Source organism: Microbacterium sp. JZ31, assembly GCF_016805985.1.
GTDB lineage: Bacteria > Actinomycetota > Actinomycetes > Actinomycetales > Microbacteriaceae > Microbacterium.
In genome coordinates this window covers 2,768,668-2,997,244 of record NZ_CP017661.1, presented here as the reverse complement: position 1 = coordinate 2,997,244, position 228,577 = coordinate 2,768,668, and the positions used below count along the sequence as shown (strand labels likewise).

Genomic DNA, 228,577 nt, shown 5'->3' with positions numbered 1-228,577 from the left:
TTCGAACTGGCACACGACGTCGACCAGGTGCTCGAGCAGTCGGGGGCCGGCGATCTGCCCGTCCTTCGTGACGTGACCGACGAGGATGATCGGCAGCCCGCGGTCCTTCGCGACGCGGATTAGGGTGGACGCGACCTCGCGCACCTGCCCCGGCATGCCCGCCGCGCCCTCGGACAGCGACGAGGACACGGTCTGCACCGAGTCGACGATGACGAGCTGCGGTTCGACGGTGTCGATCTGCCCCAGCACGGTCGCGAGATCCGTCTCGCTCGCCAGGTACAGCTCGTCGTGCAGCGCGTTGGTGCGCTCGGCCCGCATCCGCACCTGCGCGGGCGACTCCTCGGCGCTGATGTAGAGCACGCGCCGGCCCTCGCGGGCGGAGCGCGCGGCGACCTCGAGCAGCAGGGTGGACTTGCCGACGCCGGGCTCTCCCGAGAGCAGGATCGCGGCGCCCGGCACGACGCCGCCGCCGAGAACGCGGTCGAACTCGCCGACGCCGCTCGGGCGACGCGGCGCCTCGGTCGTGTCGATCTGGGTGATCGGGCGCGCGGCCGCGGTCGGGATCATCGGGTCGAGCCGGCGCGTGATGCCCGTCTGTTCGGCGGCCTCGACGACCGTTCCCCACTGCTGGCACTCCGCGCAGCGACCGACCCACTTGGCGGCCGTCCATCCGCACTCGGTGCACTTGTACGCGGCGGGGGCGGAACGCTTGCTGGCCATGAGACCAGGGTAGGCGGGGCTTCGGACATCCGTTCGAAGCCCCGCCCGGTTGGAGGCAACGACCGGGTCAGCCGCTGCGCACCTGATCGGTGGTCGCCCTGATCGTCTCGGCCGAGGCGTGCAGCAGGCCGAGCTCCGACTCCGAGAACGGCGTCTCGTAGATCGGGAAGGCGCCGGTCGAGCCGACGACGGACGGGACCGAGAGCGCGACGCCCGAGAGGCCGTGGTAGTCGCTCAGCACCGTCGACACGGGCAGCACCGCGTGCTCGTCGCGCAGCACCGCCTCCGCGATCCGCGTCGCCGAGAGGCCGATGGCGTAGTTGGTGGCGCCTTTGCCGTCGATCACCTTGTACGCCGCATGAGCCACGTCGTAGGCGAGCCGGTCGAGCTCCTCGCGCGTGATCGGCTCGCCGCCCTCCGGCCGCCAGTCGGCGAGGGGAACGGGGCCGATCGAGGCCGTGGACCACAGCGGGAACTGCGTGTCGCCGTGCTCACCCACGATGTGGGCGTGCACCGAGCTCGCCGACACATCCATCCGCTCCGCCAGCTTCCAGCGCAGCCGGGAGGTGTCGAGCACCGTGCCGGAGGCGAAGATCCGCTCGGGCGGCAGTCCGGTCTGCTCCTGCGCGAGGATCGTCAGCACGTCGCACGGGTTCGACACGATCACGAACACGGCGTTGGGCGAGGCCTCGACGAGCTGCGGGATCATCGCGGAGAAGATCCGCGCGTTGGTGCCGACGAGTTCCAGCCGGGTCTGACCCGGCTGCTGGGCGGCACCCGCCGTCACGATCACGACGTGCGAGCCCTCGGTCACGGAGATGTCCGCGGAGCCCTGGATATCGCTCGCGCCGGTGAAGAGCGATCCATGGGCGAGGTCGAGTGCCTCGGCCTCGACCTTCGCCGCGTTGATGTCGTACAGGGCGACGTGGCGTGCCGCGCCGCGGATGAGCGAGGCGTACGCGGTCGCGGCCCCGACGGCGCCGGCTCCGACGACGGTGATCTTCGCGTTCTCGATGACGGCCATGGGGTCATCCTGACAGCGGATCTCCAGCGGCGTAAGGCCCCGCGGATTTGGCCGCCTCGTGAACCTCCCGTAAACTCGATCCCGGTGACGTGTCCGAGCGGCCGAAGGTGCAACTCTCGAAAAGTTGTGTAGGGTAACCCCCTACCGTGGGTTCAAATCCCACCGTCACCGCCATCCGAAACCCCCGCAGAATCCCTGGAAACACAGGGATCGCGGGGGTTTCGTCTTGTTCCGGACGGCCGGTTCGACAACGCCGTGGGCGCCTCCCGGGAAGGAGGAAGCGCCGGCCTCAGGCCGGCGGCGGCGTGTGGGAGGCGCCGAAACGATCGAGTAGCAGCGGAATCCCGGTCTGGCGCCACCATCCGGGCGAGACGCTTCCGGCGGACATGCCGTGGCCTGGATCGAACGCAGCGACGTAGATCGGCGCTTCCTCCGCCAGAGCGCCGCCCAGGATCTCTTCGGCGGCACTTCGAATCAGCGCCTCGAGCTCTTCCCGTGTGCCGGGGCGGGCGACGGTGGCGAGTCGGGTCAGAAGTGCGCGCCACAGGTGCGGGTCGCCGCGCAGTCCCCACTGGCTGGGCTCCGGATCGAACAGGCCTCCTGTCGAGCCCGATCCAGGGGTGACCGGGAACCGGCGAGTCACCTGTGCGGACAGCCGAGCGTGCGTGTCCGCGTCCAGTGCGACCAGGCGGACCTCCGAGACTCGGGTCGGTGTTGTCGCGATTGTCTCGACGGCCGCCGCAATCGCGTCGTCGAGTGGCCAGCCGTAGATGCCGGCACTGATGAGAGGGAATGCCACCGTGTGCGCGCCCAGCTCATCCGCGACTTCGAGAGCGCGGCGGTAGCAGGATTCGAGCCGCGTTCGGTCGGTGTCTCCGGCGTTGTGGTTCGGGCCGACAACGTGAATCACCCAGGATGCGTCGAGCTCGCCGGCGGTCGTCCACCCTGCCTCCCCCGTTCTGAGCCCGTTCGGGAAGCGGCTGATGCAGTCGTCGAGGATTGCGGGACCCCCTGCGCGGTGGATCGCACCGTCGACACCGCCACCGCCACCGCCACGCATGCGCGGGGAGGCGGCGTTGACGATGGCGTCTGCCTGCTGGCGCGTGATGTCGCCCTGGATCGCGATGACCTTGACCATGAGGTCAGTCTGGTGGAGTCCCGATCGCGCATTCACTCGTGAGGAGGGGTGGCGACGCCGGCGTGGCTCCTCCCGTCGGTCGGTCCCAGGTGTCCTCATCGCGATCGTGCTGCGCGTTGCCCGGACCGCCCTGCCTCGCGCTCCTCATTCCCAGGCGCGGACGCGGTGGAGGGTGGCCGTCTTGGGATATCCGCCGCGGCTCGCCCCGATCTCGAAGAGATCAATCATGAGGAACAGGGGGTAGGCGGGAGCCTGCGCGATGCGGCGGAGGACGCGGCCTTCGCAGCCGATCACGGTCTCGCCCTCGCCCCAGATCGCCGTCCAGGTGTGGGGCGAGGACGCGTCGAACGGGAGGGTGACCTCGCTCATGTCGGTGGTGAGTCCGGGGTCATGATGAGCCTTGATCCCGGCGCGGGCCGCCGTGGTCTTCCCGATGGCGTCGGCGTCGATCTCGAAGATGCAGATCTCACCGGATTCGGTGGGGGAGCGGTGCTCCGTTCCGACGAGCCATGCCGCGACCATGCAATCGGCGCCGAGGCTTGCGGAGACCGTGATGTCGACGCGCCCCCGCGACGGCGCGAAGAGGAATCGCTGCGGCGTCGCGGTGCGCACGGTGAGATCCGGACGGTGGCGATGCGTCCCGAGCGGGGAGCCCACCGCCCCCGAGTAGACGCCGGTCTGCAGGTTCGAGACGCGCAGAGGCGCATCTTCCGGACGCCAGTCCGGCTGGTCGGCATCGATCCGCAGCTCGATCCCGCCGTCGACGACGTCGTACCGCGCGCGTGCTCGTTCCGGGGTGGTCCAGTGCGGCAGATAGCTCGGGACCCACAGCTCCGGATCAAGTCCCCGACGGAAGTCGTCGTCGATGTCCGGCTCACGGCTCGGCGCGGCAGGGAGGCTCCCCGTGGAGGACGGCATGAGAGATGATCGCACGCGGTCGAGCTCGAACGTCCGCAACCAGGGGCGCCCCGGCACCTGGTGTCAGGTGCCCGCAGCCCGGGTGGACGGGCGCTCGCCGCTGAGGACGGCGACGCCGAGCATGACGACGAGCAGGACGCCGGTCAGCCAGGTCATGGCGGTGACGACGGGGACGTATCGGACCGCCAGTCCGATCCCGAGGGCCGGGAGACTGAGGCCCAGGTAAGAGATCAGAAAGAGCCCCGCGAGGGCCTCGCCCCGCCGATCCGGCGCCGCAAGGGCGGTGACGCTGCCGACCGCGGATTTGAACAGGACGCCGGCGCCGACCCCCGTGATCACGCCCGCTGCCAGGAAGCCCTGCACGCTGGCGGTGTGCATGGCGATGATCAGACCGACCATGCCCACGGCTTCCGCGATCAGCCCGAGCGCGAGTTTCGCCGTCGGACGCATGCGGCTGGTCAGGGACTGGCCGGCGGCCGCCGAGCCGAAGACCGCGAACACGGTGACGCCTGCGAGAACCATCGACCGCTGGTGCAGCGCCCCGCCCACGAAGCCGGGGGCGACGGAGGTGAAGACGCCGAACACCGCGAAGGATGCCACTCCGGCGGCCACGGCGGCGACGTAGTGCCGGCGCTCGCCGTGATCGGTGCTGAGCCGCTGCGGCCGGTACACCGGGTGCACCAGCTTCTCCTCGACGGTCTCCGGTGTGAGCATGACGAGGACGACACTGACGGTGAGGAGCACGATGAACACCACGTAGGGGGTGCGCAGCGGCGCGTCGACGTACTGGGCGAGGACGCCGGCGATCAGCGGCCCGAGCCCCAGGCCGCCGATGTTCGCCGCGGTGGAGACGACCTCGAACCGCTGCAGTGACGCCTCGGGGCGGGCGCGGCGGTGCAGGTCGTGAAGGTGCGCGGTGGCCGTCGCGGTCAGCATGCCGATGCCCAGGCCGCTCACGACCCGCGCCACGAGCAGCACCGGCAGGGCGGCCGAGGCTGCGAACAGGATCGCCGCGACGATCTCGAGTCCGAGTGCGGGAAGGATGATCTTCTTGCGGCCGATCCAGTCCGAGACATGGCCGGCGAGCACGAGACTGGTGACCACGCCGGCGGCATAGGCGGCGAAGACGACGGTGATCATGAACGTCGAGAAGCCGTCGCGCGCCTGATAGAGCGTGTAGAGGGGAGCCGGAACGGTCGAGAACGCCATGGCGATCAGGAAGGCGGAGGCGACGAACCAGAAGCCGGCATGGTGTCGCGCGCGGCTCGCGGGGCGACTCCTGTCGGCGGCCGGTCGATCGGCCGAGGCTCGGGATGACGGGGCGATGGACATGGGCTGCTCCTCGGGTCGCGTCGGGTTGTCTGATCAGCCTCCGCTCGCGCGCCCATCACGTCCAACGAACGATTCTGCATCCACCTATCGTCCAAATCGATAGATTGGCGACATGGAGCTTCGCCAGCTGGAGATCTTCGTCGCCGTTGCGGAGGAGCGGAGCTTCACGGCGGCGGCCGCGCGGCTTTTCGTCGTCCAGTCCGCGGTGTCGGCCGCGATCAAGTCGCTCGAACGAGAGCTCGGCGCCACCCTGCTGGAGCGCACCTCGCGACGCGTGGATCTCACCGACGCGGGGGCCGCCCTCCTGCCTCACGCGCGCACCACGCTCGACGCCGCGGACGGCGCGAGGGATGCCCTCGCCGAGGTGCGGGGCGGCCTCCGCGGCACCGTCAGGGTGGGCACCCTGACCTCCGTCGGAATCATCGACATCCCGAGGCTGCTCGGCGATTACCACCGTCAGCACCCTCTCGTCAGCCTCCAGCTCGTCGCGGCAACCTCCGGCTCCCGCGGGCTCATCCAGGCGGTGGCCGAACGCCGTCTCGACCTCGCCTTCGTCTCCGTCCCGGGTCCGGCGCCGGCCGACGTGACCCTGATCGATCTCGACCGCGTCCCCATGGACCTCGTGGTGCCTCGCGATCATCCCCTCGCGGTCGCCGGGTCGGTCGGCATCGGCGACATCGCCGGCTTCGACTTCATCGACTCCCCGACCGGCTACGGCAATCGAGCGGTGACCGACCGTGCCTTCGCCGCGGCCGGGGTGAGTCGGCGCGTCACCATCGAGGTCGCGGACATCGCGACCGCGCCGGACTACGTCCGCCACGGTCTGGGGATCGCCCTCCTGCCTCGCTTCGTTCTGGAGGGAGTACGGGATCTCGCGACGCGCGTCGTCTCGGACGCAGACCTCGCCTGGCCGCTGTCGCTCGCCAGCCCGCGGACGCGGCGCCTGAGCGCCGCTGCCGCCGCTCTGCGGGATCTGGTTGGATCGAGTGCCGATCGTTCGGGGCCGGGCGACTGAGCCGCAGGAGCTCGATCAGGATCCGCAGAGCATCTGTGTGAGGGAGCGGGCGCGACGCTGAGGGTGCACCCGTGCGCAGCTTCTGACCGCCGCCGGACACGCCGAGCCGGAACAACCGGCGCGACGGGCACGTTGGGCCAGGAAGTCGCGACGCCGCGGCCGCACTCATCGTCCTCACGAAGGAAGGCCCGTCATGAAGGCACTCATTCATCACGCATTCGGCGACCCGGCGGAGGTCCTCGCCGTCGAGGACGTCGCGACTCCGGAGCCGGGACCGGGGGAGGCCCGCGTGCGCCTCGTGCTCGCCGCGATCCACAACCACGACCTCTGGACGGTCCGCGGCACGTACGGGTTCAAGCCCGAGCTGCCCGCGCGCGCCGGCACGGAGGCCGTCGGCGTGATCGAGGCGCTCGGCGAGGGCGTGGATCACCTGCAGGTCGGCCAGCGCGTCGTCGCCGGCGGGACGTTCGGTGTCTGGGCCGAGCAGTTCGTCGCCAAGGCCGGCACGCTCATCCCCGTTCCCGAGGGGATGAGCGACGAGGTCGCGGCGCAGCTCGTGGCCATGCCCTTCTCGGCGATCAGCCTGCTCGACTCGCTGGACCTCGCGGAGGGCGACTGGCTGCTGCAGAACGCCGCCAACGGCGCCGTCGGGCGCCTCGTCGCGCAGCTCGCGGTGGGCCGCGGCGTCAACGTCGTCGGTCTCGTGCGACGCGTCGACGGCATCGCGGAGCTCGAGGCGCAGGGCATCGGCCGCATCGTCGCCACGGACTCCGAGGGATGGCAGCAGCGCGTCGCCGAGATCACCGGTGGGGCGCCGATCTCGGTGGGTGTCGACTCGGTCGGAGGGCGCGCCAGCGGCGACGTGCTGTCGCAGCTCGCCGAGAACGGCACGCTCGTGGCGTTCGGGGCGATGGCGTCGCCGACGATGGAGATCGACTCGGGCGACGTGATCTTCAAGCAGGCGACCGTGCGCGGATTCTGGGGCAGCAAGGTGAGCGCCGCGACGAGTGCGGAGGACCGCAACCGTCTTATGGGCGAGCTCTTCGCGCGCCTCGCCGACGGGACGATCACGCTTCCGGTGGAGGCCGTCTACCCGCTGGCGGAGATCGCCGGGGCCGCCCGCGCCAACTTCGCGCCGGGCCGCGTGGGCAAGATCCTCCTCCGTCCCTGACGCGTCGTGGCCGCCCCGAGGGGGCCGCTCCAAGGCCCTACATCAGAAGCCCCGCGATCCCGTGCAGACAGGGATCGCGGGGCTTCTGCCGAGTACGACTAGTGCGCGTCTTCGGTGGCCGGGGTGCGCCGCAGCGCGCGCGACACGAGGGTGACGACGCCGACGATCAGGAGGCCGAGTGCGAAGCCGGCGACCGCGGAAAGGGCGGTCTCGACGATCCACACGATGACCGGGCCCGCCGCTTCGATCGCGTGCGTGACCGCGTGCACGACGTCATGGGGAGCGTGCCAGAAGGTCGCGGCGAGGTTCTCGATGACGAGGTGGCCGCCGACCCAGAGCATCGCCACGGTTCCGATGACGCTGATCACCCGGAAGACGCCCGGCATCGCCGCAACGATTCGCACACCCGTGCGGCGCACCCTGCGCGAGGCGCTCTTCATGAGGCGAAGCCCGATGTCGTCGATCTTCACGAGAAGTGCCACGGCGCCGTACACCGCGACCGTCATGCCGAGTCCGATGACGAGCAGCGCGCCCAGCGTCATCCAGATGCCGAAGTCGGGATCGAGGCTGGCGAGCGAGATCAGCATGATCTCGGTGCTGAGGATGAGGTCGGTGCGGACGGCGCCGAGGACGAGCTTCTTCTCGTCGCGCGGACCGTCGTCCGCGTGGCCGTGGTGCAGCCCGAACCACTCGAGCACCTTCTCTGCACCCTCGAAGCAGAGGAAGCCGCCGCCGATGATGAGCAGGTAGGGCAGGATCCACGGCGCGACGGCGGTGAGCAGGAGCGCGATCGGGATGATGATGACGAACTTGTTCACCAGGCTTCCGAGCGCGATCCTCCAGACGACCGGCAGCTCCCGGGCGGGGGTGAGTCCGTGCACGTACTGCGGCGTCACGGCGGCGTCGTCGATGACGACTCCGGCGGTCTTCGCGCTGGCTTTCACCGCCGCGGCCAGGATGTCGTCGACGACGGCGAGAAGTCCGACGGACATGGGTGATTCTCCTCGAGTTCGGCTTCGGATCGCGCGCGGCGGCGGCTGACTCAACGGTAGTGCCCCGCGTCGCAGCGCTCGCGACACGGCACCCAGGCGCCTGTCAGAAAACTGTCGACGCGATCGTTTAGTCTCCCAAGTCCAAGGGGAGTACTCCGGCACGGTCGGCTCGTCAGTTCGGATGCACGAGCATCCCGGGCCACCGGTCCTCGGGCACGGGGATGGGGAAGACCTTGACGCCGTTCAGTTGCGCCAGGTCTGGAGTCCTCCTTGCACATCACCCCTCTCGTGTGGATCATCACGATCGCGGTCACGATCGCGTTCTTCGTCTACGAATTCTTCGCGCACGTCCGCAAGCCCCACGAGCCGACGATCGGCGAGTCGGCCCGCTGGTCCGCGTTCTACATCGGCCTCGCCCTGCTGTTCGGCGTCGGGATCGGGATGGTCTCGGGCTGGACGTACGGCGGCGAGTACTTCGCCGGCTATCTGACCGAGAAGGCGTTGTCGATCGACAACCTGTTCGTGTTCCTCCTCGTGATGACCGCCTTCGCGGTCCCGAAGATCTACCAGCAGAAGGTGCTGATGATCGGCATCGTGATCGCGCTGATCCTGCGTGGGATCTTCATCGCGGTGGGCGCGGCCCTCATCGAGAACTTCTCGTGGGTGTTCTACGCCTTCGGTGCGCTGCTGCTGCTCCTCGCGTACCGGCAGGCGTTCGGCAGCCACGACGAGAACCCCGCGAACGGACGCTTCATGCGCCTCGTGCGTCGCGTGCTGCCCGTCACCGACACCTACGACGAGGATCGCCTCACCACCCGGATGGGCGGTCGCCGGTTCGTCACCCCGATGCTGCTCACGATCATCGCGATTGGGTTCGTCGATCTCATCTTCGCGGTCGACTCGATCCCGGCAATCTACGGCCTCACGAACCAGGCGTACATCGTCTTCACCGCCAACGCCTTCGCGCTGATGGGCCTGCGGCAGCTGTACTTCCTCATCGGCGGCCTGCTCGAGCGCCTCGTCTACCTCGCCCAGGGGCTGGCGGTCATCCTCGCGTTCATCGGCGTCAAGCTCGTGCTGCACGCGATGCATGTCAACGAACTGCCCTTCATCAACGGCGGTGAGCCGATGCTGTGGGCTCCCGAGATCCCGATCTGGTTCTCGCTGCTGTTCATCGCCGCCACGATCGCGGTCGCGACGGTGGCGAGCCTGCTCAAGACGCGTCGGTCGCAGGCCGCGCCGTCGGCCCCTCCGGTGCGATCCGACGACCATGCCCCCCTCGAAGAAACCGCCCCTCACACGAAGGAACGCTCGTGACCTCTCTGCGCGGATCGGAATCCCACGCCGACCCTGACAGACCCGGTGCCCGGCTGACCCCGGGCACCCCCTCGGACGAGCGGGGAGGCGACGTCCGATGACCGACCTCCTGTGGAACATCGTGCTCGTCATCGTCTTCGTGCTCGTTGGCGGAGTGTTCGCCGCGACGGAGATGGCGCTGGTCACGCTCCGTGAGAGCCAGATCAACGCGATCGCGGCGCGCGGTCGCCGCGGAGCGAAGGTCGCGAGCCTCGCCCGCAACCCGAACACCTTCCTCTCGGCCGTGCAGATCGGCGTGACCGTGGCGGGCTTCGCGTCCGCGGCCTACGGCGCGACGTCCATCGCGCCGTCGGTCGCCCCGCTGTTCGTGTCGTGGGGCGTGCCGGACGCGGTGGCGATGACGCTCGCGACCGTGCTGCTGACGCTCGTCATCGCCTACCTCTCGCTGGTGCTGGGCGAGCTGGCGCCCAAGCGCCTCGCGATCCAGCGCAACGCGCAGTTCGCGTACGCCGTCGCACCGGTGCTCAACGGCTTCGCGAAGATCATGAGGCCCGTGATCTGGCTGCTGTCCGTCTCGACGAACGCGCTCGTGCGCGTGCTCGGCGGCGACCCGCACAAGACCGCGGACGAGCTCAGCGAGGAGGAGATCCGCGACATCGTCGCGACCCATCAGGGGCTGCCCGACGACCAGCGGCGGATCCTCGACGACGTGCTGTCGCTGCGCGGCCGCCAGGTGAGCGAGGTCATGCGGCCGCGCCCCGAGGTGGTCTCGATCGACGAGACGGCGACCGTCGCCGACGCGGTCGCGCTCGTGCGCGACCTGCCGTTCTCGCGCTACCCCGTCGTCGACAAGTCGATCGACGACATCACCGGGTTCTTCCACGTGCGCGACCTCTTCGAGGCCGCATCCGTCGATCCCGACCGCCCCGTCGAGCGTCTGAGCCGTCCCATCTCGTACCTCCCCTCGACGGCCGGCGTGCTGCCGGCGCTCACCGGCATGCGCGCGGATGGTCATCACATCGCGGTCGTCGTGGACGAGTACGGCGGAACCGACGGCATCGTGACGCTCGAGGACCTGGTGGAGGAAGTCGTCGGCGAGATCTTCGACGAGTACGACACGGCGGTCGATCCCGCCTCCGCGGGCGGGACGCTGGACGGCCGTCTCAACCTGCAGGACTTCGAGGAGCTGACCGGGCTGACGCTGCCGCGCGGCGCATCAGACACGATCGCGGGATTCGTCATCGAGCAGCTCGGCCGGCTGGCGCTGGTCGGGGACGTCGTCGAGGTCTCCGGAGCCACCATCCAGGTCGTCGAGCTCGACCGGCGCCGCGTGGCGGGCGTGCGCGTCTCGTACGTGCCGGTCGAGCAGCCCTCGGCGGGACAGTGACCGTCGTCGCGTGGCGGGCCCGACGTGCGTCTCCGGCGAGTGCTGATCAGGACGAGAATGGGACATATGATCCGGACCCGTTTGATGACCACCGCGGACTGGCCGATCGTCGAGCGGATCTACCGGGAGGGGATCGACACCGGCGAGGCGACGTTCGAGACGGAGCCGCCGTCGTGGAAGGCGTTCGACGCGGGGAGGCTACCCAAGCCGCGCCTGGTCGCCGTGGACGAGACGGATCGCATCCTGGGGTGGGCAGCCGCATCGCAGGTCTCGGTCCGCGCGGTCTACCGGGGCGTGATCGAGCACTCGATCTACATCGCCGCCGAGGCCCGCGGGCGAGGTGTCGGGCGCATCCTGCTCGAAGCGTTCGTCGAGGCGGCCGATGAGGCCGGGTTCTGGACGATCCAGTCGTCGATCTTCCCCGAGAACGTTGCGAGCCTGCGGCTGCACGAAGCGGCCGGCTTCCGGGAAGTGGGGCGCCGAGAGCGGATCGCGCAGGCGCAGCTCGGTCCGCGCGCGGGTGAGTGGCGTGACACCGTGCTGATCGAGCGGCGCCGCCGCGACTGAGGCGAACGCGGCGCCCACGTCGTCGCGTCCGCGTCGAGGGCCCTCGTTAGCCTGGGGGCATGCAGCAGGAACTCGTCGCCCGGGTGGTCCTCCTCGTGGCGATGTGGGGTTGCGGTGCCCTGATGCTGTGGATGGCACGCGCCGCCGCCGACGGCCGGCTGCAGCGCAATCACGTCGCGGGAATCCGCCTCCCCGTGACGATGTCGAGCGACGCGGCATGGCTCGCCGCGCACCGGGCTGCCAAGCGTCTGACGGAGATCGCCGGATGGTGCGCGATCGCCAGCGCCGTTCCCGCACTGCTTCCGGTGCCGCTTCCGGTGGTGATCATCTCGGTGCTCGTCGGTGCGATCGCGATGCTCGCGTTCGCGCTGCGGGGCGCGGCCGTCGGAGCCCGTGCCGCGAGGGCCAACGACGAGCGCTGACGGCGCAAGAGAGCCCCGCACGGCATGCGGGGCTCTCGGCGTCGGGCGTTCGGAGTGCGTCAGTCGTCGGTGTCGCGGGCGGTGATCGTGAAGTCCGCGCCGAGCTCCAGCTCGACCGTGGTGCCGTCGGTTGCGAGGACGGTGACGTCGTAGGGCGTCGAGCCGTCGCCGCTGTCGAGCTCGAGGATCGTGCCGGCCGTGTCGGCCAGTGCCGCATCCACGAGCGCGGCGATGGTGTCGGCGTCGAGGACGTTCTCGGGGCCGCGATCGTCGGATCCGGCGTTCTCGGTCTCGATGACGCGCGTGCTTCCGTCGGACGCGACGCGCACCTCGCTCTCGTCGCCGCCCGCGGTCTCGAGCTTGACCTCCCACGAGCCGTCGCGCTTGGCGTCGATGTCGACCACGTCGCCCTCCGCGGCCCCGGAGGCCGCGTCCGCGATCGCGGTGATCTCCTCGGCCGAGTCGCTGCCGCGCGCCGCGGCGGTGCCGGTTCCGGAGTCGTCGCTGCCGGAGTCGTTTGACGCGTCGTCGGTCGCGGAGTCGTCGGTTCCTGAGCCGTCCGAGCCGGAGTCGTCCGATGCGCCGTCCGATGCGTCGTCCGAGTCCGCGTCGTCGGAGCCCGCCGCCTGCTGCGAAGACGCTTCGGCGCGGTCGTCGTCATCCGCGTCCTCGAGTGCGGCGCCGGCCGCGACACCGCCTCCGACGAGCAGAGCGGCGGCCACCACGCCGCCCGCGATCAGGAGACCGCGCCGGCGGCGCGGCTTCGGCGCGCTCTCCTGCGCGGGCTCGGCGGCCGCGGGGTGCTGCGGTTCGGCGGCCGTGGGCTGCTGCGGCTCGGCGGGGATGGGCTGCGGGTTGTTCGTGTCGTTATCGCTCATGTGCCGATCGTGTCGCGCGGGTGCTGAAGCGGCCCTGAAGCGTGCTGAAGGCGTCTTCAGGATGCCGCGGGCAGCGTGATCGTGAAGCGCGCGCCGCCCCACCGCGACTCATCCACCGACACGGAGCCGCCGGCGGCGTCGGCGATGCCGCCGACGATCGCGAGGCCCAGTCCGCTGCCGCCGGCGTCCCGTGCGCGGGCTTCGTCGAGGCGGACGAAGCGCTCGAAGATGCGCTCGCGCTCGGCCGGCGGGACGCCCGTCCCGTCGTCCTCGACGCTCAGGATGACGCGACCGCCCTGCGCGCGGGTCGCGATCGCGACGCGGCCGCGCGCATGCCGGGCCGCGTTGTCGCAGAGGTTCCGCAGCAGCTGACCGAACAGCCGCGCGCTGCCCGCCGCCCGCGCCGCGCCGATGCCGGCGGCGTCGACCTGCAGGCCCTGCGCCCGCAGCCGCGCGACCTCGGCGAGGGCGAGATCGTCGAGGTCGACCGCCTCGGTCGCCTCGTGCGCGCCCTCCCCGAGCCGCGCCAGCAGCAGCAGCGCGTCGACGATGCCCTGCAGGCGCAGTCCCTCCTCGTGCACGACCTCGGCGAGCTCCTCCACCGAGGTGCTCTGCGGGTGTGCCAGGGCGATCTCGGCGTGCTGCCGCATCGTCGCGAGCGGGGAGCGCAGCTCGTGCGACGCGTCGGACACGAACGCCCGCTGCGCCCGCGCGGATCGGTCGAGCCGGTCGAGCATCCCGTTCATGGTCACCGCGAGCGCCGCGATCTCGTCGCCCGTACCCGGCACGGGCACGCGCCGATCCAGCCGCTCGGCCGTGATGTCATCGACCTCCCGGCGGATCCGGGTGACCGGCCACAGCGCTCGCCCGCTCACGACCCAGGTGGTCACCGCGACGAGGATCGCGACGAGCGGGACCGCGACGCCGAGCAGGACCGTGACCGTCGACAGCGTCTCCAGCTGGTCGTCGATCGCCACACCGACGACCACGCTGGGGTCGTCCCCTGCGTCCTCGGAGACCAGCAGGACCGGTTCCCCGTCCACGTCGGCGATCGTCGGCTCGCGGACGGGCGGCAGCCTCACCTCGGCCACCTCGTCGGCGGTCGCCAGGATCGTGCCGGCGTCGTCGACGACCTGCACGAGCTCGTCGTCCAGGGCCGCGATCACGCCGAGGCCGCCCTCGTTCACGGCGTCCGCGAGCTGCTGGGCGCGCGTCTGCGCGGTGCCCTCGACCGAGGACAGCACGCTGTCGCGCAGCACGAGGAAGAACGTCACGGCGCCCAGGATCAGAGCGACCGCGACCACGATCGTGGCGCCCAGCGTGGTCCGCGCGCGGACGGAGCGGAACGCGCGCCTAGCCGCCATCGGCAGCCAGACGGTAGCCCGCGCCGCGGATCGTCTCGATCGCGGTGCGCCCGAAGGGGCGGTCGAGCTTGCGGCGCAGGTGACCCACGTACACCTCGACGATGTTCGGGTCGCCCTCGAAGTCGTCGTTCCACACCCCGGCGATCAGGTCGCGCTTGGAGACCACGTCGCCGCGGTGCCGGATCAGGTGCTCGAGCACGGCGAACTCGCGCGCCGTGAGCGAGACCTCCGTGTCACCGCGCCACACGCGCCGCGATCCGGGATCCACGGTCAGGTCGCCCGCCCGGTGCGCGACGGGGCGCTCCACGGCCCCGCGCCGGATCAGGGCGCGCAGCCGCGCCACCAGCACCGCGAAGGAGAACGGCTTCGTGACATAGTCGTCCGCGCCGTTCTCGAACGCCTCGAGCTGATCCCACTCGCCGTCCTTGGCCGTCAGCATCAGCACGGGCGTCCAGTTGCCCTCCTCGCGCAGCGCCGCGCAGACCTTCCACCCGCTCATGCCGGGCATCATCAGATCGAGCGCGATCGCGTCGTACGCCGTCTCTCTCGCGCGCCACAGCCCGTCGACGCCGTTGTGTGCGACGTCGACCGCGAAGCCCTCGGCCTCCAGGCCCCGACGCAGGCCCTCGGCGAGGCGCACCTCGTCGTCGACAACCAGCACCCGCATGCGTCCAGTGTGGCGGAGCGGCGCTGAAGCGGCGCTGAAGCGGCGCGGGCGCGGGCCGGGCGGGCACCGTGCCCCCGGTCGGGGCGCCCGATCAGCCCGTCAGACCCGGCCCTTCAGGATGCCGTGCCAGTAGATGCGCGGCAGGACGTAGCGATCGAGCGCGTACCACCATGGCCGCGAGCGGATGTTGTCCAGGATGCCCGTGGTGCGGCGCACCTCGTGCGTGCGGCTGTCGTACTCGCCGAAGCTGAGCGAGCGGCGCGACGTCGTGATGGGCGCGACGGTGTACCCGTCGTAGGGTGCCAGCGGCCGTCCCATGCGGCGGTTCGCGATGTTCTCGACCAGGGTCTGCACCTGGTGGCGGAGCGCCCCGCCGGTGCGGGCGTCCCCGAGGTCCGCCGCGTCGCCGATGCACCACACGCGCGGATGCTTCGGGTGGCGGAGCGTCAGCGGATCGACCGCGGCGAACCCGCCGGTGCCGGGCTCGTCGAGACCGGACTCGCGGATGAGGTCGGGCGCCTTGTACGGCGGCAGCAGATGCAGCAGATCGGTCTGGACCTCCTCGCCTCGACCCTGCCGCTCCACCGTGACGGTGCGGCCCTCAACGCCCGTCACGCGCGCGCCGAGCGTGAGCTCGATGCCGTACGCGTCGAGGTGCCGGCGGATCTCCGCCTCGAGCGGCTCGACGGGGTGGAGGCGGTCGCCGTCGTGCAGCAGGCGCACCTCGATGTGCTTCAGAACGCCGCGCCGGCGCCAGTGGTCGCACGCCAGGAACAGCGGCTTGAGCGCGGTCTCGCGTCCGGATGCCGGCTGCTCGTGCAGCGTGAACACGGCCCGTCCCGAGGTCAGTGAGCGGATCCGATCCCACGTGTCCTCGAGGCGGTCGCGCTCGAACGTCGTGCACGCGTGGCCGCTGTCGAGCGCGGCGACGGCGCCGGGCAGCGCGTCCCAGTCGGTGAGCGCGCCGCAGGCGATCACGAGATCCGCCGCGCGCAGCTCGGTCCCGTCGGCGAGCTCGACCCGCCGTGCCGCGCCGTCGACGCGCGTCGCGGCCGACCGGTACCAGTGCACGCCGTCCGGGATGACGTCCGCCTGCGGCTTCGTGAGCGCCGACGGGGCCGCGAGCCCGGTGCCGACGTAGTTCTGCAGTGGCTTGTAGACGTGGTCCGCGGCGGGATCGACCAGCGCGACGTCCGAGGCTCCCCTTCGGAGCAGCTGCGCGGCGGCGGCGATCCCGCCGTTGCCGCCGCCGACGATCACGACATCATGCGCATGGGTGGCCATGTGCGCGACGATACGGATCTTCGCCCGCTCGCGGGATGGGGTTGCCAAGCGCCCGCTCACGCGTCAGGGCGGACACCGCGGGCCTCCCGTCACACACCCGGAGTCGTGGCCGGCTGCCGCGCGCCCCACGACGCGAGCAGCCGCAGGCGCTCGGCGGAGTCGGATCCCGGCTCGGGAGAGGATCGGGAGCAGACTGGATGTCGTCAGCACCAGCCTCGTCCGACAAGGAGATTCAGCATGCGCGGAGTCATCATGCACGCACCCGGCGACGTCCGGGTGGAGGATCGCGAGAACCCCGCGATCGTCGAGCCGACGGACGCGATCATCCGCCTCGCGGCATCCTGCATCTGCGGATCCGACCTCTGGTCCTATCGCGGTGTGGAGTCCATCGACAAGGCGCCGATGGGCCACGAGTACGTCGGCGTCGTGACCGAGATCGGCGCGGACGTGAAGACCCTCGAGGTCGGAGACTTCGTGGTCGGATCGTTCTTCGCCTCCGACAACACGTGCGAGATCTGCCAGGCCGGCTACCAGTCGCGCTGCATCCACGCCAAGCCCATGGGCGCGATCGGCACGCAGGCCGAGTACGCGCGCATCCCGCTCGCCGACGGCACGCTCGTCGCGACGCCCGACCAGCCCGACGCCGATCTCATCCCTTCGCTGCTCGCCGCGTCCGACGTGCTGGGCACCGGCTGGTTCGCCGCCGTGGCGGCCGAGGCGGGACCGGGCAAGACCGTGGCGGTCGTCGGCGACGGCGCGGTGGGCCTGCTCGGCATCCTCGCTGCGAAGCAGCTCGGCGCCGAGCGGATCATCGCGATGAGCCGGCACGCGGGCCGGCAGGCGCTCGCCCGCGAGTTCGGCGCGACCGACATCGTCGAGGAGCGCGGCGAGGAGGGCGTCGCCCGCATCAAGGAGCTCACGGGCGGCTACGGCGCGCACTCGGTGATCGAGGCCGTCGGCACGCAGGAGGCGATGATGCAGGCGATCAAGGCGACGCGTCCCGGCGGGCACGTCGGCTACGTCGGCGTCTCGCACGGCGTCACGCTCGACGGGCTCTCGCTGTTCTTCTCCGGCGTGCACCTGCACGGCGGCCCGGCGCCCGTGCGCCGGTTCCTGCCCGAGCTCATCCAGCTGATCTGGGACCGCCGGATCGACCCGGGCAAGGTCTTCGACCTGACGCTCCCGCTCGAGGACGCGGCGGAGGGCTATCGCGCGATGGACGAGCGCCGCGCCACCAAGGTGCTGCTCACGGTCTGAGCGAGGAGCGCGGGGCCCGCGTGCTGTCGTGGGCGGGGCCGCGTCAAGCCCGGCGCGGGTGTCGGCGCCGCGGGGCACAATGAACCCCATGCTGCTGAGCGAGCTCGTGACCGCGACCGAGGCCGTCGCCGCGACATCGTCCCGGCTGCAGAAGGTGGCGGCGCTCGCCGGCGTGCTGCGGGAGCTCGACGCGGAGGAGATCGCGCCCGCGATCGGCTTCCTGACGGCGAGTCCGCGACAGGGACGCCTCGGCGTCGGCTGGCGGGGCCTGTCGAACCTCGCGGTCGAGCACGCCGATGCCCCGACTCTGAGCGTGCTCGACGTCGACGCGGCGCTCGACCGGCTGGCCGCCACGGCGGGCGCCGGATCGACTGACGCGCGACGACGTGCGCTCGAGACGCTCGCGCGGCGTGCGACCGGGCCCGAGTGGGACTTCGTGGTGCGCGTGATCCTGGGCGAGCTGCGCACGGGCGCGCTCGAGGGGGTGCTGCTCGACGCGATCGCGAGGGCGGCCGAGCGCGACGGTGCGACCGTGCGGCGGGCGGCGATGCTCTCGGGCGACCTCGGGGAGACCGCGGGCATCGCGCTGACCGGCTCGGCCGACGATCTCGCCGACGTCGGCCTGCGTGTCGGCCGGCCCGTGCAGCCCATGCTCGCCTCGACCGCGTCGTCGGTGGCCGCCGCGATGACGGCGGTCGGCACCGACGTGTCGGTCGAGTACAAGCTCGACGGCGCCCGCATCCAGGTGCATCTGGACCGCACGCGGCCGGACGGCGAGGACGTGGGGGTCTACACGCGCAGCCTCGCGGACGTGACGCATCGCGTGCCGGAGCTCGTCGACGCCGTGCGGGCGCTGCCCGCCGAACGCCTGATCCTCGACGGCGAGACGCTCTCGCTCGACGACGACGGATCGCCGCGCCCGTTCCAGGACACGATGGCGCGCTTCGGGTCCGAGACCGCCGCCGCCATCGCGCTGCGTCCGTGGTTCTTCGACATCCTGCACGTCGACGGACGCGACCTGATCGACGAGCCGCTGCGCGCGCGGCTCGAGACGCTGGAGCGCGTGGTCGGCGACCTCCGTATGCCCGGCATCGTGACGGCGGATCCGGAAGCGGCCGAGGAGTTCGCCCGTGGCGCGCTCGCCGCGGGCCACGAGGGCGTGATGGTGAAGGCGATCGACTCGCCCTACACCGCCGGCCGTCGCGGCAAGGGGTGGCTCAAGGTGAAGCCCGTGCTCACATTCGACCTCGTCGTGCTCGCGGTCGAATGGGGATCGGGCCGGCGCAGCGGCATGCTGTCGAACCTGCACCTCGGTGCACGGGATCCGGATGGCGCCTTCGGAGAGCCCGGCGGCTTCGTGATGGTCGGGAAGACCTTCAAGGGGATGACCGACGCGACGCTGCGCTGGCAGACCGAGCACTTCCCGACGATCGAGACCCACCGCACCGCGTCCGCCGTGCATGTGCGCCCCGAGACCGTGGTGGAGATCGCGATCGACGGCGTCCAGCGCTCGTCGCGCTACCCCGGCGGCGTCGCGCTGCGCTTCGCGCGCGTCAAGTCGTACCGCTGTGACAAGCGCGCCGTCGAGGCCGACACGATCGACGCGCTGCGGGCGCTGCTGCGGGGCTGAGCCCTGCGGCGTCGGGCTACATCATCAGCGGGGGCGCCGCGATCACGACGAAGCAGACGCCGATCAGCACGATCGGCGCCGCGGCGACGCTGATCAGCAGCCCCGTGGCCAGCCCGCGCGTGCGAGGGAAGAAGATCAGGACGACGCCCGCCAGGCCCACCAGGATCCACGGCGCCCAGCTGAGCTGGCCGATGCCGAACGGGCCGCTCACCACGAAGATGCCCAGCAGGAACGAGCCGACCGACAGCACGACACCGCCGAGGACGCCGATGCCGACCCATGTGCCGAACTTCAGCCCGCCGAGCTGCCGCGGGGGCGCGGGCGGCGCACCGTAGGGTTGCGGCTGCGGTCCCGGCGTCGCCCCCGGAGGCGTCGTCCCGGGCGGAAGGTACGGCTGCTGCGGGTGCGGCGGCTGCTGCGGGTACGGCTGGGGCGGCTGCTGCGGGTGCGGCGGCTGCTCCGGGTACGGCTGCGGCGGCTGGGGCGGCTGCGGCGCCTGCGGCGCGGGACGCTCGGGCTGCGGCTCGGAGTGCTCCGGCTCCTGCCCAGGCTGCTCAGGCGTGCTGTTCATGTGCGGTCGTCCTCTCCGACGTGAGCGCGGGGGCGGGGGCGTGGAAGCGCCCGGTGCGGATCATCCAGGCGATCCGGGCGAACAGGAGGGGCATCGTCACCAGCAGGAACAGCTGCGGGCGCGTGAGTCCCAGCCAGGCGATCTCGTTGCCGCGCACGAACTCCACGAGGAAGCGGAAGGTGCCGTACGCGGCGATGTACAGCGTCAGCGTCTCGCCCGGCGCGATGTCGCGCCGCCGCAGCCAGAACCACAGCAGCGCGAACGCCGCGGCATGGAAGGCGATCTCGTAGACGAAGCTCGGATGCAGCGGCACGCCGGCCGGGCCGCCCGTGTACGCCGCGGCATCGGCGTCGAGGACGACGCCCCAGCCGGAGCCGGTCGGCGTGCCGGGCTTCTCGGTGAGCAGGCATCCGATCCGGCCGATCGCCATCGCGAGCGCGACCGCCGGGGCGAACAGGTCGCCGGTGCGATGCGGGTACCGCACGATGCGCTTCGCGACGTGCACGCCGAGCCACGCGCCGACCAGCGCCGACAGCATGGACGCGTTGCCGTACGACAGCTGCTCGACCAGGCTCAGGTTCTGCGTCGGATCGAGGTGCTGGGCCCAGGTCCCCAGGCGCGCCAGGAGGGCCGCGCCCGCCAGGGCGCCGAGCACGAGGTACCAGACGCGGTAGTCGGTCACGCCGCGGCGGCGCTTCTCGACGAGGAACACGACCCCCGCCGCGAGCAGGCCGAGGGCGACGAACGCCGAGTGCGTGTCGAACGGCGGCAGCCAGGCCGCGAGGTCCTGCAGTGTCGGGAACACGTCAGCCCGCCAGGATCCGGATCCAGAGCATCACCCAGAATGGGATCGCCGCGGTCGCGAGCAGCGCGATCACCGACAGGTACAGCAGCACCAGTCGCGTGTCGCCGAGCCGGCACTTCGACCGCAGCAGCCCCGCGCGCCGCGCCCGCACGTAGCCGGCGATCGCCACGCCGCTGAACGCCAGCAGCGCGACGGGGCCGAGCACGCACGTGATGAGCGCGACCGTCGTGAAGACGCACAGCTTGAGCGGATCGAACGCCGGGGTCGGGTCGCCGACCCGAGGGTCGTACCGGTTGAGCCCCTCGTGGGCCGATGTCATGCGATCACCGGCAGCGCCGTGCGACCGCCGGTCGCGCGGACGTCGCCGAGGCGTTCGGCGGGCTCTCGCGATCCGGTGGCGGTCGACAGCCGGGTCCGGCCCAGCGGCGCCCACGCCTGCACCGCGCAGAACGGTGCGCACTGGTGCGCGTCGGTGGTCTCGTTCACGGTCGCGACATGCACGCAGCACTGCGTCAGCCGCTCCTCGATCATCGTGTTGATGTCCATGAAGGGCTTGATCGTGATGCGCTTCACGCGCTCTCCCATCATCTTCCGCAGGCGCTGATGCTGGCCGGGCAGCTGCGAAGCGGCGAGCGTCGCGAGCGTGCCGATGCCGAGATCGCAGCTCGCGCAGATGTCCTTCCAGATGTCGACCATCGACGGGTGCGACAGCGATGACTGCTCGCTGAGCAGATCCAGCAGGGAGGTCTTCACGACCTCGCGGATCTTCCTGTTGACGCCGGAGTCGGCGATCCGGTTCGCGATGAGATCCGGCTCCAGCTCGAGGAACTCCTTGAGCCGGTCGTGGCCGATGAGCCCGACCAGGGACTTCCACTCACCCGCGTCGTCCTTGAGCAGGTAGCCGACCGAGCAGCAGTGCGGATGGCTGCAGGGCAGGGCGGTGAGGTCGCGCCACGTCACGGTGCCGCCGGTCTGCGGACCGAGGCGCGCCAGCACGCCCGTGTGCGTGAGCCGGTCATCCGGATCGATGCCGGCCGAGCGTCCGGATCCGAACACCGGCTGGATGGTCACGCCGCCCACGAACGGCGTGTCCATCGCCCGGCGGATCACCGCCCCGATCTCGTCGTCGTTCACCCCGAGCGCTGCCGTCATGGTGAGGGTCGTGAACACCCCGGCGGCCGAGAGGCGCTCGAGCGCGCGCTCCTTGAACCGCCGGATGTCGGCGCCGCGGTGATAGGCGGAGGCCTCCTTCGACTCCCCGTCGTACTGCAGGTAGATCTCGACGCGCTGCCGATGCTTCCTGAGCACCTCGACGAACGCGTCGTCCTGCGCGATCCGCAGTCCGTTCGAGTTGATCAGGATGCGCACCACCGCGCGCGCGACGAGGTGCTCGAGCAGCTGCTCCAGCCAGGGGTACAGCGTCGGCTCGCCGCCCGAGAGCATCAGCACGTCGATGCGCCCGTTCTCCCTCGCCAGGCGCGCGTCGACGGACGCGAGCACCTCGGCCAGCGGCGCGACCGCGCTCGCCGCCGGGCTCGACTCGGCGAAGCACGTGGGGCAGCGCAGGTTGCAGTGGTCGGTGATGTCCTCGAGCAGGATGCAGGTGTGCTGCGTCTGCATCTCCGGCAGGCCGTCCTCGTACGCGGACGGCACCGGCTTGAAGTTGCCCATCACGTCGGGCGTGTGCACCTTGGTCGGCGCGGTCCACTGCTCCAGGTAGGTCAGGATCTCCGCGGACTCGTCGTACAGCGTGCGGATCAGGCCGTGCTCGGGGCAGCCGCGCTCGAGCCAGATCGTGCCGTCGCGATCGGCGAGCCACCCCGACAGCCTGCGCACGTCCGCGAGGGGGCGATCCGGATCCTCCTCGTGGCATCGGGGGCAGAACGCATTGACGTAGCGATGGATGCGATGGTCGCGAAGCGGCATCCCGGAACGGGGCTGGCTCATGGCGATCACCCTATGGGCTGCCGGGGCCGCGCTCCGGTCGACCTGCGGCGGGTCATCCCGCGTACGGCACGACGAGAGACAGCAGCATCACCCACACGCACACCACGGCCAGCATGGCCAGGCTCCAGCCGATCACGGCGCGCAGGATCTCGCCCTCGCGACCGGTGAGGCCCACGGCTCCGGCCGCGATCGCGATGGACTGCGGCGAGACGAGCTTCGCCACGGCGCCGCCCGACGTGTTCGCCGCGACAAGCAGCGTCGGATCCACCCCGATCCCGTTCCCCGTCACGGACTGCAGGCCGGCGAACAGCGTGTTGTTGTTGACGACCGATCCGGTGATGAAGACGCCGAACCAGCCGATCACGGGCGCCAGCAGCGGGAAGATCGCGCCGAGCCCCGCGATCGCCGTGCCGATGCCCGTCGACCCGCCCGAGTAGTTCGCGACGTTGGCCAGGATCAGCACGAGCGTGATGAGCAGGATCGGCTGCCACAGCGACCGCAGCGTCTCGCGCAGCTCGTGCCACAGCGTGCTCGAGCGCAGCTGCGGCGTGGTGAGGAACGTGATGAGCACCGAGATCAGGATGGCCGTGCCCGTCGCGTTCACGGGCGTCCACTCCCACACCGTCGCCAGGGGGTCGTCGGCGCCGTACGGCACGATCACGCCCGTCACGCCCGGGATCGGCACGCGCGCGACGAGCCCCGACAGCGGCCCGTCGACCGCGAACAGCGACTTGAACCAGGGCAGGCTCCACACGAAGATCACGCCGGTCAGGATGTAGAACGGGCTCCACGCCACGACGACGTCGCCGAACGACTGCGAGGCGCTCGACGGCTCGGGTGCGCCGTGCTCGCGGTAGATCCGGCGTGGCCGCCAGCCCCTGCCCACCGCGAACACGACCGCCATCGTGAGCAGCCCGGGGACGATGTCCGCCAGGTCCGGACCGAGGAAGCACAGGATCGCGGCCTGACTCGCGCTGAACGCGACGCTGACCGCGGCGGTCATCGGCAGCGTCTCGCGCACGCCGCGCCACCCGTCGAGGATGATCACCAGCAGGAACGGCGTCGCCAGGGCCAGGATCTGCAGCACCACCACCATCTGCACCGACAGGCGGGCGAGGTCCACGCCGCCGACCTGGGCGCCGACGATGACAGGGATGCCGATCGCGCCGTACGCTCCCGCCGCGACGTTGGCCACGAGCGAGAGCATCGCGGCCTTGACGGGACCGAATCCGAGCTGCACGAGCAGGGCGGCGCAGATCGCGATCGGCACGCCGAACCCCGCGGCGCCCTCGAGGAACCCACCGAACGCGAAGCTGATCAGCAGCACCTGCACGCGCTGGTCGGGGGAGACGCCGGCGATGCTCGCGCGGATGACGTCGAAGCGCCCGCTCGCGACGGTGAGCCGGTACAGCCACACGGCCATCACGATGATGTACGCGATCGGCCACAGGGCGGTCAGAATGCCCGAGAGCGAGGCGCCCGCGATGGATCCGGCCGGCATCCCGAAGGGCCACGCCGCGATCGCGATCTGCAGCACGGTCGCGATCACTCCCGCCGTGACGCCCTTCAGCTTGAACACGACCAGGCACAGCAGGAAGACGAGGATCGGCACGGCCGCGACGAGTGCGGAAAGCGCGATCTGGCCGAGCGGGTCGATCTGCTGGTTCCACATGGCGGCCACGCTAGCGGCGCATCGAGGACGCCCGATAGCCCTCTTCGGCGGGACGCGGCGAGCCCCGCGGTGACGGGCGGACGCACTCGCGGATCGACGGGTGTCCGGACTCGCCGGAAGACCGATATCCCGATAGATGGGAGGGGCTTTGCCGGTCACTTAGGGCCCTCAATATTGTTCGAAGCGCTGCATCCGCGCGCGGATCACCCGAGATCCGCAACCACCCCCGACTGGTGCGCGTGCAGCGCCTACCCTCCCCACCCGTCCGCGGCTGCGCGGACGTCGAAGAAAGTACCCGTATGCGCACCACCCATCGCTTCGCGCTGTCCCTCGCCGGCGCCTCCCTGCTCGTTTTCGCCGCCGCCGGCTCTGCCGTCGCGGCCGAGGATGGAACCACCACGACCGTCACGGTGAACGCCGGAGCGCTGTCGGTCACCGTTCCCGGGCAGCTGTCGCTCAGCGCAGCCGCTCCCGGCGGATCCGCCTCGGGCACGCTCGCGCCGGTCACGGTGACCGACGCCACGTCCGACGCCATCGGCTGGACCGCGACCGTCAGCCTGAGCCGGTTCGCCGTCGTCGACGCGCAGGGCGCGCCGATCGCCGGCGGAGCCACCTTCGCCGCCGAGGGCTTCAGCTACAGCCCGACGGACATCCAGTCCGCGGACACCGAGGCGTACAGCGCCGTCACGCCGACCTTCTCCGGTACCTCGATGACGGTCACCGATCCGGCCGGCAACAACCAGGCCTCCTGGGGAGCCTCGGTCTCCCTCACCGTCCCGAAGACCGCCAAGGCGGGCACCTACCAGGCGACCCTGACGCACTCCGTCAGCTGATCGATCCACGCGGAGGGGCGAGGCGCGGGTGCCTCGCCCCTCCTTCGCACCTGGAGACCCTCATGCGCCTTCTTCTGGCGATCATCTTCTTCTGCATCCTCGTCATGGCGCCTGAGCTGGACGCCACCGCCCACGCCGCCGACGAGACCGGCAGCATCGGCATCCGCCTCGTCGACATCCCCGCGACAGCGCAGGATGACCCCCGGGCGCACACGTATGTCGTCGACCACCTCGTGCCCGGCGCGACGATCCAGCGCCGCATCGAGGTGTCCAACGACACCGACGCGGAGCAGGCCGTCCGGGTCTACGCCGGCGCGGCGGACATCCGCGAGGGCGCCTTCGTCGGACGGGACGGGGACGCCGCGAACGAGCTGACGGGCTGGACCTCCGTCGCGGACCCCGTGCTGCGACTCGCGCCCGGTGAGATCCGTCAGACGCTCGTGACCGTGGCGGTCCCCGACGGGGCATCCGCGGGCGAGCACTACGGCGTGGTCTGGGCCGAGGTGCGCAGCGCCCCGGATGCCGAGACCGCGGTGGTGACGGCCAGTCGCGTCGGCGTGCGGATGTACCTCTCCGTCGGGCAGGGCGGCGAGCCGGCCTCCGACTTCCGGATCGACACGATCGCGGCGCTGCGCGACGCGGATGGCGCTCCCGCCGTCATCGCCACGGTCACCAACAGCGGGCAGCGGGCTCTGGACCTCTCGGGCGTCCTCCGACTGGAGAACGGACCGAGCGGCCTCGCGGCGGGCCCCTTCGACGCGGAAGGAGTGACGACGCTGGCTCCCGGGACGTCCGGCGACCTCGTCGTGACGCTCGGCGACGAGCTTCCCGACGGCCCGTGGACCGCGGTGCTCGAGGCGCGCAGCGGCACGCTGTCCCGCGAGGCGCGCGCGACGCTGACCTTCCCCGACGAGGGCCGGACGGTCTCCGAGGTCGAGCACGCGTCGTCGCCGAACCTGCTGCTGCCGATGTCGGTCGGCGTCTTCCTCATCCTGCTGATCAGCGGGAGCGCCTGGGCGCTCCGCCGATGGCACGGCGGGCGCTGAGCGTCGTCCGTCCCGGCGGTCAGCGCTCGCGCACGCGCCGCTCGAGGTAGCGCATCGACTCGGCCGAGGACGACACGAGCGCGCGGAGGCTGCCGCCCGGCAGCGCGCGCGGATGCCCCGCGGGCAGGTAGGCGCGCAGCAGCGCCTCGGAGATCCGGTGAGCCGTCTCCTGCACCAGGGCGGCGGTGCGCAGCGGCGAGGAGGCGTCGTTCGGGATGACCGCGCCGAGCGCGCCCACGACGACGTCCTCCGACCCGCGGACGGGTGCGGCGAGGCCGCGCGAGGCCGGATGGATCCAGCCGTCCGCGCGGGCGTACCCGTGGCGCCGCGTGGCCTCGACCTCCGCGCGCAGCGCCTCGGCATCGCCGGGGCCCGCCGACGTGATCGGCGCCCACCCCTTCGCGACCACAGCGTCGAACAGCTCCGGCTCGCCGAACGCGAGGAACACGAGCCCGCTCGACGAATGGGGGATCGCGATCCGGCCGCCCACGATCGAGCCGTTGATCACGGCGTCCGCGGAGGAGATCCGCTCGATGATCAGCACGTCGGTGTCGATGCGCACGGCGAGCTGCACGTGCTGGCCCAGCACGTCGTGCAGGCGGCGCAGGTACGGCTCGGCGATCTCGCGCAGGCCGAGGGCGCCCGGCGTCTTGCTGCCGATCTCCCACAGGCGGTTGCCGAGCCGGTAGCGGCGGCCGGCGACCGGCTCGAGCAGGCCGTGTCCCACGAGGTCGGCGACGATGCGATGCACGGAGGACAGCGGGATGCCCGCCCGGCGATGGATCTGCGTGAGCGTGAGGAACGGATGATCCGCCGTGAACGCGTCGAGCACCGCCAGCACGCGGGCGAGGGCGGACGTGCCGTCGGATGAGCGCGCCATCTCGGTGTCGACTCCTCGTCTCGTTGTGGCTCGCCCCGCCGCGATGCGGGGCGCACTTCCCTTTGAACGGAAGATCAGGTTCCGCACAGCATGCCCGATTCCTACGCTGGCCGCACCCGTCCGATCGAAGGAGATCGTCAATGTCAGAGACCCTCGCTCAGGCCCTCGCCCGCGTCGGAGACCCGGTGCAGCTGCTGCGCGACGTGGACTATCCCGCGTTCACGTTCCCGGTGCATCCGGAGTTCTCGAACTGGCGCACCGAGTCGAGGTCGTGGAACGACTCGGTCGCGCTGATGGATCAGTCCCACCACATGACGCAGCTGTTCCTCGAGGGCGAGGACATCGTCGAGGTGCTGAGCGGGATCGCGGTGAACACGTTCTCGAACTTTCGCCCTGGCGTCGCGAAGCAGCTGATCTCGGTGGACCCGTCCGGTCATGTGATCGGCGACGGCATCCTGTTCCATCTGAACCACGCGACCGCGCAGGGTGAGAGAGTCGTGCTGATCGGCCACCACGTGCTGATCGACTGGGTGCGCTTCCATGCCGAGCGCAGCGGGAAGGACATCCGGTACCGCCTCGAGGGGAACTCGAACATGCGCGAGGGCGACCCGACGTTCTACCGCTACGAGCTGCAGGGCCCGCACGCGCACGCGGTGCTGGAGAAGCTGCTCGGCGGCCCGGTGCCCGAGGTGAGGTTCTTCCACATCGCCGACTTCTCGTTCGCCGGCACGACCGTGCAGGGCCTGCGTCACGGCATGGCCGGGCAGCCCGGTTTCGAGTTCTTCGGCCCGTACGCCGAGGGCGAGGGCGTGCGCGCCGCGCTGCTCGAGGCGGGCGCGGAGTTCGGGATCGAGCGGATCGGCTCCAAGGCGTACTCCGTCACGCCGCTCGAGTCGGGCTGGGTGCCGACGCCGTTCCCGGCGATCTTCGGCGACGATCCGCTGTTCGCCGAGTACCGCGAGTGGTTGCCGCTCGCGCGCGCCGGATCCATCGGCGGCTCGTTGAACGGCCCCGTGGAGGACTTCCTGCTGACGCCGTTCGACCTGGGCCTCGGGCGCTCGGTGAACTTCGACCACGAGTTCATCGGCAAGGAGGCCCTCCAGCGCATCGCCGGATCGCCCGCGCGGCGCAAGGCCACGCTGATCTGGGACGCCGACGATGTCGCGAAGATCACGCAGTCGCAGCTCGAGCCGGGCACGCCGGCGAAGTACCTCGAGTGGCCGAAGGCGCGCTACGGCTTCTACCAGTTCGACGACGTGCAGCAGGATGGCCGCCGCGTCGGCGTCTCGACCGACGCCGGCTACGTCGCGTACGACCAGCTCTACCTGTCGCTGGCCTCGATCGACGTGGTTGTGCCCGACGGCGCGCGCGTCGAGGTGCTGTGGGGCGAGGAGCCGAACTCGGGCAAGAGCAACGTCGAGCCGCATCGTCAGGTGCGCATCGCGGCCACCGTGGCCCCGCGCCGTACCACGACTACGCCCGCACGACCTACCGCGACCTCTAGCCCGGAGTCACGTCGGTCTCCTTGTTCGTCGAGCGACGAGCGCAGCGAGGAGTCGAAACGGGGGACGACTCGTTTCGCTCGCTCAACGAACAGGGCGTGGGCTCGCGCCTGTCCCTGTTCGTTGAGCGACGAGCGCAGCGAGGAGTCGAAACGGAGGGAACGGCTCCGCGGGCTGGGCCCCGTGGGTCGTCCGGGCCGTTTCGACTCGCTTCGCTCGCTCAACGAACAGGGCGTGGGCTCGCGCCTGTCCTTGTTCGTTGAGCGACGAGCGCAGCGAGGAGTCGAAACGGGGGGAACGGCTCCGCGGGCTGCGCCTCGTGGGTCGTCCGGGCCGTTTCGACTCGCTTCGCTCGCTCAACGAACAGGGCGTGGGCTCGCGCCTGTCCCTGTTCGTTGAGCGACGAGCGCAGCGAGGAGTCGAAACGGAAAAACGGCTCCGCGGGCTGCGCCCTCGTGGGTCGTCCGGGCCGTTTCGACTCGCTTCGCTCGCTCAACGAACAGGGCGTGGGCTCGCGCCTGTCCCTGTTCGTTGAGCGACGAGCGCAGCGAGGAGTCGAAACGGAGGGAACGGCTCCGCGGGCTGCGCCTCGTGGGTCGTCCGGGCCGTTTCGACTCGCTTCGCTCGCTCGACGAACAGGGCGTGGGCTCGCGCCTGTCCCTGTTCGTTGAGCGACGAGCGCAGCGAGGAGTCGAAACGGGGGACGGCTCCGCGGGCCGGGCCCCGTGGGTCGTCCGGGCCGTTCCGACTCGCTTCGCTCGCTCGACGAACAGGGCCGAGTGCTCGTCGCTAGGGTGGCCGCATGGATCCGATGATCGCGACGTTCGTGATCATGGCGCTCGCGCTGGTCGCGTTCGTGAGCAACCGGGTGCCCCTTGCGGTCGTGGCGTGCGGGGTGTCCCTGGCGCTGTTCCTCACCGGCGTGCTCGAGCTGCCCGAGGCGCTCGCCGGATTCTCCGATCCGACGCCCATCCTGATCGCCTCGCTGTTCATCGTGGGCGATGCGCTCGATGCGACGGGTGTCACGGCGTGGGCGGCGCGGCAGGTGACGCGGCTGTCGGGCACACGCCGCAGACGCATCACCGTCGTGGTCTCCCTCGTCGTCGCGGTGATCACGGCGTTCATCAGCATCAACGGCGCGGTCGCGGCGCTCGTGCCGCTGGTCGTCGTCGTCGCGGTCAGGGCCGGGATCGCTCCCTCGCGCCTGCTGATCCCGCTCGCGTTCGCCGCGCACGCCGGGTCGCTCCTGACGCTCACGGGCACGCCGGTCAACGTGATCGTGTCGGATGCGGCCGCCGCGGCGGGCGCGCACCCGTTCGGCTTCTTCGAGTTCGCGCTCGTGGGCGTGCCGCTGCTGGTCCTCACCGTGGCGACGACCGCGGCGTTCGGAGGACGGCTGCTGCCGGAGCGGCACGCGCAGGCGTTCGAGGGGTTCGTCGACCCGGGCGCGCAGAGCTCGCGGCTGCGGGAAAGCTACCGCCTGCACACGGAGCCCGTGCTCACCCCCGACGAGGGCGTGGTCGAGGTGATGCTGCCGCCGCGCTCGAAGTACATCGAGCGCCACGTGCAGCCGGGGATGACGATGTTCGGCGAGCAGCTCGTGATCGTCTCGGTGCGCTCCTCCGCCGGGCACGACGGATCCGGCTCCGCCGAGATCGCCGGCACGGACGCCCGCGTGCATCACGGCTGGGTGCTGCGCGCGGGTGACGCGCTGCTCGTGCAGGGGCCGTGGGAGGTGCTCGAGCGCTTCGCCGCGCAGGCGGATGTCGTGGCGGTGACCGCGCCGCAGTCGCTGCGCCGAGCGATCCCGCTCGGACGCGGCGCCCGGCGCGCGCTGGTGATCCTAGCCCTGATGGTCGCCCTGCTGGTGAGCGGCATCGTGCCGGCCGTGGTGGCGGGGATGCTCGCGGCGGGAGCGGTCGTGCTGGCGGGCGTGCTCCCCATGCGGGACGCGTTCCGCGCCGTGCACTGGTCGACCGTGGTGCTGATCGCCGGCATGATCCCGCTGTCGACCGCGTTCGTGCAGACGGGCGCCGCGCAGGTCGTCGCCGACGCGGTGCTCTCGGTCGTGGGCCCCGCGAGCCCGCACCTCGTGCTGCTGGCGCTGAGCGTGCTCACGATCGCGCTGGGTCAGGTGATCAGCAACGTCGCGACCGTGCTCGTGATGATGCCGATCTCGCTGTCCACGGCGGCCACGCTCGACGCGTCTCCGCTGCCGTTCCTGATGTCGCTCACGGTAGCGGGGGCCGCCGCGTTCTTCACGCCCATCGCGACCCCGGCCAACACCATGGTGCTCGAGCCCGGCGGCTACCGCTTCGGGGACTACTGGCGCCTTGGGCTCCCGCTCGCCGTCGTGTGGACCGCCGTGGCGGTGCTGTACGTCCCCTTGATCTGGCCGTTCTGACCCCGCGGGGACTTTCCGGGAAGATCCGCGGAAAAGATGGGTGACAACGGGAACGTCCCGCCCGTATGGTGAGGGCAAATGCGGCCGCGCCCGCGGCGGCTACCCGAGGGTCAGACCCTCCCGCTGAAGGACGTGCCATGACCAAATTCCGTTGGATCCGCATCTCGAGCGCGGCGCTGGCGACCGCGACCCTCCTCGTTGTGGGTGGTGGCGTCGCCGCCAACGCCGCCCCCAAGCCCGCCCCCGTCGACTGGGTCGCCCCCGTCGACTGGGCTCCCGTCGACTGGTCGTCGGGCGACCGCGCGTCCACCTTCCGCGCGCCCGTCGACTGGTGATCTGCGACTGCTGACCGCCAGGCGGACAGCGAGAAGGCGGGCCGGCTGATGCCGACCCGCCTTCTTCCGTCTCAGCCCTCGGCCTGCGAGGGGTGGCCGTCGGCGTCCTTCACGAAGCCGTCGGACGGCCGCTGCGGGTCCTCGCCCTCCGCCTGCGACGGGTGCTCCTCGTCGCTGCCCGGAGGGGCCGGCGCGTCCGCCATCGCGAGGCCGTCCTCGTCCGGGGCCGCCGCGGCCGGGCCCTCGTCCACCGTGGGGTCCTCACCCGTGCTCAGGTCCGGATCCTCGCTGACGAGGTCGTCCTCGGGGCCGCGCTCATCGCGCGTGGGGTCGACGTTGTCGTTCGGCGTGCTGTTCATGGATGCTCCTCCCGTGGGGTGCATCCAGCGTCGCGCGCTCTGTCGTCCTCCGCGAGGGGATTGACACGAACGCGCACCCGGATGCGTGATGCGCGCGCTAGAACGAGAGGTCTTCTCCCTCGGCCTGCGAGGGGTGCCTGTCGAACCAATAGGGACGTCCGTCGTGCAGCAGGGCGTCGGGGTCGGTCTCGTGTCGCATGATGTGCTCCTTCGGTCGTCGAAGCGATGGGGGTGACGGTCAGTACGCCTGCGCGCGCTGACCGACGATCAGGTGGATGAGTGCGAAGCGGCCCTCGCGCTGCGCGGCGAGCGCCGCCGTGACGGCGTCCGCCGCATCCGCGTCCCGCTCGACGCGGATGCCGAACCCGCCGAACGCGGTCGCCATGCCGGCGAAGTCCGGGTTCACCAGCTGCGTGCCCGAGATGCGGCCGGGGTGGTGGCGCTCCTGGTGCGTGCGGATGGTGCCGTACTCCTGGTTGTCCATCACGACGATCAGGGGAGCGGCGCCGTACTGGCGCGCGGTCGCGAGCTCCTGGCCGTTCATGAGGAACTCGCCGTCGCCCGCGATCGTGACGATCTGGCGATCCGGGAACCGCAGCGACGCCGCGACGGCGGAGGGGATCGAGTACCCCATCGAGCCGTTGCCGGCGCTGACCATGGCGGGGTACTGGCGCACGGGGAAGTAGCGATGCGCCCAGTTCGTGTGCTCGCCAGCCCCTAGCGTGACGAGCGCGTCGTCCTGCAACTGCGGCACGAGGTGCGCCATGAGCGTGTCCATGCGCGCGGGCGCGTCGGCGTCGGTGCCCGCGACGGGAAGCGCCGCGAACGCCTCCTGCTCGCCCCGCATCCGGGCGGTCCACGCGACCCATGCAGGGTCGGTCTCGACGTCGAGCTCGACGAGATCCCGCACGAAGGCGCACGGCTTCGCCATGATCTGGTGCGACACGGCCCCTGAGCGGCCGCGCAGCGACGGATCCATCGAGACCAGGAAGTTGCGCGCCTGCCAGCCCTGGCGCGCGGTGTAGCTGCTCGTGAGGACGTCGCCGGGGAGGGTGCCGACGAAGACCAGCAGATCGGTCTCCTCGAACAGGTCGTAGGTCGGCTTGGGGCGGCCGTACCCGATCGGGCCGACGTAGCTGGGGGAGTCGAAGCCGACGACGCCCTCGGTGCGCCACTCGGCCGCCGCGGCGATGCCGTGCTTCTCGAGCCACGCGGTCAGCTGCGCGGAGGCGTCCGGCGTCCAGTCGCTGCCGCCCGTGACGAACAGCGGCTTGCGGCTGCCGCGCAGCGCTTCGCGCAGCGCGCTCGCGTCGGATCCCGCGATGCCGCCCTCCGCGACGGGGATCGGCGGGTGCACCGTGACCGGCACCTGCTGACGGATGACGTCCTCGGGCAGGCCCACGACGACCGGTCCCGGGCGTCCGGACCGCGCCGCGAAGATCGCCTCGGCGACGGTCTCGGCAGCGCGCTCGGCGGAGTCGAGCACGAGCACGCGCTTGGCGCCCTTCTCGAACCAGCCGTGGATGTCGAACTCCTGGAACGCCTCGCGGCCGCGGTGATCCATGGGGATGAGGCCGACGAACAGCACGAGGGGGGTGGAGTCCTGCCACGCCGTGTGCAGGCCCACGAGCGCGTTCGCGGCGCCCGGGCCACGGGTCACCATGACGACGCCGGGCAGGTCGGACAGCTTGCCCTCCGCGTCCGCCATGTAGGCCGCACCGCCCTCCTGGCGGCACACGATGGTCTCGATCGCCGAGGTGTGCAGCCCGTCGAGCACCTCGAGGTAGCTCTCGCCCGGCACGACGTACGCACGCGGGACGCCGTGCTCCTCGAGCGTGCGAACGATCGCGTGTCCGGCGCTCTCGGTCGTGCGAACGGGATCGGCGACGGTCGACGGTGCGGCGGGCGCCTCGGCGGCGAGGTTGGTGGTCATCATCACTCCGGGCAGATCGGCGGGGTCATGACCAGGATCTGCTGATCGTGGCGGCGTTTACGGCAAGATCTGCTCGAAAGATCGGCACTTCTTTGCGGAATCTAGGGCGAATCGGCGGTTTTGCGATCGCTGCGGCGCAGATCGCCCATCGGGCACGCGGGGGGCGGATCAGGACAGTCGCGCGAGCGCCGCCGCCGCCAGTGCGGCGACGGCCGCGACGAGCGCCATCGCGGCGTAGCCGCCCGCGGCCGCCGCGGCGACGGGCCCGAGCGCGGGGCCCAGCGCGGAGATGATCGTGATGGGTGCGGCGAACACGCCGTTGATCGCGCCGTAGCTGCGCGTGCCCCAGCGCTCGGCGACGGAGGATCCCTGCACCAGGGTCTGCGCGCCCCGCACGGCGCCCGCCGCGATCGCGATCGCGATCAGCAGCCACGCGGGCCCTGGGGTCACCGCCAGCAGTGCGAGCATGACCGCCGCCAGGCCCGCGGTCGCCGCGAGCGGAACCCACGGGGCCGCGGCGTGCGGGATCGCGACGTAGATCAGGCGGCCGATCACCTGGCCCGCGCCCAGCAGGCCGAGCGCCCATGCCGACAGCGTGTAGTCGAGCCCCTTCTCCATGAACAGCGGGATCAGCGCGAGCGTCACCATGTACAGCGACGCGGCGAGCAGCATCGTCGCGAGCGTCAGGGCCCGGAAGCGACGCGTGCGCAGCACCCCCGCCACCGTCAGGTCGGGCTCGGTCGCGGTGGGCGGGGACAGCGGCTCCCACCGGGCCTCGAGCGTGAACCAGTGGAGCGGGATCGTCGTGATCGCGAGGGCGCCCGCCAAGACCAGGAAGGTCGTGCGCCAGTCGGTCACCGCGAGCAGCCCGGCGACGATGGGTGCGAACACGGTGGATGCGAGACCGCCGGCGAGGGTCAGCACCGTCATCGCGGCCCGGCGGCGCGTCCGGTACCGGCGGGCCAGCACCGTGAACGCGGCCTGGTACAGGACGGCGGCCTGTGCGGAGCCGGCGATGACCCAGCCGACGCCGAACCACACCGGATCCGGGGCCAGGGCCACGATCGCGAGTCCCGCCGACCCGGTCGCGCTGCCCAGCGTCATGATGCCGCGCGGGCCGTGCCGATCGAGCCGGCGGCCGACCGGCACGCCGACGAGGGCGGAGGCGATCAGGCCGACCGAGAACAGCGCGGTCACGACGGTCAGCGGCCACCCCGTGTCGCCGGCCACGGCCGGAGCGGCGACGATCATGGCGTAGAACAGGATGCCCCAGCTGATCACCTGGCCGACCGAGAGCGCGGAGAGACGCGCGGCCTGCCAGGGCTCGGGCGTCGTCATCATCGGGGTCCTTCGGCGGCTCGTCGGCCTCGCGATCGTAGCGGGAGGCGGTGAACGGCCACCCGCCCGGCAGTGAGCGGTCGCGCGGGCAGAGAGAGCCCCCGCGCGGCGGAGCCGGGATCCGCATCCGGGAGATGGGGGAAAGGATGCGGGCCGCTCGGAAACGGTTCGTCGCGCGGGGGCCGAGGGGGAGCGCCGGTCGGGTGCCGGCGCTCAGTCCAGCGGGTCAGGCGGGGATCTGTGCGGGGGCGATCTGGTCGATCAGGGTCTCGATGCGTGACCGGATGTCGTCGCGGATGACACGCACGGCGTCGATCCCCTGCCCTGCGGGATCGTCGAGCTGCCAGTCCTCGTACCGCTTCCCGGGGAAGATCGGGCACGCGTCGCCGCAGCCCATCGTGATCACCACATCCGATTCGCGCACCGCGTCGACCGTCAGGACCTTCGGCGCGCGGCCGGCGATGTCGATGCCCTCCTCGGCCATCGCCTCGACCGCGACCGGGTTGATCCGGTCCTTCGGCTGCGAGCCCGCCGACAGCACCTCGACGCGGTCGCCCGCGAGTGCCTCGAGGTAGCCGGCCGCCATCTGCGAGCGGCCGGCGTTGTGCACGCAGACGAACAGGACGGTGGGCTTGGTCACGCCATAAATCATAGATGGGCGTCTATGCAAGCCGCAAGGGTCGTGTCAGTGCCCGGCGCCGAGCCCGCCCGAGAGGCGTCCATGGAAGTCGGTCGCGGCATCGTTCATGCCGACGATCTCCACCTCCGCGCCGTGCCGCTCGTACTTCGTGGCGATGGCGTCGAGCGCGGCGACGGAGGACGCGTCCCAGACGTGCGACCGCGTCATGTCGATCACGACCCGCGCCGGGTCGGCCACGTAGTCGAACTGCGTCGTGAGGTCGTTCGACGACGCGAAGAACAGCTCGCCGTCGACCACGTACCGCACCTCCGACCCGTCGTCGGACAGGATGCGCTCGACCGTCGTGAAGTGCGCGACGCGGCGCGCGAACAGCACGGCCGCCACGACGGCACCTACCAGCACGCCGATCGCCAGGTTGTGCGTCGCGACGGTGAAAACGACGGTCGCGACCATGACCGCCGTCTCACTCTTCGGCATGCGCTTGAGGGTGGACGGCAGAATGCTGTGCCAGTCGAACGTCAGCACCGACACCATGATCATCACGGCCACGAGCGCCGCCATCGGGATGATCGCGACCACGTCGCCGAGCACGACGACGAGGATCAGCAGGAACACGCCGGCGAGGAACGTCGAGATGCGCGTGCGCGCACTCGATGCCTTCACGTTGATCATCGTCTGCCCGATCATGGCGCAGCCGCCCATGCCTCCGAACAGGCCCGACAGGACGTTGGCGACACCCTGGCCCCACGATTCGCGCGTCTTCGACGAGCGCGTGTCGGTGATGTCGTCGACCAGCTTCGCGGTCATGAGGGACTCGAGCAGGCCGACCGCCGCCATCGCGAGCGCGTAGGGCGCGATGACGCCGAGGGTCTCGAGCGTGGGCGGGACGTCGGGGAGGAACGGGATCGGCAGGCTGTCGGGAAGCGCGCCCTGGTCGCCCACGGTGGGCACGGCGATCCGAAACAGCACGACCACGAGCGTGAGCAGGACGATGGCCACGAGCGGCGCCGGCACGGCGCCGGTCAGCTTCGGGAACAGCCACAGGATCAGCAGTCCGGCCGCGACGAGCGGGTAGACGAGCCACGGCACATCCACGAGCTGCTCGATCTGCGACAGGAAGATCAGGATCGCCAGCGCGTTCACGAAGCCCACCATGACGCTGCGGGGGATGAAGCGCATGAGCTTCGCGACGCCGAGCAGCCCGAGCGCGACCTGGATCACGCCGCCGAGGATCACGGTCGCGAGCAGATAGTCCAGGCCGTGGTCGCGCATCACGGGTGCGATCACGAGCGCGACGGCACCGGTCGCGGCCGAGATCATCGCGGGGCGGCCGCCCAGGAAGGAGATCGCGACCGCCATCACGAACGACGAGAACAGCCCCACGCGGGGATCGACCCCGGCGATGATCGAGAACGCGATCGCCTCCGGGATGAGCGCGAGCGCGACGACGAGGCCGGCGAGCACCTCCCGCGTCAGCAGGCGGGGCGAGCGCAGCGCGTCGCGCACGGAGGACGCGAACCGGGTGCCGGTCTCGGCGATGGCGGGGGGCACGGGTCCTCCTGGGAACGCGGGCACGCGGTAGCGGCGTCGGATAATGGGATGCGCGTCCGCGAGAGCCGCGGACCGGAGCAACCCTACCGTAACGGGAGGGTTGGAGGACGTGAGCGACGCATGAGGGCCACCACGATGCACATCGGCGAACTCGCCGAACGTGCGGAACTGTCGCTGCGCTCGATCCGGCACTACGACGAGATCGGCCTGCTCAAACCGTCGGCGCGCACGGAGGGGGGATTCCGCCTCTACACGGAGGACGACCTCGACCGCCTGCTGCTGATCCGCCGCATGAAGCCGCTGGGCTACTCGCTGGAGCAGATGGCCGACCTCCTGCGCATCGCCGACGCGCTCGCCACGGACCCCGACGATGACGACATGCGTGCACGGCTGGCCGCGCTGATCGCGGATGCGGAGGAGCGTCGGGAGAGAGCGCGCGTCCACCTCGAGCGCGCGGACGAATTCATCCGGCTTCTCAAGCAGCGCTGAGCCGCGACGAGCTGCACCGCCCGGGGCCGCGCTCGCCGGAAGCCGGCGCGTGCGGTGTCAGAGCAGGTCGTCCAGCAGGGCGCGGACGCGGGCTTCGATGTCGTCGCGGATCGGGCGCACGCCCTCGAGCGGCAGTCCCGCGGGGTCGGAGAGCTCCCAGTCGAGGTAGCGGCGGCCGGGATAGACGGGGCATGCGTCGCCGCAACCCATGGTGATCACGTAGTCCGCGGCACGCACGGCCTCGTCGGTGAGGGGCTTGGGGAACTCGCCTCCCACCGACACCCCGATCTCGTCGAGCGCCGCGACGATCGTCGAGCGCATGTCGGGTGCGGGCAGCGATCCCGCCGTGCGCACGACGACGCGGTCGCCCGCGAGGTGACGCAGGATCGCGGCCGCCATCTGCGAGCGGCCGGCGTTCTGCACGCACACGAAGAGGACCTCCGGGCGATCCCTGCGCTCGCCGTGCGAGCGGGCGAGCGCCTCGAGCCTGGTGGCGGCGAACGAGGCCGTGCGCGAGGCGAGCTGCCGGGCGGGGCCGTCGCCGCGGGCGAGCAGGTCGCGGCTCTCGTGCACGTAGGCCTCGACGGTCTCGGGGCTGAACGTGCCGCGGAAGCGCAGAGCGAGGTCGGCGGCGATGCGATCCAGGTCGGGTTCGGTCGCGGGCTGGTCGGCGCCGACGAGCGTCGCGACCGAATCCGCGCGATCCGGCGCGACCGAGAACCAGGCCCGGCGCCCATCCGGCTCGCGCGTCACGATGCCCTCGGCGAGGAGCGTCTTCATGTGGTGGCTCACGGTGGGCTGACGCAGGCCCAATCGATCGGCGAGTTCGCCGACGCGGGCGCGACCGCCGGGGGCCTCCAGGAGCAGGCGCAGGATCCGGGCCCGCGTCGGGTCCGCGATCGTCGCGAGCGCCGACGCGGACGTATTCATGGATTCGAGTCTATTTCGCGCCCGCCGCGCGGGGCCCGGGCGGCGTCACCGGCCGTCACCGCGTGCCCTCCTGCAGAACCGAGGCCCGGGTTCGGGCGGACGTTCAGTCCTCGTCGTCGCCGAAGACCTCGCTCGGGGTGTCGGCGCCATCGGCCAGCGCGGCCGCGTTCACGTCGGCATCCGCGAGGGAGGCGTCGCCCGTTGGGGTGTCGGCGCCCATCGTGCCGTCGTTGCCGGTCGGCGCCGCGGCGCCGCCGAGCGTGTCGCCCGCGGAGTGCGGGCCGTCGGGCCCGTCGACGTCGGTCCGCACGTCGTCGTGGATCGTAAGGTCGTCGTCGAGGTCCTCTGCGCCGCGCATCTCCGTCGCCTCGAGGTCGGCGTCGGGAGCGTGGATCGGGCCCTGGTCGCTCGCCCCGGTCTCGGGTGCGGGGGTGCCGGCTGTGCTGTCGCTCATGCGTCCACTGTGCGGCCGACGGGTGCGCGATCCCAGGGGCTTGTCCCCGCGTGCTTCGGCGGCTAGGTCAGCGGGGCGGGGTCAGCAGCACCCGCCGGCCGACGTCGAGCACACCCCGGTCGCGGGGAGGACCAGCTCGACGCGGCCCGCCGACTCGGCGTCGCCTGCCAGCCAGGCGACGACCGAGCGCACCTGCTCGTAGCCCGTCTTCAGCAGGAACGTCGGCGCGCGACCGTAGCTCTTCATCCCCACGATGAAGAAGCCCGACTCCGGATGGGCGAGCTCGCGGTAGCCGTGGGGCGACACCGTGCCGCACGAGTGCATGTTGGGGTCGATCAGCGGCGCGAGCCGGCGCGGCGCCTCGACGATGTCATCGAGCTCGAGACGCAGCTCGCGCAGCATGTCCAGCTGCGGGCGGAAGCCGGTGGCCGCGACAACCAGGTCGGTGTCGTGGGCGGCGGCGTCGTCGCCGCGACGGCCGTGCAGGCGCACGCCGTCGCCGTGAGCCTCGACCCGCAGGATCTCGAAGCGGTCGACGACCTCGATCCGGCCGTCCGCGACGAGGCGCTCGACGCGGGATCCGAGCGCGCCGCGCCCCTCGAGCTCGTCGTCGCCGGACGACAGGCGCGCCGCCGAGGGGTTGCGGATCAGCCAGGTCACGCGCGTGCCGGGCTCGTCGTCCTGCAGCGCGGCGAGGTCGATCAACGTGTTCGCGGCCGAGTGACCCGCGCCGACGACCGTCACGTGCCTGCCCGCGAGACGCGCGCGATCGCGCTCGCGCACGTCCGGCAGCGCGCGCAGGACGCGGTCGGACACCTCGTCCCAGCCGAGCGGATCCAGGCCGCCGGAACCGAGCGGGTTCGCGTTCCCCCACGTGCCGGACGCGTCCACGACGGCGCGCGCCGTCTCGTCGACCACCGTGCCGTCGGACAGGCGCAGCCGCAGGGCGAACGGCGCCTGCGAGCGGCCCCGCGTGCGCGTGCGGTCCATCCCCTCACGCGTGACGGCGAGCACCTCGACGCCCCAGCGGACGGCCGGCGCGATCGCGTCGTGGGCCGCGAGCGGCTCGAGATACGCGGACACGATCTCGGCGCCCGCTGGCGCCCGGCCGGCGGGCGGCGCCTGCCAGCCCTTGTCCGCGAGGAGGCGTGCGGCGGCGTCGTCCACGAGGTGCTGCCATGGAGAGAACAGGCGCGTGTGGCCCCATTCGCGGATCGCGGCGCCGGGCACGTGGCCGCGCTCGTAGATCACGAACGGGATGTCGCGCTCGGCGAGGTGGGCGGCGGCGGCGAGACCGATGGGGCCCGCGCCGATGATCGCCACGGGCAGGGCGGTGAGCCGCGAGTCGGGCCGGGGCGCGGCGGCGACGGGCATGAGGTCGAGCAGAGCCATTGTTCTCTCCCGGTGTCGAAGGTCGGTGACGAGTCTGCACCCATCTATCGAAGATCGTCAATATCCATTATCTTCGATGTATGCCGACCGCGCTTCCCCTGATCCAGCCCGCCTTGTGCTGTGCGCCGCTCGTGCGCGAGCCGCTCACGGCGCGCGACGCCGACGATCTCGCGCGTCGTATGAAGGCGCTCGCCGATCCGGCCCGGCTGCGGCTGCTGTCGATCGTCGCGGCGTCCGAGGGGCACGAGGCCTGCGTGTGCGACCTGATCGAGCCGCTCGGGCTCGCGCAGCCGACCGTCTCGCACCACCTCAAGATCCTGGCCGAGGCGGGATTCCTGACGCGCAGCAAGCGCGGCACCTGGGCGTACTACGCGCTCGTGCCGGGCGCGCTCGAGCGCATCGCGGACGTGCTGCGCCCCTGATGTCAACCCGTTGAGCGGGACCGGTTCCGGCTCATAGCGTCGGGTCCATGAACGCTGGCCTTCCCGAGATCCACGAGTGGTACCCGCGCCTGTCGATCGGCGCCAAGCACGCGCTTCGCGACAGCGGAACGCTGACCGACGAGGTGCGCGACGAGATCGCCGAGATCACGGGCGCCGATGTCCCCGGTGACGCGTCGCTGAGCGACGACGATCGCGAATTCATCCGCACGCAGTCGGAACAGGTCGACTGACCTCTTGACGCGACACCGGCCGGGCTCGTCGAGCCCGGCCGGTGTCGCGCGTTCGTGCATCGCCGTGCGCGCCGGCGTTCAGCCCTTCACGCCGCCCGCGGCGACGCCCTCGATGATGTGCTTCTGCGCCACGAAGAACAGGATGATCATCGGGATCGTCGTGATGACGCTGGCCGTGATCAGGATCTCCCAGTGCCATTCGCCGCCGAAGCCGAAGTTGTCGACGAGGGCCTTGAGTCCGCGCGGGATCGTGAAGTTCGCCGAGTCGCGCAGGTAGATCAGCGCGCGCATCAGGTCGGTCCACACGGCCTGCACCTCGAACACCACGGTCACGGCGAGCGCCGGACGCGACAGCGGCAGCGCGATGCGCCAGAACACCTGCCACGGGTTGGCGCCGTCCACGCGCGCCGCGTCGAACAGATCCCGCGGCAGCGACAGCATGAACTGCCGCAGCAGGAAGATGTAGAACGCGCTGCCGAAGAGGTTGTGCGCCCACATCGGCGTCAGCGTGTTCACGGCGCCGAGCGAGTTCCAGATCAGGAACGTGGGGATCATCGTCACCGCGCCGGGCAGCATCATCGATCCCAGCACCAGCGCGAACAGCGGCCCGCGCCCGCGAAAGCGGTAGAACGCGAACGCCCACGCGACCATCGCGCTCGAGATCGTCACCGCGCCGGCGGCGAGAGCCGTCACGATGACCGTGTTGAGCAGCCACAGCCCGAGAGGGGCCTCCTGCCACACCTGCAGGTAGTTCTCGAGCGTGAACGTCTCGGGGATCAGCCGGTTGTCGAACACCTCGCCGCGCGGCTTGAACGATGCGCTCACGAGCCACACGAACGGGTAGACGAAGACGACCGCGATCAGGGTGAGCGCCGCGATCGTGACGATGCGCCCGACGCGCGTGCGCCGGCGCCGTGGCCGGGGCGCAGGCGCGCCCTGCTCGGCGACGGCGGGCGCCTCGGCGTCAGGGCGCGTGCCCGCGATCGGATCCTTGAGGGCGCTCATCGCGATCCCCCTTCGTAGTGCACGAGCCGGCGGGACACGATCGCCTGGATCGCCGTGACGATCATGATCACGACGAACAGCAGCCACGCCATCGCCGACGCATAGCCCATGTTGAGGAACTGGAAGGCCTGCTGGAACAGGTAGATGACGTAGAACAGCGCGGCGTCGTTGCCGTACGTGGTGTTGCCCGCGCCGAAGAACGCCGTGTACGCCTCGTCGAAGGTCTGCAGGCCGGCGATCGTGTTGACCACCACGATGAAGAACACGGCGGGGCTGATCATCGGCAGCGTCACGCTGAAGAACTGCCGCCACGCCCCGGCGCCGTCCAGCCGCGCCGACTCGTACAGCTCCTCCGGCACGCCGCGCAGCGCCGCGAGCAGGATCAGCACGGACGAGCCGACGGTCCACAGGCTCATGATCACGAGGCCCGGCTTCACCCACGCCGGATCCGTCGTCCAGGACGGCCCGTCGATCCCCACCCAGCCGAGGCTCGTGTTGATCAGGCCGCTCTGGCCGTTGAACAGCAGCAGGAAAAGGATGCCGACGGCGACCGGCGGTGTCATCTTCGGCAGGAAGAACACGGTGCGGAAGAAGCCGGATGCGCGCCCCGCGCGCGCGAGCAGCAGCGCGAGCGCGAGCGAGACCGCGACGTACAGCGGCACCTGCACGGCGGTGAAGAACAGGGTGTTCCCGAGCGCGGTCGACACCTTCGGGTCGGAGAACAGCTCGGCGTAGTTGTCGAAGCCCACGAACGACGGGTCGTTGATGACGTCGTAGTCGGTGAGCGACAGGTAGGCGCTGTAGATCAGCGGCCATGCCGTGAAGACCGCGAAGCCGATCAGCCACGGCGCGAGGAACAGCAGCGCGGCGCGGTTCTCGCGCGCCCCGCCACGCCGCCGGCGCGGCGCCCTGGTGGGCGCCGCGCCGGCTGAGGCGACTGTGGTCACTCTCCGTCTCCCGCGTTCTCGCTCATCTCGGCCCACGCGTCATCCAGGGCCTTCTGTGCGGTCTCCTGCGCCTGCGCGAGCGCGTCGGCCGGCTCGGCCTCGCCCGAGAGCACGGCGTTCACCGCGTCCTGCATGGCGGTCTCGAACTCCGCATCGGCGGGGCTCGCCGGCAGAGCGAACGTGTGCCCGTTCGCCTCGTACATGGCCGAGACCGCGGTGTCCCACGGCTCGCCGCCCGAGGTGACCATGCCCTCGATCAGGGCGTCGGCCTCCGCGTTGCCGGTCAGCAGGCCCGTGAACGGCTTGCCCTCCTCCTCGCGCAGGTCGAGTCGCGCCTGAGCGGCGGCCTCCCACGTGTCCACGGCGGTCATGACGCGGGCCCAACGGCAGGCGGCCTCCGGGTTCTCGGCGCCGGCGGGGATCGCCCACGCCGAGCCGGACGCGTACGCGATCGGCTCGCCCTGGCGATCCTTGACCGTGCCGAACTCGATCGGCGCATCCGGCGAGACGTCGTTGAGCACGTTGATGTACCACTGCTCCATCGGCATCGCACCGAGCACGCCCGTCGCGAACTGGTTGCCCTCGCCGAAGAAGTCCGCCGAGTCGCGGAACGCCTTCACGTCGCCGAAGCCGCCCTGCGCGTCGTAGATGCCGACGGCCCACTCGAGCGCCTCGATCGCCTTGGGGTCGTCGAGCTGGGCGGTCCTGCCGTCCTCGCTGACCAGGTCGACGCCATTGGCCTTGGCCCACAGCGGGAAGAACTCGGGCAGCTTGCTGTCGACGCCGATGACGCTGAGCTTGCCGCCGTCGGTCTTCATGAGCGCCTCGTTCGCGGCGCTCATCGCCTCCCAGTCGGAGCCGTCGACGTCGGAGAGCGAGAGCCCCGCCTCATCGAGCAGATCGGCGTTCGCCATGGTGACCTGCACCACGTTGAACTCGGGGATGCCGTACACCTGGCCATCGAGGGTGACCTGCGCCAGCGCCGACTCCACGAACATGCCGGTGTCGATGCCCTCGCCCTCGATGCAGTTCTCCAGGGGAAGGATCGCGCCGCGCGCAGCGAGGCTGCCGATCTGGTCGCGGTTGGCGTAGATGAGGTCCGGCGGATCGCCCGTCGCGGCCGCCGAGAGGAACTGCTGCAGGTCGAGCTCGCCCTCGGCCACCTGCACGTTCACGCCGTCGCCGAGCTCGGCTTCGGCAAGATCCATGCGGGTCGTGGCGACCTCGTCGACGCCGGCGAAGCCCATCACGCTGAGCTCGCCCTCGAGCTCGGCACCCGGGTCGTACTCCGCGCCGCCGTCGTCGGTGCCGCCCGTGCCGACCGCGCATCCTGCGAGGACGAGAGCCCCGCTCGCGAGTGCGGCCGCGGCCGCTGTCCGGAACCTTCTCATCACTTCACTCCTTGCTGTCATCCCTCGCCGGCATGTTTCCCCGCCGGCGATTCGTCCCCCGTCGGGACGTTAGGGGCGCCAGAAGCAGGTGGCTAGGCGCTTGACAGAACCGCTTCTCTGGAGAAGCGGTTCTCGCTGGGCGGGACTAGCGACCGCGGGCGCATGATGCAATCCCCTCCCGCTGAACGGGAGCGCGCTCGTAGCGTCGACAACGTCCGGCGGTTGGGCCGGAATCGACGCCACAAGGAGGACCGATGAGTCAGACCCATCTCGAGACGCCCGAAGACCTTGTGCGCTTCAAGCTGCGCACCGCGATGAGCATGGAGGAGGACTCGCTGGCATCGCTGCTCGAGCTGGCAGAGGCCGCCCAGACGGCGGACATCAAGAAGCTCTTCCGTCACCACGCCGACGAGACGCGCGAGCAGATCGAGAATCTGCGCAAGGTGTTCCAGCTTCTCGAGGTGCCGGAGTCGACCGCGCCGTCACCGAGCACCAAGGGCATCAACAAGCAGGCGAAGTCGCTCATCCAGCGCAGCGCGCCCGAGCTCCGCGACCAGGTGACGCTGGCTGCGGCCCTCGGCAACGAGCACTACGAGATGGCCGCGTACGAGGGGCTGATCCTCCCCGTCACCGCGCTCGGTGCGACCGACGCGCTGAAGCTGCTGCAGGACAACTGCGATCAGGAGATCCACACGAGCGAGGAGCTGTCCGATCGCCTGAAGGAGCTCGTCCTGGGCTGAGAGGGGACGACGAAGGGCCGGGTGCGCTGGAGCCCCGGCCCTTCGTAGCGCGTGCTACTCCGACTCGAGAGCCGACGTCCCGTTCGGCGTGCCGACCGGCTTGGACTCGGCGGAGCCGCGCTGGCGGAGATAGATCGAGAACGCGACCATGCATCCGACCGCGAGGAACTCCGACTGCCAGTTCTGCAGCGTCCGGTTCCAGAAATCGGGCCCGGTCACATACATCGCCCAGGTCATCGGCAGCTCGCCATGCTGTGCCGCCTCGTCGTTCGCCACGACGAGACCCGCGAGCGACTGCGCGAACCACGACAGGAGGAAGACGGTGCCCATCGCGAGCGACAGCGAGTTCGCGTAGAGCCAGAGACGGATGCCGCGGACGCGCGCCCACGCGGGGGAATCCCGGCGTGCGAACTCCCCAACGAGTTGCTCCTCGTCCGAGCCGCGGCCCTCGTCGCCGGGCTTCTTCGACTCAGGAGAGCCGCGCTGAATCAGCCAGACCGTCGCGAGGATGAAGAGGAGGAACTGGAGGAACTCCGACTGCCAGTTCTCTGCGACATCGACCAGGAACTGCGATGACGTCACGAACTCCCCGAGCGAGATCGGCGCGCGGTCGTGGCTGACGAGCAGGTCGTTGTTCTGGGCGTGTCCGACGAGCGCCTGGAAGGCCACCGTGACCAGGAACAGGCCGAGGAACAGGAGAGTCAGCGCGTTGTCCTTCAGAGTGGGCTTCATCTCACCGGCCCATCAGGGGAAGGGTGATCATCACGGCCACTCCGGCGACGACCAGCACGGCCCACGACCAGAAGGCCATGCGCATGCCGGCGGTCGCCTCGATGAGCTGATCGGGGTCGTCGGTGTTGTGCGTCTCTGCCATGAGCAGACGGTAGAACGAACCGCGCCGCAAGGCGAACCGGCCACCGCACATCCGGCACGAGTCGGTCGAACGCGCACGATCTAACGAGCGCCTCGCGAACAGTCAACCCCATTACCGGCCCCCCACGCCCGACCTAGCGTCGAGGACATAGCGGGACGAAGACAACACCAGATGGAGGAGTGACTTATGACCACCACCCTGACCGCCGAGATCGACGTCGACGCTCCGGTCGACACCGTCTATAACCAGTGGACGCAGTTCGAGTCGTTCCCCCAGTTCCTCGGCGCCGTGAAGTCCGTGCAGCAGATCGATGACGTGCGCACCCGCTGGAGCGTCAGCATCGGCGGCAAGGAGGAGGAGTTCTACGCGGACATCGTCGACCAGGTGCCCGACAGCCACGTCGCGTGGCAGAGCACGGACGGCGCGTTCCACGCCGGCCGCGTCGAGTTCGAGCCGCACGGCTCCGAGACGCGCGTGAAGCTGCGCATGGAGTGGGAGCCCGAGGGCCTCATCGAGAAGGTCGGCGCCGCACTGAACATCGACGAAGCGCAGGCCAAGATGGACCTCGAGCGCTTCAAGAAGTTCATCGAGGAGCGCGGCTCCGAGACGGGCAGCTGGCGCGGCGAGGTGCACGGCGCTCAGGAGACGTCGCCCGACCTGTGACCGGCGGCTCCGCAACGGAGAGCGTTCGAACTCCCTGAGAATCCACGGTGCCCCACGATGGCGCGACTCCGGTATCGTCGCCATCGTGGGGCGATTCATTTATGGCGCGGCGGCCGACTCCGTCGACATCGACGACAGGACGCTTGCGCACCTGCGCATCGTCGTGATGAACAAGCTCCGCCGCGGCGAGCCGTTCATGTACGACACCAAGCTGGGCGACGGCATCGGACGACGCAGCTTCTGGCTGCACCCGGCCGTTCCGCTGCAGTTCCACTTCTCGGGCGGACGTGCCCCGCGCATCAACCGGGCGTGGCTCGACGAGCTGATGAAGGCCGCGAGCGGCCCCAACGGGCTCACCGTGATGCCCGAGCCGGCGGACCCCACGCAGCAGCCCGCCGAGGACTGAGACTCCAACGCGAAATCCCCCTCACGGCTCGGCCGGAGGGGGATTTCGCTGTCAGGTCTGTGGGCTCAGGCCGCGGGAGCGGAGATCTCGGCTTCCTTCTCTTCCTTCTCGGTTTCGGCGCCGACGTGCTCCGCGACGAGGGTGATGCCGCCCAGCGCGTTCGCCGAGAGCGCCAGCTCCTCGACCCACTCCCGGTTCAGCTGAGGGGCGACGGCGTCGTCGAACTCGAAGCGCACCGGGATGGACGGGTGCATCCAGATCGTGCTGCGACCCGGGCCGTCCTCTTCGGGATGCTGCCACGACACGGTGAAGCTCTCCTGGCGGCGCAGCTTCGCCACGACCACCACCTTGAGGTGCGCGAGCGCGCGGTCGTCGATGTGGATCGGCTTGGAGTCGGTGCCGTAGTGAAGGATGCCCATGGGTCGGAGAATAGCCGCCGATCGTTGGTGCGCAAAATGACCGCGGATGCCGAAATGCTGGTGTCGCGTAAGAGGCGCTGGTGAGTGGGAGATGGCGTCCTGCAAAGCCGGATCGCTTGCGGCTCTCGCCGGATTCGCGCGGAGAGAGCGTCGCGCGACGGGCACAGCAGATCCGTAAGAGGCGCCCCTAGCCTGAGCCCATGACGTCTCAGCCGATCGACGGTGATTTCCTCGAGGACGTGCGCGATCTGCGCGATCGGCTGTCCCGCTTCCTCGCCGATTACCGCTTCGGCATGCGGGAGATCGAGACGAAGCTGTCGATCCTGCGGGACGACTTCGAGCACGCGCACGCGTACAACCCCGTCGAGCACATCTCCTGCCGGCTCAAGTCGCCCGACTCGATCGCCGAGAAGGTCGTGCGCAAGGGCATCGAGCCGGACCTGGCGACGATCCGGCGGGAGATCACGGACATCGCCGGCGTGCGCGTGACCTGCAGCTTCGTGCGGGACGTGTACCGGCTGTTCGACCTCCTCGTCGGGCAGGACGACATCACCCTGCGCGAGGTCAAGGACTACATCGCGACGCCCAAGGCCAACGGCTACAAGAGTCTCCATGCCATCGTCGAGGTTCCCGTGTTCCTCGCGCAAGGAATGGTCCGCGTGCCCGTCGAGGTGCAGCTGCGCACGATCGCGATGGACTTCTGGGCGAGCCTCGAGCACAAGATCTACTACAAGTACGACAAGCACGTGCCCGCGCGACTCACCGACACCCTCCGCGAGGCGGCACTCACCGCCGCGGAACTGGATGCGCGCATGGAGAGCCTGCACCGCGAGATCCACGGCGACCCCGTGCGTCCCGAGCCCGTTCCGCCGCTGTGGGCGCTGCCGCCCGGCGGCGGGCTCTCCCACGCCTGACCGGGGCTCCGAGTCGGCGTGTTTCCTCGCGGATCGCGCTCGGGCGCCCGCCGCGTAGGCTTTCGCGCGTGAGTGTGAACGCGCCGTACCGCGCCGACATCGTCGGCTCCTTCCTGCGTCCCGAGGCCCTCAAGGTCGCACGGGCCGCGTTCGCCGACGGCGACCTCGACGCCGCGGCACTGCGCGAGACCGAGGATCACCAGATCGCGGACCTCGTGCGCAAGCAGGCCGAGAACGGGCTGGCCCTGGCGACGGATGGCGAGTTCCGCCGATCCTGGTGGCACTTCGACTTCTTCGACGGGCTCGACGGCGTCTCGATCATCGACACGGACCACGGTCTGCCGTTCCAGGGCGTGCAGACGCGCCAGAAGGCCGTGCAGGTGAACGGTCGGATCGGCTTCGACGCCCACCCGCACGTGGAGCACGCCGCTTCGCTGCTGCCGCTGGCCGAAGCCGCGGGTGTGCAGGCGAAGGCGTCGATCCCCTCGCCGACCGTGCTCGACTTCCGCGTGGAGCCGCAGAACATCGTCGGCGGCTACGGCGGACGCGACGAGTACGTCGACGATCTCGTCGAGGCGTACCGCGCCGCCGTACGCGCGTACTACGACGCGGGCATCCGCTACCTGCAGTTCGACGACACCGCGTGGGCGTACCTGTGCAGCGACGTCGAGCTCGAGCGCGCGCGGACCGAGCGTGGCATCGACACCGACCGGCTGGGGGAGCGGTACGCGTCGATCCTCAACCGGGTGCTGGAGGGCAAGCCTGACGACCTCACGGTGACGACGCACATCTGCCGCGGCAACTTCCGCTCCACCTGGATCTCCTCGGGCGGCTACGAGCCGATCGCCGAGCAGCTGTTCGGCGTCGCCTACGACGGCTTCTTCCTCGAGTTCGACGACGAGCGCTCGGGGGCTTCGAGCCGCTGCGGTTCCTGCCGAAGGGTGACCAGACCGTCGTCCTCGGCCTCATCACGACCAAGCGCGGCGCGCTCGAGGACATCGGCGCGGTCACGCGCCGCATCGACGAGGCCGCGACGTTCGCGCCGCTCGAGCAGCTCGCCCTCAGCCCGCAGTGCGGCTTCGCCTCGACCGAGGAGGGCAACGTGCTCACCGAGGACGAGCAGTGGGCGAAGATCCGCGAGGTCGTGCAGATCGCCGACGAGGTCTGGAAGTAGAGCCGCCCGCCGCTCGTTGAGCGACGAGCGAAGCGAGGAGCCGAAAAGGTCCGGACGTCCCGCGGCATGTCGCCGCCTGGAGGTCCGGACCGTTTCGACTCGCTTCGCTCGCTCAACGAACAAGTCCGTCAGCGGATCTTCGTCTTGTAGATCGCGATCGCCCCGACGTAGGCGACGATCAGGATCCCGACCATCCAGGCGAGCGCGATCCAGATCTCGCCGCCGACGGGCTGCTGCGCGAACAGCGCGCGGATGGTGTCGACGATCGAGGTGACCGGCTGGTTCTCGGCGAACCACGCCACGGGCCCCGGCATCGAGCCGGTCGGCGCGAACGCCGAGCTGATGAACGGCAGGAAGATCAGCGGGTAGCTGAACGCGCTCGCGCCGTCGACCGTCTTGGCCGTCAGGCCGGCGACCACCGCGATCCACGTCAGCGCGAGCGTGAACAGGGCGAGCATGCCCAGCACGCCGAGCCACGCGAGCGGGCTCGCGCCCGTCCGGAATCCCATCAGCAGTGCGACGCCGATGACGAGGGCGACCGACACCAGGTTCGCCACGACCGAGGTGAGCACGTGTGCCCACAGCACGCTCGATCGCGCGATCGGCATCGACTGGAACCGCTCGAACAGCCCGCCCTGCATGTCGAGGAAGAGCCGGTACGCCGTGTAGGCGATGCCCGAGGCGACCGTGATCAGCAGGATGCCCGGGAGCATGTAGTCGATGTACGACTGGTCGGTGCCGATGTCGATCGCGCCGCCGAAGACCCAGACGAACAGCAGCATCAGGGCGATCGGCGTGACGGCGGTCGTGATGATCGTGTCGGGACTGCGCAGGATGTGTCGCAGGGAGCGTCCGGTCAGGACGCTCGTGTCCGCGAGGACGTGGGTGGTCATCGGTCTGCCTTTCCGGTGGTGGCTTCTTCTGGTTCGGGCTCGCCGACGACGGCCATGAAGACGTCCTCGAGCGACGGCTCCTTGGGCACGAGGACCGGCTCCCCGCCGGCCGGCAGCAGGCTCTTCAGCTCGGCGAGCGTGCCGTTCTGGATGATCGTTCCCCTGTGCAGGATGGCGATCCGGTCGGCGAGCTGCTCGGCCTCGTCGAGGTACTGCGTCGTGAGCAGCACGGTCGTGCCGCCCTGGGCGAGCTGCTTGACCGTGTCCCACACCTCGATGCGCGCCTGGGGGTCGAGCCCGGTCGTGGGCTCGTCCAGGAAGATGATCGACGGCTCGCCGATCAGGCTCATCGCGATATCGAGGCGGCGCCGCATGCCACCCGAGTAGGTTCCGGCCCTGCGCCCGCCCGCCTCGGTGAGCGAGAACCGCGCGAGCAGATCGTCGGCCACGGCGTCGGGGTCCTCGAGGTGGCGCAGCTGGGCGATCAGCACGAGGTTCTCGCGGCCGCTCAGCACCTCGTCGACCGCGGCGAACTGCCCGGTGAGGCTGATCGACTCCCGCACCCGCTGCGGCTGCGCGGCGACGTCGTGACCGTTGACCACGGCCGTGCCGGCGTCCGCGCCGAGCAGCGTCGACAGGATGCGCACGAGCGTGGTCTTGCCGGCGCCGTTGGAGCCGAGGAGGGCGAAGATGCTGCCGGGCTGCACGTCGAAGTCGACGCCCCGCAGCACCTGCAGGTCCTTGAAGGACTTCTGGATGCCGCGAACCCGGATCGCGGGTTCGCGCGTGGTGGTGGTCATCGCTCCTGCTCCTTCTCCGCGTCCTCGATCGCCTTCGCCAGGCGGGAACGCTCCTTGTCGATCCAGCGCTGCCCGCCGTAGGCGAGCGTGAAGGTCTCGGCGAAGTCGACGGGGTCGTCCCCGACGATGTCGCGCACCGGCGTGCCGTCGACGGCCGCGCGCTCCCACAGGTCGATGAGGTCTGCGAACATCTGCGTGAGGGTGTCGCCGTCCGTGACGCCGCCCTGGTACATGAAGTACCGGTGCATCGCCTTCGCCGCGGCCTTGTAGGGCTCCGGGAGGGCGTCCATGCGGGCGACGGTCTGCTTGTACTGCTTCTTCTGCTCGAGCGATCCGGTGAGGATCTCGTACCACTTGGCCATGATGTGTTCCTTCTCCTGGGTCAGTCGTTGCGGGTGGGGTGGGGGAGCTGGTCGATGCGCTGCGCGAGGGTGTTCCACGTGTCCCAGAACTCCGCGAGCTGGGCGCGGCCCTGGTCGTTGAGCGAGAACACCTTGCGGGGCGGGCCCTTCTCGGACGGCACCTTCTCGACGCCGACCAGGCCCCTCTGCTCGATGCGCACGAGGAGGGCGTAGATGGTGCCCTCCGCGATGTCGGCGAATCCGCGGTCGCGTAGCTCCGCCGTGATCTCGTAGCCGTAGGCCGATCGCTCGGCCAGAATCGCGAGGACGATGCCCTCGAGAGTGCCCTTGAGCATCTCGGTCATCTGATTTCCCATGGCGATCGCCTCCTCTCTACTCAGTGTTGATGACTACTGGTAGAAAGTAACACTGAGTACCACTACTTGGCAACACTGAGTACCGAGATTCTTCTCCCGCCGTGTTCGCCGACCTGCGCGGCGTAGCGTGGACCGTGTGAGCGACGACGTCGAGAGCCTGTTCGCGGGTGCGCGGGCGCGCCTGGCGGCGGCGCCGCGGGAGGCGCTGGGCGAGATCGCCGAGCCCGGCCGGATCCGCGCTCTCCTCGGAGCCGGCCCCCGGATCGTGCGCGTCGGGTCCGCATGGCGCGTCGGCGTCCTGCTCATCGACGATGCCGCCGTGTTCGAGGAGGGCGAGGTGCTGCGGGCGGCCGACCCCGGGCGCCGCGGCTATGCCGCCGAGTCGGCGCGCCGGCGGGCCGAGCTGCGCGCCATGGCGCTGCGCGGCGGCTTCGCGGAGGGCGAGACCGTCCACATCGGCTGGCGCCGGCTCGACCTCGATGCGCTCGCCGCGGGCGCATCCTCGGGGCCGCTCACCTGGGACGGCGACCGTCTCGCGATCCGGTGGACACCGGCCGGTGCGCTGATGCCGCTGTCGGCCTACCTCTCCGAGCGCATCTCCCTGCTGCTCGAGCCGCCCGCCGGGGCGTGAGGCGCGCCGCCGGGGGTGGCTCGGCAAGCGTGTGTCGCGCGAAAGGGTGTGGCCCGAGCGCCTTGTAGGCGTGCGCGCGGTGCACACGCCGCACTTTCGTGCGGTGCGTGATCGCGCGCTGAGGCAAAGGTGCGGCTTGAGCACCGTTCTCGGGATCGGATGGTGCGCTCGCCGCCCCTTTTCGTGGTCGCGGGGCTGTGGAGAGAGCGCACGCCGCATCGCCGGGATCGGACAGGGTGGCGGGGTGGAAAAGAGGGCGCTGCCGGACGAACTGGGCACGGAGTTCTCCGTCTCGCGCGCCCGAGAGAGCGGGGTGGGGCGGGGACGCCTGCGGTCGTCGGACCTCGAATCGTCCTTCCGAGGAGCTCGACGCAGGAAGGCGGCGGATCCGGTTCCGATCGACCGCGATGAACCGGAAGCCGCGGAAGAGCGGGAGCGGGTGCTCCGTCTCGCACGCGAATATGCGCAGGTGATGACGCCCCACGCGTTCTTCGCGGGGATCACGTCGGCCGTGATCCAGAGGATTCCGCTGCCCAGAGGGCAGCACTCCACGCCTGCGGCCGCCGACGCGCCGCTCACCGCGCCGCTCGAGCTGCGGCCGCTCGTGGTCGGGGTGCACAAGCCGCGGACACCGGTGCGGCGGCCGGGCATCCGCGGCGTGCGGATCGATCCGGTGCTCGCGCCGCTCGCGGTCTCCGACGGGTTGCGCGTGGTGAGCGGCCCGGCGACCTGGGCGTCGCTCGGCGCCGAGCTGACCGAACGCGACCTCGTCGTCGCGGCCGATCACCTGATCCGGATCCCGCGTCATCCGGGCGGGTTCAAGAAGGCGGAGCGCCGCGCATACGCGACGCGGGAGGAGCTGGCGGCGGCGATCGGCCAGCGGTGCGGGGCCGCTCGGCTGCGCGCCGCGCTCGCCCGCGCGCGAACCGGATCCTCGTCGCCGAGGGAGACGCTCCTGCGCCTGATCCTCGTCGACGGCGGTCTTCCCGAGCCGCTCCTCGACCACGACGTGCTCGACGCCGGCATGTGGATGGCGACGTTGGATCTCGCCTACCCCGAACGGAAGCTCGGGATCGAGTACGACGGATCGCAGCACCGCGCGCAGACTCAGTTCGAGAAGGACGTGCGCCGTCTCGAGCGCCTGGCCGATGCGGGCTGGACGATCCTGCGCTTCACGGCGCGCGACCTTCGCGGACCGGAGAGCGCCATCTTGCAGCGGGTTGCGCGGGCGCGAATGCGTCTGAGCGAATAGGTTGCGCGACGCGCAATGGTGCGGCGTCTGCACACTTCGGCCGCGTGTCAGGTGCGCTCGGCGCTCCATTGCGCGCCGGTGTGCGGCTCAGCTGCGCGAGGAGTTCGACGTGCGGCCGCGCACGATGCCGACGAACGCATCGACGTCGGACGTTGTGCGGTCGGCGTGCCACGCGAGCGCGACCGTGGAGGTCGGGGCGTCGCGCAGCGGGCGATGGGCGATGTCGCGGCGCTGGTGGACGCGCGCGAGCGACATCGGCACGATGACGACGCCCACGCCGGCGGCGACCGTCGCGATGGCGTCGGCCGTCGTCTCCGGCGGGTCGAAGCGCGGCGCCACGGTGTTCGGCACGGCGACCGGCCCGAGCACGTCGTCACGGGGGACGATCAGGACCTCGCCGGCAAGGTCGTCCGCTTCCAGCTCGTCGGCCGCGGTCAGCGCGGAGTCGATCGACGTGACGACCACCGCGGTCTCGTCGTAGAGGCGGATCACGTGCAGATCGTCTGTGTCGATGGGCAGCCGGATGAGCGCGGCGTCGACGTCGCCGGACAGGATGGCGTCCCGCTGCGTCGCGACCTCGAGCGGCACGAGCTCGAGCTCGACGTGCGGCAGACGCTCGCGCCAGCGGTCGATCCACTTGCCGGGCGTGGCGCCGGGGATCGCGCCGAGCCGGAAGGTGCGCGGCTCCTCCGGCGCGGGCGCCGCCTCGCGCGGCGCGCGATCGCGGCGCGCGGCTGCCGGACGTCCGCCGGTCTTAGCGCGCCCGCCCCGCGCGGGACCGCCGGGACGTCGTCCCCCGCCACGTCCGGACTGAGCCATGGCGCCAGACTATTACGCGCCCCTGTCGCCGCATCGTGAGCGGCGCCGTCTGGCGCCGTGCGTGCACGGGCCGCCTTCCCGCGCGGGATACGGTTGAAGTCGAGTTCCCCGGCGGATCACGGGCACCGGATGCCCCCGCCGACAGCGGCAAGGAGACAGTGTGAGCGACAGCCTCGAGCCTCAGGACCGACCGCGGATCTCCGCGGTCACGAACGAGGACGGCACGGGTCAGGTGACGGTGGACGGCACCGTCCACCCCGTCAAGGCCCGCGACGCGGCCGGAGCGCGCAAGGCGGTGCTGACGACCGTCGTGCTCGTCGCGCAGGAGTACGGCCGCCCCGTGAAGGTCGCCGCCAGCGGCAGCGACGGAGTGCGGCAGCTCGTGGTGTCGCCCGACGGCACCGTCGAAGAGGCGATCGAGCCGGTCGAGCAGCCCGAGGCCACGGCACCTGCGAGCCCGGCCGTGCCCGTGCCCGCGACGCCGGATGACGCGCCCGCGCCGGCGCCCGCGGCGCCTGCTCCCGCGGCCCCTGCGCCCGCGGCCGAGGCGCCTGCCGATCCGGCGCCCGTGCCCGAGATCGTGACGAGCGTCCCGAAGGCGGCGCCCGTGGCCGCAGCTCCCTCACCCGGTGAGCCGGACGCCGCGCCGGCAGCACCGGTGGCCGCCGCGGCTCCCGTCGCCGCCGCGCCGGTCACTGCCGCGCCCGTGACCCCCGCTGCCGCTCCCGCTGCGTCCCGCGCCTCGGCGGGCCCCTCTCCCGAGTCGGCGGATCAGGCGCTCACGCGCCGCGAGGCGCGCCTGCTCACGGCGCGCGACTTCGCCGAGTCGGCGAAGCCCGTCGGCCACGTCGCGGCGACGGAGGGCTTCCGCGGCGGCCTGAACAAGCTCGGCTTCCATCTCAAGCCCGGCAAGGCCGAGCAGGCCAAGCGCGACCGGCGCGAGACCGTGCAGCAGGCGTTCTCGGGCCGCAAGACCATCGCGGTGATCGGCGAGAAGGGCGGCGTCGGCAAGACCACCACGACGTACCTGCTCGGCGCGACGCTCGGCCGCGTGCGCGGCGGCAGCGTGCTCGCGTGGGACAACAACGAGTACAAGGGCACGCTCGGCATCCGCTCGCTGCCCTCGCCCGCGCACGACCACACCGCGATCGACCTGCTCGGTCACGTGCACGCGGTCGGCACGGGAGAGCTCAGCTCGGCCGACCTGATCGACTTCGTGCGCGCGCAGGGCGAGAACAAGTTCGACGTGCTCGCGTCGCAGAGCCTCGACGGCGACAGCGACGTGATCGACGCGGAGGCGTTCGAGCAGCTGCACGAGACGCTCAGCCGCTCGTACCGCGTGATCATCGTCGACACCGGCAACAACTCGAAGGCGGGAACGTGGCAGTCGGCCGTCGAGGCCGCCGACGTGCTGGTGCTCACGACGATCGTCAAGGAGGACAGCGCCCGCACGCTCGCCTCCATGGCCGACACGCTGGTCGCGCACGGTCACGAGGCGAAGCTGCGCAACGCGGTCACGGTCATGAGCCACCCGTCGCCGACGAGCTACCCGGATCTCGAGCGCCGCCTCACGAACCACATGGGTCAGCTCACGCGGCAGGTCGTGTCGGTCCCGTTCGACCCGGCCCTCGACCGGGGCGACGTCATCGACTACGACGCGCTGTCGGACGACTCGCGCGAGGCCTGGCTCGAGGTCACGGCCGCGGTCGCGGCCGGCTTGCGCTGATCCGCCCGCGTCCGCGTAGGTCCGGGTCACCGCGCCCGCCTGCGCGAAGCGCTACGCGGCGAGGTGCAGACCGCGCCCGTCCGTGACGACCGTACCGCCCTCCGGGATCGCCTCGTCGTCGCCGATCTTGGCGTTCTTGGCGACGCGTGCCCCGGCTCCTACGCGCGTGCGCACGCCGATGTGGGCGCGAGCCCCGACGGCGGCCTTCGGGCCGATGTGCGCGTTCGCGTCGATGTAGGCGCCCGGTCCGATCAGGGCTTCGGATTCGATCCAGGCTCCGGACGCCACCGTCGCCCCGGCCGCGACCTGCGCGCCCGGTTCGATGTATGCGCCCGCCTCCACGCGCGCGTCCGGGTGCACCTTCGCTCCATGCGCGACGAGGCCGCGCCCGTTCACGTGCTTGCGGTAGCGCAGCGTCTCACCGTGATCGTTCTCGATGTCGACGTAGTTCTTACCCACGATGCCTTTCCGCGGCCCCGGTTGAGGCCGGACATCAGAGACAACGACGGGCCCCGTCGTGCTATTCCCGTGGTAGGGCCATCACATTTCGCGCGTGTTTCGGATCCCGGTGAGCAGAGTGCTTCAGGATGGGCGCATCCGGTTCGCGTATCGTCGAGGGGTGACGAACGAGATCGATGCCCGCTCCCTTGTCTTCGACTGGGAGCAGACCCGCCACAGTGTGGCCGAGGACGTGCAGGGCATCGTGATCGGCACGGTCGTGGCCGCGCTCGGGCTGTACCTGCTCAAGTCCGCCGGTGCGGTCACGGGCGGCACGGCCGGCCTCGCGCTGCTGCTCGACCAGGCCACCGATCTGCCCTTCTGGCTGATCTTCGCCCTCGTGAACTTCCCGTTCGCGATCCTGGCGCTGTGGAAGAAGGGCGTGCGCTTCACGATCCTGACGTGCATCTGCATCGCCGCCGTCGCGGGACTGTCGGTCGCGTACGCGTACCTGATGCCCATGACCGGACTCGATCCGATCTTCGGCGTCTTCGCGGGGAACCTGCTCGCGGGCGTCGGCCTGCTGATCCTGTTCCGGCACGGGGCGAGCGTCGGCGGCGTGAACATCATCGCGCTCCTGCTGCAGGAGAAGACGGGCTTCCGCGCCGGGTGGACCCAGATGACGCTCGACGTGATCGTCGTGCTGTCGTCGCTGCTCGTGCTGCCGTGGCCGACCGTGGTCCTCAGCGCGCTCGGCGCCGTCGTGATGAGCGTCGTGCTCGCGATGAACCACCGCGAGGGCCGCTACATCGGTCGCTGAGCCGGATCAGTCGGCGGGCTGGCAGCGCGGGCACCAGTACACGACCCGCAGCTTCGTCGGATCGGCGCCGAGCTCGGAGCGCAGGATGAGCGCGCCGCAGCGCCGGCACGGGCGGCGCTCCCGGCCGTACACCCAGCGCTCCCGGCCGGGTCGGCTGTCCCCCGTGAAGACGCGGACCGGCAGCTCGACGTTGCGGCGGATCGTGCGGACCCCGAGATCGAGCAGCGCCGGCACGTCGACCTCCGTCGCGGGGCGCTCGGGATGGATGCCGCGCAGGAACAGCAGCTCGCTCGCGTAGACGTTGCCGAATCCGGCGACGTGACGCTGGTCCAGGATCGCGACGTGGATCGCACGCTGGTCGGCCGACAGGCGGCGCGCGGCCTCCTCGGCGTCCCAGTCGGGACCGAGCGGATCGGGGCCGAGGTGACCCACCACCCGCTCCTCCTCCCGCGTCGGCAGCACCTCGACCATCGCGAGCTCGAAGCCGACGGTCTCCCACTGCCGCGTGCCGACGATCGCGCGCGCCTTGTACGCGGGCTTGCGCCAGCGGATGGGCCTGCCGTCCGCCGCCGTGCGGTACGTGTGCCACTCGCCCTCCATCTTCAGGTGCGAGTGGAGCGTCAGCGAGTCGGGTGCGGATGCGGTCGCGCCGAGGGGTGCGAACCGGTGCAGCAGGTGCTTGCCGCGCGCCACGACCTCGCGCACCGCCTGACCGCGCACGTCGGCGTTCGCGCTGCCGGGCACGCGGATCTCGAACCGCGTGACCTCGTGGCCCGCGAGCGCGGCGTGCAGCCGCCGCGCCGCGCGGTGGACGGTGTCGCCCTCAGGCACGACGACCGCCGACCGCCGCGGTGGCCGCCGTGACCTTGCGCAGCGTCAGCCCCTTCGTCGACTCCACGAAGCCGGCCTCGCGCAACGCGCGGCCGACGGCCGTGCCGTACACGAACTCGCCGTTGACCTGTTCCACCGTCAGGGTCTCGAGGCGCCGGTCGCGGGCCGTGCGGGCGAGGTCGGCCGCCGCCGCGGCGAGCACCTGCTCGTCGTCCGTGAACGCGAGCGCCGTGCGGCCGCCTCGCTCGAGGTAGAGCACGAGCGCGCCGTCGACGAGCACGACGAGGCCGCCGGCCTTGCGTCCGGGGCGGTGCTTGACGGCGTCCAGCGCGGGCCACGGCAGCGCGGCGCCGTACGGGTTGGCCGGATCCGTCGCCGCCAGCGTCGCCGCGCGCAGGGGAGCGGGATCGGGCAGCCCGGAGAACTGCCGCAGCCGGTCGATCGTCGGCGACGTCGCGAACTGCGCGGCGCCGAGCTTCTCGATCAGGTAGCCGCGGCGGCAGTGTCCCGCCTGTTCGAGGCTCGCCAGCACCCGGTAGGCCTGCGCGAAGCCGCCGGGAACGCCCTCGTTCTGCACGGCGCCGCGCGTCACGACGCCGTAGCGATCGAGCAGCAGCGACGCGGTGGTGGCGTGGCGCACGGCCGCGTCGGGCTCCGGATCGGGCAGCAGCGACCAGCGCCCGCCCGATGCCTGCGGCCGCGAGGGCGGTGACGCGGTGCCGCCGAAGCTCGGGCGGGACAGGGCCGCGCCGCGGTAGAGCCGGGCGCGGGGCGTGCGCCGCGCGGCGCGATGCGCCTGCGATCCGGCCCCGAGCAGCGATCGGATCGGCGCGAACGTGTCGTTCGTGACGCGGCCGGCCCACACGAGGTTCCACAGCGCCTCGACCGTGCCGATCTCGGTTTCGCCCTGTGCCAGCTCCCTCAGCTGCGCGGCGAAGTAGGCGCCGCCTCCCGCGAGGGCGCGGATCAGCCGCGACTCGAGCGAGTCGGGCGCGATCTCGATGTCGGACGGCGGGATGGTGAGCGGCGCGGCGTCGGCGGGGTGGAGCGCAATCCAGCCGTCGCGGCCCGGAAGGGATCCGTGGCCCGACCAGACGACCTCGCCGGTGGCGGTGAGCTCGTCGAGCATGCCGGGCGTGTAGTCGCGCACACGGGAGGGCAGCACGAGCGACTCCCAGGCGCTCGCGGGGATTGGCACGCCGGCGAGCTGGTCGATCGCCGCCAGCACGCCGTCGATGCCCTCGAGCGGCCGGGTGACGTGCTGCCAGTCGGGCAGGAACCGCGCATAGGCGTCGGGTGAGACGGGCTCGACGCTGCCGCGCAGGGCAGCAAGCGAGCGCATCCGGATCCGCCGCAGGGCCTCGGCGTCGCACCATTCGGGCTCATCCGAGACGCCGGCGTCCGCGAGGAAGAAGCCGCTGACGAGGCGGCCCTGCCCCTCGAGACGCTGCAGCGCGTGCCGCGCCACGGCGGGACCGATGCCGAGGCGCTCCGCCACCGCCGCCGTGGTGAACGGCCCGTGCGTGCGCGCGTAGCGCGAGACGACGTCGCCCAGCGGATCGGGCAGCGGCTCCAGGAACGCGACCGGCACGCCCACGGGCAGCGCCACGCCCAGCGCGTCCCGCAGGCGCCCGGCGTCCTCGATCGCGGCGTACCGGTCGGATCCGGCGATCGAGACGCGGATCGCGCGGCGCGTCGTGACGAGGGCCTCGAGGTGCTCCGCGGCGTCCGCGAGCTCCCGGGGGCCGATCGCGCCGTCGGCTCGCTCGTCGTCCGGAGCGCCTTGACCGGTCGGCGCGTCCGCGGGCTCGAGCCGCGCGGCGACCTCGTCGACCGGGAGCGGGCCCAGCACGCGCAGCAGATCGGCGACGCCCTCGACGCCGCGCGCGCGGCGATCCGGCGCGAGGCGCTGCGCCTCGGCCTCGAACTGGGAGATGACGTCGGGATCGAGCAGCTCGCGCATCTCGACCTTGCCGAGCAACTCGGACAGCAGCGACGGATCCACCGACAGCGCGGCCGCTCGCCGCTCGGCGAGCGGCGAGTCGCCCTCGTACATGAAGGCGCCGACGTAGCCGAACAGCAGGTCGCGCGCGTAGGGCGACGGCTGGCCGGGCTCGGTCTCGACGAGCCGGATCCGCCGCTCGCCGATGCTCCGCACGACGCGCAGCAGCGCGGGGAGGTCGTAGACGTCCTGCAGCACTTCGCGCAGCGTCTCGAGGATGATCGGGAACGTCGGATGGCGGCGCGCGACCTCGAGCAGCTGGGCCGACCGCTGACGCTGCTGCCACAGCGGGCTGCGCTTGCCGGGGTTCTGCCGGGGCATCAGCAGGGCGCGGGCGGCGCATTCGCGGAACCGCGAGGCGAACAGCGCGGATCCGCCGACCTCATCCGTGACGATGCGCTCCAGCTCGTCGGGATCGAACACGAACAGCTCGGCGCCGGGAGGTTCGGACTCGGCGTCGGGGATGCGGGCGATGATGCCGTCGTCGCTCGCGACGGCCGACCCCTCGACGCCCAGGCGCTCGCGGATGCGCGCGTTCACCGCGAGTGCCCACGGCGCATGCACGTGCATGCCGTACGGGGAATGCAGGATGATCCGCCAGTCGCCGACCTCGTCCCGACCGCGCTCGACGGTCAGGGAGCGGTCGGTCGGCAGCGTGCCGGTCGCCTCCTTCTGCTCGGCGAGATAGCCGAGCAGGTTCTGCCGCGCGAACTCGTCGAGTCCGGCGTCGATCAGCCGCCGCTCCGCGTCGCCGGGCGCGACGGAGCTGAGCTCCCGCGCGAAGCGCCCGAGCGCCTCGCCCAACTCGGCCGGGCGGCCGAGCCCGTCGCCGTGCCAGAACGGCACCTTGCCCGGCTGCCCGAAGGCGGGCACGACGTTGACGCGATCGTGCGTGATCTCGACGATCTTCCAGCTCGTGGTGCCGAGCGTGAACACGTCGTTCACCCGCGACTCGTAGACCATCTCCTCGTCGAGCTCGCCCACGCGCGCGTTGCGGGTCTCGCCCGCGATGAAGACGCCGAACAGCCCGCGATCGGGGATCGTGCCGCCGCTCGTGACCGCCAGCCGCTGCGCGCCGGGGCGGCCCTCGATCGTTCCGGCGTCGCGGTCCCACACGAGGCGCGGCCGCAGCTCGGCGAACTCGTCGGACGGATAGCGTCCCGCGAGCAGGTCGAGCGTCGCCTCGAACGCGCTGCGCGGCAGCGACCGGAACGGCGCGCTGCGCCGCACGGTCTCGAACCACTGCTCGACCTCGATCGAGCCGAGCGCCGTGGCGGCGACCGTCTGCTGGGCGAGGATGTCGAGCGGGTTCTGCGGCACCGCGATCGCCTCGATCTGCCCCGCGAGCATGCGCTCGGTCACGATCGCGGTGTGCAGGACGTCGCTGCGGTGCTTGGGGAACAGCGCTGCGCGCGAGATCTCGCCGACCTGGTGGCCGGCGCGCCCGACGCGCTGCAGCCCGCTGGCCGCGCTGGGCGGCGCCTCGACCTGGATCACGAGGTCGACCGCGCCCATGTCGATGCCGAGCTCGAGGCTGCTCGTCGCGACCACGCAGCGCAGCTCGCCCGACTTCAGCTGCTCCTCGACGATCGCGCGCTGCTCCTTCGACACCGATCCGTGGTGCGCCTTCGCCAGCACCCTATCCGTCCCGTCCTTGGATGCCCGGTGGTTGAGCGACGGAGCGTCAGCGACGGAGCCGAAACCCGCCATCATCGCCGCCGGCACGGCGGGATCCGGCAGATCGAGTCCGAGCCGTTCGCTGTAGATCTCGTTCAGCCGCGCGGTCAGCCGCTCGGCGAGCCGGCGAGAGTTCGAGAACACGATCGTCGAGCGGGCCGACAGGATTCGATCGACGATCGCCTCCTCGACGTGCGGCCAGATCGATCCGGTCATCTCCGTCTGCTCGGGAAGGGCCCCCGACGCCGAGGCTCCGCGCGCCGCGGATGCGGCGTGTGGAGAAGCGTCCGGGGAGAACCACTCGCCGTCGTCGCCGCTCTCGGCCGCGGGGGCCGCTCCCGCCGCGGGCGGCGGGTTCTGCATATCGGCGATGGGCACCGTCACGTTCAGCTCGAACGTCTTCGAGGCGCGGGGCGCGACGATGTCGACGGGGGCGGTGCCGCCCAGGAACCGCGCCACCTCGTCGATCGGCCGCACGGTCGCCGACAGGCCGATGCGCTGCGCGGGCCGCTCGAGCAGGTCGTCGAGCCGCTCGAGGCTGACGGCGAGGTGCGCGCCGCGCTTGGTCGCGGCCACGGCGTGCACCTCGTCGACGATGACCGTGTGCACCTCGCGCAGGGTCTCGCGCGCCTGGCTCGTGAGCATCAGGTACAGCGACTCCGGCGTCGTGATCAGGATGTCCGGCGGCTGGCGCACGAGCCGCTGGCGGTCGCTCGAGGGGGTGTCGCCCGATCGCACGCCCACGCTCACGTCGGGTGCGGGCTCGCCGAGGCGGCGGGCGGCCTGCGAGATGCCGACGAGCGGCGAGCGCAGGTTGCGCTCGACGTCGACGCCGAGCGCCTTCAGCGGCGAGATGTACAGGATGCGCGTGCGCTGCGTCTTCGGATCGGTCTCGCGGATCTGCTTCTCGCGCAGCACGCGGTCGATCCCCCAGAGGAAGGCCGACAGCGTCTTGCCCGATCCGGTCGGCGCCACGACGAGCGCGTGGCGGCCCTGCGAGATCGCATCCCATGCGCCGGCCTGCGCATCGGTCGGCGCCTTGAAGGCGCCGCGGAACCACTCCCGCGTCGCGGGCGCGAACCGGTCGAGCACGTCCACTCGGTCCTCCTCACGCGGGTCCACCCCACCATCCTGCCTCGCGGCACCGACATCGGGCGGGGGCTGGACAGGGCGAACTCCGTCCCGCGGGGGAGGTGCCGCGCGGGCGAGGTGCGTACCGTCGGGCCCATGAGCGCTCAGAAGCCCTCGGAATGGAACTGGCCCCTCGGCATCGCCTTCGGGATCGTGTTCGGTCTGGCGCTGGGGAATCCTGCCTTCGGCTTGGCCTTCGCCATCATCTTCGCGATCGTGTTCGCCGAGAAGCCCAAGCCCGGGCCGACCTCCGACGACCGGGGAGTGACCGGCGAAGACGGATCCGGCGATCAGCCCCGCTGATCCACCTGCTTCTCGAGGAACACGCGCACGTCCGCGAGCTCCTGCTCGTGGACCGCGTGACGCAGATCCGGATAGATGCGGCCGACGAGGTCGCTGTGGCCGGGCAGCCAGTCGGTCGTGTGCAGCACGAGCTGGCCGGGGATGACGTCGTCCAGCACGCCGCGTCCCCAGAACACGGGCGGGCGTCGCTCGGCGAGCTCGGCGTCGCGTGGCAGCTCGCCCGGCGTCGCGTAGCCCGAGAGGTTGACGACGAAGGAGAAGCGCTCGGGATCCAGCCGCAGGGCCTGCAGCGCCACCGCGCCTCCCTGCGAGAAGCCGAGCAGCCCGATGCTCGTCGCCTCGGACGCGACGGCGTCGAGCCACGTCAGCAGCGAGGCGGCCGCGCGCGTGACGTGCGCCGCGTCGCGGCTTCCGAGGCCCTCGATCGGATACCAGGATCGACCGGGCGTCGGAAACGGCGGCTCGAGCGGCGCGCGCACGGCCGCGACCGCGAACTCGGCCGGCAGGTGCGGCGTCAGGGCGAACAGATCGCGCTCGTCGGCGCCGTAGCCGTGCAGCAGCACGAGCAGCGGACGGCCCGCCGGTTCTTGCGACCAGAGCACCGCGGCGTCGTCGAGGATCGGGGTCTCAGGCACCCGTCCATCCTGCCGCGGGGCGCCGACGTTCCTCCAGAGGGCAGAGGGATCCCATCCGCTGCGGGTATACAGGATGCATGGCCGTACGCACTCCCGACCCCGATCCCGACGACCAGCCCTCCGACGACGCGGACTTCTCCGCGGTCGGCGCGGCCGGCTTCGGCGGCGTGCCCGGCGGCGGCGCGAACCCCGCCTGGCTGACCGACATCGAGCTCGCGGAGATCCGCCGCCGCATGCCGATGCTGTACGTCGAGGCGGTGCCGGTGCGCACCGACGGCACGGGCGCCGTGACGCAGGTGGGCATCCTGCTGCGCGCGACGCCGATCGGCGAGATCACCCGCACGATCGTCTCGGGCCGGGTGCGCTACGGCGAGACCGTGCGCGACGCGCTGTTCCGGCACCTCGAGAACGACCTCGGCCCCATGGCCTTCCCGCTGCTGCCGCCGTCGCCCGTGCCGTTCACGGTCGCCGAGTACTTCCCCATCCCCGGCGTCAGCCCGTACCACGACGACCGCCAGCACGCCGTGTCGCTCGCCTTCGTCGTGCCGGTCACGGGAACGTGCGAGCCCCGGCAGGACGCCCTCGAGGTCACCTGGATGACGCCCGAGGAGGCGTCGTCCGAGACGCTCGCGTCCGAGATGGAGGGCGGGCGCTCCACCCTGGTCCGCACGGCTCTGGCGAGCGTCGGCGCCCTGCGCTGACGTCGCCGCGTGGCGGCGCCCTCGTCAGGACGGCTCAGCCGTGGGCGAGCAGTTCGAGTCCGATGACGGCGAGGCCCAGCCCGGCCTCCGCGCCCAGCACGAAGAGCTTCTGCCACCAGCTCGCGCGCGTGCGCCGCACGGCCAGCCAGCCGATCGCGACGAGGGCGACGATCAGCGCGGCCTTCGCCCCGCGCAGCGCGTGCGACAGGGTCCACACGTCGAAGACGGCGAGCGCGAGGAAGACGAACGGCAGCGCCACCGCGCCGATCGCGCCGAGCGACACCGCGGCGGCGCGGCGCAGTTCCGCGCGCGTGTGGATCTCGCCGTGCACGACCAGGTGCGACACGAGATCCGCCACGAACACGGCCAGCAGCGTCGCGGCGGACGTGACCGCGAGCGTGGCCATCGCCTCGCCGGGGGTGGGATGGCCGTGGCTGTCGAGCGTGATCACGACCGCGAGCGCCGTGAAGGTCAGGTAGATCCGCTCCTTCAGACGCTCGGCGCGCTCCTGCGGGGGCAGCTGGGCGCGCGTCGTCCGGTTGCGGGACATCTCAGTCGGCCCGGGTCTCCGCCGCGATCGCGGCCACGAACGCGTCCACGTCGGCCTCTGCGGTGTCCCAGCTGGTGAGCCAGCGCACCTCGCCCGTCGCCTCGTTCCAGTCGTAGAAGCGGAAGCGCTCGCGCAGCCGGTCGGCGACGCCGGGCGGCAGGATGGCGAAGATCCCGTTCGTCTGCGTCGGCTGCGTGAACGACACGCCCCGGATGGATGCGTCGGCGAGCCCCGACTCGATCCCCGACCGGAGCCGGGCGGCCATCGCGTTGGCGTGCGCGCCGCCGCGCAGCCACAGGTCGTCGGTCAGCAGCGCGACGAGCTGCGCCGACACGAACCGCATCTTCGAGGCCAGCTGCATGGCCGACTTCCGCAGGAAGTCGATCCCGTCCACGGCATCGGGATTCAGCACCACGATCGCCTCGGCGCCGATGGCCCCGTTCTTCGTGCCGCCGAAGCTCAGGACGTCCACGCCGACGTCGCGCGTGAACGCCGGCAGCGGCGCGCCGAGCGCGGCGGCCGCGTTGGCGATCCGGGCGCCGTCCATGTGCACCTTCAGGCCGAGCGCGTGCGCGGTGTCGGCGATCGCCGCGATCTCGGCGACCGTGTAGAGCGTGCCGAGCTCGGTCGACTGCGTGATCGACACGGCCTGCGGCACGGCCTGGTGCACGCCGCGCGAGCCCGCGAACGACCGGATCGCCTCGGGTGTCAGCTTCGCGTCCGGGGTGGCGACGGGGACGATCTTGAACCCGCCGACCTTCTCGGGAGCACCGCCCTCGTCCGTGTTGATGTGCGCCGCGGCGGGGGCGATCACGGCGCCCCAGCGCGTGAGCATCGACTGCAGCGCGACGACGTTGGCGCCCGTGCCGTTGAACACCGGGAACGCCTCGACGCCCTCGCCCAGCAGCTCGGCGAACTGCTCCTGCAGGCGGGCGGTGTAGGGATCCTCGCCGTACGACACGGCATGCCCGCCGTTCGCCGCCGCGATGGCCGCGATGACCTCGGGATGCGCGCCCGCGTAGTTGTCGGACGCGAAGTGACGGCGGCTCGGGTCGTGCAGAGGATCCACCGGATCAGCCTACGGCGGCGGGCCGGGGCCGTCGGCGGCACCGCGGGGCCGTCGGGCGCCCTCCGGTCGCCCGCCCTACGGGCCCGGCGTCCGCCGGCCGGCCGCCCGATCCGCACAACGCAGGACGGAATACCCGCCACGAGGATGATCCAGGCGGTGTCGCGGCGCGTCGCCCACCCGGCTCCTGCGTTGTGCGGGGGCGCGGGCGCCCGCCGGTCGCCCGCCCGACGGTCGGCCGCCCGATTCGCACAACGCAGGACGGAATGCCCGCCACGAGGATGATCCAGGCGGTGTCGCGGCGCGTCGCCCATCCGGCTCCTGCGTTGTGCGGGGGCGAGGGCGTCTGGGGGGCACAACGAAGGCACGACCATCGCCGCGAAGCCATCGGCGCCGCCTCGCGGCCGATTGTGCCTTCGCCGTGCATCGGCCGCGGAAGCGCCCCGGATACATCCCGCGGCGGATGTGCCCGACCCCGCGCAACCGTACGGTGAAGGGGATGGATCCGAGCCGCACCCCCGACACCGAAGCCCGCGCCGACGACGGGCGGCGACGCCTCTCGCGGCTGTTCCGCCCGGTCACGGCGACGCAGTGGGCGATCGACGTGACGGTCGCCGTGGTGTTCGCGGCCTTCGCGTATGTGACGATGGCCTCGCTCGGGACCGTGCCGCTGATCATGGCGGGGATCACCGTGACGCTGATGGTCGGCGCGCTGCTGCTCAGTCGCTGCTCGCCCCCGCTGGCGCTCGCCGTGGCGTGGATCGGCGCCCTCTGGCAGGTGGGCACCGTCCAGCCGCCCATGCCCGCGAACGTGGCGATCTTCGCCGTGCTGTTCGCGACGGCCGCCTACGGATCGCGCCTGGTGTTCTGGCTCGGGTTCGCGTCGGGCTTCGTCGGTGCGCTGATCATCGCGATCTACCTCACGATCGCGCCCGTGTGGGCCACCCAGGCGACGGAGTTCACCGCACAGACCGCCTTCGCCGTCGCAGCGGGGTTCAGCGCGGCCCTGTTCGCGCTGCTGCTGTCATGGACGCTCGGCGCGCTGTTCCGCGCCGTCTTCCGCGCGCGCGACGACCGCCGCGCCCAGCGCGAGGCCGAGGCGCGCGCGGCCGCCGAGGAGGAGCGGGGCCGCATCGCCCGCGACATGCACGACGTCGTGGCGCATTCGCTCGCCGTGGTGATCGCCCAGGCCGACGGCGCGCGCTACGCCGCCGCGGCGGATCCGGCGGCCGCGACCGAGGCGCTGACCACGATCAGCCAGACCGCCCGCGCCGCGCTCGCCGACGTGCGGCTGCTGCTGACGCAGCTGCGGCACCGGCAGGGTGAGGGTCCGCAGCCGACTCTCGCCGACCTCGAGCAGCTGTACGGCCAGGTGCGCGCCGCGGGCGTCGACCTGCGCGTGGACGTGGATCCTGCCCCTCCCGGCACGCCGCCCGCGGCCGTGCAGCTCGCGGTGTACCGGATCCTGCAGGAGGCGCTCACGAACGCGCTGCGGCACGGCGACGGCGGACCGGTCGAGGTCTCGCTCGCCTGGCTTCCGGATCGCGTCCGTCTCGGCGTGCGCAACGTCGTGCGCCCGGAGGGGCGCGCTCCAGAGCCGGGCGGTCACGGCGTGATCGGCATGCGCGAGCGCGCGCAGCTCACGGGCGGTCGCCTGGACGCCGGCCGCGACGGCGACGCGTGGGTCGTGCGCGGCGAGATCCCGATCGGCCCTGGCAGGATCGACGGATGATCCGCGTCGCTCTGGTGGACGACCAGGCCCTGTTCCGTGCGGGCATCCGCATGCTCGTCGCGTCGCAGCCCGACCTGGAAGTCGTGGGCGAGGCGGGCGACGGCCGTGAGGCGCTGGACGTGATCGCCGCGACCCGTCCCGACGTCGTGCTCATGGACATCCGCATGCCGGTGATGGACGGTCTCGCCGCGACCGCCGAGCTGCTGACGCGTCCGGATCCGCCGAAGGTCGTCATGCTGACGACGTTCGATCTCGACGAGGCGGCCGCGCGCGCGATCCGGCAGGGCGCGTCCGGCTTCCTGCTGAAGGACGCGGATCCCGAGTTCCTGCTCGCCGCGATCCGCACGGTGCACGCGGGCTCGTCGGTGATCGCGGCGGCCGCCACGCGCGACCTGTTCGCCCACTTCGCCGAGGCGCCGCGCCCCGTGCCGCCCGCGTACTCCGATCTGACCGAGCGCGAGCGGGAGATCTTCGCGCTCGCCGCGCGCGGGCTCAGCAACGCCGAGATCGCGGCGCGCGAGTTCCTCAGCGAGGCGACCGTGAAGACGCACATCAGCCGCATCCTGACGAAGCTCGCGCTGCGCGACCGCGTGCAGCTCGTCGTGTTCGCGTTCGAGCACGGCCTCGCCTGACCCGGCGCCGCCTGATCCGGCCCGCCGCCTGACCCGCCCGCCCGGCCTCGCCCCGCCGCCTCGAGGCGCGGTCTAACCCGCCCGCAACGCCTCCACCACCGCCGCGATCGCGGGGGACGGCGCCATCGAGCGCCGGTGGAGCGCGATGATCTCGCGCGTCGGCTCGGGGTCGCGCACCGCGACGGCCGTCAGGTCGTCGCCGAGCGCCGCGCGGCCGAGCCGGGGCACGAGCGCGATGCCGAGCCCCGCGCGGGCGAGGGCGAGGTGGCTGTCGAACTCCATCGCGACGTGCGCGATGCGCGGTCGCCGTCCCGTGCCGTCGTACATCCGCCCGAGCCACTGCCGGCAGATCGACCCCTCGGGCGTCGCGATCCAGCCCTCGTCGACGAGATCGTGCGGTGTCACGCTCGCGCGTCCGGCGAGCGAATGCCCCCGATGCAGGATGACGTCGGCGACATCGTGCGCGACGGACGTGGCGACGACGTGGTCGGGGATCTCGATCGGCACGTCGCCCCACGTGTGGACGATGCCGACATCGGCCTGGCCGGATGCGACGAGGTCGACCGCGTCCCACGGCTCGCGTTCCGTGAGCGCGAGCGTGAGCTCCGGATGCGCTTCGCGCAGACCACGAGCGCGCGGACCGACGAGTCCGCGCATGGCGGTGGAGAACGCGGCGATCCGCACGGTGCCGGCGACCGTGCCGGCCCGTCGGCGCAGAGCGGCCTGGACGTGCTCGATGTCGGCGAGCAGGCGCTCGCCCTCGTCCACGAGGTAGCGACCGTCGTGGGTCAGCATGACGCCGCGGCCCACGCGCTCCAGCAGCGGCACTCCCGTCTGCCGTTCGAGGCGCTTGATCTGCTGCGAGACCGCGCTCGGCGTGAAGCCCAGCGTGTCGGCCGCAGCACTCACGGTTCCTGCCGCGGCGACGGCGCGCAGTGCCGCCAGGGCGTCGAGATCGATCATGCACGAACGCTACCGAATCTCGTGCACGAACGTTCGCTGGTGCTGCACGGTTCGGGCGACCACGCTGGGAGCATGTCTCGCCGCGATGCCCTCCTCGCCGCCCTGGTCGCCGTGATCTGGGGCGTCAACTTCGTCGTGATCGATCTCGGCATGGGCGACGTCCCGCCGCTGCTGTTCGTCGCGGCGCGCTTCGCCGCCGTGGTGCTGATCGCGATCTGGTTCGTGCCGTGTCCCCGGGTGGGCTGGGTCAAGGTCGCGGGCGTGGGGGCCTTCATGGCGCTCGGGCAGTTCGGCCTGCTGTACGCGAGCATGGCCGCCGGGATGCCCGCGGGGCTCGCGTCGCTCGTGCTGCAGGCGCAGGTGGTGCTGACGATCCTGATAGCGGCGGGCGTGCTGCGTGAGCGACCGACGCCGGCGCAGCTCATCGGCGTCGTGCTCGGGTCCGGCGGGCTCGCGATCGTGGGCGCGGGCCGGGGCGGGCACGTGCCGCTCGCGGCTCTCGCGCTGTGCCTGGCGGCGGCGCTGTCGTGGGCCGTCGGCAACGTGATCGCGCGCGCGGCGAAGGCGCCGGGCGGGCTCGCCATGACGGTCTGGTCGGCGCTCGTGGTGCCGGTGCCGGCGTTCGCGCTGTCGCTGCTGATCGACGGACCGGACGCCGTCGCGCGCGGGATCGCGGCGTTCGGCTGGGAGGCTGCCCTCTCGACCGCCTACACCGTGCTGGCCGCGACGCTCGTCGGCTACGGCATCTACAACGGCCTGCTCGCGCGCAACCCGGCGTCGTCCGTCGCGCCGTGGATCCTGCTGGTTCCCGTGGTGGGGATGCTGTCCGCCTGGCTGGTGCTGGGGGAGACGCCGAACGCCGCCGAACTCGGCGGCGGCGCGCTGCTCGTGGCCGGCGTGGTCGTCGCGAGCGTCCGTGCGGGGCGGCGGGGGAGCGAGCGAGTGCAGGATCACCTGCCCGCGAACGCCGATGCCGCCCTCACCTCGCGGTGAGAGCGGCATCGGGCGCGGGGGTTACTTCTTGAGGTCGAAGCGGTCGTTCTCCATGACCTTGACCCACGCGGCGACGAAGTCCTTCACGAACTTCTCGTTGGCGTCGTCCGAGGCGTAGACCTCGGCCAGCGCGCGCAGCTCGCTGTTCGCGCCGAAGACCAGGTCGACGCGCGAGGCCTCCAGGCCCGTGTTCGACGTGAAGGTCTGGCGGTCCTCGGACGGCGTCCACTGAATGCCGAGCTCGAGAAGGTTCACGAAGTAGTCGTTCGTGAGCACGCCCGGCTTGTCGGTGAAGACGCCGAGGTTCGAGCCGTCCCAGTTGTTGCCGAGCACGCGCAGGCCGCCGACGAGCACGGTCGCCTGCGGCGCCGAGACGCCGAGGTGGTTCGCGCGGTCGAGGAACAGGTACTCGCTCGGCAGCTTCAGGTAGCCGCTGTCGTAGTTGCGGAAGCCGTCGGCGACCGGCTCGAGCCAGGCGAACTGCTCGACGTCGGTCTGCTCCTGCGTCGCGTCGACGCGGCCCGGCGTGAAGGGCACCTGGACCTCGACGCCCGCGGCCTTGGCGGCCTGCTCGATGCCCACGCCGCCGGCGAGCACCACGACGTCGGCGAAGGACAGGCCCGACTCGGCCGCGATCGTCTCGAGGTGGGCGATCACGGGTCGCAGCTGCTCGGGCTTGTTGACGCTCCAGCTGACCTGGGGCTCCAGGCGGATGCGGCCGCCGTTCGCCCCGCCGCGCTTGTCGGACGAGCGGAACGTCGCCGCCGCCTTCCACGCGGTCGACACGAGCTGCTGCACCGTCAGACCGGACTCGGCGATGAGCTGCTTCGCCTTGGCGATCGCGGCCTCGTCGGTCGCGGCGCTCGGCGCGGGCAGCGGGTCCTGCCAGAGGAGGTCCTCGGTCGGGACCTCGGGGCCGAGGTAGCGCGCCTTGGGACCCATGTCGCGGTGGGTGAGCTTGAACCACGCGCGGGCGAACGCGTCGGTGAACGCGGCCTGGTCGTCCTTGAAGCGGCGCGAGATCGCGTCGTACGACGGGTCGAAGCGCAGGGCGAGGTCGCTCGTGAGCATGCGCGGCTCGCGCTTGGCGTCGGAGTGCGACATCGGCACCATGTCGGCGCCCGCGCCGTCCTTCGGCCGCCACTGGTGCGCACCGGCGGGCGACTCCATGAGCTCCCACTCGTACGCGTACAGGATGTGGAAGAACTCGTTGTCCCAGCGGGTCGGGTGGTAGGTCCACGTGACCTCGAGGCCCGACGTGACGGTGTCCTCGCCGTTGCCCGTGCCGTAGCCGTTCTTCCAGCCGAAGCCCTGCTCCTCGAGCGGAGCGGCCTCGGGGTCGGGGCCGAGCAGGTCGTCCTTGTGCGCGCCGTGCGTCTTGCCGAACGTGTGGCCGCCGGCGATCAGGGCGACGGTCTCCTCGTCGTTCATGCCCATGCGGCGGAACGTCTCGCGGATGTCGCGCGCCGAGGCGAGCGGGTCGGGGTTGCCGTTCGGGCCCTCGGGGTTGACGTAGATCAGACCCATCTGCACTGCCGCGAGGGGCGCCTCGAGCTCGCGGTCACCCGTGTATCGCTCGTCGTCCAGCCAGACCTTCTCGGGGCCCCAGTACACGTCGTCGTCGGCCTCCCACACGTCGGGGCGGCCGCCGGCGAAGCCGAAGGTCGGGAAGCCCATGGTCTCGAGCGCGACGTTGCCGGCGAGGATCATGAGGTCGGCCCAGGAGATCTTCTGGCCGTACTTCTTCTTGACGGGCCACAGCAGGCGACGCGCCTTGTCGAGGTTGCCGTTGTCGGGCCACGAGTTCAGCGGGGCGAAGCGCTGCTGGCCGGCGCCGCCGCCGCCGCGACCGTCGTGCGAGCGGTACGTGCCCGCCGCGTGCCACGCCATGCGGATCATGAAAGGCCCGTAGTGACCGAAGTCCGCCGGCCACCAGTCCTTCGACTCGGTCATCACGGCCGCCAGGTCGGCCTTCACCGCGGCGAGGTCGAGGCTGTTGAACGCGGCGGTGTAGTCGAAGTCCTCACCCAGCGGGTTCGCGACCGCGGGGTTCTTCGCGAGGATCTTCAGGTTCAGCTTGTTCGGCCACCACTCGGTGTTCGCCGACCCCATCGTGGGGTGGACGCGCTTGCCGGGGACATCCTGGACGGACGGTCCGGTGCCGGGGAGGGCGGGTTCGCTGTCGACGGCCGCCGGCTGGGGGGAGCCGGCGGGGCTGTCGTACCCGAAGGGGCAGGAGCCGGTGGTGCTCTCGGTCATGTTCGCCTTTCGTGCGGGAAGGGGATCGGGAGGGTCAGGAGGCGGACGGCTGCGCGGCCGCCTGGCAGTCGGGGCACAGGCCCCAGAAGATGAGCTCGGCCTCGTCGATCGCGAAGCCGCGCGGATCGGCCGGCATCATGCAGGGCGCCGCGCCGTGCTGGCACGCGACGTCGACGATCAGGTCGCACGAGCGGCACACCAGGTGGTGGTGGTTGTCGCCCACGCGCGACTCGTAGCGCGCGACGAGCCCGTGCGGCTGGATGCGCCGGATGAGGCCCGCCTCGGTCAGGGCGTGCAGCGAGTCGTACACGGCCTGGTGCGAGACGGCCGGCAGCTGCTCGCGCACGGCCCGGATCACCGTGTCGGTGTCGGCGTGCGCGTGGCCGTGCACGGCCTCGAGCGTCGCGACGCGCGGGCCGGTCACGCGCAGCGCCGCAGCGCGCAGCGCCTGCTCGGCGTGCGACGCGCTCGCGTCATGCTGGTGGGTCACGGGAGATCCGATCGATTCAAAGATTTGAATGATTCAAACCTAGCCGCACCCCTCCGACATCGTCCAACCGATGCTCCTCTCGGCGCGTCGCGCGCGGATCCGGATCATCCTTCCGATGTACGCGGATGCGTCCCGGGGCCGATGAGGAGCACCCGCCCCGCTCCGTAGCGTCGGTGACATGGAGATCACGACCACCGACATGGGCCTCGCCGCCCGCGTCCAGAACCTCACCAAGACGAACGGCTCGGGCGACGGCGCCGTGCGCGCGCTCGACGACGTCACGGTCGGCATCCGCCGCGGACAGTTCACCGCGATCATGGGCCCCAGCGGCTCGGGCAAGTCGACCCTGATGCACATCATGGCCGGACTCGATGCGCCCACCGCGGGCCGCGCGTGGATCGGCGACACCGACATCACCGGCCTGCGGGACACCGAGCTGACGCTGCTGCGCCGCCGCCGCGTGGGCTTCGTCTTCCAGGCCTTCAACCTGGTGCCGACCCTCGACGTGCGCGGCAACATCCTGCTGCCCTTCGACCTCGACGGCCGCACGCCGGACGCGCACGAACGGGCGCGCATCGACGGCCTCGTCGACTCACTCGGCCTGGGCTCGCGGCTCGCGCACCGCCCGCACGAGCTCAGCGGCGGTCAGCAGCAGCGCGTCGCGATCGCCCGCGCGCTCGCGACGGCGCCCGACCTCGTGTTCGCCGACGAGCCCACCGGCAACCTCGACTCCCGCACGGGCCGCGAGGTGCTCGCTCTGCTGGCGGCCGCCAGCCGGGACCACGGCCAGTCGATCGCGATGGTCACGCACGACCCGATCGCGGCGAGCCACGCGGACCGCGTGCTCTTCCTCGCGGACGGGCGCATCGCCGCCGACAAGCCGCGTCAGACCGCCGAGCAGATCTCGGCCCACATGCTCGCGGCGGATGCGCCCGCGACCGCCGCGGTGGTGACGGCATGACGCGGCAGCTCGTCGACCAACGCGATCGCACGGAGGCCGCGACCACGCCGCGCTCGGCGCTCACCACCACCGTCCCGGACACCTCCGGCACCGCCCCCTGGAGCTCGCGGTTGGCGTTCCTGCGCGAGCGCGGCATGGGCGCGTCGATCCTCGTCGCCGCGCTCTCGAGCGCGTTCGGCGTGCTGCTGCTGAGCGCGACCGGGTTCATCGGCGCGCTGATCGCGGCCGACCCCTACCTGGGCGACTCGGCTCTCGCGCTCGCCGTCATCTCGATCCTCGGCGGCGTCCTGCTGCTGCTCGCGCTGTACGTCGCCGCGATCGTGACGGCCAACACGTTCTCGACCATCGTCGCCGGCCGCACGCGCCAGATCGCGCTGATGCGGCTGATCGGGGCGACCTCGCGCTCGCAGCGTTCCGAGGTCGCGACGCAGGGCCTCGTCGTGGGCGCGATCGGCGCCGCGATCGGCCTCGCCGTCGGCATCGGGATCGCGGCGGCGGGCATCGCGCTCGGCCGGCGCTTCGTGGGGGACGTGCCGTACGACGTCGCACAGGCGTCGCTGCTCATCCCGGCCGCGATCGTCGTGCTCACGACGTGGGCCGCGGCGTGGGCCGGCTCCCGGCGCGTGCTCACCGTCACGCCGCTGCAGGCGATCGGCCGGTCCGTCGAGCGTCAGCACGACGAGTTCGCACGCCCCGCGCGCAGCGTGACGTCGCTGATCCTGATCGGCCTGGGCGCCGCCCTGCTCGGCCTCGGCGTCATGATCGGCATGGCGAACCCGCTCGGCGTGCTGCCCGCGTTTCTGGGCGGCCTGCTTTCCTTCACGGGCCTCGTGATCGGATCCACCGCGATCATGCCGCCGCTGCTGCGGATCACCGGCCGGATCTTCGGCGGATCCGCCGTCGCGCGCCTCGCGTCGGAGAACGCGCTGCGCTACCCCGAGCGGTCGAGCCGCACGGGCATCGGCGTCGTGGTCGGTGTCACGCTCGTCACGATGTTCGCGGTGGCGGCCGAGACCGCGCAGCAGCTGATGATCACCAGCGCCCAGCAGTCGGGCTACCCGCAGGAGCGCATGGCCGTGCTCGACAACTTCGCGCTCGTGATGATGGTGCTCGTCGGGGTGTCCGCGGTGATCGCGGCGGTGGGCCTCGTCAACCTCCTCACGATCGGCGTCGTGCAGCGCCGCCGGGAGCTCGGCCTGCTGCGCGCGCTCGGCCTGTCGAACGCGCAGATCCGTCGGATGGTGCTGCTCGAGGCCACGCACATCACGCTCACGTCGGTGGTGTTCGGCCTGGTGCTCGGCATCGCGTACGGCTGGGCCGGGGCGCAGTCGGTGCTCGGTGCCGTCCCGCTGCAGATGGGCCTGTCGGCCTTCATCGTCACGCCGGCGATCCCGTGGCTGACGATCGGCGGCGTCGTCGCGGCGGCCGCGGTGCTCACGCTCGTCGCCGCCGTGACTCCCACGCGCCTGGCGACGCGCGTGGCACCGGTCGAGGCGCTCGCCGACTGAGCGCCCGTCCTGCGCGCCGAGCCTGTCGGGGGCTCGGCGCGCAGTGGTGTCTCGACGGCTCAGGCGCTGCCAGGGCTCGGCCGTGGGGCGTTCCTGTGTCCCCCTTGTTCGTTGAGCGACGAGCGCAGCGAGGAGTCGAAACGGCTCGGGCGCTGCCGGGGGTTGGACCGGCGGGTTGTTCGGGCCGTTTCGACTCGCTTCGCTCGCTCAACGAACAGGGTGCGTTGGGGCTGTATCCCCCTTGTTCGTTGAGCGACGAGCGCAGCGAGGAGTCGAAACGGCTCGGACGCTGCCGGGGGTTGGACCGGCGGGTTGTTCGGGCCGTTTCGACTCGCTTCGCTCGCTCAACGAACAGGGTGGGGCGGGGCTGTATCCCCTTGTTCGTTGAGCGACGAGCGCCGTTTCGACTCGCTTCGCTCGCTCAACGAACAGGGTGGGGCGGGGCTGTATCCCCGCTAGATGCCGCGCACCATGCGCAGCTCGTGCAGCATGACGCCGCCGTGGCGCTCGTCCTTCGTGGCGCCGTCGCGGCGGAAGCCGATCTTCTCGTAGAAGCGGATGGCGCGGTCGTTGCCGTCCAGCACCCACAGGAAGGCGGGCAGATCGCCGATCGCGGCGTCGGCGAGCAGCGCGCCGGCGCCCGATCCGTGCCGCCGCGGGTGCACGTACAGCGCCCACAGCTCGAGCGGCCAGGGCGGGTCGTCGCCGCGAGCCGGTCCCGACGAGCTGAAGCCGATCAGGTCGTCGCCCTCGAGCGCGACCCACGTCCGCCCGGTCGCCTTGGGGTTCTCGAGCGTCGTGCGCCACCGCGCGGCGCGCGCCATGATGTCGAGCGAGTCGAGCACGGCCTGCGGGATCAGCCCGGAGTAGGCCAGCTGCCACGTCCGCACGTGCACCTCGCTGAGCCGGTCGGCGTCGTCGGGCACCGCGCGGCGGATCGTGAGCGCGGCGGCGCTCGACGCGGGGGCCGCGGCCTCAGTCATCGGCGGGGACCGGGTCGGCGAGCGCCGGGTCGGCGGGGGCGGGGTCGAACGCCCACGACGGGGCGAGCGTGCGCAGCCGCGCGGAGCGCCACTGCCACAGGGCCCAGAGCGGCGCCCACAGGACGGGGGCCGAGAGCCCGCGGATCACCAGCCGCTCGCGCCACAGCGTGCGGCTCGGCTCTCCCGGCGCCGGCGACACGGCCATCTGGTGGTCCCACACGTCCAGGGTCGCGAGCGGTCCCGTGAGCGGGATGCCGCAGTCGCGCAGGATGCGCACGTCCCCGTGCGCATCGACGCGATACCGGTCGTGCACCGACATGAGGTGGGCGCCGAGCCCGAGGCCGAACGAGCTGTACCGCACCGGGGCGTCGGCGCCGTCCTCCCAGCGCACCGGCATCCCGCCGCTCGCCATCGAATCGACGTGCAGCAGCGGCCCGTACAGCTCCGACATCACGGCCGGCGAGTGCAGCGCGCGCCAGGCGGCGTCGGCGTCGACATCGAGCTCGAACTTCTGCAGGATCCGCATGCCGCCACTATTGCACCGGATGACGCCGCCCCGCGCGGGGTGCCTGCGGTGTCGAATTACGCTGAGCGGGTGAGCTCCGCCTTCGATCAGTCCACGTACCAGGTCCGTCTCGAGTGGGGCGTCGAGGGGCTGCGCCGCCTCGCGCCGGCCGACGTGTACGTCGTGGTCGACGTCATCCGGTTCTCGTCGAACGTCGCCGCGGCGGTCGCGGAGGGCAACACCGTCACCGTCGCGGATTCGCCCTGCCCGAACGGCGGCGGGATCTCGCGCGCGCTCGCCGAGGCTCCCGGCGAGCCGCTGATCCTGGCGGGCGCGCTGCGCAACGCATCGGCCGTCGCGCGCGCGATCAAGGCCGAGCAGGAGCGCCGGCAGCAGCGCACGAGCATCGCGATCATCGCAGGCGGCGAGCGCACGCCCGAGGGCGACATCCGCTTCGCCGTCGAGGACCACCTGGGCGCCGGCGCGATCATCGACGCGCTCACGCCGCTCGGCATCGACCACTCCTCACCCGAGGCGGTGGCCGCCGCCGAGTCGTTCAACGCGCTGCGCCGCGCGGTCAAGCACCTGCTCACGTCGAGCGGATCGGGTCGCGAGCTCGAGGGCGACGAGGATCGCCTCGCACAGGTGCACGCGGCGGCGAAGGTCGACGACCTCGACGTCGTGCCCGTGCTGCGCGGCGGCGCGTTCGTGCGGCTCTGAGCCTTTCTGCCGCAGACCGCGCATTGGTGCGGCGAAGGCACCAGTGACGCTGCCGCGAGGTGCGCACGCCGCACCTTCTTGCCTTGCCAGGCCGGTTCGCCCCGTACGCACAACACGAGGGGCCGACGCGCCGGGCAGCCCGGCGACGTCGACCCCTCGCGGTTCGGGTCGGCTCAGCGCCGCCCGGCGGTGGTCGGGATCGTCGCAGAGATCGGCGACGGGCCCTGGCCGTCCTCGGGGAGCTGCGGCAGCTCGGATCCGTGTCCGTCGCCCGTCATGGACCGCTCGTCGAACGGCAGGTCGCCGCGCAGCACGTCGAGCGCGCGATCGCGGTCGAACTCCTTGGTCCAGGCGCCGATCACCACGGCGGCGACCGCGTTGCCCGTGAAGTTCGTCAGGGCGCGGGCCTCGGACATGAAGCGGTCGATGCCGGTGATCATGCCGATGCCGTCGACGAGATCCGGACGGTAGGTCTGCAGACCGCCCGCGAGCGTGGCCAGCCCCGCGCCCGTGACGCCCGCGGCGCCCTTCGACGCGATGATCATGAACACCAGCAGGCCGATCTGCTCGGGGATCGTCAGCGGCGTGCCCATCACGGTCGCGATGAACAGCGACGCCATCGTGAGGTAGATCGCGGTGCCGTCGAGGTTGAACGAGTAGCCGGTCGGCACCGTGATGCCCGCGACGGGCTTCGAGACGCCGACGTGCTCCATCTTCGCGATCAGGCGCGGCAGCGCCGACTCGCTCGAGGACGTGCTGACGATCAGCAGGTACTCGCGGCCGAGGTACTTCATGAGCGAGAAGATGTTGATCCGCGCCGCGAACCACAGCACGGCCGCCAGCACGACGCCGATGAACAGGACGCACGTCACGTAGAAGCCGATCATCAGGGTCGCGAGCGAGACGACCGCGCCCCATCCGGTCTCGCCGACGACGCCCGCGATCGCGCCGAACGCGCCGATCGGCGCGACCCACAGCACCATCGTCAGCACACGGAACACGACGGTCTGGATGGCGCGCACGCCGTCCAGGATCGGCTCGCCGCGCGATCCGAGCTGCTGGATCGCGAAGCCCACGAGCAGGGCGACGAACAGCACCTGCAGGACCGAGTCGCCGACGAGCGGCGAGAACAGGGTGGTCGGGATGATGCCCAGGATGAAGTCGGTCGTGGTCTCGGCCTCGCCCTCGACCTCGTACCCCGAGTTCGGGATCCGCAGGCCCTCGCCCGGGTGCAGGATGTTGCCGACCACGAGGCCGATCACGAGCGCGAACGTCGACATCACGAGGAAGTAGCCGAGCGCGAGTCCGCCGACCTTGCCGACCGTCGCGGCCTTGGCGATGGATCCGATCCCGAGCACGATCGTGCAGAAGATCACGGGAGCGATCATCATCTTGATCAGCGCGACGAAGCCCTTGCCGATCCAGGCCAGCGAAGCGCCGAACTCGGGCGCCGCGAGCCCCACGATGATGCCGGCGATCACCGCGATGATGACCGCGATGTAGAGCCAGTGCTGCTTGTCCAGGCCGCGCGTGCGCGCGGGCTTTCCGGGTGCGTATGGCGTCGTCGCCATGGGGTTCTCCTCTGGCCGGGGCGCCCGCTCTCGCCTCGATGCAGGCGGAGCGCACAGCGCCGTCGATGTGCGTCACGATCCTGTCCGCGCCGCGGCACCGGCCGGGACTTGCGTGCATAGTGTTCTCGCCGCGGGGTGACCCGCGCGCGCCGCCGCCCGCGACAATGGAGGGCATGCGACGCGAGGAAGCGCCTCGGGCGGCCGATGCCCGGAAGGCGGGCGACGCGCGCCCCATCCGGGAGCGCCGGCGCAGCATCGCCCGGCGGTTCCTCATCGAGCTGGGGCTCGTGCTGTGCGCGGGCGTCGCGGTCGTGTTCGTGGGCCTGGCGTGGGACGCGCACACGTCCGCGCACGATCGCGCGGCCGAGATCAGCACGGATCTCGCCACGACGCTCGCGATCGATCCGTCGGTCGTGCAGGCGGTCGCGCGGGCGCACGAGGAGGCGGTGTCGGATCGCGAGGGTTCCGTCACGCGCGCATCCGCCCGCCTGCAGCCGTACGTCGAGGGCATCCTGCGGGCGACGGATGTCGACTACGTCACGATCATGGACACCGATCGCACCCGCTACACGCACGCCGATCCCGAGCGGATCGGCGGCGAGTTCCTCGGCACGATCGAGCCCGCGCTGGCGGGCGAGACGTTCACGGAGGTGTACGAGGGCACGCTCGGGCCGTCCGTGCGCGCGGTGACGCCCGTGAGCGTGAGCGGCGAGGTGGTCGGCCTGGTGTCGGCGGGCGTGACGCTGCAGAGCGTGACCGCCTCGATCATGACGCGGCTGCAGATCGTCGGCGCGTTCACGGTGGTCGTGCTGGGACTGGGCGCGCTCGCCGCGTTCGGGCTGTTTCGTCGGCTCGACCGCGTGACCGACGGACGCGACGCGGACGAGCTCGCGCGCCTGTTCGCGGCGCACGAGGCCGTGCTGCACTCGCTCGAGGAGGGTCTGCTGCTCCTCGAGCAGCGCCCGGACGGACCGCGCCGCGTCGTGCTCGCGAACGACCAGGCCGTGCGCATGCTCGGCATCGACCGTCCGGCGCCGTTCGCGGTGGACGAGCCGTGGCTGCCCGAGCAGGTGCGCGCGCTGCTCGCCGCCGACGACCTCGCGGGCGTGGAGCGGGTGAACGGCCGCGACCTGCTGCTCGCGCGCGAGGACACCGAGCTGACAGGGGGAGGGCTGAGCGGCCGGCGGGCGCTCATCCTGACCCTGCGCGATCACACCGAGCTGCGGCGGATCACGGGCGAGCTGTCGAGCGTGCACACGATCTCCGACGCCCTGCGGGCGCAGGCCCACGAGTTCGACAACCGGCTGCACACGATCGCGACGCTGATCGAACTGGGGCGGGCGGACGAGGCGCTGAAGTTCGCGGCGTCGGAGCGCGACCTCGGGCAGCGGCTGGCGGATCGCGTGCTGCACGCCGTGGACGAGCCCGTGATCGCCGCGCTCATGCTCGGCAAGGCCGCGCAGGCGCACGAGCGGGCGGTCGAGATGCACTTCGAGACGCATCTCGCGCCGGGCACGCAGGGCCTGCAGCCGGCCGACGTCGTGACGATCCTCGGCAACCTGATCGACAACGCCACCGACGCGGCCGCGGCCAGGGCGGCGCGCACGGGCGACACCGACGCGTGGGTGGAGGTGTACCTGGCGTCGACGGACGACGGATCCCTCGTGTTCCAGGTCACGGACAGCGGCGACGGGATCGCGCCGGAGGACCGCGAGCGGGTGTTCCGCCGCGGGTTCTCGACGAAGGACGCCGGATCGCCGGCGCACGGCTACGGGCTCACGCTCGTGCGGCAGGTGGTCGAGGGGCTGGGCGGCACGGTCGAGGTGTCGGAGGCGCCCGGCGGCGGCGCGGTCTTCACGGCGATCCTGCCGGCGCCGGTGGGGGTCGCCGGATGATCCGGGCGCTGGTGGTCGAGGACGACCCGCGCACGGCGGCGGCGCACGCCGAGTACCTGCGGCGCATCGACGGGTTCGAGGTGGCCGGGCTCGCGCACACCGCGAGCGCCGCACGTCGCGAGCTGCGCGACGCGGTCGCGCGCGGCGAGCGGATCCACCTGCTGCTGCTCGATCTGAACCTGCCCGACGGTCACGGCCTCGATCTGTGCCGCGAGCTGCGCGCGTCGGGTCTCGCCGTCGACGTCATTGCGGTCACGGCCGTGCGCGAGCTCGACGCCGTGCGCCGGGCGGTGGCGGTCGGCGTCGTGCAGTACCTGATCAAGCCGTTCGTGTTCGAGGTGTTCGCCGAGAAGCTCGCCGCGTACCGGGACTTCTTCGACAGGATGCGCGCCCCGGTCTCGACGCTGAGCCAGCGGGAGGTCGACACGGCCTTCGCGGCGCTGCGGACGTCGAACGCACCCGGCCTCCCCAAGGGCCTGTCGGAGGAGACGCTCGACGCGGTGTCGCAGCTGCTCGCGGAGGGCGCCGATGCGCGCTCGGCGTCGGAGGTCGCCGAGGCGCTCGGGCTGTCGCGCGTGACGGCCCGGCGCTACCTCGAGCACCTCGCCGATCGCGGCGTGGCCGTGCGGGCGGCCCGCCACGGCTCCCGCGGACGCCCCGAGCTGGAGTACTCCCGCCCACGAGCCGCGACGGAGTGACGCGGCGCGGCGGACAGCCGGCCCGCCGGTATCCGTACTGTCCCCGCAATGGTGCGGCGAATGCACGAGTCGGGCCGCGGTGCGGTGCTCAAGGCGCACCTTTCCGCGCGCCAGCCGACAGCGGCAGCCGCGCGCCGCGCGAGATCAGCGCGGCGTCGCCGCCGCCATCCGTGCCGCCGCCGTGATCTCCCGGTGCTGCCAGCGGAACTGGTGGCGCGCGTCGAACCGCGGCGCGCACTTCACGCACGACATCGGACGCGTGGGGCGGCGGTGCCGATACGCCTCGTGCCCGGCGGGGCAGACACCCACCCAGGGGGCGAGCTCGTTCGCGGTCTCGCCGCGGTGCGTGGTGCCGCCGACGTATCCCAACTCGGACGCGATGCGCTTCCACGCCGGTCCGTGCCCGGCGGCCGGCCCCGCGAGCGCGTGCGCGACCTCGTGCAGCAGGGTCTGGTGGTTCGTGTCGTCGTCGTACCGTGCCGTCAGGTAGCGCGACACCGAGATGCGCTTGCGGGAGTAGTCGCACAGCCCGGCCCGGCGCTTGGCGTTGTCGAAGCCGAACGTCCACGACGGATCCAGGTGGTGATCGATGAGGGCCTGGGCCCACACCCGCACGCGATTCAGATCCGACACAACCGAAACGCTATCCGCCGTCACGGACGTCCGGGCGCGACGACGCGGGTTCTCAGGGCAGCAGTCGCGCCACGAGCTGCTCGACGATGTCGTCGGTCGAGGTGCCGGGATCGATCGGCACGGTCAGGCGGTCGAGCATGAGTCCGTCGATCGCGTAGTGGAACAGCGCGATGTCGGCGCGCGAACCGGGCAGGCCCGCCTGCTCGTTGAACGCCACGTCGGCGTCGAAGCCGCGCCCGCGCCAGGCGCTCAGGGCCTCGGCCACCGCGGGGCGACGCGCGGCCTCGAGGCGCAGCTCGAACAAGGCCAACGCGACATCCGGATCGGCCGACAGCCGTGCGACGACATCCCGGATGTAGCGCGCGAACAGCGCCCGAGAGGGCTTCTCGGCCGCGCGCGCGGCGAGGACCTCGGGATCCGGTGCGAGCCGCTGCTCGATCCGGCTGACGAGCTCGGCGATCAGTGCGTCGCGCGTGGTGAAGTAGTTCGAGGCTGTGCCCCGCGGCGTGCCGGCCGCGGCGTCGACCGCGCGGTGCGTGAGTCCTCTCGCGCCGGACTCCGCCAGGACCCGGATGCCCGCATCCGCGAGCGCGGCTCGTCGATCGTCGTTCCTCGCCATGGATCAAGGGTAGCGCGAACCACGACATCTGTCGTACTCTGGTGCAAAACCACAACACTTGTCGTGATTGGAGCGCAGGATGCGCGAACTCGTCTACTACGTCGCCGTCTCCCTGGACGGGCACATCGCCGCCCCGACGGAGCGGCGGATGCGCTTCTCGTCGAGGGCGACCATGCCTCCGTGCTGTTCGGGGAGTTCGGCGACGCGATCCCGGCCCATGTGCTCGGCGCGCTCGGACTCGAGGCTCCGGGCACCAAGTTCGACACCGTGGTGATGGGCTGGAACACGCTGCTGCCCGGCCTGGAGGTGGGGATCGGCAGCCCGTACCCGCACCTGCGTCAGTACGTCGCGAGCCGCAGCGACAAGCAGGTCGCGCCGGATGTCACGCTCACGCACGATCCCGTCGCGACCGTGCGCGAGCTCAAGGAGGAGGACGGGCTCGACATCTGGCTGTGCGGCGGGGGCGAGCTCGCGGGCACGCTGATCGATGAGATCGACCGCCTGGTGCTCAAGCGGAACCCGTTCGCGTTCGGATCCGGCATCCCGCTGTTCGGCCACGCGCCGTACGAGCCGCGCCGGTTCGAGCTGGTGTCGGTGCGGGCGTTCGAGTCGGGCGTCGTGATCGAGGAGTACGCGCGGCACCGGGCGGGCTGAGGGCGCGCCGGCCGCGTCTCAGCTGGCGATCGACGTGCGCTGGCGGCGCCGGTCGGCCGCCTCGATGCACAGCATCGTCGGCTCGAGCTCTGCGTCGGTCGCGCCCGACTCCTGGCGCAGGAACAGCGACTGCTTGAAGTCGGCGCGCGCCCCGGTCATGTCGCCGGCGTCGTACCGGGTCTTGCCGCGGTGCTGCAGCGCGAACGCCGCGATCGAGTTCCAGCCCTGGCCCTCGGCCTCATCGGCGCACGTCGACAGCTCGTGCTCGGCCGCGCCGTACGCGCCGCGCCACTGCTGGACGGACGCGTGCAGGATGCGCGCACGCAGCAGGTCCTTGCGGGTGCCCGACATGCGCGCGAGGCGCACGGCCTGCTCCGACAGCGTGAGCGCGTCGTCGAGCTGACCCAGCACCTTGAGCAGCCACACGCGCTCGAGCAGGGCGGGCAGGCTGCGCTGCTGCCCGATCTCGGCCAGGCGCTCGCGGCACTCGGCCGGATCGACGATCTCACGCAGGGTGTCGGGGTCGTACCCGTGGATGTAGCTCACTTGCGCAACTCCCTTCCCGCGGCCGTGGCCCGTCCAGTGTCACCCGGACGTCGGCGATCGCGAGCAGGCCACGCCCACGTGCGCCGGATCGGGCTACCGGTCGAACAGCACCGCGCTGGGCTTCGGCGAGTCGGTGGCGTCGCCGTCCACCGCGGGGCGCGCGCCCTGGATGAACGCGTCGATCTCGGCGCCCTGCGCGACCTTGGCCGGATGCGGCCCCGCCGCCATCAGCCGCGGCAGCCAGTCCGTCGGCAGGGGAGCGGCCGAGGCCGCGATCACGAGGTTGCCGAACCGGCGGCCCTTCAGCACCTGCACCTCGGCCAGCACGACCACCTCGGGGAGCACCTCGCGGATCGTCGCCACCTGCCGCCGCGCAAACGCCAGCCCGGATCCGTCCGCGACGTTCACCAGCAGCACGCCGGCCGGTGCGAGCAGCGCCGCGGCCGCGCGGTAGAACTCGACGGTCGTGAGGTGCGCGGGCGTCTGGGCCCCCGAATAGACGTCCGAGACCAGCAGCTCGACCGATCCGGCCATCGCGGCGGGCAGGCGCGAGAGGCCCTCACGGGCGTCGCCGATCCGGATCCGGATGCTCGCGCCCCGCGGAAGCGGCAGGTTCTCGCGCACCAGGTCGACGAGCGCCTGCTCGAGCTCGATCACCTGCTGCCGCGATCCGGGCCGCGTGGCCTCGATGTACCGCGGGATCGTCAGCCCGCCGGCACCGAGATGCACGGCCGTGAGGGGGCCGTCGGGGAGCTGATCGATCACGGCGCCCATCCGCGCGACGTATTCGAAGTGCAGGTGCGTGGGATCCGACGGATCGACGTGCGACTGCGGCGTGCCGTCGACGTCGACCTCGTAGCCGTGCGCGTACTCGCTCGGCACGATCCGGGCGATCCGTCCGTCCGACAGCCGGGCGCTGGGCGTCTCCGCCTCTCCGCGCCGCTGCCGTCCCATGCGTCCAGGCTACGGCCGTGGCGGGACCCGCGACCGCCGCGAGACCTCAGCTCCGGCGCGAGACATCACCGTGCGGCGATGTCTCGTGGCGCGGATGAGGTCTCGCGGGTCAATACGCTGAACGGATGGATCGCGGACGTGTCGCGCTGGCAGGGGTCACCACCGCGCTGGTGGGCTTCGCGAGCTCGTCGGCCGTGGTGCTCGCGGGCCTGCAGGCCGCGGGGGCCACCACGGCGCAGGCCGCGTCCGGCCTCGTGGCACTGTGCCTGACGCAGGCGCTCGGCATGCTCTGGTTGGCCCAGCGCACGCGCCTGCCCGTGGTGCTCGCGTGGTCGACGCCGGGTGCGGCGCTGCTCGCGGCGGGCACCGTGCCGGAGGGCGGCTGGCCCGCCGCGGTCGGTGCGTTCGCGATCGCGGGTTCGCTGATCGTGCTCACCGGGCTGTGGCCGGCCCTGGCCCGTGCGGTCGCGGCGATCCCCGCGCCGATCGCGCAGGCCATGCTCGCGGGCGTCCTGGTCGGACTGTGCCTCGCGCCGGTGCGCGCGCTCATCGACCAGCCGTCGGACATCCTGCCGATCGTCCTCGTCTGGCTGATGCTGATCCGCTTCGCTCCGACCTGGGCGTCGCCGGCCGCGTTCGCGGTGGGACTCATCGTGCTCGGCGTGGAGGCGGCACTGCACGGCGGGCTGGACGGACCCGTCCTTCCCGTGCTCGAGCCGGTGCTGCCGGTGTTCACCTGGCAGGCCGCGGTGGGCATCGCGCTGCCGCTGTACGTCGTGACGATGGCGTCGCAGAACGTGCCTGGATCGGCGGTGCTCGCCTCGTACGGATACCGCGCTCCCTGGCGAGAGAGCATGGTCGTCACGGGTGTCGGGACCATGGCCGGCGCGCCGTTCGGCGGTCACGCGATCAACCTCGCGGCGATCACGGCTGCGCTCGCCGCCTCTCCGGACTCGCATCCGGATCCCGCCGAGCGCTGGCGCGCCGTGCGGGTGTCGGCGCTGCTCTACCTCGTGCTCGCCGCGCTCTCCACCGCGCTGACGACGCTCGTCGGCGTCGCGCCCGGGGTGCTCGCCGCCGTCGCCGGACTCGCCCTGCTGCCGACCCTCGGATCGTCCCTGCGCGCCGCGATGTCGGAGGACCACGGTCGCATCCCGGCGGTGCTCACCTTCGTGGTCGCCGCCAGCGGCGTCTCGATCCTCGCGATCGGCGCGGCGTTCTGGGCGCTGGTCGCCGGCCTCGTCGCGCACGCGCTGCTCCGCCGCCCCTGACGCGCGGGGCGCGGTGCCGCCCCGGGACGCCGCCCCGCGAGACCTCATCGTCGGCGCGAGTCATCGACGTGCGGTGATGTCTCGCCGCTCCGGTGAGGTCTCGCGGTGAAGCGTGCTGCGGCAGCCCCGGCAAGGCACGACACCCTCGGACGCCGCAAGGACTCCCCGGGCACCGCGGGGGTGAAAACCAGGGGTGAAGATCCCGGGATGCCGGGTGAACCTGGTATCAACAAGGAGGGGGAACGTCCGCCCGGCCTTCTGCAGGTCGGACACATGGACGCGCGCGATCGCGAGGGGGAGCCCGGGTCGATGCCCGAGTTCCCCCGCCATCGCAGGCGGTGGCGCGTTGATGGGGGAGGTAGTGCGCCGTGGGGCGACAGCTGTTGGGTGGCGCGGGGGCGTCCGACAACACCGTGGCGGAGCAAGCGATCGACGTTCTGCGGGATGCGCTCGATTCCGGTCGGGTCGATCTCGCCAACGCGCAGGTGATCAGCTCGTGGGCCGGTCTGCTCGACGCCCACGCGGCGGAAGTGCGGACTCTCCTCACCCCCGTTCCGAGCGATCACCTGGTGCGATATTCGCTGCTCGGGCTCCTGCTGGGATTCGCGAGCTTCATGGACCCCGCGACCCGGCCGCGTGCCTCGCGCTACTTCGAGATCGCCGTGCTCGCGACCCGGGCGCGTCATCCGCGGGCCGCCGTGCCGGAGCGGATCGCACTCCACTGCGCTGAGAGCGCGGCCCTGCGCCAGCTCGGTCAGATGAGGGGCGCGACGAGCGCCGCGCGGGCGGCCGTGCGCCTGCTCAACGTCGCCGCCGACGAGCACCTCGCGCAGATCGGCCAGCTCCCTCGGGTCTACGCAGACCTCGGATGGACGTTCTTCGAGTCCGGCCGGAGCGAAGAGGCGCTTGTGGCGTTCCTGCGCGGTCTGTCGGCGTCCAAGTCCCCTGCCGACAGCAGCGGCAATCGCGCGGCGATCTGCGCCATGCAGGCGCTCGAGGGAGACATCCTGTCCTCCCGGGAGAACATCGCGCGCGCCCGCGTCGAGGTGCGACGGGAGGACGGCGACATCGGCCCACGCGGTCGCGTGCACGTCGAGCTCGCCTCGGCGCTGCTTGAGCTGGAGGACTTCGAGACGGATGCGGCGGCGCGGCACCTCGCGGAGATCGGTCCCGTCAGTGCGGTCACGGAGGGGTGGATCGAGCGCGCGCGTCTGGAGGCCGCGATCGCCCTGGTGGCCGGGCGCCCGGGCGAGGGGCTCGCGGAGCTGGACCGGGTCCTGAGGATGCGTGCGGGAGACGGGCGCTCGCGGTACGCGCAGTGCCGGCTCGCCCCGGTCCGGGCCCTGCTGCAGCTCGCACTCGGCAATGTGGAGGCCGCGGGCGTCCTGCTGCGCGAGACCGGAGGGACGACGCCGCAGATCCGCGTCGGTCTGGCGCGCGTGGAGCTCGTGCGCGGTCGCCTTCACGCCGCGCTGAATGCCATCGCCGCCCTGCCGGTCGAAGGGCTCTCGCCCCGCACAGTGGCGGAGGCCACGGCCATCGAGGCCGCGGTGCTGCTGCGTCTGCCCAGCACGTTCCGCGCCCTTGGAGCGATCGATCGACTGGGAGCTCTGGCGCGCTCCACGGGTCTGCGGCTGCCGCTGGCGTTCCTGCCGCGCAGCGACTTCGAGCGGGTGCGCGACGCGCTGACCTTGCGCGGCTACGGCGATCTCTTCGTTCGGGTCCACGCGGTGCTTCCCGAGTCCTCCGTGCTCACCCTGACCACTCGCGAGGTGGCGCTGCTGCGCGCGCTCGCCGAGCCGGATGCCTCGCGCGCCGGCATCGCCGAGCAGCTGCACGTCTCCGTCAACACGGTCAAGACGCAGCTGCGGCTGCTGTACCGCAAGCTCGGCGTCTCGGATCGTCAGACCGCGCTCGCGGTCGCCTTCGAACGCCGCCTGCTGGACGAGAGCGACGAGGCGCCTCTCCGGTAGCGCAGGCCGGCGGAGCGAGGGTGATGCCGGGGTGATTTCGCTCCGCATTCCTTGGCTCTGCCGCTGCCGCTCCTCAAAGCTGAGTGTTGGGTGAGTGCTCCCTGAACGGGCGCTGTCACCGTCTTCGCCGGACCTGTCCCTTCCGGCGGCACCCAGCATTCCGCATTGGGGGAACTATGCGCAGCATTCCGACGGCCGTGAGCGCGCGGAGGCGCCGCTTCCGGGCGGGGCTCTCCGCCACGACGGCTTTTCTCGTCGCGGCGGCGACGGTGTTCGTCGCGGCACCGGCGGCCGCCGTGCCGACCGATCACGAGATCACCGCGCGCTGGGCCGGCGATCCGGCCCCGACCTCGGCGCCCTACGGGCAGCCGGTCACCGCCGAGTGGCGCATCAACACCAACGACGCGACCGAACCGTTCGCGAACGAGGACGTCGAGAACGTGCGCGCGACGCTGATCGCGGGCAACGGCGTCTTCACGAGCATCCCGGCCGTGTGCAAGACCACGGGAGTCGACCCGGTCTCGGTCATCTCGGATGACGGCGCCACGCTGCTGTGCAATGTCGGAACCGTGCGCGAGGGCACCTCGACGCTGATCCAGTCGCCCGTCCGCGCCTCGGGCACGAGCGGCGGCAACCTCACGCTGAGCGGCACCGCGACGTCCGACTCGGCAGTGGCCGAGGCCGGTCCCGCCGATCCCGGCCCGCTTCCCATCACGTACACGCGTGGCATGGACCTGTCTCTGGTCTCCGCTCCGGGACAGGGGTACCAGGGGGGCCTTCAGCCCAGCCGCTCCGGCGGCAGCCGCACCTTCGTGCAGATGAACTTCTCGCTGATCCTGGATGCGGGCAGCCGCCCTGGTCCGAGCTCATACTCCTTCCCCCTCACCGTCGGGTCGACCGTCGCAGGCGGGATGACGGGCTTCCAGTGGGAGGGCTGTGTGCCCGTCGGGGTGAATTCGGCGTCGACGGGACAGCCGTACTCCGACCCCGCCGTCGCAGACCGCACGAACTTCCCGGACTGCACGGTGAGCGGCTCGGGCGCGAACTACACGATCTCCCTGTCGAACCTCGACTACACGCTGGTCAACACCCCGAGGAACGACAGCCTCGGCCAGCCGCTGCCGGGCACGGGCAGCTACATCGCCTCGGGAACCGTGCAGTTCAGCATCCCCTCGCCGGTGACGCAGCTGACCCCTTACACATTCACGGCCGCCCCGGGCGCGTTCACGTTCACGGATGGCGTCACGGCGCCCGATACCAACTCCGGCAACAACACGACGAACACGACCCTCACTCCGCCCGGCGGGTTCAGCAACCACTGGGCCGGCAGCCCGGCTGCCTCTCGCTCCACGTGGGACGCCAACCTCTGGGTGAGCCCGGGCACCGGCGCCGGCCTCGAGCTGCCGCAGCCGGGCATCGAAGACATCGACGACTATCGTGCGGCGGTCGCGGACGGCACGATCCAGGACCTGCCTCTGTACATGCAGGCCAACAGCCGCATGTGGAACAGCTACCAGGGGGCCGGCGGCGCGCAGATGGCGGGCGTCTGCACCATGAATCAGAACCCGGCATTCGTGCCGACCTGGGTCGACGGCGGCGGCTGGGACCCGGGCGCCGGGTACCTCCAGTTCAGCACGGTGCGATTCTTCTACACGACTGCGGCGATCGACACGAAGACCGAGACCTGCAGCGATGCCGCGCCGAGCGCGAAGTGGGTCGAGGTGGTCCCGCCCGTCGGCCATGAGCTGACCGACCCGCGTATCGGCAGCGACATCCTCATGCAGCTCCCGGCGGGCGTCACGGCCGTCAAGATGACCTGGAACCCCGCGATCGACCGGCCCCGATTCGCTCAGGGTTACGCCTTCCTGCGTGTCCTCGGCCCCATCGACGAGGCCGCGCCGACGAGCGGCGAGGGGTGGACCGTCGGAGCTGTGAACGGGCCCACGAACCCCTGGCCCGGCTTCCCCACATCGAACGGCTGGGTCAATGCGTCCACCTCGTCGGGTGGCAGCGTCATCCCGGGCAGCACGTACGGTCCGAACACGAACGGCTTCCGCGACGCGTTCCGGCTTCAGGGCCCGCAGGGCGTCATCTCCAAGGAGGTCGGCACCACGACCGCCGAGCCGGGTGTGCCGGTGACGTACAGCCTGCGCGCCCAGGCGCAGAACGTGATCACGAGCCCGCCGCCGGTGTCGTTCGAGGTCGTCGACACGCTGCCGGACGGCATGGAGTACGTGCCCGGATCGGGCAGTCCCGCGCCCACCACCGTGAACGGCCGCACCCTCACGTGGCAGTTCACGAACGTGCAGGCCAACGTGGACCAGGACATCACCTACCGGGCGCAGATCCCCGCGGACGGCGCGGTCGTGCCGGGGACGAGGCTGACGAACACTGCGGTCATCAACGTGCCGGGCGACAACCGGCCTGCGACGACTCCGGGACGCACCGCGAACGCGACCGTGCTGGTGCCGAGCTCGTCGTCGACGAACCTCGCGAAGTCGAGCGAGGACAACCTGGTGTCGTTCTTCGGCGACAGCTCGGCGTGGGTGCTGACCGTGCGCTCCGAGGATCCCGATCCCAGCGCGTTCACCGACACGATCGACGTGCTTCCGCACGTGGGTGACGGCCGAGGCACGAACATCGACGGCACCTACACGGTGACGGGCGTGACGGCTCCCGCGGGCTCCACCGTGTACTACACGTCCGCCGCGCCGGAGGATGTGAGCGCCGATCCGCGAGATGACTCCAACGGCGACGAGCCGGGGTCGGTCGCGGGCAACACGGTCGGCTGGTCGGAGACGGCGATCCCGAACCCCACCGCCATCCGCATCATCGGACCGGCGCTGGATCCGGGTGCGACGCAGACGATTCGCATTGCGTTCGACACGCCCGCGGCCTCCAGCTGCGAGGACCCGGCAGACGGCGACAACAAGCCCGGTCAGATCCTGGTGAACTCGGCGACGTCGATCGCGGAGCACACCGAGCTGCCCATGGTGTCGTCCTCGACCACGACGATCGGCAGCTGCTACGCGGTCGATCTGAAGAAGTACGTGCAGGACCTCGACGGCGTCTGGCACGACGCCAATGAGCCCGGCGACTTCCCGGCCTTCCGGGTCGGCGACACGGTGCGCTACCGCATCGTGGTCGAGAACGTGGGCCAGGGCACCATCACGAACCTGCAGGTGACGGACGACCAGCAGCCCGAGCTGGGCTCCTTCCCCGTCGAGTCACTGGCTCGCGGCGAGTCGGAGACGCACGAGTACGAGGTGGTCCTCGAAGCCGGCGGTCCCGATCTGGTGGTCAACGAGGCCTGCGGTTCGGCCGACACCCCGGCCGACGGGGAAGCTCCGGTGATCCTGTGCGACCCCGCCGGGATCACCGTGGACGGCGACCCGACTCACGAGAAGTCGTTGATCTCCGCCACGCCGATCGGGAACGGGCAGTGGGAGCTGGTGTACGGCATCGACGTGACGAACACGTCGACGTCGGCCACGGTGTACACGCTCGACGACACCCTGCGCTTCGCGGACGACGCGACGATCGTGTCGGCGCAGGTCACGGAGTCGCCTGATGGCGTGGACCTCGCCGAACCCGCGTGGGACGGTGCGGACAGCACGCGGATCGCGACGAGCGTGCCGCTGCTCGGCACCGACGACACCGGCTACGCGGCGCACCACTACGAGGTGACGGTCGTGGCGGAGGTGCCGCTGTTCCTGCCGGGTGCAGGTACGGCCGATGACCCGACGCAGTGCGGCGCCGACGCGGACGACAGCAACCGCGCGTTCAGCAACACGTCGGCGCTGACCGACCGTGCCGGTGAGGTCGAGGAGGATCGCGCGTGTGCGCCGATCCCGTCGATCGACATCGCCAAGTCGGTCTCCGAGGGCCCGACGCCCAACGGCGACGGCACCTGGACGGTCGTGTACGACATCGTCGCCACGAACGCCGGTGACGCGGACGGCGTCTACGACGTGACGGACATGATGACCGCCGACGGTGACCTCGTGGTCGAGTCGGGCCGGGTGATCACCACGCCCGAGGGTGTGACGGCGTCGCCGGATTGGACGGGTCTCGGAGCGGGGCAGACCGATCCGGAGAACCTGATCGCGGCGGACGTGACCCTGCCCGCGGGTGGGACGCACACCTATCAGGTGGAGGTCGTGCTCTCGGTCGACGCGGCAGACGGTGCCCCGGTGGTGACGTCGTGCGACCAGGCCGGCGGCGGCAGCGGCGGCCTGTCGAACACGGCGCAGATCGAGCACAACGACCTGACCGATGACGCCCAGGCGTGCATCACGGTGGCGTTCATCACGGTCGACAAGACCGTCGCCTCCGGCCCGGTCCCGAACGGGGATGGCACATGGACGGTGGTGTACGAGATCGTGGCCGAGAACGTCGGCGCCGCTGCCGGTGACTACGACGTGTACGACCAGCTGCGTTTCGGTGAGGGCATCGAGATCGAGTCGACCGACATCACCGCTCCGGCGGGCGTGACCCTGGCGAGCGGCTGGACCGGCCTGGGGGACGCGGCCGACGCGGCGGAGAACCTGATCGCCTCGACGGTGACGCTCGACACGGGCGCCAGCCACACCTACCAGGTGGAGGTGGTGGTGTCGATGGATGAGGACACGATCGCTCCGTCAGCGCTGCAGTGCCCGCCGCCCGGTTCGGGTGCTTCGGGTGGTCTGGCCAACGGCACGCTGCTGGACCACAACGGCATCGAGGTGGTCGACGCCACCTGCCCGACGCTGCCGCTGATCGCGGTCGACAAGTCCATCTCGGACGGCCCGACGGGCAACGGGGATGGCACGTGGACGATCACGTACGACCTGACCGCGACGAACACGGGTGCGGCCGAGGGCGTGTATGACATCGCGGATGAGCTGCAGTTCGGTGAGGGCATCGCGGTGGAGTCGGCCGAGGTCATCACGACTCCGGAGGGCGTGACGGCTGAGGAGGCGTGGAACGGTCGGGGTGAGAACCTGATCGCCGCCGACGTCGCCCTCGAGGCCGATGGGACGCACACCTACCAGGTGCAGGTCGTGGTGTCACTGGATCTGGATGTGGTCACCCCGGCTTCGCTGGGCTGCCCGCCTGCGGGTTCGGGTGAGGCCGGTGGGCTGTCGAACACGGTGGAGCTGACGCACAACGGTGAGACGCGTTCGGATGAGGACTGCGCCCCGCTGCCGCTGATCGGGACGACCAAGTCCCTCTCGGGTGCGGTGGTGCCGGTCGAGGGCGAGGAGGGCGTGTACGACGCCACCTACGAGATCGCGGTGTCGAACGCCGGTCCCGCCGCGGGGGAGTACGACCTGGACGACCGCCTCGCGGTCGGTGAGGGCGTCACGGTTATCGGGGTGCGGGACGTCACCACGGACGCGCCGGACTCGGTGGGCCTGAACCCCGACTTCGGCACCGACGGTGACGCGCGCATCGTCACCGACCAGCCGATCGCGGCCGCGGACGGTGCTCCGGTGGTGCACACCTACACCGTGGTGATCCGTTACGCCGTCGACCTGAGCGTTGTGGACGGTGCGATCGCGGAGACCTGCACGGTCGACGGTGGTGCTGCGGCGGGCACGCTGCAGAACATCGCGGCGGTGTCGTGGAACGGCATCGACCGTGACGACGACGCGTGCCTCATCCCCGGCAAGCCCACCCTGGACAAGGAGCTGGTGTCGGCGGAGCCTGCCGGTGAGGGTCAGTGGACCGTGGTGTACGACCTGACGGTCGGCAACACCGGTCTGGAGGCCACCCGGTACGACCTGGATGACGAGTTCCTGTTCGCCCGCGAGGTGACGGTCGACACCGTCACGGTCGCAGGGCCGGAAGGTGTGGAGGTCGACGACGCGTTCGACGGTGCGGAGAACCAGCGCATCGCCACGGACGTGGAGATCGCCGGTCTGGATGACGAGGGCTACTTCGCCCACGTCTACACCGTGACGGTGGTGGTGGATGTGCCGCTGCACTTCGCCGACGCCGACGCCGATGGCACGGCAGCTCCGGGTTGCACGGTTGCGGCTGGGGGGAACTTCCTCGAGCAGGGTCTGAACAATGCCGCGACGCTGACAGACCCGTCCGGTGGCACCATCACCGACACGGACTGTGCTCCGCTGCCGTCGATCGACATCACCAAGTCGATCGTCGGTGAGCCGGTCCAGGGGGAGGGCGGCGAGTGGTCGGTGACGTACGAGATCGTCGCGACCAACGACGGTGCTGCCGCCGGTGACTACCAGGTGGTCGACCGGCTCCGGTACGGCGCCGGCATCGAGGTCACCGGCGCGAGGATCACCGAGGCGCCCGAGGGTGTCACGCTGGCGGAGGGCTGGACGGGTCTGGGTGAGGACGGTGCGGCGGAGAACGTCGTCGCCGACGGCACCCTCCCCGCCGGAGGCAACCACACCTACCGGGTGGTGGTGACCTCCACGCTGGACACCGACGCCGCGGACGGTTCGACGCTGGCTCTGCCCGAGCCCGGGTCGGAGGGTGATGGCGGGTTCGCGAACTCGGCGGTGATCGTCCACAACGACCTCACCGATCGTGCCGACGCCGGTGCGGTGCCGGAGTGGCCGAAGGACGTCCCGCCGCCGCTGGCGGCCACCGGCGGCACCATCGCCGCCGGCGTGATCGGCACGGCCCTGGCCCTGCTGATCGCGGGAGGCATCCTGCTCGCCACCCGCCGCCGCCGCGAAAGCGACACCGCCGCCAAGGAGTAACCTCTTCGCCCGTCCGCGTCTCTCATCCCCCGTACGGAGACGCGGGCGGGCGGACCTCCCACCGGCGACGGGCCTTCCCCCGGCATCTGCACTCCCCGGGCAGGGGTGATAACGGAGGGTGAAAAAGTGTCGTCCCGCCGCGCTCTTCGGAGTCCGACCCCTAATGTGATCCGAGGCATCGCCCCGGCCTGAACCCGAATCTCAGCCCGGACGGAGATGTCGCTCGTGCGGACCCCCACACCCGAGGGGGCTCTCCGCTTCTGTTCACGAGCTCCTCGGGGGAGGGGTTCTCTACCGCGCATGCGCGAAGCTCCGCATCCGGGCCGCTTTCTCGCGACCCGGGTGCTGCTCGCCGTGCCAGGGAGTGGCAATGTTCGCACCGTCTTTGATCCTGCGTACCCGGGCGTCACGCGCGCTCGCCCGCGTGGCGACCGCCGTGGTCCTGGTGGCCGTCGCCATCACGGCGGGAGCGGTCGCCGCGCCACCCGCCGCGGCCGCGGCCGCGGCCGCCCTCAGCGTGCAGAAGACCGTCGACGGCGTCGAGAGCATCGAGCGGCAGCCGGGAGGGGAGTTCACGTACACGATCACGGTCGGCTGCGACGACGCCGACTGCGTCGACGCCGAGCTGACGGATCAGATCCCCGTGGCCTTCGCCGGCTTCGAGGTGCTGGACCTGCGCGTCCTCCCGTCGTCCCGGCCGGCCACGGCGACGCTCGCCGGGTGCGAGGACGTGATCACGGAGGCCTGTGAGCTGCACGTCGAGTTCCTGCAGCCGCTCGACGGCGAGCTGGTCGGCATCGCCGCCGGCCAGACGTATGAGGTCAGTCTCACGCTCAAGGTGCCGCAGGATCTGCCGCCCACCTGGCCCTTCAACGGCCTCGTCGTGACCAACACCGCCACCGCCACGGCGACCACCGCCGACCCCGCATCCGACTCCGCCGACGTCACCGTGGCCATCGACCGCGTCGCCGACGTCGAGGTCGCGAAGACCTGGGAACCGGCTTCGCAGCAGTTCCAGCCCGGCGTCGCTTCGACCGTGCGTCTGGACGTGCGCAACGCCTCCAACATCGATGCCGAGTCGCTGACGCTGCAGGATCCGCAGGGCGCGGACGACCAGGCCGCCCAGCTCGCCGACAGCAACCCGTTCCGCATCGTCGACTTCGTCGCCTTCGGTGCCGTGTCCGCGCCGGAGGGCGCCGACCTGCTCACCGTCGACGCCTACGTGTACAACGCGGGCTCGTGGACGTGGGTCGCCGGTCAGCCGGGTGCGGTGAGCGCGCCCGTGCTGCCCGCCGGCGTGGCCGCCGATCAGGTCGCGGGCCTGCGGTTCTCGTTCACGAGCGCCGACGGCGCCGTGATCGCGGCGGACGGCGAGGCCGGATCGATCAGCTTCGAGGTCGCGCAGCGATCGACCGACCGTGCCACCGAGGACGCTCTCGTGCTCGGTGCCTCGGCGACCAACGAGGTCGTGGCGACGGTCGCCGTACCCGGTCTGGAGCCCGTGGCGAAGAGCGCCAGTGCGCCCTACGAGATCGGCGGCCTGGACGTGAAGGTCGAGGCGGTCAAGTCGATCACCCCGGCGCGGATCCCCGCCGGAGGCAGCGCAGAGGCGGTGCTGGGTGCGAAGAACGCCTCGAACGGACCGCTCAGCACGCTGACCATCCGCGACACCGACTACTTCACCGAGGCCCTTCGCTTCGGCGGCTTCACGAGCCCCCTCGCCTACCCCGCGGGCGCCACATCCGCGTCGGTCACGTGGTCCTTCAGTGACGGCGACCCCGTCGTCACGCCGTTCGCCGCCGGGGAGACGCCCGTCGCCCCCGCCGCGCCCGATGGCGCTCACCTGACGGGCTTCGCCATCTCGTACGAGGGCGCCGTCGAGCGCGGTGCCGTCATCGAGGCGCCGTTCCGCATCGACACCGCCGTGGAGCTCGTACCCAGCGAGGAGCGCAGCCCGGTCGAGGCGCCGAACACGGTGCGCGTCGAGGGCACGAACCCGGCCGGGTCGGCCGAGGCCCAGGCCACGGCGCCGCTGCGCGTGTTCTTCCCCGACATCGCGCTCGAGCTCGACAAGCAGATCAGCCCGACCGGCGCGGTCACCGCCGGCGGCACCGTGGTGGTGCAGCTGCCGACGAAGACGTCGACCGACTCCGCCTACGTGGTCCCCACCCGGCTCGTCGTCGAGGACGTCTGGCGCGAGGACGTCGCCGCCGATTTCTGGAACGCCTTCGATCCCACGGCGATCGCGCCGACGCAGCTGCTGTCGGGCTCGACGCTGACGGTCGAGGCGCGGATGCCGGACGGCACGTGGCAGGACGTGACGATCTTCGAGGCGTCCGACACCACGCGCATCGTCTCGGGAGACCTCCGCGAGCTCGCGCCGGGCATCGACTTCTCGGCCGTCACCGGCCTCCGCTTCACGTTCGAGAACGCCGTCGGCTTCGCGGCGGGGACGACCGTGGCGCCGAACGCGGTGTACAAGGCGCGGTCGACCCTGCGTGACGACGGCCGGCCCACGGCCGTCCCTGGCGATCAGCGCGTCACCTATGAGAACCTCGCTGTGGCGTCCGGTGTCGGCGCGGTGCAGGGCGGCACCACCGTCACGAGCGACGAGGTCACCGACGTGGCCGACGCCCACGTGATCGCCTATGACGGCGACGGAGCCCTCTTCGCCGACAAGTCCTGGAACCCCGCCACGCTGCCGTCCCAGTCGGGCCAGGCCGCGAACAGCCGTCTGACCTGGGGGCTCACGGCGACGGGCTACGAGTCCGTCACGGTCGCCGACCCCGCCGGCGGCGAGGCCGATCCGGAGAACACGGTCTTCCAGGCGTTCGACCTGACGCACATCCGCGCGATCGACGACGCGCGCTGGCGCTGGGACACCATCCAGTCGATCGAGCTCTATATGGACGGCGCATGGCAGGTCGTGCCCGCACCGAACGGCGGCTGGATCACCGGCACCCGCTTCGTGGGATACACGCTCTCGGCCGCGCAGTCGGCGGCCGCCACCGGCGTGCGCATCACCGTCGTGCCCAACGACGCCGCGCGTGCCGCGAGCACCGACCCGCTGCGCCCGTCGGTCGGATCCGGCGTCGCGACCAACGCCGACGGGGACTGGCGCGCGTTCGACCTGAGCTGGCGGCTGCGCAACACCGTGCGAGTAGCCGGCGACGGCAACCCGTGGGTGACCGGCAAGCGCGTCTTCAACGACGAGCAGGATGCGCCGGGCGCGATCTGGAACACCATGCGCGTGACCGGCGTCGACGACGGCGTGCACGTCGTGGAGGACCGCTCCAGCGTGGTGCTGATCGATCACGAGCCCGCGGTGCTGCTGACCAAGACCGCCGATCGCGACGAAGTCCCCATTCCCGTCGCCGACGAGGTCGCGCAGGACGGCTACCCCCACATCGCCTACACCGTCACGGCCACGAACAACTCGTCCGCGCGGGCGTCCTACATCCGGGTGACCGACCCGATGCCCTGCACGGACGCCACCGTCACGGACTGCGAGCTTCCCGCCGACGGCTGGGGCGCAGACCCCTTCGCCGCGGCGGAGTACGACCCGGCGACGAACCCGTTCGAGCGCGTCGACCTGATGCGCATCGCGTTCGAGATCCCGTCCGGCTCCGGCGTCGACACCCGCGCCTCGCGGGTGACCCTCTGGCTCCGCGCGGCGGACGGCGCGCTCTCGACCCGCGTGCTGCCGCTCGCCGACGCGGCGGCTCTCGACGCCGCGGCGCTGGCCGACGTCGTCGGCGTGAGCGTGCTCTACCAGGGTGCCGACCCGGCTGCCGCCGGCGGCTCGATCGCCACCGGCGTCGACCTGACGATGAAGCTCGACACGCGCCTGCGCATCACCGAGCGCAGCGACGCCGACGCGCCGGTCGAGCCGGTCACCGTGCCCAACGCCGCGTTCGCCCAGTCGTTCGACCCCGTGCTCTTCCCCAGGGCGGCGGCCTACGCCGACGATCCGGCCGACGTGCCGCTGGTCGACGGCGAGCTCGACGTCACCGCGGCGAAGACCATCTCGCCCGGCTCGCTGCTCGAGAAGGACCGCGCGAACCCGGTGACGGTCGCGCTCGAGGCCACCGACGGCGACGCCACCGTGGCGACGCAGGAGGTCGTTATCGAGGACGTCGACCAAAACTTCTGGAGCCGCTTCCGCCTCGTCTCGGTCGACGGCGTGCAGCTCCCGCGCGGCGCCGATCAGGTGCGCGTCGACGTGCAGCACGACGGCGAGTGGATCGCCGGCACGCCCGCGGCGACCGCGACGCTGCCCGACGTCCCCGTCGAGCAGATCACCGGCCTGCGCTTCGTGTTCACCCGCGCCGACGGCGGCGTCTTCTCCCGCACCGCCCCGCCGAGGGCTGGACGGCACGCGCCGACCTGACGGTGGCGCTGCTCGATGCCGTGCGGGGCACGGAGGAGGAGATCGTCTTCCCCAGCACGGTATCCAACGACATCACGACGCGCTCGTCGCGTGGCGACGCCGAGGTGTACCCGGCCGCCGAAGCCCAGGCTTCCGACGACATCGCGCTGCTCACCGGCACGTACGCGCTCGCCGTCGAGAAGACGCCGCTCGACAACCGGCACACCGTGGAGGCGGGCCAGACCGTGCCGTGGACCCTCCGGTTCACCAACACCGGATCTGGCTACCTGACGGTGGACGGGCTCGTCGACACGCTTCCCGCCTCGCTCGACGTCGACTTCTCGGAGGAGCCGATCTTCTCGACCTCCGAGGGCGGTCGCCTGTCGCTCGAGCCCACGTACCGCTACGACGCCGCGACGCGGCAGCTCTCGTTCGAGTGGCCGGAGGGTGCCGCGCGCATGGCGCCGGGCGAGTCGTACTCCCTCACTCTCGGCATCGTGCTCAAGCCGGGCCTTCGCCAGGGCGAGCGCGCGACGAACGCCTTCACGGTGACCACGGCTCAGCCGCTCAGCGCCTGCACCAACACGTCCGGCAACGGGCAGGGCGTGCTGCCGGGTCGGGCGGAGAACGCCTGCGGCACGACGAACTACGTCGAGCCCGTTCCGGGCGCCTCGCTCGCGGTCTACAAGGGCGTGAAGGGTGAGGTGGACGGCGAGCTCGTCGACGGGGCGGTCAACACGGCCAACGCGGCGGCTTCCTGCTACACGGACGCCGAGGGGTACTTCCGCACGCCGTGCGCCGCGAACACCGTCGTGGGTGCGACGGACGCGTGGAAGCTCGAGACCGTCAACAGCGGAACCGACCCGTACACGTCGCTGGTCGTGGCCGAGCCGCTTCCTGTGCCGGGCGACGTGATGCTCGCCACCGGCTCGTCCCGCGGCTCCACGTTCCGTCCGATCCTCGACGGCGCGGCGGGTCTGCAGATCGACGCGCCGGAGGGCACGACGATCCTCTGGCAGGTCTCGACGGGCGAGGACGTCTGCGTCGGGTCGGACGGTCGCGCGTGGCGCGATGACCCCACATGCTCGGCCGATTCGTGGACCGACGCCGCCGCCTTCACGGGCGACTGGGCCGAGGTCACCGGACTGCGCGTGCAGTTCGACTTCCGCACGGCCGCCGGCGGCGTGCTCGCGCCGGGCGCCGGCGTGACGATCCGCTACCAGACGGTCAACGCCCCGGCCACCGAGGCGGACCCGAGCCGCGCGCCCGTCGAGGTGCCGGTGGAGGACCAATTCGCGTGGAACCAGTTCGGCGCGCACGCCGTGCTGCAGAGCGGCCGCACGCTCGACCGCGCCCCGGTGAAGGCCGGCGTGACGCTGGTGGCCGGCGAACTCGACGTCGCGAAGGTCGTCGAGGGCGAGGCCGCGGCGTACGCCCCCGACGAGTTCCTCGTCGACGTGTCGTGCACGGCGGCGGGCGCCTCGCTCGACCTCGGCTCTCAGGCGACGCTGAGCGTCTCGCCGGACGCGCCGGCGACCGTGACAGGCATCCCGCTCGGCGCGCAGTGCACGGTCGACGAGCAGGGTGAGGTGGGCGCGTTCGGCGAGACCCGTCGCTCCGGCCTGCCGGCCACCGTCGACATCCTGCAGCCCGGCGACGCCCCGCAGGAGCAGCGCGTCACCGTCACGAACGCGTACGACTTCGGCTCGCTGCGCATCGCCAAGGAGGTCGACACCGCGGCCACGGTGGGCGCCTTCGGGCCGTTCGGCTTCGAGCTCGCCTGCACGACGAGCACGGGCCTCGCGGTGCAGCTCGCCGAGGCCGACCGCGCGTTCACGCTCGCGGCCGGTGAGACCCGGACGATCACCGGCGCCATCCCCGTGGGAGCGACGTGCGACGTGACCGAGGTCGACTCCGACGACGCTGCCTCCGTCGCCATCACGGGCGACGGGGTCGAGGACGCCGGCGACGGCACCGCACGGGTGCGTGTCGGCGCCGACCGCAACGCGCTCGTCACCAACCGCTACGAGGCCGGCACGCTGTCGGTGCTCAAGACGGTCACGGGCGACGGTGCCGCCGACTACGGCGACGGGCCCTTCGCGGTGCGGGTCGTGTGCACCTACGGCGGCGAGACGGTGTTGACGCAGGACGCGCTCGCGATCACGCCCGACGTCCCGACGCAGGTGGATGCGGTGTTCCCCGCGGGCACCGTCTGCGAGGTGAGCGAGACACAGACGGGTGGCGCCACCGAGCACACCGACCCGCCCGCCGTGACGATCACGGGTCCGGAGGGCGACGAGCCCCTCGGCGCGGTGACCGCGCTGGTCGCGAACGACTTCCGCACGGGCGAGCTCGCGATCGAGAAGCAGCGCGAGGGCGACGGCGTGGCCGAGTTCGGTGCCGGCCCCTTCCAGGCGCAGGCCTCCTGCACGTGGCAGAAGGACGGCGAGACCCTCACGGTGCCGCTCGCGGACAACGGCGTGGTCACGCTCGACGAGGCGGGCGACTACCGCGCCGCGATCGCGGGGATCATCGTGGGCGCCGAGTGCGCCGTCACCGAGACCGACCCGGGCCTCGCGACGCAGATCACGATGGCGCCGGCCGACGGCACCGCCACGATCGCGGAGCCGGCCGAGGGCGTGCAGAGCGCGACCGTCGTGATCGTCAACCGGTTCGACGTCGGTCAGCTGCAGATCGAGAAGGTCGCCGAGCAGAACCGCGCGCAGGTCGGCGACGAGGTCACCTACGTCATCTCGGTGCGCAACACCGGGCAGATCCCCGCGATCGACGCGGTCGTCAGCGATCTCCTTCCCGAGGGTGCGGTCGTGGTCGACACCGAGGGGCGGATCGATGGACGGACGATCGTCTGGACCGTCGCCGAGATCCCCGTGGGCGAAGCGGTGGAGCTGCCGGTGACCGTGCGCTACGACGCGCCGGGCGAGTACGTCAACAGCGCGTCCGTCGCTAACCCGGCCGGTCCCTGGCGCCCGGTCGAGGTCGACGGGGCGTGCGCGGATGACCCGACGCGCAGCTGCGCGCCGGTCACCGTGACCGCACCCCCGGCGGATCCGACCGACCCGGACGGCCAGGCGCCGTCCGACGGCACCGGCGACGCCGACGGCGCGGGTGGTGGCGCGGGCGACACGGGTGACGCCGACGGCGGCGACGGGGCGTTGGCGGTCACCGGTGCGACGGTGGGCGCCGGGCTCGCGATCGGCGTCGCCCTCCTCATGCTCGGTGCGGCGATGGTGCTGACGGTGCGTCGGCGCCGGCACGGCTCGCACTGAACCGACGCGGTGCGCTTCCCCGGGCTCGCCCCACAACGAGGCCCGGGGGAGTGCACCGCTGCTGAACCGGACGGCCGCAATGCCGACGGTGACCCGAACACCCGATAGCGTCGTCTCGGCGCGCGCTGCCCGCATCCGCGGTGGCCTCGGGCGTCGCTTCGCCGTCGCATCTGGGGGATCTCGGCTCGCATGAAACGCATCTACGCCCTCGCCGCCGTGCAGTGCGCGGCGCTCGGGGCCCTCACCGCACCGGTCGTGGTCGGACTGTCGCTGATGATCACCCGCATGGTCGGCGACACGGCTGCGCCGGGCGCGCTCGGTGTGGTGGTGGCCGCGGGTTCGGCCGCCGCGATGGTCGCCAATCCCCTGATCGGCTGGTGCGTCGACCGCACCCCGCGCCGGTTCGGCGGTCGTCGGATCTGGATCATCGCCGGCGTCCTCGGTGGGCTTGCGGGTTCCGTCGCGGTCGCCTTCGCGGCCGATCCGGCGAGTCTCCTGGTCGCATGGGTGGCGACGCAGGCCGCGTACAACGGCTGCTTCGCGGGCGTGAACAGCATGCTCTCGCGTGACCTGGCGCCCGAGCAGAGGGTGCGAGCGGGTGCCGTGTTCTCCGCCGCGGCGACCATCGGAACCCTGCCCGGCCTGGCGGCCGCGGCCGTGTTCGCAGCCGACACCGTGACCATGACGCTCGTCGTGCCCGTTCTCGCCGTCGTCGTGGTGACGGCCGTGGTGCTCGTCCTGCGCGATCCGGATGCCCCCGCATCCGCCGCAGACGAGGGCGTCGCGGGAGGATGGCGGCTCGTCGAGTTGCGCACGCTTCTCACCGGGCGGTTCCTCGCGGTCATGGCTGTGCGCTTCGTGCTCTCGCTCGAGCTCACCGCGGGCCTCGTGTTCGCCCTGTACCTGTTCATGGATCGCTGGGACCTCGCCGAGCACGACGCGGTCCGACTGGTGTCGGCCGCCACCCTCGTGGGTGCCGCCGGGCTGCTCACTGCCTCCGTCACGCTCGCGCTTCTGGGTAGGCGTGCACCGAGGGAGACGACGCTGCTCGGCGCCGCGCTGATCGTGCTGACCGCCGCGATGCTCGGTCGCGCCCTCGCGCCCACGCCGGTGCTCTTCTACGTGGCCACGTTCGCGGCGGGCGTCGGCATCGCCCTCGGCTTCGCCTCGTCGCGGGCGATCGTGCAGGGGCTGCTGCCCCCGACGCGCGCCGCATTCGGGCTGGGAGTGTTCAACGTCGGCAACGCACTCGGCGGCATCGTGGCGCCGCTCATCGCGACGGCACTGCTCAGCGCTGCACGCGCGGTGGGCGTCGACGGCTACGCGGGCATGTACGTCCTGCTGACGGTGCCCGTCCTCGCCTGCCTCGCGGTGCTGCCCGTGCTGGGCCGGCCGGTCGCGCCCACGGGGAGCGGCCTAGAGCAGTCCGAGCTCGCGCGCGCGGGAGACCGCCTGTGACGCGGTGCTGACGCCCAGCTTGCGGTAGAGCGAGCGGCGCTGTGCCTTGATGGTGTTGACCGACAGGCGGTGACGCTCCGCCGAGGCGGTGAGGGTGAGGCCGCGCCCGACGTCGTGGAGCGTCGCCAGCTCCCGCTTCGTCAGACGCGGCACGACGGCGCTCTCGGGGAACAGGGGAGGACGCGCCAGCACCGCATCGCGGCAGGCCGCGTCCGCTCCCACCTCGTCCAGCAGCAGCCGCCGTTCCTCCGCGCCGAGTCGCGCGAACGGCGTGCGCATGCCGTGGCGCGCGCCGAGTTCGGCTGCGAGGCGGAACGGCCGCGCCGCGGCGTGCGTGTCACCGGCGCGCAGCGCGGCCCCGGCGGTCACCAGCAGCAGGTCGACGCGCATCAGCGGAGTCGTGCCGGGCATGCGCAGCGCGGTGTCCGCGGCTTCCGATGCGTCCGACAGGCGCCCCTCGGCGAGCAGGATCTGCGCCCTGACCGCCGCCAGTGACGGCCGATGCCCGTGAGAGCCGATGAGCTGGCGCGCCTCGGGGATACGGCCCGCCGCCAACAGCAGCTGTGCCTGCGTCGCACGCAGCAGATCCGACAGGGCGGGGCTGATGTGTGCGCGGCGATGCTGCTCCGCCCTGCGGAGCTCGAACATCTCGAGGGCGCTCAGCGCGTCGTCGCGGTGCCAGGCGGTCTCGGCGTGCGCGGCCAGCAGCAGAGGCCAGTTCTCGGTCGTCGACCAGTGGGCCTCGGTGCGGTGCAGCGCCGCGGCGGCCTCGTCGAGCGCGCCGTGCTCGCGATGCAGCGCCGCGGTGGCGAGCATGAGGGGGATGCCGTAGAAGCTCTCGTCGAAACCGGCGGGAAGGCCCGCCGCGCGGAGCTTGTCGACGGCGCGGCGTGCGTCGACGAAGCGGCCCTGCAGGGTGAGGATCTGCGCGTCCAGCGCGTCCGCGTAGAAGTGCTGCTTCTTCGTCCTGTGCGGGCGACGCGGGGCACGGGCGAGGGCGTCGCGCGCCTCGTCCAGCTTCCCCAGGTACAGCTCGGTGACGGCGACCTCGTTGGCGAATAGTCCCGCCGCCGGTGCGAGCAGGCCCTCGGGGTCCTGCGCGGCTTCGAGCATGCTCTCGAAGCGGCGCAGCGCGGGTTCGACGAACTCATACCGACCGCTGAGACGCAGCCCCGCCGTGAGCAGGCCCTGCGTCCAGACCCGCTCCGGAGTGACCTTGCCGGGTGTCAGCAGCCGGCGTCGCTGTGTCGTCGCGAACGCCGAGCCGAGCGCTTTGACGGCCTGTGCGGTGCGACCGCGCGTGTAATGGGACAGTGCGCTGAGGAATCCGAGCATCGGATCCGACCGGGTGACCGTCGTCGGCACCTTCGGGAGGGTGTCGGGGGACGAGCCGAGGTGAGTCGTGATCTCCGGGAACGCCGTGTAGGCGAGAGAGCGCGCGAGATCCCAGCGCTCGCCGTCGACCGCCGCCGCGAACGCTTCGCCGAAGCGCTCCCGCTCCGACATCCACTCCGCGATGAGGCCGAACGCGTGCCTGCGCTCCTCGGGCGAGAGTCGCTGCTGCAGGGCGGGCCGGATCACAGGGTGCAGTCGGAAGGAGCGCTCGCCGTGGTCCTCCTCCCACCAGCCCAGTCCCCGTCGGCATGCCTCGTCGAGCACGTCGACGTGCTCGGGCGGCAGCCCGAGGGCCGACGCCAGCGCCGGGGAGACGGTCTCCCCGGCGCTGGCGAGCCGCAGCGCCGCGAATCCGGGATGATCCTCGAGGGGTGCGAGGAGCGCACGCTGCGCCTCGGCGACGGTCTCGCCCCTCTCGCGCCATGGGCGCACGGTGCCGTCCGCCGCGTGCTGCAGCGCGATGCGGATCGCCAGGGCCCACCCCTCGGCCTCATCCGTGAGAGTCGCGGCGGTCGCGTCCGTGATCGACGCGCCCAGGGCGGCGGCGAGTCGGGCGGTCTCCTCCGCGTCGAACGCGAGATCTGCCGCGCTCAGCACGCTCGCGGCGCCGACGCGGGATGTGAGCGCCCGTGGCGGGTGCGAGCGCACGGCGAGCAGGAGGGAGACGTGGTCGGTGGCGGAGGTCCAGCGGAACAGCTCCTCGGCCGACGGCGGGCGGAGATCGTCGAAGCCGTCCACGACGACGGTGACCGGCGTGCGCAGCTCCGCCACGTGCCGGATCGCCCGCGCGCGCGGATCCTCTGCGGACTCTGCCGCGTCGGACGGTTCGGGGTCCACGCGCGCGAGCCGCTCGGCCAGCGTCGTCCAGAAGGCGTCGTCCGGGGCAGACGCATCCACGCCGATCCACACGACGGCCTCGTCGTGCGGCCGGGAGCGGGCCCACTCGGCCAGCAGCTGCGTCTTGCCGTAGCCGGCCGGGGACTGCACGATCCGCACGGCCGGTCCCGTCGCGTCTTCGAGGCGCTGCACCAGGCGCGGCCGAGGGATGTGCGCGTGCGGCGGTCGAGGGATGGAGATGCGGGAGCTCATACGTGAAGGAACATCGTGGCGCTCGGCGATGGCTCTCATCCGAGCGGAGGCGGACCACCGTCCTGCGGTTCCGCGCGCCGGTGGTGACGCCGGCCGCCTCCACCCTAACGGCGCGCTCCACCGCGGCCCGCCGCCGTGCCGCGCGTGCCCGGATCGTCCCCGGGCATGCGTCCGGATCCTGCTCGCGAGCCTGCCGTTCTGCTACGCCGGGTCCTCGGAAGGAGCGCGGTCAGCCGCGGGTGAGGTCCTTCGCGAGCAGCACCTCCGCCTCGCGGTAGCCGAGGCCGCGGTACAGCGCCCTCGCCGCGTGGTTGGAGCCGAACACGTGGAGCCCGATCGAATCCGCGCCGAGGCGACGGGCCTCGTCCTCCGCGGCGCGCATCATCGCGGCGCCGAAACCGCGGCGTCGATGCGCCGGCTCCACGTGCAGCTCCATCACGAACACGTGGGGACCCGTGGAGCGCCGCTGCACGTCGAGCCACAGGGCGCCGACCACCACGTCGTCCACGGTGGCGCGGAAGACCAGCCCGTCCTCGGTGTCGACGCCGTCGGGCATCGCCTCGGCCTGCTGCCGCGCCGACTCCGCGCGCGCCGACTCCGGCGTGTGCAGTCCCTCGTTCACCAGGTCCTCGGCGAACTCCGCGATCACCCGCGCCTCGAACGCGGCGTACCGCTCGGCCGTCATCCGGGTCAGCACCAGGTCGCCGGGTGTCCGCGGCGCGGGAAGCGGCGCGAGCAGCATCTGGATGTCCGTGGCCCGGTATCCCCGGTCCTCCAGGAGAGCCCAGCCCGCGTCATCCTGCGCGAACAGGTCGATCCGCAGGATCGCCGCGCCGAGCGCACGCGCCCGCTCCTCGACCAGGGCGAGCGCCGCGGATCCGGTCCGCGCGTCGTCCGCGACGAGCGCGTAGAGCATCGCGTGCGGGGGATCGGCGCGCACCTCGAGCCACGCGGTCCCCACCACGCGACCGTCGTCCCGGATCTGGCACACGTGCTGATCCGCGGAATGCACGCCGTCCGGCAGTCGGCTCGCGACGATCCCCTCGCCCTGCTCCTGGGCCTCCGCGGGCGGCAGCATGCCCGACTCGCGGCGCAGGGCGGCGAAGCGCGCCGCCGTCTCGGCCCGCCACGCGTCGAACCGCTCGGCGGGCATCGGCTCCAGGGTGACGGTCACGGTCCCATTGTGGGCCGGGGCCCGCGAGACCTCATCTCCGGGGCGAGACATCGTCGTGCGGCGATGACTCGCGCGAGGGATGAGGTCTCGCGGACGAGAGCGGGAAACCTGGGTTTATACCCGAGGTTCAACCCTTCGTCAAGGAACCGCTGGACAACGCGTGTCGTGCCGCCTATAGTTGCTATTTGCGCCTCTTGGATCCCCCATGCCTTCATATGGTGGTCGGCTGGCGCCTTCGATCCCCGCAGATAGCGGCGCGGGTCGTGGGCCGAGCGGGACCGATACCGGCGCACCTCACCTGTCGACAAGGAAACTCAGCGACCCCGCCACGGTCGCTCATGGAGGTTATCCCCTTGGCTGCTGCGCGCAACGCATCCACCACCACCCCCAAGAACGGTCGCGGAGCATCCCGCCTCTCGTTCGCCAAGATCTCCGACACGCTGACGGTCCCCGACCTTCTGGCGCTGCAGACCGAGTCGTTCGACTGGCTGGTCGGCAACGACGCCTGGAAGGCGCGTCTGGCCGAGGCCCAGGCCGCCGGTCGCACGGACATCGCCGTCAAGAGCGGTCTCGAGGAGATCTTCGAGGAGATCTCGCCGATCGAGGACCTGAGCGAGACCATGCAGCTCTCGTTCACGAACCCCTACCTCGAGCCGGAGAAGTACTCGATCGAGGAGTGCAAGGACCGCGGCAAGACCTACGCGGCCCCGCTCTACGTCGAGGCCGAGTTCATGAACCACCAGACGGGTGAGATCAAGACCCAGACGGTGTTCATGGGCGACTTCCCGCTGCAGACCGACAAGGGCACGTTCATCATCAACGGCACCGAGCGTGTCGTGGTGTCGCAGCTCGTGCGCTCGCCCGGCGTCTACTTCGACAAGACGCCCGACAAGACGTCGGACAAGGACATCGTCTCGGCCCGCGTCATCCCGAGCCGCGGCGCGTGGCTCGAGTTCGAGATCGACAAGCGCGACCAGGTCGGCGTGCGCATCGACCGCAAGCGCAAGCAGTCGGTCACCGTGTTCCTCAAGGCGCTGGGCCTGTCGAGCGAGGAGATCCTCGCCGAGTTCGCCGGCATCGAGTCGATCGAGGAGACGCTCGCGAAGGACACGATCCTCACCAAGGAGGACGCGCTCCGCGACATCTACCGCAAGCTGCGTCCGGGCGAGCAGGTGGCCGCCGAGGCCGCCCGCGCGCTGCTCGACAACTTCTACTTCAACCCGAAGCGCTACGACCTGGCCAAGGTGGGTCGCTACAAGATCAACCAGAAGCTCGGGATCGACCGCCCGCTGAGCGACTCGGTGCTGACCGTCGACGACATCGTCGCGACGATCAAGTACCTCGTCCGCCTGCACCGCGGCGACGAGACCTTCGAGGGCATCCGCAACGGCCAGCCGGCCGAGCTGCGCCTGACGGTCGACGACATCGACAACTTCGGCAACCGCCGCATCCGCGCGGTCGGCGAGCTCATCCAGAACCAGGTCCGCACCGGTCTGTCGCGCATGGAGCGCGTCGTCCGCGAGCGCATGACCACGCAGGACATCGAGGCGATCACGCCGCAGACCCTGATCAACGTGCGCCCCGTCGTGGCCGCGATCAAGGAGTTCTTCGGCACGTCGCAGCTGTCGCAGTTCATGGACCAGAACAACCCGCTCGCGGGCCTGACCCACAAGCGCCGCCTGTCGGCGCTGGGCCCCGGCGGTCTGTCGCGTGAGCGCGCCGGCGTCGAGGTCCGCGACGTCCACCCGTCGCACTACGGCCGCATGTGCCCGATCGAGACGCCGGAAGGCCCGAACATCGGTCTGATCGGCTCGCTCGCGTCGTTCGCCCGGATCAACTCGTTCGGCTTCATCGAGACCCCGTACCGTCGCGTCGTCGACGGCAAGGTCACGGACCAGATCGACTACCTCACCGCCGCGGAGGAGGAGTCGTTCATCGTCGCCCAGGCCAACGCGCCGCTGGACGCCGACGGCTCGTTCCGCGAGGACCGCGTGCTCGCGCGTCAGGTCGGCGGCGAGGTCGACCTGGTCCCCGCCGAGGAGATCGGCTACATGGACGTCTCGCCGCGCCAGATGGTGTCGGTCGGAACGTCGCTGATCCCGTTCCTCGAGCATGACGACGCGAACCGCGCCCTCATGGGTGCGAACATGCAGCGTCAGGCCGTGCCGCTGCTGCGCGCCGAGTCGCCGTACGTCGGCACCGGCATGGAGAACTACGCCGCGATCGACGCCGGTGACACGATCATCGCCGACAAGGCCGGTGTGGTCGTCGAGGTCTCGGCCGACTTCGTCCGCCTGCAGCTCGACGAGGGCGGCACGCGCGACTACTTCCTGCGCAAGTTCGACCGCTCGAACCAGGGCAACAACTACAACCAGCGCGTGATCGTCGACGCGGGCGACCGCATCGAGGTCGGCGAGGTCATCGCGGATGGCCCCGCCACCGAGAACGGCGAGCTCGCCCTCGGCAAGAACCTCCTCGTGGCCTTCATGAACTGGGAGGGCTACAACTACGAGGACGCCATCATCCTCAGCCAGAACCTGGTGAAGGACGACACCCTCACCTCGATCCACATCGAGGAGTACGAGGTCGACGCCCGCGACACCAAGCTGGGCAAGGAGGAGATCACCCGTGACCTCCCCAACGTCAGCCCCGAGCTGCTGAAGGACCTCGACGAGCGCGGCATCATCCGCATCGGCGCCGAGGTGCGTCCCGGCGACATCCTCGTCGGCAAGGTCACGCCGAAGGGCGAGACCGAGCTGTCGGCCGAGGAGCGTCTGCTCCGCGCGATCTTCAACGAGAAGAGCCGCGAGGTGCGCGACACGTCGCTCAAGGTCCCCCACGGCGAGCAGGGCACCGTCATCGCGGTGAAGGAGTTCAACGCCGAGGAGGGCGACGACGAGCTGGGCTCGGGCGTCAACCGCCGCGTCGTGGTCTACATCGCGCAGAAGCGCAAGATCACCGAGGGTGACAAGCTCGCCGGCCGTCACGGCAACAAGGGTGTCATCTCGCGCATCCTGCCCGTCGAGGACATGCCGTTCCTCGCGGACGGCACGCCGGTCGACATCATTCTGAACCCGCTCGGTGTGCCCGGTCGAATGAACTTCGGCCAGGTGCTCGAGCTGCACCTCGGATGGATCGCGTCGCAGGGCTGGAAGATCGAGGGCGCTCCGGAGTGGGCCGCTCGCCTGTCGGAGGCGGCCCGCGAGGCCGCTCCCGGCACGAAGGTCGCCACCCCGGTGTTCGACGGCGCCGCGGAGGCCGAGCTGGCAGGTCTGCTCGACTCGACGCTGCCGAACCGCGACGGTGACCGCCTGATCGACAGCTCGGGCAAGACCCAGCTGTTCGACGGCCGCTCGGGTGAGCCGTACCCGTTCCCGATCTCGGTCGGCTACATGTACATCCTGAAGCTGCACCACCTCGTCGACGACAAGATCCACGCGCGTTCGACGGGCCCGTACTCGATGATCACCCAGCAGCCGCTCGGTGGTAAGGCGCAGTTCGGTGGCCAGCGCTTCGGTGAGATGGAGGTGTGGGCCCTCGAGGCCTACGGTGCGGCGTACGCGCTGCAGGAGCTCCTGACCGTCAAGTCCGACGACATCCTCGGCCGCGTCAAGGTGTACGAGGCGATCGTCAAGGGCGAGAACATCCCGGAGCCCGGCATCCCCGAGTCGTTCAAGGTGCTCATGAAGGAGATGCAGTCGCTCTGCCTGAACGTCGAGGTCCTCTCGGCCGATGGCACGGCTGTCAACCTCCGCGACACCGACGACGAGGCCTTCCGCGCAGCGGAGGAGCTCGGCATCAACATCTCGTCCCGCTTCGAGTCCGCCTCGATCGACGAGATCTAAGCCCGGCCGATACAGAGATTTCCAAACAGGAGACATCAATTGCTCGACGCAACCACTTTCGATGAGCTTCGCATCGGCCTGGCCACCGCCGACGACATCCGTCGCTGGTCCTTCGGTGAGGTCAAGAAGCCCGAGACCATCAACTACCGCACCCTGAAGCCGGAGAAGGACGGTCTGTTCGGTGAGCAGATCTTCGGACCCTCCCGCGACTGGGAGTGCGCCTGCGGCAAGTACAAGCGCGTGCGCTTCAAGGGCATCGTCTGCGAGCGCTGCGGTGTCGAGGTCACCAAGTCCTCGGTCCGCCGCGAGCGCATGGGCCACATCGAGCTCGCCGCGCCCGTGACGCACATCTGGTACTTCAAGGGCGTCCCCTCGCGCCTCGGCTACCTGCTGGACATGGCGCCGAAGGACCTCGAGAAGGTCATTTACTTCGCCGCCTACATGGTGATCTCGGTGGATGAGGATGCTCGCCACCGCGACATGCCGACGCACGAGAACAACCTCCGTCTCGAGATCAAGAACATCGGCGACCGTCGCGACTCGCGCATCGCCGCCCGCCTCCAGAAGCTGGAGGAGGAGCTCGCCGCTCTCGAGGCCGAGGACGCCAAGGCCGACCAGAAGAAGAAGGTCAAGGACGCCGCCGAGAAGGAGATGGCGACGATCCGCAAGCGCGCGGACGAGCAGGTCGCCAAGCTCGAGCGCATGTGGGACGAGTTCCGCAACCTCGAGGTCGGCCAGCTCAAGGCGGAGGACGACGTCTTCCAGGAGCTGCAGGACCGCTTCGGCCAGTACTTCGTCGCCCACATGGGTGCGGAGTCGATCCAGCGTCGCCTGGCCGAGTTCGACCTGGCCGCCGAGGCCGAGTCGCTGCGCCTGCAGATCGCCGAGGGCAAGGGCCAGCGCAAGATCCGTGCGATCAAGCGCCTGAAGGTCGTCAACTCGTTCCTGCAGACCGGCATGTCGCCGGCCGCCATGGTGCTCGACGTCGTCCCGGTGATCCCGCCGGAGCTGCGGCCGATGGTGCAGCTGGACGGTGGCCGCTTCGCGACCTCCGACCTGAACGACCTGTACCGCCGCGTGATCAACCGCAACAACCGCCTGCGTCGCCTCATCGACCTCGGTGCTCCCGAGATCATCGTGAACAACGAGAAGCGCATGCTGCAGGAGGCCGTCGACGCGCTGTTCGACAACGGCCGCCGCGGTCGTCCCGTCACCGGCACCGGCAACCGCGCCCTGAAGTCGCTGAGCGACATGCTCAAGGGCAAGCAGGGTCGCTTCCGTCAGAACCTGCTCGGCAAGCGCGTCGACTACTCTGGCCGTTCGGTCATCGTGGTCGGCCCGCAGCTCAAGCTGCACCAGTGCGGTCTGCCCAAGCAGATGGCGCTGGAGCTGTTCAAGCCGTTCGTGATCAAGCGCCTGATCGACCTCGGTCACTCACAGAACATCAAGGCCGCCAAGCGCTCGGTCGAGCGCACGCGTCCCGAGGTCTGGGACGTGCTCGAGGAGATCATCCGCGAGCGTCCGGTGCTGCTCAACCGCGCCCCCACGCTGCACCGTCTGGGCATCCAGGCGTTCGAGCCGCAGCTCGTCGAGGGCAAGGCCATCCAGCTGCACCCGCTCGTCTGCGCGGCGTTCAATGCCGACTTCGACGGCGACCAGATGGCCGTGCACCTGCCGCTGTCCGTGGAGGCCCAGGCCGAGGCGCGCATCCTGATGCTCGCGTCGAACAACATCCTGAAGCCGTCGGACGGCCGCCCGGTGACCCTGCCCGCGCAGGACATGATCATCGGTCTGCACCACCTGACGACGCTGAAGGACGGCGCCGTGGGTGAGGGTCGCGTGTTCGGTTCGGTCGCGGAGGCGACGCTCGCGAAGGACGAGGGCACCCTCGACCTGCAGGCGAAGATCCGCATCCGCATCCCGGGTCTGACGTTCCTCGAGGGCCAGGCGCCCGAGGGCTACGAGCGCCACGGTCTCGTGGACACCTCGCTCGGCCAGGCGATCTTCAACGACCAGATGCCCAAGGGCTACCCGTTCGTGCGCGAACAGGCCGACAAGGGCAAGCTGTCGCAGATCGTCAACAAGCTGGCGGAGGAGTACCCGAAGACCGAGGTCGCGGCCACGCTGGACCGCGTCAAGGACGCCGGTTACTACTGGGCCACGCGCTCGGGTGTCACGGTCTCGCTGTCCGACGTCATCACGCCGTCGAACAAGGCCGAGATCATCGCCAAGTACGAGCAGCAGGCCGCCAAGGTCACGTCGCAGTACGAGAAGGGCCTCACGACCGACGCCGAGCGTCGTCAGGAGCTCATCAAGATCTGGACCGAGGCGACCGACGAGGTCCAGAAGGAGATGCGCGCCAACTTCCCGGAGGACAACACCATCAACCGCATGGTGTCGTCGGGTGCGCGTGGTAACTGGCTGCAGATCCGCAACATCGCGGGTATGCGAGGCCTGGTGAACAACCCGAAGGGTGAGATCATCCCCCGTCCGATCATCTCCTCGTACCGCGAGGGTCTGTCGGTGGCGGAGTACTTCATCGCGACGCACGGTGCCCGTAAGGGTCTGGCCGACACGGCCCTCCGTACGGCCGACTCGGGTTACCTCACGCGTCGTCTCGTGGACGTCTCGCAGGATGTCATCATCCGCGAGGAGGACTGCGGCACGTCGAAGGGCCTCGAGTACCCGATCGCCGCGTTCGACTCGACCGGCACGCTGGTCAAGGACGCGAACGTCGAGAACGCCGTGTTCGCCCGCACCCTCGCGGTCGACGTGGTGGCCGAGGACGGCACCGTCCTGGCTCCGGCCGGATCGGACGTGGGCGACGTGCTCATCGACAAGCTGGTAGAGGCGGGTGTCGAGTCGATCAAGGTCCGCTCGGTGCTGACCTGCGACTCGGCGGTCGGCGTGTGCGCGAACTGCTACGGCCGCTCGCTCGCGACCGGCAAGCTCGTCGACATCGGCGAGGCCGTCGGCATCATCGCGGCCCAGTCGATCGGTGAGCCCGGTACGCAGCTGACGATGCGCACCTTCCACACCGGTGGTTCGGCGTCGGCGGATGACATCACGCAGGGTCTTCCCCGCGTGCAGGAGCTGTTCGAGGCCCGCACCCCCAAGGGCGCGTCGCCGATCGCCGAGGCCGCCGGCCGCGTCACGATCGACGAGACCGAGAAGGCCAAGAAGGTCATCATCACGCCCGACAGCGGTGACGAGCCCGTCGTCTACCCGGTGCTGAAGCGTGCGACGCTTCTCGTCGAGGACGGCCAGCACGTCGAGGTCGGTCAGCCCCTCCAGGTCGGCACGCTCGACCCGAAGGAGATCATGCGCGTGCAGGGTGCCCGCGAGGTGCAGAAGTACCTCGTCGGCGGCGTGCAGGGTGTGTACCGCTCGCAGGGTGTGCCGATCCACGACAAGCACATCGAGGTCATCGTGCGCCAGATGCTGCGGAAGGTCACCGTGGTCGACCACGGCGAGACCGACCTGCTGCCCGGCGAGATGGTCGACCTGCGTCGCTACCAGGACATCAACCGCGCGGCCGTCGGCGAGGGCAAGCGCCCCGCGTCGGGTCGTCCGGAGCTGATGGGTATCACGAAGGCGTCGCTCGCGACGGAGTCGTGGCTGTCGGCCGCCTCGTTCCAGGAGACGACGCGCGTCCTCACCGAGGCCGCCATGCAGGGCAAGCGCGACCCGCTCGTCGGCCTCAAGGAGAACGTGATCATCGGAAAGCTGATCCCCGCCGGCACGGGCCTTGCGAAGTACCGCAACGTCACGGTCGAGGCGACGGAGGAGGCGAAGAGCGAGCGGTACCCCAACCGCATCTTCGCGTCCGACGGCGCGTTCGCGGAGGGCGACTACAGCTACGTCGACTTCGACGCGTTCTCGACGGACGACTTCACGCCCGGTACCTATAACTGAGCGTGAGACCGTGATGAGGGCCCCAGCCGACCGGCTGGGGCCCTCCTCCGTTTCCCCTGTCGCGGCTCGCCCCCGTCCGTCGCGCGAGGAGCGCTCGCACCCGGGGGTCGTTTCCGCCGTTTCGACTCGCTTCGCTCGCTCAACGGACAGGGGGCAGTGCGGTCTCACCCTCCTGTTCGTTGAGCGAGGAGCGAAGTCCGGACGTTGTCGGGGCTCGCATCGGGGGTCGTTTCCGCCGTTTCGACTCGCTTCGCTCGCTCAACGAACAAGGGAGGGCGGTGCGGTCTCACCCCTCCTGTTCGTTGAGCGAGGAGCGAAGTCCGGACGTTGTCGGGGCTCGCATCGGGGGTCGTTTCCGCCGTTTCGACTCGCTTCGCTCGCTCAACGAACAAGGGAGGGCGGTGCGGTCTCACCCCTCCTGTTCGTTGAGCGAGGAGCGAAGTCCGGACGTTGTCGGGGCTTGCACCCGCGGGTCGTTTCCGCCGTTTCGACTCGCTTCGCTCGCTCAACGAACAAGGGAGGGCGGTGCGGTCTCACCCCTCCTGTTCGTTGAGCGAGGAGCGAAGTCTGGACGTTGTCGGGGCTTGCACCGGGGGGTCGTTTCCGCCGTTTCGACTCGCTTCGCTCGCTCAACGAACAAAGGAGGGCAGCGCGGGGCAAGGTGACCCGACGGCGGCGAGGCTCCCTGGCAGCGCGCGGCAGGCGCGCTAATCTCCCGGAGTCAGGGGAGAGACCCCCGACGTGAGGAGTGCTTCGGATGAGTGACGCCAAGGGACCGAGCAGCGAGCCCCGCGACGGCGAGCCCATCGAGGGCACGGCCGCGCCGGCCGACGCCGACACCACCGCTGCCGCGACCGACGCCCCGGCCGAGGGTGACACCGGCGAGTTCCCCGCCACGCGCCGCGAGGCCCGTGCCACCACGGGCGCGACCGACATCGTCGCGACGCCCGAGGACGACGCTCCCGTCACGCGGCCCGCCGACGACGCGTCGGACGGTCGTCCGGTGACGGACGAGCGCGCCGCGACCGACGAGCGTCCCGCGACGGACGAGCGCCCCGCGGCCGATGACCGCCCCGCGCAGCCGGCCGCCGAGGAGCCGGACTACGCCGCGCTCGCGGCCGACCTCGACGCGCTCGAGAGCCGCGGTGCGACCACCACGGTGACGACCCGCTCGGGCGAGCCCGCGAAGAAGGCCGACCCCTGGTTCGAGCCGGCCGACAAGACGCAGACGTTCACGGCCAGCGACGCGTACGACGCGCCCGCCGCATCGCCCGCCGTCACGGCGAGCGAGCCCACGACGCCCGAGCCCGCCGCCCCCACGGCCGCCGCGCCGGCGCAGACGCCGATCTACGTGCAGGCGCCCGAGCCCCCGCGCATGAAGGGCAACCGCGGCGCCGCCGGAGCCATCGGCATCCTCGCCGCGCTCGCCTTCGCCGTGCTGTACTTCGCCGCCCGGCTCGGCGTCGGCGCCCTGAACGGCGACGTCTCGCTCGACAACATCGCCGACTACTCGCTGCGGACCATCGCGTCCCTCGGCTTCTGGACCACCGTCGTCGTCTTCTTCCTCGGCTTCTGGCTGCTGGGCGCGCTCGTGAACCGCGCGCGCTGGGCCGCCTGGGTGCTGCTGGGCGTCTTCGTCGGCCTGATCGCGTATGCGGGTCACATCCTCGGCGCCCTCGTGGACGTGCCGTTCTGGCAGATGACCGCGAGCGAGGGCCTCGACGAGGCCGGCGAACAGCTGCTGTCGCCGCTCGCGATCGCCGCGTTCGTGTTCGCGCGCGAGATCACAATCTGGTTCGGCGCGTGGGTTGCCCGCCGCGGCGCGCGCGTCACCGAGCGCAACGCCGCCGCGCAGGCGGAGTACGAGCGCACGCTCGAAGCCGGGCCTTCGCTGGGCTGAGAGGTCATCGCGAACGCGCAGACATCGCCGGGAGCGCCCGGGAGGTTTCCTCCCGCGGCGCTCCTCGCGTTCGCGCTCGCGGGCGACGTGGCGCTCATGGTGTTCGGATCCGGAATGCTGAGCCTGGTCACGGATCGGGATGTGATCGCGACCCCGGGACTGCCGCCGGTTCCCGGACCGCTCGCCTTCGGCGCGGCGGCCGTCGCGTTCGCCGGTGCGCTGTGGCCCGCGCTGCGAGCGGATCGGCCGCGCTACACGGACGTGATCCTCGTGGCGTTCGCGAGCGCGCTGGTGCACCTGGGGGCGCTGTGGATCTTCGCCCTGCTGTTCGGTGTCGACATCGCGATCGCGACCGCCGCGGTGGCGGAGACCGCGACGAGCTGGACGGTCGTGGTGGTCGCCGGTGCCGCAGCGGTAGCCGGATGGGCGGCCATCGCCGTGCGGCGCACCGAGGCACACCGGCCGAAATGGCCGTGGGAGCGGGACGAAGACGAGGATTAGGCCGCCTCGCCCCCTACTCTGGATGCGTGGAGCGCTCGCTGGAGACGCAGGTGAGCCAGGCCGTGGACGCCTGGCTCCGCTGGGTGCCCCGCTGGGAGCCGGCGACACACCGCGGCCGGGTCGCTCCGTGCCGTCGCTGCCTCGGCTCGCCGATCCTGTCGGCCGCGGGCCTCGGATCCGACGTCCCGCACGGCGTGCAGCACGGACTCTCCACGCGCATCAAGACGATCGTCGACCACGCCGTCGCCGACTACACGTCGCGCAACCTGCCGATGCTGCAGTCCGAGCTCGACCAGCAGGCGACCCGCAACCGCGCGCGCGGCTACCGCCCGGCCGAGGGGCTCGCGCCCGAGTTCGAGGGCCTGCCGCTCGACCCCGATCCCATCCCCGGCCAGCCGTTCCTCTTCACGCTCTCGGGACTCGCGAGCGAGGAGGAGGCGCAGGTGCCGAGCCTGCCCCCGCTCACGGAGGACGCGAAGGTCGCGCTGCGCCGCGAGGTCGCGCTCGCGGACGAGTACGCGAACCTCATCGGCCGCGAGGTCTGCGGCATCCTGCTGCATCACCGGCTGCGGATCCACGCAGCGATCGTGCAGTACGTCGAGCCGCAGGTCGAGGCGATGCTGGCCGAGCTGTCGCAGGCGCTCGATGCCCCTTTCGACCCGCGTGACACCGGAGACGGCCTGGGCTTCTAGCGCTTGCACCGGGGCCGCGCGGAAGCGGCGACGACACGCCGAGCACGGTCAGATGCGCTATGATGATTTGGTGTGCGTACCCGCGCGCCCGCTTGCGTGCGCCGGATCAGACACGATCAGGGATGGGCCTGCGAACAGGTCACCCCCACGGCATACCCACCACTTCAAACGTGCGGCACATTCTGCCGCCCGGGTGGGTCAACGTGAAACCCGCACCGTCACGCTCCGCAACACGAGCACGACGAAGCGGGGGAACCCACCGCTGTCACCGTGCAGCACAACAGAGAAGGAAACCAGTGCCTACTATTCAGCAGCTGGTTCGCAAGGGCCGGTCGCCCAAGGTCTCGAAGACCAAGGCGCCCGCCCTTAAGGCGAACCCGCAGCAGGCGGGTGTCTGCACCCGCGTGTACACGACCACGCCCAAGAAGCCGAACTCGGCCATGCGCAAGGTCGCCCGTGTGAAGCTTCGCAACGGCACCGAGGTCACCGCCTACATCCCCGGCGAGGGCCACAACCTGCAGGAGCACTCGCTCGTGCTCGTCCGCGGTGGTCGTGTGAAGGACCTCCCCGGTGTCCGCTACAAGATCGTCCGCGGTGCGCTCGACACCCAGGCCGTCAAGAACCGTAAGCAGGCTCGCAGCCGCTACGGCGCGAAGAAGGGCTGAGACACATGCCTCGTAAGGGACCCGCCCCGAAGCGCCCCGTCGTCAACGACCCGGTCTACGGCGCTCCGATCGTCACGCAGCTCGTGAACAAGATCCTCGTCGACGGCAAGAAGTCGATCGCCGAGAACATCGTCTACACCGCCCTCCAGGGCGTCGAGGCGAAGAACGGCCAGGACGCCGTCGCGACGCTCAAGAAGGCGCTCGACAACGTCCGCCCGACCCTCGAGGTCCGCAGCCGCCGCGTCGGTGGCTCGACCTACCAGGTGCCGGTCGAGGTCAAGCCGCACCGCGCGAACACGCTCGCGCTGCGCTGGCTCGTGAGCTACGCCAAGGGCCGTCGTGAGAAGACGATGACCGAGCGTCTGATGAACGAGATCCTCGACGCCTCGAACGGCCTCGGTGCCGCGGTGAAGCGCCGTGAGGACACGCACAAGATGGCCGAGTCGAACAAGGCCTTCGCGCACTACCGCTGGTAATCAGCAGCACGCATCCATCGGGATGCGTCCTGCCGGGCCCGGAGACGGGATCCGTCCTCCGGGCCCGGCATCACAGCTCTACTCCACACCACACGTTAGGAACCGCAAGTGGCACAGGAAGTGCTCACCGACCTCAAGAAGGTCCGCAACATCGGCATCATGGCGCACATCGATGCCGGTAAGACCACGACGACCGAGCGCATCCTGTTCTACACGGGTGTGAACCACAAGATCGGCGAGACGCACGACGGTGGCGCCACGACCGACTGGATGGAGCAGGAGCAGGAGCGTGGCATCACGATCACGTCCGCTGCTGTGACGTGCTTCTGGGACAAGAACCAGATCAACATCATCGACACCCCCGGCCACGTGGACTTCACGGTCGAGGTCGAGCGCTCGCTCCGCGTGCTCGACGGCGCCGTCGCCGTCTTCGACGGCAAGGAGGGTGTGGAGCCGCAGTCCGAGACCGTGTGGCGCCAGGCCGACAAGTACAACGTCCCCCGCATCTGCTTCGTCAACAAGATGGACAAGCTCGGCGCGGACTTCTACTTCACGGTCGACACCATCGTGAACCGCCTCAAGGCGAAGCCGCTCGTGATCCAGCTGCCGATCGGCGCGGAGAACGACTTCGTGGGCGTCATCGACCTCGTCGAGATGCGCGCGCTGGTCTGGCCCGGCGACGCCAAGGGTGACGTGACCATGGGCGCCAAGTACGAGATCACCGAGATCCCGGCCGACCTGGCCGACCGCGCAGCGGAGTACCGCGAGAAGCTGCTCGAGACGGTCGCCGAGACCGACGACGCGCTGCTCGAGAAGTACTTCGCCGGTGAGGAGCTGACGGTCGCCGAGATCAAGGCCGGCATCCGCAAGCTCACCATCGCGAGCGAGGTCTACCCGGTCCTGTGCGGCTCGGCGTTCAAGAACCGCGGCGTGCAGCCGATGCTGGACGCGGTCGTCGACTACCTGCCGGCCCCGATCGACGTGCCCGCCATCGAGGCGCACGACCCGAAGAACGAAGAGACGATCATCGAGCGTCACGCCGACGCGTCGGAGCCGTTCACGGCCCTCGCGTTCAAGGTCGTCACGCACCCGTTCTTCGGTCGCCTCACCTACATCCGCGTGTACTCGGGTCACCTCGACTCGGGCGCGCAGGTGGTCAACTCGACCAAGGGCAAGAAGGAGCGCATCGGAAAGATCTTCCAGATGCACGCCAACAAGGAGAACCCGGTCGACTCGGTCACCGCGGGTCACATCTACGCGGTCATCGGCCTCAAGGACACCACGACGGGCGACACGCTCTCGGACGCGAACAGCCAGGTCGTGCTCGAGTCGATGACGTTCCCGGAGCCGGTCATCGAGGTCGCGATCGAGCCCAAGACCAAGGCCGACCAGGAGAAGCTGGGTCTCGCGATCCAGAAGCTCGCGGAAGAGGACCCGACGTTCCGCGTCGAGAACAACGCCGAGACCGGTCAGACCGTCGTCAAGGGCATGGGCGAGCTGCACCTCGACATCCTCGTGGACCGCATGAAGCGCGAGTTCAAGGTCGAAGCCAACGTCGGCAAGCCGCAGGTGGCCTACCGCGAGACGATCCGCAAGGTCGTCGAGCGCCACGACTACACGCACAAGAAGCAGACCGGTGGCTCGGGTCAGTTCGCGAAGATCCAGTTCGCGATCGAGCCGCTCGAGGTCACGGCCGACAAGACGTACGAGTTCGTCAACGAGGTCACCGGTGGTCGCATCCCGCGCGAGTACATCGAGCCGACCAACCAGGGCTTCCAGGACGCCATGAACACGGGTGTCCTCGCGGGCTACCCCATGGTGGGCGTCAAGGCGATCCTGAAGGACGGCGCGTCGCACGACGTCGACTCCTCGGAGATGGCGTTCAAGATCGCCGGCTCGATGGGCTTCAAGGAGGCCATCCGCAAGGCGAACCCCGTGCTGCTCGAGCCGCTCATGGCCGTCGAGGTCCGTACGCCCGAGGAGTACATGGGCGACGTCATCGGCGACCTGAACTCGCGCCGCGGCCAGATGCAGTCCATGGAGGACGCGCAGGGCGTGAAGGTCATCAAGGCCCTCGTCCCGCTGTCCAGCATGTTCGGCTACATCGGCGACCTGCGCTCGAAGACCTCGGGACGCGCTGTCTACTCGATGGAGTTCGACAGCTACTCCGAGGTTCCGAAGGCCGTCGCCGACGAGATCATCCAGAAGGGCAAGGGCGAGTAATCGTCCGACCCTGACGGTCCGGGTGGGGGCGTCAAGCCCCCACCCCCCAAAACTTCACATCGACTCTCTCTATTAGACTGAGAACCATCCCCGGACAGAACCGGTCGCAATCCAGCGCCCGGCGATGATCCATGAACCGTCCTGAGGAGGACCCAGTGGCTAAGGCCAAGTTCGAGCGCAACAAGCCGCACGTGAACATCGGAACGATCGGTCACGTCGACCACGGCAAGACGACGCTCACCGCGGCGATCTCGAAGGTGCTCGCCGACAAGTACCCGTCGGACGTCAACGTCGTGCGTGACTTCTCGTCGATCGACTCGGCTCCTGAGGAGCGTCAGCGCGGTATCACGATCAACATCTCGCACGTCGAGTACGAGACGCCGAAGCGCCACTACGCGCACGTCGACGCCCCGGGTCACGCTGACTACATCAAGAACATGATCACCGGTGCCGCCCAGATGGACGGCGCGATCCTCGTGGTCGCCGCGACCGACGGTCCGATGGCTCAGACCCGTGAGCACGTCCTGCTCGCCAAGCAGGTCGGCGTTCCCTACCTGCTCGTCGCCCTGAACAAGGCCGACATGGTGGACGACGAGGAGATCCTGGAGCTCGTCGAGCTCGAGGTCCGCGAGCTGCTCTCGTCGCAGGGCTTCCCCGGCGACGACGCTCCGGTCGTCCGCGTCTCGGGCCTGAAGGCGCTCGAGGGCGACGCCGAGTGGGGCGAGAAGATCGTCGAGCTCATGAACGCCGTCGACGAGTCGATCCCGGACCCGGTGCGCGACCGCGACAAGCCGTTCCTGATGCCGATCGAGGACGTCTTCACGATCACCGGTCGTGGCACGGTCGTCACGGGCCGCGCCGAGCGTGGCACGCTGGCCATCAACTCCGAGGTCGAGATCGTCGGCATCCGCCCGACGCAGAAGACCACGGTCACGGGTATCGAGATGTTCCACAAGCAGCTCGACGAGGCCTGGGCCGGCGAGAACTGCGGTCTCCTGCTCCGTGGTCTGAAGCGCGAAGAGGTCGAGCGCGGCCAGGTCGTCGTGAAGCCGGGTTCGGTCACGCCGCACACCAACTTCGAGGGCACGGCGTACATCCTGTCCAAGGACGAGGGTGGCCGCCACAACCCCTTCTACACGAACTACCGCCCGCAGTTCTACTTCCGCACCACGGACGTCACCGGCGTCATCTCGCTGCCCGAGGGCACCGAGATGGTCATGCCCGGCGACACCACGGACATGTCGGTGGAGCTCATCCAGCCCATCGCCATGGAGGAGGGCCTCGGCTTCGCGATCCGTGAGGGTGGCCGCACCGTCGGCGCCGGCACGGTGACCAAGATCATCAAGTAAGTTCTTTCCAGAACTCACTAGGGAGTGGGTCGGATCTTCGGATCCGGCCCACTTTCGTCTTTGCGGGAGGAACGGGAGCGACATGAGCGACATCACGCTGGGGCCGCGGCCGCCGCGCAGCTACGCACGACTGTGGATCGCGACGTTCCTGCTGCTGATCTACACGGCGTTCGTGCTGCTGATCACGATGTGGCCGAATCCCGGCCAGCTGGAGGTCGGCGGGATCTCGGAACGCGTGCTGCGCGTGCTGTGGCGCCTCGGCGTGCCGGAGTGGTTCGACTTCGCCATGCTGGAGTTCACCGCGAACATCGCGATGTTCGTCCCCCTGGGCTTCCTGCTGGGGCTCGCGCTTCCGCGGCGAGGCTGGTGGCTCGCGCTGCTGCTGTTGCCGGCGTTCTCGGGCTTCATCGAGGTGACTCAGGGAACCCTGCTGCCGGAGAGGTTCTCGACCGTCGCGGACGTCGTCGCCAACACCGCCGGCGGATACATCGGCCTGCTGCTGGCGACGATCATGCGCGCGCTGATCCACGCCCGCGACCAGCGCGTCATCGAGCGCGAGATCTGGGAGCGCAACCGCGCGTATCTGCGGGCGCGGGCGGATCTGCGCGCGCGCAACCAGGCCGAGCCGGCGGACCTGCTCACGCAGGTGCTGGAGCCCGGTTACTGGACCGATCCGCGGGGCGAAGCTCCCACGCTGCGGCTGCCGATCCAGCGCTGAGGGGCCGTGCGTCAGCGCTGAGACGTGCGGGGCGTCAGCGCCCCATGCCGGTGTAGGTCCAGCCCGCCGCGCGCCAGGCTCCCGGGTGGAGCACGTTGCGTCCGTCGAACACGACGGGCCGCGCGACCTTCGCCGCGGTGGCGGCGGCATCCAGCTCGCGGTACTGCTTCCACTCGGTGACGACGACGACCGCCTCGGCGCCCTCGAGCGCCTGGTCGACGGAGTCGGCGTAGGTGAGCTGCGGGTGCAGCCGGAGGGCGTTGGGGATGGCCTCCGGGTCATGCGAGACGACCTCGGCGCCGAGGCCCTTCAGACGCACGGCGACGTCGAGCGCGGGAGAGTCGCGGATGTCGTCGGAGTCGGGCTTGAACGCGAGGCCGAGCACCGCCACGCGGCGGCCGAACACGCGGCCGTCGAACGAGTCGACGACGAGGTCGACCAGGCGCTGACGGCGGCGCAGGTTGATCTCGTCGACCTGCTTCAGGAAGGCGACGGACTCGCCGCGGCCGAGCTCTTCCGCGCGCGCGGCGAAGGCGCGGATGTCCTTCGGCAGGCAGCCGCCGCCGAAGCCCACGCCGGCGTTCAGGAAGCGGCGGCCGATGCGCGCGTCGTGGCCGATCGCGTCGGCGAGCTGCGTGACGTCGGCGCCCGTGACCTCGGCGATCTCCGCCATCGCGTTGATGAAGCTAATCTTCGTCGCCAGGAACGAGTTCGCCGCGACCTTGACGAGCTCCGCCGTGGCGTAGTCGGTCACGATGCGGGGGGTGCCCGACGAGATGGCGCTCGCGTACACCTCGTCGAGGATCGCGGTGTCCTGATCCTTCGACTCCGTCGCGACGCCGTAGACGAGGCGGTCGGGCTCGATGGTGTCCTTGACCGCGAATCCCTCGCGCAGGAACTCGGGGTTCCAGGCGAGGCGCGCGCCGGTCGGGTTCACGAGTTCGGCCAGCCGCGCGGCGGTGCCGACCGGGACGGTCGACTTGCCGACGACGAGTGCGCCCGGCTTGAGGTGGGGCAGCAGCGACTGCACGGAGCTGTCGACGAAGCGGAGGTCGGCGCCGGCGCCGTCACGGCGCTGCGGCGTGCCGACGGCGATGAAGTGCACATCGGCGTCGGCCGCGTCGGCCATGTCGGTGCTGAAGGAGAGGCGGCCGGACGCGATGCCCGCGGACAGGATCTCGGGGAGGCCCGGTTCGAAGAACGGCGTCTCGCCCGCGGAGAGCTTGGCGATCTTCGCCTCGTCGACGTCGATGCCGACGACGTCGTGGCCCAGCGACGTCATGGCGGCGGCGTGGACCGCGCCGAGGTACCCGCAGCCGATCACGCTCAGCTTCATCCGGATTCACTCCCATCCTGTCGGCGCGTCGGGGGCGCGCACGCACGGTCTCCATCCTCCCATGGACGACGGGCCACACCGCCTCAGGGCGGCCGGTGGCCTCCGCGCGCTCAAGGCGGTCATTCACGCGGGGGAGCGTAAACTCGATCCGTCGCCGTCCAAGGGAGTCACTGTTTTGTCAGGCGTGATCGTGCACGAGTGGCTTGAGCACTCCGGCGGCGCGGAGAACGTTTTCGAGGCGATGCGCGAGGCGTTCCCGGACGCCGCAGCCTGGTCGCTCTGGGACGACTCGCACGGCCGCTTCCGCGATGTCCACGAGACCGCGCTCGCCCGCACGCCGCTGCGCCACAGCAAGACGCTCGCGCTGCCGCTGATGCCGGCCGTGTGGCGGGGGCTTCCCGAGATCCCGGCGGAGTGGATGCTCGTCAGCAGCCACCTGTTCGCGCATCACGCGCGCTTCGGCGGCGCGGCGCGCGACATGCCCAAGTACGTCTACGCCCACACGCCCGCGCGCTACATCTGGACACCCGAGCTGGATCGACGCGGGGCGAGCCTGCCGGTGCGCCTCGCCGCCCGCGCCTTCAAGCCGCTCGATCGCAAGCGCGCGCAGGAGGCGACCGCGATCGCGGCGAACAGCAGGTTCGTCGCCGACCGGATCGCGCACACGTGGGAGCGTGAGGCGGTGGTGATCCATCCGCCCGTCGACACCACGGTGTTCGCGACGCCGCCGGAGCTCGGCGACGCCGACCAGGCCGTGCTGGACGCGCTTCCCGAAGGGTTCCTGCTGGCGATCTCCCGGTGGGTGCCCTACAAACGGCTGGAGGCCGCGATCACCACGGGCGAGGCCACCGGCCGGCCGGTCGTGATCGCGGGGCGTGGCCCGGACGAGGCGCGCCTGCGCGCGCTGGCGGAACGGTCGCGGGCACGTGTGGAGTTCGTGCACTTCCCGTCGCGGCCGCTGCTGCGGGCGATCTACCGCAGGGCGGCGGCCCTCGTGTTCCCGGCGATCGAGGACTTCGGCATCGTCGCTGTGGAGGCCATGGCGTCGGGTACCCCCGTGCTGGCGAACGCGTACGGCGGCGTCGCCGAGTCGGTCGTGGACGGCGTCACGGGCGCTCACGTGCACGACTGGGAGTCGCCGCTCGAGCTGCGCGCCGCCCTCGAGCTGACCCTCCGCTCGAACGCCCGGGCCTGTCGTGCGCGCGCCGAGGACTTCAGTCGCGAGCTGTTCGGCGAGCGCATCCGCGCCTTCGTGCAGCACGCGCACGCGCCGGTGACCACGGGGGCCTGAGGGTCAGAGGTCCGCGAGGGCCGAGGTGCGGTGCAGCACGCCGCCGGGGGCCCACGCATCCACGATGCGGGGCTCGCTCGACGAGACGCGCGCCAGCAGCTCGTGCGTGAGCGAGACGGCCTCCTCGCCGTCCGTGGCGCACCAGCTGTGCGCGAGCGCCTGCAGGCGGGCGCGATCGACGTCTCCCGCACCCGCCACGAAGGCGCGCACGTCCTCGGCCGAGTGCAGGGCAGGGAACACCTGCTCGTCCTCGAGGAACGGATACGCAGGCGGGCGCTCGTCGAGCCGGATGTCCGCGGTCGGGATGCCGAGCAGCGCCGACTCCCACGCCACACCGCTCGAGTTCTGGATAACCCAGCGAGGACCGTGCCGCAGGAGGTCGACCGTCAGCCCGTCGCGGTGCAGCGACCACGTCGTCGGCATGAGGCGTTCCAGCATCGCGATGTCGGAGCGCGGGTGCGGCGCGACGAGCACCTCTTCGAGCCCCGCGTGCGTGAGCATGGTGAACATGCGGTGCAGATCCTGCTCCGGATCGGGGGAGACGGCGAAGACGCCGGGCACGCCGGAGCCGGCGATGTCGGGAGACGGCAGCCGCGTGATGTCCGTGCTCGGATTGCCGACAACGGCGATCCGCTCGGGATCGATCCCCGCAGTCGCGGCCACCCATGTCCGCTCGGCGTCGCCCCGCAGCGCGGCGAATGACACGGGCAGGTCCACCTGGAAGCGCGTGAGGGGGGAGTGCGGCACGTAGATCACGGGCACGCCCTGCTCTTCGGCGCGCAGGATGAGCGCGCGCAGCAGCGGATGGGTCTGGCGCGCGAGCAGGATGTAGCGGTACGGCGTCAGATCGACGTTCTCGAGACGGCGCAGCTCATGCTGGGTTGCGTTGACCGCATGGCGCCACGAGGCACGCAGCTCGGGACGGTCGTGCCGATCGAGGAACGCGTCGACGCGCTGCTTCACGCGCCGCGTGACCGCGTCGAGTGCAGCGGAGCCCGCGATGGCGGTCTCGCTCGCACGCCGCAGATCCGGCGCGACCCCGATCACGGGAGCGAGTGCGCGCTCCTCGTTCGGCGACCGGGTGACGATGAGGCCGCCGTGCGCGCGCCGCGTGCGCGAACGCAGGTAGGGGCGCAGCGACTCCGGCACCACGAGGGACGCCGCGCGAGCGCGCAGCGGGCGGCGCGAACGCGGGCGGGAGAACTGGATGTCGAATTCGGGGAGCAGGCACCACAGCAGGCGCTGCTCCCCGACTTCGCGGTCCTGGGTGCGGGTCAGCCGTCGACCCGACGCAGCTTGCTGAGGGGCGCGAGCTCGCCCGGGAAGACGCGCTTCACGCCGTCGCCGAGGGCGGCCTCGATCACGCGGATGTCGCGCACGAGGTTCTTGAACCCATGCGGCTCGAGGCTCGCGGCGTGGTCGCTGCCCCACATCGTGCGGTCCAGCGTGATGTGGCGCTCGACGGCCACCGCTCCGAGAGCCACGGCGGCGATGGAGATCTGCAGACCCGGCTCGTGGCCCGAGTAGCCGACCGGCACCTGGTAGCGCTCCTGCAGCGTGTGGATCGTGCGGAGGTTCGCCTCCTCGGCCGGCAGCGGATACGTGCTCGTCGCGTGCATGAGCACGAGCTTGTCGGTGCCGAGGATCTCCACCGCGGTGTCGATCTGCTCGATGGTCGACATGCCGGTCGAGAGGATGATCGGCTTGCCGGTCGCGGCGAGCTTGCGCAGCATGCCGAGGTCGGTGACCGACGCGGACGCGACCTTGTGGGTCGTGACGCCCATCTCCTCGAGGAAGTCCACGGAAGGCTCGTCCCACGGAGAGGCGAACCAGGCGACGCGCTTCTCCTTGGCGTACGCCGCGATCTCGGTGTACTCGGGCTTCTCGAACTCGACGCGGTAGCGGTACTCGAGGTACGTCATGGTGCCCCACGGCGTCTCGCGCGGGGTCTGCTTCATGTGCTCGGGCGTCGCGATGTCGGGCGTGCGCTTCTGGAACTTGACGGCCTGCGCGCCCGCGTCGACCGCGACGTCGATGAGCTTCTTGGCGTTGTCGACGTCACCGTTGTGGTTCAGTCCGATCTCCGCGATCACGTACACAGGAGCGCCATCACCGATGGTGTGGTCCCCGATGACAACCTTCTCGGTCGGCATTGCTCACCTTTTCGTATCTCCGTGTCCGGTTCCGGGCACGATGTCCTCATCCTAGCCGCGCCGTCGGTGCGCCTCGTGTACGCCTCCTGACGCGCGCGTGGGCTATCGCCCTGCGAGCACCCGGTCGATCAGCTCACGCACCGCTCCCGCGCCACCCTTGCGCGTCAGCACGACCCGCGCGGCGGCGATGACTTCCGGGCGGGCGTCGGCAACCGCGATCGGCCATCCCACGAGTCGCATCGCTCCGAGGTCGTTGACGTCGTTGCCGAGGTAAGCCGTGCGGGCGAGGTCGACGTCGTTCTCCGTGGCCCACTCCGCAATCGCAGCGGCCTTGTCCCCCACGCTGTGAATGATCGGGACCTGCAGCTTCCGGGCGCGGGCGCGCACGACCGGGTGGGTCTCGGTCGAGAGGATCAGAAAGGGGATGCCGGTGCGGCGCAGCAGTGCGACGCCCATGCCGTCGGAACGGCTCACCCGGACGGTCTCGCCGCCCTCTGTGTCCACCGTGGCGGTGTCGTCGGTGTGCACGCCGTCGAAGTCGGTGACGATCGCGTCGACGTCGATCGCGTCCGGCTGCTCGATGAGGTGGGCGAGCGCACCGGCCATCGCGAACTGCGTCGCGTCATCGATCTCGATTGCCGACCGCTCCGGCACCTCGACGATGCCGATGCGTCCGAAGAAGCGGTGCCCGGCTGCGCGGAAGCCCGCGGCCGAGAACACGTAGAAGGCGCCGGTCTCAAGATAGTGCGGTTCGCGGTCCTGTCGCCGCGGGCGGTGGTGCGCCTGGTGATTGATCGCCTCGGCAGTGCCCTCGGCGCCGCGACGCCAGAGGAATCCATAGGTCTCGAAGGCGGAGAACGCGCTGTCGAACCCTCCGCCGTCGACCAGCTCCACGGCCTCGGCGATCCCTTCGGCCGGGATGAACGGGGAAGTCGCCTGGAGGAACACCACGGTCGAGATCGCCACGCCGCCGGCCTCGATCTCGTCCATCGCGTGCAAGATGGCGCTCTCGGAGGAAGCTGTGTCGCCGGCGATCTCGGCCGGCCGATGGATGACGGAGGCTCCGGCGGCAGTCGCGACAGCCGCGATCTCGGTGTCATCCGTCGAGACGTACACGTGATCGACGGATCCCGATCGGAGCGCGGACGTGACGGCGCGCGCGACGAGCGGGACGCCCGCGACCGGCAGCACGTTCTTCCGCGGCACGCCCTTCGATCCGCCTCGTGCGGGGATGATCGCGACGACCCCGGGTCGGTGCGACTGGCTCATCGTGCTGCTCCTCGGTTCGCGGATGGGACGTCGTCCCCACTGTAGATCTCGGGCGGCAGTGCTCCGGCGCATCCACCGGATGGGGGAAGCGCAACGCGTCCGTGCGTGGGATGGCCCTTCTTCAACCCACGGCGGCCACGATCCGCTCGATCAGATAGGGCGCAAGGCTCGAGGCGAAAGTGGCTGTCAGATGGTGCGGATCGCGGTAGACGATGACGCCGCCGAGCACCGCGGGGCACATCGTGGAGGTGCAGTAGTGGTCGGTCATGTCGATCATCGACGCATTTCCGTCGCGGTCAGCAGCCTCTTCCAGCGCCGGATCTCCGCGGGCCTCGTCTCGGGGCAGGGCGCAGGTCATTGCAGCGGCGGCGGCTGCGGGATCTTCCTCGACGCATCGGACCGGGTCGCCTTCCATCTGAGGGTTGTCCAGGATCGCCACGACGGGCGTGTCGGAGTCGGGGCGATGTGCCCACGCGGACAGCAGCCCCTCGACGTCGGCCTCGTCTCCGGTCGCGTCGCCGGCGAAGCGCGTCGTGAGATAGGCGTCCACACCCTCGGTCTCAGCCACGTAGGCGTTTACGGCGGCGCGCCATTTCTCGCAGTAGGGCGTCTGCTCAGGCTTGTGCTCAAGGTGCTGATCCGTCCACCAGCACGCACCGCGACCGGCTACGTCGACTCGCCAATTGAGAGACTCGGCGAGTTCTTCGTATACGCCGAGGAGAGCGTTGCCATGGGAGTCGCCCAGCGCGACGACATGCTTGTCGAAGTCCTTCTCGGGGCCGAGCGTGCAGATGCGCAGGGTGGCGTCGGTGCCTCCGGACCAGCAATCCGAGCGGTTGGCGTCGTCGCCCTCGATCTCCGCGAAGGCGGGGACCAGCTGGCCGTACTCCTCTCCCTCACAGACGCCGACGCGATCCGGGTCCATCGCCCCGGCGCCGAAGCACGGTGGCCGTGATTGCGCGAGGTCGTCCGCGATCAGCGCGACCTGCGCGGCTTCCGCGCGTTGCACGGCGAAACCGCTCACAGCCACACTGGTCACGGCGAGCATCCCCACCGCGGCGAAGGCGCCGACGACCACCGGACGTCGTCCGGCGAGGAGGCGCGGGGAGCTTCGAACGACGTTCTCGAAGTAGTCGGTCGACAACCACGCCAGCAGGAACGTCACCGCCACGATGACGAACTTCTGCCAGGCCATCAACACCGTCCCCGTGACGAAAGGAACGAGCACGATCAGCGGCCAGTGCCAGAGATAGACGGCGTACGAGATGCGACCCGTGAAGGCAACCGGTGCCATCCTTCCTGCGGACGTGAGAAACGAGCCCGCACCACCCGCGATGGCCGCCGCCGTCCCCAGCACGGGCAGCAGCGCGGCGGAGCCGGGGAAGGGTGTGCTCCCGCCCTCATAAAGCACCACGGAAAGTGCGATCGCTGCGATGCCGACGGCGCTGAGCGCGGAGGCGGCTGCGCGTGAGGCGACAGCAGGAGCGAATGCGAGCAGGGCGCCGACGCCGAACTCCCACGCCCGCGTGAACGTCGAGAAGTACGCTTCGCTGGGAGCATTCGAGGTCAACCAGATGCCGTATCCGAACGAGGACACCACGGCGATTGCCAGCGTGGCGAAGACGACGCGACGCCACGGCAGCGAGCGGAAGACGGCGATCGCCGAGATCAGCAGGATCGGAAGCAGAACATAGAACTGCTCCTCGACGGACAGCGTCCAGAAGTGCTGCTCCGGTGAGGGCGCGTTGTCTGCAGCAAGGTAGTCGACGCTTGCGGCCATCAGGTTCCAGTTCTGGACGTAGAAGGTCGACGCCAGGATGTCTCCGAGGAACTGCTGCCACAGAGAACGGGGCACGATCACGACGACGAGCACCGCCGTCGTCAGCAGCACGATGAGGGATGCGGGCAGCAGGCGTGCTGCGCGCCTCGCCCAGAAACGACCGATCGCGATTCGTCCGGTCTTCTCGCGTTCGCGCAGGAGATGCAGTGTGATCAGGAATCCGCTGATCACGAAGAAGACATCGACGCCGACGAATCCGCCCGTCAGGTGCTCAGGCCACAGGTGGTAGAGAAGCACGCTCACGACAGCGAGGGCTCGCAGTGCCTGGATGTCAGGACGGAAGTCCGAGGGCTTCAGAGGGTCGAGCGATGGTGAGGGAGCACTCGTGGGGGCGGACGGCTCGTGCAGCGTCGACGTGCGGATCAAGGGGGAGCGCTCCAGGGAAGTGGGAGTCGACAGGGGAAACGTGCCGCGGGCACCAAGTGTGTACGTTATCCCGCCTCTGGTCGATCGACCGCACTCGGAGTCTCCTCAAGGGCGTGGGATACCGTTGGGGGCGCGGCGACCCGGCCGTCCCCGACCCCTTCCGAGGAACATGAAGCTGCTCAAGCGCCTGAAGAGGATTCCGTTGACGCGCGCGCTCATCGCTCGTGTCAAGAAAACCCGCACCGGACGCTCGATGGTCAGAAGGGTTCGAGTCCTGCTCGGCATCGATCCCCGCGTGCCGGGGCGCCGGCTCTGGGCCGATCCGCTCGTCGTCGACACCCACGACGTCGCTCCGCACCGGGTGGAGGAGTTCCACATCTGGCGTGCCGAGTGGCGCGACCAGGGGGCGACGCCGCGTCTGGTCGAGCAGGCGCGCTCACTCAGTCGCAATTCCATCGCATGGGTCGAGCTCCACCCCTCCGCATGGCTCGTCTTCTGCGCGGTCCTGCTGGAAAGTGGAGACCGCGAGACCGCGGAGCACGTGCTGCGCACGTACGCCGCCAAGTACGGAATCGACGGGATCGCCGACGTGCTGCCCGTCGCCAGCTTCGCGCGCGAGATCGGCGTGCGGTCGGCGCGCGTCGACCAGGCTGCGGCCATCGACGACGTGCTGATCGAGAACCTCGCCACCGATCCGCTCGCGCGGCTTGTCGCGGGGAAGAGCGTCGCCGTAGTCGGCAACGGCCCCGGTAACGTCGGCACGGGCCGTGGGGTGGAGATCGACGCGCACGACGTCGTGATCCGCTTCAATAACTTCCCCGACACCTTCGCTGCCGATTACGGCTCCCGGACCGATGTCTGGGTACGCGGTGCGCACGGCGACGTGCGCGACCGGTACGACCTTGAGCGGTTCGATCTCGTCCTGTGGGAGATGGACTTCCTCCACAACGTGGTGGAGCGTCCGGAGCACCGCGACATCCTCTATCGCGACACGCTCTTCTCTCCGGCGAAGGTGTCGTTCATCGGCGCCGAGACGAAGCGGAGCCTGCGCGAGGCGTCGGGGCTGATGCTGCCGACGAGCGGCGCGCAAGTGATCTGGGCGCTCAGGCAGGCCCGTGGGAATCTTGACGGCGTCGACGTCTACGGCTTCTCGAGCCTGGACGGCAGCGAGGAATACGGTCACTACTTCGACTCGCTCGGCGACATGGAGAAGCGTCACGACGTCGCGGGCGAGCGGGCGTTCCTGCGAGGACTGCTCGCGCCCGACGCGAAGGACGCAGAGGCCGCGCAATTGCGGCGCATCGTCTTCAACTGCGCTTACCGTGAATACGATCCGAGCCGGGGGCGCACGGGCGGTCCCGCGGGCGTGCTCGCGACCCAGCGGCTCGCGCTGGGCGACGCCCTTGGTGACGACGAGTTGCGGTACGTGTTCGACGACGGCGACAAGGAGGAGATGCGTGCGCAGCTCGCGCCGCGCCTACGGGGCGTGCGCGGCAAGATCGCGGACATCATCCTCGGCGGCGAGCACATCCGCACCCACCCCGACATCCTCGCCGCGCGTGACGCGGGCCGGCAGGTGCTTCTCGTGTGCCATGAGCTGGGGAGCGCCTTCGGCGCCTACCAGCTGGGGTTGCCCTACGTGATCGTGTACCACCAGCAGGGCAGCACGCTGCAGGAGATGCGCTCGATTGGTCAGGAGCCGAGCGCGCACGAGATCACCGTGGCGAACCGGCTTGAGGAGATCATCTGCGGTAACGCGGAGAAGATGTACTTCCCGAGTATCGGGGCGCGCGAGACATTCCGCGCCACAGCGCATCCGCGCGTGGTCGAGGTCACGACTTTCGCCGAGAGCGCGCTGTACAACACGGTCTCAGCCGTCGATCACAACGCCCACCCCGCGGCGGCTCAGGCACTCGGCGCCGAGCTGCGGCGCAAGCTGAACCTGCCCGAGAAGGACGCCCGGACCGACGTGTTCTTGAGCGTCGGCGATTGGAACGAGGACAAGGGGCTCGACCGCGTCCCCGCGCTCTTGCAGCGCCACGCGGAGGCCTCCGGCCGCAAGGTCGTGTGGGTCGGCATCGGCTCGGCGATGAGCCGGGCGCTCTTCGACCAGGTGAAATCTCAGCAGTCGTCGTGGAGGTTCGACGCGCGCCTCGTCGGCGAACGGATGACCCACGACCGGTTGCTCGCGCTGCTCGACTACGCGGACTACTACGTGATGATGCACCGCAACTCGATCTTCGATCTCGCCACCCTCGAGGCGATGCGCGCGGGCAAGGCCCTCATCCTGAGCCCGGTCGGGGGCAACCCGGAGGTGAACCTCGACGACAACGTCGCTTTCGTGTCCGAGGAGACCCTCGACGACGCGGCCGCTGAACTCGGCCGGCGCGATCGACGTGGATGGGGCGAGCGCAATCGACTGGTGTTCGAAGAGCACTTCTCGCTCGAGCACTTCGCCGAGCGCTATCGTCGGATGCTCGAGGAGCAGATCGACCGCTTTGCTGGAGAACCGCGCTCGTGAGATCTCTGTTCAGAAAGCGCGCCGCACCCAAGCACGCGCTCTGGATCACCTGCGGCGTGCGCGGCAACGCGGGCGATGCTCTGCTCTACGAGGTGACGCGGAAGCTGTTCGACGGTGTTATCGATCTCGACTTCCGCTATGTGAGCGAGCCGAAGTACCTCAAAGTCGGCGATCGCGATCATGAGAACGTGGTCATCGGACCTGGTGGCATGTTCGTGCAGACGCACTCGTCCCGTCACCTGCACTCCAAACTGCAGAAGCAGTGGGGGCGGTTCGAGGGGAAGACGTTCCACCTGTGGTCAACGGGGATTCTCGGCAGGCCAACCGATGAGGAGGTCGAGAGCGTGCGCCGCGTCACATCGCGTTCGCGCAGCATCGTCGTGCGCGCCACGAAGGAATCGGAGTTCATCCGCGAAATCGCCGGGGTCGAGTCCGAATGGGCGCCCTGCGCCTCACTCTTCACGGATCGTCTGCTCAAGGTCAAGAAGCGCAAGCACGATGTCGTCGTCGTCAACCTCGACGACTTCCTCTTCACGGAGCAGAACGTGGCTGATCATCCACTACGCCGGTTCGTCGCCTTCGCGGAGTCGCAGGGTCTCGAGGTGCGGTCGATGATCAACGCTGGTGGCGACTCAAACCGCAGAATGCTCGATCTCATCCCGGTCATCGACCAAGACCGAGATCTCCTGGAGGACTTCCTGCGCGAGGAGCCGGCAGGACGCGAGTTCAACGAGGGATTCAACGCAGCGCTGGCCAAGTACCCCGGCTTCGGGCACCGCTACACAGGCGGCCGGTTCGCGTTCGGCAAGCGACTGCACGGCTGGTTGCCGTTCATGGCGTTCGACGCCCCCGCGGCCTTCATCGGCATGCAGGCCAGGCGGGGCATGCCGCGCGACTACTTCGGCGACGACGACTTCCTCTGCGCCGTGCCGCGTCGACGCGACATGAGTCGCGACGAGCTCGACAGGATGGCCGACGCGATGATCGGTAAGCTCGAGTTCTTCATTAAGAACGAGGATGCTCTGAGCTCACGCATCGCCGGGAGACGAGAAGAGCTCTGGGAGCAGCTGAAGAGCCAGAGCCTCGACTTCGCATCCCGCCTGGTGTGATCGCGCGGTGGTGGCTCAGACAGAGAGATCGCTGACGAGCGCCGCGAGGCGGGAGACGTCGTATGCCGCCGCATCCCCGGGCATCTGCATCACGGGGATGAAGCCATGCGGCTGGCGGCGAACCGCGGTCAGCACTCGCTGCTGAGGAACGGGCGCGGCTCCCGAGCGGACGTCTCCCAGTTCGAGGATCCTCGTGTCGCTCCCCGCGAAGGCAGAGAGGTGAAGAGCGCTGCCGGACCAACCCGCGAGGATCTCGGCGTCTCGTGCGAGAGCGACCTGTTCACGGACCGTCAACGTCTCAGGTGAGACGACGTGGAACCCGGCGTTCCGGAAGACCTCGTCGGTCTCGCGCTGGTTCGCGAACGTGCGCCCCGGGATGGTCCTCCCCTGCGACTCGCGCCAGGCCGATACGGACAGGAACACGCGCCGATGAGGCGATCGGGCGGCACCGGCCTGCGCGACCCGCTCCCAGACCTCGACGGCTTCGGGCATCGCGAAGGCGTTGAGCACGACGGGGCGAGTCGGGACGACCAGACGCTCGACGCGGAACGCGCTCGCGGAGTCGATGAGGATGTCCAGCCCCGAGGCGCCTGCGTCGTTGAGGAGCTGGCGCTGCCACTCCTTAACGTGGTTGTCGAAGATGAACGGGTGCGCGATGATCCCGCGAAGGTCGCCGCGCATTCCGGGCAGCGACCACGCGTTCGGCAGCGTCTCGGTGATCCAGTGTCCGAATTGCCCCATCCAGTTTCCCAGGTACAGCCAGGTCCCGCCCAGCACCCTGCCTGCTTCGACGGCGACACGGGGAGGGTCGTTGGCGATCAGGAAGTCCCCTCGGAACCCGCCCCATCGCTGCGACTCGGGCACGAGCACGCCCTCGCAGTCATAGACCGCTCCCGAATGGTAGAAGCGAGGGGAGGGCAGATGGCTCGGTATCGGGTCGCGACGGTACGCCGTGAGGAACGCATCGTCGATCACGCGCGCTGTCGCCTCGCGATCGATCGGGACGAGCGGCTCGTAGACGGGGAAGTCGAGCATCACGAGAGTCCCGCAGCCGCGAGGTGGTTGGCGAGGCTGTGTTCGTGGTCGGCGGGGGTGAAGCCGGTGGTGGTGATGCGGGTGAGGTCGAGGACGCTGTTGCGGGGGCGGGGGCGATGGGGTGGTCGCTGCCGGCGTAGTACTGCTGGGTGGTGACGGGGGTGATGCGGGCGGGGTCGTGGCCGGTGAGTTCGTAGACGCGGGAGGCGATCTGGGCCCAGGTGCGGGGTTCGCCGGTGCCGGTGAGGTTGTAGAGGCCGTAGGGCGCTCGGGTGTCGAGGAGGTGGCGGATGCCGCGGGCGAGGTCGGTGGTGAAGGTCAGTCGGCCGGTCTGGTCGTCGACGACGGTGGGGTCGATGCCGCGGGCGGCGAGGGAGGCCATGGTGGCGACGAAGTTGCCGCCGTCGCCGATGACCCAGGAGGTGCGGACGATGTAGTGGCGCGGTGTCGCGGCGACGACGGCGTCGCCGGCGGCCTTGGTCTGTCCGTATACGCCGAGGGGGCTGACGGCGTCGTCCTCGCGGTAGGGGCGTGCGGCGGTGCCGTCGAAGACGTAGTCGCTGGAGACGTGGACGAGGGTGATGCCGTTGTCGGCGGCGATGCGGGCCAGCGCGGCGACGCCGGTGACGTTCGCGGTCCACGCGGCGGTGCGGCCCTCGGGAGTCTCGGCGGCGTCGACGGCGGTGTGGGCGGCGGCGTTGATGATGGTGCCGTAGTCGCGCCAGCGGCGTGCGGCGGGAAGGTCGGGGGAGGCGAGGTCGAGGTCGGCGCGGGTGGCGTATTCGATATGGGGGGCGTCGCCGAACAAGGCGCGCAGCGCGCGGCCCAGCTGCCCGCCGGCGCCGAGGATGAGGATCCTGCGCGGCGGGATGGGGGCGGCGTCGGCCAGGCGCGGGTGGGTGCGGTCCTTGTCGGAGATCTCCGCGTCGGCGAGGGGGATGGGCCATTCGATCGCGGCGGTCTCGTCGGCGAGGTTCAGGAACGAGTACGACGCGTCGGGCGACCAGTGGTCGTTGACGAGGTAGGTGTACGCGGTGGCGTCTTCGAGGGTCTGGAACCCGTTGGCGACGCCGCGGGGGACGAAGATCGCCTTGGACGGGTCCAGCTCCGCGGTGAACACGGCGCCGAAGCCGGGGCCCTCGCGCAGGTCCACCCAGGCGCCGAACACGCGACCGGTCGCGACGGAGACCCACTTGTCCCACGGTTCGGCGTGCAGGCCGCGGGTGACGCCGCGTTCGGCGTTGAAGGAGATGTTGTTCTGCACGGGGCCGAAGTCGGGAAGACCGTGGGAGGTCATCTTCTGGCGCTGCCAGTTCTCCTTGAACCATCCGCGGGCGTCGCCGTGGACGGGCAGATCGAACAGCAGCATGCCCTCGATCGCGGTCGCGGTGGCGGACAGCTGCTTGCCCAGCTCGGTCACTACTGTCCCTTCGATGCGTAGAACGCCTCGGTGGCGTCCTTCGCGGGCGCCCACCACGCCTCGTTGTCCCGGTACCAGGCGATGGTGGCCTCGAGTCCGGAGCGGAAGTCCTGATACCGCGGCTGCCAGCCCAGCTCGGTGCGCAGCCGGGTGGAGTCGATCGCGTAGCGCAGGTCGTGGCCGGGGCGGTCGGTGACGAGGTCGTACGCGTCGCGGGGCTGCCCCATCAGCTCCAGGATCAGCTCGACGACGTCCTTGTTGTTCTGCTCGCCGTCCGCGCCGATCAGGTACGTCTGCCCGATGCTGCCCTTGTCGAGGATGGTCAGCACCGCCGAGGAGTGGTCGTCGGCGTGGATCCAGTCGCGCACGTTCTCACCCGTGCCGTACAGCTTGGGCCGGATGCCGCGCAGGACGTTGGTGATCTGCCGCGGGATGAACTTCTCCACGTGCTGGTACGGCCCGTAGTTGTTGGAGCAGTTGCTGATCGTCGCGCGCACCCCGAACGAGCGCACCCACGCCCGCACCAGCAGGTCCGAGCCGGCCTTCGTCGACGAGTACGGCGAGGACGGGTTGTACGGGGTGGTCTCGGTGAACCGCGCCGGGTCATCCAGCTCCAGATCGCCGTACACCTCATCGGTGGAGATGTGATGGAACCGCACGTCGTGCTTCCGCGCCGCCTCCAGCAGCGTGTACGTGCCGACGATGTTGGTGTCCAGGAACGGCCGCGGGTCGTTCAGGGAATTGTCGTTGTGCGACTCCGCCGCGTAGTGCACGACCGCGTCCACGTCGCGGAACAGGGAGTCCACCAGCGCCGCATCGGCGATGTCGCCCTGCACGAACGTCACCCGGTCCTCGGGCAGACCCGACAGCGACGCCCGGTTGCCGGCGTAGGTGAGCTTGTCCAGCACCGTGACCTGGTCGTCGGTGTGCGCCACGACGTGGTGCACGAAGTTCGAGCCGATGAAACCGGCACCGCCGGTGACGAGAAGACGAGCCATCAGCGTCCACGCTCCAGGATCTCCAGGAGGTACGACCCGTACCCCGACTTGACCAGCTTCTGCGCCCGCTCGCGCAGCTCCTCATCGGACAGGAACCCCGACCGCCACGCGACCTCCTCCGGCACACCGATCCGCAACCCCGTCCGCCGCTCCATCGTGCGCACATACTCCGCGGCGTCGGTCATCTGGTCGAACGTCCCCGTGTCCAGCCACGCCGTGCCCCGAGGCAGCACCTCCACGCTGAGCTTGCCGCGCTCCAGGTACGCCGCGTTCACATCCGTGATCTCGTACTCCCCACGCGGCGACGGCTTCAGGCCCCGCGCGATCTCCACCACGTCGTTGTCGTAGAAGTACAGCCCCGGCACGGCGTAGTTGCTCTTCGGCTGCGCAGGCTTCTCCGCCAGCGACACCGCCTTGCCCGTCTCGTCGAACTCCACCACGCCGTACGCCGACGGCTCGGCCACCCAGTACGCGAACACCGCACCGCCGTCGACCTCGGCAAACCGCTTCAGCTGCGAGCCGAGCCCGGGGCCGTACAGCAGGTTGTCGCCCAGCACCAGGGCGACCCTGTCGTCGCCGATGAAGTCCGCCCCGATCGTGAACGCCTGCGCCAGCCCGTCCGGAGAAGGCTGCTGCGCGAACGTGATCGACACGCCGAACTGCGACCCGTCACCCAGCAGACGCTCGAACGCGGGCGCATCATGCGGCGTCGTGATCACCAGGATGTCGCGGATCCCCGCCAGCATCAGCGTCGAAAGCGGGTAGTAGATCATCGGCTTGTCGTACACCGGCACGAGCTGCTTCGAAACGCCCAGCGTGATCGGATGCAGCCGCGTGCCCGAACCGCCGGCGAGGATGATGCCCTTCACCAGCCCATCGTGTCACACGCCGGATCGGTCCTACGGACTGGGGGTCGCGGTCGCAGCGCGCCTGTCGACGGCAGAGAGGGCGGCCGATAGCGCATCCCGGATGGGAACGCCCATCTGACCTTGTCGGACGGGCAGATACGCCGAACGGGCGCCGGATGCCTGGCGAGAGGAGACGAGGGCAGTGACCAGCGCCGTCCCCAGCATCTCCGGGGTACCGTTCACGGCGATGATGCGCGTGTGCATACGGTTGCGAGAACCGTCGACCTCGTTGGTCACCGCCGGCACTCCGGAGATGGCCAGATCGAACGGCAGGTGGCTCGGATGCGGGGTCGCCTGCAGGGTGAGGCCGACGTCGACGCGTGAGATCAACGAGAAGTAGTCCGGTCGAGTGAGGACACCGGCGTTCCTCAGCGTAGAGCCGTTCCCCAGATCAACGTTGCGACCTCGTTCGCCGGCCATGATGAAGTCGGCCTCGATGCCCTTGCGCGCGAGTTCGTCTGCAGCGACCCGAAGCGCGGCCACGCCGAGATCGAACATGTTCCGGGGCTTGGAGGGACGCCCGTAGAAGAAGACCGTCGGGCGGCCCGAGCGCCTGCGCAGCATAGCCGTCTTCATCAACTGCGCCGTGTCGAACTGCGGTGCGAACACCTGCGCGGGGGCGACGGCGCCGAAACCGCGCGACTCCAGGTAGGACGCCACCTGACGCGTGTTGACGACGGGGGTGAAGCCTGCCGCGTAGGTCGACTCAGCGGCGACTCGGTCCTCGTCCGCGGCGAAGAAGTCCGGTTCGTAGTCCTGGATGAGATAGAGGACCTGCCGTCGCTCGATGAGCCCGGCGTGCGCCGCACGATCAAGTGCGTGCGCCGTCATCCAGTGGGTCGCGACCCAGATGTCCTCGGTGCCGAAACGCGTCGTACGGAGATCGTCGTCGCAGACGATCTCCCAAGTCGCACCCGGGAGATGGTCTGCGAGCCAGGCCCGTCCCGCGGCGATGTAGTGCTCTCGTTCGGGTCCGACACGACGTGTCGGATTTAGCAGAACGAGGCGCACGTCCCGGCCGCTGAGGTCGCCCAGCAGCATGCCGGCTTCGACTGCCGTCTTCACGCCCGCGAAGACCGCAGTCGGATCGAAATCGAGGAGCGTCAGATTGATGCGCGGTCGTGACGGCGTCAGGTGAAGCCCTAGAAGGGATGCTGCGGGTCCCGTCAGCGCGGGAGACGACGGTCGGACGCCCATGGATGCATCCTCGCGTGCTTCTTCTTCTGCGGCGGCCACGCCTCGACTCCTCATCCGCCCCGCGGCTTCTTCCTTCTCAGGGTAGGTCAGCGCATGGGCTGCGTCTGCGAGGCTTTACAAGTGATGCGGGCGTGTGCGATGGGCGCCGTTCGTGCGCCGGAACCCGTGCGCGGGATCGTTTCATGCCGTGCAGTAGGGTGATGTCGTCCCCCACCTGGTTCGTCGCTGCCTGCGACGCCATACGATGTGCGGCGCATCCGGACTGCCGCACCTTCGCTGTAGGAGCGGCTCGATATGTCGTTGCTGGTTGTCATGGCCCACTACGACGTCGGCCGGACTCTGCGACGGCACACGCTGCACACCATCTCCAACTACGCCGCGGCGGCCGACCGGGTCGTCGTCGTCTCCACATCGGGCATCCGTGAGGAGGACGTCGATGCGTTGCCGCCGAACGTCGACTTCGTCATGCGCCCGAACTTCGGCTACGACTTCTTCAGCTACAAATGGGGGCTCGACCTCGTAGGCGACTACGGCGCCTACGACCGCATCGTGATCTCCAACGACTCGTTCGTCGGCCCGTTCGTCCCGTTGTCGGAGATCGTCACGAGCGACGCGGCCCGCGAGAACGACCTCATGGGCATGACGTGGTCGGAGAATCATGGCGGCCACGCCCAGAGCTTCTTCGTCACGGTCAGCGGCCAGGCAGCGCGATCGGCGGCCTTCCAGAACTTCTGGCGTGACATGACGCCGGTGTCCGACCGCATGCAGGTGATCCTGCGTTACGAGGTCGGCATGACCACGGTGCTCGCGGACGGCGGCTTCAACGCCGGCGCCTACTTCCGCGCCTCGCGGTCGGAGCAGGAGCTGGCCAAGGCACGTTTCCGACACCAGTACACGATCAGGCTCAAGCCGGGCGCCGAGGGGGCCGTTCACGGCATCAATCCCACGTGGGGCGACGATCGCTTCCGTCGCTACAACCCCGCCATCGTGCTGGCCGACCGCCTGCTGCTCGATGCGCGTCTGCCTCTGCTCAAGTTCGACACGCTGCGGTTCGATCCAGCAGGCCTCGACGCGGCACGGTTGCTCGCGGAGGCGGAGCGCACCTACCCGCACGAGATGGCGTCGGTGCGGGAATTCTTGAGAGACACTCGAGCGAGCTACCCGTTCCGACCGGGTGAGCACAACGTACTCCGTGATCCGGCCGAGCTCGCGAGCTCCGGGTTGGGGTACTGCATGGATGGCGAGTTCGCGACGCGCGTCTCGCGGGGGGAGTGAGTCAGGTGAAGAACAAGCGGAGGATCGCCCTGGTGCTGCTCGGTGCAGCAGTGCTGACAGCCCTCGTGATCGCGGCAGTGTTCGCGGAGGCGGTCGCGATCATCCTGCTCGGGCTGCTTCAGATCGCCGTGCTTCTGCTGCTCGTCGACACGCGGCGCGCGCTGAGCACGCGGATTTTCTCGGCGGCGCGCAAGCTCGAGCGCCATCTGATCGGGAACATGCGCGGCAAGTTGAGCAAACCGGCGCCCGCACCTCTTGCGACGGCGGCCGTGGTCGCCCCGATGGCGGAGTCGGAGGTGCAGCGCGCCGCGCAGTCGTACGGGAAGGAGATCCGGCTGATCAAGGCGTCGCTGATCTTCGATCAGGAGTGGTACGCGGCGCAGGTGGGCAGCGAGTTCGCATCCCTAGACCGGGCGATTATCCACTACCTGACCCGGGGACGTCGCGGCGGGTTCACCCCTCACCCGCTGTTCAACCAGCAGTGGCTGGTTCAGGACCGATGGTCCGCGGAGGGACAGGATCCGCTCATCTCGTATGTGCGGAACGAGGGCGGCTTGTGGGAGCGGTCGACCTCCCCGCTGTTCGACCCGTCGAAGCTCGACGCGAAGCTGAAGAAGAGTGACTACGGGCCTCTCAGCGCTTTCCTGCGAGACCGTGGCGCGGACTGGCCGCTGCCCTATGCGGTCGATGCGGCGTTCAGCCGCGAGGGGCTGACGCTCGAGGAAGCTCGCGTGTTCCTGCTGGAACGCCTCACGCAGTGGAGAGCGATCGAGCACGCCATCGCCCCGACGCGCGGAAGCGCTGAGCCTCCGCAGTCGAGCCGGGCTCTTGAGCAGGCACTGAATGTCTTCCGCCGGCGGGCTGAGACGCCGCCTCTGGTGTCGGTCATCCTTCCCACGTGGAACCGCGCGGGTTCCCTGCGGGCGGCGCTCGAGTCGATCACACAGCAGTCCTATGAGAACTGGGAGTTGATCGTCGCGGACGACGGCTCCATCGACGACACGGCGCTCGTGCTCGAGGCCGAGGCAGCACGCGATCCGCGGATCAAGCCGTTGCTTCTGGAGCACCGAGGCGTGAGCGCGGCGCGCAATTCTGCACTCGCCCACGCGCGCGGCGCATATGTCGCGTTCCTCGATTCGGATAAGGTGTGGGAACCCGACTTCCTGCTCTCGATGGTCGCGTTCCTCGAGGTTCACGGCCACGACGCGGGCTATTCCGTCGTCGAGGTCTCGCTGAACGGCAAGTCCCTCTACCGGACCACCCCCGCAACGCGCGAGTCGCTCCGCGTCGCCAACTCCATTGATCAGACCGCGATCGTGGCGAGGCGCTCGCTCATCGATCGCACCGGAGGCTTCGACGAGTCCCTTCTCCGCGCTGTCGACTACGACCTGATCCTCTCCTTGAGCGAACTCACCGACCTGGTTCAGGTCCCGTATGTGGGCGTGCGCTACAGCGAGGACGACCAGGATCCGAACCGCATCAGCGAGGCGCAGTCCATCGCGTGGAACTTCTATGTGCGTGATCGACGGCGCTGGGTCGATACCGAGATCGCCCGGATCGAGCCCGGACTCGTCTCGATCATCGTCGACGGCGCCCGGGGAGGCGAGGACGCGCAGGCAGCCGTCGCCAACGTCGCCGAACACCTGGGCGACGTGGAAGCCGAGATCATCGTGGTGCCCGCTTCCACCTCGTGGATCGCGCTCCAGAGCACTTGGCTCGTGGAGTTCGCATCCGTCGCTGATGTACGCGTGCTGCCGATGGCAGGCGGGTCGGATCGGCCGCCTCTTCGCATCAACAATGCGCTGCGATCCGCACGAGGAGAACTGGTCCTCGTCACGACGGCGGATCACCGTTTCGAGGAAGGAACCGTCGCAGACCTGGTCTCCGAGATGGAGGACAGCGACGCCGCAGCGGTGCATCCCGTCGTCCTCGATTCCCGGCGGTTGATCTCTGACGCCGGTGTCGTCTATGCGCCGGACGGCCGCGACCCGGTGGGCCTGCTCGCTGGGCTCCCGGCCGGGTGGGCGGCGTGGGAGTCGACCGCCGTCGCCGTACCGGGCGCGTCGCTGCCTCTGCTTCTTCGGGCTTCGACGGTGCGGAGGATCACGGGTCTGAACACCAAGCTCAAACAGCTCTGGGTCGACGTCGATATGTCGCAGCGCGCGGCGCGCGACGAGTCGAAGCCGGTGGTCCTCAGTACGAGCAGCACAGTGCAGCTGCGGGAGGCATCGGTCTTCGGGCGCAGGGAAGGCTCAGAAGCGGATGTCCGCATGTTCGCCGCTCTGTGGCCGAAAGCCCCCCAGGGGTCAGAGGAGGCGATGCGCGCGGCGGGTGTCGCGGCGACATTCCATGGATTCACGGCGATCTCGGCGCCCAAGGCCCCGTCCGCATGGACGAGCGCGACGTGGCGGCCGCGAGACCGACAGTGGGCAGAGCGGGTCGTCGATCGGCCCAGCGAGCCCCTGCAGTGGTCGATCAAGACCGCGGCCCCGGCGGACGAGCGCGCGGCCTCCTGGGGCGACTTCCATTTCGCGAACTCGCTGGCGGCAGCGCTTCGCTCGCTCGGCCACAGGGCCTCAGTCGACTACGGTCCGAACGCCGAGCGAGCCACGGCCAACGCCGACGACGTCGTCGTCAACCTGCGCGGCCTGAAGGACGTGCAGCTTCCCGTCGGAGCGACGAGCCTCATCTGGGTGATCAGCCATCCCGATCTCGTGACGGCGAAGGAGCTCGAGGCGTACGACATCCGCTACGCGGCGAGCCTGTCCTGGCCGCGGCTCGTCGCCGAGCAATGGGGCGTCGACGTGAACCCCCTGCTGCAGTGCACCGATCCGGAGCGCTTCTACATCGACGATCAGTTGGTGCCCGAGGTTCAGGACCGGCTGCTGATGGTCGGCAACTCGCGCAATCAATACCGGCCGGCTGCGTGGCAGACGGCGAACGCAGGAATGCCTGTCGCAATCTACGGCAACGGCTGGGAGAAGTTCGTCGACGAGAAGTACATCGCCGGCAGCTACGTCCCGAACGAGGAGTTGCGCCGGTATTACCGAAGCGCGGAGTGGGCACTGAACGATCACTGGGCCGACATGCGGGAGCAGGGATTCATCTCCAATCGCATCTTCGATGTGCTGGCGTCGGGAGGCCGTCTCCTCACGGACGACGTCGAAGGGCTGCCGGAGCTGTTCCCCGCAGACGTCCTGCCGAACGGTGTCGCGACGTTCTCGACACCGCTCGAGCTTCTCGCAATCGCGGAGACGGGACCGGCGAAGTACTACGACGACGACGTCCTGCGGAAGATCTCGGATTACGTCCGATCCCAGCACTCCTTCCTCGCCAGGGCGGGAGTAATGGTCGAGGACGTGCGCCGGCTCCGAGCGCAGGCGCGGCCACGATGACGCGCATCCGGCGCGGGACGTCGCCCACCCTCGTGATAGGCAGGTAGGCATGCGTCAACTGCCCACGAAGATTCTCGCCGTCGCGGCGGTCGCCCTTCTCGCGTTCCTCGCGCTCCTGCCGCTGGCTCTCGTCACCAGCGGGTGGACGGCGTTGCTGCTCGGGGTGATCGGCATGTGCCTTCTCGGGCTGCTGCTCTTCGTGATTCGCGAGCAGCGTGCGGCCAGCAGAGCGCAGACCGCACGACTGAAGGCGGTCGAGGAAGCGGTGAGGCGACGAGGGGTCGAGCAGGACAACCAGATCGCGGAGACAGCCGCGCGGTTCGACTGGATCGCGCGTCGGCAGGCCGAGCTGCTGAGGTCTCTGTCCGCAGCCGGCGACCGCGCCGACGACTCGCGCCGTCGTGACAGCTGACGCGGCGCTGACGGCGGTCGAGCGCGAGTACCTGCAGCGCGAGAGCTCCCTGTTCGGCTACCTGCGGCTCAATGGATCGACCGCGGGGCGAGACGTGCTCGCGCTGGCTGCGACTCACGGGCGTCTACGTCAGAGCGAGCTGCTGGCCGCCCTCCGCGCACGCCCCGGTGGGGGAAGCGTCGCCGCCCCTTCGCTCGCTGAATTCGACGACGAGAGCCTGCGGCGCCTCGCGACTCTGTTGGCCGACCAGGCGCGCGGCGCGGGCGAGGCGGCCGACGCGGCGTTGCTGCTGAGCGCCATGGCCGAGGAGCTCGGGACCCACGCGATCCGCAAGGGCGGCCGCTTTCGACTGATGGAGCTCCTCGTCGATGCCGGGCAGTCGCCCGAGAGCCTGCCGGACCTGCTCTCTAACTTCCATATCGGCCGCGAGAACGCTGCCCAGCCGTACCTGCTCACGGCGAATGCCAGCAACCCCTTCGCAGGCGGCGAGGAGACGCCGCGCCTCGGAACCTGGCTTCAGGCGATGGAGGACATGTTCGCCCTGGACGGCCTCGAGCCCGTGGGCATCGCCCCGGGGCACGAGGCGCCCTTCGACCGCCTGCTGAGCGGTGCATCGAGCATCGTCACTGATGGTCCGCTCGTGACGGTCATCATCCCGACTTACAACCCAGGTCAACGGCTCGCCACGGCCGTCGAGTCTCTGCTGTCCCAGTCGCATCGCGCTCTCCAGATCCTGATCATGGACGACGCGTCGCCTGCGGCTGCGGCGGAGGGGCTCGATCGCTGGCTCGAGCGGGATCCCCGCATCGAAGTCGTCCATCTGCCGGAGAACAACGGCCCCTACCTCGCCAGGAACATCGCCGCATCGCGCTTTGCACGTGGCGACTACGTGACCATCCACGACGACGACGACTGGTCGCATCCGCGCAAGATCGAGCTCCAGGTGGCGCAGCTCGAGGCAGACCGCGAGTACATGGCGAACATGTCGCGCTCGATCCGAGCCTCCGATGACCTGGTGCTGGGGCGCATCAACGGCGATCCGGTCTGGACGCAGCAAGCGCTGAACTCGCTGATGGTGCGTCGCGAGCTGTTCGATGAGATCGGGTACTGGGATGTGCTCAATCGATCGGCGGACGCAGAGTTCAACGACCGGATCCGGTCGTGGTCCGGCAAGCGGATCCCGACTGTCGGCCGGGTGCCGCTCGCCTTCTACCGCATCCGTTGGGACTCGCTCAGCGCGGGGGAGTTCAACCGCGGTTACATGGATCCACGGCGTCGCTGGTACTTCCACTCCTACCTCCACTGGCACGCGAGCGAGAAGGAGCAGGGGCGCGCGCCGGTCCTTCCTGTGGACAGCCGCGAATCGCGGCCCTTCGCGACGGCGACCGACCTCCTCGGCTCTCGGCACGACGCGGGCCGTTTCGGCGCTGTCGAGGTGCTCTTCGCCGGGGACTTCCGGTTCCGCGGCGTGCGCGCCGATGCTGTGTGCGCCGACGTCGAGTCCGCGCTCGAGGCCGGCTCGCGCGTCGCGATCCTGCAGCTGGATTCGCCCGTTCACGAGAACGACGCGCGCATCCATCCGCGGATCCTGGTGGCTGCGCGGAACCCGAGTGCGCTCGTCGTCAGCCTCATGGACCCGGTGGAGGCGTCCCGCGCGGTGGTGTTCGACCCCAGCGCGCTGCAGTTCGCCCGTGTCGAACGAGCGGCGCTCACGGTCGAGCGGCTCGTGATCGACGACCGGGTGCGGTACGAGCCGCAGGTCGACGGCGGCGCTGTCTACGACGTGCGAGATGTCGTCGTCCAGGCGGAGAAGATCTTCGGGCGGCGTCCCGAGATCTCTCGTCCCGTCTGAGCCGAGGGGATCGAGCCCGAGAGAAGGAGCGTCCGATGGGCCGTACGGGGCGCCGGAGGGGGCGGTTCCGTGCTTCGCGAAGGCGACCCGGTCAGTGCTTCACTGCGGGGTAATCCCTGTTGTAGCGCTCAAGCACGTCGTCGATCGGGCCGTCCAGCACGAGGGCGCCGCCGTCGATGTAGAGCCCACGCGTGCAGAAGCGCTTGAGGTTTCCGGCGCTGTGTGACACCAGGAACAGCGTGCGGCCTTCGGCGAGCATCTCCTCGATGCGTGCGAAGCACTTCTCGCGGAAGGCCTTGTCGCCGACCGCGAGCACTTCGTCGACGAGCAGGGTTGGCTCATCGAGCTGGGAGACGACCGCGAACGCCAGGCGTGCCTTCATACCGCTGGAAAGATGCTTGAACGGCGTGTTCACGAACTTCTCGAGCTCGGCGAAAGCGATGATGCTGTCGAACCGACGCGCCACCTCGGCGCGTGGCATGCCGTGCAGCCCCGCTACGAGGCTGACGTTCTCGCGCACCGTGAGGTTGGACTCGAAGCCCCCAGTGATGGCGATCAGCGGCGCAACGCCGCCGTTGACGCGGACGGTGCCCTCGTCGGGTTGCAGCACGCCCGCGACGAGCTTCAGCAGGGTCGACTTTCCCTGGCCGTTGCGTCCGACGACGCCGATCGCCTCGCCCTGTCGCACCTCGAAGCTGATGTCGCGCAGGGCCCAGAACTCGCCCGGGCGGCTCCGGCGCGCCGTGCTGCCGAACAGGTCCTTCAGGCTTCGGCGGCCACGGCGATCGAGCCGGAAGCGGATGCCGACCCCCTCGACGTGAATGGTGACGTTCGACATGAGGTCACAGATCCTTCAGGACGGGCCGCATCAGCGGTCGGAACACGATCGCACCGAGGACGAGGATGATGAAGCCGACGAGGATGCTCGAGATCGTGGCGGCAGGGTTCCACTGGCTCGGGAAGAAGCCGACTCGATAGAGCGAGAGCACACCGAACATCGGATTGACGAACTGGATCCAGCTCGCCGACTCGGGAAGGAGATCCGGGGTGTAGAGGATCGGCGAGCCGTAGAACAGCACGCGGATGATCAGGCGGGTCGTGCGGCCGAGGTCGCTGATCAGCACGCATAGCGGAGCAAGGAAGAGGCCGATGCCCGTGACGAGGACCGCCTGGATCAGCATCGCGACCGGGAACCACAGCAGGCCTGCGTTCACGTGCGCGCCCGTCATGACCGCGAAGGCCGCGAGGACCGGAAGAGCGAACACGAAAGAAAGTCCGGTCGTCAGCGTCACGCGCAGCACCCAGATGGTGTTCGGGATGCCCGTCGACGTCACGAGTTTCTGATCCTTGGTCAGCGCGCTCGTCGAGTCGCCCACCGCGGAGGCGAACCACTGCCACGGCAGCAGGCCCGCGATGAGGAAGAGCACGAACGGCTCCTCACCGCCGTGGCGAGGGAACACCTGCGTGAACACGAACCAGTAGATGAGGCACATCAGCAGCGGGTCGAGGATCGACCACAGGTAGCCGAGCCAGCTGGTGGCGTACTTCACTTTGAGGTCGCGCGCTGACAGCAGCCAGAGCGAGTGCACGTACCGGCGCGGCGAGCCCTGGGGCCCGATCGAGGTGGCGGTGCTCACGAGGCGCTCACGATACGCGCAGCGGACGGCCGCGTGCCGGTGCCGAGCGCGCCGGTACGGCCGGCGGAAGAGCTGGGGTCCATGTGTGGAGTGATTCCTTCGTGACGCGAACGCGCTTCGTCGAGAGTATCGGGGTGGGAAAGCGCCGAACGGCACGACGTTACCCGAAGCGCGCTCGACGCTGCCTGAGGGGCAACCGGGATCGCGCGGACACATGGCATACAGTCGACCAGTGCGTGTGCTCCACTCGATGCGTCGGCCGGATGCCGAGACGAAGTATGCGACGCACATGGCCGCCGTGGCCGGAGACGACATCGAGGTCGCGTTCTTCACCTGGCCGCGCGCGATCCTGGGCCGCTACGACCTGTTCCACCTCCACTGGCCCGAGGCCCTCGTGGGCCGCGGGCGGGGGCTCCGGCTCGTGGCGTCCACGCTGCTCTCGCGGCTCCTCCTGCTGCGCCTGCGCCTGTCGCGCGTGCCGGTCGTCTACACGCTCCACAACCGCGAGCCGCACGAGTCCATGTCGCCGCGCGGGCTGCGCGATCGGCGGGCCTTCGAGCGCCTGGCGACGATCGAGATCCATCTGGTCCCCGAACCCGATCGCGTCACGGCGGCGGAGAGCGTCGCGATCCCGCACGGAAGCTACGCCGAGCCGTATGCCGCGCATCCCCGCGCCGACCGGATCGACGGACGTGCGCTGTTCTTCGGGTTGATCCGTCCCTACAAGGGCATCGAGGAGCTGCTCGACGCGTTCGCGGCCGTCCATGACGACGAAGCTTCGCTGCGCCTGGTGGGCAAGCCGATGGATCCGGATCTCGCGGGCGCGATCGCACGGCGGGATGATCCGCGCATCAGCCATCGCTTCGGGTTCGTTCCCGACCGTGAGCTCGTCGCCGAGGTGACCGCCGCGCAGCTGGTGGTGCTGCCGTATCGGCGCCTGCACAGCTCCGGTGCGGCCCTTGTCGCCCTCTCACTCGGGCGACCCGTGCTGATCCCGGACTCGGACACGGGCCGCGCCCTGCGCGACGAGGTCGGCGCGGACTGGGTGCGGCTGTTCGAGGGCCCGCTCACGGGGGCGACGCTCGCGGACGCGCTCGCCGCGACGCGCACGCCGCCGCCGGGATCCCCGGATCTGTCCGCGCGCACGTGGCCCGCGGTGCGGGAGGCGCATGCACGCGTCTACCGGCGTGCGCTCGAGCTCCGTCGCCACGGCCGCAGCGGCTCGGTGTTCGCGTGGCTCACGGGGCAGGACGACAACCTGGGCGACTCCGCGCTGCGGCGGGGCTATGCGGACGCGCTGCGCACGCGGGGCGATCTCGTGGCGTACGTCGCCGACGCGTCGCCCGCGTACGTCTCCGGCCTCGGCCTCGGGCTCGCGGACCGCGTCAGCACGAGCCTCGGCGCCTGGCTGACGGAGGCGCTCGCCGCAGCCCGCCGGGGACCTGCGACCCTCGCGATCAATGCGGGGGAGTTCACGTTCTCGGGGCGCTACACGCTCCAGATGCTGCGCATCCTGCCGGCCCTGTGGCGCTTCCGTCGTCGCGGCGGGGCGGTGGTGTGGCTCGGCGCCGCGGTGCCAGGACCGCGGCGCGGCCGCACGTGGCTGTTCCGGCGGCTGTTCCGCGCGGCCGACCTCGTGCGGTGGCGCGACGCCCGCACGTCGGAGGTGTTCGCACCCGCCCCGGCGATGCCCGACTGGGCGCTCGCGCTCGAGCCGGCGGGCGACGCAGGGGAGCGCGGGGCGCTGGGCGTCTCGCTGCGCTTCGACCGGCCCTATCCCTCGGAGGCGTGGCTGCGTGCCGTGCGGGAGCTCGCCGCGCGGCTCGGGCTCGAGGTCGTCGCGGTCGCGCAGGTGGCACGCGACACGGACTACGCGCGGCGGCTCGCGGCCGATCTCGGCGGTCGTGCGGTCCCGTTCGGCGAGGAGACGCATGCCGAGCAGGAAGCCGTGCTGCGCCGGGAGTACGCGGCGATGCGGCTCATCCTGAGCGACCGCCTGCACGCCCTGCTGATCGCGCTGTCCGAGGGCGCCGTGCCACTGGGTCTCGTCGAGGCGGCGACCGACAAGCTCGCCCGCCACTTCGATGCCCTCGGCATGCCCTGGGCGACGGCGTCGGCGCCGGAGCGGATCGCACGGCTCGCCGCGCTCGACGACGTCGCGCTCGTCGAACTCGCGCGGGACGCGGCCGACCGCCTGGGCGATGCCCGACGCGAGCTCGACGCGGTGCGGTCTCTGCTGGCCGGTGATCAGTGGCTGCGCGACGCGGCGCGCGCGAAGACGCGCGCGTGAGCCTGCGTCACCTCGCAGTCGGTGCGCAGCCCCTCCGTGGCGAGGGCGCCGGCACCGAGCCTCGCGCGCAGCGTGGCGTCGTCCACGAGCCGCCGCAGCGCGGCTGACAGGGCCGCGACGTCGTTCGGCGGCACGAGCATCCCGTTCACACCGTCCGCGACCCACTCCAGCGGTCCACCCTCCGCGGCGGCGATCACGGCGCGCCCGCGCGCCAGGTACTGCAGCACGTTCTGCCCGAGCGGCTCGGGGCGGGTCGAGTACTGCACGCACACGTCGAGGTCGTCGATCCGGTCCTGCACGTCGGCGCGGAAGCCTGCGAACGTGACCGCGCGCAGCCCGAGCTCCGCGACCAGCGCGCGCAACCTGCTCTCGTACGCGTCATGGCCGAACGCGGCCGATCCGATCAGCGTCAGCGACGCGCGGTAGTCGATGCCGGCCGCGGCATATGCCCGGATCAGTTCCTCCTGACCCTTCCACGGGTCCAGCCGCGCGACCATGCCGATGCGCACCGGACCGTCGTGTGCGGTGGATGCGGTGCTCGCCCGAGAGATGCCGATCGCGCTCGGGACGACCTCGACGAACTGGCCCGCCCGCAGATGCGGCAGGATGGTCTCAGCCGTCGCGGCCGAGTTCGCGATGAAGCCCACCGCCCGCCGCGCGGCCGTCAGGCGGAAGGCCAGGAGGCCGAACCGGCCGATCGCGCCGGCCTCGACACGGTCGCGCAGGTGCACCACGAGCGGCGTGCGCGTGCCGAGCAGTGCGAGCGCCGTGTACACCGCGGCACGCGTGGAGTTGGCATGCACGACCCCGGCGCCGCGGAACGCGCCGCTGCGACGCGTCGCGAACGCCTGCCGCGCGAGCGCCACGGCGAACCGGATCGCCGCCCACGGCGTCGCGCGCGACGCGCCAGGAGGCTGGGGGACGCCCGCCTCGCGCACGTCGACGTCCACGAGCCCGTCGAATGCTCCGCCGCGAGTCGGCCCGGGCACCACGAGCCGCGCGTCCCACTCGCGGCAGTCGTTCGCCAGGACGCGCGCGAGAGCCAGCTCGGCCCCGCCCGGCTCGGCCGTGTGGGCGACGTGGGCGACGGTCGGGGCGTCGGGACGGGCGGGCACGCGATCAGCCTAGGGCGGCGGGCTCCCAGGCTCGCGGCGCGGCGCAGGGTACCCTCGTGGGGACCGCGGCCGCCCGGGCCTCTCCCTCCCCAGACCACGGAGCACGATGTCGATCCCGAGCAACTCCCCTGCCCGCATGAACCCCAAGAACTGGTCGACGAAGGTCCGCGTCATCGTCGCCGGCGCGTTGGCGCTCGTTCTCGCGGGCGCCGGCACGATCGCCGCCTTCGCGCTGCAGCCGGGCGCTCCGCAGCCCACCGCCGCGCCGACCATCAGCGCCACGCCCACGCCCACCGCCCCGGCGACGCCCGAATCCGCGCCGCTGCCGCGGGCCGCGGTCGTGGACGGCGCGCTGACCGGCTGGGAGGCCGCGCCCGAGACGGTGATCGGCGACGTCCGTCCCCAGGTCGGAGCGGCCGCCGACGGGGTCGTCGCGGCGTTCGTCGACGCCCCCGCCATCGAGGAGCCCGTCGTGGCGCTCAAGACGGTCGCGACCGTCGTGCCGGGCCAGCAGTACGAGTTCTCGGCCCAGGTGCGCGCGCTGTCCGAGGCCCCCACCGCCTGGCCCGTGCGGCTCACGGTCGGCGGCGTCGACGTGCCGCTCCCCGAGCTCAACGCGGCGTGGGTCCCGGTCACGACGTCGTTCACGGCCGACCTGGCCGCCGTCGAGATCGTCGTCACGGTCGACGGCCCGGTCGAGGGCTTCGGGCTCGATGCGGTCTCGATCGCGCCCGCCGGCGGCGAGAACGTGGTGCCCAATCCGTCGTTCGAGGAGGTCGAGGCCTCCGGCACGATCGTCAGCGACTCGCTCATCCTGCGTCAGGACAGCGCCGCGCTCGGCGTGAACCTCGCGGCGGGCGAAGCCTCCTGGAGCGCCAAGCGCTACGAGGACGGTGCCGAGATCCGCGGCACCGCTGAGCTGCGCCAGGGCGTCTCGGCGCTTCCCCTGGACGGCGTGCCGCAGGGCTACTACTCCGTGACGGTGCGCGACTCCGCGGGCCAGGAGGTCAGCGCGCCCGTGGCGATCATCGACTACGCCGGCAGCCGCATCCCGAAGGATGAGCGGCTCGGCGCGGCCACCCACCTCGAGCGTCCCGCAAACGTCGACGGTGCCGAGGCGGTGGCCTCGCTGGGCCTGTCCGCCGCCCGCAACGACATCAAGTGGGCCCAGAACGAGACGACCGCGGGCAGCTACCAGTGGACGCAGACCTACCTGGACGAGATGGCCAAGCTCAAGGCGCAGGGCATCGGTCTGCTCGGCGTGATCGACAGCGGCAACCCCGTGTACACGGGCTACGCCGGTCAGGCCGGCTGGCAGAAGCTCAAGACGCCGCCCGAGGGCCAGGCCGCGGTGGATGCGTTCGGGCGCTTCGCCGGAGCCGTCGCCGCCCAGTGGGATGTGATCGGCATCGAGGTGTGGAACGAGTTCAACCACGAGCCGTTCAACAAGGGCTGCCGCACGCCCGAGTGCTACCTGCCGATGCTGCAGTCGGTCGAGCAGCACGTGCAGGCGGTGAACCCCGACATCCCGATCATCGCCGGCTCGACCGCCAACTACGACGAGACCTGGCTCAACCACCTGTGGGACATCGGCGGCCTGAACCACAGCGACGCCGTGAGCTTCCACCCGTACGACATCTACTGGGACCCGGATGGCGCCGCGCGCGTCGTCGGCGCCGCCACGAAGGCGTCGGCCGACCGCGGCGCCGCCATGCCGGTGTGGCTGACGGAGCTCGGCTGGACGACCGACAGCAACATGGCGGAGGTGTCGGTCGACGTGCAGGCGAACAGCCTGATCCGCGCGGAGACGATGTTCCTCGGCGCCGGCGGCGCGAAGTACTTCTGGTACGACCTCATCAGCGACCCCGAGCAGGTCAACAAGCAGGGCGACCCGCACGAGGCGAACTTCGGCCTGTTCGCCCCCCGACGCGATGGCCTGACGGCGCTTCCGCCGAAGCCCGCGGCGTTCGCGCAGGCGCTGCTCGCCTCGAAGATCGCGGGCCACGGCTCGCCGACCATCGACCAGCGCGAGGGCGTCCGATCCGTCCGCTTCGGCGAGCAGGACGACTTCGTGCGCGTGGCGTGGGCGTCCGAGGGCACCCGCCGCGTCGAGTACGCCGCCGACAGCACGGTGACCGTCACCGACGCGTGGGGCAAGGTCTCCGAGCTCGAGCCGTCCGGCGGCAAGGTGTCGCTCGACCTGACCACGACGCCCGCCATCCTCGAGGGCGGCTTCACGGAGTGATGCGCGCCCTCACGGTTCTGACAGTTCGCGTTTCGTAGGATGACAAAATGACCTCCCCTGCGTCCGCGCGCGCCCTCGGCGCGCCCATGTCACGCCGCGAGGCGCGGGAGCGACGGGCGACCGGCGGCTCTCGATCGGCCGCCGCGGCGACGGAGGTCGATGCATCCGCGATCTCCGGGCGGCGCCCGAAGGTCGTCAAGGTCCTCGTCATCACGCTGATCGTGCTGCTGCTGGCGACCACGTGGCTCGCCGTCCGCGCGCTGATCGTGAAGAACGAGCTCGAAGCGAGCCAGCAGCTGATCGGCCAGGTGCAGGACGGCGACATCGAGGTCAGTGACGCGCTCGAGGAGCTGGGCGGACACGCCGGGCTCGCGGCCAGCGTGTGGTGGGATCCCGTGTGGCGCGCAGCCGAGTTCGTGCCCTTCGCGGGTGACAACCTGCGCGCCGTGCGTCTTGCCGCGGAGTCGCTCGACGTCGCGACGAACGGACTCGGCCGGCCGGTGTTCGCGGAGTTCCAGCAGGACAGCGACGAGCCCGTGCTCGCCCGGGCGCTGCCCATCATCTCGTCCGCCGCTCCCACCATCGGGCGCCTGGCGGACGAGATCGCGGCCGTCAGCGATTCGCCGTCCCTGATCGGCCCCGTCCGCGGTGGCGTCGAGCAGGTCGCCGAGGTGATGGGTGCGGCCGCACCGATGGTCGAGCTCCTCCCCGAGCTGCTCGGGGCGAACGGCAAGCGCAACTACCTGCTCGTCTTCCAGAACAACGCCGAGTCGGTGGGCCTCGGTGGGTCGGCGGCGTCGCAGTCGCTCGTGACCGCCGAGGCCGGCAAGGTCGCGATCACCCACCAGGCCAACAGCGACGTCTACGCCAACGACACCCCCGTCGACGTCGAGGTGCCCCAGAGCGCCCTCGACCTGTACAGCGACTTCCTCGTCAAGCGCATCAACACCTCGTCGAGCCGCCCCGACTTCCCCACGATGGCGAAGATCGTCTCGGCGTGGTGGCAGCGGGACGTGCAGAACGACCAGATCGACGGCGTGGTGTCCGTGAACCCGATCGCGCTCGGGCGGATGCTCCGCGCGACCGGGCCCGTCGAGCTCTCGACCGGCGACGTCCTGACGGAGGACAACGCCGTGCAGCTGCTGCTGAGCGAGGTGTACGAGCGCTGGGGCACGCAGGAGACCAAGAAGGGTGCCGACAAGTTCTTCTCGAGCGCCGCGAAGGAGATCTTCGCCAAGCTCTCGACCGGTGCCTTCAACCCCAAGGACATGGCCTGGGCGGTCGGCGAGGGCATCGAGGCCGGCGACATCATGTTCTACAGCGCGCACGAGGACGTGCAGGAAGCCGTCGCGCCGCTGAAGCTCTCGGGCATCCTGCCGTCCGACAACGAGGATCAGACGACGCTCGGCGTCTACTTCCGCAACGAGTCCGCCTCGAAGATCGACTACTACACGCGGTCGGCCGTCGACGTCACCGAGTCGTGCACAGACGGACGCCGCACCTTCACGACCGCGACGTCGCTGCACCTGGACATCGACCAGGCCGCTGCGAACCTGCTTCCGGACTACGTGCGCAGCCAGACGTGGGATTCCGCCTTCTTCCGCACCGCTGTCTTCGTCTACGGCCCGCCGGGCACGCAGGTCGACAGCGTGTCGGTCGACGGCCGCGAGGTGAGCGTGATGCGCGAGGATCTCGAGGACCTGGGTCGCCCCGTCGCATGGTTCCACGTGTACCTCCGGCCGTCCGAGCAGGCGAGCGTGACGGCCACCTTCTCCGGCGCGGACGGCGACTACGGACCGCTCGAGGTGCGCACGACGCCGATGATCAACGAGACCGAGGTCGCGACCTCCAGCGACGGCTGCGCGGCGCGCTGACCCGCCCCGCTTGACCCGCTCCGCCGACGGCTGCACGGCGGACAGGCCCGAGCGGTATGATTCCCGGGCGTACGACGACAGGACGGGACGGGGCTCTTGGTCACGAACATCGCGGGCGCGTCGAAGGAGGCGAGGCCGGGCGGGACGCCCCCCGTCCTCCGGACGCCGACGGTCGATCGCATCGTCGGCGGCGCATCCGCTCGCCCCGCGAGGGCCTTCGACTGGCGCTCCCGCTACGCGACCCTCCTGCTGATGACCGACTTCGCGGTCATCGCGGCCGTCGTGTTCGGCACGCAGGCGCTGTCCGTCGGCTGGTGGGGCCAGGTCGCGCACGAGGGGATCGTCCCCTACGGTTCGGCGTCCTACCTCGCGCTGTCCGTCCTCATCATCGGCCTGTGGATGCTCGCCCTCGCGCTGAACGACACCCGGTCGGATCGCGTGATCGGCGTCGGCACGCTCGAGTACAAGCGCATCTTTGACACCAGCATCCGGCTGTTCGGCGTCGTCGCGATCGCCGCGTTCCTGCTGCGCCTCGAGATCGCGCGCGGCTACCTGCTGCTCGCGCTGCCGCTCGGCCTGCTCGCCCTGTTCGCCGAGCGCTGGCTGTGGCGCCGCTGGCTGGGTCGGCGCCGCGCGCGCGGCGAGTACTCCGCGGGTGTGCTGCTCGTCGGGTCCGACCGCACGGTCGCCCATATCGCCAAGGAGCTGCGCCGCAGCGTCGGGGCCGGGTATCGCGTCGTCGGCGCCTGCACGCCGACCGGCCTCGTGGGCGACCACGTCGCCGGATCCGAGATCCCCGTGATGGGACGGGTGGATGCGATCGAGGCGGCGATCGAGGCGACGGACGCCGACACGATCATCGTCACCAGCACCGACGAGGTCGGCCCCGAGCGGGTCAAGCAGATCTCCTGGGCCCTGGAGGCGGGCAGGCAGCACCTCGTGCTCGCGCCGAGCATCACCGACATCGCGGGTCCCCGCATCCACATGCGCCCCGTCGCCGGCCTGCCGCTCATGCACGTCGAGACGCCGCGGTTCTCCGCCGGCCAGCGCTTCCTGAAGCGCAGCGTCGACCTCTTCGGCAGCGCGGTGCTGATCCTGCTGCTCAGCCCGCTCCTGCTCGTCCTCGCCCTGCTGGTCCGGATCACGTCGCCGGGGCCGGCGATCTTCCGGCAGCAGCGCGTGGGCCGCCATGGCCAGGAGTTCCGCATGCTGAAGTTCCGCTCGATGGTGCAGGACGCCGAGAGCCGGCTGCCCGAGCTCATCGCCTCCAACCGCGGCGGGCTGGGCAACGAGGTCATGTTCAAGATGCGCGCCGACCCGCGCATCACACCGCTCGGCCGCTTCATGCGGCGCTACAGCCTCGACGAGCTGCCGCAGCTGTTCAACGTGCTGGGCGGCTCGATGTCGCTCGTCGGACCGCGTCCGCCGCTGCCGCGCGAGGTCGACCGCTACGCCGACCACGTGCACCGCCGCTTCCTCGTCAAGCCCGGCATCACGGGTCTGTGGCAGGTCTCGGGCCGCTCGACGCTGGAGTGGGACGACACCGTGCGCCTCGACCTCGCGTACGTCGAGAACTGGAACCTGCTCGGCGACCTGCTGATCCTCGCCAAGACCGCCCGCGCCGCGGCCATGCCGGGCGACACCGCCGCCTGACCCGCGCGTCAGCGCATCGGCGTCGCGGTCGGCGCTCTCCGGCCGCGGGTTCCGGATCGTCCGCGCGACTGCCACACTGACGGGTGCGTCCGGCGTACGGGCGCACCGAGCGATCCGGGAGGGAAGATCATGGGCTTCGACGATCTCGTGAACCAGGGCAGGGAAGCGTTCGAACAGAACAAGGACAAGCTGCAGGACGCGCTCCGCAGCGCCAAGGCCGAGGACGTGAGCGACACCGTGCTCGACAAGGTCGCCGAGTTCGCCAAGGGCGTGCTGCCGGATGACATGGACGAGAAGGTCGACCAGATCCGCAACGATGTGGACGGCGCGGTGGGGGACAGGTAAGCCTCCCTTCGCCCGAGGCCCTCACCCCTTCCCGGGGTGAGGGCCTCGTCGCGTCCGCGGGCTTCGCGAGGTGGCGCGCTCAGGTGACGGAAAGGTAACGGCCAGGTAACGCCCACGGCCTGTGCACGCGAATCCCATGGCCTGGGCGGGATCCGTTCAGGGAAGCGGGGCACGGTAGAGGGTCCTTGTTCGTCGCGTGGCGTCGGCCCGAAGCCGCCGCGCGAAGCAGCGGGTGCGCCCGAGCGCCCGCCCAGACGCGAGCTCGGATGCACCCGATCGAAACCTCTGGAATGACGCAGCACCACTCTGATTCACCCCTGCTCACCCCGTTCCCCCGCGCCAACCACATCTCCCTGCTGCGCGCCGAGCGATCCGTCCGCCGCAAGCGCCGCCTCATCGGCGTCGCCGCCGGACTCGGCCTCGTGCTGGCGGGTGGCGTCGCGGTGTCGGCCGCCGTGCCGGAGCACACGCGCAACGTCGCGTTCGCTGCGGAGGACCCCGAGACGGTCGAGCTCGCGCAGGCCGCCCTCGCGGACGCCGAGGCGGCTCTCGACGAAGCCCACGACAAGGCCGACACCTCCGCGCTGGAGAAGCGCGTCAGCCACCTGAGCGACTACGAGCGCATGCCCGCCGTCGTCGTGCAGGGCGAGGCGGAGGCCGCCGAGGCTGCCGCGGACGACGTGGTCGCCGAGACCGCCGCCCTCGAGGAGGCGGACGCCGAGGCCGCGCGCGAGGCGGAGGAGGCCGCGCGCAAGGCCGAGGAGGAGCGCAAGGCCGCCGAGGCTCTCGCCGCCGCGAACTCGCCGGCGGGCGCGCAGGCCACCGCCCAGTCCATGGCCGCCGAGCGCTACGGCTGGGGCGCCGACCAGTTCGGCTGCCTCGTGTCGCTGTGGAACAAGGAGTCCGGCTGGAACTACCAGGCCTCGAACCCCTCGAGCGGCGCGTACGGCATCCCGCAGTCGCTGCCCGGCAGCAAGATGGCCACCGTCGGCGCCGACTGGCAGACCAACGCCACGACCCAGATCGCGTGGGGCCTCGACTACATCTCCCGCGCCTACGGCACCCCGTGTGCCGCGTGGGGCCACTCGCAGTCGGTCAACTGGTACTGAGCCCGCGCGCACACGAAGGGATCTGCAACCCCGAAGCCCGATCCGGTCGATCGCCCTTCGGATCTGCAGATCCCTTCGCCGTCGCCCGGTCACGCCGCCTTGTGCAGGCCCTGCGCGATCGCGCGGAGGATCAGGTCCTGCACCTCCGGCCACGACTCCGTGAGCTGCCGGTAGCTCACCCGGATCACGGTGTAGCCGTGCACGCGCAGGATGGCGTCGTGCGCGTTGTCGGAGTCGCGCTGCGCGCCGATGTGGTGCCCGCCGTCGATCTGCAGCACGAGCCGCTCGCCGATCAGGAAGTCGACGCGATGGCCGTACAGCCAGACCTGCGGCCTGATCGGGATCCTAAGCCAGCGCAGCCGGGTATGGACGAACGTCTCGGTGCCGGCATCGTGGAACGGATTCACATCCAGGAGCAGTCGTCGCGCCGCAGGCCTCAGTGGGAAGAGCCGGAACGAGTCGCGATCGACGAGCCCCGTGTTGAACGCGGAGTCCCAGGTCGCGAGCGCGCGTTCGTGCGGTTGACAGTCGGCCACGATCGCGAGCACGTTCTCGACCGGGTCCTCGAGCCGGCCCGGCGGGCGCGGGATGAGAGGCCTCGACCAGTGCACATGCGCGCTCACCACGTTCACGGACGAGGGGGACGTCGCCGCGACGTGGACGACATCGTCGTCCGCGGAGACCCAGAGACCCAGGCGCCGCGCCTGTGTGATGCAGCTCAGCACGACGCCCGAAACCGCCGCGCGCACGAGCATCGTGTCGGTCCCGGGCAGATGGACCCAGCCCTGACGTGGCCGACGGAGCTCTTCGCGGGACACCGCCCGAGCGAGCACGTGGCGTGAGAAGCCCGCGTCGAGGAGCTCGCGCGTGCGCGCGATCCCGCCGCGCCGCTCCAGGTAGTCGATCAGATGCATGACGGCAGGGTCGCACCGGTGATCGCCCCGGATCGCCGGCCCGTGCAACGGCGGAATGGATTCTGTCCGTTCCGTGCTGGGGACGAGGGAAGCGACGGGCGTGCGCGGCGGATCCGAAGGGATTCTCGCAAGCGGAGCCCGATCTCCTTCGTCGCTCTTCGGATCCGTAGATCGCTTCAGATTCGCTGTCTGGGAAGGCGCTCAACACGGGCCGAGGAGCCGCGGAATCATGCGGATCGCGGCGCGACACGCCCGGGTTGCCCCGGGATGGCCGCGGATGGCAGAATAGACAAGTTCCACATTTCCGCGTGCGCTCCCCGAGGGAGGACTGCGCGGGATCACTGCCAGGGCAGTGCACAGACCGAGTCTGGGCCGCGGGCAGGAGAACGAAATCACACAACCACACCGCAGGGGCTATCTCTGTGCGCGTGGACTGACATGTGAAGACTGGCCCGAAGGGTTTCCGGAGGGTACGTGCGTCCAATGCCCGAGAGGTACGACGCGTAAAGAGAGTGAGCAGACAAATGGCGGGACAGAAGATCCGCATTCGCCTGAAGTCGTATGACCACGAGGTCATCGACTCGTCGGCGCGCAAGATCGTCGACACGGTCACCCGTGCGGGTGCCCAGGTCGTCGGCCCGGTGCCGCTGCCGACGGAGAAGAACGTGGTCGCCGTGATCCGTTCGCCCCACAAGTACAAGGACAGCCGCGAGCACTTCGAGATGCGCACGCACAAGCGCCTCATCGACATCGTGGACCCGACGCCGAAGGCCGTCGACTCGCTCATGCGTCTCGACCTCCCGGCGGACGTCAACATCGAGATCAAGCTCTAAGGGCGGGTATCGACATGGCTGACATCAACAACAAGATTTCGAAGGGTCTGCTCGGCACCAAGCTCGGCATGACCCAGGTCTGGAACGAGAACGGCAAGCTCATCCCCGTCACGGTGATCGAGCTCGCTCCGAACGTGGTGACCCAGGTCCGCACGGCGGAGAAGGACGGCTACTCGGCCATCCAGATCGCCGCCGGTGCGATCGACCCGCGCAAGGTCAACAAGCCGCTCTCGGGCCACTTCGAGGCTGCCGGCGTCACGCCGCGCCGCCACCTCGCGGAGATCCGCACCGCCGACGCCGCCGAGTACGCGCTCGGTCAGGAGCTGACGGTCGACGGCACCTTCGAGGCCGGCCAGCTCGTCGACGTCGTCGGCACGAGCAAGGGTAAGGGCACCGCGGGTGTCATGAAGCGCCACAACTTCAAGGGCGTCTCGGCTTCGCACGGTGCGCACCGCAACCACCGCAAGCCCGGTTCGATCGGCGCATCGTCGACCCCGAGCCGCGTGTTCAAGGGCATGCGCATGGCCGGCCGTATGGGCGCCGAGCGCGTGACCGTCCTCAACCTCACGGTTCACGCCGTCGACGCCGAGAAGGGTCTGCTGCTCGTCAAGGGCGCCGTCCCCGGCGCGCGCGGCCGCACCGTGTACGTCCGCAACGCTGTGAAGGGGGCCTGAGTTAGATGACTGACTCGACTCTCGCTCTCGACGTTCTGGGCATCGACGGCAACAAGGCCGGCTCGGTCGAGCTGCCCGCCTCGGTGTTCGACGTCAAGACGAACATCCCGCTGATCCACCAGGTCGTCGTCGCGCAGCTCGCGGCGGCTCGCCAGGGCACCCACTCGACCAAGCGTCGCGGTGAGGTCTCGGGCGCCGGCCGCAAGCCCTTCAAGCAGAAGGGCACGGGTAACGCCCGTCAGGGTTCGATCCGTGCGCCGCACATGACCGGCGGTGGCATCGTCCACGGCCCGAAGCCGCGCAACTACGCGCAGCGCACCCCCAAGAAGATGATCGCCGCCGCCCTCGCGGGTGCGCTGAGCGACCGCTTCCGCGGTGACCGTCTGCACGTCGTCGAGTCGTTCGGCGTCGCCGAGCCCTCGACCAAGGCCGCGGCCTCCTTCCTCGCGAAGGTCGCCCCGACCAAGAACGTGCTCGTCGTGCTCGACCGTGAGGACGACTTCGGCTACCTGAGCGTGCGCAACCTCGGTTACGTGCACGTGCTGATGGCCGACCAGCTGAACGCCTACGACGTGCTCGTCTCGGACGACATCGTCTTCACCAAGGCCGCCATCGACGCGTTCATCGCGCAGAAGGCCGGCGCCACTGAGGAGGTCTCGGCATGACCGCCGTCCAGAAGGACCCGCGCGACGTCATCCTGAAGCCGGTCGTCTCGGAGAAGAGCTACGGACTGATCGACGAGGGCAAGTACACGTTCATCGTGGACCCCCGCTCGAACAAGACCGAGATCAAGCTCGCGATCGAGAAGATCTTCGGCGTGCAGGTGGCTTCGGTCAACACGATCAACCGCGTCGGCAAGGCCCGCCGCACCCGCTTCGGCATCGGCAAGCGCAAGGACACCAAGCGCGCCATCGTCACGCTCAAGTCGGGCACCATCGACATCTTCACGGCAGTCGGCTGACGGTCGGGGAGGAAGAGAGAACATGGCTATTCGCAACTACAAGCCCACGACCCCCGGTCGCCGCGGCTCGTCGGTGGCCGACTTCGCCGAGATCACCCGATCGACGCCCGAGAAGTCGCTGCTCCGTCCGCTGAGCAAGACCGGTGGCCGTAACAACCAGGGCCGCATCACGACCCGTCACATCGGTGGTGGCCACAAGCGCCAGTACCGCGTGATCGACTTCCGTCGCAACGACAAGGACGGCGTCGACGCCAAGGTCGCGCACATCGAGTACGACCCCAACCGCACGGCGCGCATCGCGCTCCTGCACTACGTGGACGGCACGAAGCGCTACATCCTCGCGCCGAACAAGCTGCAGCAGGGCGACATCGTCGAGTCGGGCCCCGGCGCCGACATCAAGCCCGGCAACAACCTGCCGCTGCGCAACATCCCGACGGGTACCGTCATCCACAACATCGAGCTCCGTCCCGGTGGCGGCGCGAAGATGGCTCGCTCGGCGGGCGCCTCGGTGCGTCTCGTCGCGAAGGACGGCCCCTACGCCCAGCTGCGTCTGCCCTCGGGCGAGGTCCGCAACGTGGACGCGCGCTGCCGCGCCACGATCGGCGAGGTCGGCAACGCCGAGCAGTCGAACATCAACTGGGGCAAGGCCGGCCGCAAGCGCTGGAAGGGCGTCCGCCCGACCGTCCGCGGTGTCGCCATGAACCCGGTCGACCACCCGCACGGTGGTGGTGAGGGCAAGACGTCCGGTGGTCGCCACCCCGTCTCGCCGTGGGGTCAGGCCGAGGGCCGCACCCGCCACGCCAACAAGGAAAGCGACAAGCTCATCGTGCGTCGCCGTAACGCCGGCAAGAAGCGCAAGTAGGAGTAAAGAAGATGCCCCGCAGTCTGAAGAAGGGCCCCTTCGTCGACGAGCACCTGCTTCGCAAGGTCGTCTCGCAGAACGAAGCCGGCACCAAGAACGTCATCAAGACGTGGTCGCGCCGCTCGATGATCATCCCCGCCATGCTGGGACACACCATCGCCGTGCACGACGGTCGCAAGCACATCCCCGTGTTCGTCACGGAGACGCTTGTGGGCCACAAGCTGGGCGAGTTCGCGCCCACCCGCACCTTCCGCGGCCACGAGAAGGACGACAAGAAGGGCCGTCGCCGCTAAGGCGACCGAGGAGGAGAGAGAAATGGTGGAGTCCATCGCACGTGTGCGACACATCCGCGTGACCCCTCAGAAGGCTCGTCGCGTCGTCGCCCTCATTAAGGGCAAGCAGGCCCAGGAGGCGCTCGCGATCCTGAAGTTCGCGCCGCAGTCGGCATCCGAGCCGATCTACAAGCTCGTCGCGTCGGCCATGGCCAACGCCCAGGTGAAGGCCGACAAGGACGGCGAGTACCTGGACGAGCAGGATCTGTTCGTGAAGAACGCCTACGTGGACGAGGGCACGACGCTCAAGCGTTTCCAGCCCCGTGCACAGGGTCGCGCTTTCCAGATCAAGAAGCGCACGAGCCACATCACGGTCGTGCTCTCGACGCCGGAGGTCGCTGAGACCGCTGCCGGCAGCAACAAGAAGGCGAGCAACTAATGGGTCAGAAGGTCAACCCGTACGGCTTCCGCCTCGGCATCACCACGGATCACGTCTCGCGCTGGTTCGCGGACTCGACGAAGCCGGGTCAGCGTTACGCCGACTACGTGGCCGAGGACATCCGCATCCGCAAGCTGCTGCAGTCGAACCTCGACCGCGCCGGCGTGAGCCGCATCGAGATTGAGCGCACGCGTGACCGCGTCCGCGTCGACATCCACACGGCCCGCCCGGGCATCGTGATCGGTCGTCGTGGCGCGGAGGCCGAGCGCATCCGCGGCGAGCTCGAGAAGCTCACCGGCAAGCAGATCCAGCTGAACATCCTCGAGGTGAAGAACCCCGAGGCCGACGCTCAGCTCGTCGCCCAGGGCGTCGCCGAGCAGCTCAGCGCCCGCGTGGCCTTCCGCCGCGCGATGCGCAAGGGCCTGCAGGGTGCCCAGCGCGCCGGCGCCAAGGGCGTCCGGATCCAGGTCTCGGGCCGCCTCGGCGGCGCGGAGATGAGCCGCTCGGAGTTCTACCGCGAGGGTCGTGTGCCGCTGCACACGCTGCGCGCGAACATCGACTACGGCTTCTACGAGGCCAAGACCACCTTCGGCCGCATCGGCGTGAAGGTCTGGATCTACAAGGGCGACCTCACCAACAAGGAACTCGCGCGCGAGCAGGCGAACATGAAGCCCGCCCGCGACCGCGACCGTGGCGGCCGCCGTGGCCCGCGTCGTGACGACGCGCAGGCGCCGGTCGCGGAAGGAGCTTCGGCGTAATGCTCATCCCCCGCAAGGTCAAGTACCGCAAGCAGCACCACCCCAAGCGGGATGGTCAGGCGACGGGTGGCACCAAGGTCTCCTTCGGTGAGTTCGGCATCCAGGCGCTCACGCCCGCTTACGTGACGAACCGTCAGATCGAGTCCGCTCGTATCGCCATGACGCGTCACATCAAGCGTGGCGGAAAGGTGTGGATCAACATCTACCCCGACCGTCCGCTCACGAAGAAGCCCGCCGAGACCCGCATGGGTTCGGGTAAGGGCTCGCCGGAGTGGTGGGTCGCCAACGTCAAGCCGGGTCGCGTCCTCTTCGAGGTCGCCGGTGTCAACGAGCAGCTCGCTCGTGAGGCCCTGACCCGAGCCATTCACAAGCTGCCTCTCAAGGCACGCATCATCAAGCGCGAGGAGGGCGACGCGTAATGGCGATCGGCACCAAGGAGCTCGCCACGAGCGAGCTCGACACGTTCGAGGACCAGCGACTCGTCGAGGAGCTGCGCAAGGCCAAGGAGGAGCTGTTCAACCTGCGCTTCCAGTCGGCCACCGGCCAGCTCGAGAGCCACGGCCGCATCCGCGCCGTGAAGCGCGACATCGCGCGGCTCTACACCGTGATCCGCGAGCGCGAGCTGGGCATCCGTGCCACGCCCGCCCCGGTCGAGGTGAAGGCCAAGAAGAGCAAGGCGAAGAAGGCCGAGGAGACTCCGGCCGCCGAGGGAGAGGCTGAGTGATGGCCACCGAGAAGAAGGCTGTGGAGCACGCCGAGCACGACGTGCGCGACGCCGACGCCCGTGGCTACCGCAAGTCGGCCCGCGGTTACGTCGTGAGCGACAAGATGGACAAGACGATCGTCGTCGAGGTCGAGGACCGCGTGAAGCACCCCCTCTACGGCAAGGTCATCCGTCGCACGAGCAAGCTCAAGGCGCACGACGAGAACAACACCGCCGGCATCGGCGACCTCGTCCTCATCAACGAGACCCGTCCGCTCAGCGCCACCAAGCGCTGGCGTCTGGTTGAGATCCTGGAGAAGGCCAAGTGATCCAGACTGAGTCCCGCCTCAAGGTCGCCGACAACACCGGCGCGAAGGAGCTGCTCACGATCCGCGTTCTCGGTGGTTCGAACCGCCGTTACGCCGGCGTGGGCGACACCATCGTCGCGACGGTCAAGGACGCGATCCCGGGCGGCAACGTCAAGAAGGGCGACGTCGTCAAGGCGGTCGTCGTCCGCACCGTGAAGCAGACGCGCCGCGCCGACGGCTCGTACATCAAGTTCGACGAGAACGCCGCCGTGATCCTGAAGAACGACGGGGAGCCCCGCGGCACCCGCATCTTCGGCCCGGTCGGCCGCGAGCTTCGTGACCGCAAGTTCATGAAGATCGTCTCGCTCGCCCCGGAGGTGCTGTAACCCATGGCGAAGATCAAGAAGGGTGACCTGGTCCAGGTCATCACCGGCGCCAAGCAGGACCGCGGCGGAGACCGCGGCAAGCAGGGCAAGGTCCTCGAGGTCGTCGACGGCGGCAAGCGTGTCGTCGTCGAGGGCGTGAACTACATCACGAAGCACAACCGGATCGGTCAGACCCAGCGCGGCACCAAGACCGGTGGCATCGAGACGTACGAGGCACCCATCCACATTTCCAACGTCGCGCTCGTCGACCCCGACTCGAAGAAGCCGACCCGTGTGGGCTTCCGCGTGGAGGAGCAGGTCAAGGACGGCGTCAAGAAGACTGTTCGCGTTCGTGTCGCGAAGAAGTCGGGTAAGGACATCTGACAGTGAGCACCATTGACGCGCAGGCTGGCAAAATCCAGCCGCGCCTGAAGCAGGTCTACCGCGACCAGATCCGCCAGAAGCTGCAGGACGAGTTCGGCTACGACAACGTCATGCAGATCCCCGGCCTGGTCAAGGTCGTCGTCAACACGGGTGTCGGCGAGGCAGCTCGCGACTCCAAGGTGATCGAGGGTGCGGTCGCCGACCTCACCGCGATCACGGGTCAGAAGCCCGTCGTCACCAAGGCGAAGAAGTCGATCGCGCAGTTCAAGCTGCGCGAGGGCCAGGCCATCGGCGCCCACGTCACGCTCCGTGGCGACCGCGCCTGGGAGTTCCTGGACCGCCTGATCTCGCTCGCCCTGCCCCGCATCCGCGACTTCCGCGGTCTGTCGGGCAAGCAGTTCGACGGCAACGGCAACTACACGTTCGGTCTCCAGGAGCAGTCGGTGTTCCACGAGATCGACCAGGACAAGATCGACCGCGTGCGTGGTTTCGACATCACGATCGTCACCACCGCGAAGTCGGACGACGAGGGTCGCGCTCTGCTGCGTCACCTCGGCTTCCCGTTCCGCAGCGCCGACCAGCAGGCCTGAGCAGGCTCACAGGTCGATCTGCGGTAGGATCGAGCGTTTGTGTTTCCGCCGCCGGTCGGGGCTCAGGCCCCCGCCGGCGGCGGACGCACGAAGCGACAACTGAATACGAATCGATCATCGAAGGCCGTCTGTCGTGTAACGGCAGCCGGAACCTCATGAACAAAGGACACGTCATATGACGATGACAGACCCGGTCGCAGATATGCTGACCCGTCTGCGCAACGCGAACTCGGCGCACCACGACAGCGTGTCGCTGCCGTCGAGCAAGCTCAAGACGCACATCGCGGAGATCCTCCAGCGCGAGGGCTACATCGCGGCGTGGGAGGAGACCGACGCGCGCGTCGGCAAGACCCTCACGATGACGCTCAAGTACGGCCCGAACCGCGAGCGGTCGATCGCCGGCATCAAGCGCGTCTCGAAGCCCGGCCTCCGCGTGTACGCGAAGTCGACCGAGCTCCCCAAGGTCCTCGGTGGCCTGGGCGTCGCCATCCTGTCCACCTCCTCCGGTCTTCTCACCGACCGTCAGGCTGAGCAGAAGGGCGTGGGCGGGGAAGTTCTCGCCTACGTGTGGTGATCCCTCATGTCGCGAATCGGACGTCTTCCCATTGACATCCCCGCCGGCGTCTCCGTGACGGTCGACGGGCAGCAGGTTGCCGTGAAGGGCCCCAAGGGCGAGCTCGCGCTCACCGTGGCCAAGCCCATCGAGGTCAAGGTCGAGGAGAACCAGGTTCTCGTCACCCGCCCCGACGACGAGCGCGAGTCGCGTTCGCTGCACGGCCTCACGCGCACCCTGATCAACAACAACATCATCGGCGTGACCCAGGGCTACACTAAGGGCCTCGAGGTCGTCGGCACCGGTTACCGCGTGGCGCAGAAGGGCTCGGCCGTCGAGTTCGCTCTGGGCTTCTCGCACCCCGTCACCGTCGAGCCGCCGGCCGGCATCACGTTCACCGTCGAGGGCAACAACCGCCTCACGGTGAGCGGCATCGACAAGCAGGCCGTCGGTGAGACCGCCGCCAACATCCGCAAGATCCGCAAGCCTGAGCCGTACAAGGGCAAGGGTGTCCGCTACGCGGGCGAGGTCGTGCGTCGCAAGGCCGGAAAGGCTGGTAAGTAATCATGGCTGTGAAGTCGAAGTCCGCCGCGCGTACGCGCCGCCACGCTCGCCTTCGCAAGAAGGTCGTCGGCACCGAGGTCCGTCCTCGTCTCGTCGTGACCCGTTCGGCCCGCCACGTCTTCGTGCAGCTGGTCGACGACAGCAAGGGCCACACCGTGGCCTCCGCCTCGACGCTCGAGACCGACCTGCGCGGCTTCGAGGGTGACAAGACGGCCAAGGCCCGCAAGGTGGGCGAGCTGCTCGCCGAGCGCGCCAAGGCCGCCGGTTTCACCGACGTCGTGTTCGACCGCGGCGGCAACCGCTACGCGGGTCGCGTCGCGGCGATCGCCGACGGCGCCCGCGAAGGGGGGCTGAACCTGTGAGTGACAATAAGGAGACCGAAGTGACCACCGAGGCCCCCGAGGCCGGCGCCGAGCAGGCGCAGACCGAGCAGCGCAACGAGCGCGGTGACCGCCGCGGCGGTCGCAACGACCGTGGCCAGGGCCGTGGCGGTCGTGACCGCAACGACCGCGGTGCGGACAACCAGTTCCTCGAGCGCGTCGTCACGATCAACCGCGTGTCGAAGGTCGTGAAGGGTGGTCGTCGCTTCAGCTTCACCGCTCTCGTGGTCGTCGGCGACGGCAACGGCGTGGTCGGTGTCGGCTACGGCAAGGCCCGCGAGGTGCCCCTGGCGATCTCGAAGGGCGTCGAGGACGCGAAGCGCAACTTCTTCCGCGTGCCCCGCGCCGGTGCGACGATCCCCCACCCGGTTCAGGGTGAGGCCGCCGCCGGTGTCGTCATGCTGCGTCCCGCGTCCGCCGGTACCGGTGTTATCGCCGGTGGTCCGGTGCGCGCCGTGCTCGAGTGCGCCGGCATCCACGACGTGCTGTCGAAGTCGCTCGGCTCGTCGAACACGATCAACATCGTGCACGCGACGGTCGAGGCCCTGAAGCAGCTCGAGGAGCCCCGCGCGGTCGCCGCGCGTCGTGGCCTCGAGTTCGACCAGGTCGCGCCGGCACGTCTCGTCCGTGCGGAGGCCGAGGCCGCCGCTGCTGCGAAGGCAGGTGTCTGATGGCCGCTCGTCTGAAGGTCACGCAGGTCAAGTCCAAGGTGAGCGAGAAGCAGAACCAGCGCGACACGCTGCGTTCGCTGGGTCTGAAGCGGATCGGCGACTCGGTCGTCCGTCCCGACGACGCCCAGACGCGCGGCTACGTCCGCACGGTCGCTCACCTCGTGAATGTTGAGGAGATCGACTGATGGCTGAGAAGAAGGCCACGGCCGACAAGGCCGAGAAGACCCAGGTCGCCGAGGCCAAGCGCCCCGGTGTGCTGAAGGTTCACCACCTCCGTCCCGTCCCGGGCGCCCACACCTCCAAGACCCGCGTGGGTCGCGGTGAGGGCTCCAAGGGCAAGACGGCCGGTCGCGGCACCAAGGGCACCAAGGCCCGCTACAGCGTGCGCCCCGGCTTCGAGGGTGGCCAGATGCCGCTGCACATGCGCACGCCGAAGCTGCGCGGCTTCAAGAACCCGTTCCGCGTCGAGTACCAGGTCGTGAACCTGGACAAGCTCGCGGAGCTCTACCCCAGGGTGGCGACGTGACCGTCGCCGACCTCGTCGCCAAGGGCGCGGTCCGCAAGAACGAGAAGGTCAAGGTGCTCGGCAACGGCGAGATCTCCGTGGCCCTCACCGTTTCGGTGGACAAGGTCTCCGGCTCGGCCGAGCAGAAGATCGTCGCCGCGGGCGGCAGCGTCAAGTAATCCGCGCCAAGGGCCCGGGAGCATCCGCTCCCGGGCCCTTGCGTTAGCCTTGAGGTCGGTTCGCCATCGGCGGATCACCTCATCACCCAGGAGGCACGTCCTTGTTCAGCGCCATCGCGCGGATCTTCCGCACTCCGGATCTGCGGCGGAAGATCGGATTCACCCTCGCGATCATCGCGATCTACCGTTTCGGTGCGCACGTGCCGGCTCCGTTCGTGAACTTCCCGAACGTGCAGGACTGCATCGACCAGACCTCCGGCACCGACGGCCTCCTGTCGCTCGTCAACCTCTTCTCCGGCGGCGCGCTGCTGCAGCTGTCGATCTTCGCGCTCGGCGTCATGCCGTACATCACGGCGACGATCATCACGCAGCTGCTGCGCGTCGTGATCCCGCACTTCGAGACCCTCTACAAGGAGGGCCAGGCGGGCCAGGCCAAGCTCACGCAGTACACGCGCTACCTCACGATCGCGCTGGCCCTGCTGCAGTCGACGACGCTCGTCACGGTCGCGCGCACGGGTCAGCTGTTCGGCGTGACGGGTGTGCCCGAGTGCACGCAGCTGCTCGTCAACGACGTGTGGTGGGCGCAGCTGCTCATGATCATCACCATGACGGCCGGCACCGGCCTCATCATGTGGTTCGCCGAGCTCGTGACCGAGCGCGGCATCGGCAACGGCATGTCGCTGCTCATCTTCACGTCGATCGCGGCGACGTTCCCATCGGCGATGGGCGCCATCCTCGCGGCCCGTGGCTTCGAGATCTTCCTGCTCGTGCTCGCGGTCGGCATCATCGTCGTGGCGCTCGTGGTCTTCGTCGAGCAGTCGCAGCGCCGCATCCCCGTCCAGTACGCCAAGCGCATGGTCGGGCGCCGCACCTACGGCGGCACCAACACCTACATCCCGATCAAGGTGAACACGGCCGGCGTCGTGCCCGTCATCTTCGCCTCGTCGCTGCTGTACATCCCGGCGCTGATCGCGCAGTTCAACACGCCCACCGACACGGCGCCGCCGGAGTGGGTGACCTGGATCTCGACGTACCTGACGACGGGCGACCACCCGCTGTACATGGCCGTCTACTTCCTCCTCATCATCGGCTTCACGTACTTCTACGTCGCGATCACGTTCAACCCGGTCGAGGTCGCCGACAACATGAAGAAGTACGGCGGCTTCATCCCCGGCATCCGCGCAGGACGTCCGACGGCCGAATACCTCGACTACGTCCTGACGCGCATCACGCTTCCCGGTTCGATCTACCTCGGCCTCATCGCCCTGATCCCGCTCGTCGCGCTGGCGACCGTGGGCGCCAACCAGAACTTCCCGTTCGGCGGCGCCTCGATCCTGATCATCGTCGGCGTGGGCCTCGAGACCGTGAAGCAGATCGACGCGCAGCTGCAGCAGCGCCACTACGAAGGGCTCCTCCGATGACCTCCACCCGTCTCCTGATCGTCGGTCCGCAGGGTTCGGGCAAGGGCACGCAGGGCGCGCGCATCGCCGAGGCGTTCGGGATCCCCGTCGTCTCGACCGGTGACATCTTCCGCGCCAACATCAAGGAGGGCACCGACCTCGGCAAGCAGGTCAAGGCGATCACGGACGCCGGCGACCTGGTGCCCGACGAGATCACCTTCGCGATCGTGCGGGAGCGGCTCGAGCAGCCCGACGCGGCCGACGGCTTCCTGCTCGACGGCTTCCCGCGCAACGTCGCCCAGGTGGCGCTGCTCGACGAGTTCCTCGGCGGGCGGGGCGATGCCCTCGACGCCGTGATCGAGCTGGACGTGCCCCGCGAGGAGAGCCTGCAGCGCATCTCGCTGCGTGCCCAGAGCGAGGGGCGCTCGGACGACACCGAGGCCGCGATCGCGCACCGCCTCGACATCTACGAGCGCGAGACCGCGCCGATCCTCGCGGTGTACCGCACGCGCGAGGTCGTCGACACGATCGACGGCGTCGGCAGCCTCGACGAGATCACCGCCCGCATCATCGCGGCGCTCGAGGCCCGCGGCCTGGCGCGCGACGCCGCCGCGTGACCGCGTGATCTTCCGCAAGTCGATCTACAAGACCCCCGCGCAGCTGCGCGCGATGGTCGGGCCCGGGCTCATCACCGCCGCCGCGCTCGACGCCGTCCGCCCGCTCATCCGGCCGGGCGTCACGACGCTCGAGCTGGACGCCGAGGCGAATCGCGTCATCACCGAGCGCGGGGCGCACTCGAACTTCCAGCTCGTGCGCGGCTACCGGCACACGATCTGCGCGTCGGTCAACGACGCGGTCGTGCACGGCATCCCGACGGACGTGCCCCTGCAGCCGGGCGACATCGTGTCCATCGACTGCGGCGCCGAGACCCCGGACGGCTGGAACGGCGACTCCGCGATCACGGTCGTCGTCCCGGATCCGGAGCGCCCGGACGTCGTCGCGCAGCGCGAAGAGCTCTCGCGCGTGACCGAGGGCTCCATGTGGGCCGGCATCGCCGCGCTCGCGAGCGCGAAGCGCCTGGGGGAGGTGGGCGACGCCATCCAGGCCTACATCGAGGCGAACCCGCTGTCCTTCAGCGGCAAGCCCGCCGGGATCCTGCGCGAGTACGTCGGTCATGGGATCGGCCGCAAGATGCACGAGGCGCCCTCGATCTTCAACTACCGCACGTCCGACCCGGGCGCCGAGGTGAAGCCCGGCCTCGCGGTGTGCATCGAGCCGATGATGACGGCCGGATCGGACGAGACGTTCGTCGAGGACGACGACTGGACGGTCTCCACGGTCGACGGGTCCATGGGCTCCCACTGGGAACATAGCGTGGCGGTGCATGATGGAGGCATCTGGGTGCTGACCGCGCCCGACGGCGGCGCCGCCGGCCTCGCGCCGTTCGGCGTGACGCCGACGCCGATCGCCTGATCTCACTCACACGGACTCACGGAGCGGAACATGGCTGGCGGAAAGACGAACTGGGTCGCGATCTGGATCTCGGCGGCGGTCGTCGTGCTGCTCGTCGCGGTCGGCGGCATCGTCGTCTGGATGAACAACCAGGCGACGGCGCCCGCGGAGGCGCCGGCATCGGCGTCGATCGACGAGACGACCGGGGCCATCCGTGTCGGCGAGGGGCCCGATGTGCTCGCCACCTACGTCGACTTCATGTGCCCGTACTGCGGCAGCTTCGAGGAGAGCTGGGGAGAGACCATCGCCGAGCAGGTATCGGCGCGAGCGCTGACGCTCGAGGTGTACCCGGTCTCCATCCTCGACCGTGCGTCGCAGGGGACGGAGTTCTCGACCCGCGCAGCCAACGCGATGTACTGCGTCGCGGAGGACAACCCCGACGCGGCGTACCCGTTCATGGACCTGATGTTCTCGAATCAGCCCGCGGAGACGACGCCCGGTCTGACGGACGAGGAGATCCTCTCCTTCGCGGAGCGGGCCGGGGCCACGGGTGCGGCGGAGTGCATCGCCGACCGCACGTACGCCGACTTCGTGGCGCAGACCACCGAGCAGCTGCCGGGTGGCGGCACGCCCGCGGTGCTGCTGAACGGCGAGACGCTGAACTGGCAGGCGACGCCCGAGCAGGAGCTGCTGCCCCGCCTGCAGTGAGGCCTCCGGGCGACACGCCGAGTTGCCGACACGCCCGGAAGCACCTAACATAGATCTTTGGTGCCTTGCGCCTGATTTCGGCGTGTCGCCGGATCGGCGGATCCGGCACCGAAACCCCACTCACCGCAGACCGACCGGTCTGCACAAGCAAAGCGAGTCTATGGCGAAGAAAGACGGTGTCATCGAGATCGAGGGTGTGATCACCGAGGCGCTCCCCAACGCGATGTTCCGCGTGGAGCTCACCAACGGTCACAAGGTCCTCGCAACGATCTCCGGAAAGATGCGGCAGAACTACATCCGCATCATCCCCGAGGACCGCGTGGTCGTGGAGCTGAGCCCCTACGACCTCACCCGCGGCCGCATCGTCTACCGCTACCGCTGACCCGCTCTGCCGGCACGCCGGTCGAGAAGTAACGGCTGCGCTCCTGCGGGAGCGCGGTACGAAGACAGCGAAAGAAGAAGTCATGAAGGTCAACCCCAGCGTCAAGCCGATCTGCGACCACTGCAAGGTGATCCGTCGCCACGGCCGCGTCATGGTCATCTGCAAGAGCAACCCGCGCCACAAGCAGCGCCAGGGCTGAGACAACTCGATATCGAAAGCTTCGATCTGAAGCGAGGCAGGATCAGAACCCGCTCGGCGGGGGACACCTCGGGGCGGAGGCCCGGGCACCGATCCTGCTCCACACCTCCACAAACACAGGAGAAGGTCGCATGGCACGTCTTGCCGGCGTCGACATCCCGCGCGACAAGCGCGTGGTGATCGCCCTCACGTACATCTACGGCGTTGGACGCACTCGCTCGAGCGAGATCCTCGCCGCCACTGGCATCAGCCCCGAGATCCGCGTCAAGGACCTGAGCGACGACCAGCTCGTCTCGCTCCGCGACTACATCGAGGGCAACTACAAGGTCGAGGGTGATCTCCGCCGCGAGGTCGCCGCCGACATCCGTCGCAAGGTCGAGATCGGCTCGTACGAGGGTCTCCGCCACCGCCGCGGCCTGCCGGTCCGCGGTCAGCGCACCAAGACCAACGCGCGCACGCGCAAGGGTCCGAAGCGCACCGTCGCCGGTAAGAAGAAGGCCCGCTAAGCGCGGTTCGGTTTAGGAGAAGAACATGGCTGCACCCAAGACCGCTGCGCGCAAGCCGCGCCGCAAGGAGAAGAAGAACATCGCCGTGGGCCAGGCCCACATCAAGTCGACGTTCAACAACACGATCGTGTCGATCACCGACCCGACCGGCGCCGTCATCAGCTGGACCTCGGCCGGTGGCGTGGGCTTCAAGGGCTCGCGCAAGTCGACGCCGTACGCCGCCGGCATGGCCGCGGAGTCGGCCGCCCGCCAGGCGCAGGAGCACGGCGTCAAGAAGGTCGACGTCTTCGTGAAGGGCCCGGGTTCGGGTCGCGAGACCGCGATCCGCTCGCTGCAGGCCGCTGGCCTCGAGGTCGGTTCGATTCAGGATGTGACGCCGCAGGCGCACAACGGCTGCCGCCCGCCGAAGCGCCGCCGCGTCTGACGTGACCCCCGCCGGGGCGCACGGCCTCGAGCCTGCGCCCCGGCGTCTCGTCGTCCCACGGACCTGAGTCCGTCGAACACAACTCAAGACCTATCCACCGCACGTGTCATATAGCGGGCACGTGATCGAAAGGAACAACCAGTGCTCATTGCACAGCGTCCCACCCTCACCGAGGAGAAGATCTCGGAGTTCCGCAGCCGGTTCGTCGTCGAGCCCCTCGAGCCCGGCTTCGGCTACACCATCGGGAACGCGCTGCGTCGCAGCCTGCTCTCGTCGATCCCCGGCGCGGCGGTGACCAGCATCCGCATCGACGGCGTGCTGCACGAGTTCAGCACCATCCCCGGTGTGAAGGAGGATGTCACCGAGATCATCCTCAACATCAAGCAGCTCGTGGTGTCGAGCGAGCGCGACGAGCCCATCACGGCGTACCTGCGCAAGACGGGCGCCGGCGAGGTCACGGCCGCCGACATCTCGGCCCCGGCCGGCGTCGAGGTGCACAACCCCGAGCTGGTCATCGCGACCCTGAACGACACCGCGAAGTTCGAGCTCGAGCTCACGATCGAGCGTGGCCGCGGCTACGTCTCGGCCGTGCAGAACCGCAACGAGTATGCCGAGGCCGGTCAGATCCCCGTCGACTCGATCTACTCGCCGGTCCTGAAGGTCAGCTACCGCGTCGAGGCCACCCGTGCCGGTGAGCGCACCGACTTCGACAAGCTCGTGCTCGACGTCGAGACCAAGGCGTCGATCGCCCCGCGCGACGCCGTGGCGTCGGCCGGCCGCACGCTCGTCGAGCTGTTCGGCCTCGCCCGCGAGCTGAACGTCGAGGCCGAGGGCATCGAGATCGGCCCCGCGCCGGTCGAGACCGTCCTGTCGAACGAGCTGTCGATGCCGATCGAGGACCTCGACCTGTCGGTCCGCTCGTACAACTGCCTCAAGCGCGAGGGGATCAACACGGTCAGCGAGCTCGTCGCCCTCTCGGAGACGCAGCTCATGAACATCCGCAACTTCGGACAGAAGTCGGTGGACGAGGTGCGCGACAAGCTCACCTCGCTCGGCCTGTCGCTCAAGGACTCGGTGCCCGGCTTCGACGGCACCGGCTTCTACGGCGGCTACGACGACGAGTCGCTCTGATCCAACCCACTTCTGCCTGAATCTCTGGAGTAACTAGAAATGCCTAAGCCCACGAAGGGTCCCCGCCTCGGAGGCGGCCCCGCCCACGAGCGTCTGCTCCTCGCGAACCTCGCCGCGGCGCTGTTCACGCACAAGTCGATCAAGACGACCGAGACCAAGGCCAAGCGCCTGCGTCCGCTCGCCGAGCGCCTGATCACGTTCGCCAAGCGCGGCGACCTGCACGCGCGTCGTCGCGTGCTGTCCGTGATCGGCGACAAGGAGGTCGTGCACGTCCTCTTCGCCGAGATCGCGCCGCTGGTCGCCGAGCGTGAGGGCGGCTACACCCGCATCACCAAGGTCGGCAACCGCAAGGGCGACAACGCTCCCATGGCCGTGATCGAGCTCGTGCTCGAGCCCGTCACGCCGAAGGCCAAGAAGTCGGCGCCCGCCGCCACGACGGCTCCGGCCGCCGAGGAGGCCCCGGCCGAGGAGGCTCCCGTCGAGGAGACCGTCGCCGCCGAGGACGCCGAGGTCGCGGAGGAGGCTCCCGTCGAGACGCCCGCCGAGGAGACCACCGATGCTCCGGCCGAGGCCGACGCCAAGGAGGCCGAGGAGAAGTAATTCCCTCGCACACGAACGAAGGGCCCTGCTCCGGCAGGGCCCTTCGTCGTTCTCCTGCTGGTTGTTTCCTCCCTTGTTGGTTGAGCGAGCGAAGCGAGTCGAAACCGCTCGGACGTTGCCTCGGCTGCGGCCGCGGGACGTCCGCCGGACTCACCGAACCGGGAGGTGGCGCGCGTAGGCTCGGAGGGTGACTGATCAGCCCCGCATGAACGTCGAGTCGTTCAACCTCGACCACCGCGCCGTGGCCGCGCCGTACCTGCGCATCGCCGACCGCAAGGTGCTGCCGCACGGCGACGTGATCGTGAAGTACGACGTGCGCTTCGCCCAGCCCAACGTCGGGCACCTCGAGATGGCGTCCATCCACTCGCTCGAGCACCTGTTCGCCGAGAAGAGCCGCAACCACTCCGAGCGCGTGATCGACTTCTCGCCCATGGGCTGCCAGACCGGCTTCTACCTGATCCTGCAGGGCGACCACGACTTCGCCGAGGTCGAGCGTCTCGTCGCCGACACCCTGCAGGACATCCTCGACGCGTCCGAGGTCCCCGCCGCGAACGAGATCCAGTGCGGCTGGGGCGCGAACCACACGCTCGCGGGCGCGCAGGAAGCCGCGCGTGCGTTCCTCGACCAGCGCGCGCAGTGGGGGCAGGTGTTCGCGTGACCTCACGCGTCGCGGTCATCCTGGTCGCGATGGAGGAGGAGGCGGAGCCGTTCCTCGCGCTCGCCGGCGAGGTGAGCGAGCCGGTGCGGATCGGCCGGGCCGAGCACCGCGGGATCGTGATCGACGGGCGCACGCACGTGCTGGTCCGCTCGGGCATCGGCATGGTCAACGCGGCGAACGCCGCCGCCGGTGCGCTCGCCCGCTACGGCGACGACGTGCACCTGATCAGCGCCGGATCGGCCGGCGGCCTCGCGAAGGGCGTCCAGGTCGGCGATGTGATCGTCAGCGACTCCCTCGTCAACGTCGGGGCGGATGCCCGCGCGTTCGGCTACGCGCTCGGCCAGGTGCCGGGAATGCCCGTCGCGTACGACGGCGACCCGGAGCTGCGGCGCGCGCTGCTCGCCGCGCGAGGAGAGCTGACGGTGCGCGAGGGTTCCATCGGCTCGGGGGAGAGGTTCGTCACGGCCGACATCGCCGCGCAGCTGCGCGAGGACTTCCCGCATCTGCTCGCCGTGGACATGGAATCGGCCGCGATCGCGCAGGTCGCCCACAACCACGGCGCGCCGTTCATCTCGGTGCGCGGGGTCTCCGATCTGTGCGCCCCCGACGGCACGGAGTTCCTCACGCACGTCGACGACGCGGCCGAGCGCTCGGCCCGCCTCGTCACGGGCGCGCTCGCGACGCTCTGAGCCTCGCAGGGTCCGGGCCGTTTCGACTCGGTCGCTGCGCTCCCTCGCTCAACGAACAGCAAGCCGCTCGTTGGTTGAGCGAGCGGAGCGAGTCGAAACCGCCCGGACGTCGCCTCGGGTCCGGCCCGCGGCAGAGTTCGGGCCGTTTCGACTCGGTCCCTGCGCTCCCTCGCTCAACGAACAGCAAGCCGCTTGTTGGTTGAGCGAGCGGAGCGAGTCGAAACCGTCCGGACGTCGCCTCGGGTCCGGCCCGCGGCAGAGTTCGGGCCGTTTCGACTCGGTCGCTGCGCTCCCTCGCTCAACGAACAGCAAGCCGCTTGTTGGTTGAGCGAGCGGAGCGAGTCGAAACCGTCCGGACGTCGCCTCGGGTCAGGGCCGTTTCGACTCGGTCGCTGCGCTCCCTCGCTCAACGAACAGGGAGGCCCCGGGACGCCGCCGAACTAGGCTGGATCCGTGCCTCGGATCCGACTCGACATCGCCTACGACGGCACGTACTTCCGCGGCTGGGCCCGCCAGCCCGGTCTGCGCACCGTGCAGGGCGCGCTCGAGGCGGCGCTGGAGCGGATCATCGGGTCGCCTGTCCCGCTCACGGTCGCGGGCCGCACGGATGCGGGCGTGCACGCGAGCGGCCAGGTCGCGCACGCCGACCTCGACGAAGGGCAGTGGGCGCGCGCGACGCAGCGTCGTCGCGACGTGCCGGACCCCGTCGATCCGGTGCAGCCGCTCGCGCGCCGCCTGACCGGAGTGCTCGGGCAGTACGCCGACGTGGCCGTCTCGCGCACCTCCACCGCACCCGAGGGGTTCGACGCGCGCTTCTCCGCCACATGGCGGCGCTACGCGTATCGGATCGCCGACGCCGTCGCCGGCTACGACCCGCTCGAGCGGCTGCGCACGACGATGGTGCGCGCCGAGCTCGACGTCGCCGCGATGGACGACGCCGCGGGACGGCTCATCGGGCTGCACGACTTCGCGGCGTACTGCAAGCCGCGGCCGGAGTCGACCACGATCCGGACCCTGCTCGAGTACGACTGGCGCCGCGACGAGCACGGCATCCTGATCGCGAACGTGCGGGCGGACGCGTTCTGCCACTCGATGGTGCGCGCGCTGGTCGGCGCGTGCGTGGCCGCGGGGGAGGGCAAGCTCGCACCGCAGGATCTCGTGTCGATCAGGGATGCGCGGCTGCGCACCAGCGAGTTCAAGGTCCTCGCGGCGCGCGGGCTCACGCTCACCGAAGTCGGATACCCGGCCGACGACCTGCTCGCCGCGCGCGCGGCGCAGACCCGCAACCGGCGGGACCTCGAGTAGTCAAGCCCGACGGCCCGCTCAGCGTCGCCGCGTAAGGTGAGTTCGTCATGAGAGTCATCTCGTACAACTTGCGCAAGCACGCCGCCGCACACGAGCTGGAGGAGCTCGTCGACCGGTGGGAGGCGAACGTGCTCTGTCTGCAGGAGGCGGACACGGCGCACATGCCGCAGCAGCTGCAGGGCCTCACGCTCGCACGCGCGACATCGCAGAACCGGCTGGGCCTTGCGCTGTACTACCGCGAGAACATGTTCCAGCTGCAGGACGTCGTGACGATGTCGCTGAAGAAGTCGCTGCACGACATCGTGCTCAAGCCCGCGCACGAGCGCGTGCTGGCGGCGCGGCTGCGCGATATCGACGCGGGGCGCGACGTGATCATCGCCTCGTTCCACGCGGCGCCGCTGACGGCGTTGAACTCGCTGCGGAGGCATCAGATCCGCACCGCCCTGACCGAGCTGCAGAAGATGGGCGAGAACGTGCCGATCCTGATGGTCGGCGACTACAACTATCCCGTGTTCAAGGAGAGGCTCAGCGAGCGCGTGCGACGCGCGGGTTACGACCTGACGCTGAGCGACTCGCGCACGTACACGCGGTACCGGTTCTTCCGGGGGCACTACGACTTCGCGACGTCGGTGGGCCTCGACATCGACAAGGTCACCACCCTGCCGCAGGGTGCGTCGGACCATCTGCCCATCCTCGTCACCGCGACGTACAAGAGCGGCCACCGCGAGTTCCGGAGCGTAGCCGATCCCTCGCAGGACGAGGAGATGACGGACAAGTAGCGCCACGTCGACACGCGGAAGAGGCCGCCGGGATCAACCCGGCGGCCTCTTCAAAGTGCTGTGCGGGTCAGACCTCGTTCTGACGCGAGCGGCGCACGGCTGTTGCGACGACGATGGCGCCGCCGGTCAGCACGAGCGCTCCGCCGCCGACCCAGAGGCCGGTGAGGTCGCCCGCACCGGTTGCGGCGAGGCCGCCACCGCCGCCTGCGGCGCCGCCGCCGAGGTCGAACGTCTCGGTGATCGCGACGCCGCTGTCAAGGCCGGTGGCCGTGACCGTGTACACGCCGTAGGCGTTGGCCGGGAGGGTGATGCTGACTGCGACGTTGCCGTCGGCGTCAGCTGTACGAGTGACGGTCTGGGTCTCGACGTCCGCAGCCGACGCGATGGTCGCCGAGAGCGCGAAGGCGCCGGTGAGCGAAATGCTCACCTCCTCGTCCGGGGCGAAGCCCGAGAACGAGACGACGACCGTGCCACCGGCGACGAACGAGCCGGTCACGGAGGAGTCGGCCGGACCCGTGGTGGGGGTCGGAGCCGGGTATGCCTGTGCTGCCAGGGGAGCGCCGAGCGAGAGTGCTCCAGCCACCACCAGCGACGCAAGCACCTTGGTGTGCTTCTTCATCTCTGTACCTCGCGTAGATAGTCGACGACCATTGCGCCGGTTGATTTTCCTGGAACGCATCGGCCCGATTCCCCCCGACGCTACGAGCCAGTATGGAGAGGCCTCGTGCAGATTGCTAGACGTTCTCCCACGGAGAAGTAGAAGTGCATATCAACGCGTGGTATATGTCCCGCGAATCGGGACAAATGTGCCGCCGAGGCCTATTCAGCGGGCCTGTCATCGCGAGCGCGGCGTCATGATGACGCTCGGTGTCGAAGGGCCGCTGAGGGGAATCGTCACGCTGGCGGTCTCTCCAGGCCCCAGATCGACGTAGGTCGCAAGCACCTCTCTTCCCGCGTGGCCGCCGCGGGTGAAGACCGAGAACCCGCCCAGCTCCGCATCGCCCGCCGCGTATCCCTGAGGGATGTAGAGGTACACGACGGTGCGTGTGGTGCCGGCCGGCACTCCGTATCCGCCGCCACCCGTGATGGACGGTGAGAGGGTCGCCGCGTCGGCGGGGGCGGTGCTGCGAAGTGTGACCGTGAGGGCGCTCGTGCGTCGCCCGGTCGTCGCGACTGTCGCGTCCGCCTCGAGGTAGTAGTCCATCTTCGAGCCGGTGCCGTCGTTCAGGTACACGCCGATCTGATCCGGGCCGGGCAGAGCGCCCGCAAGCGAGGTGTCGGCGATGATCTCCTGCTCGCTCTCATGGGCGCTGTAGACGAGCAGCCGGCGCTCCTCTGCCGCGCGGCCCAGCGCCGTCATGAGGGAAGCCGGCGAGTACTCGCCGCCCATCAGTGCGCCGAACACCGCGCCCGTCGCCGCGGCGAAGTACGCGTTCTGCGCGGTCGGGTCGAAGCGCGCGTAGACCTCGTTCAGCAGCTTGGGCACGGCGTTCGACGCATCGAGGATCTCGCCGCCCGGAAGCGTAACTGGTCCTGTCGCCTCGAGCAGATATGAGATGGCCACGGGATCCACCGCGATCACGCCGTCGAGCTCCGTGCCCTTCTCCGCGCGCCAGAACTGACGGATCAACTCGCCAGCGACCGCGAAGTCCGGGACGGACGTGGTGGCGGACACGACGCGCTCTGCGCCGGGGTAGAGAGCCCTGGCGTCGGCGGCGAGCGTGCTCTCGGGGCGCTCGGTGAACTCGCCCGCCGAATACTGTCCCCGCAGTTCGATCCTGCCGCCCTCGGCGTGGACGTGCACGAATGAGCCGGGCATGCCGCCCAGCGCACGCAGCTCCGCGTTGTTCTGGAACGCGATCAGATAGTCGCGGGGCTCCTCCGCTCCGAGCATGGGCGGCAGCAGTCGGGTCGCGTCATCCAGCGCGGACAGGACGGCGCCGACCTCGATGATCGCGGAACGGGCGCGCTGGAACTGCTCGCGCACGGGACGCAGTAGGGCGCCCTGGTCCACGTCGGCAAGTGCGGCGTTCGCGTCGGCGGAGGCCGCCACGGCCGGCGGAACGGCGCGGCCCAGCTCGGCGATCGCGCCGACGGGCACTGTGCCGTCCCTGGGTGACAGCGCCATGATGCCGTCGTCTCCCAGGAAGGAGCCGAGCGTGCCAGCCGCGCCGTCCGCGAGCCTGTCTGCGCTCTTGGCAAGCGCCGAGACCGCGCTCAGCTGCGGGCCCACCCAGGGGAGCGCCTCTCCCGCCGCCCAGACCGGATCGGATGTGCCGACTCGAGCTGCGGCCGCGTGCTGCCGAAGCTCCGCCAGCAGCGCGGGGAGGCCGTCGGGGTCCGCCGTGGCGGTTTCGGGTATCTGGCGCGCGATATCTTCGGCGGAGCGGAGATGATCGGCCGCAGCCGAAGCGCGCACGCCGATCCATGCCGCCGAGGCGACGGTGATCAGCAGGACGGCGGTCAGGATCCACCGGACGATCATCGGGCCTGGATGCCGGCGCTCTGCAGTCACGGCACCCACTGTATGCGCGGCGCGCCAGTCAGCGCTGGAGGGGCCGAGCTCTCATCCACCGGCGCTCTTCGCGTCACCGCCCTGGCCTTTTCCGCGACGGTGACTACCCTGTGTAGTGCCGTGCCCCCCTCGGCAGCTGCTGCTCAGGCGCGTGCGCGTGTGGTGCGAAAAGGGTGGAGTGATGTCGAGAACCGATCGCGAAAGGGCAGCAAGGCCGCTGCCGTCGATGCGGCGCTCGGCGGTCCAGTTCGCACTCGACGGATTCGCCTGGCTGGTGGCCAGCGTGATCGCCTTCGCCCTGCGCTACGAGTTCCTCGTACCCCCCAACCGGTGGCCGCCGATGCTGCTCATGGCGGCCGTCGCATGCGTTCTGCAGTTCGTCATCGGCTGGGCGCTCTTCCTGTATCGGGGGCGGTTCACATACGGCACCTTCGAAGAGGTGCGCGCGCTGTCCGAGAGCGTCGTGGCGACCGCGTTCCTGATCGGTGGGCCCGTTCTCGTCTTCGGTCCCTGGCTGGGCATCCCGCGCAGCGTGCCGTTCATCGCACTGCCGATCGCGCTCGTGATCGCGTTCATGATCCGGTACATGAGGCGGCTGTACGTCGAGCGTCGCAAACGGCCTGGCGATGCCGCCGCGCGCACCCTGATTTATGGCGCGGGCTATCTCGGATCGCAGCTCGTGCGGCGGCTCGAGACCGATCCGAACTCCGGCTACCTCGTCGTCGGGCTGGTCGACGACGACCCGCTCAAGCGCAATGTGCAGGTCCGGGAGGTGCGCGTTCGCGGCACTCTGGCCGATCTGCCCCGGATCGTGGCGGCCACGCGCGCCACCGTGATCGTCGTCACCATCGGTCGCGCCGACGCCGAGCTGCTGCGCCGGGTGCACTCCGCCGCGCACGATCTCGGCCTCGAGGTCAAGGTGATGCCGCCCTTCCTGGAGCTCCTGCGCAGCGGCGCGCGCGTCAGCGACATCCGAGACATTCAGATCGAGGATCTCATCGGGCGGCAGCCTGTCGACATGCACGCCGATCTCGTGACCGGCTACATTGCGGGCAGGCGCGTGCTGGTCACCGGCGCCGGGGGGTCGATCGGGGCGGAGTTGTGCCGGCAGATCGCGGCCTTCGGCCCCGCCGAACTGATCATGCTCGATCGCGACGAAACGGGTTTGCAGGGTGCGCAGCTGGGCATCTCGGGGCATGGTCTGCTCGACACCCGCGACGTCGTGCTCGCCGACATCCGTGACGAAGACGCGCTGCAGCAGATTTTCACCGACCGTAAGCCTCATGTGGTGTTCCATGCAGCCGCGCTCAAGCACCTGCCGATGCTCGAGCAGTATCCGGATGAAGCGTGGAAGACCAACGTCCTCGGCACTCTCAACGTGCTGCGGGCGTCGGAGGCCGCCAACGTCGAGACGTTCGTCAACATCTCGACCGACAAGGCGGCGAACCCGACGAGCGTGCTCGGGCACTCGAAGCGGGTCGCCGAGAAGCTGACATCGTGGATGGGGCAGCGCACGGGCCGCCCCTACTTGTCGGTGCGTTTCGGCAACGTGCTGGGCAGCCGCGGGTCGCTCATCCCGATCTTCCAGAACCTGATCGGACAGAACCGCTCGCTCACGGTCACGCACCCCGACGCGACCCGGTTCTTCATGACGATCCCGGAGGCGTGCCAGCTCGTCGTGCAGGCGGGCGGCATCGGCCAACCCGGCGAGGTGCTCATCCTCGACATGGGCGAGCCCGTGCGCATCCTGGACATCGCCGAGCGGATGATCGAGATGTCGGGCAAGGACATCGACATCGTCTTCACCGGGCTGCGGGACGGCGAGAAGCTGCACGAGGAGCTCGTCGGTCAGCGGGAGACGCCGCATCGCCCGCACCATCCCAAGATCTCGCACGCGCGCGTCGAGCCGATCGCACCCGATCAGCTCGACAGGCAGAGCTGGATGGGTCAGATGGTGGCGCAACCGCGTCAGAACGACACGGCCGTGATCGACCGCAGGAGAGTGAAGAGTTCGTGACGATGGACCGCGTCTACATGTCGCCGCCCGATGTCGGACGGCTCGAGGAGGAGATGCTGGTCGCCGCCCTCAGGTCGGGCTGGGTGGCGCCGCTGGGGCCGGAGGTCGATGCGTTCGAGCGCGAGCTCGCGGATCGGGTCGGGGTGCAGCATGCGGTCGCGCTGAGTTCGGGGACGGCGGCCCTTCACCTGGGCCTGCTGGCGCTGGGCGTCGGACCGGGCGACGTCGTGCTGACCAGCACGATGACGTTCGCGGCCACCGCCAACGCGATCGTGTACACCGGCGCCGAGCCGTACTTCATCGACGCGCTCGCGGAGACGGGCAACATCGACCCCGAATTGCTCGAGCGGGCGATCCAGAGGCTGCGGGCCGAGAGTGAGCGCATCGGCGCGATCGTTCCGGTCGATCTGCTCGGGAAGGCGATCGATTACACCGCGGTCGAGAGGATCGCCGCCGAGCACGGGATCCCCGTTCTCGCGGATGCCGCCGAGTCGCTCGGCGCCACTCACGAGGGGCGAGCGGCCGGGAGCTTCGGGCGGGCCTCGATCGTGTCGTTCAACGGCAACAAGGTGATGACGACGTCGGGCGGCGGCATGCTCCTCACCGACGATGAGGCGCTCGCGCAGCGCGTGCGCTACCTGGCGACGCAGGCGCGGCAGCCGGTCGTGCACTACGAGCACACCGACATCGGCTACAACTACCGGCTGAGTAACCTGCTGGCCGCGCTGGGCCGCGCCCAGCTGGCCCGCCTCGACGAGATGATCGTTCGTCGTCGGTCCATGCGGGACCGCTACAAGGCGGTCTTCGCGGACGTGGACGGCGTCTCGGTCTTCGGCGCCGACGGGGACGAGAGCGACAACGCCTGGCTGACGTCGATCGTGGTCGATGCCGAGGTCGCGGGATGGGAGCCGGCGGAGCTGAGCGCCGCGCTCGCGGCAGAGAACATCGAGAGTCGTCCGGTGTGGAAGCCCATGCACCTGCAGCCCGTCTTCGCTGGCGCCCGCGGAGAGATCAACGGGACGTCCGAGCGGTTGTTCCGCACGGGGCTCACACTGCCGAGCGGATCAGCACTGGACGACCAGCGGATCGAGCGCGTCTTCGCGGCGATCGACGACTTCCTTGCGGCGCGATGAGCACACGACCTTACGACGCAGTGAAGCGCGTTCTCGACATCTTCGCCGCTGCGGTGCTACTGGTCCTCACCGCGCCAGTTCAGGCGGTCGTCGCGCTTCTCGTCGCCCTCAAACTCGGACGCCCCGTGCTGTTCCGGCAGCCTAGGCCAGGACGTGGGGGCGAGGTGTTCACGCTGCTGAAGTTCCGGAGCATGAGCGCCGTGAATGAGACTCGTGGGCTGGTCACGGACGCTGACCGGCTCACGCCTTTCGGCCGTGCATTGCGCGCGACGAGCCTCGACGAGCTGCCCACACTCTGGAATGTACTTCGCGGCGAAATGAGCCTGGTCGGTCCGCGACCGCTCCTCGTCGAGTACCTCGACCGGTACACCCCTGCGCAGGCACGGCGCCACGAGGTTCGGCCGGGCATTACGGGACTGGCTCAGGTGAGGGGTCGTAACAACCTCTCGTGGGAGGCGAAGTTCGCCTACGACGTCATGTATGTGGATCGTCGCAGCTTCGCGGTCGATCTGGTGATTCTCCTGTTGACGGTCAGCTCGGTTGTGCGACGCGAGGGGATCGAGCACGCCGGATCCGCGACGATGCATGAGTTTCAGGGCGGCTCCCGTGTCGATTGACGTTGTCGTAGTCGGTGCGGGCGGCTTCGGAAGAGAAGCACTGGATGTGGTCGAAGCCCACAATCGAATCTCGCCTTCGGAGCGCGTCAACGTCCTGGGGGTGGCTGATGATGGTCCGAGTGAGGAGAACCTCAACCGGCTGGAACGGCGTGGCTACGTGCACCTCGGTGGAATCGAATCAGTACTTGCACGAGCGGAGCGCGGTCGTTACGTCCTGGGTGTCGGAAACCCCGCGGTGCGACGCGCGCTCGCAGGGCGCTTCGATGGCGCAGGATGGCGAGCACTAACTGTCATACATCCCGCTGCGGTCGTCAGTGACACCTCGACGATCGGAGGGGGCAGCATCGTTTGCGGCGGAGTACAGCTGTCCACCAACACCATGCTGGGCCGCCATGTACATCTGAACCCCAACGCGACCATCGGGCACGATTCAGTGCTCGGTGACTATGTCTCGGTGAATCCAGGAGCAATAGTGTCCGGAGAGGTGCGGATTGATGAGGGCGCCCTATTGGGGGCCGGAGCGGTGGTACTTCAAGGGTTGGTCGTCGGATCTGAATCTGTTGTTGGTGCCAGCGCATGCGTCACCCGCGACGTTGCTTCTGGCGTGACCGTTGCAGGAGTGCCCGCGCGGGCGCGGACGAGGGCGGAGTGATGAAGGCGCAGCGAACGGTCTGGATCATCAATCACTATGCCGCGCTGGAGTCGAAGGATGGGTGGGCTGGACGTCATCAGGCCCTAGCCGCACACCTCGGCCGCGCGGGGTGGGAACCCGTCCTGCTCCTCGCTAGTACCGGTCACCCGGTAGGTATTCAGCATCTCCCTGCCTGGAGAGCTCGTCGCGTCGGAATAGAGGATGGGGTGACGCACGTCATGCTTCGCTCCCCCTCTTACGTGGGCAACGGAGTCGGGCGTATGACGAACATGGCGGCATTTACCTTTCAACTGCTGCTCCCGTGGACAACGCGAGGTGTGCCCAAACCCGATGTGGTTGTAGGCAGTACGGTCCACCCCTTAGCCGCCTGGGCAGGCCTGCGCCTGGCGCGACGTCACCGGGTTCCGTTCGTGTTCGAGATTCGCGACGTCTGGCCGGACGCGCTGATCCACCTCGGGCAGCTGCGACCTAATTCGATCGTCGCGCGAGCTATGACGTCTTTGATGCGGCGCCTCGTTCACGCGTCGGATCTCATACTCTCTCCCCTTCCCGGCGTGCCCGATTACTTAGAACGGCTTGGAGCGGTTGATAAGCCGTTTCTTTGGGTGTCAAACGGCGCGGAGGGGGAGATCGTCGCTCCGCCCCTTGCGCCGCCCGCCGAGGATGCCTTCGTTTTCATGTATCTCGGCTCCTTCGGCAACGCGATGGCCGTTGAGCACCTCATATCCGCGTTCGAGCGTGTCGTCCTCGCTCGCCCGGAAACGAAGATGCGGTTTCGGCTTATCGGAGACGGCCCCAGGAAGACCTATTTCGAACGGTTAGCGGCCGAGACTGAAGTGGCCGACCAAATCACCTTTGAACCTCGTATCCCACGAGGGCAAGTAGTCGCGCGCGCGAGTGAAGCGGACTGTCTCGTGCATTCCCTTCACGACCACGCCGTCTACGAATACGGCATCAGTCCGAACAAATTGTTCGACTACCTGCTGGCCGCCCGTCCGGTCGTTTTCGCGGCGAATGTACGAAATAACCCGGTCTCAGAAGCGCATGCCGGGCACGTTGTCCCTGCAGAGGACGTCGATGCGCTCGCGCGAGCGATGTGTGCGGTGGTCGACGCTCCCCCCGAAGAGCGGACGGCGATGGGTGCTCGGGGCGGGCGCACTTGATCGAGAACTACACATACGCTGCTCTTGCGCGGAAGCTCGGCGACGGCCTCGCGAGACTCGAAGCGGGGGCAGTGACGGAGCGCTCGCTTGTTTAGGCGACGCATGGGTCGCCTGGGGATGCCGACTGTCCTCACATTGGGTCAGCTGGGCGCCGCTGGCGCTGCGTTCCTGGTCAACCTGCTCGCCGCGAGCGTCATGGCTCCCGCGGAGCGCGGGAATCTCGCGCTCCTGCTGCAACTCACCTATCTCGGTGCGGTGTTCGTTGTGTTGGGCGTGGAGCGTCCACTGGTTGCACGTATTGAAGCTGACTATCGCACCAGCCTGCAGACGTACTGGAGGTTGATCACCCCAGGCTTGTGGATATTGGTCCTCCCGCTCATCGCCGCGGCGGTTGCCTTCGCGCTTCTCGAGGTGTCCTGGGGTATCGCGCTGATGGCCATGGCGATGTACCTTCTCTTCAACGCGCTCGGCAAGGGTGTGAGAGTCGCCGCAATTGCGAGCGGAACCCTTCGCGCATTCGTGACTTATACGATCGCGACCCAGGCGGCAATCGTGTTGCTCGCGCTCATCCTGACCTGGATCAACATTGAGGATCCGGTGGTCTGGTATGGGGCGTACGTCCTGTCGGGTGCTATCGCAGGCGCGGCCTTTCTGGCCGCTCGCGGCAAGCAAGAAGCGCCCGTCGCTCGCGATGAGATCAACAAGGTCCGCCGTGAAGGGTTGAGATTGCTTCCCGCCTCCATCGGCAACACGGCGCTCCTTCGCTCGGATCGCCTCATTCTGCCGATCTTCGCGGGGACTGCGCAGCTCGGTATCTATATTGTCGTCGCCACTGTGATGGAGATCGCAACCTGGCCGGTGAGTCAGTGGGTCGACGCCTCTCTGAGAAGATGGGCGGTGAGCGACGTTGCAAGCAGCGACGCGCGCCGGCGCGTGCGAACTCTCTATGGCCTTTCCGCCTTATTCGCCGCAGGTCTGTCGGCGGTTCTTGGGGCATCGCGTACCTCACCATCACGTTCATGCTTCCTGCCGAGTACGCGTCGGCCGTCGATTTGATTCTTCCTCTCGGGCTGGCAGCGGTGGCATATGCGATAAGCCGCGTTCAGCAGGGAATCCTGATCGCCGCAGGTCGCTCCGGTCGTGTCTCCACGGTCGAAGTGGTGGGTATGTTCGCTGCCGTATTTTTTTATTTCGCGCTGATTCCGGCCTTCGGGGCTAGCGGGGCCGCCTACGGCTCCATCTGCGGCTATCTCGTGACGGCGCTGGTGGGTGCCTGGTACGTTCGGCGGTTGTACAAGTGAGGAACCATCGTCGTCTGAGCGCCAGACCCGCTCGGAGGCGCCTGCAGGCGCCTCCGAAGGCGTTGACCGTGGGCGCTGCCCTGACAACTCTGCTGGTATTCCTGTTGCTACTAGCCGGTCGATTTTCGATCGACCGGCTAGTTCCTGGCCTGGCCTGGCTGGACGTGCGATGGCTGATGCTCTGCGTTTCAGGCCTCGCGTTCGGGCTCTGGGTCGCCGCGGAGGTTCCCGAACGCCGCAGCCGGCGTCTGCCTGTAGGGGCGCTGGTCTTCGTTCTCTGGGCTGGGTGGCTCGTTCTCTCCGCTGGATGGTCCCCGCGTTCCGTCGTGGTTACGACCGAAATGGAAAATCTCCTGCTTCTCGTGGGGGCGGTGCTCTTCGCGGGTGTCGTTTTCCAGCGCCTCCCCGAGGAAGGAATGCGATTCATTTGGTGGCTCTTTGTCATGGCGGGCGTGGTCTATTTCGTCGCAGCCGTGATACAGGGCGCGGGGGCGCTCGGGCGCTTTTCGGCGTTCGGAGGCGGCCCGAACGTCTTCGTGCGAGTGCTGTCGCTGGGAGCGATCGCTGCACTCGCTCTCGGTGTTCAGCGAGGGCGAAACCGGTGGGTGTTGCTGCTGGCCCCGATCCTGGCGATCGGGGCGCTGCTTTCTGGCAGCAGAGGTGGCTTCGTCGCCATCGGGATCGTGGTGCTCGTCGCGCTCGTACCTATCGTTAGACGCCTGCGATGGAAAGCAACGATCGCGCTAGTGGCGGTCATGGTGTTGGGGGCGTGGACGTTCGCACGACTGCTCGGCGATGCGCAGTTGCAGTTGATGTACGTGCGCTTCATCGAGCGACCGCTGACCGCAGGCGATTTCTCGATGCGAGATGTCCTAGCCGATTCCGCCTTGCGGTTGTTCGCCTCCCACCCACTCGCTGGCGCTGGCGTGGGCGCTGTGGCGGACAGTCTGTCATTCCGAGGCGAAGGGTACTACGCTCACAATCTCGTATTGGCAACCGCCGCCGAGGGAGGCATGGTGGGCCTGACGCTGCTGATCGGCGCGGTGGGTGGTCTTGTCGCCGCGGCGCTGCGACGACGGCCGCTACCGTCGGACGTGCTGTTCTGCCTGCTCGGGGCTGCATATGTATTCGTGGCCTCTCTATTCTCGGGAGACTATTACGACTCCCGTTTCGGATGGGCCCTGCTTCTCTTCGCCGCTCTACTGAGCGCGCGCGGGGCGACAACAACCGAGAAACAACGGGAGTTAGGTTGAAACTTCTAGCACGCGCGATGGTCGCCGCGCTCGCCATTCTCTCGATGTGCGTCGTGACGGGTGTGACCGAGCCCGCGCCGGCGTCTGCCAACGCGGTGAACGTGAATTATCGTCAGAACGCTTACGCGATTCGCGAACTTCCTCAGAGCATGTGGCCATACATCGCCGCTGGCCCCGGGCCGCTCGAAGGGACGAATACCTACGACGACGAAGGCGTTTCCGTGCGAGTTGTTGGAGGGGAAGAATTTGACCATCCCGTCCTGCAAGCACAGTTCATGCTGACGCGCCTCAGCAGCTATGGACACAACGGCGATCCCGAATACCTCGCACGGATCATCGCCCATGCTGAGCGTCTGATCGATAACGCGGTAATCGCGAGAGATGCCATGTACCTGCCTTACCCTTTCGATTGGGCGCTACACGGCGATCGCAGCGACATGATGATCGCGCCTTGGTACTCCGCGATGGCCCAAGGGCAGGCACTGAGCGCGTTTGTGCGCTTGTATGAGGCCACAGGAAATGAGCGATACCGAACGGTCGCCGATCAGCTATTCGCGAGTTTCAAGAATCTCAGAGCGGCCGGTTCTCCTTGGACGGTTAACGTTGATGACGAGGGATACCTTTGGTTCGAGGAGTATGCCAAGGATCCGGGTGCCGACAGATCCGTCAACGGACACATTTTCGCAATTTACGGTGTATGAGACTATCATCGCTTGACTGGATCCACGGAGGCGAGGGACCTCTTCCGAGGCGGCGTGACGGCGGTTGAGGGGCACATGTCCAAGATTCGGAACCCGGGCTGGATAAGTCGGTACAGTCTTGCGAATCAGCAGTACATGTATCCGAGCTATCACATTGTACATACCGGGCAGATGTACCAGTTGTACAACATGACTGGTGCGTTCAGCCTGGCCCTGGCTGGTGATAACCTCATCAGCGATTATCCGGCGTCACAACACGGCGGAAGAGGGTACATCGCTTCGGGCAGGCATAATGTCGTCGCGGTGGATTCAACGGGGGAGGTAACCGCCGAGAGGGACATCGACGTGACGATGGCTGAGGCGGTCGCAATGACCAGCCGCCAGAGGGTGGCCGGTCGCGATGGTGTCTGGCTGAAAGTCTCCTCGGGAACACTCGCCAATCTATGGGTGCGAGAGACTGCTGACAGGTCGTTCGTCAAGTTGCAGGTCGAAACGTATCGCTTCGACCTGCCAAGGTTGCTCCGGTTCCAGAAGGGCACCTATTCCGGCTATCGGTTCAATGCTCTCGGCCTCCGGAGCAGTACCAAGACTTTTACCCTGACCGCGAATTCTGGGGCTCATGTAGACATGCGTACCGTTATGAACGGTGTCACGTATCTCCGCGTTAAGAACGGAGTCTGGAAAGACTATTGGATCGCCGCTTCAAGCCAGGGCGTTGTTCTGGGCTGAACTGTCTGAGGCGTTCGGCTCCCATGGCCTCATGCGAGCAAACCAGCGGTACTTAGCCGGCTAGCGTCCCGATGAGCGCCAGCGCTACAGCAGTCGCGTTGAACACGACGTGCACCAGCACGGCGCCCCAGATGCGGCCGGTGAGCAGCAGGAGCAATGAGCAGGTGATCGCCACGAGCGAGAGCGAGACGGGCTCTGCCCACGAGGCCATGCCCGTGATCGCGTGGATCGCGACGAAGGCGGCCGTCGACGCCACCACCGCGAGCGCGGCGGCATCCAGCCCGCGTCGGGCAAGGCGGTACACGGTCACCACGATCACGCCGCGGAACAGGAACTCCTCGAGCACCGGCGCGATCGCTACGGGCCCGAGCAGCTCGCCGAACCACCAGAGGTCGGGCAGACGGCCGTCGATCGTGGGATACGCCGGGAACGCGCCGCTGCCACCGGCGGCGACCGCCAACCAGCCCTCGATGATCCGCAGGGTCACGCCGAAGACGATGCCGTAGAGGATGTCGGACGGGCGGAAAACGAGGAGCCCCCGCGGGCGGGAGCGGCGGAATGCGATCACGACCGGTACCGCCATCGCGACCCACCAAGTCAGAGCGCCGAGGATCGAGCCCGTGCTTCCCGGAAGCAGGGTGCGGACGATCACCGATCCGATCGCGCCGGCGCCCACGCAGATCGCCGCCCAGGCCAGCAGCTGCAGGTCCCACTTGCGCGCCGTGCGGCTGCCCGCGCGCCACGTGCGCATGCTCGACGAGCGCGACGAGCGCCGCTGCGGCGGATCGATCGCAGAGATGCGCGAAGAGAGGTCAACGTGATCTGGGTCACGGATGTCGTGCTGATCCATTTCGGCCCTCTGTTCGGGCGATAGCATCGCGGAGACGTCGAACAATCCCAAGGTATCCGGAGGTCGGTGATGTTGCGGATCCTCACGGTCTGCACCGGCAACGTCTGCCGGTCGCCGCTCGCCGCGCTTCTGCTGGCCGAGAGCCTCAAAGGGACCGACGTCGTCGTCGAGAGCGCGGGCTTGCGTGCACTCGTCGGCCACCCGACGACGGACGAGACGACGCGCCTGGCCCTCGAGCATGGACTGACGTCTAAGGTGATCTCTGCACACCGCGCGCGGCTCGCCAGCGAGGAGATCCTCGGCGACGCGGATCTCGTCCTGGCGATGGCGCGCGAGCACCGTCATGCCATCGTCGACCTGGTCCCGCGGCGGCTGCGCTCGACCTTCACGCTGCGCGAGCTCGCCCGGCTCGGGCACGAAGCCACGGACGCCGAGCTCGCCGAAGCGGCTGCGGGATCCGGTGATCCGCACGAGCGTCTGCGCCGCGTTCTGGCATTCGTCTCGAGCCTGCGCGGCACGATCGATCCGCCCCCCTCCGCCGCGGACGACGACGTGGTCGACCCTTACCGGCGCCCGTGGGACACCTATCTGCTCAGCACGTCCCAGCTCGTGCCGGCGATCGCAGATGTCGCACGCGTGATCCGCGTCGCCGCCGGAGGCGTGTCCGTGGCGCCCCCTGTCGCGGCGGACATCGCCTCCGGACCACAAGGCGCCGCAACCAGCGGATCGACAGAGCCGCGTGTGGGAACATGGGCGCGAACCGAAAGGCATTCGTGGAACTGAGCGACTACCTCCGGATCCTTCGCAAGAACTGGATCATCATCGCCGTGATCACCCTCATGGGCATCGGAGCCGCGGCGGTGTACTCGCTGACGCGCACGCCGCTGTACGAATCGTCGAGCGAGATCTTCGTATCGTCGCAGGCGGGTTCCTCGAGCGCCGAACTGCAGCAGGGCAACATCTACACGCAGCAGCGGGTGGCGTCGTACGTCCAGCTGGCGACCTCGCCTAAGGTGCTCGACCCGGTGATCGCCGATCTCGCGCTGGGCGACAGCGCCGCGGAACTCGCAGACGCCGTCTCCGTGAGCAGTCCACTCGAGACCACCGTCATCCAGATCACCGCGACCCACGCCTCGCCCGCCGTCGCAGCCGACATCGCCAACGCGATCGCGAACGAGCTCACCGCCGCCATCGACGAGGTCGAGACGCTCCCCGGCACCGAGTCGAGTCCCGTCAAGGTCACGCCGATCACCACCGCGATCGCGACCGAGGCCCCGGTCAGTCCGAACGTTCCGCTGAACCTCGCACTTGGCGGCCTCGTGGGCCTCGCGCTCGGCGTCGGCTTCGCCGTGCTGCGCACGGTGATGGATACGCGCATCCGCTCCAGCCGCGATGTCGTCGCGCTGACGGAGCGCCCGATCATTGGCGCGATCCCGCTGGATCCGAAGGCCAAGGAGCGCCCGCTCATCCTGCAGGCCGATCCGCTCAACCCGCGCAGCGAGGCCTTCCGCACCCTGCGCACCAACTTGCAATTCCTCGACATCGAGCACGGCAAGAGCTTCGTCATCACCTCGAGCGTGCCGAGCGAGGGCAAGTCGACAACCGCCGTGAACCTCGCGATCGCCCTGTCGGACGCCGGCAAGCGCGTCGTACTGATTGACGCGGATCTGCGCAAGCCGAAGGTCTCCGAGTACCTCGGCATAGAGGGCGGCGTGGGTCTGACCGACGTGTTGATCGGTCGTGCCGAGCTCACCGACGTACTGCAGAAGTGGGGCCGCCGGTCGCTGTACATTCTGCCCTCGGGCAAGATCCCGCCGAACCCGAGCGAGCTGCTCGGCTCGGCTCCGATGGCGCAGCTGCTGGAGGACTTCAGCCGCGACGCCGACATCGTGATCCTCGACGCGCCGCCGCTGCTGCCGGTGACGGACGCCGCCGTGCTCGCCAAGCGCACGAGCGGCGCGATCGTGGTGGTGGCCGCCGGCGCCACGCACCGCAACCAGCTCGCGGGGGCGCTCGACGCGCTCGAGACCGTCGACGCGCGCATCGCGGGCCTCGTGCTGACCATGGTGCCCACGCGCGGACCGGATGCCTACGACTACGGCTACGGGTACGGCTACGGCTATGGCTACGCGGTCGAGGAGCCCAAGGAGCCCGCCCGACGCCACGCCGCCCCGGCGCCGGCCGCCGAGGGTGTGCGCCGCCGCACGAGCGGCGCGCAGCAGGTCAGAGACACCGCGTGAGACGACCGTGGCCCGTCCGTCAGTCGCCAGAGCGTGGACGGGCGCCGCGATCGTCGCGGCGCTCGCCGTGATCGTGGTCATCCTGGCCGTGCTGGCCATGCAGCGCGTGTCGTCGGCCCCCGCGGCGCGACCGGCGACTTCGCCGGTCGCGCCCACGCCGTCGGACCAGCCCACGACCGGGGCGACGGAGACCGCGCTGCCGACGCCCGTCGCATCGGCGACCGCGCCGCCTGTCGTCGCACGTGCGGACGAGCGCTACCTCGCCGCGGGAACGGACGGCGTGATTTGGCGGGGCACCGCCGGATCCTGCGAGGACGGCACCGCGCCGCTGATCGAGCGGTCCATCGACGACGGGGTGACGTGGACGGATGTCACCCCCACCTACCGCGGCATCACCGAGCTGGTCAGCCTCGACGACTTCGCCCAGGACCAGGCGGACGCCGTCGCCTCCGTGCTCGACGGCGAATCGGCGGACAACCCGTGCGACGTGCGCGCCATGCGCACGTTCAGCGACGGCGCGTTCTGGGAGGACGATGCCGAGCTGCTCGCCGCCACGACCTACGCGGCGCCCGACGCGGTCGCGACGATCGTGACCCCTGGGGGTGCGATCGACGCCCCCTGCGCCGAGCCGCGCAGCGTGCGCAGCGGCGGGGGCCGCCTGGCCCTGGTGTGCGAGGGAAGCGCCTTCGAATGGGGCGGCGGCGAATGGATCGACCGCGAGGTTCCCACCGCGGTCGCCGTCGCCGTGACGGAGAGCGGGCTCTATGTCGCCCACGTCACCACCGACTGCGACGGCGTGCAGCTCTCCGCGGTCACGGACGGAGCGGCACAGCCCGCCGCGTGCCAGCAGGGCGTGGACCCGCGCTTCCCGCTCGCGCTCGACGTGACGGACGCGATCCGGATGTGGACCGGCGACGAGCTGCTCGCGACGGCGCTGCCGGAAGGCGCCGCCGGATGACCCGGATGATGATCGTCGGCCGCTGGGCGCGGTACGCCGTTCTGCTGGCGCTCGCGCTCGTGGCGGTGGTGTTGATCGCGCCCCGGCTGATGGGCGGGCCGGTGCCGGCCTCGGCGCCCGCGCCCTCCGACACCGCCGAGCCCCTCGTCGGGGTGGAGCCCACGCCGACCACGTCGCCGCTGCCGGCGGATCCGGAGCGCCGCTTCCTCGCACTCGACGGCGGGGGAGTGCTCTGGCGCGGCACCGCCGGATCCTGCACCGACGGCATCCCTCCGAAGCTCGAGCGCACGGCCGACGCCGTCGTGTGGCGCACCGCGACGCCCGCCGGCGCCGCGCAGCTGCTGGCGCTCGAGCCCGGCGACGCGCGCGACCAGGCCCGCATCGTGATCGCGACCGACGACGGATCCTGCGGGGTCGCCGAGCAGGTCACGGCCGCCGACGGGCAATCGTGGGAGAGCCCGGTGACGGTCGAGTTCGCGGTGGAGGAGCCGGTGGCGGGGGTGCTCGCCACCACGGACGGCGGATACGTCGCGCGCGACGACGAGGGGTGCGACGGGGTCGCGTTCTCGGGCGACGCCTGGACGGCGTGCGATCCGGCACTGGACCCGGCGGATCCGATCGCCATCGACCACGCGGACGGGAAGCTGTACGTGTGGAGCGGGGATGTCGTGACGGCCGTTGAGGTCGCTGCGGGGTGAAGGGCCCCGGCAGTCGGGTGAAGGCCGGGGCAGGGTTTTGGCGGTTTCGACTCGGTCGCTTCGCTCCCTCGCTCAACCAACTGGAGGGGTCGCGGCACCCTCGTGCAACCGGCTGGAGGGGTCGAGGTCCCTCGCTCAACGGCTGGAGGGGTCGAGCTTCCTGGCGCAACCGGCTGAAGGGGGCGCGGGAGTTGGGTCGAGCCGGGAGCGTGGTAGGATCGTCCTTTGGTGCCCACTGCGGGCACAGCGAACGTGAGCCCTCCACCGGCTCGTTGGCCCGGCATCGCCGGGAGAACGGCCCCGGAGTGGGATTCACGAACGACTCCGTTCGAAAAGAAAGCAGCACTACTGTGACGCGCACTTACACCCCGAAGGCCGGTGAGGCCCAGCGCGAGTGGCTCGTGATCGACGCCACCGACGTCGTCCTCGGCCGCCTCGCCTCGCACGCCGCCGCGCTCCTGCGTGGCAAGCACAAGGCGACGTTCGCCCCCCACATGGACATGGGCGACTTCGTCATCATCGTGAACGCCGACAAGGTCGCGCTCACGGGCCAGAAGCTTCAGCAGAAGCAGGCCTACCGTCACTCGGGCTACCCGGGCGGCCTCAAGGCCGTGTCGTACTCGGAGCTGCTCGAGAAGAACCCGGTCCGCGCTGTCGAGAAGGCCATCCGTGGCATGCTCCCCAAGAACAGCCTCGGCCGTCAGCAGCTCGCCAAGCTGAAGGTGTACACGGGTGCCGAGCACCCGCACGCCGCGCAGCAGCCCAAGACGTACACCCTCGACCAGGTCGCCCAGTAAGCGCCGGCATCCAAGGATTCAACGTGACTGACATCGACACCCAGAACTACTCCACGGAGACGCCGGCCACCGAGGCCGTCGACGCTCCCCGTCCCGTCCTCAACGTCTCCGGCGCCGCCGTGGGTCGCCGCAAGCAGGCCATCGCCCGCGTGCGCGTCGTCCCGGGCTCGGGCACGATCACGGTCAACGGCCGCACGCTCGAGGACTACTTCCCGAACAAGCTGCACCAGCAGCTGATCAACGACCCGTTCACGGTGCTCAGCCTCGGCGGCGCCTACGACGTGATCGCCCGCATCTCGGGCGGCGGCCCCTCGGGCCAGGCCGGCGCGCTGCGCCTCGCCATCGCTCGTGCGCTGAACGAGATCGACCGTGAGAACAACCGTCCGACCCTCAAGAAGGCCGGCTTCCTCACGCGCGACGCGCGCGTCATCGAGCGCAAGAAGGCCGGTCTGAAGAAGGCCCGCAAGGCCTCGCAGTTCTCGAAGCGCTGAGGCTGCCGGCTCCCATGCCGCTCTTCGGCACGGACGGTGTGCGAGGGCTCGCCAACGGCACCCTCACCGCCGATCTGGCACTGTCCCTGGCCCAGGCGACCGCGGTCGTCCTGGGCCAGGGCCGTTCGGCCGAGGCCCGTCGGGCCGCCGGCCGTCGCGCGGAGGTCGTCATTGGCCGCGACCCGCGCATCTCCGGCCAGTTCCTGTCGGCCGCGGTGTCGGCAGGCCTCGCCGCATCGGGCATCGACGTCTACGACGCCGGCGTCGTGCCGACGCCGGGTCTGGCTTTCCTCGTGGCCGACCGCGACGCGGACTTCGGCGTCATGGTCTCGGCGTCGCACAATCCGGCGCCCGACAACGGCATCAAGATCTTCGCGCGCGGCGGGGTGAAGCTCCCCGACGAGGTCGAGCGCCGCATCGAAGCCGCTCTCGCGGACGACAAGCTGCTGCCCACCGGCGCCGACGTGGGGCGCATCAGGGTCTTCGCCGACGCCGAGGACCGCTACGTCCTGCACCTGCTGCAGTCTCTGCCCAACCGACTCGACGGCATCCACGTCGTGCTCGACTGCGCCCACGGCGCGGCGGCCGGCGTCTCGCCCGAGACCTTCCGCGACGCGGGGGCGAAGGTCACCGTGATCGGCGCCGAGCCCGACGGCATCAACATCAACGACGGCGTCGGATCGACGCATCTCGACAATCTCGCCGAAGCCGTCGTCGCCGTGGGAGCCGACGTCGGCATCGCCCACGACGGCGACGCGGATCGCTGCCTCGCGGTGGACGCGCAGGGGCGCGTCGTCGACGGCGATCAGATCATGGCGATCCTCGCCGCGTCGATGAAGGAGCGCGGCGTCCTCGCGAAGGACACCCTCGTCGCGACCGTCATGAGCAACCTCGGTCTGCACCGGGCCATGCGCGAGCGCGGGATCACCGTGCTGCAGACCGCTGTGGGCGACCGCTACGTGCTCGAAGCGATGAACGAGGGCGGCTACTCGCTCGGCGGCGAGCAGTCGGGTCACGTCATCATGAGCGAGTTCGCCACGACCGGCGACGGCCTGCTCACGGGCCTGCACCTGCTCGCCGAGATGGCCCGCACGGGGAAGTCGCTCGCCGAGCTGGCGTCGATCATGACCGTCTACCCGCAGGTGCTCATCAACGTCAAGGACGTCGATCGCACCCGCGTCGCGGACGAGGGCGTGCAGGATGCGGTGCGCGAGGTGGAGGCCGAGCTCGGCGACACCGGCCGTGTGCTGCTGCGCGCATCCGGCACCGAGCAGCTCGTGCGCGTCATGGTCGAGGCAGCGGATGAGGCCACCGCCCAGCGCGCCGCGGAGCGCCTCGCCGACGTCGTGCGGGAGCGGCTCGCCCTGTAGCCCTCGCGGGGCACCCGGCGCGGGTGTCGAATCCTCCTCTTCGTAGAGCGAGCGGAGCGAGTCGAAACGCCCCGGGCTTGCCGCCCGTCAGGCCCAGCCGAGCTCTTCGATGTAGCGCAGCATGACGCCTTCGCGCAGCGCCCAGGGGGAGACCTCCAGCTCGCTCACGCCGAAGGCCTTCATCGCCTCGTGCAGCACGACCGCGCCGGCGGTGATCTGCACGGTGCGCTCGGGCGTGATGCCGGGCAGCTCCTTGCGGACGGCCGACGGGATCCGCGCCAGACGCGGGATCCACTGGCCCAGCGACTGGCGCGGCAGCACCATGCGCTCGATGCCCGACCATCCCGGGCGCGGATAGCCGGCCAGCTTCGCGAGCGAGCGGATCGTCTTCGACGACCCGACCACATGATCCGGCTTGGCCATGCCCTTCAGCCCCTTTGCGACCGGCGCCAGGATCTCGGCGGCGTGCTCGCGCAGGCGCGCGACGGCCTTCTCGCCGGGCGGATCCTCCATGAGGTAGGCGAGGGTCATCCGGCCCGCTCCGAGCGGGACGGACTCGGCGTACTCCGGCAGGTCCTCGTCTCCGGCGGCGATCTCGAGGGATCCGCCGCCGATGTCGAACAGCAGGATGCGCCCCGCCGACCAGCCGAACCAGCGCCGCACCGCGAGGAACGTGAAGCGCGCCTCCGTCTCACCGCCCAGCACCTGCAGCGGCTGGCCGAGCGCCTCCTCCAGCCGCGCGATCACCTCGGGACCGTTCGCCGCCTCCCGCACGGCCGACGTGGCGGTGGGCAGCAGCTCGGCGACGTTCTCATCCGCGGCGAGTGCTCGCGCGGTCGTGACGGCGCCGACCAGCGCGGTGACGCCCTCGTCCGAGATCGCGCCCGACGGCGTCAGGTAGCGCATCAGCCGCAGCACCGTGCGGTGACTCGACGTCGCGAGGGGGCGGCCGCCCGGATGAGCATCGGCCACCAGCAGATGCACGGTGTTGGAACCGATGTCGAGGACTCCGAGGCGCATGGGTTCCACGCTATCGGGGCTGCCGATCCGGCTCGGACCGAGCGTTCCGGCCCGCAGAGCATCCTCGCCGGGCGGCGTCGGGCGAGGGGGCGGAACGGGCGGCCGATACGATGTTGCGGATGAGCGCTGCATCCTTCGTTCCGGCCCCGCTCTCGCTGTACGGCGAGATCGCGCGCGACGACTGGTCGCGCCTCGCGGCGGGCATGGATCAGCCGCTCACGGAGGCCGAGGTCGTGCAGCTGCGCGGCATCGGCGACCGCCTCGACCTGACCGAGGTGCGCGAGGTCTACCTGCCGCTCAGCAGGCTGCTGTCGATCTACGCGAAGACCACGCGGCGGCTCGGCAGCGAGGTCAGCGGATTCCTGGGCCGAGAGGACTCGACGACGCCCTTCGTGGTCGGCGTGGCCGGATCCGTCGCGGTCGGCAAGTCGACCATCGCGCGTCTGCTGCGCGAGCTGATGAGCCGCTGGTCGGACACCCCGCGCGTCGAGCTCGTCACGACGGACGGCTTCCTCTACCCGAACGCCGAGCTCGAGCGGCGCGGGCTGATGGGGCGCAAGGGCTTCCCCGAGTCGTACGACCGGCGGGCGCTGGTCGAGTTCGTCACGAGGGTGAAGAGCGGCGCGGAGGAGGTGCGCGCGCCCTTCTACTCGCACATGAAGTACGACATCATGCCCGACGCGCACGTGGTGGTGCGCCGCCCCGACGTGGTGATCGTCGAGGGTCTCAACGTGCTGCAGCCGCCGCCCGCACCGAACGACGTCGCCGTGAGCGACCTGTTCGACTTCTCGATCTACGTCGACGCCGACGCCGGGCACATCGAGCAGTGGTTCATCGACCGGTTCAAGGCGCTGCGGGCCGCGGCGTTCTCCAACCCGGCCTCGCACTTCAACGTGTTCGCGCACCTCACCGACGCGGAGGCGATCGAGACCGCGCGCGGCTATTGGAACGACATCAACCTGCCGAACCTGATCGAGAACGTGCTCCCGACGAAGCACCGCGCCTCGCTCATCCTGGGCAAGGGCGCGGATCACTCCGTCGACTCGGTGCTGCTGCGCAAGCTGTAGCACCGCAGCCGCGGGCGTTCAGCCCGAGGAGCGTCCCGTCTTGTCCTGGAGGCGCTCGATCTGCTCCGACGCCTCCGCCTTCGACAGGTCGGCCGGGATCTCCTCGCCGGCCTCGCGCGCCAGCGTGTCGAGATAGCTGCGCTGCGGGGCCGTCATCGGCTCGTCGCCCGTGACCCACGTCGACGGGTCCTTCGCCGCGGGGTCGGCGCCGGAGTCGGCCGCACCAAGGGTGTCCGGGGTCTCGTCTGCATCCGTCATGCCATCGATCAAACCTGCGCATCGCCCCCGCGGGAAGGGGCTTGACGCGCGGAACGACCCGGCCGCGTGCCAGACGAGTTGCGCGCCCCGGCCCGGTGCGAGCGCTCCGATCGCCCGTCAGGGAGCGGATCGGCGCGCGGCCGAGGCGACCAGGTGGGCGCGCATGGCCGCGGCCGCGGCGAGCGGATCGCGGAGCCGGATCGCGCTCGCCACGGCGCGATGCTCGGCGAGCACCGCGCCGGCGTCCGCCGGGTCGCGCTCGGCGTCGGAGATGCGCGCCGACGGGAGCACGATGGCTCGCGCGCCGATGCGGTCCAGCGCCGTCAGCAGGTACCGGTTGCCCGAGGCGGCGGCGACGGCGCGGTGGAAGGCGAAGTCGGCGTCGACCGTCTCCACGGGCAGCGTCGCCTCGGCGAGCGCGGTCAGGGCCACGTCGATCGCGCGCAGGTGGGCCTCCGAGGGCGCGCGTGCGGCAAGCGCCGCGGACTCCGCCTCGATTGCGATGCGGAACGCATGGAGCTCATCGCGCTCGGACTCGCCGCGTGCCGACAGCCAGTCGTCGCCGGCGGACGCCGAGGGCGGCGTGAGGGCATAGCTTCCCGACCCCACCCGGGTGCGCACCAGCCCGAGCGACTGCAGTCGGTGGAGGGCCTCGCGCACGACGGTGCGGCTCGCGCCGAACTCGTCGACGAGACGGCCCTCGCTCGGCAGTCTGTCGCCGGAGGCGATCGTGCCGTCCACGATGCGATCGGCGAGGGTCCGGGCGATCTCCTCGGCGCGCGATCGGCTCATCAGGTCATCGTCCCACGGGGGATCGGCGGTCAACGGCCGATCGTCACCGAATCGGTCGTCCAGGCGCGTGCCTGACCGCTGAACGTGATGCCGAGACCGAGGCGGTCGGGCACGATCATCCGACCGTCGCGGGTCTCCAGCCGCTCCTCGAACAGCGGGTCGAGCCAGTCGAAGTGCTCGACCCACGGCTCTCGGGGGTAGCACGCGGCCAGGTGGAGGTGGATCTCCATCGCGAAGTGCGGGGCGAGGTCCAGGCCCGCCTGATCGGCCAGCGTCATGAGCCGCAGGAACGGCGTGACGCCGCCGACGCGGGGCGCATCCGGCTGGATGATGTCGCACGATCGTGCCGCGATGAGCCGCTCGTGCTCCCCGACGGACGCCAGCATCTCGCCCGTGGCGACGGGGGTGTCGAGCGCACGGGCGAGATCCGCGTGGCCCTCGGCGTCGTAGGCGTCGAGCGGCTCCTCGATCCAGACGAGGTCGAACTCCTCCAGGCGGCGGCCCATGCGCAGAGCCGTCGCGCGATCCCACTGCTGGTTGGCGTCGACCATGAGCGGAACGGCGTCGCCGATGTGCTCGCGCACCGCGCGCACGCGGCGCAGGTCCTCGGCGCTGTCCGGCAGTCCGACCTTGATCTTGATGCCGCCGATGCCCTCCTCGATCGATCGCGACGCGCGCTCGCGCACCTCGTCGATCGACGCATTGAGGAAGCCGCCCGACGTGTTGTACGTGCGCACGGAGTCGCGGTGGGCGCCGAGCAGCTTCGACAGGGGAAGGCCCGCGCGCTTCGCCTTGAGGTCGTACAGCGCGATGTCGATCGCCGCGAGTGCCTGTGTGGCGACGCCCGAGCGTCCGACGCTGGCTCCCGCCCAGAGCAGCTTCGTGTAGAGCTTCTGGATGTCGTTGGGGTCCTCCCCGATGGCAGTCTGCGCGACCTCGCGCGCGTGCGCGTACTGCGCCGGTCCACCGGCGCGCTTGGAGTAGCTGAAGCCGTGCCCCGAGTGCCCCTGCTCGGTCTCGATCTCGGCGATCAGGAACACCACCTCGGTCATGGGCTTCTGCCGGCCCGTGAAGACCTTCGCGTCGGAGATGGGGGTGGCGAGCGGTAGGCGCAGGGTCGAGAGAGTGATCGTGCGGATGGCGTCGGGTGTATAGGTCATGGCTCCTCCTCGAGTCGCTCTCAACCTAGCAGACAGATGACAAAGCTGTCATACAGGTAGCGATGCGAAAGGGCCCGTCGCCTCCTCGCGGAGCGACGGGCCCTGGGACGGAGGTCAGCGCACGAGACAGGGGCGCTTGGGGTCGAAGACCCACTCGCGCAGCAGGTACTGCATCGCGATCGCGTCGTCGCGCGCGCCGAGACCGTGCTCGAGGTACAGCGCGTTGGCGGCGGCGAGGCGGTCGCGATCCAGCTCGACGCCCAGACCGGGTGCGGCGGGCACCTTCACCTCGCCGTCGCGGATGAGCGGCGCGGCGGTCGTCAGCTCCTGGCCGTCCTGCCAGATCCAGTGCGTGTCGAGCGCCGTGATCTCGCCCGGGGCCGCCGCGCCCACGTGCGTGAACATCGCCAGCGAGATGTCGAAGTGGTTGTTCGAGTGCGATCCCCAGGTGAGGTCGAAGTCCGCGCACAGCTGGGCGACCCGGACCGATCCGGCCATGGTCCAGAAGTGCGGGTCCGCCAGGGGGATGTCGACCGCGTTCTCGCGCACCGCGTGCGCCATCTCGCGCCAGTCGGTCGCGATCATGTTCGTCGCCGTCCGCAGCCCGGTGCGACGACGGAACTCCGTCATCACCTCGCGACCGGAGAAGCGTCCCTCCGCGCCGCACGGATCCTCCGCGTATGCCACGACGCCGCGCAGGCGCTCGCCGAGGCGCACGGCGTCCTCGAGCAGCCATCCGCCGTTCGGATCGAGCGTGATCCGGGCATCGGGGAACCGCGCGGCGAGCGCCGTCACGACGTCGACCTCCGCGTCGCCGTCGAGCACGCCGCCCTTGAGCTTGAAGTCGCGGAAGCCGTATCGCTGGCGCGCGGCCTCGGCGAGGCGGACCACGCCATCCGCCGTCATCGCCTCCTCGCGGCGCACGCGCGCCCACGCGTCGGCGCCGTCGGGCTCGCGCAGATATGGCAGGTCCGTGCGATCCGGGTCTCCGATGAAGAAGAGATAGCCGAGCATCGGCACGGCATCCCGCTGCTGACCGGCGCCGAGCAGCTCGGCGACGGGGACCCCGAGCGCCTGGCCGTGCAGGTCGAGCAGCGCCGACTCCAGCGCCGTGACGGCGTGCACGGTCGTGCGCAGGTCGAAGGTCTGCAGTCCCCGTCCTCCCGCGTCGCGATGCGCGAACGCGCTTGCGACGGCGCGCAGCAGCGACCGGAACCGCGCGACGGGTCGGCCGATCAGCAGTTGTCCCGCTTCGGCGATCGTGGCGCGGATCGCCTCCCCGCCCGGCACCTCGCCGAGTCCCTCGCGCCCCTCCGAGTCGGTCAGGATCGCGATGTTGCGCGTGAAGAACGGGCCATGCGCTCCCGACAGGTTCAGGAGCATCGAGTCGTGCCCGGCGACGGGTACGACCTCGACGCGTGCGATCGTCGGGTTCATCGTTCCTCGCTCAGCTGGATCGCGCCGTCGATGCGGCGGTTGAGGTTCCACGGATTCGCGTCCTGCAAGGGAGCGGGAAGCAGCGCATCCGGGATGTTCTGGTACGCCACGGGTCGCAGGAAGCGCTCGATCGCGAGCGTGCCGACGCTCGTCGTGCGCGCATCCGAGGTCGCCGGGAACGGGCCGCCGTGCACCATCGCGTGCCCGACCTCGACGCCCGTCGGCCACCCGTTGGCCAGGATCCGTCCGGCCTTGCGCTCGAGCACCGGCAGCAGCTCGGCCGCGATCACATGGTCCGCGTCCGTGAGGTGGATGGTCGCCGTCAGCTGCCCCTCGAGGTGCGCCGCCGCGGCGGCGAGGTCGCCGGCGCCGTCGTAGCGGACCACGAGCGAGGCGGCTCCGAAGATCTCGCCCTGCAGCTCGTCGTCGGAGAGGAACGTGGAGATCTCCGACGCGTGCAGGACGGAGCCCGGCGCGTTCTCGCCCGGTCCCTCGGGCCCGCGCGCGACCGTCTCCACGCCCCGGCGGCCGGCGCGGGTCGCGACGCCGTCGCGCCAGGCGCCGGCCATGCCCGGCGTCAGCATGACCTGGCCATCCGAGCCGGACACGATCCGCCCCGCCTCCGCGAGGAAGCGGTCGCCGTCCTCGCCGTGCGGCAGGAAGACGATGCCCGGCTGCGTGCAGAGCTGCCCGCTCGAGCCGCTCACGCTCGTGACGTAATCGGCGGCGAGCCGCTCGGCGTCGCCCTGGAGCGCGCCGGGGAGGATGAACACGGGATTGACCGAGCTCATCTCGGCGTAGACCGGGATCGGGACGGGGCGGCTCTGCGCGGTCCGGACGATCGCGAGCCCGCCGGCGCGCGATCCCGTGAAGCCGACGGCCTGGATCGCCGGGTCCGCGACGAGCGCCTGGCCGATCGACGAGCCGGGGCCGTAGACCAGCGAGAAGACGCCGGGATGCAGACCGTGCGCCGCGACGGCCTCGGCGATCGCGTCGCCGACGAGCTCGCTCGTGCCGGGGTGGGCGTTGTGCGCCTTGAAGACGACCGGGCATCCCGCCGCGAGCGCCGAGGCGGTATCGCCGCCGGCCGTCGAGAAGGCGAGCGGGAAGTTGGAGGCGCCGAAGACCAGCACGGGACCCAGCGGCACCTTGCGCTGGCGGATGTCCGCGCGCGGCAGGGGCGTGCGGTCCGGCATCGCGGGGTCGATCCGGGCACCGCGGTGGTCGCCCTGGCGCACGACCTGGGCGAACAGCCGCAGCTGGTTGCTGGTGCGCGACCGCTCGCCCTCGAGACGGGGGCGCGTCAGCCCGGTCTCGAGCGACGCCCGCTCGACGAGCCGGTCGCCCAGGGCGTCGATGCGGTCGGCGACGTCCTCGAGGAACGCCGCGTGCTTCGCGGGCTCCAGGCGCGAGAACGACGCGAAGGCCTCGGCGGCGGCGGCCGTGGCGGCGGCGGCCTGGTCGGCATCGAGCAGCGTGTACGCCGGCTCGAGGCGCTCGCCCGTTGCGGGCGAGACGCCGTGCACGGTGCCGGAGGTGCCGGCGACGCGCTCGCCGGCGATCAGGGAGTGGCCGGTCAGCTCGGTCATGAGGTGTCCTTTCCGGTCAGATCGCGGCCGTCTGGCGGACGCGTGCGCGCTCCACGAGCGCGCGGAGGTCGGTGAGGTCCTGCTCCGTCAGATCCTGCAGCGGCGGGCGGACCGGCCCGGCGTCACGGCCGACGACACGCAGGCCCGCCTTCACGATCGAGACGCCGTAGCCGCGGACACGGTCGCGGATCTCGAGGTACGGCAGCACGAAGCGCGTGAGCTTCTCCGTCACGGCGGGGCGGTCCTGTGCGCGCACGTCGCGGTAGAAGTCGAGCGCGAACTCGGGGAGGAAGTTGAAGATCGCGGACGAGTACGTGCTCAGCCCCATCTGCAGCAGCGGGAGCGCGAACGTCTCGGCGGTCGGCAGGCCGCCCAGGTAGAACAGGCGGTCGCCGTTGCGCGCGTAGACCTTCGCGAGGTGCTCGATGTCGCCGACGGCGTCCTTGAAGCCGATGAAGGTCTCGTGCTTGTCCGCCAGGCGGGCCACCGTCTCCGCCGCGTACACGCCGTTCGCGCGGTTGTAGACGATCAGGGGAAGGCGCGTGGCCGCGGCGATCGCGTCGACGTGGGCCTCGAGGCCCTGCTGGTCGCACTCGGTCAGGTACGGGGGCAGGATGAGCAGGCCCTCGGCACCCGCCTGTTCGGCGGCACGCGCGTTCTCGACCGCCTGCCATGTCGCACCGCCCGCGGAAGCCAGCACGGGGACCTCGGGGCGCGACGACTCGACCGCCGCGCGGACGACGGCCGCCGACTCCGCCGGGCTCAGGCTGAAGCCCTCGCCCGTGCCGCCGGCGGCGAACAGGCCCGCGACGTCGAAGCTGGACTGCCATTCCACGTGCTCGCGGAAGGTCCGCTCGTCGAAGGCGAGATCCGCGGTGAAGGCGGTCACGGGGAAGGAGAGGAGCCCGTCCTTCAGATGGGCCGCGAGCTCTGAGGGGGTGAAACGTGCCACGTGTGCTCCTGAGGGCAATGCCGGTGACGCCGGCGTCGATCGGTTGCCTGCCACGCTAGGCGGCGCATCCCATACCCGTCCAAGCCCGAATCTGGATAGCTCGATGCGCTCGGGGTATCACTCGCGAATGTCGTCCAGGAGATCGATCACGCGCGCGAGGGCCGGGTTCGCGCTCGAGCGGCTCCAGATGGCATGCAGTTGCACGACGTCGTGCGCGACGGGCCCCAGGTCGACGTACGAGACGCCGTGGATGCCGAGCGCCCGCGCCGACTCGGGAACGAACGCGATGCCGCGGCCCGCGCCCACCAGAGCAACCATCGTGGCGATCTGGCTCACGATGTGCTCCACGCGTCCGTGGTCCACCGGAAGCATGCGCACGGCGAGGTCGTAGAAATAGCGCGCGCGGGTGGGGGAGTGCATGATGAGGCGCTCGCGCTGCAGCTGCGCGGGCGTCGGAGGCGCATCGAGCTCCGCCAGTGGGTGGCCCGTGGGCACCGCCAGCATGAGGTCCTCTGCCAGCAGGAGGCGGGAGTCGAACTCCTCCGCGTCGAAAGGGGGGCGCCCGAGTCCGATGTCGAGAGATCCGTCCTCCAGTGCCGACGTCTGCTGGCCTGTGACGAGCTCCTCGAGCTCGATCCGCACGTGCGGGAGCGCCTCGGAGATCGTGTTCAGCAGCGGGCCCAGGACGCTGTACCCCGACGCAGCGGTGAAGCCGATCCGGACCACGCCGCTGCGGCCCGCCGCCACCTCGCGCGCCGTGGCGGGCGCGCGCTCCACGCTCGCCATGATCTCCCTGCTCTCCCGGAGGAACGCGTCGCCGGCCTCTGTGAGCACGACCCGGCGGTTGTTGCGATCGAGCAGGCTCACGCCGAGCAGGGCCTCGAGGCGCTGAATCTGCCGGCTCAGCGGGGGCTGGGTCATCCTCAGGCGCTCGGCGGCGCGGCCGAAGTGCAGCTCCTCGGCCACCGCGATGAAGCACCGCACCTGATCCAGCGTGAAAGTCATGCCGTGAGGGTATCGCGCCATGCGGAAACGGGTTTGGACGTGCATTCACCGTGCTGCCTAACGTGGACCTGCCTCACACTGCAGTGGGGATGCGAAGCGGGCATCGACGCCCACGAAAGGACCCGACATGAACGCCATCCGATTCGCCGGGCTCGGAATCCTCGCCGCCGGCGCCCTCGCTCTCACCGCCTGCGGCGGCAACATCGCCTCGGGAGGCGACGCCGAGGAGTTCCCCACCGGATCGATCACCCTGACCGTCGGGCAGGCCGCCGGCGGTTCGACCGACCTCATCGCGCGGGCGGTCGCAGAGGGCATGGCGGAGGAGCTCGGCGTGTCCGTCCCGGTCGTCAACAAGCCCGGCGCGAACGGTGCCCTCGCGACCCAGGAGGTCGCGGCCGCGGAGCCCGACGGGTACAACCTCGTGCTGCTGAACGCATCGCTGATCACGATCACGCCGCTCGCCGTGAGCCAGGACGAGGCCGTGAGCCTCGACGACCTGACCGTGCTGAAGGGCCTGTCACAGGATGACTACGTGCTCGTCGCGAGCGCCGAATCCGGCCTCGAGAGCCTGGACGACCTCGAGACCGCGGAGAACCTGTCCTACGGCACCACGGGCGTGGGCACCGGCTCGCAGCTCGCGCAGGCGGCGCTGTTCGCGGAGGCGGGCATCGAGGGAACGGCCGTGCCGTTCGACTCGGGATCTCCCGCCCTGACCGCCGTCATGGGGAACCAGGTGCAGGTCGCGACCATCCAGCTCGGCGAGGCGAAGCCGCAGATCGACGCCGGCACCGTCGTGCCGCTGTTGACGTTCTCCGAGGAGCGCAACGAGTTCCTCCCCGACGTCCCCACCGCCACGGAGGTCGGCTACGACATCCCCGTCTCGCAGTTCCGTGCGGTCGCCGGTCCTGAGGGCCTGCCCGAGAACGTCCAGGAGGCGCTCGTCACGGCCATCGACGCCGCGCTGGAGACGGACGCCTACACGCAGCTCAACGAGACAAACCTGCTCACGCCGCACGAGATCGCGGGCGACGAGGTGGTGGCGGAGTGGACCGAGCTCGCCGACACGTACCGCGCGCTCGTCGAGGACAACGGCATCTCGCTCGGCGAGGGCTGATCCGCGAGCGCGGCCGGGTCGTTCCGGCCGCGCTCGCCCGCACGAAGATCCGATCCAGAGAGGACGACGCGATGGCCGACCTGTTCCGCCTTCCCGTGCCGGCCGCGGACGACACCACGCCGCTTCCCATCGACGACACCCCGCCGCCGGCCGGTCCGGTCGCGAATCTCGCGGCTTCGTTCGTCGCCGCAGCGGTGGGCGTGATCGGCGTGGTGCTGGCCGTCGGCCTCGGCGTCGGGACGCCCGCTCAGCCCGGTGCGGGACTGTGGCCCCTCGGCGTCAGCATCGTCGTGATCGGCCTCTCGCTCGTCCAGGCCGTCGTCGGCCGGCGCGGCGGCGACGGCGAGAAGTTCCAGCGCGCGTCGTGGATGACGCTGATCGCGTTCGCCAGTCTGATCGTCTTCGTGATGCTGATGCCGATCGTCGGCTTCGAGATCCCGATGCTGCTGCTCGCCTTCCTCTGGCTGCGCGTGCTCGGACACGAGCGCTGGCTGGTGACGGTCCTCGGATCCGTCCTGACCGTCGCCGCCTTCTATCTGATCTTCGTCGTCGCGCTGAAGACGTCGATCCCCCACCTCGTCTGACACCCGCGGAGACACCATGGACTTCCAGCCTGTGCTCGACGGCTTCGCGACCGTCTTCGAGCCCCTCAACCTGCTGTATTGCCTGATCGGCGTGGTCGTCGGCATGCTCGTGGGCGTGCTGCCCGGTCTCGGGCCAGCCGCGACGATCGCGATCCTGCTGCCCCTCACTTACGGGATCGAGCCGGTCACGGCGATCATCATGCTCGCCGGCATCTTCTACGGTGCCCAGTACGGCGGCACAATCACCTCCGTCCTGCTGCGCCTGCCGGGAGAGGCGAGCTCGGTCGTCACGGTGCTCGACGGATACGCGCTCGCCAAGCGCGGACGCGCGGGAACGGCGCTCGGGATTGCCGCCATCGGCTCGTTCATCGGCGGCACGATCTCGATCCTCGCGCTGACGGTCTTCGCGCCGATCCTCGCGGGGTGGGCGCTCGACTTCGGCCCCGCTGAGTACGCCGCGCTGGCGCTGCTGGGCATCCTGCTCGTCGCGACGATCTCGAGCGGCTCCAAGCTGAAGGCGATCATCGCTGCGGGCATCGGGCTCCTGCTCGCGACCGTCGGACGGGACCCGTTCACGGGGGCCGAGCGCTTCACGTTTGACAGCATCCAGCTCGCCGACGGCATCGACTTCGTGCCGATCGCGATGGGACTGTTCGGCCTGGGCGAGATCCTGCACAACATGGAGGAGCGGCACCGCGCCGAGACGATGGCGCCCGCGCGCGTCGCCAACGTCTGGCCGAGCCGCGCCGATCTGCGCCAGTCGTCCGGGGCGTTCGCCCGCGGATCCGTGCTGGGCTTCCTGCTCGGCCTCCTGCCCGGCGGCGGCGCGACCATCGCGTCCATGGCGGGCTACGCGGTCGAGAAGCGGCGCGCGAAGGACCCGTCGCGCTTCGGCCACGGGGCGGTCGAGGGTATCGCAGGACCGGAGACCGCCAACAATGCGGCGGCGACGAGCTCGTTCATCCCGCTGCTGACGCTCGGCATCCCGGCGAACGCCACGATGGCGCTGATGTTCGGCGCCCTGCTGATCCAGGGCGTGACGCCCGGCCCACAGCTCGTGGACGAGCATCCCGACCTGTTCTGGGGGGTCGTCAACTCCATGTACATCGGCAACGTCCTGCTGCTGATCATGTCCCTGCCGCTCGTCGGCCTGTTCGTCCGGATCCTGCGCGTCCGCGCCGCGATCCTCGCGCCCATCACGGCGCTCATCACGCTCGTCGGCGCGTACACGATCAACAACTCGATGTTCGACGTGGGTCTCGTCGTCGCGTTCGGCGGCCTCGGGTACCTGATGAAGAAGTTCGGCTTCGAGCCCGGTCCGCTCGTGCTGGCGTTCGTCCTCGGGTCGCTGCTCGAGTCGAGCATCCGCCGCTCGCTGCTGCTGTTCGACGGCGACGCGACGGGCTTCCTCACGCGGCCGATCTCCGGCGTCCTGATCGTGCTCGCGATCGTCGTCGCGGTCCTGCCGGTGATTCAGTCCACGCTTCGGCGCCGCCGGGCAGGCAAGCGCGACGAGCGCGAACTCGTCGGTCGCCGATGACGGGGGCGGTGCTCGCGGTCCGCGCACCGGGGGCCGAGGGGCAGGCGGCGCTCGCCGCGGCCGTGGAGGAGGCGGCGCTCCGCCGCGTCCCGCTCGTCGTCGCGACGACGCCGGGCGCCTCGGCCGACGCCGGCGGCGATGCCCGGGTCGTCGTGCTCGCCGACCCGGACGACGCCGAGGACCTGGCGCGGATCGTCGAGGAGAACGAGGTGGCGCTCGTGGTCGTGGGCATGCGACGTCGCGAGGAGACCGGTCGGTTCGTCGTCGCCACCGCCGTCATGCGGGCCGTACTCACGCTGGATGCACCCGTGCTCGTCGTGCGGCCCTGAGCCGCAGGCGGGCGGCCGCGAATGCCGCGTGGCGGTGCGCCGAGGTCGTCGGGTGGGGTGCGCTCACGCCACCACGGCCGCGGCACGCCGCTCGAAGCCGCGGCTCGGGATCTCTCAGCCGGCGACCCTAGGATCGACGCTATGTGTGGAATCGTCGGTTACGTCGGCCCTCGGGACAGCCAGGACATCCTGATCGCGGGCCTCGCGCGGCTGGAGTATCGCGGTTATGACTCGGCCGGCATCGCGGTCATCGACGGCGACGGCTCGCTGCATTCGGCGAAGAAGGCGGGCAAGCTCGCGATGCTGCGCGACGAGCTCGCGTCGAGCCCGATCGCGGCCGGCACGACGGGCATCGGCCACACCCGCTGGGCCACGCACGGCGGCCCCACCGACGTCAACGCGCACCCGCACCTCGCCGACGACGACAAGCTCGCCGTCATCCACAACGGCATCATCGAGAACTTCTCCGAGCTGAAGGCCGAGCTGCTCGCCGAGGGCTACACCTTCCGCAGCGAGACCGACACCGAGGTCTCGGCCGTGCTGCTGGGCCGCGAGTACAGCGCGCACGACGGCGACCTCGCCGCCGCGTTCCGCGCCGTCGTGAACCGCCTCGAGGGCGCGTTCACCCTTCTCGTGATGCACCAGGACCACCCGGGTCTCGTGCTTGGCGCGCGGCGCAACTCGCCCCTCGTGATCGGCCTCGGCGAGGGCGAGAACTTCCTCGGCTCGGACGTCGCGGCGTTCGTCGAGCACACCCGCAACGCGCTCGCGATCGGTCAGGACCAGATCGCGGCCATCACGCCCGAAGGCGTCGAGGTGACCGACTTCGCGGGCAACCCGGTCGAGGCGGAGCCGTTCGAGGTCAAGTGGGACGCGACCGCCGCCGAGAAGGGCGGCTGGCCGAGCTTCATGGCGAAGGAGATCTCGGAGGAGCCCGAGGCCGTCGCCAACACGATCCTCGGCCGCGTCCACGACGGCAAGGTCGTGATCCCCGAGCTCGACGGCATGGACGAGCTGTTCGCGGGAATCTCGCGCATCGTGATCGTTGGCGCCGGCACTGCCGCGTACTCGGCACTCGTCGGCAAGTACGCGATCGAGCAGTGGGCCCGCATCCCCGTCGACGTGGAGCTCGCGCACGAGTTCCGCTACCGCGATCCGCTCGTCGGCCCCGACGTGCTCGTCATCTCCATCAGCCAGTCGGGCGAGACCATGGACACCCTCATGGCCGTCAAGGAGGCGAACCGCCTCGGCGCGAAGACGCTGTCGATCTGCAACACGCAGGGAGCGACGATCCCGCGCGAGTCGGACGCTGTCGTCTACCTTCACGCCGGCCCAGAGGTGGCGGTGGCGTCGACCAAGGCGTTCGTGGCGCAGATCACCGGTCTGTACCTGTTCGCGCTGCACGTCGGGCGCATCCGCGGGACGGTGTCCGCCGAGGTCCAGTCGGAGGCGATCCGGGAGTTCGCGGACCTGCCGGAGAAGATCCGGTGGATCCTCGAGAACGAGCAGGAGCGGATCGAGCAGCTCGCGCACTGGATGGCCGACACGCGCTCGGTGCTGTTCCTCGGGCGTCACGTGGGCTACCCGATCGCGCTCGAGGGCGCACTCAAGCTCAAGGAGATCTCGTACATCCACGCCGAGGGCTTCGCGGCCGGCGAGCTCAAGCACGGACCGATCGCGCTGGTCGAGCCCGGCCTGCCCGTGTTCGTCGTGGTGCCGTCGCCCAGCGGCGCGCCCACGCTCCACGCGAAGGTCGTTTCCAACATCCAGGAGATCCGTGCGCGCGGCGCCCGCGTGATCGCGATCGCCGAGGCCGGCGACGCGGCCGTGCTGCCGCACGCCGACGAGGTGTTGCGCATCCCGCTCGCGGGCCCGCTGTTCGAGCCGATCCTGGCCGTCGTGCCGCTGCACATCTTCGCGATGGGCCTCGCCAACGCCAAGGGTCTCGACGTCGACCAGCCGCGCAACCTCGCCAAGTCGGTCACGGTCGAGTAAGGCCGCCCGATGATCGTGGGGATCGGGGTGGACCTGGTCGACATCCCGCGCTTCGAGCGCAGCATCGAGCGCACCCCGAAGCTGCTCGAGCGCCTCTTCACCCCGCATGAGCGCGAGCTCCCGCTGCGCTCGCTCGCCGCGCGCTATGCGGCGAAGGAGGCGCTCATCAAGGCGCTCGGCGGATCGGACGGCGTGCACTGGGACGAGATCGAGATCGCCCGTCTGGGTGAGAGCGTGCCGCCGAAGTTCACACTGTCCGGATCGACGGCCGAGGTCGTCGCCGCGCGCGGCATCACGGCGCTGCACCTGTCGCTGTCGCACGATGCGGGCCTGGCCATCGCGTACGTCACGGCCGAGGCAGCCGGCGGCCCCGATGTCGCCGACGACCTCGACGCGGTCGTCGCCGGGTACGTGCCCGACATCGAGCAGCTCGACGTGCCGGAGCCCGAGGATCCGGAGGAGCCGCGATGACGAGCATGCGCGAGGCCGGGATCGACCTGTCGGCGATCGAGCACAACGTCCGCACGCTGCGGGAGCTGACGGGCACGCCCGAGTTCATCGCCGTCCTCAAGGCCGACGGCTACGGTCACGGGGCCGTCGACGTCGCGCGCGCGGCGCTCGCCGGGGGAGCGACCCGCCTCGGCGTCGCCGACATCGGCGAGGCGCTCGCCCTGCGCGACGCGGGCATCGATGCGCCCGTGATCGCCTGGCTGCACGCGCCGGACGAGACCTTCGTCGAGGCCGTCGCCCGCGACATCCAGCTCGGCATCTCGAGCCTGGATCAGCTGAACGCGGCCGCCACGGCGGGCGGTGCCGTGGTGCACCTCAAGCTGGAGACCGGCCTCGCCCGCAACGGCCTGTCGCCGCAGGACTGGTCGACGGTGTTCGCCGAGGCCGCGCGGCTCGAGCGCGACGGGCTCGTGCGCGTGGACGGCGTCTTCAGCCACCTGTCGAACACCTCCGACGAGGAGGACCTCGTCCAGCTGCGCCGCTTCGAGGTGGGTGTCGCCGCGGCGGAGGCCGCGGGCCTGCGCCCGTCGGTGCGCCACCTCGCCGCGACCGCCGCTGCGATCGCGCTGCCTCAGACGCGCTTCGACGCCGTGCGCATCGGCATCGGCCTCTACGGGCTCTCACCGTTCGAGGGGCGGACATCGGCCGACCTCGGTCTGCGCCCGGCCATGACGCTGCGCGCCCAGGTCGTCGCCGTGCGCCGAGTGCCCGCCGGGCACGGGGTGTCGTACGGCTATGCCCACCGCACGCACGGCGAGGCGACCCTCGCGCTCGTGCCCCTGGGCTACGGCGACGGCGTGCCGCGGCAGGCATCGGGGGTCGGGCCCGTCGTGATCGGCGGGCAGCGCTTCCACGTGGCGGGCCGGATCGCGATGGACCAGTTCGTCGTGGACGTGGGCGACCATCCGGTGTCCGTCGGCGACGAGGTCGTCCTGTTCGGCGATCCCGCCTCGGGCGCCCCCGCGGCCGAGGAGTGGGCGGACGCCGCCGGCACGATCAACTATCAGATCGTGACCGGCATCGGGAGGCGCGTGCCCAGGGTGGCCGAGTGATTTCCGACGACCTGCTCGGGCGGTTCGAGGTCGCGACCGCGGCCGACATGGAGGCGCTGGGAGAGCGGATCGGATCGGGCCTCGTCGCCGGGGATCTCATCGTGCTGACGGGGCCGCTCGGGGCCGGGAAGACGACGCTCACGCGCGGCATCGCGGCGGGGCTCGGCGTGCGCGGCCCCGTGCAGAGCCCGACGTTCGTGATCGCGCGCACGCACCCGTCGCTCGTCGGCGGGGCCCCGCTCGTGCACGCCGACGCGTACCGGCTGGACTCGGCGCTCGAGCTCGACGATCTCGACGTGGACGTGGACGGCTCCGCCACGATCGTGGAGTGGGGCCGCGGCAAGGTCGACGGCCTGCGCGACGTGTGGTGGGACATCGAGATCGAGCGCCCCTCCGGCATGAGCGAAAGCGGCGACGCGGCCTCGCCGGAGGACCTCGACCTCGACGCCCCTCGCGTGGTGACCATCGCCAGGGTCACGGCCTGACCTTTTGTTCGCTCAGGGAGCGGAGCGAGTCGAAACGGGGGGTCCCCTGGCGGGTTGTGGCCTGGGACGGTTCTGCGGGCTTCGAGTCGTCGCTGCGCTCCTCGGTCAATCGGCGGGGGCGTGCTGCTTGTTCGTTGAGCGAGCGGAGCGAGTCGAAACGGGGTGACCCCTGGCGGGTTGTGCCCTCTCACCCCGCGGGCGGGGCGACGCCTCCATCCTTCCTGGCGGCTCGCTCACGGCGGCTCCATCCGATGACGCCATCCAGGCCGTGCTCGATGAGCGCCTCACGCTTGCGGCGGCTCCAGCCCTGTATTTGCTTCTCCCAGTGGAAGGCCTCTCCGACGTGGTCGCACTCCCAGAACCAGACGAGCTCGACGGGCCGCCGTCCCAGCAGGCGGGTGTACGCCGAGCCCTTGCCTTCCTGGTGCTCCCAGACGCGCCCGTCCAGGTCGCGCGTACTTCCGCAGTAGAGGGATCCATCGGCGCAGCGAAGTAGGTACACGTACGCGCTCATGCTCGAACCGTAGGCGGGTCGGCCGGCGCGACGGCGAGCTTCTCCACAGGCGCGGCTTGGCGGTTTCGACTCGTCGCTGCGCTCCTCGCTCAACCAGCAGGGGGTCGAGGGAGCGGAGCGAGTCGAAACGGGGTGACTTCCCCGGCGGGTTGTGGACTGGGGGTGGTGCGGCGGTTTCGACTCGTCGCTGCGCTCCTCGCTCAACCAGCAGGGGGTCGAGCGAGCGGAGCGAGTCGAAACGGGGGGCTCCCGGCGGGCTCGGGCAGTCCTTCAGGCGGCGCGGATAATCTGAATCGGTGATCCTCGCCATCGACACCTCGATCGGTTCGACCGTTGCCGTCGTCGCACCGGACGGCGCCGTGCGCGCCGTTGCGGAGAGCGAGCACACCCTCGGCCACGCCGAGATCATCGGAACGCTGCTGGAGCGCGTGCTCGAGGAGTCCGGCGGCGAGATCACGCATGTCGCCGCGGGCATGGGCCCCGGCGCATTCACCGGCCTGCGCATCGGCATCGCCGCCGCGCGCGCGTTCGCGCTCGGCCGTGGACTCGCGGTCATCCCGGTCCCCAGCCACGATGCCGCCGCGCTCGCGCACCTCGACGCGGGCGCATCCGGACCGTTCGCCGTCGTCACCGACGCCCGCCGGCGCGAGAACGCCGTGACGGTGTACGACGGCGCGGCCGAGAACGGCCTGCCGCGTCGCGTCGCCGGCCCGGAGCTGCGCCCGCAGACGGCCGACCTGGCGTCCGACCCGCTGACGTCCGGCGCGGAGATCGTGCGCGCCGAGCGGATCCGCGCGGGCGACGTCGGACGGGTCGCCGCGCTCCTGCTGGCGTCCGGATGGCGGCCGACAGGTGAGCTCGCCGAGACCGAGCCGCTGTACCTGCGCTCGCCCGACGTCACCGTCGGGCACGCGCCGAAGCGGGTGAGCGCATGATCCGCCCCGCGACCCTCGACGACCTCGACCAGATCATGGCGCTCGAGCGCGCCTCGTTCCCGACCGACGCCTGGTCGGAGGCGATGATGCGCGAGGAGCTCGCCGCCGCCCACAGCAGCTACATCGTGGACGAGCTCGCGGGTCGCGTCGCCGGCTACGCGGGGCTGCGCGCGCTGCCCGGATCGCGCGATGCCGATGTGCAGACGATCGCAGTCGCCGCGTCGTCGCGCGGCCGAGGCCGCGGCCGCACGCTGCTGCAGACGCTGCTCGAGGAGGCGTCGTCCCGCCGCGTGCGCGAGGTGTTCCTCGAGGTGCGCGCCGACAACCCCGTCGCGCAGGCGCTGTACGCGTCGGAGGGCTTCACCGAGCTCGGTCGTCGCCCGCGCTACTACCAGCCCGACGACGTCGACGCCGTCGTGATGCGCCTCGACCTCGACGCTTGGGCCGCCGCCCGCACGCCCGACCCCGCTGACGCAGGAGCCTGCACATGATCGTCCTCGGCATCGAGACCAGCTGCGACGAGACCGGCATCGGGATCGTCCGCGGCCGCACGGCAGCCGGCGAGCGCAACGTGCTGCTCAGCAACACGATCGCCAGCAGCATGGATGAGCACGCCCGCTACGGCGGCGTCGTACCGGAGGTCGCCGCGCGCGCCCATCTGGAGGCGCTGCAGCCGGCGATCGAGCGCGCGGTCGCCGAGGCGGGCATCACGCTGCAGGACGTCGACGCCGTGGCGGTGACGAGCGGCCCGGGCCTCGCGGGCGCCCTGATGGTCGGCATCGGCGCCGCCAAGGCGCTCGCGGTGTCGCTCGGCAAGCCGCTGTACGCGGTCAACCACCTCGTCGGCCACATCGCGGCGGACATCCTGGACGCCGACGCGCCGCCGCTGGAGTACCCGACCGTCGCGCTGCTCGTGTCGGGCGGGCACACGTCGCTGCTGCTCGTGCGCGACCTGACCGGCGACGTCGAGCTGCTCGGCGAGACCATGGACGATGCCGCGGGCGAGGCCTTCGACAAGGTCGCGCGCATCCTGGGCCTGCCGTACCCCGGCGGACCCGAGATCGACCGCGCGGCGGCCGACGGCGATCCGGATGCGATCCGCTTCCCGCGCGGGCTGTCGCGCGCGAGCGACATGGCGAAGCACCGCTACGACTTCTCGTTCTCCGGGCTGAAGACCGCCGTGGCGCGCTGGATCGAGCAGCGCGAGGCGGCGGGCGAGCCGGTGCCCGTCGCGGATGTCGCCGCGTCGTTCCGCGAGGCGGTGGTGGACGTGCTCGTCACCAAGGCGCTCGACGCCTGCGCGCAGCACGGCGTGCCGCGCCTTCTGCTGGGCGGCGGCGTGATCGCGAACCGGCGCCTGCGCGACGTGACGCTCGCCCGCGCGGAGGCGGCCGGCGTGACGGTGCGGATCCCGCCGCTCAGCCTGTGCACCGACAACGGCGCGATGATCGCGGCGCTCGCCGCGGAGCTGATCGCCGAGGGCCGCACCCCGTCGACGCTCGAGTTCGGGGCCGACTCGACCCTTCCCGTGACGCAGATCCAGGTCGCCGCCGCATCCGAGGATGCGCTGAGCGCGCGAAGCGGGTCGAGATGACCGATCCTGCGGTGCTGCCGCCGGCCGGTGCGCACTCCGCGGCGGGCTCGGCGCGGCCGGCGCGGGTGATCACCGGCGACACGGGAGCGGTTGCGACGCCCACGCGGCGGAAGCCCCGCTCGCACGGCAGGCTCGCGGCCGCGGCGCTCGGGGTCGCGATGATCGCGCTGAGCGCATCCTGGTTCAGTGCGTGGGCGCTGCCGTTCGCCGTGCTGGCGATCCTGCTCGCGCTCGTCGCGCTGCTCTCCCGACGGGCGCGGCGCGATCTCGCGTGGTGGGCGCTCGGCCTCGGCGTGGGAGCGGTGGCGTGCAGCATGTTCTGGGTCACGATGGGCGTGCGGGCGGCCGCGGAGGTCGTCGGGCGCTGAGGTCCCGGACCCGCCGCCCGCGGCTCAGCCCCGCGGGACGCGGTCGGCGAGGATCGCGAGCCGCTTGCCGCCCGCGCGGGTGAGCAGCAGCGTCGCCGACTCGGGCCCCTTCAGCGCGAGCCGCTTGCGCAGCGCGGCCGGATCGACGTCCACGCCGCGCTTCTTGATCTCGAGCGTGCCGATGCCGCGCGCGCGCAGCGCCTTCGCGAGCGGCTTCGGATCGGCGGGGAGCACCTCGCGCACGCGGAACGACGACACGAACGGGCTCGTCGCCGCGGCATCGCCCGTCAGGTACGCGATCCCGGGGGCGATCGGGCCCGCATCCAGCGCACGGGCCACGTCGCCGATGAGCCGGGCCCGGATGATCGCGCCCTCCGGCTCGTGCACGAACGCCCCCAGAGCGCGCACCGGCTCGTCCGCCGTGTCGGCGGGCGCGGTCAGCTCGTGCGCCGCGTCGCCGCGCAGCACGAGCGCGGATCGGCCGACGCCCGGCCGGGCGAGCGATCCGGTCCAGACGACGAGCTCGACGGTCGACCCGTCCACGCTGATCCACTGCGTCTCGACGTGCCGGCCCCGTTCGGCATCGCCCACGGGCAGCGCCTCCCGGTCGTGCCCCGGGCCGAGCTTGACGCCCGCGGGCAGGCGCGCGGCGAGGTCGAACACCCAGTCGAGCGGCGGCGAGTAGTCGGATGCCGACACGCGCGCGGTCTCGCGGTGCCCGGCGGTGCGGCGCGCGGGGTCGAGCCACACGGCGTCGACGCCGGCGAGGTCGATGTCCTGCGCCTGTCCCGCGCGCACCTCGAGGGGCGGGCCGTCCGGCGAGCGGAAGGGCGCGAGATTGTAGGCCGCGAGCGCTGCCGTGACGGGATCCGCGTCGACGGAGAGGACACCGAGGCCCACGGCCGCGAACGCGAGGGAGTCGCCGCCGATGCCGCACCCGAGATCCGCGACCCGGCCGATCCGCGCCGCCCGCATCCGATGCGCGTGATGGGCGGAGACGCTCATGCGCGTCGCCTGCTCCAGGCCCGCGCGCGTGAAGAGCATGCGCGAGGCGAACTCGCCGAACTTCGCCGCCGCGCGGGTGCGCAGGCTCGCCTGGCCGACCGCGGCCGACACCAGTTCGGGGGAGTGACCCGCCGCGCGCAGGCGCGAGACGGCGCGTGCCACGTCGGCCGTCGATGCGATGTCACCGAGCGACTCGAGAAGCTCGAGTCCCTCGCGGGTGAGCAGCGCGTCGAGCTCGGCCGAATCCATCCGACAAGCGTACGTGTCGAACTCCTGGCACTCGCGTTGCATGAGTGCCAGAGAGCCTCCTACACTGCTGTTAGCACTCTCCGGGTGAGAGTGCGAAGAGTCTTCCCGTACGAAGCACACGAAAGAAGAGGTACACCGTGTCGGTTTCCATCAAGCCGCTCGAGGACCGCATCGTCATCAAGCAGGTCGAGGCCGAGCAGACCACCGCGAGTGGTCTCGTCATCCCCGACACCGCGAAGGAGAAGCCCCAGGAGGGTGAGGTCGTCGCGGTGGGCCCGGGTCGCATCGACGACAACGGCAACCGCGTTCCGCTCGACGTCGCCGTCGGCGACCGCGTGCTCTACAGCAAGTACGGCGGCACCGAGGTGAAGTTCGGCGCCGACGAGTTCCTCGTGCTCTCGGCGCGCGACGTCCTCGCCGTCGTGGTGCGCTGACGCGCTTCGCTTTCGGAAAGGCCCGGATCCTCGGATCCGGGCCTTTCTGCGTGCATGGCAGGAAACCCGCGATGGATGGCAGGGCACCGGGGCCGCCCGGGCGCGGTGCGGGCGTAGGCTGACTCGGTGACCCAGGCTCCCTCCATCCGCTCCACTCAGGGAGAGGGCGCCGGAGCCCTCTACGCGCTCGGTGCATACGTGCTGTGGGGCATCCTGCCGCTGTACTTCGTCGCGCTCGCCCCGACCGGGCCGTGGGAGGTCGTCGCCTGGCGCGTCGTGCTCTCGCTCGTGTTCTGCGCCATCCTGCTGACCGTCACGCGCGGATGGGGCCGGATGATCGCCGTCCTGCGCCGCCCGCGCCTCGCGCTGCTGATGGGGCTGGCCGGCGTCCTGATCTACGGCAACTGGCAGGTCTTCGTCATCGCGGCGCAGAGCGACCAGGTGCTGGAGGCGAGCCTCGGCTACTTCATCAACCCGATCACGACCGTGCTGCTCGCGGTGCTCGTGCTGCACGAGCGGCTGCGCATCCTGCAGTGGGTGGCGATCGGCGTCGCCGCCGTCGCCGTCATCGTGATCATCGTCGCGTACGGAGACGTCCCCTGGTACGCGCTCATGCTCACGGCGACGTTCGGCGTCTACGGCCTCGTGAAGAAGCAGGTCGGCGGCACGGTGGACGCGACGAGCGGCCTCGCGCTCGAGACGCTGTGGCTCACGCCTCTCGCGATCGTGCAGCTCGTGATCGTCGCCGCGACGACCGGCCTCACGCTCGGCACCGCCGGGGTCTGGCACACGATCCTGCTGCTCTCGGCGGGCGCGGTCACCGCCGTGCCGCTGCTGCTGTTCGCCGCCGGATCGAGCCGCGTGCCGCTCGCGACGATGGGCATGCTGCAGTTCGCCGGGCCCATCCTGCAGTTCATCGTGGGCGTCACGATCCTGCACGAGCCGATGCCGGCCTCGCGCTGGATCGGCTTCGGCATCGTGTGGATCGCCTGCATCCTGTTCACCGTCGACCAGGTGCAGCACGCGCGCCGGTCGCGCCACGCGCCCGTGCCGATCGACGTCGGGGTCTGACTCTCGAGGACCGGATCGCACGGCTTCGCATCACCCACGGAAAGGCAGGTTGCGACGCAGGATGCCCACACCGGTAACGATTTGATCGCGAATAGCTGTGCAGTCTGCTCAGAAGGGCACAGGAAAACACGGTGGAAACAAATCCCGAGTAGATTTCCGTCCATTACCCGCGGCCGTCGGCGCTCTCCCTGGGGGCGTCGGCAACCAGTCCCCTACACGCGGGTCCTGATGAAAGGACGGAACCACAATGGTTCGATCCCGGAAGCTGATCGGCGCCCTGGCCCTCACAGGCGTCGCAGCTCTGACCCTTGCCGGCTGTGCGGCCGGCGGCGGTGGCGCGACCTCCGCCGCCCCGAGCGAGGAGCCCGAGGAGTCGCAGGCGGCCGCGGGCCCGACCTGCGAGCCCGCCACGGAGCCCGTCGGCGAGGTCGGCGGCGAGCTCTCGCTCAAGATCGGCACGGCGCTGCCGGTGACCGGCACGCTCGCCTTCCTCGGCCCGCCCGAGATCCAGGGCGTCAACTACGCCATGTCGCTCATCAACGAGTACACCGAGACCTCGGGTCTCACGGTCGAGGTCGTGCACGGCGACTCGGGCGACACCGACAACAAGGCGTACGAGACCGAGATTCCGCGTCTGCTGAGCGAGGACGTGTCGGCGATCATCGGCGCGGCCTCGTCGGGCACGTCGCTGCAGTTCATCGATCAGGTCGTCGGCGACGGCGTGATCCAGTTCTCGCCCGCCAACACCTCCGACGCCTTCACCACGTACGACGACAACTGCCTTTACTTCCGCACGGCTCCGTCGGACGTGCTGCAGGGCGCGGTGCACGGCAACTTCCTCGCCTCGGAGGGCTACCAGTCCCTCGGCCTCATCGTCCTGAACGACGCCTACGGCACGGGTCTGGCGAAGTACATCACGGAGGCGTTCGAGGGTGCCGGCGGTGAGGTCGTCGCGGCCCCGACGTTCAACACCGGTGACACGTCGTTCGACGCGCAGATCTCCGAGGTGCTGGCTCAGGACCCCGAGGCCATCACGGTGATCAGCTTCGACGAGGCCGAGACGCTGCTGCCGTCGCTGATCGAGCAGGGCTTCGACGCCGAGGACCTGTTCCTGGTGGACGGCAACATGTCGGCCTACACGGACTTCCCGGAGGGACTGCTCGAGGGCGCCCGCGGCACGTACCCCGGCCCGACGCCGCAGGACGTGCAGGACTTCGTGGACGGCCTGGACGCCTACGTCGCCGAGGCCGGCGTCGAGCCGCTGAAGGACTACACCTACGCGCCCGAGTCGTTCGACGCCGTGAACCTGCTCGCGCTCGCCGCGCTGGCGAGCGGCTCGACCGACCCCGAGGCGATCTCGGGCAAGCTGCAGGAGGTCTCCGGCGGCATCGAGGGCGGCACGAAGTGCACGACGTTCGCGGAGTGCGCCGACATCATCCTCGAGGGCGGCCAGGCCGACTACGACGGCGTCTCGAGCCCGATCACGTTCGATGAGGTCGGTGACCCGACCGAGGGCATGATCAACATCTACGAGTACGGCCCCGACAACACCTACGCGCCGTACGAGGGCTGATCCCTCCCGGTGCCACGAAGCGCCCCGTCTCCCTCGGGAGGCGGGGCGCTTCCGCGTGCGTGGGTGGTTCTTGCCACGGGCCGCGCCGCGTCTCCTGAGAGCCGGGCTGCCCGAGGCAAACCGAGCCCTCCGGACGCGCAAGAGCCCCGGCCCGCGAGGCGGGCCGGGGCACTGAGAAGGGTTACGCGCCGAGGGTGCCGAGGTAGAGCTCGGTGACCTTCGGGTCGTTCAGCAGCTCGCGACCCGTGCCGGTGTAGGCGTCGCGGCCCTGGTCGAGCACGTAGCCGCGGTCGCAGATCTGCAGGCATCGGCGGGCGTTCTGCTCGACCATGATGCACGTCACGCCGGCCTTGTTGATCTCCGAGACGCGCAGGAACGCCTCATCCTGTCGCACAGGCGACAGGCCCGCGGAGGGCTCGTCGAGCAGCAGCACCTTCGGGTCCATCATGAGTGCGCGGCCCATCGCGACCATCTGCCGCTCGCCGCCGGACAGGCCGCCGGCGCGCTTCTTCAGGCCGCCGCCCTTGGCGAGGTCGGGGAAGATGCCCATCACGAAGTCGACCCGCTCGGCGAACAGGCGCGGCTTCTGGTACGTGCCCATCTGCAGGTTCTCCTCGATCGTGAGCGAGGGGAACACGTTGTTCGTCTGCGGGATGAAGCCGACGCCCTTGGCGACGAGCTTGTCGGCCTTGAGGCCCGTGATGTCCTCGCCGCCGAGGGTGATCTTCCCCTCGCGGACCTTCACCTGCCCGAAGATCGCCTTCAGCAGCGTCGACTTGCCGGCGCCGTTCGGGCCGATGATGCCGATCAGCTCGCCCTGGTGGGCCGTCAGCGAGCAGCCGTTCAGGATGTTGATGCCGGGCAGGTAGCCCGCGTGCACGTCGTCGACGAACACGACGGGGGTGTCGGCGGTCGCGGTGCCCTGCGGTGCGGCGGCGGTCTGCTCGCTCACTTGTCGTCCTCCTTGTCGAGCTCGGCGGAGGCCTCCGACTCGAGCGCGGTGACGTCGACGGCGGCCGAGGCCGCCGCGTCCGTCGTGGGGTCGGCCTCGATGACCGGGATGCGGCCGGTCACGACGCCGAGGTCGAGCTCCTGGTGCGCGCCGAGGTAGGCGTCGATCACCGCGGGGTTCTTCATGACCTCGTCGGGTGCGCCCTCGGCGACGACCTTGCCCTCCGCCATCACGACGACCCAGTCGGCGATGTGGCGCACCATGTGCATGTCGTGCTCGACGAACAGCACGGTCATGCCCTCGTCCTTCAGATCCAGGATGTGATCGAGCAGCGACTGCGTCAGGGCCGGGTTCACGCCGGCCATCGGCTCGTCCAGCATCACCAGGTTCGGGCTCGTCATGAGGGCGCGTGCCATCTCGAGGAGCTTCTTCTGACCGCCCGAGAGGCCGGCCGCGAGGTCGTCGCGCTTCGCGTCGAGCTTGAACTTCACGAGCAGCTCGCCGGCGCGGTCCTCGATCTCGCGGTCCTGGGAACGCCACAGGGAGGGGATGAGGCTGTGCCAGAACCGCTCGCCGCGCTGGCCGGTCTGGCCGAGCTTCATGTTGTCCATGACGCTCAGGCGGCCGAGTGCCTTGGTGAGCTGGAACGTGCGCACCAGGCCCATCCGGGCGACCTTGTGCGCGGGCACGCGCGCGAGGTCCTTGCCGTCGTACGACCACGTTCCCGTGTTGGGCTTGTCGAAGCCCGTCAGCAGGTTGAACAGCGTGGTCTTGCCGGCGCCGTTCGGGCCGATCAGCGCTGTGATCGCGCCCCGGGGGATCTCGAGGTGCTCCACGTCCACGGCCGTGAGGCCGCCGAACGTGCGGGTGACGTTGTCGGCGATGATGATCGGGTCGACCTTCGAGACCCCGGGCCGGGCGTCGCCGACGTGCAGTCCCGTGGTCTTGGGGCGCTGCACGGGCGCCGTCATCGGGTGGTGGTTCTCGGACGTGCTGTCAGCGGACAAAGGTCAGCTCCTTC

At 70.3% G+C, this 228,577-nt stretch carries 211 protein-coding genes, 1 tRNA gene and 4 pseudogenes (2 of these 216 running past the window's edge); 133 read left to right on the top strand and 83 right to left on the bottom strand.

All coding sequences use genetic code 11. From position 1 onward, the window contains the following. Together radA and BJP60_RS14220 are read right to left on the bottom strand one after the other, a co-directional pair. Positions 1-720 carry the 5' portion of a DNA repair protein RadA gene (radA, locus tag BJP60_RS14225; protein WP_203136518.1) on the bottom strand. Its footprint begins 639 nt before the window's first position, so the window shows 720 of its 1,359 coding nt (coding positions 1-720); it begins with the start codon at positions 718-720; the stop codon falls past the left edge of the window. A gap of 67 nt (positions 721-787) precedes the next feature. Continuing rightward, complete coding sequence (locus tag BJP60_RS14220; RefSeq protein ID WP_203136517.1) at positions 788-1,744, bottom strand: L-lactate dehydrogenase; 957 nt, start codon at positions 1,742-1,744, stop codon at positions 788-790. 83 nt (positions 1,745-1,827) lie between these two features. On the opposite strand from BJP60_RS14220, the gene BJP60_RS14215 reads away from it, so the two are divergent. Continuing rightward, a tRNA-Ser gene (locus BJP60_RS14215) sits at positions 1,828-1,918 on the top strand. A gap of 115 nt (positions 1,919-2,033) precedes the next feature. On the opposite strand, the gene BJP60_RS14210 is transcribed toward BJP60_RS14215, so the two are convergent. The 3 genes from BJP60_RS14210 to BJP60_RS14200 all read right to left on the bottom strand — a co-directional run bounded on the left by BJP60_RS14210 (position 2,034) and on the right by BJP60_RS14200 (position 5,132). Further along, positions 2,034-2,882 carry a macro domain-containing protein gene (locus BJP60_RS14210; RefSeq protein WP_203136515.1) on the bottom strand — a complete coding sequence of 283 codons (849 nt, stop codon included), beginning with the start codon at positions 2,880-2,882 and terminating at the stop codon, positions 2,034-2,036. A gap of 144 nt (positions 2,883-3,026) precedes the next feature. Continuing rightward, positions 3,027-3,800, bottom strand: a complete 774-nt coding sequence (locus BJP60_RS14205) for a hypothetical protein (RefSeq protein WP_203136513.1) — start codon at positions 3,798-3,800, stop codon at positions 3,027-3,029. 63 nt (positions 3,801-3,863) lie between these two features. Further along, positions 3,864-5,132, bottom strand: a complete 1,269-nt coding sequence (locus tag BJP60_RS14200) for an MFS transporter (protein WP_203136512.1) — start codon at positions 5,130-5,132, stop codon at positions 3,864-3,866. A gap of 112 nt (positions 5,133-5,244) precedes the next feature. Between BJP60_RS14200 and BJP60_RS14195 the strand changes: the two genes are divergently transcribed. Then, positions 5,245-6,147 carry a LysR family transcriptional regulator gene (locus BJP60_RS14195; protein WP_203136510.1) on the top strand — a complete coding sequence of 301 codons (903 nt, stop codon included), beginning with the start codon at positions 5,245-5,247 and terminating at the stop codon, positions 6,145-6,147. A 193-nt stretch (positions 6,148-6,340) separates the two neighbouring features. Then, a complete protein-coding gene (locus BJP60_RS14190) occupies positions 6,341-7,318 on the top strand; it encodes a zinc-binding dehydrogenase (protein ID WP_203136509.1) in 978 nt (325 codons plus the stop codon). Between the two features lie 98 nt (positions 7,319-7,416). Here BJP60_RS14190 and BJP60_RS14185 read toward each other — a convergent pair whose 3' ends face one another. Next, positions 7,417-8,310 (bottom strand): DUF808 domain-containing protein, encoded by an 894-nt coding sequence (locus tag BJP60_RS14185; protein WP_203136508.1) that lies wholly within the window; start codon positions 8,308-8,310, stop codon positions 7,417-7,419. Positions 8,311-8,580: 270 nt separating this feature from the next. Between BJP60_RS14185 and BJP60_RS14180 the strand changes: the two genes are divergently transcribed. From BJP60_RS14180 to BJP60_RS14165, 4 genes are all read left to right on the top strand, one after another. Continuing rightward, positions 8,581-9,627, top strand: a complete 1,047-nt coding sequence (locus tag BJP60_RS14180; protein ID WP_203136505.1) for a TerC family protein — start codon at positions 8,581-8,583, stop codon at positions 9,625-9,627. Positions 9,628-9,724: 97 nt separating this feature from the next. Beyond that, the gene (locus BJP60_RS14175; RefSeq protein WP_203136503.1) at positions 9,725-11,014 is read left to right on the top strand and encodes a hemolysin family protein; all 1,290 of its coding nucleotides are present in this window, start codon (positions 9,725-9,727) and stop codon (positions 11,012-11,014) included. 84 nt (positions 11,015-11,098) lie between these two features. Beyond that, on the top strand, positions 11,099-11,581 hold the full coding sequence (locus BJP60_RS14170; protein WP_203136501.1) for a GNAT family N-acetyltransferase: 483 nt from the start codon (positions 11,099-11,101) through the stop codon (positions 11,579-11,581). 59 nt (positions 11,582-11,640) lie between these two features. Next, a complete protein-coding gene (locus BJP60_RS14165; protein WP_203136499.1) occupies positions 11,641-12,003 on the top strand; it encodes an SdpI family protein in 363 nt (120 codons plus the stop codon). 59 nt (positions 12,004-12,062) lie between these two features. Here BJP60_RS14165 and BJP60_RS14160 read toward each other — a convergent pair whose 3' ends face one another. The 4 genes from BJP60_RS14160 to BJP60_RS14145 form a co-directional block, all read right to left on the bottom strand. Beyond that, positions 12,063-12,881, bottom strand: a complete 819-nt coding sequence (locus BJP60_RS14160) for a hypothetical protein (RefSeq protein ID WP_203136498.1) — start codon at positions 12,879-12,881, stop codon at positions 12,063-12,065. 56 nt (positions 12,882-12,937) lie between these two features. Next, entirely contained in the window at positions 12,938-14,245 is a 1,308-nt protein-coding gene (locus BJP60_RS14155) for a sensor histidine kinase (protein WP_203136497.1), read from the bottom strand. Then, the gene (locus BJP60_RS14150) at positions 14,235-14,912 is read right to left on the bottom strand and encodes a response regulator transcription factor (RefSeq protein WP_203136496.1); all 678 of its coding nucleotides are present in this window, start codon (positions 14,910-14,912) and stop codon (positions 14,235-14,237) included. Before BJP60_RS14150 ends, BJP60_RS14155 begins: the two co-directional genes overlap by 11 nt. A 99-nt stretch (positions 14,913-15,011) precedes the next feature. Beyond that, complete coding sequence (locus BJP60_RS14145) at positions 15,012-16,196, bottom strand: NAD(P)/FAD-dependent oxidoreductase (RefSeq protein WP_203136495.1); 1,185 nt, start codon at positions 16,194-16,196, stop codon at positions 15,012-15,014. Positions 16,197-16,433: 237 nt separating this feature from the next. Here BJP60_RS14145 and BJP60_RS14140 point away from each other — a divergent pair, with 237 nt between their 5' ends. After that, the gene (locus BJP60_RS14140; protein ID WP_203136494.1) at positions 16,434-17,453 is read left to right on the top strand and encodes a zinc-dependent alcohol dehydrogenase family protein; all 1,020 of its coding nucleotides are present in this window, start codon (positions 16,434-16,436) and stop codon (positions 17,451-17,453) included. A gap of 88 nt (positions 17,454-17,541) precedes the next feature. Further along, the gene (locus tag BJP60_RS14135) at positions 17,542-19,083 is read left to right on the top strand and encodes an ATP-dependent DNA ligase (RefSeq protein ID WP_203136493.1); all 1,542 of its coding nucleotides are present in this window, start codon (positions 17,542-17,544) and stop codon (positions 19,081-19,083) included. Between the two features lie 16 nt (positions 19,084-19,099). Here BJP60_RS14135 and BJP60_RS14130 read toward each other — a convergent pair whose 3' ends face one another. From BJP60_RS14130 to BJP60_RS14110, 5 genes are read right to left on the bottom strand one after another with little or no spacing between them, the layout of a single operon-like run. Then, entirely contained in the window at positions 19,100-19,654 is a 555-nt protein-coding gene (locus BJP60_RS14130) for a hypothetical protein (protein WP_203136491.1), read from the bottom strand. Beyond that, the gene (locus tag BJP60_RS14125) at positions 19,638-20,459 is read right to left on the bottom strand and encodes a prolipoprotein diacylglyceryl transferase (RefSeq protein WP_203136490.1); all 822 of its coding nucleotides are present in this window, start codon (positions 20,457-20,459) and stop codon (positions 19,638-19,640) included. Before BJP60_RS14125 ends, BJP60_RS14130 begins: the two co-directional genes overlap by 17 nt. Position 20,460: 1 nt before the next feature. After that, positions 20,461-20,778, bottom strand: coding sequence for a hypothetical protein (locus BJP60_RS14120; protein ID WP_203136488.1), 318 nt, complete (start codon positions 20,776-20,778; stop codon positions 20,461-20,463). Beyond that, on the bottom strand, positions 20,775-22,406 hold the full coding sequence (locus BJP60_RS14115; protein ID WP_238439450.1) for a radical SAM protein: 1,632 nt from the start codon (positions 22,404-22,406) through the stop codon (positions 20,775-20,777). The genes BJP60_RS14120 and BJP60_RS14115 overlap by 4 nt, the downstream gene beginning before the upstream one ends. A 52-nt stretch (positions 22,407-22,458) precedes the next feature. Continuing rightward, positions 22,459-24,078 carry an L-lactate permease gene (locus BJP60_RS14110; protein ID WP_203136486.1) on the bottom strand — a complete coding sequence of 540 codons (1,620 nt, stop codon included), beginning with the start codon at positions 24,076-24,078 and terminating at the stop codon, positions 22,459-22,461. 299 nt (positions 24,079-24,377) lie between these two features. Here BJP60_RS14110 and BJP60_RS14105 point away from each other — a divergent pair, with 299 nt between their 5' ends. Both BJP60_RS14105 and BJP60_RS14100 read left to right on the top strand, forming a co-directional pair. Beyond that, positions 24,378-24,911 (top strand): WxL domain-containing protein, encoded by a 534-nt coding sequence (locus BJP60_RS14105; RefSeq protein WP_203136485.1) that lies wholly within the window; start codon positions 24,378-24,380, stop codon positions 24,909-24,911. Between the two features lie 62 nt (positions 24,912-24,973). Continuing rightward, on the top strand, positions 24,974-25,957 hold the full coding sequence (locus tag BJP60_RS14100; RefSeq protein WP_203136483.1) for a COG1470 family protein: 984 nt from the start codon (positions 24,974-24,976) through the stop codon (positions 25,955-25,957). Positions 25,958-25,976: 19 nt separating this feature from the next. On the opposite strand, the gene BJP60_RS14095 is transcribed toward BJP60_RS14100, so the two are convergent. After that, positions 25,977-26,837 (bottom strand): IclR family transcriptional regulator, encoded by an 861-nt coding sequence (locus BJP60_RS14095; protein WP_203136481.1) that lies wholly within the window; start codon positions 26,835-26,837, stop codon positions 25,977-25,979. Positions 26,838-26,977: 140 nt separating this feature from the next. Here BJP60_RS14095 and BJP60_RS14090 point away from each other — a divergent pair, with 140 nt between their 5' ends. The 3 genes from BJP60_RS14090 to BJP60_RS14080 all read left to right on the top strand — a co-directional run bounded on the left by BJP60_RS14090 (position 26,978) and on the right by BJP60_RS14080 (position 31,078). Continuing rightward, positions 26,978-28,738 carry an aminomethyltransferase family protein gene (locus BJP60_RS14090; RefSeq protein ID WP_203136479.1) on the top strand — a complete coding sequence of 587 codons (1,761 nt, stop codon included), beginning with the start codon at positions 26,978-26,980 and terminating at the stop codon, positions 28,736-28,738. Between the two features lie 403 nt (positions 28,739-29,141). Beyond that, positions 29,142-30,743: an SLC13 family permease gene (locus tag BJP60_RS14085; RefSeq protein ID WP_203136478.1), complete on the top strand. Its 1,602-nt coding sequence runs from the start codon at positions 29,142-29,144 to the stop codon at positions 30,741-30,743. A 137-nt stretch (positions 30,744-30,880) separates the two neighbouring features. Continuing rightward, positions 30,881-31,078, top strand: a complete 198-nt coding sequence (locus BJP60_RS14080; protein ID WP_203136476.1) for a hypothetical protein — start codon at positions 30,881-30,883, stop codon at positions 31,076-31,078. 71 nt (positions 31,079-31,149) lie between these two features. On the opposite strand, the gene BJP60_RS14075 is transcribed toward BJP60_RS14080, so the two are convergent. The 5 genes from BJP60_RS14075 to BJP60_RS14055 all read right to left on the bottom strand — a co-directional run bounded on the left by BJP60_RS14075 (position 31,150) and on the right by BJP60_RS14055 (position 36,899). Continuing rightward, the gene (locus BJP60_RS14075) at positions 31,150-31,437 is read right to left on the bottom strand and encodes a hypothetical protein (RefSeq protein WP_203136474.1); all 288 of its coding nucleotides are present in this window, start codon (positions 31,435-31,437) and stop codon (positions 31,150-31,152) included. A 238-nt stretch (positions 31,438-31,675) separates the two neighbouring features. Then, positions 31,676-33,370 carry a thiamine pyrophosphate-dependent enzyme gene (locus BJP60_RS14070; protein WP_203136472.1) on the bottom strand — a complete coding sequence of 565 codons (1,695 nt, stop codon included), beginning with the start codon at positions 33,368-33,370 and terminating at the stop codon, positions 31,676-31,678. Between the two features lie 168 nt (positions 33,371-33,538). Next, positions 33,539-34,708, bottom strand: coding sequence for an MFS transporter (locus BJP60_RS14065; protein ID WP_203136470.1), 1,170 nt, complete (start codon positions 34,706-34,708; stop codon positions 33,539-33,541). A 226-nt stretch (positions 34,709-34,934) separates the two neighbouring features. Beyond that, positions 34,935-35,360 (bottom strand): arsenate reductase ArsC, encoded by a 426-nt coding sequence (locus tag BJP60_RS14060; protein ID WP_203136468.1) that lies wholly within the window; start codon positions 35,358-35,360, stop codon positions 34,935-34,937. A 33-nt stretch (positions 35,361-35,393) separates the two neighbouring features. Beyond that, on the bottom strand, positions 35,394-36,899 hold the full coding sequence (locus BJP60_RS14055) for a SulP family inorganic anion transporter (RefSeq protein ID WP_238439449.1): 1,506 nt from the start codon (positions 36,897-36,899) through the stop codon (positions 35,394-35,396). Between the two features lie 120 nt (positions 36,900-37,019). Between BJP60_RS14055 and BJP60_RS14050 the strand changes: the two genes are divergently transcribed. Continuing rightward, positions 37,020-37,388, top strand: coding sequence for a MerR family transcriptional regulator (locus BJP60_RS14050; protein WP_203139404.1), 369 nt, complete (start codon positions 37,020-37,022; stop codon positions 37,386-37,388). A gap of 57 nt (positions 37,389-37,445) precedes the next feature. Here BJP60_RS14050 and BJP60_RS14045 read toward each other — a convergent pair whose 3' ends face one another. The 3 genes from BJP60_RS14045 to BJP60_RS14035 all read right to left on the bottom strand — a co-directional run bounded on the left by BJP60_RS14045 (position 37,446) and on the right by BJP60_RS14035 (position 40,164). Further along, positions 37,446-38,318 (bottom strand): metalloregulator ArsR/SmtB family transcription factor, encoded by an 873-nt coding sequence (locus tag BJP60_RS14045; protein ID WP_203136467.1) that lies wholly within the window; start codon positions 38,316-38,318, stop codon positions 37,446-37,448. Positions 38,319-38,421: 103 nt separating this feature from the next. Further along, complete coding sequence (locus BJP60_RS14040; protein WP_203136466.1) at positions 38,422-38,772, bottom strand: hypothetical protein; 351 nt, start codon at positions 38,770-38,772, stop codon at positions 38,422-38,424. An 81-nt stretch (positions 38,773-38,853) separates the two neighbouring features. Further along, positions 38,854-40,164, bottom strand: coding sequence for an NAD(P)-binding domain-containing protein (locus BJP60_RS14035; protein WP_203136465.1), 1,311 nt, complete (start codon positions 40,162-40,164; stop codon positions 38,854-38,856). An 80-nt stretch (positions 40,165-40,244) separates the two neighbouring features. Here BJP60_RS14035 and BJP60_RS14030 point away from each other — a divergent pair, with 80 nt between their 5' ends. Together BJP60_RS14030 and BJP60_RS14025 are read left to right on the top strand one after the other, a co-directional pair. Beyond that, complete coding sequence (locus BJP60_RS14030; protein WP_203136464.1) at positions 40,245-40,586, top strand: ArsR/SmtB family transcription factor; 342 nt, start codon at positions 40,245-40,247, stop codon at positions 40,584-40,586. A gap of 47 nt (positions 40,587-40,633) precedes the next feature. After that, complete coding sequence (locus BJP60_RS14025; protein ID WP_203136463.1) at positions 40,634-40,837, top strand: hypothetical protein; 204 nt, start codon at positions 40,634-40,636, stop codon at positions 40,835-40,837. Between the two features lie 78 nt (positions 40,838-40,915). Here BJP60_RS14025 and BJP60_RS14020 read toward each other — a convergent pair whose 3' ends face one another. The 3 genes from BJP60_RS14020 to BJP60_RS14010 are packed head-to-tail and all read right to left on the bottom strand — an operon-like array spanning position 40,916 to position 44,180. Then, positions 40,916-41,842: a carbohydrate ABC transporter permease gene (locus tag BJP60_RS14020; RefSeq protein ID WP_203136462.1), complete on the bottom strand. Its 927-nt coding sequence runs from the start codon at positions 41,840-41,842 to the stop codon at positions 40,916-40,918. Beyond that, positions 41,839-42,789, bottom strand: coding sequence for a carbohydrate ABC transporter permease (locus BJP60_RS14015; protein ID WP_203136461.1), 951 nt, complete (start codon positions 42,787-42,789; stop codon positions 41,839-41,841). The genes BJP60_RS14020 and BJP60_RS14015 overlap by 4 nt, the downstream gene beginning before the upstream one ends. Then, positions 42,786-44,180 carry an extracellular solute-binding protein gene (locus BJP60_RS14010; protein ID WP_203136459.1) on the bottom strand — a complete coding sequence of 465 codons (1,395 nt, stop codon included), beginning with the start codon at positions 44,178-44,180 and terminating at the stop codon, positions 42,786-42,788. Before BJP60_RS14010 ends, BJP60_RS14015 begins: the two co-directional genes overlap by 4 nt. 254 nt (positions 44,181-44,434) lie before the next feature. Between BJP60_RS14010 and BJP60_RS14005 the strand changes: the two genes are divergently transcribed. Next, positions 44,435-44,920, top strand: coding sequence for a YciE/YciF ferroxidase family protein (locus BJP60_RS14005; protein WP_203136457.1), 486 nt, complete (start codon positions 44,435-44,437; stop codon positions 44,918-44,920). Positions 44,921-44,974: 54 nt separating this feature from the next. On the opposite strand, the gene BJP60_RS14000 is transcribed toward BJP60_RS14005, so the two are convergent. Beyond that, positions 44,975-45,652: a DUF6766 family protein gene (locus BJP60_RS14000; RefSeq protein WP_203136455.1), complete on the bottom strand. Its 678-nt coding sequence runs from the start codon at positions 45,650-45,652 to the stop codon at positions 44,975-44,977. A gap of 1 nt (position 45,653) precedes the next feature. After that, positions 45,654-45,794 carry a hypothetical protein gene (locus BJP60_RS13995; protein ID WP_203136453.1) on the bottom strand — a complete coding sequence of 47 codons (141 nt, stop codon included), beginning with the start codon at positions 45,792-45,794 and terminating at the stop codon, positions 45,654-45,656. A gap of 186 nt (positions 45,795-45,980) precedes the next feature. Between BJP60_RS13995 and BJP60_RS13990 the strand changes: the two genes are divergently transcribed. Together BJP60_RS13990 and BJP60_RS13985 are read left to right on the top strand one after the other, a co-directional pair. Next, positions 45,981-46,457 (top strand): SRPBCC family protein, encoded by a 477-nt coding sequence (locus BJP60_RS13990; RefSeq protein WP_203136451.1) that lies wholly within the window; start codon positions 45,981-45,983, stop codon positions 46,455-46,457. Between the two features lie 85 nt (positions 46,458-46,542). After that, on the top strand, positions 46,543-46,863 hold the full coding sequence (locus tag BJP60_RS13985) for a DUF7882 family protein (RefSeq protein WP_203136450.1): 321 nt from the start codon (positions 46,543-46,545) through the stop codon (positions 46,861-46,863). Positions 46,864-46,928: 65 nt separating this feature from the next. Here BJP60_RS13985 and BJP60_RS13980 read toward each other — a convergent pair whose 3' ends face one another. Then, positions 46,929-47,282 (bottom strand): DUF7882 family protein, encoded by a 354-nt coding sequence (locus tag BJP60_RS13980; RefSeq protein WP_203136448.1) that lies wholly within the window; start codon positions 47,280-47,282, stop codon positions 46,929-46,931. A 200-nt stretch (positions 47,283-47,482) separates the two neighbouring features. On the opposite strand from BJP60_RS13980, the gene BJP60_RS13975 reads away from it, so the two are divergent. Beyond that, positions 47,483-48,196, top strand: a complete 714-nt coding sequence (locus BJP60_RS13975; RefSeq protein WP_203136445.1) for a GTP pyrophosphokinase — start codon at positions 47,483-47,485, stop codon at positions 48,194-48,196. Continuing rightward, positions 48,157-49,050 (top strand): annotated as a pseudogene (locus BJP60_RS13970) (5-methyltetrahydropteroyltriglutamate--homocysteine S-methyltransferase); the annotation flags it as partial. The gene BJP60_RS13975 and the pseudogene BJP60_RS13970, both read left to right, overlap by 40 nt. 448 nt (positions 49,051-49,498) lie before the next feature. On the opposite strand, the gene BJP60_RS13965 reads toward BJP60_RS13970, so the two are convergent. The 4 genes from BJP60_RS13965 to BJP60_RS13950 are packed head-to-tail and all read right to left on the bottom strand — an operon-like array spanning position 49,499 to position 51,781. Then, positions 49,499-50,263 carry an ABC transporter permease gene (locus tag BJP60_RS13965; protein WP_203136444.1) on the bottom strand — a complete coding sequence of 255 codons (765 nt, stop codon included), beginning with the start codon at positions 50,261-50,263 and terminating at the stop codon, positions 49,499-49,501. Next, positions 50,260-51,063: an ABC transporter ATP-binding protein gene (locus tag BJP60_RS13960; protein WP_203136442.1), complete on the bottom strand. Its 804-nt coding sequence runs from the start codon at positions 51,061-51,063 to the stop codon at positions 50,260-50,262. The genes BJP60_RS13965 and BJP60_RS13960 overlap by 4 nt, the downstream gene beginning before the upstream one ends. Continuing rightward, positions 51,060-51,428: a DUF1048 domain-containing protein gene (locus BJP60_RS13955; RefSeq protein ID WP_203139401.1), complete on the bottom strand. Its 369-nt coding sequence runs from the start codon at positions 51,426-51,428 to the stop codon at positions 51,060-51,062. Before BJP60_RS13955 ends, BJP60_RS13960 begins: the two co-directional genes overlap by 4 nt. Positions 51,429-51,445: 17 nt before the next feature. After that, on the bottom strand, positions 51,446-51,781 hold the full coding sequence (locus BJP60_RS13950) for a PadR family transcriptional regulator (protein WP_203136440.1): 336 nt from the start codon (positions 51,779-51,781) through the stop codon (positions 51,446-51,448). Between the two features lie 136 nt (positions 51,782-51,917). On the opposite strand from BJP60_RS13950, the gene BJP60_RS13945 reads away from it, so the two are divergent. After that, positions 51,918-52,412 carry a glutaminase gene (locus tag BJP60_RS13945; protein WP_203136438.1) on the top strand — a complete coding sequence of 165 codons (495 nt, stop codon included), beginning with the start codon at positions 51,918-51,920 and terminating at the stop codon, positions 52,410-52,412. A 79-nt stretch (positions 52,413-52,491) separates the two neighbouring features. Beyond that, positions 52,492-53,664: an endonuclease domain-containing protein gene (locus BJP60_RS13940; RefSeq protein WP_203136436.1), complete on the top strand. Its 1,173-nt coding sequence runs from the start codon at positions 52,492-52,494 to the stop codon at positions 53,662-53,664. Between the two features lie 87 nt (positions 53,665-53,751). Here BJP60_RS13940 and BJP60_RS13935 read toward each other — a convergent pair whose 3' ends face one another. Next, positions 53,752-54,483: a substrate-binding domain-containing protein gene (locus BJP60_RS13935; protein ID WP_203136434.1), complete on the bottom strand. Its 732-nt coding sequence runs from the start codon at positions 54,481-54,483 to the stop codon at positions 53,752-53,754. A gap of 160 nt (positions 54,484-54,643) precedes the next feature. On the opposite strand from BJP60_RS13935, the gene BJP60_RS13930 reads away from it, so the two are divergent. Continuing rightward, complete coding sequence (locus BJP60_RS13930) at positions 54,644-56,209, top strand: MinD/ParA family ATP-binding protein (protein WP_203136432.1); 1,566 nt, start codon at positions 54,644-54,646, stop codon at positions 56,207-56,209. A 51-nt stretch (positions 56,210-56,260) separates the two neighbouring features. On the opposite strand, the gene BJP60_RS13925 is transcribed toward BJP60_RS13930, so the two are convergent. Continuing rightward, positions 56,261-56,668: a transferase gene (locus BJP60_RS13925; RefSeq protein ID WP_203136430.1), complete on the bottom strand. Its 408-nt coding sequence runs from the start codon at positions 56,666-56,668 to the stop codon at positions 56,261-56,263. A 160-nt stretch (positions 56,669-56,828) separates the two neighbouring features. On the opposite strand from BJP60_RS13925, the gene BJP60_RS13920 reads away from it, so the two are divergent. Then, entirely contained in the window at positions 56,829-57,467 is a 639-nt protein-coding gene (locus BJP60_RS13920) for a YitT family protein (protein WP_203136429.1), read from the top strand. Between the two features lie 6 nt (positions 57,468-57,473). On the opposite strand, the gene BJP60_RS13915 is transcribed toward BJP60_RS13920, so the two are convergent. Both BJP60_RS13915 and BJP60_RS13910 read right to left on the bottom strand, forming a co-directional pair. Then, positions 57,474-58,298, bottom strand: a complete 825-nt coding sequence (locus BJP60_RS13915; protein WP_203136428.1) for a DNA-formamidopyrimidine glycosylase family protein — start codon at positions 58,296-58,298, stop codon at positions 57,474-57,476. Continuing rightward, entirely contained in the window at positions 58,291-63,099 is a 4,809-nt protein-coding gene (locus BJP60_RS13910; RefSeq protein WP_238439448.1) for a DNA glycosylase AlkZ-like family protein, read from the bottom strand. Before BJP60_RS13910 ends, BJP60_RS13915 begins: the two co-directional genes overlap by 8 nt. Positions 63,100-63,204: 105 nt before the next feature. Between BJP60_RS13910 and BJP60_RS13905 the strand changes: the two genes are divergently transcribed. Continuing rightward, positions 63,205-63,411: a hypothetical protein gene (locus tag BJP60_RS13905; protein WP_203136427.1), complete on the top strand. Its 207-nt coding sequence runs from the start codon at positions 63,205-63,207 to the stop codon at positions 63,409-63,411. On the opposite strand, the gene BJP60_RS13900 is transcribed toward BJP60_RS13905, so the two are convergent. Continuing rightward, a complete protein-coding gene (locus tag BJP60_RS13900) occupies positions 63,399-64,046 on the bottom strand; it encodes an alpha/beta hydrolase (protein WP_203136426.1) in 648 nt (215 codons plus the stop codon). The genes BJP60_RS13905 and BJP60_RS13900 overlap by 13 nt on opposite strands. A 77-nt stretch (positions 64,047-64,123) precedes the next feature. Here BJP60_RS13900 and BJP60_RS13895 point away from each other — a divergent pair, with 77 nt between their 5' ends. Next, positions 64,124-64,747 carry an NUDIX hydrolase family protein gene (locus BJP60_RS13895; protein WP_203136425.1) on the top strand — a complete coding sequence of 208 codons (624 nt, stop codon included), beginning with the start codon at positions 64,124-64,126 and terminating at the stop codon, positions 64,745-64,747. A 34-nt stretch (positions 64,748-64,781) separates the two neighbouring features. Here BJP60_RS13895 and BJP60_RS13890 read toward each other — a convergent pair whose 3' ends face one another. After that, positions 64,782-65,297, bottom strand: a complete 516-nt coding sequence (locus BJP60_RS13890) for a hypothetical protein (protein WP_203136424.1) — start codon at positions 65,295-65,297, stop codon at positions 64,782-64,784. 1 nt (position 65,298) lies between these two features. Continuing rightward, positions 65,299-66,366, bottom strand: a complete 1,068-nt coding sequence (locus BJP60_RS13885) for a threonine aldolase family protein (protein WP_203136423.1) — start codon at positions 66,364-66,366, stop codon at positions 65,299-65,301. Between the two features lie 496 nt (positions 66,367-66,862). Here BJP60_RS13885 and BJP60_RS13880 point away from each other — a divergent pair, with 496 nt between their 5' ends. Together BJP60_RS13880 and BJP60_RS13875 are read left to right on the top strand one after the other, a co-directional pair. Then, entirely contained in the window at positions 66,863-68,095 is a 1,233-nt protein-coding gene (locus tag BJP60_RS13880; protein ID WP_203136422.1) for a histidine kinase, read from the top strand. Beyond that, on the top strand, positions 68,092-68,727 hold the full coding sequence (locus tag BJP60_RS13875) for a response regulator (RefSeq protein ID WP_203136421.1): 636 nt from the start codon (positions 68,092-68,094) through the stop codon (positions 68,725-68,727). The genes BJP60_RS13880 and BJP60_RS13875 overlap by 4 nt, the downstream gene beginning before the upstream one ends. A 72-nt stretch (positions 68,728-68,799) precedes the next feature. Here BJP60_RS13875 and BJP60_RS13870 read toward each other — a convergent pair whose 3' ends face one another. Continuing rightward, a complete protein-coding gene (locus tag BJP60_RS13870; protein ID WP_203136420.1) occupies positions 68,800-69,690 on the bottom strand; it encodes a LysR substrate-binding domain-containing protein in 891 nt (296 codons plus the stop codon). Positions 69,691-69,762: 72 nt separating this feature from the next. Here BJP60_RS13870 and BJP60_RS13865 point away from each other — a divergent pair, with 72 nt between their 5' ends. Next, positions 69,763-70,683 carry an EamA family transporter gene (locus tag BJP60_RS13865; protein WP_203136418.1) on the top strand — a complete coding sequence of 307 codons (921 nt, stop codon included), beginning with the start codon at positions 69,763-69,765 and terminating at the stop codon, positions 70,681-70,683. 21 nt (positions 70,684-70,704) lie between these two features. On the opposite strand, the gene katG is transcribed toward BJP60_RS13865, so the two are convergent. Beyond that, the gene (gene katG, locus BJP60_RS13860; protein WP_203136417.1) at positions 70,705-72,942 is read right to left on the bottom strand and encodes a catalase/peroxidase HPI; all 2,238 of its coding nucleotides are present in this window, start codon (positions 72,940-72,942) and stop codon (positions 70,705-70,707) included. A gap of 34 nt (positions 72,943-72,976) precedes the next feature. Next, positions 72,977-73,432, bottom strand: a complete 456-nt coding sequence (locus tag BJP60_RS13855) for a Fur family transcriptional regulator (RefSeq protein ID WP_203136416.1) — start codon at positions 73,430-73,432, stop codon at positions 72,977-72,979. Between the two features lie 178 nt (positions 73,433-73,610). On the opposite strand from BJP60_RS13855, the gene BJP60_RS13850 reads away from it, so the two are divergent. Then, positions 73,611-74,393: an ABC transporter ATP-binding protein gene (locus tag BJP60_RS13850; RefSeq protein ID WP_203136413.1), complete on the top strand. Its 783-nt coding sequence runs from the start codon at positions 73,611-73,613 to the stop codon at positions 74,391-74,393. Beyond that, entirely contained in the window at positions 74,390-75,901 is a 1,512-nt protein-coding gene (locus BJP60_RS13845; protein ID WP_238439447.1) for an ABC transporter permease, read from the top strand. The genes BJP60_RS13850 and BJP60_RS13845 overlap by 4 nt, the downstream gene beginning before the upstream one ends. A gap of 455 nt (positions 75,902-76,356) precedes the next feature. Here the strand turns inward: BJP60_RS13845 and BJP60_RS13840 are convergent, their stop codons facing one another. Both BJP60_RS13840 and BJP60_RS13835 read right to left on the bottom strand, forming a co-directional pair. After that, complete coding sequence (locus tag BJP60_RS13840; protein ID WP_203136411.1) at positions 76,357-76,884, bottom strand: GNAT family N-acetyltransferase; 528 nt, start codon at positions 76,882-76,884, stop codon at positions 76,357-76,359. After that, positions 76,877-77,410, bottom strand: coding sequence for a hypothetical protein (locus BJP60_RS13835; protein ID WP_203136410.1), 534 nt, complete (start codon positions 77,408-77,410; stop codon positions 76,877-76,879). The genes BJP60_RS13840 and BJP60_RS13835 overlap by 8 nt, the downstream gene beginning before the upstream one ends. Positions 77,411-77,479: 69 nt before the next feature. Between BJP60_RS13835 and BJP60_RS13830 the strand changes: the two genes are divergently transcribed. Continuing rightward, a complete protein-coding gene (locus BJP60_RS13830) occupies positions 77,480-78,109 on the top strand; it encodes a 2-phosphosulfolactate phosphatase (RefSeq protein ID WP_203136409.1) in 630 nt (209 codons plus the stop codon). Positions 78,110-78,282: 173 nt separating this feature from the next. On the opposite strand, the gene BJP60_RS13825 is transcribed toward BJP60_RS13830, so the two are convergent. Further along, positions 78,283-79,680, bottom strand: a complete 1,398-nt coding sequence (locus BJP60_RS13825) for a cation:dicarboxylate symporter family transporter (protein WP_203136408.1) — start codon at positions 79,678-79,680, stop codon at positions 78,283-78,285. A gap of 173 nt (positions 79,681-79,853) precedes the next feature. Between BJP60_RS13825 and BJP60_RS13820 the strand changes: the two genes are divergently transcribed. Together BJP60_RS13820 and BJP60_RS13815 are read left to right on the top strand one after the other, a co-directional pair. Beyond that, the gene (locus BJP60_RS13820; protein WP_203136407.1) at positions 79,854-81,575 is read left to right on the top strand and encodes a sensor histidine kinase; all 1,722 of its coding nucleotides are present in this window, start codon (positions 79,854-79,856) and stop codon (positions 81,573-81,575) included. Further along, positions 81,572-82,273, top strand: coding sequence for a response regulator (locus BJP60_RS13815; RefSeq protein WP_203136406.1), 702 nt, complete (start codon positions 81,572-81,574; stop codon positions 82,271-82,273). The genes BJP60_RS13820 and BJP60_RS13815 overlap by 4 nt, the downstream gene beginning before the upstream one ends. A gap of 144 nt (positions 82,274-82,417) precedes the next feature. Here BJP60_RS13815 and BJP60_RS13810 read toward each other — a convergent pair whose 3' ends face one another. Together BJP60_RS13810 and BJP60_RS13805 are read right to left on the bottom strand one after the other, a co-directional pair. Further along, positions 82,418-82,906 (bottom strand): SprT-like domain-containing protein, encoded by a 489-nt coding sequence (locus tag BJP60_RS13810; protein ID WP_203136405.1) that lies wholly within the window; start codon positions 82,904-82,906, stop codon positions 82,418-82,420. A gap of 52 nt (positions 82,907-82,958) precedes the next feature. Next, positions 82,959-83,525 (bottom strand): TetR/AcrR family transcriptional regulator, encoded by a 567-nt coding sequence (locus BJP60_RS13805; RefSeq protein WP_203136404.1) that lies wholly within the window; start codon positions 83,523-83,525, stop codon positions 82,959-82,961. 180 nt (positions 83,526-83,705) lie between these two features. On the opposite strand from BJP60_RS13805, the gene BJP60_RS13800 reads away from it, so the two are divergent. Beyond that, a complete protein-coding gene (locus tag BJP60_RS13800; RefSeq protein WP_336244351.1) occupies positions 83,706-84,179 on the top strand; it encodes a dihydrofolate reductase family protein in 474 nt (157 codons plus the stop codon). Between the two features lie 18 nt (positions 84,180-84,197). Here BJP60_RS13800 and BJP60_RS13795 read toward each other — a convergent pair whose 3' ends face one another. Together BJP60_RS13795 and BJP60_RS13790 are read right to left on the bottom strand one after the other, a co-directional pair. After that, positions 84,198-84,725: a hypothetical protein gene (locus BJP60_RS13795; RefSeq protein WP_203136402.1), complete on the bottom strand. Its 528-nt coding sequence runs from the start codon at positions 84,723-84,725 to the stop codon at positions 84,198-84,200. Between the two features lie 93 nt (positions 84,726-84,818). Continuing rightward, a complete protein-coding gene (locus tag BJP60_RS13790; RefSeq protein ID WP_203136401.1) occupies positions 84,819-85,679 on the bottom strand; it encodes a spermidine synthase in 861 nt (286 codons plus the stop codon). A 125-nt stretch (positions 85,680-85,804) separates the two neighbouring features. Here BJP60_RS13790 and BJP60_RS13785 point away from each other — a divergent pair, with 125 nt between their 5' ends. The 6 genes from BJP60_RS13785 (at position 85,805) to BJP60_RS13760 (ending at position 104,753) form a co-directional block, all read left to right on the top strand. After that, positions 85,805-86,950, top strand: a complete 1,146-nt coding sequence (locus BJP60_RS13785) for a benzoate/H(+) symporter BenE family transporter (RefSeq protein WP_203136400.1) — start codon at positions 85,805-85,807, stop codon at positions 86,948-86,950. A gap of 368 nt (positions 86,951-87,318) precedes the next feature. After that, positions 87,319-88,923 (top strand): LuxR C-terminal-related transcriptional regulator, encoded by a 1,605-nt coding sequence (locus BJP60_RS13780; protein WP_203136399.1) that lies wholly within the window; start codon positions 87,319-87,321, stop codon positions 88,921-88,923. A gap of 197 nt (positions 88,924-89,120) precedes the next feature. Further along, entirely contained in the window at positions 89,121-95,639 is a 6,519-nt protein-coding gene (locus BJP60_RS13775; protein WP_203136398.1) for a hypothetical protein, read from the top strand. A 424-nt stretch (positions 95,640-96,063) separates the two neighbouring features. Next, positions 96,064-100,029 carry a hypothetical protein gene (locus tag BJP60_RS13770; protein WP_238439446.1) on the top strand — a complete coding sequence of 1,322 codons (3,966 nt, stop codon included), beginning with the start codon at positions 96,064-96,066 and terminating at the stop codon, positions 100,027-100,029. Between the two features lie 2 nt (positions 100,030-100,031). Beyond that, the gene (locus BJP60_RS13765; RefSeq protein WP_203136396.1) at positions 100,032-103,295 is read left to right on the top strand and encodes a DUF5979 domain-containing protein; all 3,264 of its coding nucleotides are present in this window, start codon (positions 100,032-100,034) and stop codon (positions 103,293-103,295) included. A gap of 189 nt (positions 103,296-103,484) precedes the next feature. Then, positions 103,485-104,753 carry an MFS transporter gene (locus BJP60_RS13760; protein WP_203136395.1) on the top strand — a complete coding sequence of 423 codons (1,269 nt, stop codon included), beginning with the start codon at positions 103,485-103,487 and terminating at the stop codon, positions 104,751-104,753. Here the strand turns inward: BJP60_RS13760 and BJP60_RS13755 are convergent. After that, positions 104,712-107,237, bottom strand: coding sequence for a LuxR C-terminal-related transcriptional regulator (locus BJP60_RS13755; protein ID WP_203136393.1), 2,526 nt, complete (start codon positions 107,235-107,237; stop codon positions 104,712-104,714). The genes BJP60_RS13760 and BJP60_RS13755 overlap by 42 nt on opposite strands. A gap of 229 nt (positions 107,238-107,466) precedes the next feature. Beyond that, positions 107,467-108,411: a GNAT family N-acetyltransferase gene (locus BJP60_RS13750; protein WP_203136391.1), complete on the bottom strand. Its 945-nt coding sequence runs from the start codon at positions 108,409-108,411 to the stop codon at positions 107,467-107,469. Positions 108,412-108,764: 353 nt separating this feature from the next. Here BJP60_RS13750 and rpoB point away from each other — a divergent pair, with 353 nt between their 5' ends. The 10 genes from rpoB (at position 108,765) to BJP60_RS13700 (ending at position 124,695) form a co-directional block, all read left to right on the top strand. Next, entirely contained in the window at positions 108,765-112,256 is a 3,492-nt protein-coding gene (rpoB, locus tag BJP60_RS13745; RefSeq protein WP_203136389.1) for a DNA-directed RNA polymerase subunit beta, read from the top strand. A gap of 39 nt (positions 112,257-112,295) precedes the next feature. After that, entirely contained in the window at positions 112,296-116,171 is a 3,876-nt protein-coding gene (locus BJP60_RS13740; protein ID WP_203136387.1) for a DNA-directed RNA polymerase subunit beta', read from the top strand. A gap of 757 nt (positions 116,172-116,928) precedes the next feature. Next, positions 116,929-118,071 (top strand): ABC transporter, encoded by a 1,143-nt coding sequence (locus tag BJP60_RS13735; protein WP_203136385.1) that lies wholly within the window; start codon positions 116,929-116,931, stop codon positions 118,069-118,071. A 96-nt stretch (positions 118,072-118,167) separates the two neighbouring features. After that, positions 118,168-118,572 (top strand): hypothetical protein, encoded by a 405-nt coding sequence (locus tag BJP60_RS13730; RefSeq protein ID WP_203136383.1) that lies wholly within the window; start codon positions 118,168-118,170, stop codon positions 118,570-118,572. A gap of 26 nt (positions 118,573-118,598) precedes the next feature. Beyond that, complete coding sequence (locus tag BJP60_RS13725) at positions 118,599-119,264, top strand: spermidine/putrescine ABC transporter substrate-binding protein (RefSeq protein ID WP_203136379.1); 666 nt, start codon at positions 118,599-118,601, stop codon at positions 119,262-119,264. 296 nt (positions 119,265-119,560) lie between these two features. After that, positions 119,561-119,929 (top strand): 30S ribosomal protein S12, encoded by a 369-nt coding sequence (gene rpsL, locus BJP60_RS13720; RefSeq protein WP_018171438.1) that lies wholly within the window; start codon positions 119,561-119,563, stop codon positions 119,927-119,929. 5 nt (positions 119,930-119,934) lie between these two features. Further along, positions 119,935-120,405 carry a 30S ribosomal protein S7 gene (gene rpsG / locus BJP60_RS13715; RefSeq protein WP_055992108.1) on the top strand — a complete coding sequence of 157 codons (471 nt, stop codon included), beginning with the start codon at positions 119,935-119,937 and terminating at the stop codon, positions 120,403-120,405. 108 nt (positions 120,406-120,513) lie between these two features. Next, the gene (gene fusA / locus BJP60_RS13710; RefSeq protein WP_203136377.1) at positions 120,514-122,628 is read left to right on the top strand and encodes an elongation factor G; all 2,115 of its coding nucleotides are present in this window, start codon (positions 120,514-120,516) and stop codon (positions 122,626-122,628) included. A 155-nt stretch (positions 122,629-122,783) separates the two neighbouring features. Further along, positions 122,784-123,977, top strand: coding sequence for an elongation factor Tu (gene tuf, locus BJP60_RS13705; protein ID WP_203136376.1), 1,194 nt, complete (start codon positions 122,784-122,786; stop codon positions 123,975-123,977). A gap of 82 nt (positions 123,978-124,059) precedes the next feature. Then, the gene (locus tag BJP60_RS13700) at positions 124,060-124,695 is read left to right on the top strand and encodes a VanZ family protein (RefSeq protein ID WP_203136375.1); all 636 of its coding nucleotides are present in this window, start codon (positions 124,060-124,062) and stop codon (positions 124,693-124,695) included. 34 nt (positions 124,696-124,729) lie between these two features. Here the strand turns inward: BJP60_RS13700 and BJP60_RS13695 are convergent, their stop codons facing one another. Next, complete coding sequence (locus tag BJP60_RS13695; protein ID WP_203136374.1) at positions 124,730-126,031, bottom strand: UDP-glucose dehydrogenase family protein; 1,302 nt, start codon at positions 126,029-126,031, stop codon at positions 124,730-124,732. A gap of 190 nt (positions 126,032-126,221) precedes the next feature. Here BJP60_RS13695 and BJP60_RS13690 point away from each other — a divergent pair, with 190 nt between their 5' ends. Further along, on the top strand, positions 126,222-127,322 hold the full coding sequence (locus BJP60_RS13690) for a glycosyltransferase (protein WP_238439445.1): 1,101 nt from the start codon (positions 126,222-126,224) through the stop codon (positions 127,320-127,322). 3 nt (positions 127,323-127,325) lie between these two features. Here BJP60_RS13690 and BJP60_RS13685 read toward each other — a convergent pair whose 3' ends face one another. The 4 genes from BJP60_RS13685 to BJP60_RS13670 form a co-directional block, all read right to left on the bottom strand. Further along, positions 127,326-128,474, bottom strand: a complete 1,149-nt coding sequence (locus BJP60_RS13685; protein ID WP_203136371.1) for a hypothetical protein — start codon at positions 128,472-128,474, stop codon at positions 127,326-127,328. A 122-nt stretch (positions 128,475-128,596) separates the two neighbouring features. Then, positions 128,597-129,475: an N-acetylneuraminate synthase family protein gene (locus tag BJP60_RS13680; protein ID WP_203136370.1), complete on the bottom strand. Its 879-nt coding sequence runs from the start codon at positions 129,473-129,475 to the stop codon at positions 128,597-128,599. Between the two features lie 102 nt (positions 129,476-129,577). After that, positions 129,578-130,744 carry an acylneuraminate cytidylyltransferase gene (locus BJP60_RS13675; RefSeq protein WP_203136369.1) on the bottom strand — a complete coding sequence of 389 codons (1,167 nt, stop codon included), beginning with the start codon at positions 130,742-130,744 and terminating at the stop codon, positions 129,578-129,580. 121 nt (positions 130,745-130,865) lie between these two features. Then, positions 130,866-132,950, bottom strand: coding sequence for an acyltransferase family protein (locus tag BJP60_RS13670; protein ID WP_257793729.1), 2,085 nt, complete (start codon positions 132,948-132,950; stop codon positions 130,866-130,868). Positions 132,951-133,119: 169 nt separating this feature from the next. Here BJP60_RS13670 and BJP60_RS13665 point away from each other — a divergent pair, with 169 nt between their 5' ends. Both BJP60_RS13665 and BJP60_RS13660 read left to right on the top strand, forming a co-directional pair. Beyond that, entirely contained in the window at positions 133,120-135,471 is a 2,352-nt protein-coding gene (locus BJP60_RS13665; protein WP_203136365.1) for a glycosyltransferase family 29 protein, read from the top strand. Then, positions 135,468-136,580: a polysaccharide pyruvyl transferase family protein gene (locus BJP60_RS13660; RefSeq protein WP_203136364.1), complete on the top strand. Its 1,113-nt coding sequence runs from the start codon at positions 135,468-135,470 to the stop codon at positions 136,578-136,580. The genes BJP60_RS13665 and BJP60_RS13660 overlap by 4 nt, the downstream gene beginning before the upstream one ends. Before the next feature lie 15 nt (positions 136,581-136,595). Here the strand turns inward: BJP60_RS13660 and BJP60_RS13655 are convergent, their stop codons facing one another. From BJP60_RS13655 to BJP60_RS13635, 5 genes and pseudogenes are all read right to left on the bottom strand, one after another. Further along, positions 136,596-137,444 carry a glycosyltransferase family 61 protein gene (locus BJP60_RS13655; RefSeq protein WP_238439664.1) on the bottom strand — a complete coding sequence of 283 codons (849 nt, stop codon included), beginning with the start codon at positions 137,442-137,444 and terminating at the stop codon, positions 136,596-136,598. A 170-nt stretch (positions 137,445-137,614) separates the two neighbouring features. Continuing rightward, positions 137,615-138,984 (bottom strand): annotated as a pseudogene (locus tag BJP60_RS13650) (sugar nucleotide-binding protein). Between the two features lie 50 nt (positions 138,985-139,034). Then, positions 139,035-140,033, bottom strand: a complete 999-nt coding sequence (gene rfbB, locus BJP60_RS13645; protein WP_203136360.1) for a dTDP-glucose 4,6-dehydratase — start codon at positions 140,031-140,033, stop codon at positions 139,035-139,037. Continuing rightward, positions 140,033-140,902 (bottom strand): glucose-1-phosphate thymidylyltransferase RfbA, encoded by an 870-nt coding sequence (rfbA, locus tag BJP60_RS13640; protein ID WP_203136358.1) that lies wholly within the window; start codon positions 140,900-140,902, stop codon positions 140,033-140,035. Before rfbA ends, rfbB begins: the two co-directional genes overlap by 1 nt. A 30-nt stretch (positions 140,903-140,932) precedes the next feature. Then, positions 140,933-142,177 carry a rhamnosyltransferase WsaF family glycosyltransferase gene (locus tag BJP60_RS13635; protein ID WP_203136356.1) on the bottom strand — a complete coding sequence of 415 codons (1,245 nt, stop codon included), beginning with the start codon at positions 142,175-142,177 and terminating at the stop codon, positions 140,933-140,935. A 255-nt stretch (positions 142,178-142,432) separates the two neighbouring features. Between BJP60_RS13635 and BJP60_RS13630 the strand changes: the two genes are divergently transcribed. Genes BJP60_RS13630 through BJP60_RS13615 form a run of 4 tightly spaced genes read left to right on the top strand, consistent with a single transcriptional unit; the run spans position 142,433 to position 149,072 of the window. Further along, entirely contained in the window at positions 142,433-143,413 is a 981-nt protein-coding gene (locus BJP60_RS13630; protein WP_203136355.1) for a rhamnan synthesis F family protein, read from the top strand. A gap of 5 nt (positions 143,414-143,418) precedes the next feature. Then, complete coding sequence (locus tag BJP60_RS13625) at positions 143,419-146,808, top strand: glycosyltransferase (protein ID WP_203136353.1); 3,390 nt, start codon at positions 143,419-143,421, stop codon at positions 146,806-146,808. A gap of 49 nt (positions 146,809-146,857) precedes the next feature. Next, positions 146,858-147,220: a hypothetical protein gene (locus BJP60_RS13620; protein ID WP_203136351.1), complete on the top strand. Its 363-nt coding sequence runs from the start codon at positions 146,858-146,860 to the stop codon at positions 147,218-147,220. Then, complete coding sequence (locus BJP60_RS13615; RefSeq protein ID WP_203136350.1) at positions 147,210-149,072, top strand: glycosyltransferase family 2 protein; 1,863 nt, start codon at positions 147,210-147,212, stop codon at positions 149,070-149,072. Before BJP60_RS13620 ends, BJP60_RS13615 begins: the two co-directional genes overlap by 11 nt. A gap of 91 nt (positions 149,073-149,163) precedes the next feature. On the opposite strand, the gene BJP60_RS13610 is transcribed toward BJP60_RS13615, so the two are convergent. Then, positions 149,164-149,910 carry an ABC transporter ATP-binding protein gene (locus BJP60_RS13610; RefSeq protein ID WP_203136349.1) on the bottom strand — a complete coding sequence of 249 codons (747 nt, stop codon included), beginning with the start codon at positions 149,908-149,910 and terminating at the stop codon, positions 149,164-149,166. A 4-nt stretch (positions 149,911-149,914) separates the two neighbouring features. Then, positions 149,915-150,709, bottom strand: a complete 795-nt coding sequence (locus BJP60_RS13605; protein ID WP_238439444.1) for an ABC transporter permease — start codon at positions 150,707-150,709, stop codon at positions 149,915-149,917. 232 nt (positions 150,710-150,941) lie between these two features. Here BJP60_RS13605 and BJP60_RS13600 point away from each other — a divergent pair, with 232 nt between their 5' ends. Further along, the gene (locus BJP60_RS13600) at positions 150,942-152,999 is read left to right on the top strand and encodes a glycosyltransferase (RefSeq protein ID WP_203136347.1); all 2,058 of its coding nucleotides are present in this window, start codon (positions 150,942-150,944) and stop codon (positions 152,997-152,999) included. Here BJP60_RS13600 and BJP60_RS13595 read toward each other — a convergent pair. Then, the gene (locus tag BJP60_RS13595) at positions 152,957-154,114 is read right to left on the bottom strand and encodes a glycosyltransferase family 4 protein (protein ID WP_203136346.1); all 1,158 of its coding nucleotides are present in this window, start codon (positions 154,112-154,114) and stop codon (positions 152,957-152,959) included. The genes BJP60_RS13600 and BJP60_RS13595 overlap by 43 nt on opposite strands. A 136-nt stretch (positions 154,115-154,250) precedes the next feature. Between BJP60_RS13595 and BJP60_RS13590 the strand changes: the two genes are divergently transcribed. The 5 genes from BJP60_RS13590 to BJP60_RS13570 all read left to right on the top strand — a co-directional run bounded on the left by BJP60_RS13590 (position 154,251) and on the right by BJP60_RS13570 (position 161,340). Next, positions 154,251-156,359 carry a hypothetical protein gene (locus tag BJP60_RS13590; protein WP_203136345.1) on the top strand — a complete coding sequence of 703 codons (2,109 nt, stop codon included), beginning with the start codon at positions 154,251-154,253 and terminating at the stop codon, positions 156,357-156,359. Between the two features lie 47 nt (positions 156,360-156,406). After that, positions 156,407-158,233, top strand: coding sequence for a DUF4012 domain-containing protein (locus BJP60_RS13585; RefSeq protein ID WP_203136344.1), 1,827 nt, complete (start codon positions 156,407-156,409; stop codon positions 158,231-158,233). 252 nt (positions 158,234-158,485) lie between these two features. Continuing rightward, positions 158,486-159,886, top strand: coding sequence for a sugar transferase (locus BJP60_RS13580; RefSeq protein ID WP_203136343.1), 1,401 nt, complete (start codon positions 158,486-158,488; stop codon positions 159,884-159,886). 129 nt (positions 159,887-160,015) lie between these two features. Next, positions 160,016-160,231 carry an Rv0909 family putative TA system antitoxin gene (locus BJP60_RS13575; protein ID WP_203136342.1) on the top strand — a complete coding sequence of 72 codons (216 nt, stop codon included), beginning with the start codon at positions 160,016-160,018 and terminating at the stop codon, positions 160,229-160,231. Positions 160,232-160,521: 290 nt separating this feature from the next. Further along, a complete protein-coding gene (locus tag BJP60_RS13570; protein WP_238439443.1) occupies positions 160,522-161,340 on the top strand; it encodes a phospholipase in 819 nt (272 codons plus the stop codon). Between the two features lie 89 nt (positions 161,341-161,429). On the opposite strand, the gene BJP60_RS13565 is transcribed toward BJP60_RS13570, so the two are convergent. Further along, entirely contained in the window at positions 161,430-162,254 is an 825-nt protein-coding gene (locus tag BJP60_RS13565; protein ID WP_203136341.1) for a type IV toxin-antitoxin system AbiEi family antitoxin domain-containing protein, read from the bottom strand. Between the two features lie 524 nt (positions 162,255-162,778). On the opposite strand from BJP60_RS13565, the gene rpsJ reads away from it, so the two are divergent. From rpsJ to BJP60_RS13395, 34 genes and pseudogenes are all read left to right on the top strand, one after another. Further along, entirely contained in the window at positions 162,779-163,087 is a 309-nt protein-coding gene (gene rpsJ, locus BJP60_RS13560) for a 30S ribosomal protein S10 (RefSeq protein ID WP_156242027.1), read from the top strand. Positions 163,088-163,101: 14 nt separating this feature from the next. After that, positions 163,102-163,761: a 50S ribosomal protein L3 gene (gene rplC / locus BJP60_RS13555; RefSeq protein ID WP_135114782.1), complete on the top strand. Its 660-nt coding sequence runs from the start codon at positions 163,102-163,104 to the stop codon at positions 163,759-163,761. 5 nt (positions 163,762-163,766) lie between these two features. After that, positions 163,767-164,426 (top strand): 50S ribosomal protein L4, encoded by a 660-nt coding sequence (rplD, locus tag BJP60_RS13550; RefSeq protein WP_203136340.1) that lies wholly within the window; start codon positions 163,767-163,769, stop codon positions 164,424-164,426. Next, complete coding sequence (gene rplW / locus BJP60_RS13545) at positions 164,423-164,722, top strand: 50S ribosomal protein L23 (RefSeq protein ID WP_203136339.1); 300 nt, start codon at positions 164,423-164,425, stop codon at positions 164,720-164,722. Before rplD ends, rplW begins: the two co-directional genes overlap by 4 nt. Before the next feature lie 22 nt (positions 164,723-164,744). Continuing rightward, the gene (gene rplB, locus BJP60_RS13540) at positions 164,745-165,584 is read left to right on the top strand and encodes a 50S ribosomal protein L2 (RefSeq protein WP_203136338.1); all 840 of its coding nucleotides are present in this window, start codon (positions 164,745-164,747) and stop codon (positions 165,582-165,584) included. An 11-nt stretch (positions 165,585-165,595) separates the two neighbouring features. Next, positions 165,596-165,877 (top strand): 30S ribosomal protein S19, encoded by a 282-nt coding sequence (rpsS, locus tag BJP60_RS13535; RefSeq protein WP_055992152.1) that lies wholly within the window; start codon positions 165,596-165,598, stop codon positions 165,875-165,877. A gap of 22 nt (positions 165,878-165,899) precedes the next feature. Beyond that, a complete protein-coding gene (gene rplV, locus BJP60_RS13530; RefSeq protein ID WP_203136337.1) occupies positions 165,900-166,295 on the top strand; it encodes a 50S ribosomal protein L22 in 396 nt (131 codons plus the stop codon). Next, positions 166,295-167,053: a 30S ribosomal protein S3 gene (gene rpsC / locus BJP60_RS13525; RefSeq protein ID WP_203136336.1), complete on the top strand. Its 759-nt coding sequence runs from the start codon at positions 166,295-166,297 to the stop codon at positions 167,051-167,053. The genes rplV and rpsC overlap by 1 nt, the downstream gene beginning before the upstream one ends. Then, on the top strand, positions 167,053-167,472 hold the full coding sequence (gene rplP / locus BJP60_RS13520) for a 50S ribosomal protein L16 (protein WP_067354305.1): 420 nt from the start codon (positions 167,053-167,055) through the stop codon (positions 167,470-167,472). The genes rpsC and rplP overlap by 1 nt, the downstream gene beginning before the upstream one ends. Beyond that, complete coding sequence (gene rpmC / locus BJP60_RS13515; RefSeq protein WP_203136335.1) at positions 167,472-167,777, top strand: 50S ribosomal protein L29; 306 nt, start codon at positions 167,472-167,474, stop codon at positions 167,775-167,777. The genes rplP and rpmC overlap by 1 nt, the downstream gene beginning before the upstream one ends. After that, on the top strand, positions 167,777-168,085 hold the full coding sequence (gene rpsQ / locus BJP60_RS13510) for a 30S ribosomal protein S17 (protein WP_203136334.1): 309 nt from the start codon (positions 167,777-167,779) through the stop codon (positions 168,083-168,085). Before rpmC ends, rpsQ begins: the two co-directional genes overlap by 1 nt. Next, a complete protein-coding gene (gene rplN / locus BJP60_RS13505) occupies positions 168,082-168,450 on the top strand; it encodes a 50S ribosomal protein L14 (RefSeq protein WP_055992168.1) in 369 nt (122 codons plus the stop codon). The genes rpsQ and rplN overlap by 4 nt, the downstream gene beginning before the upstream one ends. A 3-nt stretch (positions 168,451-168,453) precedes the next feature. Further along, entirely contained in the window at positions 168,454-168,813 is a 360-nt protein-coding gene (gene rplX / locus BJP60_RS13500; protein WP_203136332.1) for a 50S ribosomal protein L24, read from the top strand. A gap of 2 nt (positions 168,814-168,815) precedes the next feature. Further along, positions 168,816-169,403: a 50S ribosomal protein L5 gene (rplE, locus tag BJP60_RS13495; protein WP_203136331.1), complete on the top strand. Its 588-nt coding sequence runs from the start codon at positions 168,816-168,818 to the stop codon at positions 169,401-169,403. A 175-nt stretch (positions 169,404-169,578) separates the two neighbouring features. Then, complete coding sequence (rpsH, locus tag BJP60_RS13490; RefSeq protein WP_203136330.1) at positions 169,579-169,977, top strand: 30S ribosomal protein S8; 399 nt, start codon at positions 169,579-169,581, stop codon at positions 169,975-169,977. A 6-nt stretch (positions 169,978-169,983) separates the two neighbouring features. Then, on the top strand, positions 169,984-170,520 hold the full coding sequence (gene rplF / locus BJP60_RS13485) for a 50S ribosomal protein L6 (protein ID WP_203136329.1): 537 nt from the start codon (positions 169,984-169,986) through the stop codon (positions 170,518-170,520). 2 nt (positions 170,521-170,522) lie between these two features. Then, positions 170,523-170,882, top strand: a complete 360-nt coding sequence (gene rplR / locus BJP60_RS13480; RefSeq protein WP_135114769.1) for a 50S ribosomal protein L18 — start codon at positions 170,523-170,525, stop codon at positions 170,880-170,882. Then, positions 170,879-171,571: a 30S ribosomal protein S5 gene (gene rpsE, locus BJP60_RS13475; protein ID WP_203136328.1), complete on the top strand. Its 693-nt coding sequence runs from the start codon at positions 170,879-170,881 to the stop codon at positions 171,569-171,571. The genes rplR and rpsE overlap by 4 nt, the downstream gene beginning before the upstream one ends. After that, positions 171,571-171,756 (top strand): 50S ribosomal protein L30, encoded by a 186-nt coding sequence (gene rpmD, locus BJP60_RS13470; RefSeq protein WP_203136327.1) that lies wholly within the window; start codon positions 171,571-171,573, stop codon positions 171,754-171,756. Before rpsE ends, rpmD begins: the two co-directional genes overlap by 1 nt. Next, positions 171,756-172,255 (top strand): annotated as a pseudogene (rplO, locus tag BJP60_RS15360) (50S ribosomal protein L15). Before rpmD ends, rplO begins: the two are co-directional and overlap by 1 nt. A 101-nt stretch (positions 172,256-172,356) precedes the next feature. Further along, positions 172,357-173,676: a preprotein translocase subunit SecY gene (secY, locus tag BJP60_RS13460; protein ID WP_203136326.1), complete on the top strand. Its 1,320-nt coding sequence runs from the start codon at positions 172,357-172,359 to the stop codon at positions 173,674-173,676. Further along, a complete protein-coding gene (locus BJP60_RS13455) occupies positions 173,673-174,272 on the top strand; it encodes an adenylate kinase (RefSeq protein ID WP_203136325.1) in 600 nt (199 codons plus the stop codon). Before secY ends, BJP60_RS13455 begins: the two co-directional genes overlap by 4 nt. Before the next feature lie 4 nt (positions 174,273-174,276). Next, positions 174,277-175,128 (top strand): type I methionyl aminopeptidase, encoded by an 852-nt coding sequence (gene map, locus BJP60_RS13450; RefSeq protein ID WP_203136323.1) that lies wholly within the window; start codon positions 174,277-174,279, stop codon positions 175,126-175,128. Between the two features lie 30 nt (positions 175,129-175,158). Beyond that, positions 175,159-175,815, top strand: a complete 657-nt coding sequence (locus BJP60_RS13445) for a DsbA family protein (protein ID WP_203136321.1) — start codon at positions 175,159-175,161, stop codon at positions 175,813-175,815. Between the two features lie 160 nt (positions 175,816-175,975). Next, positions 175,976-176,197, top strand: a complete 222-nt coding sequence (gene infA / locus BJP60_RS13440; RefSeq protein ID WP_055992200.1) for a translation initiation factor IF-1 — start codon at positions 175,976-175,978, stop codon at positions 176,195-176,197. A gap of 82 nt (positions 176,198-176,279) precedes the next feature. After that, a complete protein-coding gene (gene rpmJ / locus BJP60_RS13435) occupies positions 176,280-176,396 on the top strand; it encodes a 50S ribosomal protein L36 (RefSeq protein WP_005050492.1) in 117 nt (38 codons plus the stop codon). A 130-nt stretch (positions 176,397-176,526) separates the two neighbouring features. Then, entirely contained in the window at positions 176,527-176,901 is a 375-nt protein-coding gene (rpsM, locus tag BJP60_RS13430) for a 30S ribosomal protein S13 (RefSeq protein WP_203136319.1), read from the top strand. Positions 176,902-176,926: 25 nt separating this feature from the next. Continuing rightward, positions 176,927-177,325, top strand: coding sequence for a 30S ribosomal protein S11 (rpsK, locus tag BJP60_RS13425; protein WP_135114761.1), 399 nt, complete (start codon positions 176,927-176,929; stop codon positions 177,323-177,325). Positions 177,326-177,466: 141 nt separating this feature from the next. Beyond that, a complete protein-coding gene (locus BJP60_RS13420; protein ID WP_203136317.1) occupies positions 177,467-178,456 on the top strand; it encodes a DNA-directed RNA polymerase subunit alpha in 990 nt (329 codons plus the stop codon). Positions 178,457-178,495: 39 nt separating this feature from the next. Next, positions 178,496-179,056: a 50S ribosomal protein L17 gene (rplQ, locus tag BJP60_RS13415; RefSeq protein ID WP_203136315.1), complete on the top strand. Its 561-nt coding sequence runs from the start codon at positions 178,496-178,498 to the stop codon at positions 179,054-179,056. Positions 179,057-179,243: 187 nt separating this feature from the next. Continuing rightward, a complete protein-coding gene (locus BJP60_RS13410) occupies positions 179,244-179,714 on the top strand; it encodes an S-ribosylhomocysteine lyase (protein WP_238439441.1) in 471 nt (156 codons plus the stop codon). Beyond that, entirely contained in the window at positions 179,711-180,403 is a 693-nt protein-coding gene (gene mtnN / locus BJP60_RS13405; RefSeq protein ID WP_238439440.1) for a 5'-methylthioadenosine/S-adenosylhomocysteine nucleosidase, read from the top strand. Before BJP60_RS13410 ends, mtnN begins: the two co-directional genes overlap by 4 nt. A 453-nt stretch (positions 180,404-180,856) precedes the next feature. Continuing rightward, a complete protein-coding gene (truA, locus tag BJP60_RS13400; protein ID WP_203136313.1) occupies positions 180,857-181,708 on the top strand; it encodes a tRNA pseudouridine(38-40) synthase TruA in 852 nt (283 codons plus the stop codon). 47 nt (positions 181,709-181,755) lie between these two features. After that, complete coding sequence (locus BJP60_RS13395; protein ID WP_203136312.1) at positions 181,756-182,487, top strand: endonuclease/exonuclease/phosphatase family protein; 732 nt, start codon at positions 181,756-181,758, stop codon at positions 182,485-182,487. 67 nt (positions 182,488-182,554) lie between these two features. On the opposite strand, the gene BJP60_RS13390 is transcribed toward BJP60_RS13395, so the two are convergent. Then, positions 182,555-183,106: a hypothetical protein gene (locus BJP60_RS13390; RefSeq protein WP_203136310.1), complete on the bottom strand. Its 552-nt coding sequence runs from the start codon at positions 183,104-183,106 to the stop codon at positions 182,555-182,557. Between the two features lie 216 nt (positions 183,107-183,322). Then, the gene (locus tag BJP60_RS13385; protein ID WP_203136309.1) at positions 183,323-185,002 is read right to left on the bottom strand and encodes a DUF4012 domain-containing protein; all 1,680 of its coding nucleotides are present in this window, start codon (positions 185,000-185,002) and stop codon (positions 183,323-183,325) included. 181 nt (positions 185,003-185,183) lie between these two features. Here BJP60_RS13385 and BJP60_RS13380 point away from each other — a divergent pair, with 181 nt between their 5' ends. From BJP60_RS13380 to BJP60_RS13335, 10 genes are all read left to right on the top strand, one after another. Then, the gene (locus tag BJP60_RS13380; protein ID WP_203136308.1) at positions 185,184-187,019 is read left to right on the top strand and encodes a nucleoside-diphosphate sugar epimerase/dehydratase; all 1,836 of its coding nucleotides are present in this window, start codon (positions 185,184-185,186) and stop codon (positions 187,017-187,019) included. A gap of 2 nt (positions 187,020-187,021) precedes the next feature. Beyond that, the gene (locus tag BJP60_RS13375; RefSeq protein ID WP_203139385.1) at positions 187,022-188,152 is read left to right on the top strand and encodes a DegT/DnrJ/EryC1/StrS family aminotransferase; all 1,131 of its coding nucleotides are present in this window, start codon (positions 187,022-187,024) and stop codon (positions 188,150-188,152) included. 20 nt (positions 188,153-188,172) lie between these two features. Then, positions 188,173-188,769, top strand: coding sequence for a sugar transferase (locus BJP60_RS13370; protein WP_269467740.1), 597 nt, complete (start codon positions 188,173-188,175; stop codon positions 188,767-188,769). Continuing rightward, positions 188,759-189,421 carry a NeuD/PglB/VioB family sugar acetyltransferase gene (locus tag BJP60_RS13365; protein WP_238439439.1) on the top strand — a complete coding sequence of 221 codons (663 nt, stop codon included), beginning with the start codon at positions 188,759-188,761 and terminating at the stop codon, positions 189,419-189,421. Before BJP60_RS13370 ends, BJP60_RS13365 begins: the two co-directional genes overlap by 11 nt. Then, complete coding sequence (locus tag BJP60_RS13360) at positions 189,346-190,584, top strand: glycosyltransferase family 4 protein (protein ID WP_336244350.1); 1,239 nt, start codon at positions 189,346-189,348, stop codon at positions 190,582-190,584. The genes BJP60_RS13365 and BJP60_RS13360 overlap by 76 nt, the downstream gene beginning before the upstream one ends. 102 nt (positions 190,585-190,686) lie before the next feature. Beyond that, a complete protein-coding gene (locus BJP60_RS13355) occupies positions 190,687-191,640 on the top strand; it encodes a lipopolysaccharide biosynthesis protein (RefSeq protein WP_203136304.1) in 954 nt (317 codons plus the stop codon). Beyond that, positions 191,604-191,885, top strand: coding sequence for a polysaccharide biosynthesis C-terminal domain-containing protein (locus BJP60_RS13350; protein WP_203136303.1), 282 nt, complete (start codon positions 191,604-191,606; stop codon positions 191,883-191,885). Before BJP60_RS13355 ends, BJP60_RS13350 begins: the two co-directional genes overlap by 37 nt. 68 nt (positions 191,886-191,953) lie before the next feature. Next, the gene (locus tag BJP60_RS13345) at positions 191,954-193,138 is read left to right on the top strand and encodes an O-antigen ligase family protein (RefSeq protein WP_203136301.1); all 1,185 of its coding nucleotides are present in this window, start codon (positions 191,954-191,956) and stop codon (positions 193,136-193,138) included. Between the two features lie 17 nt (positions 193,139-193,155). After that, complete coding sequence (locus BJP60_RS13340) at positions 193,156-193,839, top strand: D-glucuronyl C5-epimerase family protein (RefSeq protein ID WP_203136300.1); 684 nt, start codon at positions 193,156-193,158, stop codon at positions 193,837-193,839. Between the two features lie 12 nt (positions 193,840-193,851). After that, a complete protein-coding gene (locus BJP60_RS13335) occupies positions 193,852-194,568 on the top strand; it encodes a hypothetical protein (RefSeq protein WP_203136299.1) in 717 nt (238 codons plus the stop codon). A 52-nt stretch (positions 194,569-194,620) separates the two neighbouring features. On the opposite strand, the gene BJP60_RS13330 is transcribed toward BJP60_RS13335, so the two are convergent. Continuing rightward, entirely contained in the window at positions 194,621-195,658 is a 1,038-nt protein-coding gene (locus BJP60_RS13330; RefSeq protein WP_238439438.1) for a CPBP family intramembrane glutamic endopeptidase, read from the bottom strand. Between BJP60_RS13330 and BJP60_RS13325 the strand changes: the two genes are divergently transcribed. The 7 genes from BJP60_RS13325 to glmM all read left to right on the top strand — a co-directional run bounded on the left by BJP60_RS13325 (position 195,548) and on the right by glmM (position 201,972). Beyond that, positions 195,548-196,201 (top strand): arsenate reductase/protein-tyrosine-phosphatase family protein, encoded by a 654-nt coding sequence (locus BJP60_RS13325; protein WP_238439661.1) that lies wholly within the window; start codon positions 195,548-195,550, stop codon positions 196,199-196,201. The genes BJP60_RS13330 and BJP60_RS13325 overlap by 111 nt on opposite strands. Continuing rightward, positions 196,192-197,658, top strand: a complete 1,467-nt coding sequence (locus tag BJP60_RS13320; RefSeq protein WP_203136297.1) for a polysaccharide biosynthesis tyrosine autokinase — start codon at positions 196,192-196,194, stop codon at positions 197,656-197,658. The genes BJP60_RS13325 and BJP60_RS13320 overlap by 10 nt, the downstream gene beginning before the upstream one ends. Before the next feature lie 7 nt (positions 197,659-197,665). Beyond that, a complete protein-coding gene (locus BJP60_RS13315) occupies positions 197,666-198,616 on the top strand; it encodes a hypothetical protein (RefSeq protein ID WP_203136296.1) in 951 nt (316 codons plus the stop codon). Beyond that, entirely contained in the window at positions 198,613-199,314 is a 702-nt protein-coding gene (locus BJP60_RS13310) for a hypothetical protein (RefSeq protein ID WP_203136295.1), read from the top strand. Before BJP60_RS13315 ends, BJP60_RS13310 begins: the two co-directional genes overlap by 4 nt. A 350-nt stretch (positions 199,315-199,664) precedes the next feature. After that, a complete protein-coding gene (rplM, locus tag BJP60_RS13305; RefSeq protein ID WP_203136294.1) occupies positions 199,665-200,111 on the top strand; it encodes a 50S ribosomal protein L13 in 447 nt (148 codons plus the stop codon). A gap of 23 nt (positions 200,112-200,134) precedes the next feature. Continuing rightward, positions 200,135-200,602: a 30S ribosomal protein S9 gene (gene rpsI, locus BJP60_RS13300; protein ID WP_203136292.1), complete on the top strand. Its 468-nt coding sequence runs from the start codon at positions 200,135-200,137 to the stop codon at positions 200,600-200,602. A 14-nt stretch (positions 200,603-200,616) separates the two neighbouring features. After that, positions 200,617-201,972, top strand: coding sequence for a phosphoglucosamine mutase (gene glmM, locus BJP60_RS13295; protein WP_203136290.1), 1,356 nt, complete (start codon positions 200,617-200,619; stop codon positions 201,970-201,972). 87 nt (positions 201,973-202,059) lie between these two features. Here glmM and BJP60_RS13290 read toward each other — a convergent pair whose 3' ends face one another. Beyond that, positions 202,060-202,992: a Ppx/GppA phosphatase family protein gene (locus BJP60_RS13290; RefSeq protein ID WP_203136289.1), complete on the bottom strand. Its 933-nt coding sequence runs from the start codon at positions 202,990-202,992 to the stop codon at positions 202,060-202,062. Between the two features lie 119 nt (positions 202,993-203,111). Between BJP60_RS13290 and coaA the strand changes: the two genes are divergently transcribed. Next, positions 203,112-204,059 (top strand): type I pantothenate kinase, encoded by a 948-nt coding sequence (gene coaA / locus BJP60_RS13285; RefSeq protein ID WP_203136288.1) that lies wholly within the window; start codon positions 203,112-203,114, stop codon positions 204,057-204,059. Between the two features lie 18 nt (positions 204,060-204,077). Here coaA and BJP60_RS13280 read toward each other — a convergent pair whose 3' ends face one another. The 7 genes from BJP60_RS13280 to BJP60_RS13250 form a co-directional block, all read right to left on the bottom strand. After that, entirely contained in the window at positions 204,078-204,317 is a 240-nt protein-coding gene (locus tag BJP60_RS13280) for a DUF3072 domain-containing protein (RefSeq protein ID WP_203136287.1), read from the bottom strand. Positions 204,318-204,434: 117 nt separating this feature from the next. Beyond that, positions 204,435-205,109, bottom strand: a complete 675-nt coding sequence (locus BJP60_RS13275; RefSeq protein WP_203136286.1) for a FadR/GntR family transcriptional regulator — start codon at positions 205,107-205,109, stop codon at positions 204,435-204,437. A gap of 29 nt (positions 205,110-205,138) precedes the next feature. After that, the gene (locus BJP60_RS13270) at positions 205,139-206,269 is read right to left on the bottom strand and encodes an L-talarate/galactarate dehydratase (RefSeq protein ID WP_203136284.1); all 1,131 of its coding nucleotides are present in this window, start codon (positions 206,267-206,269) and stop codon (positions 205,139-205,141) included. Positions 206,270-206,383: 114 nt separating this feature from the next. Beyond that, a complete protein-coding gene (locus BJP60_RS13265) occupies positions 206,384-207,706 on the bottom strand; it encodes an enolase C-terminal domain-like protein (RefSeq protein ID WP_203136282.1) in 1,323 nt (440 codons plus the stop codon). Further along, the gene (locus BJP60_RS13260) at positions 207,703-209,295 is read right to left on the bottom strand and encodes an aldehyde dehydrogenase (NADP(+)) (protein WP_203136281.1); all 1,593 of its coding nucleotides are present in this window, start codon (positions 209,293-209,295) and stop codon (positions 207,703-207,705) included. The genes BJP60_RS13265 and BJP60_RS13260 overlap by 4 nt, the downstream gene beginning before the upstream one ends. Positions 209,296-209,311: 16 nt before the next feature. Then, positions 209,312-210,247, bottom strand: a complete 936-nt coding sequence (kdgD, locus tag BJP60_RS13255; protein WP_203136280.1) for a 5-dehydro-4-deoxyglucarate dehydratase — start codon at positions 210,245-210,247, stop codon at positions 209,312-209,314. Positions 210,248-210,364: 117 nt separating this feature from the next. Then, a complete protein-coding gene (locus BJP60_RS13250) occupies positions 210,365-211,252 on the bottom strand; it encodes a LysR family transcriptional regulator (protein WP_203136279.1) in 888 nt (295 codons plus the stop codon). A gap of 127 nt (positions 211,253-211,379) precedes the next feature. Here BJP60_RS13250 and BJP60_RS13245 point away from each other — a divergent pair, with 127 nt between their 5' ends. From BJP60_RS13245 to tsaE, 8 genes and pseudogenes are all read left to right on the top strand, one after another. After that, on the top strand, positions 211,380-212,366 hold the full coding sequence (locus BJP60_RS13245; RefSeq protein WP_203136278.1) for a tripartite tricarboxylate transporter substrate binding protein: 987 nt from the start codon (positions 211,380-211,382) through the stop codon (positions 212,364-212,366). Positions 212,367-212,437: 71 nt separating this feature from the next. Further along, positions 212,438-212,950 (top strand): tripartite tricarboxylate transporter TctB family protein, encoded by a 513-nt coding sequence (locus BJP60_RS13240; RefSeq protein WP_203136277.1) that lies wholly within the window; start codon positions 212,438-212,440, stop codon positions 212,948-212,950. A 16-nt stretch (positions 212,951-212,966) separates the two neighbouring features. Then, positions 212,967-214,490, top strand: coding sequence for a tripartite tricarboxylate transporter permease (locus BJP60_RS13235; RefSeq protein ID WP_203136276.1), 1,524 nt, complete (start codon positions 212,967-212,969; stop codon positions 214,488-214,490). Positions 214,491-214,498: 8 nt separating this feature from the next. Continuing rightward, positions 214,499-214,819: a universal stress protein gene (locus tag BJP60_RS13230; protein ID WP_203136275.1), complete on the top strand. Its 321-nt coding sequence runs from the start codon at positions 214,499-214,501 to the stop codon at positions 214,817-214,819. A 141-nt stretch (positions 214,820-214,960) separates the two neighbouring features. Further along, entirely contained in the window at positions 214,961-216,814 is a 1,854-nt protein-coding gene (gene glmS, locus BJP60_RS13225; RefSeq protein ID WP_203136274.1) for a glutamine--fructose-6-phosphate transaminase (isomerizing), read from the top strand. A gap of 9 nt (positions 216,815-216,823) precedes the next feature. Further along, positions 216,824-217,174: pseudogene (locus tag BJP60_RS13220) on the top strand (holo-ACP synthase); the annotation flags it as partial. A 107-nt stretch (positions 217,175-217,281) separates the two neighbouring features. After that, on the top strand, positions 217,282-218,376 hold the full coding sequence (gene alr / locus BJP60_RS13215) for an alanine racemase (RefSeq protein ID WP_203136271.1): 1,095 nt from the start codon (positions 217,282-217,284) through the stop codon (positions 218,374-218,376). A gap of 47 nt (positions 218,377-218,423) precedes the next feature. Continuing rightward, positions 218,424-218,861: a tRNA (adenosine(37)-N6)-threonylcarbamoyltransferase complex ATPase subunit type 1 TsaE gene (tsaE, locus tag BJP60_RS13210; protein ID WP_203139380.1), complete on the top strand. Its 438-nt coding sequence runs from the start codon at positions 218,424-218,426 to the stop codon at positions 218,859-218,861. A 187-nt stretch (positions 218,862-219,048) separates the two neighbouring features. Here the strand turns inward: tsaE and BJP60_RS13205 are convergent, their stop codons facing one another. Next, positions 219,049-219,375: a GIY-YIG nuclease family protein gene (locus BJP60_RS13205; RefSeq protein WP_203136269.1), complete on the bottom strand. Its 327-nt coding sequence runs from the start codon at positions 219,373-219,375 to the stop codon at positions 219,049-219,051. Between the two features lie 296 nt (positions 219,376-219,671). On the opposite strand from BJP60_RS13205, the gene tsaB reads away from it, so the two are divergent. Genes tsaB through BJP60_RS13185 form a run of 4 tightly spaced genes read left to right on the top strand, consistent with a single transcriptional unit; the run spans position 219,672 to position 222,272 of the window. Beyond that, complete coding sequence (gene tsaB, locus BJP60_RS13200) at positions 219,672-220,310, top strand: tRNA (adenosine(37)-N6)-threonylcarbamoyltransferase complex dimerization subunit type 1 TsaB (RefSeq protein ID WP_203136267.1); 639 nt, start codon at positions 219,672-219,674, stop codon at positions 220,308-220,310. Beyond that, a complete protein-coding gene (rimI, locus tag BJP60_RS13195; RefSeq protein ID WP_203136266.1) occupies positions 220,307-220,801 on the top strand; it encodes a ribosomal protein S18-alanine N-acetyltransferase in 495 nt (164 codons plus the stop codon). Before tsaB ends, rimI begins: the two co-directional genes overlap by 4 nt. Continuing rightward, positions 220,798-221,904 carry a tRNA (adenosine(37)-N6)-threonylcarbamoyltransferase complex transferase subunit TsaD gene (gene tsaD / locus BJP60_RS13190; RefSeq protein ID WP_203136265.1) on the top strand — a complete coding sequence of 369 codons (1,107 nt, stop codon included), beginning with the start codon at positions 220,798-220,800 and terminating at the stop codon, positions 221,902-221,904. The genes rimI and tsaD overlap by 4 nt, the downstream gene beginning before the upstream one ends. Beyond that, complete coding sequence (locus BJP60_RS13185) at positions 221,901-222,272, top strand: hypothetical protein (protein ID WP_203136264.1); 372 nt, start codon at positions 221,901-221,903, stop codon at positions 222,270-222,272. The genes tsaD and BJP60_RS13185 overlap by 4 nt, the downstream gene beginning before the upstream one ends. A 24-nt stretch (positions 222,273-222,296) precedes the next feature. Here BJP60_RS13185 and BJP60_RS13180 read toward each other — a convergent pair whose 3' ends face one another. Next, the gene (locus BJP60_RS13180; protein WP_203136263.1) at positions 222,297-223,526 is read right to left on the bottom strand and encodes a class I SAM-dependent methyltransferase; all 1,230 of its coding nucleotides are present in this window, start codon (positions 223,524-223,526) and stop codon (positions 222,297-222,299) included. A gap of 137 nt (positions 223,527-223,663) precedes the next feature. Here BJP60_RS13180 and groES point away from each other — a divergent pair, with 137 nt between their 5' ends. The 3 genes from groES to BJP60_RS13165 all read left to right on the top strand — a co-directional run bounded on the left by groES (position 223,664) and on the right by BJP60_RS13165 (position 226,604). Continuing rightward, positions 223,664-223,960 carry a co-chaperone GroES gene (gene groES, locus BJP60_RS13175; protein WP_017203655.1) on the top strand — a complete coding sequence of 99 codons (297 nt, stop codon included), beginning with the start codon at positions 223,664-223,666 and terminating at the stop codon, positions 223,958-223,960. A 126-nt stretch (positions 223,961-224,086) separates the two neighbouring features. Beyond that, positions 224,087-225,031, top strand: coding sequence for an EamA family transporter RarD (gene rarD / locus BJP60_RS13170; protein WP_238439437.1), 945 nt, complete (start codon positions 224,087-224,089; stop codon positions 225,029-225,031). A gap of 247 nt (positions 225,032-225,278) precedes the next feature. Further along, positions 225,279-226,604: an ABC transporter substrate-binding protein gene (locus BJP60_RS13165; protein WP_203136262.1), complete on the top strand. Its 1,326-nt coding sequence runs from the start codon at positions 225,279-225,281 to the stop codon at positions 226,602-226,604. 181 nt (positions 226,605-226,785) lie between these two features. Here BJP60_RS13165 and BJP60_RS13160 read toward each other — a convergent pair whose 3' ends face one another. The 3 genes in view from BJP60_RS13160 to BJP60_RS13150 are tightly spaced (at most 25 nt apart) and all read right to left on the bottom strand, a layout consistent with a single transcriptional unit that may run on beyond the window. Continuing rightward, positions 226,786-227,556 carry an ABC transporter ATP-binding protein gene (locus tag BJP60_RS13160; RefSeq protein WP_203136261.1) on the bottom strand — a complete coding sequence of 257 codons (771 nt, stop codon included), beginning with the start codon at positions 227,554-227,556 and terminating at the stop codon, positions 226,786-226,788. Continuing rightward, positions 227,553-228,527: an ABC transporter ATP-binding protein gene (locus tag BJP60_RS13155; protein ID WP_203139363.1), complete on the bottom strand. Its 975-nt coding sequence runs from the start codon at positions 228,525-228,527 to the stop codon at positions 227,553-227,555. Before BJP60_RS13155 ends, BJP60_RS13160 begins: the two co-directional genes overlap by 4 nt. Before the next feature lie 25 nt (positions 228,528-228,552). Beyond that, positions 228,553-228,577, bottom strand: partial view of a branched-chain amino acid ABC transporter permease gene (locus BJP60_RS13150; protein WP_203136260.1) — the 3' end only. It continues 956 nt past the right edge of the window; 25 of the gene's 981 nt are visible here — the last part of the coding sequence; its start codon lies off the right edge, out of view; the stop codon is at positions 228,553-228,555.

Coding starts and splice junctions, on each gene's coding strand:
- BJP60_RS14220 (WP_203136517.1), bottom strand. CDS start 1,744: ATGGCCGTCATCGAGAACGCGAAGATCACCGTCGTCGGAGCCGGCGCC.
- BJP60_RS14210 (WP_203136515.1), bottom strand. CDS start 2,882: ATGGTCAAGGTCATCGCGATCCAGGGCGACATCACGCGCCAGCAGGCA.
- BJP60_RS14205 (WP_203136513.1), bottom strand. CDS start 3,800: ATGCCGTCCTCCACGGGGAGCCTCCCTGCCGCGCCGAGCCGTGAGCCG.
- BJP60_RS14200 (WP_203136512.1), bottom strand. CDS start 5,132: ATGTCCATCGCCCCGTCATCCCGAGCCTCGGCCGATCGACCGGCCGCC.
- BJP60_RS14195 (WP_203136510.1), top strand. CDS start 5,245: ATGGAGCTTCGCCAGCTGGAGATCTTCGTCGCCGTTGCGGAGGAGCGG.
- BJP60_RS14190 (WP_203136509.1), top strand. CDS start 6,341: ATGAAGGCACTCATTCATCACGCATTCGGCGACCCGGCGGAGGTCCTC.
- BJP60_RS14185 (WP_203136508.1), bottom strand. CDS start 8,310: ATGTCCGTCGGACTTCTCGCCGTCGTCGACGACATCCTGGCCGCGGCG.
- BJP60_RS14175 (WP_203136503.1), top strand. CDS start 9,725: ATGACCGACCTCCTGTGGAACATCGTGCTCGTCATCGTCTTCGTGCTC.
- BJP60_RS14170 (WP_203136501.1), top strand. CDS start 11,099: ATGACCACCGCGGACTGGCCGATCGTCGAGCGGATCTACCGGGAGGGG.
- BJP60_RS14165 (WP_203136499.1), top strand. CDS start 11,641: ATGCAGCAGGAACTCGTCGCCCGGGTGGTCCTCCTCGTGGCGATGTGG.
- BJP60_RS14160 (WP_203136498.1), bottom strand. CDS start 12,881: ATGAGCGATAACGACACGAACAACCCGCAGCCCATCCCCGCCGAGCCG.
- BJP60_RS14155 (WP_203136497.1), bottom strand. CDS start 14,245: ATGGCGGCTAGGCGCGCGTTCCGCTCCGTCCGCGCGCGGACCACGCTG.
- BJP60_RS14150 (WP_203136496.1), bottom strand. CDS start 14,912: ATGCGGGTGCTGGTTGTCGACGACGAGGTGCGCCTCGCCGAGGGCCTG.
- BJP60_RS14145 (WP_203136495.1), bottom strand. CDS start 16,196: ATGGCCACCCATGCGCATGATGTCGTGATCGTCGGCGGCGGCAACGGC.
- BJP60_RS14140 (WP_203136494.1), top strand. CDS start 16,434: ATGCGCGGAGTCATCATGCACGCACCCGGCGACGTCCGGGTGGAGGAT.
- BJP60_RS14135 (WP_203136493.1), top strand. CDS start 17,542: ATGCTGCTGAGCGAGCTCGTGACCGCGACCGAGGCCGTCGCCGCGACA.
- BJP60_RS14130 (WP_203136491.1), bottom strand. CDS start 19,654: ATGAACAGCACGCCTGAGCAGCCTGGGCAGGAGCCGGAGCACTCCGAG.
- BJP60_RS14120 (WP_203136488.1), bottom strand. CDS start 20,778: ATGACATCGGCCCACGAGGGGCTCAACCGGTACGACCCTCGGGTCGGC.
- BJP60_RS14115 (WP_238439450.1), bottom strand. CDS start 22,406: ATGAGCCAGCCCCGTTCCGGGATGCCGCTTCGCGACCATCGCATCCAT.
- BJP60_RS14110 (WP_203136486.1), bottom strand. CDS start 24,078: ATGTGGAACCAGCAGATCGACCCGCTCGGCCAGATCGCGCTTTCCGCA.
- BJP60_RS14105 (WP_203136485.1), top strand. CDS start 24,378: ATGCGCACCACCCATCGCTTCGCGCTGTCCCTCGCCGGCGCCTCCCTG.
- BJP60_RS14100 (WP_203136483.1), top strand. CDS start 24,974: ATGCGCCTTCTTCTGGCGATCATCTTCTTCTGCATCCTCGTCATGGCG.
- BJP60_RS14095 (WP_203136481.1), bottom strand. CDS start 26,837: ATGGCGCGCTCATCCGACGGCACGTCCGCCCTCGCCCGCGTGCTGGCG.
- BJP60_RS14090 (WP_203136479.1), top strand. CDS start 26,978: ATGTCAGAGACCCTCGCTCAGGCCCTCGCCCGCGTCGGAGACCCGGTG.
- BJP60_RS14085 (WP_203136478.1), top strand. CDS start 29,142: ATGGATCCGATGATCGCGACGTTCGTGATCATGGCGCTCGCGCTGGTC.
- BJP60_RS14080 (WP_203136476.1), top strand. CDS start 30,881: ATGACCAAATTCCGTTGGATCCGCATCTCGAGCGCGGCGCTGGCGACC.
- BJP60_RS14075 (WP_203136474.1), bottom strand. CDS start 31,437: ATGAACAGCACGCCGAACGACAACGTCGACCCCACGCGCGATGAGCGC.
- BJP60_RS14070 (WP_203136472.1), bottom strand. CDS start 33,370: ATGACCACCAACCTCGCCGCCGAGGCGCCCGCCGCACCGTCGACCGTC.
- BJP60_RS14065 (WP_203136470.1), bottom strand. CDS start 34,708: ATGACGACGCCCGAGCCCTGGCAGGCCGCGCGTCTCTCCGCGCTCTCG.
- BJP60_RS14060 (WP_203136468.1), bottom strand. CDS start 35,360: ATGATTTATGGCGTGACCAAGCCCACCGTCCTGTTCGTCTGCGTGCAC.
- BJP60_RS14050 (WP_203139404.1), top strand. CDS start 37,020: ATGAGGGCCACCACGATGCACATCGGCGAACTCGCCGAACGTGCGGAA.
- BJP60_RS14045 (WP_203136467.1), bottom strand. CDS start 38,318: ATGAATACGTCCGCGTCGGCGCTCGCGACGATCGCGGACCCGACGCGG.
- BJP60_RS14040 (WP_203136466.1), bottom strand. CDS start 38,772: ATGAGCGACAGCACAGCCGGCACCCCCGCACCCGAGACCGGGGCGAGC.
- BJP60_RS14035 (WP_203136465.1), bottom strand. CDS start 40,164: ATGGCTCTGCTCGACCTCATGCCCGTCGCCGCCGCGCCCCGGCCCGAC.
- BJP60_RS14030 (WP_203136464.1), top strand. CDS start 40,245: ATGCCGACCGCGCTTCCCCTGATCCAGCCCGCCTTGTGCTGTGCGCCG.
- BJP60_RS14025 (WP_203136463.1), top strand. CDS start 40,634: ATGAACGCTGGCCTTCCCGAGATCCACGAGTGGTACCCGCGCCTGTCG.
- BJP60_RS14020 (WP_203136462.1), bottom strand. CDS start 41,842: ATGAGCGCCCTCAAGGATCCGATCGCGGGCACGCGCCCTGACGCCGAG.
- BJP60_RS14010 (WP_203136459.1), bottom strand. CDS start 44,180: ATGAGAAGGTTCCGGACAGCGGCCGCGGCCGCACTCGCGAGCGGGGCT.
- BJP60_RS14005 (WP_203136457.1), top strand. CDS start 44,435: ATGAGTCAGACCCATCTCGAGACGCCCGAAGACCTTGTGCGCTTCAAG.
- BJP60_RS14000 (WP_203136455.1), bottom strand. CDS start 45,652: ATGAAGCCCACTCTGAAGGACAACGCGCTGACTCTCCTGTTCCTCGGC.
- BJP60_RS13995 (WP_203136453.1), bottom strand. CDS start 45,794: ATGGCAGAGACGCACAACACCGACGACCCCGATCAGCTCATCGAGGCG.
- BJP60_RS13990 (WP_203136451.1), top strand. CDS start 45,981: ATGACCACCACCCTGACCGCCGAGATCGACGTCGACGCTCCGGTCGAC.
- BJP60_RS13980 (WP_203136448.1), bottom strand. CDS start 47,282: ATGGGCATCCTTCACTACGGCACCGACTCCAAGCCGATCCACATCGAC.
- BJP60_RS13975 (WP_203136445.1), top strand. CDS start 47,483: ATGACGTCTCAGCCGATCGACGGTGATTTCCTCGAGGACGTGCGCGAT.
- BJP60_RS13965 (WP_203136444.1), bottom strand. CDS start 50,263: ATGACCACCCACGTCCTCGCGGACACGAGCGTCCTGACCGGACGCTCC.
- BJP60_RS13960 (WP_203136442.1), bottom strand. CDS start 51,063: ATGACCACCACCACGCGCGAACCCGCGATCCGGGTTCGCGGCATCCAG.
- BJP60_RS13950 (WP_203136440.1), bottom strand. CDS start 51,781: ATGGGAAATCAGATGACCGAGATGCTCAAGGGCACTCTCGAGGGCATC.
- BJP60_RS13935 (WP_203136434.1), bottom strand. CDS start 54,483: ATGGCTCAGTCCGGACGTGGCGGGGGACGACGTCCCGGCGGTCCCGCG.
- BJP60_RS13905 (WP_203136427.1), top strand. CDS start 63,205: ATGAGCGCTCAGAAGCCCTCGGAATGGAACTGGCCCCTCGGCATCGCC.
- BJP60_RS13895 (WP_203136425.1), top strand. CDS start 64,124: ATGGCCGTACGCACTCCCGACCCCGATCCCGACGACCAGCCCTCCGAC.
- BJP60_RS13890 (WP_203136424.1), bottom strand. CDS start 65,297: ATGTCCCGCAACCGGACGACGCGCGCCCAGCTGCCCCCGCAGGAGCGC.
- BJP60_RS13880 (WP_203136422.1), top strand. CDS start 66,863: ATGGATCCGAGCCGCACCCCCGACACCGAAGCCCGCGCCGACGACGGG.
- BJP60_RS13875 (WP_203136421.1), top strand. CDS start 68,092: ATGATCCGCGTCGCTCTGGTGGACGACCAGGCCCTGTTCCGTGCGGGC.
- BJP60_RS13870 (WP_203136420.1), bottom strand. CDS start 69,690: ATGATCGATCTCGACGCCCTGGCGGCACTGCGCGCCGTCGCCGCGGCA.
- BJP60_RS13865 (WP_203136418.1), top strand. CDS start 69,763: ATGTCTCGCCGCGATGCCCTCCTCGCCGCCCTGGTCGCCGTGATCTGG.
- katG (WP_203136417.1), bottom strand. CDS start 72,942: ATGACCGAGAGCACCACCGGCTCCTGCCCCTTCGGGTACGACAGCCCC.
- BJP60_RS13850 (WP_203136413.1), top strand. CDS start 73,611: ATGGAGATCACGACCACCGACATGGGCCTCGCCGCCCGCGTCCAGAAC.
- BJP60_RS13845 (WP_238439447.1), top strand. CDS start 74,390: ATGACGCGGCAGCTCGTCGACCAACGCGATCGCACGGAGGCCGCGACC.
- BJP60_RS13840 (WP_203136411.1), bottom strand. CDS start 76,884: ATGACTGAGGCCGCGGCCCCCGCGTCGAGCGCCGCCGCGCTCACGATC.
- BJP60_RS13835 (WP_203136410.1), bottom strand. CDS start 77,410: ATGCGGATCCTGCAGAAGTTCGAGCTCGATGTCGACGCCGACGCCGCC.
- BJP60_RS13825 (WP_203136408.1), bottom strand. CDS start 79,680: ATGGCGACGACGCCATACGCACCCGGAAAGCCCGCGCGCACGCGCGGC.
- BJP60_RS13820 (WP_203136407.1), top strand. CDS start 79,854: ATGCGACGCGAGGAAGCGCCTCGGGCGGCCGATGCCCGGAAGGCGGGC.
- BJP60_RS13815 (WP_203136406.1), top strand. CDS start 81,572: ATGATCCGGGCGCTGGTGGTCGAGGACGACCCGCGCACGGCGGCGGCG.
- BJP60_RS13805 (WP_203136404.1), bottom strand. CDS start 83,525: ATGGCGAGGAACGACGATCGACGAGCCGCGCTCGCGGATGCGGGCATC.
- BJP60_RS13790 (WP_203136401.1), bottom strand. CDS start 85,679: ATGGGACGGCAGCGGCGCGGAGAGGCGGAGACGCCCAGCGCCCGGCTG.
- BJP60_RS13785 (WP_203136400.1), top strand. CDS start 85,805: ATGGATCGCGGACGTGTCGCGCTGGCAGGGGTCACCACCGCGCTGGTG.
- BJP60_RS13760 (WP_203136395.1), top strand. CDS start 103,485: ATGAAACGCATCTACGCCCTCGCCGCCGTGCAGTGCGCGGCGCTCGGG.
- BJP60_RS13755 (WP_203136393.1), bottom strand. CDS start 107,237: ATGAGCTCCCGCATCTCCATCCCTCGACCGCCGCACGCGCACATCCCT.
- BJP60_RS13735 (WP_203136385.1), top strand. CDS start 116,929: ATGAGTGACGCCAAGGGACCGAGCAGCGAGCCCCGCGACGGCGAGCCC.
- BJP60_RS13730 (WP_203136383.1), top strand. CDS start 118,168: ATGGTGTTCGGATCCGGAATGCTGAGCCTGGTCACGGATCGGGATGTG.
- rpsG (WP_055992108.1), top strand. CDS start 119,935: ATGCCTCGTAAGGGACCCGCCCCGAAGCGCCCCGTCGTCAACGACCCG.
- BJP60_RS13700 (WP_203136375.1), top strand. CDS start 124,060: ATGAGCGACATCACGCTGGGGCCGCGGCCGCCGCGCAGCTACGCACGA.
- BJP60_RS13695 (WP_203136374.1), bottom strand. CDS start 126,031: ATGAAGCTGAGCGTGATCGGCTGCGGGTACCTCGGCGCGGTCCACGCC.
- BJP60_RS13680 (WP_203136370.1), bottom strand. CDS start 129,475: ATGCCGACCGAGAAGGTTGTCATCGGGGACCACACCATCGGTGATGGC.
- BJP60_RS13675 (WP_203136369.1), bottom strand. CDS start 130,744: ATGAGCCAGTCGCACCGACCCGGGGTCGTCGCGATCATCCCCGCACGA.
- BJP60_RS13665 (WP_203136365.1), top strand. CDS start 133,120: ATGAAGCTGCTCAAGCGCCTGAAGAGGATTCCGTTGACGCGCGCGCTC.
- rfbB (WP_203136360.1), bottom strand. CDS start 140,033: ATGGCTCGTCTTCTCGTCACCGGCGGTGCCGGTTTCATCGGCTCGAAC.
- BJP60_RS13630 (WP_203136355.1), top strand. CDS start 142,433: ATGTCGTTGCTGGTTGTCATGGCCCACTACGACGTCGGCCGGACTCTG.
- BJP60_RS13620 (WP_203136351.1), top strand. CDS start 146,858: ATGCGTCAACTGCCCACGAAGATTCTCGCCGTCGCGGCGGTCGCCCTT.
- BJP60_RS13610 (WP_203136349.1), bottom strand. CDS start 149,910: ATGTCGAACGTCACCATTCACGTCGAGGGGGTCGGCATCCGCTTCCGG.
- BJP60_RS13590 (WP_203136345.1), top strand. CDS start 154,251: ATGAACCCCAAGAACTGGTCGACGAAGGTCCGCGTCATCGTCGCCGGC.
- BJP60_RS13585 (WP_203136344.1), top strand. CDS start 156,407: ATGACCTCCCCTGCGTCCGCGCGCGCCCTCGGCGCGCCCATGTCACGC.
- BJP60_RS13580 (WP_203136343.1), top strand. CDS start 158,486: ATGACCGACTTCGCGGTCATCGCGGCCGTCGTGTTCGGCACGCAGGCG.
- BJP60_RS13575 (WP_203136342.1), top strand. CDS start 160,016: ATGGGCTTCGACGATCTCGTGAACCAGGGCAGGGAAGCGTTCGAACAG.
- BJP60_RS13570 (WP_238439443.1), top strand. CDS start 160,522: ATGACGCAGCACCACTCTGATTCACCCCTGCTCACCCCGTTCCCCCGC.
- BJP60_RS13565 (WP_203136341.1), bottom strand. CDS start 162,254: ATGCATCTGATCGACTACCTGGAGCGGCGCGGCGGGATCGCGCGCACG.
- rpsJ (WP_156242027.1), top strand. CDS start 162,779: ATGGCGGGACAGAAGATCCGCATTCGCCTGAAGTCGTATGACCACGAG.
- rplC (WP_135114782.1), top strand. CDS start 163,102: ATGGCTGACATCAACAACAAGATTTCGAAGGGTCTGCTCGGCACCAAG.
- rplD (WP_203136340.1), top strand. CDS start 163,767: ATGACTGACTCGACTCTCGCTCTCGACGTTCTGGGCATCGACGGCAAC.
- rplW (WP_203136339.1), top strand. CDS start 164,423: ATGACCGCCGTCCAGAAGGACCCGCGCGACGTCATCCTGAAGCCGGTC.
- rplB (WP_203136338.1), top strand. CDS start 164,745: ATGGCTATTCGCAACTACAAGCCCACGACCCCCGGTCGCCGCGGCTCG.
- rpsS (WP_055992152.1), top strand. CDS start 165,596: ATGCCCCGCAGTCTGAAGAAGGGCCCCTTCGTCGACGAGCACCTGCTT.
- rplV (WP_203136337.1), top strand. CDS start 165,900: ATGGTGGAGTCCATCGCACGTGTGCGACACATCCGCGTGACCCCTCAG.
- rpsC (WP_203136336.1), top strand. CDS start 166,295: ATGGGTCAGAAGGTCAACCCGTACGGCTTCCGCCTCGGCATCACCACG.
- rplP (WP_067354305.1), top strand. CDS start 167,053: ATGCTCATCCCCCGCAAGGTCAAGTACCGCAAGCAGCACCACCCCAAG.
- rpmC (WP_203136335.1), top strand. CDS start 167,472: ATGGCGATCGGCACCAAGGAGCTCGCCACGAGCGAGCTCGACACGTTC.
- rpsQ (WP_203136334.1), top strand. CDS start 167,777: ATGGCCACCGAGAAGAAGGCTGTGGAGCACGCCGAGCACGACGTGCGC.
- rplX (WP_203136332.1), top strand. CDS start 168,454: ATGGCGAAGATCAAGAAGGGTGACCTGGTCCAGGTCATCACCGGCGCC.
- rpsH (WP_203136330.1), top strand. CDS start 169,579: ATGACGATGACAGACCCGGTCGCAGATATGCTGACCCGTCTGCGCAAC.
- rplF (WP_203136329.1), top strand. CDS start 169,984: ATGTCGCGAATCGGACGTCTTCCCATTGACATCCCCGCCGGCGTCTCC.
- rplR (WP_135114769.1), top strand. CDS start 170,523: ATGGCTGTGAAGTCGAAGTCCGCCGCGCGTACGCGCCGCCACGCTCGC.
- rpmD (WP_203136327.1), top strand. CDS start 171,571: ATGGCCGCTCGTCTGAAGGTCACGCAGGTCAAGTCCAAGGTGAGCGAG.
- BJP60_RS13455 (WP_203136325.1), top strand. CDS start 173,673: ATGACCTCCACCCGTCTCCTGATCGTCGGTCCGCAGGGTTCGGGCAAG.
- BJP60_RS13445 (WP_203136321.1), top strand. CDS start 175,159: ATGGCTGGCGGAAAGACGAACTGGGTCGCGATCTGGATCTCGGCGGCG.
- infA (WP_055992200.1), top strand. CDS start 175,976: ATGGCGAAGAAAGACGGTGTCATCGAGATCGAGGGTGTGATCACCGAG.
- rpmJ (WP_005050492.1), top strand. CDS start 176,280: ATGAAGGTCAACCCCAGCGTCAAGCCGATCTGCGACCACTGCAAGGTG.
- rpsM (WP_203136319.1), top strand. CDS start 176,527: ATGGCACGTCTTGCCGGCGTCGACATCCCGCGCGACAAGCGCGTGGTG.
- rpsK (WP_135114761.1), top strand. CDS start 176,927: ATGGCTGCACCCAAGACCGCTGCGCGCAAGCCGCGCCGCAAGGAGAAG.
- rplQ (WP_203136315.1), top strand. CDS start 178,496: ATGCCTAAGCCCACGAAGGGTCCCCGCCTCGGAGGCGGCCCCGCCCAC.
- BJP60_RS13395 (WP_203136312.1), top strand. CDS start 181,756: ATGAGAGTCATCTCGTACAACTTGCGCAAGCACGCCGCCGCACACGAG.
- BJP60_RS13390 (WP_203136310.1), bottom strand. CDS start 183,106: ATGAAGAAGCACACCAAGGTGCTTGCGTCGCTGGTGGTGGCTGGAGCA.
- BJP60_RS13380 (WP_203136308.1), top strand. CDS start 185,184: ATGTCGAGAACCGATCGCGAAAGGGCAGCAAGGCCGCTGCCGTCGATG.
- BJP60_RS13375 (WP_203139385.1), top strand. CDS start 187,022: ATGGACCGCGTCTACATGTCGCCGCCCGATGTCGGACGGCTCGAGGAG.
- BJP60_RS13360 (WP_336244350.1), top strand. CDS start 189,346: ATGCGTCACCCGCGACGTTGCTTCTGGCGTGACCGTTGCAGGAGTGCC.
- BJP60_RS13355 (WP_203136304.1), top strand. CDS start 190,687: ATGGGTCGCCTGGGGATGCCGACTGTCCTCACATTGGGTCAGCTGGGC.
- BJP60_RS13350 (WP_203136303.1), top strand. CDS start 191,604: ATGCTTCCTGCCGAGTACGCGTCGGCCGTCGATTTGATTCTTCCTCTC.
- BJP60_RS13340 (WP_203136300.1), top strand. CDS start 193,156: ATGGTCGCCGCGCTCGCCATTCTCTCGATGTGCGTCGTGACGGGTGTG.
- BJP60_RS13330 (WP_238439438.1), bottom strand. CDS start 195,658: ATGCTCGAGGGCCAGGCGCGTCGTCTCGTCCGTCGTCGGGTGGCCGAC.
- BJP60_RS13310 (WP_203136295.1), top strand. CDS start 198,613: ATGACCCGGATGATGATCGTCGGCCGCTGGGCGCGGTACGCCGTTCTG.
- glmM (WP_203136290.1), top strand. CDS start 200,617: ATGCCGCTCTTCGGCACGGACGGTGTGCGAGGGCTCGCCAACGGCACC.
- BJP60_RS13290 (WP_203136289.1), bottom strand. CDS start 202,992: ATGCGCCTCGGAGTCCTCGACATCGGTTCCAACACCGTGCATCTGCTG.
- coaA (WP_203136288.1), top strand. CDS start 203,112: ATGAGCGCTGCATCCTTCGTTCCGGCCCCGCTCTCGCTGTACGGCGAG.
- BJP60_RS13280 (WP_203136287.1), bottom strand. CDS start 204,317: ATGACGGATGCAGACGAGACCCCGGACACCCTTGGTGCGGCCGACTCC.
- BJP60_RS13275 (WP_203136286.1), bottom strand. CDS start 205,109: ATGAGCCGATCGCGCGCCGAGGAGATCGCCCGGACCCTCGCCGATCGC.
- BJP60_RS13270 (WP_203136284.1), bottom strand. CDS start 206,269: ATGACCTATACACCCGACGCCATCCGCACGATCACTCTCTCGACCCTG.
- BJP60_RS13265 (WP_203136282.1), bottom strand. CDS start 207,706: ATGAACCCGACGATCGCACGCGTCGAGGTCGTACCCGTCGCCGGGCAC.
- BJP60_RS13260 (WP_203136281.1), bottom strand. CDS start 209,295: ATGACCGAGCTGACCGGCCACTCCCTGATCGCCGGCGAGCGCGTCGCC.
- BJP60_RS13250 (WP_203136279.1), bottom strand. CDS start 211,252: ATGACTTTCACGCTGGATCAGGTGCGGTGCTTCATCGCGGTGGCCGAG.
- BJP60_RS13245 (WP_203136278.1), top strand. CDS start 211,380: ATGAACGCCATCCGATTCGCCGGGCTCGGAATCCTCGCCGCCGGCGCC.
- BJP60_RS13240 (WP_203136277.1), top strand. CDS start 212,438: ATGGCCGACCTGTTCCGCCTTCCCGTGCCGGCCGCGGACGACACCACG.
- BJP60_RS13235 (WP_203136276.1), top strand. CDS start 212,967: ATGGACTTCCAGCCTGTGCTCGACGGCTTCGCGACCGTCTTCGAGCCC.
- glmS (WP_203136274.1), top strand. CDS start 214,961: ATGTGTGGAATCGTCGGTTACGTCGGCCCTCGGGACAGCCAGGACATC.
- alr (WP_203136271.1), top strand. CDS start 217,282: ATGACGAGCATGCGCGAGGCCGGGATCGACCTGTCGGCGATCGAGCAC.
- tsaE (WP_203139380.1), top strand. CDS start 218,424: ATGGAGGCGCTGGGAGAGCGGATCGGATCGGGCCTCGTCGCCGGGGAT.
- BJP60_RS13205 (WP_203136269.1), bottom strand. CDS start 219,375: ATGAGCGCGTACGTGTACCTACTTCGCTGCGCCGATGGATCCCTCTAC.
- rimI (WP_203136266.1), top strand. CDS start 220,307: ATGATCCGCCCCGCGACCCTCGACGACCTCGACCAGATCATGGCGCTC.
- tsaD (WP_203136265.1), top strand. CDS start 220,798: ATGATCGTCCTCGGCATCGAGACCAGCTGCGACGAGACCGGCATCGGG.
- BJP60_RS13185 (WP_203136264.1), top strand. CDS start 221,901: ATGACCGATCCTGCGGTGCTGCCGCCGGCCGGTGCGCACTCCGCGGCG.
- BJP60_RS13180 (WP_203136263.1), bottom strand. CDS start 223,526: ATGGATTCGGCCGAGCTCGACGCGCTGCTCACCCGCGAGGGACTCGAG.
- BJP60_RS13165 (WP_203136262.1), top strand. CDS start 225,279: ATGGTTCGATCCCGGAAGCTGATCGGCGCCCTGGCCCTCACAGGCGTC.
- BJP60_RS13155 (WP_203139363.1), bottom strand. CDS start 228,527: ATGACGGCGCCCGTGCAGCGCCCCAAGACCACGGGACTGCACGTCGGC.